221 protein-coding genes, 2 tRNA genes, 3 rRNA genes, 1 pseudogene and 1 riboswitch (2 of these 228 running past the window's edge) are annotated in these 222,737 nt (G+C 67.2%); of the genes and pseudogenes, 161 read left to right on the top strand and 66 right to left on the bottom strand.

Annotated features, from left to right (window positions below):
- Both MRBLWH12_RS07915 and MRBLWH12_RS07910 read left to right on the top strand, forming a co-directional pair.
- On the top strand, window positions 1–863 hold the 3' portion of the coding sequence (locus MRBLWH12_RS07915; RefSeq protein ID WP_363547911.1) for a D-2-hydroxyacid dehydrogenase. The gene continues 196 nt to the left of window position 1, outside the view; only the last 863 of its 1,059 coding nucleotides appear in the window; the start codon falls outside the window, past its left edge; it ends in the stop codon at window positions 861–863.
- A 20-nt stretch (window positions 864–883) separates the two neighbouring features.
- Window positions 884–1,678: an IclR family transcriptional regulator gene (locus tag MRBLWH12_RS07910; protein WP_341974132.1), complete on the top strand. Its 795-nt coding sequence runs from the start codon at window positions 884–886 to the stop codon at window positions 1,676–1,678.
- Here MRBLWH12_RS07910 and MRBLWH12_RS07905 read toward each other — a convergent pair.
- Window positions 1,656–1,820 carry a hypothetical protein gene (locus MRBLWH12_RS07905; protein WP_363547908.1) on the bottom strand — a complete coding sequence of 55 codons (165 nt, stop codon included), beginning with the start codon at window positions 1,818–1,820 and terminating at the stop codon, window positions 1,656–1,658. The genes MRBLWH12_RS07910 and MRBLWH12_RS07905 overlap by 23 nt on opposite strands.
- A gap of 56 nt (window positions 1,821–1,876) precedes the next feature.
- Here MRBLWH12_RS07905 and MRBLWH12_RS07900 point away from each other — a divergent pair, with 56 nt between their 5' ends.
- The 4 genes from MRBLWH12_RS07900 to MRBLWH12_RS07885 are packed head-to-tail and all read left to right on the top strand — an operon-like array spanning window position 1,877 to window position 5,918.
- A complete protein-coding gene (locus MRBLWH12_RS07900) occupies window positions 1,877–3,295 on the top strand; it encodes an MFS transporter (protein WP_341974133.1) in 1,419 nt (472 codons plus the stop codon).
- Entirely contained in the window at window positions 3,292–4,077 is a 786-nt protein-coding gene (locus MRBLWH12_RS07895) for an SDR family NAD(P)-dependent oxidoreductase (protein WP_363547905.1), read from the top strand. The genes MRBLWH12_RS07900 and MRBLWH12_RS07895 overlap by 4 nt, the downstream gene beginning before the upstream one ends.
- On the top strand, window positions 4,077–4,808 hold the full coding sequence (locus tag MRBLWH12_RS07890) for a fumarylacetoacetate hydrolase family protein (RefSeq protein ID WP_363547902.1): 732 nt from the start codon (window positions 4,077–4,079) through the stop codon (window positions 4,806–4,808). The genes MRBLWH12_RS07895 and MRBLWH12_RS07890 overlap by 1 nt, the downstream gene beginning before the upstream one ends.
- Window positions 4,809–4,847: 39 nt before the next feature.
- A complete protein-coding gene (locus tag MRBLWH12_RS07885; protein ID WP_363547899.1) occupies window positions 4,848–5,918 on the top strand; it encodes a zinc-binding dehydrogenase in 1,071 nt (356 codons plus the stop codon).
- On the opposite strand, the gene MRBLWH12_RS07880 is transcribed toward MRBLWH12_RS07885, so the two are convergent.
- On the bottom strand, window positions 5,903–6,028 hold the full coding sequence (locus MRBLWH12_RS07880; protein ID WP_341974137.1) for a hypothetical protein: 126 nt from the start codon (window positions 6,026–6,028) through the stop codon (window positions 5,903–5,905). The two genes, MRBLWH12_RS07885 and MRBLWH12_RS07880, sit on opposite strands and share 16 nt — an antisense overlap.
- Window positions 6,029–6,255: 227 nt before the next feature.
- Here MRBLWH12_RS07880 and MRBLWH12_RS07875 point away from each other — a divergent pair, with 227 nt between their 5' ends.
- Together MRBLWH12_RS07875 and pth are read left to right on the top strand one after the other, a co-directional pair.
- The gene (locus MRBLWH12_RS07875; protein ID WP_363547896.1) at window positions 6,256–6,858 is read left to right on the top strand and encodes a 50S ribosomal protein L25/general stress protein Ctc; all 603 of its coding nucleotides are present in this window, start codon (window positions 6,256–6,258) and stop codon (window positions 6,856–6,858) included.
- 126 nt (window positions 6,859–6,984) lie between these two features.
- Entirely contained in the window at window positions 6,985–7,566 is a 582-nt protein-coding gene (pth, locus tag MRBLWH12_RS07870) for an aminoacyl-tRNA hydrolase (RefSeq protein WP_341974139.1), read from the top strand.
- A gap of 15 nt (window positions 7,567–7,581) precedes the next feature.
- On the opposite strand, the gene MRBLWH12_RS07865 is transcribed toward pth, so the two are convergent.
- Window positions 7,582–8,217 carry a hypothetical protein gene (locus tag MRBLWH12_RS07865; protein WP_363547893.1) on the bottom strand — a complete coding sequence of 212 codons (636 nt, stop codon included), beginning with the start codon at window positions 8,215–8,217 and terminating at the stop codon, window positions 7,582–7,584.
- Between the two features lie 22 nt (window positions 8,218–8,239).
- Window positions 8,240–9,244, bottom strand: a complete 1,005-nt coding sequence (trpS, locus tag MRBLWH12_RS07860; RefSeq protein ID WP_414684946.1) for a tryptophan--tRNA ligase — start codon at window positions 9,242–9,244, stop codon at window positions 8,240–8,242.
- Between the two features lie 58 nt (window positions 9,245–9,302).
- Here trpS and MRBLWH12_RS07855 point away from each other — a divergent pair, with 58 nt between their 5' ends.
- Genes MRBLWH12_RS07855 through MRBLWH12_RS07840 form a run of 4 tightly spaced genes read left to right on the top strand, consistent with a single transcriptional unit; the run spans window position 9,303 to window position 11,652 of the window.
- Entirely contained in the window at window positions 9,303–9,617 is a 315-nt protein-coding gene (locus MRBLWH12_RS07855; protein WP_363547891.1) for a hypothetical protein, read from the top strand.
- Window positions 9,618–9,662: 45 nt separating this feature from the next.
- Complete coding sequence (locus MRBLWH12_RS07850; protein WP_363547888.1) at window positions 9,663–10,325, top strand: SRPBCC family protein; 663 nt, start codon at window positions 9,663–9,665, stop codon at window positions 10,323–10,325.
- Complete coding sequence (locus tag MRBLWH12_RS07845) at window positions 10,322–11,008, top strand: DUF4166 domain-containing protein (protein WP_363547885.1); 687 nt, start codon at window positions 10,322–10,324, stop codon at window positions 11,006–11,008. The genes MRBLWH12_RS07850 and MRBLWH12_RS07845 overlap by 4 nt, the downstream gene beginning before the upstream one ends.
- Window positions 11,005–11,652 (top strand): DUF4166 domain-containing protein, encoded by a 648-nt coding sequence (locus tag MRBLWH12_RS07840; RefSeq protein WP_363547883.1) that lies wholly within the window; start codon window positions 11,005–11,007, stop codon window positions 11,650–11,652. Before MRBLWH12_RS07845 ends, MRBLWH12_RS07840 begins: the two co-directional genes overlap by 4 nt.
- On the opposite strand, the gene MRBLWH12_RS07835 is transcribed toward MRBLWH12_RS07840, so the two are convergent.
- From MRBLWH12_RS07835 to sdhC, 6 genes are read right to left on the bottom strand one after another with little or no spacing between them, the layout of a single operon-like run.
- Complete coding sequence (locus MRBLWH12_RS07835) at window positions 11,640–12,479, bottom strand: exodeoxyribonuclease III (protein ID WP_363547881.1); 840 nt, start codon at window positions 12,477–12,479, stop codon at window positions 11,640–11,642. The genes MRBLWH12_RS07840 and MRBLWH12_RS07835 overlap by 13 nt on opposite strands.
- Window positions 12,480–12,488: 9 nt before the next feature.
- Window positions 12,489–13,616: a YihY/virulence factor BrkB family protein gene (locus tag MRBLWH12_RS07830; RefSeq protein ID WP_341974146.1), complete on the bottom strand. Its 1,128-nt coding sequence runs from the start codon at window positions 13,614–13,616 to the stop codon at window positions 12,489–12,491.
- Between the two features lie 10 nt (window positions 13,617–13,626).
- Complete coding sequence (locus MRBLWH12_RS07825; protein WP_341974147.1) at window positions 13,627–14,385, bottom strand: succinate dehydrogenase iron-sulfur subunit; 759 nt, start codon at window positions 14,383–14,385, stop codon at window positions 13,627–13,629.
- Between the two features lie 2 nt (window positions 14,386–14,387).
- On the bottom strand, window positions 14,388–16,214 hold the full coding sequence (gene sdhA, locus MRBLWH12_RS07820; RefSeq protein ID WP_363547876.1) for a succinate dehydrogenase flavoprotein subunit: 1,827 nt from the start codon (window positions 16,212–16,214) through the stop codon (window positions 14,388–14,390).
- Window positions 16,215–16,233: 19 nt separating this feature from the next.
- The gene (locus MRBLWH12_RS07815) at window positions 16,234–16,677 is read right to left on the bottom strand and encodes a succinate dehydrogenase hydrophobic membrane anchor subunit (protein WP_341974149.1); all 444 of its coding nucleotides are present in this window, start codon (window positions 16,675–16,677) and stop codon (window positions 16,234–16,236) included.
- On the bottom strand, window positions 16,677–17,111 hold the full coding sequence (gene sdhC, locus MRBLWH12_RS07810; RefSeq protein ID WP_072591539.1) for a succinate dehydrogenase, cytochrome b556 subunit: 435 nt from the start codon (window positions 17,109–17,111) through the stop codon (window positions 16,677–16,679). Before sdhC ends, MRBLWH12_RS07815 begins: the two co-directional genes overlap by 1 nt.
- 181 nt (window positions 17,112–17,292) lie before the next feature.
- On the opposite strand from sdhC, the gene MRBLWH12_RS07805 reads away from it, so the two are divergent.
- The 10 genes and pseudogenes from MRBLWH12_RS07805 (at window position 17,293) to MRBLWH12_RS07760 (ending at window position 28,699) form a co-directional block, all read left to right on the top strand.
- Window positions 17,293–18,408 carry a mannose-1-phosphate guanylyltransferase gene (locus MRBLWH12_RS07805; RefSeq protein ID WP_341974151.1) on the top strand — a complete coding sequence of 372 codons (1,116 nt, stop codon included), beginning with the start codon at window positions 17,293–17,295 and terminating at the stop codon, window positions 18,406–18,408.
- Window positions 18,409–18,556: 148 nt separating this feature from the next.
- Window positions 18,557–19,663 (top strand): BMP family lipoprotein, encoded by a 1,107-nt coding sequence (locus MRBLWH12_RS07800; RefSeq protein ID WP_363547872.1) that lies wholly within the window; start codon window positions 18,557–18,559, stop codon window positions 19,661–19,663.
- Window positions 19,664–19,743: 80 nt separating this feature from the next.
- Window positions 19,744–21,273, top strand: a complete 1,530-nt coding sequence (locus MRBLWH12_RS07795; protein ID WP_341974153.1) for an ABC transporter ATP-binding protein — start codon at window positions 19,744–19,746, stop codon at window positions 21,271–21,273.
- Window positions 21,270–22,511 (top strand): ABC transporter permease, encoded by a 1,242-nt coding sequence (locus MRBLWH12_RS07790; RefSeq protein ID WP_341974154.1) that lies wholly within the window; start codon window positions 21,270–21,272, stop codon window positions 22,509–22,511. Before MRBLWH12_RS07795 ends, MRBLWH12_RS07790 begins: the two co-directional genes overlap by 4 nt.
- A complete protein-coding gene (locus MRBLWH12_RS07785; protein ID WP_341974155.1) occupies window positions 22,508–23,794 on the top strand; it encodes an ABC transporter permease in 1,287 nt (428 codons plus the stop codon). The genes MRBLWH12_RS07790 and MRBLWH12_RS07785 overlap by 4 nt, the downstream gene beginning before the upstream one ends.
- Before the next feature lie 2 nt (window positions 23,795–23,796).
- A complete protein-coding gene (locus MRBLWH12_RS07780; RefSeq protein WP_341974156.1) occupies window positions 23,797–24,195 on the top strand; it encodes a cytidine deaminase in 399 nt (132 codons plus the stop codon).
- Window positions 24,192–25,490 carry a thymidine phosphorylase gene (locus tag MRBLWH12_RS07775; RefSeq protein ID WP_363547867.1) on the top strand — a complete coding sequence of 433 codons (1,299 nt, stop codon included), beginning with the start codon at window positions 24,192–24,194 and terminating at the stop codon, window positions 25,488–25,490. The genes MRBLWH12_RS07780 and MRBLWH12_RS07775 overlap by 4 nt, the downstream gene beginning before the upstream one ends.
- 76 nt (window positions 25,491–25,566) lie before the next feature.
- Window positions 25,567–26,682 carry an adenosine deaminase gene (locus MRBLWH12_RS07770; protein WP_363547864.1) on the top strand — a complete coding sequence of 372 codons (1,116 nt, stop codon included), beginning with the start codon at window positions 25,567–25,569 and terminating at the stop codon, window positions 26,680–26,682.
- Window positions 26,682–27,677, top strand: a pseudogene (locus tag MRBLWH12_RS07765) (polysaccharide deacetylase family protein); the annotation flags it as partial. The gene MRBLWH12_RS07770 and the pseudogene MRBLWH12_RS07765, both read left to right, overlap by 1 nt.
- Window positions 27,678–27,838: 161 nt before the next feature.
- Entirely contained in the window at window positions 27,839–28,699 is an 861-nt protein-coding gene (locus tag MRBLWH12_RS07760) for a carbohydrate kinase family protein (RefSeq protein WP_341974160.1), read from the top strand.
- 2 nt (window positions 28,700–28,701) lie between these two features.
- On the opposite strand, the gene MRBLWH12_RS07755 is transcribed toward MRBLWH12_RS07760, so the two are convergent.
- The 3 genes from MRBLWH12_RS07755 to MRBLWH12_RS07745 are packed head-to-tail and all read right to left on the bottom strand — an operon-like array spanning window position 28,702 to window position 32,549.
- Complete coding sequence (locus MRBLWH12_RS07755) at window positions 28,702–29,991, bottom strand: flavin-containing monooxygenase (RefSeq protein WP_363547857.1); 1,290 nt, start codon at window positions 29,989–29,991, stop codon at window positions 28,702–28,704.
- Window positions 29,992–30,048: 57 nt separating this feature from the next.
- The gene (locus tag MRBLWH12_RS07750) at window positions 30,049–31,719 is read right to left on the bottom strand and encodes a phospho-sugar mutase (RefSeq protein WP_363547854.1); all 1,671 of its coding nucleotides are present in this window, start codon (window positions 31,717–31,719) and stop codon (window positions 30,049–30,051) included.
- Window positions 31,716–32,549 carry a purine-nucleoside phosphorylase gene (locus MRBLWH12_RS07745; RefSeq protein ID WP_363547852.1) on the bottom strand — a complete coding sequence of 278 codons (834 nt, stop codon included), beginning with the start codon at window positions 32,547–32,549 and terminating at the stop codon, window positions 31,716–31,718. The genes MRBLWH12_RS07750 and MRBLWH12_RS07745 overlap by 4 nt, the downstream gene beginning before the upstream one ends.
- A 57-nt stretch (window positions 32,550–32,606) precedes the next feature.
- Between MRBLWH12_RS07745 and MRBLWH12_RS07740 the strand changes: the two genes are divergently transcribed.
- Window positions 32,607–34,046, top strand: a complete 1,440-nt coding sequence (locus MRBLWH12_RS07740) for an NAD(P)H-quinone dehydrogenase (protein WP_341974169.1) — start codon at window positions 32,607–32,609, stop codon at window positions 34,044–34,046.
- A gap of 46 nt (window positions 34,047–34,092) precedes the next feature.
- Here MRBLWH12_RS07740 and MRBLWH12_RS07735 read toward each other — a convergent pair whose 3' ends face one another.
- Complete coding sequence (locus MRBLWH12_RS07735) at window positions 34,093–35,859, bottom strand: acetyl/propionyl/methylcrotonyl-CoA carboxylase subunit alpha (RefSeq protein WP_341974170.1); 1,767 nt, start codon at window positions 35,857–35,859, stop codon at window positions 34,093–34,095.
- 78 nt (window positions 35,860–35,937) lie between these two features.
- On the bottom strand, window positions 35,938–36,612 hold the full coding sequence (locus MRBLWH12_RS07730) for a Maf family protein (RefSeq protein WP_363547847.1): 675 nt from the start codon (window positions 36,610–36,612) through the stop codon (window positions 35,938–35,940).
- A 23-nt stretch (window positions 36,613–36,635) separates the two neighbouring features.
- Here MRBLWH12_RS07730 and MRBLWH12_RS07725 point away from each other — a divergent pair, with 23 nt between their 5' ends.
- The 5 genes from MRBLWH12_RS07725 (at window position 36,636) to MRBLWH12_RS07705 (ending at window position 42,271) form a co-directional block, all read left to right on the top strand.
- Window positions 36,636–37,874 (top strand): class I SAM-dependent RNA methyltransferase, encoded by a 1,239-nt coding sequence (locus tag MRBLWH12_RS07725; protein ID WP_363547844.1) that lies wholly within the window; start codon window positions 36,636–36,638, stop codon window positions 37,872–37,874.
- Between the two features lie 31 nt (window positions 37,875–37,905).
- Window positions 37,906–38,568: a response regulator transcription factor gene (locus MRBLWH12_RS07720; RefSeq protein ID WP_341974172.1), complete on the top strand. Its 663-nt coding sequence runs from the start codon at window positions 37,906–37,908 to the stop codon at window positions 38,566–38,568.
- Entirely contained in the window at window positions 38,558–39,793 is a 1,236-nt protein-coding gene (locus MRBLWH12_RS07715; RefSeq protein WP_363547840.1) for an ATP-binding protein, read from the top strand. Before MRBLWH12_RS07720 ends, MRBLWH12_RS07715 begins: the two co-directional genes overlap by 11 nt.
- Window positions 39,790–40,800 carry a hypothetical protein gene (locus MRBLWH12_RS07710; protein ID WP_363547837.1) on the top strand — a complete coding sequence of 337 codons (1,011 nt, stop codon included), beginning with the start codon at window positions 39,790–39,792 and terminating at the stop codon, window positions 40,798–40,800. The genes MRBLWH12_RS07715 and MRBLWH12_RS07710 overlap by 4 nt, the downstream gene beginning before the upstream one ends.
- Window positions 40,801–41,071: 271 nt before the next feature.
- Window positions 41,072–42,271, top strand: coding sequence for an ROK family transcriptional regulator (locus MRBLWH12_RS07705; protein ID WP_363551324.1), 1,200 nt, complete (start codon window positions 41,072–41,074; stop codon window positions 42,269–42,271).
- Between the two features lie 232 nt (window positions 42,272–42,503).
- Here the strand turns inward: MRBLWH12_RS07705 and MRBLWH12_RS07700 are convergent, their stop codons facing one another.
- From MRBLWH12_RS07700 to MRBLWH12_RS07685, 4 genes are all read right to left on the bottom strand, one after another.
- Window positions 42,504–42,746, bottom strand: coding sequence for an acyl-CoA carboxylase subunit epsilon (locus tag MRBLWH12_RS07700; RefSeq protein WP_363547834.1), 243 nt, complete (start codon window positions 42,744–42,746; stop codon window positions 42,504–42,506).
- Window positions 42,743–44,332, bottom strand: a complete 1,590-nt coding sequence (locus MRBLWH12_RS07695) for an acyl-CoA carboxylase subunit beta (RefSeq protein ID WP_407358015.1) — start codon at window positions 44,330–44,332, stop codon at window positions 42,743–42,745. Before MRBLWH12_RS07695 ends, MRBLWH12_RS07700 begins: the two co-directional genes overlap by 4 nt.
- A 75-nt stretch (window positions 44,333–44,407) precedes the next feature.
- Window positions 44,408–45,379 (bottom strand): hypothetical protein, encoded by a 972-nt coding sequence (locus MRBLWH12_RS07690; RefSeq protein ID WP_363547831.1) that lies wholly within the window; start codon window positions 45,377–45,379, stop codon window positions 44,408–44,410.
- Window positions 45,380–45,485: 106 nt separating this feature from the next.
- On the bottom strand, window positions 45,486–46,178 hold the full coding sequence (locus tag MRBLWH12_RS07685; protein ID WP_341974179.1) for a phosphocholine cytidylyltransferase family protein: 693 nt from the start codon (window positions 46,176–46,178) through the stop codon (window positions 45,486–45,488).
- Between the two features lie 242 nt (window positions 46,179–46,420).
- On the opposite strand from MRBLWH12_RS07685, the gene MRBLWH12_RS07680 reads away from it, so the two are divergent.
- The 3 genes from MRBLWH12_RS07680 to MRBLWH12_RS07670 are packed head-to-tail and all read left to right on the top strand — an operon-like array spanning window position 46,421 to window position 50,036.
- Window positions 46,421–48,187, top strand: coding sequence for an ABC transporter ATP-binding protein (locus tag MRBLWH12_RS07680; RefSeq protein WP_363547828.1), 1,767 nt, complete (start codon window positions 46,421–46,423; stop codon window positions 48,185–48,187).
- On the top strand, window positions 48,163–49,728 hold the full coding sequence (locus tag MRBLWH12_RS07675) for a hypothetical protein (protein WP_363547825.1): 1,566 nt from the start codon (window positions 48,163–48,165) through the stop codon (window positions 49,726–49,728). Before MRBLWH12_RS07680 ends, MRBLWH12_RS07675 begins: the two co-directional genes overlap by 25 nt.
- Before the next feature lie 41 nt (window positions 49,729–49,769).
- Window positions 49,770–50,036, top strand: coding sequence for a DUF3039 domain-containing protein (locus MRBLWH12_RS07670; RefSeq protein ID WP_341974182.1), 267 nt, complete (start codon window positions 49,770–49,772; stop codon window positions 50,034–50,036).
- A gap of 7 nt (window positions 50,037–50,043) precedes the next feature.
- Here MRBLWH12_RS07670 and MRBLWH12_RS07665 read toward each other — a convergent pair whose 3' ends face one another.
- On the bottom strand, window positions 50,044–51,369 hold the full coding sequence (locus MRBLWH12_RS07665; protein ID WP_363547821.1) for a nicotinate phosphoribosyltransferase: 1,326 nt from the start codon (window positions 51,367–51,369) through the stop codon (window positions 50,044–50,046).
- Window positions 51,370–51,429: 60 nt separating this feature from the next.
- Between MRBLWH12_RS07665 and murI the strand changes: the two genes are divergently transcribed.
- The 5 genes from murI (at window position 51,430) to MRBLWH12_RS07640 (ending at window position 55,254) form a co-directional block, all read left to right on the top strand.
- The gene (gene murI / locus MRBLWH12_RS07660) at window positions 51,430–52,281 is read left to right on the top strand and encodes a glutamate racemase (protein ID WP_363547818.1); all 852 of its coding nucleotides are present in this window, start codon (window positions 51,430–51,432) and stop codon (window positions 52,279–52,281) included.
- A 9-nt stretch (window positions 52,282–52,290) separates the two neighbouring features.
- The gene (gene rph / locus MRBLWH12_RS07655; RefSeq protein WP_341974185.1) at window positions 52,291–53,025 is read left to right on the top strand and encodes a ribonuclease PH; all 735 of its coding nucleotides are present in this window, start codon (window positions 52,291–52,293) and stop codon (window positions 53,023–53,025) included.
- Complete coding sequence (gene rdgB / locus MRBLWH12_RS07650; RefSeq protein WP_363547815.1) at window positions 53,025–53,618, top strand: RdgB/HAM1 family non-canonical purine NTP pyrophosphatase; 594 nt, start codon at window positions 53,025–53,027, stop codon at window positions 53,616–53,618. The genes rph and rdgB overlap by 1 nt, the downstream gene beginning before the upstream one ends.
- 45 nt (window positions 53,619–53,663) lie before the next feature.
- Window positions 53,664–54,242: a dihydrofolate reductase family protein gene (locus MRBLWH12_RS07645; protein WP_363547812.1), complete on the top strand. Its 579-nt coding sequence runs from the start codon at window positions 53,664–53,666 to the stop codon at window positions 54,240–54,242.
- A 91-nt stretch (window positions 54,243–54,333) separates the two neighbouring features.
- Entirely contained in the window at window positions 54,334–55,254 is a 921-nt protein-coding gene (locus MRBLWH12_RS07640; protein ID WP_363547809.1) for a cation diffusion facilitator family transporter, read from the top strand.
- On the opposite strand, the gene MRBLWH12_RS07635 is transcribed toward MRBLWH12_RS07640, so the two are convergent.
- From MRBLWH12_RS07635 to MRBLWH12_RS07615, 5 genes are all read right to left on the bottom strand, one after another.
- Window positions 55,245–57,392, bottom strand: coding sequence for a peptidase domain-containing ABC transporter (locus MRBLWH12_RS07635; RefSeq protein WP_363551322.1), 2,148 nt, complete (start codon window positions 57,390–57,392; stop codon window positions 55,245–55,247). The genes MRBLWH12_RS07640 and MRBLWH12_RS07635 overlap by 10 nt on opposite strands.
- A 29-nt stretch (window positions 57,393–57,421) precedes the next feature.
- Window positions 57,422–58,201, bottom strand: a complete 780-nt coding sequence (locus tag MRBLWH12_RS07630) for a hypothetical protein (protein ID WP_363547806.1) — start codon at window positions 58,199–58,201, stop codon at window positions 57,422–57,424.
- Window positions 58,198–59,157 carry a hypothetical protein gene (locus MRBLWH12_RS07625; RefSeq protein WP_363547803.1) on the bottom strand — a complete coding sequence of 320 codons (960 nt, stop codon included), beginning with the start codon at window positions 59,155–59,157 and terminating at the stop codon, window positions 58,198–58,200. Before MRBLWH12_RS07625 ends, MRBLWH12_RS07630 begins: the two co-directional genes overlap by 4 nt.
- A gap of 28 nt (window positions 59,158–59,185) precedes the next feature.
- Complete coding sequence (locus tag MRBLWH12_RS07620) at window positions 59,186–59,332, bottom strand: hypothetical protein (RefSeq protein ID WP_363547800.1); 147 nt, start codon at window positions 59,330–59,332, stop codon at window positions 59,186–59,188.
- A gap of 134 nt (window positions 59,333–59,466) precedes the next feature.
- Window positions 59,467–61,878, bottom strand: a complete 2,412-nt coding sequence (locus tag MRBLWH12_RS07615; RefSeq protein ID WP_363547797.1) for an ATP-dependent DNA ligase — start codon at window positions 61,876–61,878, stop codon at window positions 59,467–59,469.
- A 72-nt stretch (window positions 61,879–61,950) separates the two neighbouring features.
- On the opposite strand from MRBLWH12_RS07615, the gene MRBLWH12_RS07610 reads away from it, so the two are divergent.
- A complete protein-coding gene (locus tag MRBLWH12_RS07610; protein WP_341974190.1) occupies window positions 61,951–62,802 on the top strand; it encodes a Ku protein in 852 nt (283 codons plus the stop codon).
- A gap of 15 nt (window positions 62,803–62,817) precedes the next feature.
- On the opposite strand, the gene MRBLWH12_RS07605 is transcribed toward MRBLWH12_RS07610, so the two are convergent.
- Entirely contained in the window at window positions 62,818–63,576 is a 759-nt protein-coding gene (locus MRBLWH12_RS07605) for a DedA family protein (protein WP_341974191.1), read from the bottom strand.
- A gap of 123 nt (window positions 63,577–63,699) precedes the next feature.
- Here MRBLWH12_RS07605 and MRBLWH12_RS07600 point away from each other — a divergent pair, with 123 nt between their 5' ends.
- The 3 genes from MRBLWH12_RS07600 to MRBLWH12_RS07590 all read left to right on the top strand — a co-directional run bounded on the left by MRBLWH12_RS07600 (window position 63,700) and on the right by MRBLWH12_RS07590 (window position 66,575).
- The gene (locus MRBLWH12_RS07600; RefSeq protein WP_363547793.1) at window positions 63,700–64,377 is read left to right on the top strand and encodes a response regulator transcription factor; all 678 of its coding nucleotides are present in this window, start codon (window positions 63,700–63,702) and stop codon (window positions 64,375–64,377) included.
- Window positions 64,367–65,698 carry a sensor histidine kinase gene (locus tag MRBLWH12_RS07595; RefSeq protein WP_363547790.1) on the top strand — a complete coding sequence of 444 codons (1,332 nt, stop codon included), beginning with the start codon at window positions 64,367–64,369 and terminating at the stop codon, window positions 65,696–65,698. The genes MRBLWH12_RS07600 and MRBLWH12_RS07595 overlap by 11 nt, the downstream gene beginning before the upstream one ends.
- A gap of 76 nt (window positions 65,699–65,774) precedes the next feature.
- Window positions 65,775–66,575, top strand: a complete 801-nt coding sequence (locus MRBLWH12_RS07590; protein ID WP_363547787.1) for a hypothetical protein — start codon at window positions 65,775–65,777, stop codon at window positions 66,573–66,575.
- Window positions 66,576–66,609: 34 nt separating this feature from the next.
- On the opposite strand, the gene MRBLWH12_RS07585 is transcribed toward MRBLWH12_RS07590, so the two are convergent.
- Window positions 66,610–66,691 (bottom strand) — tRNA-Leu (locus MRBLWH12_RS07585).
- Between the two features lie 159 nt (window positions 66,692–66,850).
- Here MRBLWH12_RS07585 and MRBLWH12_RS07580 point away from each other — a divergent pair.
- From MRBLWH12_RS07580 to MRBLWH12_RS07550, 7 genes are read left to right on the top strand one after another with little or no spacing between them, the layout of a single operon-like run.
- Complete coding sequence (locus MRBLWH12_RS07580; protein WP_363547784.1) at window positions 66,851–68,074, top strand: CpaF family protein; 1,224 nt, start codon at window positions 66,851–66,853, stop codon at window positions 68,072–68,074.
- Window positions 68,071–68,928: a type II secretion system F family protein gene (locus MRBLWH12_RS07575; protein WP_363547781.1), complete on the top strand. Its 858-nt coding sequence runs from the start codon at window positions 68,071–68,073 to the stop codon at window positions 68,926–68,928. Before MRBLWH12_RS07580 ends, MRBLWH12_RS07575 begins: the two co-directional genes overlap by 4 nt.
- The gene (locus tag MRBLWH12_RS07570) at window positions 68,925–69,863 is read left to right on the top strand and encodes a type II secretion system F family protein (RefSeq protein WP_363547779.1); all 939 of its coding nucleotides are present in this window, start codon (window positions 68,925–68,927) and stop codon (window positions 69,861–69,863) included. The genes MRBLWH12_RS07575 and MRBLWH12_RS07570 overlap by 4 nt, the downstream gene beginning before the upstream one ends.
- 21 nt (window positions 69,864–69,884) lie before the next feature.
- Complete coding sequence (locus tag MRBLWH12_RS07565; protein WP_363547776.1) at window positions 69,885–70,082, top strand: hypothetical protein; 198 nt, start codon at window positions 69,885–69,887, stop codon at window positions 70,080–70,082.
- Window positions 70,083–70,104: 22 nt separating this feature from the next.
- On the top strand, window positions 70,105–70,488 hold the full coding sequence (locus MRBLWH12_RS07560) for a TadE/TadG family type IV pilus assembly protein (RefSeq protein ID WP_363547773.1): 384 nt from the start codon (window positions 70,105–70,107) through the stop codon (window positions 70,486–70,488).
- Window positions 70,457–70,912 carry a TadE/TadG family type IV pilus assembly protein gene (locus MRBLWH12_RS07555; protein ID WP_363547771.1) on the top strand — a complete coding sequence of 152 codons (456 nt, stop codon included), beginning with the start codon at window positions 70,457–70,459 and terminating at the stop codon, window positions 70,910–70,912. The genes MRBLWH12_RS07560 and MRBLWH12_RS07555 overlap by 32 nt, the downstream gene beginning before the upstream one ends.
- Entirely contained in the window at window positions 70,909–71,334 is a 426-nt protein-coding gene (locus MRBLWH12_RS07550) for a pilus assembly protein TadG-related protein (protein ID WP_363547768.1), read from the top strand. The genes MRBLWH12_RS07555 and MRBLWH12_RS07550 overlap by 4 nt, the downstream gene beginning before the upstream one ends.
- An 18-nt stretch (window positions 71,335–71,352) precedes the next feature.
- Here MRBLWH12_RS07550 and sigJ read toward each other — a convergent pair whose 3' ends face one another.
- Window positions 71,353–72,273: an RNA polymerase sigma factor SigJ gene (gene sigJ, locus MRBLWH12_RS07545; RefSeq protein ID WP_363547765.1), complete on the bottom strand. Its 921-nt coding sequence runs from the start codon at window positions 72,271–72,273 to the stop codon at window positions 71,353–71,355.
- A 63-nt stretch (window positions 72,274–72,336) separates the two neighbouring features.
- Here sigJ and MRBLWH12_RS07540 point away from each other — a divergent pair, with 63 nt between their 5' ends.
- The gene (locus MRBLWH12_RS07540; RefSeq protein WP_363547763.1) at window positions 72,337–73,272 is read left to right on the top strand and encodes an NAD-dependent epimerase/dehydratase family protein; all 936 of its coding nucleotides are present in this window, start codon (window positions 72,337–72,339) and stop codon (window positions 73,270–73,272) included.
- A gap of 28 nt (window positions 73,273–73,300) precedes the next feature.
- Here MRBLWH12_RS07540 and MRBLWH12_RS07535 read toward each other — a convergent pair whose 3' ends face one another.
- Window positions 73,301–73,864, bottom strand: coding sequence for an NUDIX hydrolase (locus MRBLWH12_RS07535; protein ID WP_363547760.1), 564 nt, complete (start codon window positions 73,862–73,864; stop codon window positions 73,301–73,303).
- Entirely contained in the window at window positions 73,861–75,108 is a 1,248-nt protein-coding gene (locus tag MRBLWH12_RS07530; RefSeq protein ID WP_363551320.1) for an MFS transporter, read from the bottom strand. The genes MRBLWH12_RS07535 and MRBLWH12_RS07530 overlap by 4 nt, the downstream gene beginning before the upstream one ends.
- A gap of 124 nt (window positions 75,109–75,232) precedes the next feature.
- Here MRBLWH12_RS07530 and prfB point away from each other — a divergent pair, with 124 nt between their 5' ends.
- Window positions 75,233–76,342, top strand: coding sequence for a peptide chain release factor 2 (gene prfB / locus MRBLWH12_RS07525; RefSeq protein WP_341974219.1), 1,110 nt, complete (start codon window positions 75,233–75,235; stop codon window positions 76,340–76,342).
- 64 nt (window positions 76,343–76,406) lie between these two features.
- Here the strand turns inward: prfB and MRBLWH12_RS07520 are convergent, their stop codons facing one another.
- Window positions 76,407–77,477 (bottom strand): DUF2510 domain-containing protein, encoded by a 1,071-nt coding sequence (locus MRBLWH12_RS07520; RefSeq protein ID WP_363547757.1) that lies wholly within the window; start codon window positions 77,475–77,477, stop codon window positions 76,407–76,409.
- 130 nt (window positions 77,478–77,607) lie between these two features.
- Here MRBLWH12_RS07520 and ftsE point away from each other — a divergent pair, with 130 nt between their 5' ends.
- The 3 genes from ftsE (at window position 77,608) to smpB (ending at window position 80,130) form a co-directional block, all read left to right on the top strand.
- Window positions 77,608–78,678, top strand: a complete 1,071-nt coding sequence (ftsE, locus tag MRBLWH12_RS07515) for a cell division ATP-binding protein FtsE (RefSeq protein ID WP_363547754.1) — start codon at window positions 77,608–77,610, stop codon at window positions 78,676–78,678.
- Entirely contained in the window at window positions 78,675–79,589 is a 915-nt protein-coding gene (gene ftsX / locus MRBLWH12_RS07510) for a permease-like cell division protein FtsX (RefSeq protein ID WP_341974222.1), read from the top strand. Before ftsE ends, ftsX begins: the two co-directional genes overlap by 4 nt.
- Before the next feature lie 64 nt (window positions 79,590–79,653).
- Window positions 79,654–80,130: an SsrA-binding protein SmpB gene (gene smpB, locus MRBLWH12_RS07505; protein WP_363547750.1), complete on the top strand. Its 477-nt coding sequence runs from the start codon at window positions 79,654–79,656 to the stop codon at window positions 80,128–80,130.
- A 49-nt stretch (window positions 80,131–80,179) separates the two neighbouring features.
- Here the strand turns inward: smpB and MRBLWH12_RS07500 are convergent, their stop codons facing one another.
- Window positions 80,180–82,051: a S9 family peptidase gene (locus MRBLWH12_RS07500; RefSeq protein WP_363547747.1), complete on the bottom strand. Its 1,872-nt coding sequence runs from the start codon at window positions 82,049–82,051 to the stop codon at window positions 80,180–80,182.
- Window positions 82,052–82,247: 196 nt separating this feature from the next.
- On the opposite strand from MRBLWH12_RS07500, the gene MRBLWH12_RS07495 reads away from it, so the two are divergent.
- Window positions 82,248–83,192 (top strand): methylenetetrahydrofolate reductase, encoded by a 945-nt coding sequence (locus MRBLWH12_RS07495; protein WP_341974225.1) that lies wholly within the window; start codon window positions 82,248–82,250, stop codon window positions 83,190–83,192.
- Between the two features lie 21 nt (window positions 83,193–83,213).
- Entirely contained in the window at window positions 83,214–85,526 is a 2,313-nt protein-coding gene (metE, locus tag MRBLWH12_RS07490; protein WP_363547744.1) for a 5-methyltetrahydropteroyltriglutamate--homocysteine S-methyltransferase, read from the top strand.
- An 81-nt stretch (window positions 85,527–85,607) separates the two neighbouring features.
- Here metE and lexA read toward each other — a convergent pair whose 3' ends face one another.
- A complete protein-coding gene (gene lexA / locus MRBLWH12_RS07485; RefSeq protein WP_341974227.1) occupies window positions 85,608–86,294 on the bottom strand; it encodes a transcriptional repressor LexA in 687 nt (228 codons plus the stop codon).
- Window positions 86,295–86,578: 284 nt separating this feature from the next.
- Here lexA and MRBLWH12_RS07480 point away from each other — a divergent pair, with 284 nt between their 5' ends.
- From MRBLWH12_RS07480 to hisH, 4 genes are all read left to right on the top strand, one after another.
- On the top strand, window positions 86,579–86,941 hold the full coding sequence (locus MRBLWH12_RS07480; RefSeq protein WP_341974228.1) for a LysM peptidoglycan-binding domain-containing protein: 363 nt from the start codon (window positions 86,579–86,581) through the stop codon (window positions 86,939–86,941).
- A gap of 83 nt (window positions 86,942–87,024) precedes the next feature.
- Complete coding sequence (locus MRBLWH12_RS07475; protein WP_363547739.1) at window positions 87,025–88,110, top strand: histidinol-phosphate transaminase; 1,086 nt, start codon at window positions 87,025–87,027, stop codon at window positions 88,108–88,110.
- Window positions 88,107–88,712 (top strand): imidazoleglycerol-phosphate dehydratase HisB, encoded by a 606-nt coding sequence (gene hisB / locus MRBLWH12_RS07470; RefSeq protein ID WP_341974230.1) that lies wholly within the window; start codon window positions 88,107–88,109, stop codon window positions 88,710–88,712. The genes MRBLWH12_RS07475 and hisB overlap by 4 nt, the downstream gene beginning before the upstream one ends.
- Window positions 88,709–89,347, top strand: a complete 639-nt coding sequence (gene hisH, locus MRBLWH12_RS07465) for an imidazole glycerol phosphate synthase subunit HisH (RefSeq protein WP_341974232.1) — start codon at window positions 88,709–88,711, stop codon at window positions 89,345–89,347. Before hisB ends, hisH begins: the two co-directional genes overlap by 4 nt.
- A gap of 37 nt (window positions 89,348–89,384) precedes the next feature.
- Here the strand turns inward: hisH and MRBLWH12_RS07460 are convergent, their stop codons facing one another.
- On the bottom strand, window positions 89,385–90,581 hold the full coding sequence (locus MRBLWH12_RS07460; protein WP_363547736.1) for a MinD/ParA family ATP-binding protein: 1,197 nt from the start codon (window positions 90,579–90,581) through the stop codon (window positions 89,385–89,387).
- 156 nt (window positions 90,582–90,737) lie between these two features.
- Here MRBLWH12_RS07460 and priA point away from each other — a divergent pair, with 156 nt between their 5' ends.
- From priA to MRBLWH12_RS07445, 3 genes are read left to right on the top strand one after another with little or no spacing between them, the layout of a single operon-like run.
- Window positions 90,738–91,484, top strand: coding sequence for a bifunctional 1-(5-phosphoribosyl)-5-((5-phosphoribosylamino)methylideneamino)imidazole-4-carboxamide isomerase/phosphoribosylanthranilate isomerase PriA (priA, locus tag MRBLWH12_RS07455; protein WP_341974234.1), 747 nt, complete (start codon window positions 90,738–90,740; stop codon window positions 91,482–91,484).
- Window positions 91,468–92,289: an SseB family protein gene (locus MRBLWH12_RS07450; RefSeq protein WP_363547732.1), complete on the top strand. Its 822-nt coding sequence runs from the start codon at window positions 91,468–91,470 to the stop codon at window positions 92,287–92,289. The genes priA and MRBLWH12_RS07450 overlap by 17 nt, the downstream gene beginning before the upstream one ends.
- 20 nt (window positions 92,290–92,309) lie before the next feature.
- Window positions 92,310–92,714 carry a hypothetical protein gene (locus MRBLWH12_RS07445; protein WP_363547729.1) on the top strand — a complete coding sequence of 135 codons (405 nt, stop codon included), beginning with the start codon at window positions 92,310–92,312 and terminating at the stop codon, window positions 92,712–92,714.
- A gap of 161 nt (window positions 92,715–92,875) precedes the next feature.
- On the opposite strand, the gene MRBLWH12_RS07440 is transcribed toward MRBLWH12_RS07445, so the two are convergent.
- Complete coding sequence (locus tag MRBLWH12_RS07440; protein ID WP_341974236.1) at window positions 92,876–93,268, bottom strand: DUF1844 domain-containing protein; 393 nt, start codon at window positions 93,266–93,268, stop codon at window positions 92,876–92,878.
- A 276-nt stretch (window positions 93,269–93,544) separates the two neighbouring features.
- On the opposite strand from MRBLWH12_RS07440, the gene infC reads away from it, so the two are divergent.
- The 3 genes from infC to rplT all read left to right on the top strand — a co-directional run bounded on the left by infC (window position 93,545) and on the right by rplT (window position 94,862).
- Window positions 93,545–94,177, top strand: a complete 633-nt coding sequence (gene infC / locus MRBLWH12_RS07435; protein WP_341978372.1) for a translation initiation factor IF-3 — start codon at window positions 93,545–93,547, stop codon at window positions 94,175–94,177.
- Between the two features lie 73 nt (window positions 94,178–94,250).
- Window positions 94,251–94,445 carry a 50S ribosomal protein L35 gene (rpmI, locus tag MRBLWH12_RS07430; RefSeq protein ID WP_017828564.1) on the top strand — a complete coding sequence of 65 codons (195 nt, stop codon included), beginning with the start codon at window positions 94,251–94,253 and terminating at the stop codon, window positions 94,443–94,445.
- A gap of 30 nt (window positions 94,446–94,475) precedes the next feature.
- Entirely contained in the window at window positions 94,476–94,862 is a 387-nt protein-coding gene (gene rplT / locus MRBLWH12_RS07425) for a 50S ribosomal protein L20 (protein ID WP_102193108.1), read from the top strand.
- A gap of 25 nt (window positions 94,863–94,887) precedes the next feature.
- Here rplT and MRBLWH12_RS07420 read toward each other — a convergent pair whose 3' ends face one another.
- Window positions 94,888–95,349: a DUF2809 domain-containing protein gene (locus tag MRBLWH12_RS07420; protein ID WP_363547725.1), complete on the bottom strand. Its 462-nt coding sequence runs from the start codon at window positions 95,347–95,349 to the stop codon at window positions 94,888–94,890.
- Window positions 95,350–95,444: 95 nt separating this feature from the next.
- Here MRBLWH12_RS07420 and MRBLWH12_RS07415 point away from each other — a divergent pair, with 95 nt between their 5' ends.
- The 16 genes from MRBLWH12_RS07415 (at window position 95,445) to argH (ending at window position 113,252) form a co-directional block, all read left to right on the top strand.
- The gene (locus MRBLWH12_RS07415; RefSeq protein ID WP_341974239.1) at window positions 95,445–96,257 is read left to right on the top strand and encodes a TrmH family RNA methyltransferase; all 813 of its coding nucleotides are present in this window, start codon (window positions 95,445–95,447) and stop codon (window positions 96,255–96,257) included.
- Between the two features lie 100 nt (window positions 96,258–96,357).
- A complete protein-coding gene (locus tag MRBLWH12_RS07410) occupies window positions 96,358–97,128 on the top strand; it encodes an amino acid ABC transporter ATP-binding protein (RefSeq protein WP_363547722.1) in 771 nt (256 codons plus the stop codon).
- A gap of 42 nt (window positions 97,129–97,170) precedes the next feature.
- Window positions 97,171–98,076 carry a glutamate ABC transporter substrate-binding protein gene (locus MRBLWH12_RS07405; protein ID WP_341974241.1) on the top strand — a complete coding sequence of 302 codons (906 nt, stop codon included), beginning with the start codon at window positions 97,171–97,173 and terminating at the stop codon, window positions 98,074–98,076.
- 65 nt (window positions 98,077–98,141) lie between these two features.
- The gene (locus tag MRBLWH12_RS07400) at window positions 98,142–98,798 is read left to right on the top strand and encodes an amino acid ABC transporter permease (protein ID WP_341974242.1); all 657 of its coding nucleotides are present in this window, start codon (window positions 98,142–98,144) and stop codon (window positions 98,796–98,798) included.
- Entirely contained in the window at window positions 98,795–99,718 is a 924-nt protein-coding gene (locus tag MRBLWH12_RS07395) for an amino acid ABC transporter permease (protein ID WP_341974243.1), read from the top strand. Before MRBLWH12_RS07400 ends, MRBLWH12_RS07395 begins: the two co-directional genes overlap by 4 nt.
- 11 nt (window positions 99,719–99,729) lie before the next feature.
- A complete protein-coding gene (locus MRBLWH12_RS07390; RefSeq protein ID WP_363547717.1) occupies window positions 99,730–100,365 on the top strand; it encodes a hypothetical protein in 636 nt (211 codons plus the stop codon).
- 60 nt (window positions 100,366–100,425) lie between these two features.
- Window positions 100,426–101,466 (top strand): phenylalanine--tRNA ligase subunit alpha, encoded by a 1,041-nt coding sequence (pheS, locus tag MRBLWH12_RS07385; protein WP_363547714.1) that lies wholly within the window; start codon window positions 100,426–100,428, stop codon window positions 101,464–101,466.
- Window positions 101,466–103,964: a phenylalanine--tRNA ligase subunit beta gene (gene pheT, locus MRBLWH12_RS07380; protein ID WP_363547711.1), complete on the top strand. Its 2,499-nt coding sequence runs from the start codon at window positions 101,466–101,468 to the stop codon at window positions 103,962–103,964. The genes pheS and pheT overlap by 1 nt, the downstream gene beginning before the upstream one ends.
- 37 nt (window positions 103,965–104,001) lie before the next feature.
- Window positions 104,002–104,715 (top strand): DUF402 domain-containing protein, encoded by a 714-nt coding sequence (locus MRBLWH12_RS07375; protein ID WP_363547708.1) that lies wholly within the window; start codon window positions 104,002–104,004, stop codon window positions 104,713–104,715.
- Between the two features lie 6 nt (window positions 104,716–104,721).
- Window positions 104,722–104,815: riboswitch (TPP riboswitch) on the top strand.
- The gene (locus MRBLWH12_RS07370) at window positions 104,806–106,332 is read left to right on the top strand and encodes a bifunctional hydroxymethylpyrimidine kinase/phosphomethylpyrimidine kinase (RefSeq protein ID WP_363547705.1); all 1,527 of its coding nucleotides are present in this window, start codon (window positions 104,806–104,808) and stop codon (window positions 106,330–106,332) included. (Overlaps the previous riboswitch by 10 nt.)
- A 214-nt stretch (window positions 106,333–106,546) precedes the next feature.
- A complete protein-coding gene (gene argC, locus MRBLWH12_RS07365) occupies window positions 106,547–107,599 on the top strand; it encodes an N-acetyl-gamma-glutamyl-phosphate reductase (RefSeq protein ID WP_363547702.1) in 1,053 nt (350 codons plus the stop codon).
- Window positions 107,596–108,753 carry a bifunctional glutamate N-acetyltransferase/amino-acid acetyltransferase ArgJ gene (gene argJ / locus MRBLWH12_RS07360; RefSeq protein ID WP_363547699.1) on the top strand — a complete coding sequence of 386 codons (1,158 nt, stop codon included), beginning with the start codon at window positions 107,596–107,598 and terminating at the stop codon, window positions 108,751–108,753. Before argC ends, argJ begins: the two co-directional genes overlap by 4 nt.
- On the top strand, window positions 108,750–109,667 hold the full coding sequence (gene argB, locus MRBLWH12_RS07355) for an acetylglutamate kinase (RefSeq protein WP_363547696.1): 918 nt from the start codon (window positions 108,750–108,752) through the stop codon (window positions 109,665–109,667). Before argJ ends, argB begins: the two co-directional genes overlap by 4 nt.
- The gene (locus MRBLWH12_RS07350; protein WP_363547693.1) at window positions 109,664–110,890 is read left to right on the top strand and encodes an acetylornithine transaminase; all 1,227 of its coding nucleotides are present in this window, start codon (window positions 109,664–109,666) and stop codon (window positions 110,888–110,890) included. The genes argB and MRBLWH12_RS07350 overlap by 4 nt, the downstream gene beginning before the upstream one ends.
- Window positions 110,887–111,825: an ornithine carbamoyltransferase gene (argF, locus tag MRBLWH12_RS07345; protein ID WP_363547690.1), complete on the top strand. Its 939-nt coding sequence runs from the start codon at window positions 110,887–110,889 to the stop codon at window positions 111,823–111,825. The genes MRBLWH12_RS07350 and argF overlap by 4 nt, the downstream gene beginning before the upstream one ends.
- Window positions 111,822–113,252, top strand: coding sequence for an argininosuccinate lyase (gene argH / locus MRBLWH12_RS07340; protein ID WP_363547687.1), 1,431 nt, complete (start codon window positions 111,822–111,824; stop codon window positions 113,250–113,252). Before argF ends, argH begins: the two co-directional genes overlap by 4 nt.
- A gap of 36 nt (window positions 113,253–113,288) precedes the next feature.
- Here argH and MRBLWH12_RS07335 read toward each other — a convergent pair whose 3' ends face one another.
- Window positions 113,289–113,879 (bottom strand): DUF1349 domain-containing protein, encoded by a 591-nt coding sequence (locus tag MRBLWH12_RS07335; RefSeq protein ID WP_363547685.1) that lies wholly within the window; start codon window positions 113,877–113,879, stop codon window positions 113,289–113,291.
- A gap of 60 nt (window positions 113,880–113,939) precedes the next feature.
- Between MRBLWH12_RS07335 and MRBLWH12_RS07330 the strand changes: the two genes are divergently transcribed.
- From MRBLWH12_RS07330 to MRBLWH12_RS07305, 6 genes are read left to right on the top strand one after another with little or no spacing between them, the layout of a single operon-like run.
- The gene (locus MRBLWH12_RS07330; RefSeq protein ID WP_363547682.1) at window positions 113,940–114,584 is read left to right on the top strand and encodes a SatD family protein; all 645 of its coding nucleotides are present in this window, start codon (window positions 113,940–113,942) and stop codon (window positions 114,582–114,584) included.
- The gene (locus tag MRBLWH12_RS07325; RefSeq protein WP_363547679.1) at window positions 114,581–115,426 is read left to right on the top strand and encodes a hypothetical protein; all 846 of its coding nucleotides are present in this window, start codon (window positions 114,581–114,583) and stop codon (window positions 115,424–115,426) included. Before MRBLWH12_RS07330 ends, MRBLWH12_RS07325 begins: the two co-directional genes overlap by 4 nt.
- A gap of 28 nt (window positions 115,427–115,454) precedes the next feature.
- The gene (tyrS, locus tag MRBLWH12_RS07320) at window positions 115,455–116,756 is read left to right on the top strand and encodes a tyrosine--tRNA ligase (RefSeq protein ID WP_341974258.1); all 1,302 of its coding nucleotides are present in this window, start codon (window positions 115,455–115,457) and stop codon (window positions 116,754–116,756) included.
- A 19-nt stretch (window positions 116,757–116,775) separates the two neighbouring features.
- A complete protein-coding gene (locus tag MRBLWH12_RS07315; protein WP_363547676.1) occupies window positions 116,776–116,901 on the top strand; it encodes a DUF4184 family protein in 126 nt (41 codons plus the stop codon).
- Window positions 116,898–117,578 (top strand): DUF4184 family protein, encoded by a 681-nt coding sequence (locus tag MRBLWH12_RS07310; RefSeq protein ID WP_363547673.1) that lies wholly within the window; start codon window positions 116,898–116,900, stop codon window positions 117,576–117,578. The genes MRBLWH12_RS07315 and MRBLWH12_RS07310 overlap by 4 nt, the downstream gene beginning before the upstream one ends.
- A gap of 21 nt (window positions 117,579–117,599) precedes the next feature.
- Window positions 117,600–119,465 carry a glycerophosphodiester phosphodiesterase gene (locus tag MRBLWH12_RS07305; protein ID WP_363547670.1) on the top strand — a complete coding sequence of 622 codons (1,866 nt, stop codon included), beginning with the start codon at window positions 117,600–117,602 and terminating at the stop codon, window positions 119,463–119,465.
- Window positions 119,466–119,502: 37 nt separating this feature from the next.
- Here the strand turns inward: MRBLWH12_RS07305 and MRBLWH12_RS07300 are convergent, their stop codons facing one another.
- Window positions 119,503–120,801, bottom strand: a complete 1,299-nt coding sequence (locus MRBLWH12_RS07300; protein ID WP_363547667.1) for a CoA transferase — start codon at window positions 120,799–120,801, stop codon at window positions 119,503–119,505.
- Window positions 120,802–121,446: 645 nt separating this feature from the next.
- Between MRBLWH12_RS07300 and MRBLWH12_RS07295 the strand changes: the two genes are divergently transcribed.
- The 25 genes from MRBLWH12_RS07295 (at window position 121,447) to MRBLWH12_RS07175 (ending at window position 148,872) form a co-directional block, all read left to right on the top strand.
- Window positions 121,447–122,969: ribosomal RNA gene (locus MRBLWH12_RS07295) — 16S ribosomal RNA — on the top strand.
- A gap of 430 nt (window positions 122,970–123,399) precedes the next feature.
- A 23S ribosomal RNA gene (locus MRBLWH12_RS07290) occupies window positions 123,400–126,503 on the top strand.
- Window positions 126,504–126,610: 107 nt separating this feature from the next.
- Window positions 126,611–126,727, top strand: a 5S ribosomal RNA gene (rrf, locus tag MRBLWH12_RS07285).
- Together the 16S, 23S and 5S rRNA genes form the textbook arrangement of a ribosomal RNA operon.
- Window positions 126,728–126,894: 167 nt before the next feature.
- Window positions 126,895–127,767, top strand: coding sequence for a hypothetical protein (locus MRBLWH12_RS07280; protein ID WP_363547664.1), 873 nt, complete (start codon window positions 126,895–126,897; stop codon window positions 127,765–127,767).
- Between the two features lie 47 nt (window positions 127,768–127,814).
- Window positions 127,815–128,660, top strand: a complete 846-nt coding sequence (locus MRBLWH12_RS07275; protein WP_363547661.1) for a hypothetical protein — start codon at window positions 127,815–127,817, stop codon at window positions 128,658–128,660.
- Window positions 128,660–129,697 (top strand): HAD-IIA family hydrolase, encoded by a 1,038-nt coding sequence (locus MRBLWH12_RS07270; RefSeq protein WP_363547658.1) that lies wholly within the window; start codon window positions 128,660–128,662, stop codon window positions 129,695–129,697. Before MRBLWH12_RS07275 ends, MRBLWH12_RS07270 begins: the two co-directional genes overlap by 1 nt.
- Window positions 129,698–129,763: 66 nt before the next feature.
- Window positions 129,764–129,940 carry a hypothetical protein gene (locus tag MRBLWH12_RS07265; RefSeq protein ID WP_363547655.1) on the top strand — a complete coding sequence of 59 codons (177 nt, stop codon included), beginning with the start codon at window positions 129,764–129,766 and terminating at the stop codon, window positions 129,938–129,940.
- Window positions 129,937–130,734 carry a TlyA family RNA methyltransferase gene (locus MRBLWH12_RS07260; protein WP_363547652.1) on the top strand — a complete coding sequence of 266 codons (798 nt, stop codon included), beginning with the start codon at window positions 129,937–129,939 and terminating at the stop codon, window positions 130,732–130,734. Before MRBLWH12_RS07265 ends, MRBLWH12_RS07260 begins: the two co-directional genes overlap by 4 nt.
- The gene (locus MRBLWH12_RS07255; protein WP_341974268.1) at window positions 130,731–131,648 is read left to right on the top strand and encodes an NAD kinase; all 918 of its coding nucleotides are present in this window, start codon (window positions 130,731–130,733) and stop codon (window positions 131,646–131,648) included. Before MRBLWH12_RS07260 ends, MRBLWH12_RS07255 begins: the two co-directional genes overlap by 4 nt.
- Window positions 131,648–133,339 (top strand): DNA repair protein RecN, encoded by a 1,692-nt coding sequence (gene recN, locus MRBLWH12_RS07250; protein ID WP_363547649.1) that lies wholly within the window; start codon window positions 131,648–131,650, stop codon window positions 133,337–133,339. Before MRBLWH12_RS07255 ends, recN begins: the two co-directional genes overlap by 1 nt.
- Before the next feature lie 17 nt (window positions 133,340–133,356).
- Window positions 133,357–135,054, top strand: a complete 1,698-nt coding sequence (locus MRBLWH12_RS07245) for a CTP synthase (RefSeq protein ID WP_363547647.1) — start codon at window positions 133,357–133,359, stop codon at window positions 135,052–135,054.
- The gene (locus MRBLWH12_RS07240) at window positions 135,047–135,616 is read left to right on the top strand and encodes an NUDIX hydrolase (RefSeq protein WP_363547644.1); all 570 of its coding nucleotides are present in this window, start codon (window positions 135,047–135,049) and stop codon (window positions 135,614–135,616) included. Before MRBLWH12_RS07245 ends, MRBLWH12_RS07240 begins: the two co-directional genes overlap by 8 nt.
- 2 nt (window positions 135,617–135,618) lie before the next feature.
- On the top strand, window positions 135,619–136,521 hold the full coding sequence (gene xerD / locus MRBLWH12_RS07235; RefSeq protein ID WP_363547641.1) for a site-specific tyrosine recombinase XerD: 903 nt from the start codon (window positions 135,619–135,621) through the stop codon (window positions 136,519–136,521).
- A gap of 139 nt (window positions 136,522–136,660) precedes the next feature.
- Window positions 136,661–137,671 carry a hypothetical protein gene (locus MRBLWH12_RS07230; RefSeq protein WP_363547639.1) on the top strand — a complete coding sequence of 337 codons (1,011 nt, stop codon included), beginning with the start codon at window positions 136,661–136,663 and terminating at the stop codon, window positions 137,669–137,671.
- Window positions 137,671–139,266, top strand: a complete 1,596-nt coding sequence (locus MRBLWH12_RS07225) for a hypothetical protein (protein WP_363547636.1) — start codon at window positions 137,671–137,673, stop codon at window positions 139,264–139,266. The genes MRBLWH12_RS07230 and MRBLWH12_RS07225 overlap by 1 nt, the downstream gene beginning before the upstream one ends.
- The gene (locus MRBLWH12_RS07220; RefSeq protein ID WP_363547633.1) at window positions 139,263–139,985 is read left to right on the top strand and encodes an ABC transporter ATP-binding protein; all 723 of its coding nucleotides are present in this window, start codon (window positions 139,263–139,265) and stop codon (window positions 139,983–139,985) included. The genes MRBLWH12_RS07225 and MRBLWH12_RS07220 overlap by 4 nt, the downstream gene beginning before the upstream one ends.
- A 44-nt stretch (window positions 139,986–140,029) precedes the next feature.
- Window positions 140,030–141,310, top strand: coding sequence for an ABC transporter permease (locus tag MRBLWH12_RS07215; protein ID WP_363551319.1), 1,281 nt, complete (start codon window positions 140,030–140,032; stop codon window positions 141,308–141,310).
- Window positions 141,311–141,467: 157 nt separating this feature from the next.
- Window positions 141,468–142,301 carry a ParA family protein gene (locus MRBLWH12_RS07210; RefSeq protein WP_341978378.1) on the top strand — a complete coding sequence of 278 codons (834 nt, stop codon included), beginning with the start codon at window positions 141,468–141,470 and terminating at the stop codon, window positions 142,299–142,301.
- Window positions 142,285–143,115, top strand: a complete 831-nt coding sequence (locus MRBLWH12_RS07205) for a segregation and condensation protein A (protein ID WP_363547630.1) — start codon at window positions 142,285–142,287, stop codon at window positions 143,113–143,115. Before MRBLWH12_RS07210 ends, MRBLWH12_RS07205 begins: the two co-directional genes overlap by 17 nt.
- Window positions 143,105–143,710 (top strand): SMC-Scp complex subunit ScpB, encoded by a 606-nt coding sequence (gene scpB / locus MRBLWH12_RS07200; protein ID WP_407358069.1) that lies wholly within the window; start codon window positions 143,105–143,107, stop codon window positions 143,708–143,710. The genes MRBLWH12_RS07205 and scpB overlap by 11 nt, the downstream gene beginning before the upstream one ends.
- Window positions 143,707–144,534 (top strand): pseudouridine synthase, encoded by an 828-nt coding sequence (locus MRBLWH12_RS07195; protein ID WP_363547627.1) that lies wholly within the window; start codon window positions 143,707–143,709, stop codon window positions 144,532–144,534. The genes scpB and MRBLWH12_RS07195 overlap by 4 nt, the downstream gene beginning before the upstream one ends.
- Window positions 144,535–144,548: 14 nt before the next feature.
- Window positions 144,549–145,688: a prephenate dehydrogenase gene (locus MRBLWH12_RS07190; protein WP_414685040.1), complete on the top strand. Its 1,140-nt coding sequence runs from the start codon at window positions 144,549–144,551 to the stop codon at window positions 145,686–145,688.
- Complete coding sequence (gene cmk, locus MRBLWH12_RS07185) at window positions 145,681–146,355, top strand: (d)CMP kinase (RefSeq protein ID WP_363547625.1); 675 nt, start codon at window positions 145,681–145,683, stop codon at window positions 146,353–146,355. The genes MRBLWH12_RS07190 and cmk overlap by 8 nt, the downstream gene beginning before the upstream one ends.
- Window positions 146,348–147,868 (top strand): ribosome biogenesis GTPase Der, encoded by a 1,521-nt coding sequence (gene der / locus MRBLWH12_RS07180; protein ID WP_363547622.1) that lies wholly within the window; start codon window positions 146,348–146,350, stop codon window positions 147,866–147,868. Before cmk ends, der begins: the two co-directional genes overlap by 8 nt.
- 65 nt (window positions 147,869–147,933) lie before the next feature.
- Complete coding sequence (locus MRBLWH12_RS07175; RefSeq protein WP_363547619.1) at window positions 147,934–148,872, top strand: NUDIX hydrolase; 939 nt, start codon at window positions 147,934–147,936, stop codon at window positions 148,870–148,872.
- Between the two features lie 126 nt (window positions 148,873–148,998).
- Here the strand turns inward: MRBLWH12_RS07175 and MRBLWH12_RS07170 are convergent, their stop codons facing one another.
- From MRBLWH12_RS07170 to MRBLWH12_RS07150, 5 genes are read right to left on the bottom strand one after another with little or no spacing between them, the layout of a single operon-like run.
- The gene (locus MRBLWH12_RS07170; protein ID WP_363547616.1) at window positions 148,999–150,570 is read right to left on the bottom strand and encodes an HNH endonuclease signature motif containing protein; all 1,572 of its coding nucleotides are present in this window, start codon (window positions 150,568–150,570) and stop codon (window positions 148,999–149,001) included.
- 52 nt (window positions 150,571–150,622) lie between these two features.
- The gene (locus tag MRBLWH12_RS07165) at window positions 150,623–150,991 is read right to left on the bottom strand and encodes an RNA-binding S4 domain-containing protein (RefSeq protein ID WP_363547613.1); all 369 of its coding nucleotides are present in this window, start codon (window positions 150,989–150,991) and stop codon (window positions 150,623–150,625) included.
- Window positions 150,988–151,662 (bottom strand): lysoplasmalogenase family protein, encoded by a 675-nt coding sequence (locus MRBLWH12_RS07160; protein WP_363547610.1) that lies wholly within the window; start codon window positions 151,660–151,662, stop codon window positions 150,988–150,990. Before MRBLWH12_RS07160 ends, MRBLWH12_RS07165 begins: the two co-directional genes overlap by 4 nt.
- Before the next feature lie 47 nt (window positions 151,663–151,709).
- Window positions 151,710–151,904 (bottom strand): hypothetical protein, encoded by a 195-nt coding sequence (locus MRBLWH12_RS07155; RefSeq protein ID WP_363547607.1) that lies wholly within the window; start codon window positions 151,902–151,904, stop codon window positions 151,710–151,712.
- On the bottom strand, window positions 151,904–152,482 hold the full coding sequence (locus tag MRBLWH12_RS07150) for a GNAT family N-acetyltransferase (protein WP_363547604.1): 579 nt from the start codon (window positions 152,480–152,482) through the stop codon (window positions 151,904–151,906). The genes MRBLWH12_RS07155 and MRBLWH12_RS07150 overlap by 1 nt, the downstream gene beginning before the upstream one ends.
- 111 nt (window positions 152,483–152,593) lie before the next feature.
- Between MRBLWH12_RS07150 and MRBLWH12_RS07145 the strand changes: the two genes are divergently transcribed.
- Both MRBLWH12_RS07145 and MRBLWH12_RS07140 read left to right on the top strand, forming a co-directional pair.
- Window positions 152,594–152,670, top strand: a tRNA-Pro gene (locus tag MRBLWH12_RS07145).
- Between the two features lie 108 nt (window positions 152,671–152,778).
- Window positions 152,779–153,492 carry a hypothetical protein gene (locus MRBLWH12_RS07140; protein ID WP_363547601.1) on the top strand — a complete coding sequence of 238 codons (714 nt, stop codon included), beginning with the start codon at window positions 152,779–152,781 and terminating at the stop codon, window positions 153,490–153,492.
- On the opposite strand, the gene MRBLWH12_RS07135 is transcribed toward MRBLWH12_RS07140, so the two are convergent.
- Window positions 153,478–153,819, bottom strand: a complete 342-nt coding sequence (locus MRBLWH12_RS07135; protein WP_363547598.1) for a tyrosine-type recombinase/integrase — start codon at window positions 153,817–153,819, stop codon at window positions 153,478–153,480. The genes MRBLWH12_RS07140 and MRBLWH12_RS07135 overlap by 15 nt on opposite strands.
- A gap of 146 nt (window positions 153,820–153,965) precedes the next feature.
- Here MRBLWH12_RS07135 and MRBLWH12_RS07130 point away from each other — a divergent pair, with 146 nt between their 5' ends.
- The 4 genes from MRBLWH12_RS07130 to MRBLWH12_RS07115 all read left to right on the top strand — a co-directional run bounded on the left by MRBLWH12_RS07130 (window position 153,966) and on the right by MRBLWH12_RS07115 (window position 157,946).
- Window positions 153,966–154,184, top strand: a complete 219-nt coding sequence (locus MRBLWH12_RS07130; protein ID WP_363547595.1) for a hypothetical protein — start codon at window positions 153,966–153,968, stop codon at window positions 154,182–154,184.
- Between the two features lie 55 nt (window positions 154,185–154,239).
- Window positions 154,240–155,250, top strand: a complete 1,011-nt coding sequence (locus tag MRBLWH12_RS07125) for a hypothetical protein (protein ID WP_363547592.1) — start codon at window positions 154,240–154,242, stop codon at window positions 155,248–155,250.
- Window positions 155,251–155,268: 18 nt separating this feature from the next.
- A complete protein-coding gene (locus MRBLWH12_RS07120; protein ID WP_363547590.1) occupies window positions 155,269–156,300 on the top strand; it encodes a hypothetical protein in 1,032 nt (343 codons plus the stop codon).
- Window positions 156,301–156,644: 344 nt separating this feature from the next.
- Window positions 156,645–157,946, top strand: coding sequence for a serine/threonine-protein kinase (locus tag MRBLWH12_RS07115; RefSeq protein WP_363547588.1), 1,302 nt, complete (start codon window positions 156,645–156,647; stop codon window positions 157,944–157,946).
- Window positions 157,947–158,481: 535 nt separating this feature from the next.
- On the opposite strand, the gene MRBLWH12_RS07110 is transcribed toward MRBLWH12_RS07115, so the two are convergent.
- The 3 genes from MRBLWH12_RS07110 to MRBLWH12_RS07100 all read right to left on the bottom strand — a co-directional run bounded on the left by MRBLWH12_RS07110 (window position 158,482) and on the right by MRBLWH12_RS07100 (window position 160,339).
- Window positions 158,482–158,985, bottom strand: coding sequence for an HIT family protein (locus MRBLWH12_RS07110; RefSeq protein ID WP_363547586.1), 504 nt, complete (start codon window positions 158,983–158,985; stop codon window positions 158,482–158,484).
- Entirely contained in the window at window positions 158,982–159,647 is a 666-nt protein-coding gene (locus tag MRBLWH12_RS07105; protein WP_363547583.1) for a macro domain-containing protein, read from the bottom strand. The genes MRBLWH12_RS07110 and MRBLWH12_RS07105 overlap by 4 nt, the downstream gene beginning before the upstream one ends.
- A gap of 170 nt (window positions 159,648–159,817) precedes the next feature.
- The gene (locus MRBLWH12_RS07100; RefSeq protein ID WP_363547580.1) at window positions 159,818–160,339 is read right to left on the bottom strand and encodes a TIR domain-containing protein; all 522 of its coding nucleotides are present in this window, start codon (window positions 160,337–160,339) and stop codon (window positions 159,818–159,820) included.
- A 376-nt stretch (window positions 160,340–160,715) separates the two neighbouring features.
- On the opposite strand from MRBLWH12_RS07100, the gene MRBLWH12_RS07095 reads away from it, so the two are divergent.
- Entirely contained in the window at window positions 160,716–161,294 is a 579-nt protein-coding gene (locus MRBLWH12_RS07095) for a hypothetical protein (RefSeq protein WP_363547577.1), read from the top strand.
- A 34-nt stretch (window positions 161,295–161,328) separates the two neighbouring features.
- On the opposite strand, the gene MRBLWH12_RS07090 is transcribed toward MRBLWH12_RS07095, so the two are convergent.
- The 3 genes from MRBLWH12_RS07090 to MRBLWH12_RS07080 form a co-directional block, all read right to left on the bottom strand.
- Window positions 161,329–161,844, bottom strand: coding sequence for a hypothetical protein (locus MRBLWH12_RS07090; protein ID WP_363547574.1), 516 nt, complete (start codon window positions 161,842–161,844; stop codon window positions 161,329–161,331).
- Window positions 161,845–161,882: 38 nt separating this feature from the next.
- Window positions 161,883–162,704 carry a hypothetical protein gene (locus tag MRBLWH12_RS07085; protein WP_363547571.1) on the bottom strand — a complete coding sequence of 274 codons (822 nt, stop codon included), beginning with the start codon at window positions 162,702–162,704 and terminating at the stop codon, window positions 161,883–161,885.
- 172 nt (window positions 162,705–162,876) lie between these two features.
- Complete coding sequence (locus MRBLWH12_RS07080; protein ID WP_363547568.1) at window positions 162,877–163,533, bottom strand: TetR/AcrR family transcriptional regulator; 657 nt, start codon at window positions 163,531–163,533, stop codon at window positions 162,877–162,879.
- Window positions 163,534–163,619: 86 nt separating this feature from the next.
- Here MRBLWH12_RS07080 and MRBLWH12_RS07075 point away from each other — a divergent pair, with 86 nt between their 5' ends.
- The 3 genes from MRBLWH12_RS07075 (at window position 163,620) to MRBLWH12_RS07065 (ending at window position 167,236) form a co-directional block, all read left to right on the top strand.
- Window positions 163,620–165,050 carry a purine-cytosine permease family protein gene (locus MRBLWH12_RS07075; RefSeq protein ID WP_363547565.1) on the top strand — a complete coding sequence of 477 codons (1,431 nt, stop codon included), beginning with the start codon at window positions 163,620–163,622 and terminating at the stop codon, window positions 165,048–165,050.
- Window positions 165,047–166,669: an amidohydrolase gene (locus MRBLWH12_RS07070; RefSeq protein WP_363547562.1), complete on the top strand. Its 1,623-nt coding sequence runs from the start codon at window positions 165,047–165,049 to the stop codon at window positions 166,667–166,669. The genes MRBLWH12_RS07075 and MRBLWH12_RS07070 overlap by 4 nt, the downstream gene beginning before the upstream one ends.
- Before the next feature lie 75 nt (window positions 166,670–166,744).
- The gene (locus tag MRBLWH12_RS07065) at window positions 166,745–167,236 is read left to right on the top strand and encodes a hypothetical protein (protein WP_363547559.1); all 492 of its coding nucleotides are present in this window, start codon (window positions 166,745–166,747) and stop codon (window positions 167,234–167,236) included.
- Between the two features lie 22 nt (window positions 167,237–167,258).
- Here MRBLWH12_RS07065 and MRBLWH12_RS07060 read toward each other — a convergent pair whose 3' ends face one another.
- Genes MRBLWH12_RS07060 through MRBLWH12_RS07050 form a run of 3 tightly spaced genes read right to left on the bottom strand, consistent with a single transcriptional unit; the run spans window position 167,259 to window position 168,315 of the window.
- A complete protein-coding gene (locus MRBLWH12_RS07060; protein ID WP_363547556.1) occupies window positions 167,259–167,453 on the bottom strand; it encodes a hypothetical protein in 195 nt (64 codons plus the stop codon).
- Window positions 167,426–168,040: an alpha/beta fold hydrolase gene (locus MRBLWH12_RS07055; RefSeq protein WP_363547554.1), complete on the bottom strand. Its 615-nt coding sequence runs from the start codon at window positions 168,038–168,040 to the stop codon at window positions 167,426–167,428. The genes MRBLWH12_RS07060 and MRBLWH12_RS07055 overlap by 28 nt, the downstream gene beginning before the upstream one ends.
- Window positions 168,037–168,315: a DUF1905 domain-containing protein gene (locus tag MRBLWH12_RS07050; protein WP_363547551.1), complete on the bottom strand. Its 279-nt coding sequence runs from the start codon at window positions 168,313–168,315 to the stop codon at window positions 168,037–168,039. Before MRBLWH12_RS07050 ends, MRBLWH12_RS07055 begins: the two co-directional genes overlap by 4 nt.
- 55 nt (window positions 168,316–168,370) lie before the next feature.
- Between MRBLWH12_RS07050 and MRBLWH12_RS07045 the strand changes: the two genes are divergently transcribed.
- Window positions 168,371–169,027, top strand: a complete 657-nt coding sequence (locus tag MRBLWH12_RS07045; RefSeq protein WP_341974315.1) for a TetR/AcrR family transcriptional regulator — start codon at window positions 168,371–168,373, stop codon at window positions 169,025–169,027.
- Between the two features lie 91 nt (window positions 169,028–169,118).
- Window positions 169,119–169,850, top strand: a complete 732-nt coding sequence (locus tag MRBLWH12_RS07040) for a DUF2306 domain-containing protein (protein ID WP_363547548.1) — start codon at window positions 169,119–169,121, stop codon at window positions 169,848–169,850.
- Between the two features lie 9 nt (window positions 169,851–169,859).
- Here MRBLWH12_RS07040 and MRBLWH12_RS07035 read toward each other — a convergent pair whose 3' ends face one another.
- A complete protein-coding gene (locus MRBLWH12_RS07035) occupies window positions 169,860–171,284 on the bottom strand; it encodes an MFS transporter (protein WP_363547546.1) in 1,425 nt (474 codons plus the stop codon).
- Between the two features lie 116 nt (window positions 171,285–171,400).
- Here MRBLWH12_RS07035 and MRBLWH12_RS07030 point away from each other — a divergent pair, with 116 nt between their 5' ends.
- From MRBLWH12_RS07030 to MRBLWH12_RS07015, 4 genes are all read left to right on the top strand, one after another.
- Entirely contained in the window at window positions 171,401–172,264 is an 864-nt protein-coding gene (locus MRBLWH12_RS07030) for a helix-turn-helix transcriptional regulator (protein WP_363547543.1), read from the top strand.
- A 149-nt stretch (window positions 172,265–172,413) separates the two neighbouring features.
- Window positions 172,414–173,274 (top strand): Rieske (2Fe-2S) protein, encoded by an 861-nt coding sequence (locus MRBLWH12_RS07025; RefSeq protein WP_363547541.1) that lies wholly within the window; start codon window positions 172,414–172,416, stop codon window positions 173,272–173,274.
- 109 nt (window positions 173,275–173,383) lie between these two features.
- On the top strand, window positions 173,384–173,875 hold the full coding sequence (locus MRBLWH12_RS07020; RefSeq protein ID WP_363547538.1) for a DUF2975 domain-containing protein: 492 nt from the start codon (window positions 173,384–173,386) through the stop codon (window positions 173,873–173,875).
- Window positions 173,875–174,111 carry a helix-turn-helix domain-containing protein gene (locus MRBLWH12_RS07015; protein WP_341974321.1) on the top strand — a complete coding sequence of 79 codons (237 nt, stop codon included), beginning with the start codon at window positions 173,875–173,877 and terminating at the stop codon, window positions 174,109–174,111. Before MRBLWH12_RS07020 ends, MRBLWH12_RS07015 begins: the two co-directional genes overlap by 1 nt.
- A gap of 15 nt (window positions 174,112–174,126) precedes the next feature.
- On the opposite strand, the gene MRBLWH12_RS07010 is transcribed toward MRBLWH12_RS07015, so the two are convergent.
- Window positions 174,127–174,933: an SDR family oxidoreductase gene (locus MRBLWH12_RS07010; protein ID WP_363547535.1), complete on the bottom strand. Its 807-nt coding sequence runs from the start codon at window positions 174,931–174,933 to the stop codon at window positions 174,127–174,129.
- Window positions 174,934–175,065: 132 nt separating this feature from the next.
- Between MRBLWH12_RS07010 and MRBLWH12_RS07005 the strand changes: the two genes are divergently transcribed.
- The 3 genes from MRBLWH12_RS07005 to MRBLWH12_RS06995 all read left to right on the top strand — a co-directional run bounded on the left by MRBLWH12_RS07005 (window position 175,066) and on the right by MRBLWH12_RS06995 (window position 175,851).
- Window positions 175,066–175,206 (top strand): hypothetical protein, encoded by a 141-nt coding sequence (locus tag MRBLWH12_RS07005; protein WP_363547532.1) that lies wholly within the window; start codon window positions 175,066–175,068, stop codon window positions 175,204–175,206.
- Window positions 175,199–175,402: a hypothetical protein gene (locus tag MRBLWH12_RS07000; protein WP_363547529.1), complete on the top strand. Its 204-nt coding sequence runs from the start codon at window positions 175,199–175,201 to the stop codon at window positions 175,400–175,402. The genes MRBLWH12_RS07005 and MRBLWH12_RS07000 overlap by 8 nt, the downstream gene beginning before the upstream one ends.
- Before the next feature lie 65 nt (window positions 175,403–175,467).
- Entirely contained in the window at window positions 175,468–175,851 is a 384-nt protein-coding gene (locus MRBLWH12_RS06995) for a hypothetical protein (protein ID WP_341974323.1), read from the top strand.
- Between the two features lie 24 nt (window positions 175,852–175,875).
- Here MRBLWH12_RS06995 and MRBLWH12_RS06990 read toward each other — a convergent pair whose 3' ends face one another.
- Genes MRBLWH12_RS06990 through MRBLWH12_RS06980 form a run of 3 tightly spaced genes read right to left on the bottom strand, consistent with a single transcriptional unit; the run spans window position 175,876 to window position 181,648 of the window.
- Complete coding sequence (locus MRBLWH12_RS06990) at window positions 175,876–179,376, bottom strand: error-prone DNA polymerase (protein WP_363547526.1); 3,501 nt, start codon at window positions 179,374–179,376, stop codon at window positions 175,876–175,878.
- Entirely contained in the window at window positions 179,376–180,914 is a 1,539-nt protein-coding gene (locus tag MRBLWH12_RS06985) for a DNA polymerase Y family protein (protein ID WP_363547523.1), read from the bottom strand. The genes MRBLWH12_RS06990 and MRBLWH12_RS06985 overlap by 1 nt, the downstream gene beginning before the upstream one ends.
- A complete protein-coding gene (locus tag MRBLWH12_RS06980) occupies window positions 180,911–181,648 on the bottom strand; it encodes a hypothetical protein (RefSeq protein WP_341974326.1) in 738 nt (245 codons plus the stop codon). The genes MRBLWH12_RS06985 and MRBLWH12_RS06980 overlap by 4 nt, the downstream gene beginning before the upstream one ends.
- Before the next feature lie 115 nt (window positions 181,649–181,763).
- Between MRBLWH12_RS06980 and MRBLWH12_RS06975 the strand changes: the two genes are divergently transcribed.
- The 7 genes from MRBLWH12_RS06975 to MRBLWH12_RS06945 all read left to right on the top strand — a co-directional run bounded on the left by MRBLWH12_RS06975 (window position 181,764) and on the right by MRBLWH12_RS06945 (window position 186,539).
- Window positions 181,764–182,054, top strand: a complete 291-nt coding sequence (locus MRBLWH12_RS06975) for a DUF1905 domain-containing protein (RefSeq protein ID WP_341974327.1) — start codon at window positions 181,764–181,766, stop codon at window positions 182,052–182,054.
- Window positions 182,055–182,118: 64 nt separating this feature from the next.
- On the top strand, window positions 182,119–182,589 hold the full coding sequence (locus MRBLWH12_RS06970) for a prepilin peptidase (RefSeq protein ID WP_363547519.1): 471 nt from the start codon (window positions 182,119–182,121) through the stop codon (window positions 182,587–182,589).
- Window positions 182,590–182,644: 55 nt separating this feature from the next.
- Window positions 182,645–182,857 (top strand): response regulator, encoded by a 213-nt coding sequence (locus MRBLWH12_RS06965; protein WP_341974330.1) that lies wholly within the window; start codon window positions 182,645–182,647, stop codon window positions 182,855–182,857.
- Window positions 182,850–183,464 carry a CYTH domain-containing protein gene (locus MRBLWH12_RS06960; protein WP_363547516.1) on the top strand — a complete coding sequence of 205 codons (615 nt, stop codon included), beginning with the start codon at window positions 182,850–182,852 and terminating at the stop codon, window positions 183,462–183,464. The genes MRBLWH12_RS06965 and MRBLWH12_RS06960 overlap by 8 nt, the downstream gene beginning before the upstream one ends.
- Before the next feature lie 76 nt (window positions 183,465–183,540).
- Entirely contained in the window at window positions 183,541–184,701 is a 1,161-nt protein-coding gene (locus MRBLWH12_RS06955; RefSeq protein ID WP_363551315.1) for a type III polyketide synthase, read from the top strand.
- Window positions 184,691–185,407: a methyltransferase domain-containing protein gene (locus tag MRBLWH12_RS06950; RefSeq protein ID WP_363547513.1), complete on the top strand. Its 717-nt coding sequence runs from the start codon at window positions 184,691–184,693 to the stop codon at window positions 185,405–185,407. The genes MRBLWH12_RS06955 and MRBLWH12_RS06950 overlap by 11 nt, the downstream gene beginning before the upstream one ends.
- Window positions 185,400–186,539, top strand: coding sequence for an FAD-dependent oxidoreductase (locus MRBLWH12_RS06945; RefSeq protein WP_363547510.1), 1,140 nt, complete (start codon window positions 185,400–185,402; stop codon window positions 186,537–186,539). The genes MRBLWH12_RS06950 and MRBLWH12_RS06945 overlap by 8 nt, the downstream gene beginning before the upstream one ends.
- 12 nt (window positions 186,540–186,551) lie before the next feature.
- On the opposite strand, the gene MRBLWH12_RS06940 is transcribed toward MRBLWH12_RS06945, so the two are convergent.
- The 3 genes from MRBLWH12_RS06940 to MRBLWH12_RS06930 all read right to left on the bottom strand — a co-directional run bounded on the left by MRBLWH12_RS06940 (window position 186,552) and on the right by MRBLWH12_RS06930 (window position 189,575).
- On the bottom strand, window positions 186,552–187,400 hold the full coding sequence (locus tag MRBLWH12_RS06940) for a siderophore-interacting protein (RefSeq protein ID WP_363547507.1): 849 nt from the start codon (window positions 187,398–187,400) through the stop codon (window positions 186,552–186,554).
- A gap of 102 nt (window positions 187,401–187,502) precedes the next feature.
- Window positions 187,503–188,900 carry a dihydrolipoyl dehydrogenase gene (lpdA, locus tag MRBLWH12_RS06935; protein ID WP_341974336.1) on the bottom strand — a complete coding sequence of 466 codons (1,398 nt, stop codon included), beginning with the start codon at window positions 188,898–188,900 and terminating at the stop codon, window positions 187,503–187,505.
- Window positions 188,901–188,909: 9 nt separating this feature from the next.
- A complete protein-coding gene (locus MRBLWH12_RS06930; RefSeq protein ID WP_341974337.1) occupies window positions 188,910–189,575 on the bottom strand; it encodes a copper resistance CopC family protein in 666 nt (221 codons plus the stop codon).
- A gap of 101 nt (window positions 189,576–189,676) precedes the next feature.
- On the opposite strand from MRBLWH12_RS06930, the gene MRBLWH12_RS06925 reads away from it, so the two are divergent.
- The 3 genes from MRBLWH12_RS06925 (at window position 189,677) to MRBLWH12_RS06915 (ending at window position 191,493) form a co-directional block, all read left to right on the top strand.
- Window positions 189,677–190,159 carry an FHA domain-containing protein gene (locus tag MRBLWH12_RS06925; protein ID WP_341974338.1) on the top strand — a complete coding sequence of 161 codons (483 nt, stop codon included), beginning with the start codon at window positions 189,677–189,679 and terminating at the stop codon, window positions 190,157–190,159.
- Window positions 190,159–190,848 (top strand): MerR family transcriptional regulator, encoded by a 690-nt coding sequence (locus MRBLWH12_RS06920; protein ID WP_341974339.1) that lies wholly within the window; start codon window positions 190,159–190,161, stop codon window positions 190,846–190,848. Before MRBLWH12_RS06925 ends, MRBLWH12_RS06920 begins: the two co-directional genes overlap by 1 nt.
- 99 nt (window positions 190,849–190,947) lie before the next feature.
- On the top strand, window positions 190,948–191,493 hold the full coding sequence (locus tag MRBLWH12_RS06915; RefSeq protein ID WP_363547502.1) for a MerR family transcriptional regulator: 546 nt from the start codon (window positions 190,948–190,950) through the stop codon (window positions 191,491–191,493).
- Window positions 191,494–191,558: 65 nt separating this feature from the next.
- Here MRBLWH12_RS06915 and MRBLWH12_RS06910 read toward each other — a convergent pair whose 3' ends face one another.
- On the bottom strand, window positions 191,559–192,371 hold the full coding sequence (locus MRBLWH12_RS06910; RefSeq protein WP_341978387.1) for a ParA family protein: 813 nt from the start codon (window positions 192,369–192,371) through the stop codon (window positions 191,559–191,561).
- Window positions 192,372–192,464: 93 nt separating this feature from the next.
- Between MRBLWH12_RS06910 and MRBLWH12_RS06905 the strand changes: the two genes are divergently transcribed.
- Genes MRBLWH12_RS06905 through def form a run of 3 tightly spaced genes read left to right on the top strand, consistent with a single transcriptional unit; the run spans window position 192,465 to window position 198,168 of the window.
- Window positions 192,465–195,872: a pyruvate carboxylase gene (locus MRBLWH12_RS06905; protein ID WP_363547499.1), complete on the top strand. Its 3,408-nt coding sequence runs from the start codon at window positions 192,465–192,467 to the stop codon at window positions 195,870–195,872.
- Between the two features lie 53 nt (window positions 195,873–195,925).
- Complete coding sequence (locus MRBLWH12_RS06900; RefSeq protein ID WP_363547496.1) at window positions 195,926–197,677, top strand: MinD/ParA family ATP-binding protein; 1,752 nt, start codon at window positions 195,926–195,928, stop codon at window positions 197,675–197,677.
- On the top strand, window positions 197,677–198,168 hold the full coding sequence (gene def / locus MRBLWH12_RS06895) for a peptide deformylase (protein ID WP_341974342.1): 492 nt from the start codon (window positions 197,677–197,679) through the stop codon (window positions 198,166–198,168). The genes MRBLWH12_RS06900 and def overlap by 1 nt, the downstream gene beginning before the upstream one ends.
- Before the next feature lie 52 nt (window positions 198,169–198,220).
- On the opposite strand, the gene MRBLWH12_RS06890 is transcribed toward def, so the two are convergent.
- On the bottom strand, window positions 198,221–200,053 hold the full coding sequence (locus MRBLWH12_RS06890; RefSeq protein ID WP_363547493.1) for an AMP-dependent synthetase/ligase: 1,833 nt from the start codon (window positions 200,051–200,053) through the stop codon (window positions 198,221–198,223).
- 151 nt (window positions 200,054–200,204) lie between these two features.
- Between MRBLWH12_RS06890 and MRBLWH12_RS06885 the strand changes: the two genes are divergently transcribed.
- From MRBLWH12_RS06885 to MRBLWH12_RS06870, 4 genes are all read left to right on the top strand, one after another.
- A complete protein-coding gene (locus MRBLWH12_RS06885; RefSeq protein WP_341974344.1) occupies window positions 200,205–200,903 on the top strand; it encodes a lysophospholipid acyltransferase family protein in 699 nt (232 codons plus the stop codon).
- Between the two features lie 27 nt (window positions 200,904–200,930).
- Entirely contained in the window at window positions 200,931–202,271 is a 1,341-nt protein-coding gene (locus tag MRBLWH12_RS06880; RefSeq protein ID WP_341974345.1) for a class II 3-deoxy-7-phosphoheptulonate synthase, read from the top strand.
- A gap of 120 nt (window positions 202,272–202,391) precedes the next feature.
- Window positions 202,392–202,772: a hypothetical protein gene (locus MRBLWH12_RS06875; protein WP_363547490.1), complete on the top strand. Its 381-nt coding sequence runs from the start codon at window positions 202,392–202,394 to the stop codon at window positions 202,770–202,772.
- A 284-nt stretch (window positions 202,773–203,056) separates the two neighbouring features.
- Window positions 203,057–203,302 carry a DUF559 domain-containing protein gene (locus MRBLWH12_RS06870; protein WP_363547487.1) on the top strand — a complete coding sequence of 82 codons (246 nt, stop codon included), beginning with the start codon at window positions 203,057–203,059 and terminating at the stop codon, window positions 203,300–203,302.
- Between the two features lie 74 nt (window positions 203,303–203,376).
- On the opposite strand, the gene pknB is transcribed toward MRBLWH12_RS06870, so the two are convergent.
- Both pknB and MRBLWH12_RS06860 read right to left on the bottom strand, forming a co-directional pair.
- The gene (gene pknB / locus MRBLWH12_RS06865) at window positions 203,377–205,311 is read right to left on the bottom strand and encodes a Stk1 family PASTA domain-containing Ser/Thr kinase (protein WP_363547484.1); all 1,935 of its coding nucleotides are present in this window, start codon (window positions 205,309–205,311) and stop codon (window positions 203,377–203,379) included.
- A gap of 76 nt (window positions 205,312–205,387) precedes the next feature.
- The gene (locus tag MRBLWH12_RS06860; RefSeq protein ID WP_363547481.1) at window positions 205,388–206,596 is read right to left on the bottom strand and encodes a LysM peptidoglycan-binding domain-containing protein; all 1,209 of its coding nucleotides are present in this window, start codon (window positions 206,594–206,596) and stop codon (window positions 205,388–205,390) included.
- A 130-nt stretch (window positions 206,597–206,726) separates the two neighbouring features.
- Between MRBLWH12_RS06860 and MRBLWH12_RS06855 the strand changes: the two genes are divergently transcribed.
- Window positions 206,727–207,077, top strand: a complete 351-nt coding sequence (locus tag MRBLWH12_RS06855; RefSeq protein ID WP_363547478.1) for an Rv2175c family DNA-binding protein — start codon at window positions 206,727–206,729, stop codon at window positions 207,075–207,077.
- Window positions 207,078–207,122: 45 nt separating this feature from the next.
- Here MRBLWH12_RS06855 and MRBLWH12_RS06850 read toward each other — a convergent pair whose 3' ends face one another.
- On the bottom strand, window positions 207,123–208,211 hold the full coding sequence (locus MRBLWH12_RS06850; protein ID WP_363547475.1) for a polyprenyl synthetase family protein: 1,089 nt from the start codon (window positions 208,209–208,211) through the stop codon (window positions 207,123–207,125).
- 98 nt (window positions 208,212–208,309) lie between these two features.
- On the opposite strand from MRBLWH12_RS06850, the gene MRBLWH12_RS06845 reads away from it, so the two are divergent.
- The 13 genes from MRBLWH12_RS06845 to ftsZ all read left to right on the top strand — a co-directional run.
- Entirely contained in the window at window positions 208,310–208,684 is a 375-nt protein-coding gene (locus MRBLWH12_RS06845; protein ID WP_363547473.1) for a DUF3040 domain-containing protein, read from the top strand.
- Window positions 208,685–208,949: 265 nt separating this feature from the next.
- The gene (gene mraZ, locus MRBLWH12_RS06840; protein ID WP_102192802.1) at window positions 208,950–209,381 is read left to right on the top strand and encodes a division/cell wall cluster transcriptional repressor MraZ; all 432 of its coding nucleotides are present in this window, start codon (window positions 208,950–208,952) and stop codon (window positions 209,379–209,381) included.
- 115 nt (window positions 209,382–209,496) lie between these two features.
- Window positions 209,497–210,435, top strand: a complete 939-nt coding sequence (gene rsmH, locus MRBLWH12_RS06835) for a 16S rRNA (cytosine(1402)-N(4))-methyltransferase RsmH (protein WP_341974351.1) — start codon at window positions 209,497–209,499, stop codon at window positions 210,433–210,435.
- Window positions 210,432–210,995 carry a hypothetical protein gene (locus MRBLWH12_RS06830; RefSeq protein WP_363547470.1) on the top strand — a complete coding sequence of 188 codons (564 nt, stop codon included), beginning with the start codon at window positions 210,432–210,434 and terminating at the stop codon, window positions 210,993–210,995. Before rsmH ends, MRBLWH12_RS06830 begins: the two co-directional genes overlap by 4 nt.
- A gap of 26 nt (window positions 210,996–211,021) precedes the next feature.
- Window positions 211,022–212,806, top strand: a complete 1,785-nt coding sequence (locus MRBLWH12_RS06825) for a peptidoglycan D,D-transpeptidase FtsI family protein (protein ID WP_363547467.1) — start codon at window positions 211,022–211,024, stop codon at window positions 212,804–212,806.
- A 27-nt stretch (window positions 212,807–212,833) separates the two neighbouring features.
- Window positions 212,834–214,246: a UDP-N-acetylmuramoyl-tripeptide--D-alanyl-D-alanine ligase gene (locus tag MRBLWH12_RS06820; RefSeq protein ID WP_341974354.1), complete on the top strand. Its 1,413-nt coding sequence runs from the start codon at window positions 212,834–212,836 to the stop codon at window positions 214,244–214,246.
- Complete coding sequence (mraY, locus tag MRBLWH12_RS06815; RefSeq protein WP_363547464.1) at window positions 214,243–215,349, top strand: phospho-N-acetylmuramoyl-pentapeptide-transferase; 1,107 nt, start codon at window positions 214,243–214,245, stop codon at window positions 215,347–215,349. Before MRBLWH12_RS06820 ends, mraY begins: the two co-directional genes overlap by 4 nt.
- On the top strand, window positions 215,339–216,877 hold the full coding sequence (gene murD, locus MRBLWH12_RS06810; protein ID WP_363547462.1) for a UDP-N-acetylmuramoyl-L-alanine--D-glutamate ligase: 1,539 nt from the start codon (window positions 215,339–215,341) through the stop codon (window positions 216,875–216,877). Before mraY ends, murD begins: the two co-directional genes overlap by 11 nt.
- Window positions 216,846–218,084 carry a putative lipid II flippase FtsW gene (gene ftsW / locus MRBLWH12_RS06805; protein ID WP_363547459.1) on the top strand — a complete coding sequence of 413 codons (1,239 nt, stop codon included), beginning with the start codon at window positions 216,846–216,848 and terminating at the stop codon, window positions 218,082–218,084. Before murD ends, ftsW begins: the two co-directional genes overlap by 32 nt.
- A complete protein-coding gene (locus MRBLWH12_RS06800) occupies window positions 218,081–219,169 on the top strand; it encodes a UDP-N-acetylglucosamine--N-acetylmuramyl-(pentapeptide) pyrophosphoryl-undecaprenol N-acetylglucosamine transferase (protein ID WP_363547456.1) in 1,089 nt (362 codons plus the stop codon). Before ftsW ends, MRBLWH12_RS06800 begins: the two co-directional genes overlap by 4 nt.
- Window positions 219,170–219,220: 51 nt before the next feature.
- A complete protein-coding gene (gene murC, locus MRBLWH12_RS06795) occupies window positions 219,221–220,621 on the top strand; it encodes a UDP-N-acetylmuramate--L-alanine ligase (RefSeq protein WP_363547454.1) in 1,401 nt (466 codons plus the stop codon).
- 108 nt (window positions 220,622–220,729) lie between these two features.
- Window positions 220,730–221,542 carry an FtsQ-type POTRA domain-containing protein gene (locus tag MRBLWH12_RS06790; protein WP_363547451.1) on the top strand — a complete coding sequence of 271 codons (813 nt, stop codon included), beginning with the start codon at window positions 220,730–220,732 and terminating at the stop codon, window positions 221,540–221,542.
- Window positions 221,543–221,723: 181 nt separating this feature from the next.
- Window positions 221,724–222,737, top strand: the 5' portion of a protein-coding gene (gene ftsZ, locus MRBLWH12_RS06785; RefSeq protein WP_363547449.1) for a cell division protein FtsZ. The gene runs 135 nt beyond the window's last position; the window shows 1,014 of its 1,149 coding nt (coding positions 1–1,014); its start codon is at window positions 221,724–221,726; the stop codon falls past the right edge of the window.

The raw sequence follows: 222,737 nt of genomic DNA, 5'->3' as shown, positions 1-222,737 counted from the left end.
ACGACATGGTCGATTCCGCCGACGCGCTGTTCGGCATTCCCGATGTCGATCCTGCGGCACTCGCGAGAACGGTCGCCGCCAACCCGCAGTTGCGCTGGGTGATGACTACCGCTGCCGGCGGGGGCAGCCAGGTCAAGGCGGCCGGACTCGCCCGCGAAGCGCTCGATCGCATCGCGTTCACGACCAGTGCCGGTGTGCACGGCGGTCCGCTCGCCGAGTTCGCGGTGTTCGGCGTCATCGCCGGAGCGAAGGGTCTTCCCCGGCTGCTGGCCGATCAGCGGGAGCGCACCTGGCCGGAGCGCTGGGAGATGCGTCAGGTCGATGAGATGACCGTTCTCATCGTGGGCCTGGGTGGCATCGGCGCCGAATGCGCCCAGCGTTTCCACGCGCTCGGCGCCCGAGTCTGGGGCACGACGCGCTCCGGCGAGCCCATCGACGGCGTGGACCGGTTGATCCCGCTCGACGAACTCGTCGACGCGGCAGCAGAAGTCGACGCCATCGTCGTGACGCTCCCCGGCACCGAGCAGACCCATCACCTCGTCGGCGCGGACGTGCTCGGCGCGGTCCGGCCCGGCACGATCCTCGCGAGCGTCGGACGTGGCACGGTGATCGATGAGGACGCACTCCTCTCGGCCCTCGACGACGGGCGCATCGGTTTCGCCGCCCTGGACGTGTTCGAGAAGGAGCCGCTCGATCCCGCATCGCCGCTGTGGTCGCACCCGCAGGTTCTGGTCAGCCCGCATACGGCTGCGCTGAACTCCAAGGAGGAGGAGCGGATCGCGCGGAGGTTCGCCGAGAACGCGGCGCGCCTGCTCGATGGCGCGCCGTTGCGCGCCGTCGTCGATACCGTCGAGTTCTACTGATTTCCAGCAGGGGGCGAAGAGTGGCGAGCGAAGACGATCCGCGGGAGGCCCGTGACCCGGCGCCGGCCGTCAGCAGGAGCATCCGCCTGCTCGGAATCCTCGCGGAGGCCGACCGGCCCCGTACGCTGACGGAGCTCGCGGCCGATCTCGGACTCGCGAAGTCGTCGACAGCGAATCTGTGCCTCGCCCTCGAGGCGGGCGGGATGGTCGAGCGCACGGCGCTGGGCTACCGACTCGGGCTGCGCACCGCGGAGCTGGGTGGTGCGTACGCCGCGCAGTTCAATCAGATCCGTGAGTTCTACAGCGTGTGCGAGAAGTCGCCGACGCTCTCGGCCGAACTCGTCCAGGTGGCCGTTCTCGACGGAGCGGATGCGCTGTACCTCGCGCGTTACGAAGGTTCGAGATCGCTCCGACTGGGCACCCCGCTCGGCTCGAGGCTGCCCGCGGCGCTTTCTGCGACGGGGCGGGCGCTGCTCGCGGCGATGTCGGATGCGGAAGTCGTCGCGTTGATCGGTGCGGATGCCGAGTTCCCGGCGCTCACCGAGCGCAGCACGACGACCATCGAGGGTCTTCTCGAGGTACTGGGGACCGCGCGTCGTCGCGGCTGGGCGCTGGATGCCGAGGAGTCGTTCCGCGGCATCGTCGGCGTCGCGGTGCCGCTCGACGGCTGGGCGCCGTCCGATCCGCCGCTGGCCCTCGGCGTCGCGATCCGCGCCATGGATGCCGACTACGAGCGGATCGAGCGCGTCGGTCAGGCGCTGCGCGACGCCGCCGCAGCCCTCACGAACCCGTTCAGCGCCGCCGCTCGCCGCTGATCCCGAGGCGCCGCGCGATCGCGATCCGCGGGTGCTGATCTTCGTCGTGCCCGCGATCGGCGGCGCCGATGTTCGTCGAGCCTTCCGGCAGGCCGGGGGACGAGTGGGCCGGGCCACTGTGGCTGTACAAAGTGTTGAACATGGGCCAACCCGCTGGTACAGTCATCTTAACGCCGCTGGCGAAGCCGATCGAAGGAGATGGCAATGACCGACTTGCGCACCACCGCGAAAGCCCCGTCTGATGACCCCGAGTACGCCGCGAATCTTCGCCGAGCCACACTTGCGTCCAGCATCGGCAGCGCGCTGGAGTATTTCGACTTCGCCCTGTACGGGCTGTCGACGGCGTTGATCTTCAACGTCCTGTTCTTCCCGCAGGGTGATCCCGCGATGGCGACGGTGCTGGCGTTCGCGACGTTCGGAGTCGGCTTCCTCGCCCGCCCGTTCGGTGGCCTCTTCTTCGGGGTGCTCGGCGACAGGCTCGGACGCAAGTGGGTGCTCGTCGCAACGATCCTGTTGATGGGTGGTGCTTCCACCGCGATCGGGCTGCTGCCGACCTATGAGGCGATCGGGATCTGGGCGCCTGCCCTCCTGGTCCTGCTGAGGCTGCTGCAGGGATTCGGAGCCGGTGCCGAACAGGCCGGCGCCACCGTGCTGATGGCCGAGTATGCGCCGGTCAAGCGCCGCGGCTTCTTCTCGGCGCTGCCGTTCGTCGGCATCCAGGCCGGAACCCTGCTCGCCGCCGTCGTCTTCAGCCTGATCACGCTGCTCCCCGAGGACCAGCTGCTCAGCTGGGGGTGGCGCGTGCCGTTCCTCGCGTCCTTCCTGCTGATCCTGATCGCACTGTTCATCCGGATGCGGTTGCGCGAGACCCCGACGTTCATCGAACTCGAGAAGCACGAGCAGATCGCCGATCGACCGATTAAGGAGATCTTCACGCACGGTCTTCCCGGCGTCATCGTCGGCGTCGGGCTGCGGATGGCCGAGAACGGCGGTTCGTACATGTTCCAGAACCTGAGCCTCGCGTTCTTCGTGGCCGTCGTCGGCCCCACCGCAGACAAGAGTCTCCTCACCTGGGGTGTCACGCTCGGTTCGCTCATCGGCATCTTCTCGGTGCCGTTCGCCGGTCACCTGTCCGATCGCTTCGGGCGGCGAACGGTCTACCGCTTCGGCGCCGTCTTCATGCTGATCTACACCTTCCCCGCATGGTGGATGCTCTCGCTCGGCAACCACGCGCTGGCGATCGGCGTCATCGCTGTCGGCATCGGCGTCGCGGTCAACACCATGCTCGGACCGCAGTGCGCGATGCTCCCCGAGATGTTCGGCAACCGCCATCGCTACCTCGGCGTCGCGATGGCGCGCGAGATCTCCGCGGTGCTCGCCGGTGGAACGGCCGGTGTCCTCGGCGCCTACCTGATCGCGGTCAGCGGCGGCAACTGGGTGCTGCTCGCGATCTACATGCTCGTCCTCGCCGTCATCACCACCGCATCCACGTTCCTGGTGCCGGAGACCCTGCGCCGTGACCTCACCCGCATCGACGACGCGATCAAGGTCTCGCGCAACGAGGGTGGCGACGATGTGTTCGCCACCACGGTCACCATCAAGGCTGTCGCACCGTGACCGGCCTGCCGGCCGGCCTCGGCGCCTTCGATCTCACCGGGCGCACCGCACTGATCACCGGATCCAGTCGAGGAATCGGCCGGACGCTGGCCGAGGGCCTCGCCGCGGCCGGCGCGCGCGCGATCGTGCACGGGCGTGACGCCGCGAAGGCGGCAGCGACCGCTGCCGAGATCTCGGCTGCAACCGGTATCGACGCTCGCAGCGTCGTCTTCGATGTGACGGATGCTGCCGCGGTGGACGCCGGGATGCTCGAGGTCGAACAGTTGATCGGCACCCCCGACATCCTCGTCAACAACGCCGGCGTGCAGCGGCGTGCTCCGATCGCGGAGTTCACGGATGAGGACTGGGATGCGCTCGTGCAGACCAACCTGTCCGGCGTCTTCCACCTGTCGCGGCGCGTCGCACGCGGAATGATCGCGCGCGGCTCCGGCAAGATCGTGCAGATCGGGAGCGTGCAGTCGCAGCTCGCCCGCCCCTCGATCGCGGCCTACTCCGCGACCAAGGGCGCGATCGTGATGTTCACGAAGGGGCTGTGCGCTGACCTCGCACCTCACGGCATCCAGGCGAATGCGATCGCACCCGGCTACTTCGCCACCGAGCTCACCAGCGCGCTGGTCGCCGACGAGCAGTTCTCGGCCTGGGTGCGCGGGCGCACGCCCGCAGGCCGCTGGGGCGACACCCGCGATCTCGTCGGCGCGCTGGTGTTCCTGTCCAGCTCGGCCGGCGACTTCGTCAACGGCCAGACGCTCTACGTCGACGGCGGCATGACGGCGGTGATCTGATGCGCATCGGCCGAGTGCTGACCGCGGACGGCCCCCGTCATGTCAGAGCAGAGGGTGACCGCCTGGTGCCCATCGAGGATCCGTACGCCGCGTACGCCGCGGGGCGCAGCCCGGCCGATGACGGGGAGGCGGTCGCGGGGGAGTTGCTCGCACCTGCCGTTCCCGTGGTCGTGATCGGCGTCGCGCAGAACGGGCCGGAGCACCACTCGCCCGTTCAGGCGTGGCTGAAGAGTCCGCGCACGGTGACACCGAGCGGAACGGCAGTGTCGTTGCGCCGGGACGCGGGTACGGCGGTCGCCGAGGGTGAGATCGCCGTCGTGATCGGCAAGGCGACTCCCGGGTTGACGGCGCAGAACGCGCATGAGTACGTCCTCGGTGTCACGGCCGTCAACGACCTGTCGAGCCCGGACCGCGCCGAATGGGATCCGCGCAACTTCGAGTCGAAGTCCGGCGACGGCTACACGCCGCTCGGCCCCTGGATCGATACGGACGCCGACATCGACGATGTCACCCTCACCCTGGAGATCGACGGCTCGATCGTCGCCGAGACCGACAGCCGCGAGCTGCCGATGGCGATCCGCGACTGCCTCGCGTACATCGCCGCCTGGTCGCCGCTCGGACCGGGAGACATCGTGATGACGGGGGCGCCGCACTCGCAGGCGCGGGTGCTGCCAGGGCAGACGGTCACGGTGACGGTCTCGGGAGTCACCCTGGTCACACCCCTGGTGTGACCGGAGAGACCTGTGAAGATGAACGGGAACGGAGCACACGTGGAGAATCTCGCCGTCGTCGCGCATGCGGCGAATGACCTGCGCATCGAGGACGTCGGAGCACCGGCACCAGCCGCCGACGAAGCGATCGTCGACATCGCCTTCGGCGGCATCTGCGGATCGGACCTGCACTACTGGATGCACGGAGCGGCCGGCGCCTCGGTGCTCCGCGCACCGATGACTCTCGGCCATGAGGTCTCCGGCGTCGTCTCGGTGCCGGCTGCCGATGGGAGCGGCCCTGCCGAGGGAACACCGGTCGCCGTGCATCCGCTCACGCCGCAGGGCGATGGTCGCACGCCGTGGCCTGCCGACCGGCCGAACCTCGCCCCGGCATCCACGTACCTCGGCTCGGCGATGCACGTGCCGCATACCCAGGGGGCGTTCGCGCGTCGCGTCGCCGTTCCCACCCGGATGCTGCACGCCGTCCCCGATGGCCTCGATCTGCGCATCGCTGCCCTCGCCGAGCCGGCCGCCGTCGCCTGGCACGCGGTGGCGCGCGCAGGAGACGTGCGCGGTCGCAGCGTCGCCGTGATCGGAGCAGGACCCATCGGGCAGCTCGTCGCCGCGGTGGCGCAGCGCGCCGGGGCCTCCTCCATCACGGTCACCGACCTGCACCCGCAACCCCGCGCGATCGCGGAGGCCCGTGGGGCGGTCGGGATCGACGCCAGGGACGCCGAAGCCATCGCCGCGCTGCACGCCGACGTCGTCGTCGAGTCCAGCGGCACCGTGCCCGGCCTGGCCGCCGCCATCTCCGCTGCTGTGCGCGGCGGAACGGTCGTGCTGCTCGGGCTGCAGCGGGCAGGAGAGGTCGCCGTGCCGATGGCCACGGCGATCACGCGAGAGCTCTCGCTGATCGGATCGTTCCGGTTCGGCACGGAGTTCGGCGAGGTGATCGCGGCGCTGGCCGACGGCACGCTCGACGTCTCGGGAATCATCAGCCACGTGGAGCCGGCGCATGATGCGCTCGATGCCTTCGCGTTGGCCGCTGATCCTTCGCGGTCATGCAAGGTGCTCCTCGACTTCGGTGTCGAAGCCGACGGGGCGGATGCCCGAGATCAGTCCTTGCGGTAGCCCGACCGGCCGAGCGAGAAGAGAGCCGCGAACGTCAAGCCCGCGGCGCACACCGACATCGCTCCGATGAGCCAGAGGAGTGCGTGCGAGAGAAAGGCGCCGTCGAGCATGAGGGGTCTCCGTGTTCTGCGCAGAAAAAGCTGGTGTCCTCAGCCTACCGCGTCATCCGGTACAATTGAGCAGTACCTCGGCGAGGGACGCTTCCGCGCGTGCGCGAACGTCCGTTATCGACGCGGCGGAGCGAGCCCGGTGGCTTACCTCACGCGTTTGCGTTCGAGCCCACAATTCCAAGACCACCGCGCGGCCCCTTCGCTGCGTGCCCCGAAGGAGAATCCCCATGTCTGAAGACACCAAGGTCCACGCCGAGCTTCGCGAGAACTTCGGCAAGGGCTACGCCCGCCGCCTCCGCGCTGCCGGCAAGATCCCCGCCGTCATCTACGGCCACGGCACCGAGCCGGTGCACGTCGCGCTGCCGGGCCACCAGGTCTCGCTCATCATCCGCCGCGCCAACGCCGTGCTCGAGCTCGAGATCGATGGCAAGGGCGACCAGCTCACCCTCGTCAAGGATGTCCAGAAGGACCCCGTGCACCAGATCATCGAGCACATCGACCTGCTCGTCGTGAAGAAGGGCGAGAAGGTCGCGATCGACATCCCGATCATCGTCGTCGGCGAGTCCGCTTCCGGCACGATCGTGAACCAGGACGCGAACACCCTGTCGATCGAGGCCGAGGCCACGCACATCCCGCAGAACATCGAGGTCTCCGTCGAGGGTCTCGAGGAGGGCGCGCACATCACGGCCGCCGACGTCGTGCTGCCCAAGGGTTCGACGCTGCTCTCCGACCCCGAGGTGCTCGTCGTCGCGATCTCCGTCCCGTCCGCCGCTGAGGCGACCGAGGACGAGGCTGCTGCGGAAGAGGCCACCGAGGCCGCTGCCGAGTAATCTCCGACCGGTTCGGAACAGAGGGGACGCGATCCGATCGCGTCCCCTCTGTCGTATCCGGCCGTCATACTGGTCGCGACCCCCGCTGCTGCAGGGCACGGGAGGTCGCGCGCGGAAGGACCACTGATGGCATCCACCTGGCTCGTGGTGGGACTCGGGAACCCGGGACCCCGGTACGAGGCGACCCGGCACAACATCGGCCAGCTCGTCGTCGACGAACTGGCGGCACGCCGCAGCGAGAGCTTCCGCGAGCACAAGGGCGGAGCTCGCGTCGTCGAGACCTGGCTGCGGCCGGGTGCCGACAAGCTGGTGCTGGCGAAGCCGAACACGTTCATGAACGTCTCCGGTACCCCGGTCGCTGCTCTCGCCCGCTTCTACTCGGTACCCGCAGAGCAGGTCATCGTCGTGCACGATGAACTGGACATCCCGTTCGACACGGTGAAACTGAAGATCGGCGGCGGCCACGGCGGCCACAACGGAGTTCGGGACGTCGCGAGCGCGATCGGCACCGCCGACTTCCCGCGTGTGCGCGTGGGCATCGGACGTCCGCCCGGACGTCAGGATGCGGCGGACTGGGTGCTCGCGCCTTTCGGCAAAGAGGAGCGGGCGAACGTGCCGATCCTCGTCTCCGATGCGGCGGACGCCGTCGAACTGCTCGTCGCGGAAGGACTGCTCGCGGCGCAGCAGAAGCACCACGCGCCGCGCTGAGCGCTGTCCTTTGCGTCAGCTGGAGTAGTCGTAGTCGATGAAGCCGGCGGCCGTCCCGGTGCTCAGGGCGATCACCAGCACGACGAAGAAGATGAGCGGCGCGATGATCGCGACGACAAGAGCGGCGATGCCTTGTCCGCGGCCCTGTCGGCGTCGGATCGCGATGATCCCCACGACGATCGCTGCGATGCCGAGCAACGTTCCGGCCCAGAATGCGAGCTCCGTCCACAGCACCTGGTCGCGGGCGGGGGAGAGGAAGGCGAGCGAGTCGACGTCGCTCATGTAGTCGGCTGCGCCGGGGATGCGCCGGCCGATCTCGTATGCGGCGAAGCCGACGATGATCGGGGTCGCGACGGCGGCGACGAGGGAGAAGATCAGCGCCAGGGTGCCGAGGAACGGCGATCGCCGCTCGGGGGCGGCCAGCACCGGATAAGCGCCGGCCGGGGCCGCGTAGCCGCCCACCGGCACGTGGTAGGCACCCGGAGGCGCCTGGTAGACCGGTGCCTGCGGGTACGCCGGAGCGACGGGCTGCGGATATCCGGGTGCGACCGGCGGCTGCGGGAAGGCGGGGGCCGTGGGCGGCGGTACCGTTCCGTGCGGTGCCGCCGGAACGGGAGGCACGCCGGGCGGGGGCAGCTGCGGATCAGTCACGACCCCATCCTAACGGCGAGTGTCAGACGCGTCGCAGCAGGCCGACGCGATCGTAGACGGTACGGAGAGTGACGTCGGCGACGGCATCCGCCCGCCCGGCGTTCGCGGCGAGGATGCGATCGAGCTCGGCCGGGTCGTCGAGGAGCTCGAGGGCTCGCGCTCTGACCGGCTCGAACTCGTTGACGACGACCTCGGCGAGGCTCTTCTTGAAGTCGCCGTAACCGCGACCTGCGTACTCGTCTTCGATCGACGGCACCTGACGGCCGGTGAGGGCCGCATAGATCGTCAGCAGATTGGAGACGCCCGGCTTGTTCTCCCGGTCGAACCGCACCGATCCCTCGTTGTCGGTGACAGCGCGCATGATCTTCTTCGCCGACTTCGCCGGGTCGTCCAGCATCCAGATGACGCCCGCGTCGCTCTCTGCGGACTTCGACATCTTGGAGGTCGGGTTCTGCAGGTCGTAGATGCGCGCGGTGTCCTTCTGGATCACCGGGTTCGGCACCGTGAAAGTCTCGCCGAAGCGGGAGTTGAAGCGCTCTGCGAGGTCGCGCGTGAGTTCGACATGCTGCTTCTGGTCGTCGCCGACCGGCACCACATCGGTCTGATACAGCAGGATGTCCGCCGCCATCAGGACCGGGTACGTGAACAGGCCGACGCTCGCTGCGTCCTGCCCGTAGCGTGCCGACTTGTCCTTGAACTGGGTCATCCTGCCGGCTTCGCCGAACCCGGTGATGGTGCCCAGAATCCAGGCGAGTTCAGTGTGGGCGCGGACGTGCGACTGCACGTACAGCGTCGACTGCGAGGGTTCGATGCCTGCCGCGATGTACTGCGCGGCCGTGCGACGGGTTTTCTCCCGCAGTTCGGCCGGGTCCTGAGCGACGGTGAGCGCGTGCAGGTCGACCACCGAGAAGTAGGCGTCGTATGCGCTCTGCAGATCACGCCACTGCAGGAGCGCGCCGATGTAGTTGCCGATCTGAAGAGAATCGGCGGATGGCTGCATTCCTGAGTAGAGGCGAGGTTTCGTCACGATATCAATCCTATGGTGATGCTGGTGGCGCAGAATCCGGTGCTGGCAGACTTGGCCGATGGTGCAGGTGCAGACGGCGTCGGGTGACCGCGTCATCCGGATCGTCGGAGGTGTGCTCGCCGCGGGGTTCGGAGTGCCCTTCCTGCTGCTCGGCGGGATGGCCCTCAGCAGCCGCTTCGGGTGGGGCGCCGGCGATCCGCACGGATACGCGATGATCTTCGGCACGGTCCTCGCGCTCGGGCTGGGCCTGCTCACAGCCGTCGTGGTGCCGCTGATCTTCCGCTCCAGCCTCCGGGGCGCCGCCTACATGTGGAGCATGCTCGTCTACGTGCTCGTCGCCGTCGGACTCATCGCGGCGCTGCTCACGGCGTGATGGGTCACGCAGGGCGCGTCGAGAACGAACATCTAGGCTGGGCGCATGAAGACCCCGCACGGCCGGAGGAGGCGCGCTCACGCGACGCAGGATCGCGCGCTCTACGTCGAGATTCTCATTCGGGCACCCCTGGAGACGGTGTGGGAACGCACTCAGGACCCCACCTCGCACGTGCGCTGGGATGCCCGTTTCACGTCGATCAGGCCCACGCGAGTCCGCGAGAACGGGGCGCAGGAGTTCGATTACGAGCTCGACCTCGGACTGCACAAGATCCGTGGCACCGGTTCTTCTCTCGGCACCCGTCACGGTCGGCACGGCGAGCGCACCTCCGCCCTCGTCTTCGATTCTGCCGACCGGCTCTCGCCGCTCGGCAGCGGTCGCGGCTATTGGCGTTACATCCCGACGGATGATGGAGTGCGTTTCCTCACCGGATACGACTATCAGCCGGGATGGGGTCCGATCGGCCGAATCCTCGACCCGCTGATCACACGGCGGTTCGTCTGGTGGCTCACCGCGTGGAGTTTCGATCGGCTCCGGATCTGGGCAGAGGAGGGTGTCGTTCCCGAGAAGACGACCTGGTGGCGCTCGTTGCTCCCTGGAGAACGACCGCGGGCTCGCGCCGGACGCTGCATGTCGCGTCCCGCGCGCGATGACGGCCGCTCCGTGATGCAGGCCGCCCCCGATTCGCTCGCGGAGATCACCTCATGATGCCGACCGACGGCGTGTTCCGCCGTGCACTCGGTGCCGATTTCGAGCGCCTGCATCCGCAGCTGCAGCGGCGGTTCGGTGTGGGTGTCGCTGCCGGCTATGGCTGCATCGGGCGCGGTGTGATGTCGGAGGTGCGGCGTGGACCCTGGTGGACGCTGCCGTTCCTGGCGTTCGGGACCCTGCGCAACATCATGTTCCCCGAGAAGGGGCAGAACATCCCGTTCCAGATCGACAACCACGCCTACGTCGACAGCCTCGGCCGAGAGACCGTCACCTTCGTGCGGACGATGGATATCCGACCGGGGCGCCGCCGCCGCTTCGATGCGACGATGATCTACAGCGAGAGTCGCGGCAGGATCGTGGACTACTTGGGAACGCATCAGCATCTCGCGGTGGATCTCGACCTGTCCGTCACCGACGACGGTGGTCTGCGCCTGGCCTCGGGCGCGCAGCGGTTCTATGAGGGCCCGGTGTCGTTCCGGTTCCCGATGCTGTTCAGCGGCCGAGCCCACCTCACCGAGCACTACGACGAGAAGCGGCAGTGCTTCGTCATCGATCTCGAGGTGCGAAATGCGCTGCTCGGTTTCCTCTTCGGGTACCGCGGGGAGTTCGCGTGCGAGTTTCCGGAGGGCACGGACGCGCCGCAGACAGCGAAGCCCTACCGCGAAGAGCGTCGCGAGTGATCCCACAGGGCGGTGTCTTCCTCCGTGCACTGGGTGTCCGATCGCAACAGCTCCATCCGGCGATCCTGGCGCAGCTGAGCCAGCCCCACGCCCCGGAGGACTCCGTGCACGGAGTCTTCGAGACGGCGGGCAGCCGGTTCGGACGGCTGGCGTTCCTCGCCCGTCCCGTCCTCGGGCCGTCGCTGCTCCTCACCCGCTTCGGCACAGACGTGCCTTTCGTGCTGACCGCGCGTGCATCGAGCACCGCCGCAGGTCGCGCGGTGCTGGAGACGACGCGCCGATTCGAGTTTCCCGGGGCGACGGAGGTGATCAGCGATCGTCTCGTCGAGGATCCTGAGGCCGGTGGTCTGCGCAATCTCCTCGGCGATCGCCGGCGGATCGAGCTCATCCTGGACTGCGCGGTGACAGACCAGGGATCGCTCCGGATGCAGTCCCGCCACGTCGCCCTGGTTCTTGGAGGGCTACGGATCCCGCTCCGAGGGCCCTTCGGGATCGTCGTCTCCGTCGAAGACGGGTGGGACGCCGAGCATCAGCGGAGGACCATCGCGATGGAAGCTCGACACCCGCTGCTGGGTACCGTCCTGGAGTATCGCGGCTGGTACCGGCCGAACGATCTCGGCGACGCCGACTCTCAGTACGAGTAGTCGACGACCACCGGCGCGTGATCGCTCCAGCGCTGGTCGTAGGACGCCGCTCGAGCCACGTGATAGGCGCCGACGCGCTCCGCGAGGGCGGGGGAGGCGAGGTGGTAATCGATGCGCCAGCCGGTGTCGTTGTCGAACGCCTGACCGCGTGCCGACCACCACGTGTACGGCCCCTCGACCTCGCCGTGGAAGCGTCGGCCCACGTCGACCCAGCCGAGACCCGGACCCACTGATCCGTCGACACCGGTGATCTCGGCTCCGGCCGCACCGAGGAAGCGATCGAAATAGGCGCGCTCACGCGGCAGGAAGCCGGACTTCTTGCGGTTGCCCCGCCAGTTCTTGATGTCGATTTCGCGGTGCCCGACGTTGAGGTCGCCGGTGACGACCGCGAGGGCATCGTCGGCTGCGAGCTCGCTCAGGCGCGGTCCGAAGGCCTCGAGGAAGCGCCACTTCTCTTCTTGGCGCGGCGTCTCGGCTTCGCCGGAGTGCACGTAGGCACTGACGATGGTGATCGGCCGGTCGCCGAGGACGAAGTCCCCTTCGAGCCAGCGCCCCTTCGAATCGAAGTCGTCGTCACCGAATGCGGTGCGGGTCGCGAGGGCGGGGGTGCGGCTCACGATCGCGACGCCGGCGCGTCCCTTCGCGGTGGCCTCGTCGTGCACGATCGACCAGCCGGGGAAGGCGGCCTCGAGATGCTCGTCCTGCCCGCGGACCTCCTGCAGAGTGAGCACATCGACGTCGGCAGAATCCAGCCAGGCGTGCATTCCGTTGCGGACCGAGGCCCGAATTCCGTTGACATTGACTGTGGCGACACGCAGATGAGGCATGCCTCAAGCCTAACGAGCGTCTCCGACATCGTCGTTCCGTCTCGGGGGCTCCACCACCGCGACCCCCGCTTCCTCGGCCTCCTCGAGGGCTCTGCGCCATTCGGTGCGTGCACGACGCAGGCGATGGGAGACGAGGGGGGCTCGCCACCACGCGGCGTCGTCGAGAGCTTCCTGAGTCCGCTGAACGCGCACCCGTGCGGCGATCACGAGCGCCTGCACTTCGTCCTCGTGCGTGATGCTCTCCGCCTTCGCCATCAGCGGCTGGTCATGATCTGCGGCGCCGACCGCGATCCAGGACGCTGCGACGAGGACGACGATCGAGACTGCCCGGCACCAGAGCAGGATCGCGACGGCGACGGCGAAGGTCGCCAGGAGCGGGTTCGTGGGGGTGTGCGACAACAGCAGACCCGCTCCGAGCTGCAGCACGACGACAGCTCCGCCGCCGATCAGTGCGCCGGGCAGGACGCGCCGCCAGCGCAGCGATGTTCCGGTGAGGTAGCGCACCAGCAGCGCAAGAGCGGCGGCATCCATCGCGAACGCGATGAGGATCGACGATATCCGCACGCCGACCTCGTACATCGGCCGGGACGCGTCTCCGCCGAAGGCCTCGACGGCCTGCGCGAGCGCCCAGACCCCGAACACGCTGAGCGCCGATCCGAGAAGCAGCGACAGCCCGAACGCGGCTGCGGCGATGAGATCCCAGAGCTTCAGCAGTAGGAAGTTGCGCGCATCGAAGGGGAGTCCGAAGATGTCGCGGATCGCGCGACGGGTGAAAGTCACGGCGGTGGTGGCGGACCAGATCACGACGATGGCCGCGATGGCACCGGTCACGCTGAGCACGCCCGTCGTCGACTGGGCGATCGCTTCGACCTCGGCAGGGGATGCGACGCCGTTCTTGCTGATCAGCCCGGGAATATAGGCGTTCGCGCCATCGATGAGGGCGCGGATCGCGCGCGGGCTTCCGCCGAGCCAGAGGCCGGCGCCCGCGAACGCGATGTAGAGCAACGCGAACAGGGCGAACAAACCCTGATAGCTCATCCCCGCCGAGAGGAGGAAGCCGTTCTGCCGCAGGAAGTGCCGCCAGACCCGCACCGGAAAGGACGCGATCACGCGCTCCTTCAGGTGTCTGGCGCGCACGGCCGTACGCTCAGCGACCGCCGCGCAGCACAGCCTGCTTGACCTCGGCGATGGCCTTGGTGACCTCGATGCCGCGCGGGCATGCCTCGGAGCAGTTGAAGGTCGTGCGGCAGCGCCAGACGCCCTCTTTGTCGTTGAGGATGTCGAGACGCACCGCGGCGTTGTCGTCGCGCGAGTCGAAGATGAAGCGGTGCGCGTTGACGATCGCGGCCGGGCCGAAGTACTGGCCGTCGGTCCAGAACACCGGGCACGACGACGTGCACGCCGCGCACAGAATGCACTTCGTGGTGTCGTCGAAGATCTCGCGGTCGGCGATCGACTGGACGCGCTCCTTGCCCTTCTCGGGGACGGAGCCGGCGACGAGGAACGGCTGAACTTCGCGGTAGGACGCGAAGAACGGCTCCATGTCGACGACGAGGTCCTTCTCCAGCGGGAGGCCCTTGATGGCCTCGACGTAGATCGGCTTGGAGATGTCCAAGTCCTTGATCAGCGTCTTGCAGGCGAGACGGTTGCGACCGTTGATGCGCATCGCGTCCGAGCCGCAGATGCCGTGCGCACAGGAGCGACGGAAGGTCAGCGAGCCGTCGACTTCCCACTTGATCTTGTGCAGGGCGTCGAGTACACGGTCGGTGGAGTAGAGCTCCACGTCGTAGTCGACCCAGTGCGGTTCCGCGTCGACCTCGGGGTCGAATCGGCGGATGTTGAAGGTGACGATGAACGATTGGATGGGGGCATCCGCAGCGGGCGCGTCGGCTATGGCTTTCGACATGCTCAGTACTTCCTCTCCATGGGCGGGTAGTTCAACTCGCCCTTCTCGTTCTTGGTGAACACGACGGGCTTCCAGTCCAGCTTGATGTGGTCGCTCGGCGTGGACGAGTGCGCGTCGCCGGTCAGGTACGCCATCGTGTGCTGCATGTACTTCTCGTCGTTGCGGTTCGGGAAGTCGTCGCGCATGTGGCCGCCACGGCTCTCCTGGCGGTTCTGTGCGGCGTAGACGACGACCTCGGCGATGTCGAGGAGGAACCCCAGCTCGACGGCCTCGAGCAGGTCGGTGTTGAACCGCTGACCCTTGTCGTCGACGTGCACGTTCCGGTAGCGGTCGCGCAGCTCCTTGATCACGCCGAGGACGTGCTCGAGCGAGTCGTGGGTGCGGAACACCTGCGCGCCCTTGTCCATCTCGTCCTGCAGCGCCTTGCGGAGCACTGCGATGCGCTCGGTGCCCTGGTTGTTGCGCAGGCCTTCGAGCATGCCCTTGACGAAACCGGCCGGGTCCTCCGGCAGCGGCACGAACTCGGCGGTCTTGACGTATTCGACGGCCTGACGGCCGGCGCGCTTGCCGAAGACGTTGATGTCCAGGAGCGAGTTGGTGCCGAGACGGTTCGCGCCGTGCACGGAGACGCACGCGCACTCGCCGGCCGCGTACAGACCCGGCACGACGGTGGTGTTGTCGGCCAGCACCTCGGCGTTGTTGTTCGTGGGGATGCCGCCCATGGCGTAGTGCGCTGTCGGCATCACCGGGACCGGCTCGACCACCGGGTCGACGCCCAGGTAGGTGCGGGCGAACTCGGTGATATCGGGGAGCTTGGTCTCGAGGACCTCGGCTCCCAGGTGCGTGCAGTCCAGCAGCACGTAGTCCTTGTGCGGTCCGGCGCCGCGGCCCTCTGCGACCTCCTGGACCATGCAACGGGCGACGATGTCACGCGGGGCGAGGTCCTTGATGGTGGGGGCGTAGCGCTCCATGAAGCGCTCACCGGAGGCGTTGCGCAGGATCGCTCCCTCACCGCGGGCTCCCTCGGTGAGGAGGATGCCGAGGCCGGCGAGGCCGGTCGGGTGGAACTGGAAGAACTCGAGGTCCTCGAGGGGGAGGCCCTTGCGCCAGACGATTCCGACGCCGTCACCGGTGAGGGTGTGGGCGTTGGAGGTGGTCTTGAAGATCTTGCCGAAGCCGCCCGTCGCGAAGATCACGGCCTTCGCCTGGAACACGTGCAGCTCGCCGGTGGAGAGGTCGTAGGCCACGACGCCCGAGATCTCGGTCTTGCCGTCGGCATCCTTCACCGTCAGCAGATCGAGCACGTAGAACTCGTTGAAGAAGTTGATACCGAGCTTCACGCAGTTCTGGAACAGCGTCTGCAGGATCATGTGACCGGTGCGGTCGGCGGCGTAGCACGCGCGGCGCACCGGCGTCTTGCCGTGCTCTGCGGTGTGCCCGCCGAAGCGACGCTGATCGATCTTGCCCTCGGGGGTGCGGTTGAAGGGGAGACCCATGTTCTCGAGGTCGATGACCGCGTCGATGGCTTCCTTCGCGAGGATCTCCGCAGCATCCTGATCGACCAGGTAGTCGCCGCCCTTGACGGTGTCGAAGGTGTGCCACTCCCAGGAGTCCTCTTCGACGTTCGCGAGGGCGGCAGCCATGCCGCCCTGCGCGGCACCCGTGTGCGAGCGCGTCGGATAGAGCTTCGAGATCACGGCGGTCTTCGCGCCGGAGCCGGCCTCGATCGCCGCGCGCATCCCGGCGCCGCCGGCGCCGACGATGACGATGTCGAACTGGTGGTAGTGCACGCCGTCGCGGACGACGGAATCCTGGGTCTCAGTAGTCACTTCTCGTATGCCTTCTCTTCTACTTGCCCAGTGCCTGGCAGGTGTCCCACAGCGAGCTCGCCTCGGTCACACCCAGGCACGGGTCGAACGTGAACACGACGAGGGTGCCGAGGATGATCAGGAGTCCGGCGGCGAGGACGATCGCGCCGACCAGGACCTTGCGCACCTTCTCGGTCGTCACGTAGTCGTTGACGATCGTGCGCATGCCGTTCGCGCCGTGCAGCAGCGCGAGCCACAGCATCAGCACGTCCCACCACTGCCAGAACGGCGTGGCGAACTTGCCGGCGATGAAGGCGAAGTCCAGCGCGTGGATGCCTTCGCCGACCATCAGGTTGACGAACAGGTGCCCGAAGATGAGCACGACCAGGATGACGCCGGAGCCGCGCATGAAGAGCCAGCCCCACTTCTCCAGGTTGACGCCGCGCTGACGGCGCGCCGGGGCTGCGACGGTCTGCGTGGCCATCAGTGTCCTCCTCCGAAGCCGGCGAAAGCGAGCATCAGGTGGCGCGGCACGAAGCCGGCCATGATGATGCCCCACACGAGAAGCACGCCCCAGAACAGCTGTCGCTGGTACTTCGCGCCCTTCGACCAGAAGTCGACCGCGATGATGCGCAGGCCGTTCATCGCGTGGAACACGATGCCGGCGACGAGGACGACCTCGCCGAGCGCCATGATCGGGTTCTTGTACGTGCCGATGACGGCGTTGTACGCCTCCGGCGACACCCTGATCAGCGCCGTGTCGAGCACGTGCACCAATAGGAAGAAGAAGATGGCGACTCCGGTGATGCGATGAAGCACCCACGACCACATGCCTTCGCGGCCCCGGTAGAGGGTGCCGCGCGGGGTCTTGGAAGTGGTTTCCGAAATCGACGGTGTCAAGCGAGCGCTTGTGGACACGGTCGTCCTCCCTGGATCGATGTGACTCGGTCGCGTGCTGCGCTTGTCCAAGTGTGAGCCCGTCATGTCGCAGGCACGCCCGATCGGGATCCATCCTATTCCCGCCGGAAGCCCTGGAGCGACGAAGGGGAACCTAAGTGTCTCGACGTCGAGACGTATCGAGGGAGGATACGCTGGCCCGATGACCGAGCCCATCGAAGACTTCTACGCGGTGATTCCGGCCGGAGGCATCGGCAGCCGGCTGTGGCCGCTCTCCCGCGCGGATGCGCCGAAGTTCCTGCACGATCTCACCGGATCGGGTCACTCGCTCCTGCGCGACACGTGGGATCGACTCGAACCGCTGGCCGGCCCCGACCGGATCGCCGTCGTCACCGGTCGCGCCCACCGCGCCGCCGTCGAGGGCGAGCTTCCCGGGATCGCAGATCTCAATGTCTTCCTCGAGTCCGAGCCCAGGGAATCCGCGGCGGCGATCGGGCTCGCCGCCGCCATCCTGCATCGTCGTGAACCCGACGTGATCATCGGCTCGTTCAGTGCCGATCATGTGATCCGCGGAACCCAGGTCTTCGAGTGGGCTGTGCAGCAGGCGGTCCAGGTCGCCAGGGAGGGCTACATCTGCACCATCGGGATTCCGCCGACGGAACCGTCCGTCGGTTTCGGATACATCAAGAAGGCCGGGGAACTGGTCGTATCCGGAGCTCCGGAGGCGGCTCTCGTGGAGCGGTTCGTCGAGAAACCCGACCTGGAGACGGCCAAGGAGTACATCGCCGACCGCAACTACCTCTGGAACGCCGGCATGTTCATCGCGAAGGCGAGCGTGCTGCTCGAGGAGCTCGCCCGCAACGAGCCGGAGTTGCACGCCGGACTGCAGGAGCTCGCCGACGCCTGGGACGACCGCGAACTCCGCGGGCCGGCGGTCGACCGGATCTGGCCGGGGCTGAAGAAGATCGCGATCGACTACGCCGTGGCGGAACCCGCCGCCGAGCTCGGACGGCTCGCCGTGATCCCCGGTCACTTCGACTGGGACGACGTCGGCGACTTCGCCTCGCTCACCAAGCTCATCACGCACGGCCGCAAGAACGACCTGGCCGTTCTGGGCCCCAACGCGCGTGTGCTGTCGGACGCCGCGAGCGGCATCCTGGTCAGTCAGACGTCCCGGGTGATCAGCCTCATCGGGGTGCAGGACATCGTCGTGGTCGACACCCCTGACGCCCTGCTGGTGACGACGGTGGAGCACGCGCAGCGCGTCAAGGGCGTCGTCGAGTCGCTCAAGCTGACCGGTCGGGGCGACGTGCTCTGATGAGCATGTCCACATGCTCATCGGCTGTCTTGGTTTCAGCTTTGTAACCATTCGATAGCGGCTCTGCCTCGGGCGTGCACAAATCCTGAAACAGTGGGTAACTTTGAGCGATCCGCGATGGCCGCGGATTCGCTCAGGGAGGCACGAGTTGACCATCTCCACCACCAAGAAGCTGCTTGGCGCGACGGCAGTCGCCGGCGTCATCTTCGCACTCGCAGGCTGCGGCCAGGCGCCCACTGAAACCCCCGATGGTGGCGACGCCGGTCCCGCCGTCGACAACTTCAAGCCGTGCATGGTCTCCGATGAGGGCGGCTTCGACGACAAGTCCTTCAACCAGCTCGGATTCGAAGGTCTGACCAAGGCCGCCGACGAGCTCGGTGTCGAGGTCAGCAAGACCGAGTCGAAGTCGGCGAGCGACTACGTGTCCAACCTCGACGCGCTCGCGTCCGAGGGCTGCACGTTCATCGTCTCGGTCGGCTTCAAGCTCAGCGCCCCGACCATCGAGGCGGCGACCGCGAACCCCGACATCCAGTACGCGATCATCGACGACTGGGCCGACGCCGACTTCGACGGCGAGACGGATGCTCCGAACATCAAGCCCCTGGTCTTCGACACCGCCCAGGCTGCGTTCCTCGGCGGTTACGCCGCGGCGTCGTACTCCGAGTCCGGCACGGTCGGCACCTTCGGTGGCGCCAAGATCCCACCGGTGACGATCTTCATGGACGGCTTCCAGCTCGGCGTCGAGCACTTCAACAAGGAGAAGAGCGAAGACGTCAAGGTCGTCGGCTGGGACATCACCTCGCAGGAGGGCCAGTTCACCGACGAGTTCGCCGCGAACGACAAGGCGAAGCAGGTTGCTCAGGGCATCATCGACCAGGGCGCCGATGTGCTGCTGCCGGTCGGCGGTCCGATCTACCAGTCCGCTGCACAGGCGATCCGTGACTCCGGCGGCAACATCGCCCTGATGGGCGTCGACGCCGATGTGTTCACCACCGACCCCAGCGTCGGCGACCTGCTCCTCGTGTCGATCATGAAGGGTATGGACGTCGCGGTCTACGACGCGGTGATGGAGGCTGCCGAGGGCAACTTCGACGCCACCCCGTTCGTCGGGACGCTGGAGAACGGCGGCGTCTCGCTGTCCGAGTTCCATGACTTCGAGAGCAAGGTCGACCCGGCACTCGCCGACGAGCTCAAGGCGATCCAGGAAGGCATCATCGACGGTTCGATCAAGGTCGAGTCGCCGGCATCGCCGTAACCGAAATCTGCAGTACAGGACGCGGCCGGACAGATGCTCAGCATCTGTCCGGCCGCTCCTCTGATCGATAGATTGAGATTATGAAGCTTGAGCTCCGTGGGATTACCAAGCGCTTCGGTTCCCTCGTCGCGAACGACCACATCAGCCTCACCGTCGAGCCGGGTCAGATCCACTGCCTGCTCGGCGAGAACGGCGCGGGGAAGTCGACGCTGATGAACGTCCTCTACGGGCTGTACACGGCCGACGAGGGGGAGATCCTTCTCGACGACGTGGTGCAGCACTTCGCCGGTCCTGGAGATGCGATGGCAGCGGGCATCGGCATGGTGCACCAGCACTTCATGCTCATCCCCGTCTTCACCGTCGCCGAGAACGTGATGCTCGGCCACGAGAAGACCGGTTTCGCCGGTCGACTCGATCTGGCCGCCGCTCGCGCGCACGTGCGCGCCGTCAGCCAGCGCTTCGGATTCGAGATCGACCCGGACGCCATCGTCGGCGACCTCCCGGTCGGCGTCCAGCAGCGCGTCGAGATCATCAAGGCGCTCTCCCGTGATGCCAAGGTGCTGGTCTTCGACGAGCCGACCGCTGTGCTCACCCCTCAGGAGACCGACGAGCTGATGGGCATCATGCGCCAGCTCCGCGATGAGGGCACGGCGATCGTCTTCATCACCCACAAACTGCGTGAGGTCCGCGAAGTGGCGGACAAGATCACGGTCATCCGCCTCGGCAAGGTCGTCGGCGAGGCCGACCCCACCGCATCCAACACCGAGATGGCAGCGCTCATGGTCGGTCGCGCGGTCGAGCTCACCGTGAGCAAGGGAGAGCCCAACCTCCGCAGCGGCGGACTCGTGGTCGATCGCCTTCGGGTGATCGACGAGGCGGGGCAGATCGTCGTCAACGACGTGAGCTTCGAAGTGCGACCTGGCGAGATCCTCGCGATCGCCGGGGTGCAGGGCAACGGCCAGACCGAGCTCACCGAGGCGATCATCGGACTGCAGCACAAGGCCACCGGCAGCATCACCCTCGACGGCGAAGAACTGCTCGGCCGCAGTGTCCAGGGCGTCATCGATGCGGGCGTCGGCTTCGTCCCCGAGGACCGCAAGGAAGACGGCCTGGTCGGCGAGTTCAGCGTCGCCGAGAACCTCATCCTCAACCGCTCCTCCGACGGCGCCCCCTTCTTCCGGGTCGCCACGCTCCAGCGCAAAGCTCTCGACGCCTTCGCGAGAGAGCAGATCGACGAGTTCGACATCCGCACCCAGGGGCCGGATGCCGCCGCCGGGCGTCTATCCGGCGGCAACCAGCAGAAGGTCGTCCTCGCGCGTGAACTGAGTCGCGAGCTGAAGCTCTTCGTGGCATCGCAGCCGACCAGGGGCATCGACGTCGGTTCCATCGAATTCGTGCACGAGCGCATCGTCGAGACCAGGGACTCCGGCGTTCCGGTCATCGTGGTCTCCACGGAACTCGACGAGGTATCGGCACTCGCCGACCGGATCGCGGTCATGTACCGCGGTGGCATCGTCGGCATCGTGCCGGGTAATGCTCCGCGCGAGGTGCTCGGACTCATGATGGCCGGCGAGTTGCCCGGCGCCGCGGAGAAGGAGGTCGCCTCGTGAGTGGAGTCGCCGAGAAGAAGACAGAGGTCGAGGCCGCGCCTCGGCAGAACACCGTCATCCGCGACATCGCCGGAGGAAGCGCCGTTCGCGCCGTGCTGGCGATCGTCCTCGCGATGCTCATCGGCGGCGTCCTCATCGCTGCGACCAATCCGGACGTGCAGAGGGCGACGGGGTATTTCTTCCAGAAGCCGGGCGACACGTTCGCCGCGATCTGGGAGGCGGTCTCCGGCGCCTACGCCGCACTGTTCCGCGGGGCGATCTACAACTACAACGCGCCGAACTTCCTGCGCGCGATCAAGCCGATCACCGACACCCTGAACTTCGCCACGCCGCTCATCGCGGCCGGCCTCGGTGTCGCGCTGGCGTTCCGCGTCGGACTGTTCAACATCGGTGGCCGGGGCCAGATGCTCATGGGCGTCGCGGCGGCATCCGTCGTCGCTTTCACCGTGCAGGCCCCGATCTTCATCCACCTCCCGCTGACCATCATCGCCGGACTTCTCGGCGGCATGGTCTGGGGTGGACTCGTCGGGTTCCTCAAGGCGAAGACGGGCGCGCACGAGGTGATCCTGACGATCATGCTCAACTTCATCGCGTACTACTTCATCTCGTGGCTGCTGGCCACGCCCGGTCTGCTGCAGCGCCCAGGGGGATCGCAGCCGATCTCACCGCCCACGCCGGAGACGGCGCAGTTCCCGCTGCTGTTCACGGCACCGCTCTCGGTGAACGCGGGCTTCCTGGTCTCGATCCTCGCCGTGGTCTTCGTGTGGTGGCTCATCGAGCGATCCAGCCTCGGGTTCCGGATGCGCGCGGTGGGGGAGAACCCGAACGCCGCCCGTGCCGCCGGCGTCAACGTCGGCCGCACCATCGTCTACGCGATGGGCATCGCCGGCGCTCTGGCCGGACTCGCCGGCGTCAATCAGATGTCGGGCACGATCACGAGCGGTTTCGAGGCCGGAATCGATGCCGGCATCGGCTTCGACGCGATCACCGTCGCGCTCCTCGGCCGCAGCCGGGCGTGGGGCGTGCTCTGGGCCGGCATCCTGTTCGGGGCGCTCAAGGCGGGCAGTTTCACGATGCAGACCTCGCAGGACATCCCGGTCGACATCGTCCTCGTCGTGCAGGCGCTGATCGTGCTCTTCATCGCGGCACCCCCGCTGATCCGCGCGATCTTCTTCCTCCCGAAGGAGGGCGCATCGCCCCGTCCCGTGCGTCGCGCGAAGAAGGAGGTGGCCGCATGAGCGCCATCGCAGCCACCACCGCAGCCGACGGCACGATCCTTCGCGAGACGGTGCGCCAGCGCAGCTTCAAGCTGCCGATCTCGCTCGGCATCGTCGCAGTGCTTCTCCTTCTGCTCGCCCTCCCGGCGGGCCGAAGCGGCACGAGCGTCTTCCGCCTCGCGGACCGCACGTCTTCGCTGGCATTGCCGGACATCGGAGTCCCGACGTGGCCGACGGTGTTCGTCAGCTCCCTCATCCTCGTCGCCCTCGCCGTCTACGCGACCGTTCGTGTGATGGGCTACCGGCGCGTCGGCCTCTGGCTGCCGATCGTGTTCGCGTTCGTCGCCGTCTTCGCGTTCCTCACCTGGTCGGCCGCAGACGGTCTCGTCCCCGTCACCGGACTGCTCTTCGGCGCCGTCTCGCTGTCGGTGCCGCTGATCTTCGGAGCCCTCGGCGGCGTCATCGGTGAGCGCGCCGGTGTCGTGAACGTCGCGATCGAGGCGCAGTTCCTGCTGGCGGCTTTCAGTTCCGCACTCGTCGCGTCGATGACCGGGAGCTACGTCATCGGAATCATCGCGGCCATGGTGGGTGGCGCCCTCGTGGCTGCCGTGCTCGCCCTCTTCGCGATCCGTTACATCGTCGATCAGGTCATCGTCGGCGTGGTGCTCAACGTGCTCATCACCGGACTGACGAGCTTCCTGCACGGTGCGCTGATGCGGCAGAACGAGGCCCTGTTCAACACGCCGCCGCGACTGCCGCGGATCCCGATCCCGCTGCTCCACGAGATTCCGGTGCTCGGCCCGGTGCTGTTCAACCAGACGCTGATCGTGTACCTCATGTACATCGCGGTGCCGCTGGTCGCCTGGGCGCTCTACCGTTCGCGCTGGGGTCTCCGCCTCCGCGCGGTCGGCGAGCACCCGCAGGCGGCAGACACCGTTGGTATCAAGGTGAACCCGACGCGCTTCTGGAACCTCCTGCTCGCCGGCTCCATCGCCGGTATCGGCGGGGCGTACTTCACGCTCGGATCGGTCGGAGCCTTCGACAAGGAGATGACGGACGGTCTCGGCTTCATCGCCCTCGCCGCAGTGATCTTCGGCGGCTGGGATCCGATCAGGGCGACGCTCGCGGCGATCCTCTTCGGGTTCTCGATGAACCTGGAGACGCTGCTGAGCAATCTCGGATCCCCGATCCCCGGTGAGTTCATGAAGATGCTGCCGTACGTGGTGACCGTGCTCGCCGTTGTCGGATTCGCAGGCAAGGTCCGCGCACCCGCCGCCGACGGCAAGCCGTACATCAAGGGATAGTGATGACAGACATCGATTGGGACGAGCTGCGTCAGGTCGCCACCGACGCGATGGAGAAGGCGTACGCGCCGTACTCGCGCTACAAGGTGGGTGCCGCCGCGCTCGTGGGCGACGGACGGATCGTCGCCGGCTGCAACGTGGAGAACGCCTCATACGGCGTCACCCTGTGCGCGGAATGCGCCTTGGTCGGCGACCTGCACATGTCCGGCGGCGGCCAGCTGGTCGCGTTCGTGTGCGTCAACAATGACGGGCAGACGATCATGCCGTGCGGCCGCTGCCGTCAGCTGCTGTTCGAGCACGCGATGCCCGGGATGCTGCTGGAGACCGTCTCCGGCATCCGCACGATCGACGAGGTGCTGCCGGACGCGTTCGGCCCCCGAGACCTGGAGGACGCACGATGAGCGTTGAGCCCTACGACGCGGTGGACGTCATCCGTGCCAAGCGCGACGGCGGCGTCGTCGCCGAGCCGGCGCTGCGATGGATGGTCGACGCCTACACCCGCGGATACGTGTCCGACGCGCAGATGGCATCGTTCGCGATGGCCGTCTTCCAGCGCGGCATGGAGCGCGATGAGATCCGGGTGCTCACCGACGCGATGATCGCTTCGGGGGAGCGGATGAGCTTCGCATCCCTCGGCAAGAAGACCGTCGACAAGCACTCCACCGGTGGCGTCGGCGACAAGATCACCCTGCCGCTCGCGCCGCTCGTCGCCGTGTTCGGCGTCGCGGTGCCGCAGCTGAGCGGTCGTGGCCTCGGTCACACCGGTGGCACGCTCGACAAGCTGGAGTCCATCCCCGGCTGGCGCGCGGCGCTTTCCAACGAGGAGATGTTCGCGCAGATGCAGGGCGACGTCGGCGCCGTGATCTGCGCGGCCGGCTCCGGCCTCGCGCCGGCCGACAAGAAGCTCTACGCGCTGCGCGACGTGACCGGCACGGTCGAGGCGATCCCGCTGATCGCGTCGAGCATCATGTCGAAGAAGATCGCCGAGGGCACGGATGCTCTCGTGCTCGACGTGAAGTTCGGATCCGGCGCGTTCATGCAGGACATCGACCGCGCCCGCGAATTGGCCCGCACCATGGTCGCGCTCGGCACGGACTCCGGTGTCGCCACCACGGCGCTCCTCACAGACATGAACGTGCCGCTCGGGCTCGCGATCGGCAACGCGAACGAGGTCCGCGAGTCGGTGGAGATCCTCGCCGGTGGCGGACCGGCCGACGTCCGCGAGCTGACGCTCGCGCTGGCCAGGGAGATGCTCGCCCTGGCAGGTCAGCCGGATGCCGACGTCGAGGCCGCTCTCGACGACGGCCGCGCGATGGACAGCTGGAAGGCGATGATCCGCGCGCAGGACGGCGATCCGGATGCTCCGCTGCCGACCGCGCGCGAGACCCATGTCGTCACAGCCCCGGCCGATGGCGTGATGACGCGTCTGGACGCACTGCCCTTCGGGATCGCGGCATGGCGTCTCGGCGCCGGCCGTGCGCGCGCAGAGGACCCGGTGATCTTCGAGGCGGGTATCGACCTGCATGCGAAACCAGGGGAGCGCGTCGTGGCAGGTCAGCCGCTGTTCACTCTCTCCGCCGCAGACGAGGCGCGCTTCCCGCGCGCTCTCGAGGCGATCGAGGGTGCCTGGGAGATCGGTGACGAGGCCTCGGTGACGGCATCCGGGCCGCTCGTTCGGGAGCGGATCACCGCGTAGTCTGAATCTCAGGTCCGACGGTGCATTCCGTCTGCCTGCGGTGCGCTCAAAGACCGGAAACGAAGGGGTACATTCCATGTCGATCGACCCGAACGGCGACGTCACCATTCAGGGGACCTCGCTGCGAAGCCTTCCCAAGGTGTCGCTGCACGACCACCTCGACGGCGCCCTGCGTCCGGCGACGATCATCGAGCTGGCGGATGCCGCAGGAATCGACGTCCCCGAGACGAAGCCGGCGGCGCTGGGGAAGTGGTTCACGAAGCAGAGCGATTCCGGCTCGCTCGTCGAGTACCTGAAGACCTTCGACCTGACGACCGCCGTCATGCAGACGCAGGAGGGGCTGACCCGGGTCGCCCGCGAGTTCGTCCAGGACCTCGCCACGGATGGCGTGATCTACGGGGAGGTCCGCTGGGCCCCCGAGCAGCACCTGGCCGGTGGGCTCTCGCTCGAGCAGACAGTCGAGGCGGTGCAGCAGGGCATCGAGGAGGGCGAGGATGCCGCAGACCGCGCAGGCAGCAGCATTCGCGTCGGTCAGCTGATCACCGCGATGCGACACACCGATCGCGCACGGGAGATCGCCGAGCTCGCGGTCGCCTTCCGCGGACGCGGCGCCGTCGGCTTCGACATCGCCGGCCCTGAAGACGGCTTCCCTGCGTCGAACCACCGAGCCGCCTTCGACTATCTCGCGGAGAACTTCTTCCCGGTGACGGTGCACGCGGGTGAGGCTGCCGGTCTCGCCTCGATCCGTTCCGCGCTGATCGACGGACGGGCCTTGCGCCTCGGTCACGGCGTCCGCATCGCCGAAGACCTGCAGGTGATCACGCAGGAGGGCGACGAGGTGCAGGTGCAGTTCGGCGACCTGGCACGCTGGGTCCGCGATCGGGAGATCCCACTGGAGCTCTCGCCGTCTTCGAACCTGCAGACCGGCGCGATCGCGGCATGGGGTACCGAGCTCGCCGATCACCCCTTCGATCTGCTGTACCAGCTCGGCTTCGCCGTCACGGTCAACGTCGATAACCGCACCATGAGCGGCACGTCGCTGACTCGAGAGCTCGCTCTGCTCGTCGAGGCGTTCGAGTACGACCTCGACGACCTCGAGACGTTCCAGTTCAACGCCGCAGCGGCGACGTTCCTCCCCGTCGAGGAGCGCGAAGAGCTCGTCGAGATGATCGCGGAAGGGTTCGAGGTCTGATGAGATCGCGTCTTCAGCGTCGACGCCGAGCCATCACGCTCATCGTCGCGGCCGTCGTTCTGATCGGTGGGGGAGCGACCGCTGCCGCGCTCTGGTTCAACCGTGCGGCGGACCAGCCGCCGGCCGCGACCGACGAAGGTGCAAAGCCCCCGCCCACGCCGACCCAGACGCCGCTGTCACCGGCCGAGCAGTTGCTCGCCGACGCCGACGATCCGATGGCGTGCGCGGTGAGCTTCGCCGGAGACGGTATCGCGCTCGAACCCGCGCTGCAGTCGCAGAACGGCCTGTACCAGGCACTGCCGATCCCCGATGCGGATGGTCGGGTCTTCGCCGGCTGGTACGCGACCCCGGAGGATGCCGCGGCGTTCACGGTCGCCGCTCGCATCAACGGTGCCGACCCCGTCGCCTGCGTCGAACAGCAGATCGAACTGCACGCGGCGTGGAAGACCCCCGACGAGAACGTCGCTGAGAACGCGCAGATCCCGATCCTGATGTATCACCAGTTCACGACCAATCCGGAAGGGGAGGAAGGCTGGCTCCGGGGCAACTACGCGTACATCGGCGACTTCGACGCGCAGATGAACCACATCGCGACCACCGGGTTCTACCTGCCGACGTGGGATGAGCTCAGCGCGTTCATCGACGGACGACTGTTCCTGCCCGCCCGTTCGGTGATCATCACGGACGACGACGCGGATCAGACCTGGTTCGACCTCGCGGTGCCCGTGGTGGACAAGTACAAATTGCTGACCACCTCGTTCATGATCACCGCGTACCGTCAGGATCCGCCGCCGTCCACGTATGTGCTGCGCCGCTCGCACACGCACGACATGCATCAGGCCGGAGACAACGGCAAGGGGCGGATGGTGAACTGGTCGGCCGACGAGATCGCCGCGGATCTGAACGCGTCCGGCGACATCCTCGGAGTCCGTGAGGTCATCGCCTACCCGTTCGGCCATTACAACGACACCTCCAAGCAGGGGGTCGCGCAGGCCGGTTACGAGATGGCGCGCACGATCGAACCGGGAACCGTAGGGATCGGCACGGACAAGTTCGCGTTGCCCGTGGTCCGCATCGACTACGGGATGGGCCTGGACTCGTTGATCAACCGCATCGGCTGATCTCGACGCGCGCGGGACTGCGCGAAGATGAGGGGGTGACCTCGCCCTCCGTCTTCATCGCCGGCCCCGCTTCGTGGAACTCGATCGTCGTACTCGATCGTCTGCCGGAACCCGTTCCGCACATGCAGTTCGCCGAGGAGACGTGGGAGACGGTCGGCGGCACGAGTGCCGGGAAGGCATTGAGCCTGACCGCTCTTGGTCGGTCGAGCCTGCTGTACGCCTTCGCGGGCGTCGACGCTGCCGGTACGCACGTGCGCGAAGCGCTGCAGGCGGCAGGGGTGCCGGTGGAGTGGGGACACAGCGACATCACCGAACGCCACCTCAACCTGATGACGAGGACGGGCGGACGCGTCTCGCTGTACCTGTCCACTCCATCCGCTCAGACCGGGTCGAACGACGCGGCGCTGACGCCGATGATGTTGGATTCCGACGCCATCGTGCTCGATCTCGCAGCCGAACCGTTGCGTCTGCTGCCCGCTGCGCGCCAGACCGGGCGACCGATCTGGGTCGACGTGCACGACTACGACGGCGAGGCCGAGTACCACCGGCCGTTTCTCGATGCGGCGGATGCCGTGTTCTGCAATGCCGATCGACTGGCCGATCCCGTCGGATTCCTGCGCGCCTGCATCGACGGCGGTGCGACGCTCGCGGTGTGCACGCTCGGCGCTGAGGGCGCGGTCGGGGTGGATGTCGAGGGCACTGTGCATCGCGTCAGCGCCGTCCCGGTGCCGGTCATCGACACGAACGGCGCCGGTGACGCATTCTTCGCCGGTGTCCTGGACGCGCGGCTTTCCGGGTGTTCGGTGCCGGAGTCGCTCGAGGCGGGGGCGCGATCGGCGTCGGTCGTGCTGGGGAGCCGGCACCTGCACCCGCTCTTGGACCCGATCCTGGGCTGACCTCAGCGCGAGTCCAACCCCCGATTCTCCTGTCGGACCGCGGCACGGTAGGCGTCCTTGTTCACGTAGTGAGCCATCCGATCGAGCCGGAGGTAGCGGTAGCCTCCGGTGAGGTCGGGCCAGGGCTCTCCGGTGACCCGTTCCCGGAATCGACGGGCTCGGTCCGGCGCCCTCTCCACCGCCGCGAGATAACCGGCCAGGAGATCGGCCTGTTCGGCGCGGCCCTGCCAACCGATCCCGGACGCCTCGATCATGCCCACGACGTAGAGACCGTTGAATGGCGCGGGGAACATGTTCAGGAACAGCCGAGGCGCAGCCCCCTGCCAATGCAGATGCTCCCGGTCGACGAAGGGGTAATCGAGCCGGTAACCGGTGGCCAGAAGCACCAGATCGTACTCGCCTGTGCTCCCGTCGCGGAAGTGCACGGTCTTCTCCTCGAGACGGTCGATATCCGGGCGGATGCGCAGATCGCCCTGACCGAGATGATGCAGGACCAGCGTGTTCACGATCGGGTGCGACTCGTAGATCCGGTAGTCCGGCTTCGGGAATCCGAACCGCACCGGATCGCCGGTGAATGCCCGGAGTACTCGCGAATCGACTGCCTGCTTGAGCCGTGCGGGAAGCGGACGGCCCCGATTGAGTGTGTCGCTCGGGCGGCCGAACAGGTAGCGCGGCACGAAGTAGTAGCCGCGGCGCACGCTCATGTCGACGGACGTCGCGTGGTGCACGGCATCCACGGCGATGTCGCACCCCGAGTTCCCCGCTCCCACCACGAGTACGCGTTTGCCGGTCAGCTGGAGCGCGGACGTGTAGTTGCTCGTGTGCATCAGCGCGCCGGAGAAGCGGCCGGGGAACGCGGGAACGCTCGGCTCGGCCAGGGTGCCGTTCGCGAGGATCACGCCGGCGTACCACCGGGTCTTCGCGCCGTCCGGACCTTCGGCGGTCAGATCCCACCCGTCGTCCCGCGGTTCCAGGCGCGTCACTCGGGTGTCGAATCGGAAGAGCGGCGTGAGTCCGAAGTGGGAGGCGTAGTCCTGGAAGTAGGTGAGCAGCTCCCGATGGCTCGGATAGTCCGCCGTGCTCGTCATCGGGTACTCGGCGAACTCGGTCGTCGTGCGGGAGGAGATCAGATGCGCGGATTCGTACATCGTGCTGCGCGGATTCGTGATGTCCCAGAGGCCGCCGACATCATGCGAGGCCTCGTAGCCGTCGATCTCGATGCCCTGCTTCTGCAGCGCCCTGGCCGCGGCGAGTCCCGACGGCCCGGCACCGATGACGGCGTATCTGTTCATACCGCTCCCCGCACGACGCTGTGCTCGCCGTTGATCACGTGCCGGCCCAGCATGATGCTAGGAGCGCTCCTCCAGCAGGATGCGAACGCCGGCCTCGAGGTCGGCGACAGCACTCGACGCCTGCGCGGCGGATTCCCCGCGGGTGTCGAGGTACACCTTGAGCTTCGGTTCGGTGCCACTCGGACGCACGATGACCCGCGACCCGTCGGACATCCGGTAGCGCAGTACGTCACCGGACGCCTCGCCGGGGCCCGCTTGCAGCAGATCCTCGGCCGACGCGATCGCGTGCGCGCCGATGTGCGTCGGCGGCAGCGTCCGCAGCGACAGCATGACGTTCGAGATGACCGAGAGGTCGTCGACCCGCACCGAGACCTGACCGCTCGCGAAATGGCCGTAGGTGTCTCCGAGTTCGGCGACCAGGGTCGCCAGCGTCGCGCCGCGCTCGCGGGCTTCGGCCGCGAGTCCGAGGATCGCGATCGCGGCGGAGATGCCGTCCTTATCGCGCACCGTCTCCGGGTTCACGAGGTAGCCGAGGGCTTCCTCGAAGCCGAAGACCAGGCCCGGTGCGCGGGAGATCCACTTGAAGCCGGTGAGCGTCTCGTGGAAGTCGAGGCCATGGTGGGCGGCGACGGCCGCGAGACCAGGGGAGGAGACCAGAGAGCACGCCAACGCGGCGCCGGGCATCCCGGCGGCGGCCCGCGCGGCGCGGGCGCCGAGCAGCAGGCCGACCTCATTGCCGGTGAGGCGGCGCCAGCCGCCGTCTGCGGACTCGTCCGGAATCGCGACGGCCAGACGATCCGCATCCGGGTCGTTCGCGAGAATGAAGTCCGCGTTCACCCGACGCGCCGTGGCGAACGCCAGATCCATAGCCCCGGGTTCTTCCGGGTTCGGGAAGGAGACCGTGCGGAAGGTCGCGTCCGGCGACAGCTGTTCGTCCACGATGGCGGGCTGCGGGTATCCGGCCTGTGCGAGGATCCGCGAGAAGGTCTCCCAGCCCACGCCGTGCAGCGCTGTGTACACCCACGACATCCCGGCCGCCCCGGCGGGTGCCGGGGCCACGGCGGAGGTCGCGGCGATGTACGCGTCGACGATGTCCTCGGAGGCCGTCTCGTACCCGGTCGAACGGGGGAGTGCGCCCACATCACCGGCATCCGCGACTCGCTGGATGGCCGCAGCGATATCGGCATCGGCGGGGGCGACGATCTGCGAGCCGTTGTCCGCGCCGCCGAGATAGACCTTGTACCCGTTGTCGTTCGGCGGGTTGTGGCTCGCTGTGACCATCACGCCGGCATCCGCACCGAGGTGGCGCACGGCGAACGCGAGCACGGGGGTGGGCAGCAGCCGCGGCAGCAGGATCGCACGGAGCCCGGCACCGGCGAACAGTTCGGCGGAGTCCGCGGCGAAGATCCGCGAGTTGCGCCGGCCGTCGTATCCGATCACGACGGTCGGCGTGCCGCCGTGCGCGCGGTCGCGGAGATACGCGGCGAATCCGGCGGCGGCCTGTGCGACGAGCACGCGGTTCATCCGGTTGCTGCCGGCGCCCAGCTCACCGCGGAGCCCAGCCGTGCCGAAGGCGAGGCGGGTGCTGAAGCGGTCATCGAGGTCGGCGGCGGCGATGTCGTCGCCGCCGGCCGCCCGCGTGATGAGCGCGGCGAGTTCGTCACGGGTCTCGTGGTCGGGATCCTGGCGCAGCCAGGCGCGCGCCTCGTCGATGCGCTGCTCGTTCACAGGGCCTCCACGACGCGGGCCAGGAGGGCCGAGATCACCGGTTCGGCCTCGCGCCCTGCCTCGATCACCTCGGCATGGCTGAGCGGCGACTGCTGGATGCCGGCCGCGAGGTTCGTGATGAGCGAGAACCCGAGGATCTCCATCCCGGCCTCACGGGCCGCGATCGCCTCGAGCGCCGTCGACATGCCGACGATGTCGCCGCCGATCGCCTTCGCCATCTGCACTTCGGCCGGCGTCTCGTAGTGCGGCCCGCGGAACTGGCAGTACACGCCCTCATCGAGCGACGGATCAACGGTGTGGGCGATATCGCGCAGGCGCTTCGAATACAGGTCGGTGAGGTCGATGAAGGTCGCACCCTCGAGCGGCGAATCGGCCGTGAGATTGATGTGGTCGCTGATCAGGACGGGCTGGCCGGGCTTCCAGGTCTCGCGGATGCCGCCGGCGCCGTTGGTCAGCACCATGATCCGAGCACCCGTCGCGGCGGCCGTGCGCACACTGTGCACGACCCGGCGCACGCCGTGGCTCTCGTAGTAGTGCGTGCGCGCGCCGATCACGAGGACGTTCTTGCCGTCGGGGGTGCGGATGCTGCGCAGGGTGCCGACATGACCTTCCAGGGCCGGCTTCGAGAACCCGGTGACCTCGGTCGCCGGGATCGTCGCGATGGTCTCGCCGATGATGTCGGCTGCTTTGCCCCAGCCACTGCCGAGCGTGAGGGCGATGTCGTGCTTCTCGACGCCGCTCAGCCGCGCGATGTCGGCTGCGGCGAGGGCCGCGACCTCGAAGGGGTTCGCGTTCGGGTCGTCGAGAGGGTTGCTGTGTGTTTCGGGCATGGATCCACTCTAGGAACCTGCGGGCTTGCGGGCCAGGATTGCGGAAGAATAGAGATCATGTCTTCCACCACATTCGAGCGCACTCAGCGCGTCGCCGTCCTCGGCGGCGGTCCCGGCGGTTACGAGGCGGCTCTTGCAGCCGCGCAGCTCGGAGCCGAGGTGACCCTGGTGGAGCGTGTCGGCGTCGGCGGATCCGCAGTGCTGACCGACGTCGTGCCGTCCAAGAGCCTGATCGCCACGGCCGATGCGGCCGTCGCGATCTCCGAGGCGACCGACCTGGGCGTGCAGTTCTTCGCGAAGGGCGAGAACGGGAAGCCCCTCAAGCCCGAGATCGCCATCAACCTGGCGGCGGTGAACAAGCGTCTCCTGGCTCTGGCCGGACAGCAGTCGGAGGATATGCGCAACACGCTGCTCGAGGCGGGTGTCCGTATCCTCTCCGGCCACGGACGACTGGAGGGTCCGAACGCGCTCGTCGTCTCGACCGGCCCCGGCGGCACGGACTTCGATCGCGTCGAGGCCGACACCCTCGTGATCTCCGTCGGCGCATCGCCGCGCGAGCTCGACTCGGCCAAGCCCGACGGCAAGCGCATCCTCACCTGGACGCAGCTCTACGACATGAAGGCGCTTCCCGAGCACCTCATCGTGGTCGGCTCCGGTGTCACCGGCGCCGAGTTCGCGTCCGCGTACATGAACCTCGGCGCGAAGGTCACCCTGATCTCCAGTCGCGACCAGGTTCTCCCCGGTGAGGACCAGGATGCTGCGCGCGTGCTCGAGAAGGTCTTCAAGCGCGGCGGGATGCAGGTTCTCTCGAAATCTCGTGCGGACAGCGTCGAGACCACCGCGACGGGCGTGCTCGTGACGCTGTCCGATGGGCGCACCGTCGAGGGCAGCCACTGCCTGATGGCGGTCGGATCGATTCCGAACACGGCGGGGATCGGCCTCGAGGAGGCGGGCGTCGAATTGGACGAGTCCGGCCACGTGCGGGTCAACCGTGTCGCGCGGACCTCGGTGCCGAACGTCTACTCGGTCGGTGACTGCACGAACTTCTTCCCGCTGGCCTCGGTGGCCGCGATGCAGGGGCGCACAGCAGTGTTCCACGCGCTCGGCGACATCGTCATTCCGCTCGAGCTGCGCAAGATCACGTCGAACATCTTCACCGCCCCTGAGATCGCGACGGTCGGATTCTCGGAGAAGGACGTCGAGGACGGCGCAGCGGACGGCATCGTCTACAAGCTGCCGTTGGCGGCGAACCCGCGGGCCAAGATGATGGGTATCAAGGACGGCTTCGTCAAGATCATCGCGCGGAAGGGATCGGGCACCGTGATCGGCGGCGTGATCGTGGCGCCGAAGGCCTCAGAGCTGATCTACCCGATCGCGTTGGCCGTCGAAAGGCGTCTCAACGTCGATCAGGTCTCGCGCGTGTTCGCGGCGTACCCTTCGCTGTCCGGGAGCATCACGGACGCCACCAGGGCGATGCACCTGGTCAACATCAGTTGAAGCATGCGAAAGGCGCCCCACCGAAGTGGGGCGCCTTTCGCGTATGTCAGCTGATGGTCAGAAGCTGGTGCCCCGCGGCGACCGTCGTGCCGGCCTCGGCGTTGATGGTGCCGATGGTGCCGTCCTTGTGCGCCTGCAGCGGCTGCTCCATCTTCATCGCCTCGAGCACGACCACCAGGTCGCCCTTGACGACCTGCTGGCCCTCTTCGACGGCGATCTTGACGACGGTGGCCTGCATCGGCGACTTGACCGCATCGCCGGCGGCACCGGCGTTCACGGTCGTCGCGTGGCTGCGGCGCGACGGCGGTACGGCAGCCGGACGCCCGGCGGTGCCCGCGGCCGCGGCGACCCGATCGGGCAGACTCACCTCGAGGCGCTTGCCGGCGACCTCGACGACGACGGTGTGACGACCGGGGCCGGTGGACGGTGCCTCCAGTTCGCCGTCCCACGCGGGGATGTCGTTCACGAACTCGGTCTCGATCCAGCGGGTGAAGATGCCGAAGCGGCCGTCTTCCGCGGTGAAGGCGGGATCGCGGACGACCTTGCGGTGGAACGGGAGCACCGTGGGAAGGCCCGCGACCTCGAACTCGTCGAGGGCGCGGCGGGCACGCTCCAGCGCTTCCTCCCGGTCCTTTCCGGTGACGATGATCTTGGCGAGCAGCGAATCGAACGCACCCGACACGGAGTCTCCGGCGGTGACGCCGGAGTCGAGGCGGATGCCGGGGCCGCCGAACGTCTTGAAGACGTGGATCGGTCCGGGCTGGGGGAGGAAGCCTCGACCGGGGTCCTCGCCGTTGATACGGAACTCGATCGAGTGCCCGACCGGCGTCGGGTCGTCGTAATCGATGGTGCCGCCGCTCGCGATGCGGAACTGCTCGCGCACCAGATCGATGCCGGTGACCTCTTCGGAGACCGGGTGCTCGACCTGGAGTCGGGTGTTCACCTCGAGGAACGAGACGGTGCCGTCCGCACCGATCAGGAACTCACAGGTGCCGGCGCCGACGTAGCCGACCTCCTTGAGGATGGCCTTGGACGCCGCGTACAGCTGGCTGTTCTGCTCCTCGGTGAGGAACGGCGCCGGCGCCTCCTCGACGAGCTTCTGGTGGCGGCGCTGCAGCGAGCAGTCGCGCGTCGAGATGACGACGACGTTGCCTTCGGCATCCGCCAGGCACTGGGTCTCGACGTGGCGCGGTTTGTCGAGATACTTCTCCACGAAGCACTCGCCGCGCCCGAATGCGGTGATCGCCTCACGCGTCGCCGAGTCGAACATCTCAGCCACCTCGTCGAGTTCGCGGGCGACCTTCAGGCCGCGGCCGCCGCCGCCGTAGGCAGCTTTGATCGCGATCGGCAGGCCGAACTCCTTCGCGAACGCGATGACCTCGTCGGCCGATTCGACGGGGCCGGGGGTGCCCGGTGCGAGGGGGGCTCCGACCTTCTCGGCGACATGCCGTGCGGTGACCTTGTCGCCGAGCGACTCGATCGCGTCGGGAGAGGGGCCGATCCAGATCATGCCGGCGGCGATGACCGCCCGCGCGAATTCGGCGTTCTCGGCGAGGAAGCCGTAGCCGGGGTGCACGGCATCGGCGCCGGCGCGACGCGCGATCGAGAGGATCTTGTCGATCTGCAGGTAGGTCTCGGCACTCGTCGCGCCGCCCAGGGCATATGCCTCGTCGGCCAGTCGGGTGTGCAGTGCATCCCGGTCCTGGTCGGCGTAGACGGCGACGGAGGCGATCCCGGAATCACGGGCTGCGCGGATGATGCGTACGGCGATCTCGCCGCGGTTGGCGACGAGCACCTTGGCGATAGCAGGCATGGTTGCCAGCCTAGCGAGAACGGACGCGATCGTTTTGACGACTCTCCACAAGAAAGGGGCGAGAACGTGGAGGAGAGTCTACGAGTCCGATTCCGGTCCTTGAGCCGGTCGTGCAGACCACAGGTCGGTCCACACGACGCCCAGTTCGGCGGCGAGGAGGCGCACCGTCGACAGCGACATGCCGACCACGGTCGAGGGGTCCCCGTCCACCCGCGTGATGAACGCTCCGCCGAGGCTGTCCACCGTGAACGCGCCGGCCACGTGCAGCGGCTCGCCGGAGGCGACGTAGGCGGCGATCTCCTCGTCGCCGATGTCGTCGGCGAAGGTGACCGCGGCATCGGCGACCGCCGTCGCTTCACGGTGTCCGGCTCCCGGCGAGATGCGGAACACGGAGTGTCCGGAGTGCAGGACGCCGGTCGCGCCGCGCATCTCCTGCCAGCGCCGAGTCGCGTCCTCCGGCGTGTACGGCTTGCCGTAGACGCGGCCGCCGAGCTCGAACATCGAGTCGCCGCCGATCACGATGCCGTCGAACGCCGGATCCAGCGTTGTGATGCGGTTCGCGACATCGGCCGCCTTCGCCCGCGCGAGCAGGAGAACCAGCTCCCCGGGGGGAAGCTCGGCGCCGCGCTCAGCGGCCGCGACGGCGGCAACGGCATCCTCGTCGACCTCCGGGGCGAGTGTCAGCGGCTCGATCCCGGCCTGACGCAGCAGCATGAGTCGGGCAGGGGAGGTGGATGCCAGGCAGACGCGCATGTTCTCCACCGTATCCTCGAATAATGACTTCTCCCTCAGCCGGCCTGCTCGACCTCGATATCACCGGCATCGCACACGGCGGCACGTTCATCGCCCGCCACGAAGGCCGCGTGGTGTTCGTCTCCGACGCGATCCCGGGCGAGCGGGTGCGCGCGCGCCTGCTCGACCCCAAGGAGGGGGGCGAGGACAAGCGGAGCTTCTGGCGTGCGGAGACGGTCGAGGTGCTTGAGGCATCCCCGCACCGACGCCCGCACGTCTGGGCAGAGGCAGATGTCTCTCGGGACCCCGCCGATCGTCCTGGTGGCGCGGACCTGGGGCACATTGAACTGGCGCACCAGCGCACCCTGAAGCGTCAGGTGCTCAGCGAGGCGCTCGAGAAGTTCGCAGGTTCCGGTCTGGAAGCGCCAGAGGTGGAAGCCGTCGACGCTGGTGACGGGACCGGATGGCGCACCAGGATGACGTTGCACGTCGACGATGCGGGACGCGTCGGGCCGTACGCCGCGCGCAGTCACCGGGTCATCCCGGTGACCTCGTATCCGCTCGCGCGACCCGTCGTGGCCGCCGCAGCCCTTGACCTGCGCGATGCGAAGTTCGGTCGGATCGACCTCGTGGAGCCGGCGGACGGCCAGGTCCGCGTGATCCGCAAGGTCGACACCGGCCGGCGCCCACCCCGGGGCAGCGACAAGCGGGCGGCTCCGGAGATCGTGCGCGAGCGCGTCGGCGGACGGAGCTTCCAGGTCGACGCCGGCGGGTTCTGGCAGGTGCACTCGCAGGCGGCCCCCGTGCTCGACGGCGCAGTGCGTGAGCTCCTCGCCGGACGGGTCGACCCCTCCGCCACGCACTTCGACCTGTACGGCGGCGTCGGACTCTTCGCTGCGACGCTCGCAGACCTCGGCGCCACGGACATCGTGACCGTGGAATCCAGCCGCCGTGCGACCATGCAGGCTCGGGAGAACCTCGAGCCCCTGGACGTCACAGCTGTGACCGCACGAGTCGAGCGGTACCTCGACACCCTGCCCGAGGGGACTTCCGCCGGTGCCGTCGTGCTCGATCCGCCGCGGGCCGGCGCTGGCCGAGCTGTTGTTGACGCCGTGAACGCCCTCGCCCCGACGGCCATCGCCTACGTCGCCTGCGACCCGGTCGCGCTCGCACGCGATCTCGGGACGTTCCGCGGGCACGGATGGCAGGTGAGCGAGATGCGCGCGTACGATCTCTTCCCTCATTCGCACCATTTCGAGGTCGTTGCACTCCTCACGCGCTGACGAGGCGTCAGCGCTGGAATAGGCTGAACGCATGAGCAGGGTCGCACTGATCGATGATCACGAGTCCGTTCGTCTCGGACTCGAGGCGGCGTGCTCACGTGATGGAGGCCAGACCGTGGTCTTCTCCGGCAGTTCCGTGCGCGCGTACCTGGACTGGCGAGGAGCCACCGGCTCCGCGCCGGCGGACGTGGTCGCCCTCGATCTCACGCTCGGCGATGGCACGACCGTCACCGAGAACGTGACAGCTCTGGTCGCCGACGGAGCGAGCGTCGTCATCCACAGTGTGGCCGACCGCCCGGACGCGGTGCGCGAGGCGCTGGCGGCGGGCGCGGTCGGCATTGTCAGCAAGTCCTCCCCGCTGGATGATGTGCTCGATGCGATCCGCACCGTCGCCAACGGCGAGGCGCTGAACAACGTCGAGTGGGCGAGCGCAGTCGACGGCGACCGCGACTTCGCCGACGCGCAACTCTCCCGTCGGGAGCGCGACGTGCTGCGCCTCTACGCGACCGGGCTGCCGCTGAAAGCCGTGGCCGAGCGGCTGGGCGTCGCCTATTCGACGGCGAAGGAGAACCTCTCCCGGATTCGAGTGAAGTACGTCGTGGTGGGACGCCCGGCGCCGACCAAGCTCGACCTGGTGCGGCGCGCCGTCGAGGACGGGATCCTGCCGGCCGACAGGTCGCCGCATGTCAGCTGACACGCTGAGCATCCGCGAGGCGTGGAACCAGATTCCGTCTCCTGGCGCTGCGGAGGCGGAGTTCGAGCGTTTCACCGGCAAGCGCATGGAGCGCATCCTCGCGATCGTGGTGGCGATCGGCTCCGCCGTGCTCGGGGCGCAGGCGCTGATCTCAGCGATCAGCACGATCTCGCGTGTCGACGCCCCGCGCGTCATCATGCTCCTGGTGGTCTTCGTCCCGCTGATGCTGATGCTCCTCGCCTGCGTGTTCGGGCGGGGTGTGCGCATCGCGTCCGGTTCGTTCGCGATCGCCTACGTCGCGGCACTCGCGGCCTGGCCGTTGGTCGTCGATCCCGCTGCGAAGGGCGCGGGCGAACAACCGTGGATCTTCTTCCTGGTGAATGTCGGAGTGGTCGCAGCGATGCTGGCGTTCCCGCTCTGGTTGCAGCTCACGTGGGCGATCGGCGTGCCCGTCGTCTACGGCTACGTCCGTCTTGTGCAGGGCGGGTTCTCCAGCGAGTTCTGGGTGAAGACCGCCTTCGATTTCTCCTTCACGCTGATCCTCGGCATCGTGATCATCTCGCTCGGATGGATGTTCCGCTCGGTCGCCGCCGGAGTCGATGACGCGCGCGGCCGTGCGGTGTCGTCCTATGCCGCAGCGGCGGCTGCGGCCGCTGCTGAAGAGGAGCGCGTCGCGATGGCGGCGCTCATGCACGACAGCGTGCTGGCCGCGCTGATCGCCGCGGAGCGCTCCGAAGGGGAGCGAGCCCGCGATCTTGCCGTCGGCATGGCTCGCGAGGCGCTCACCAGACTCGCCAACACCGAGGCCGCCGTGGCACAAGAGGGCAGTGACGAGCCGGTGGCGACCGCGCAGATCGTCATCGAGTTGCGCAGGGCGCTCTCCGAACAGGGAGCGGATGCCGTCGTCGAGGAGCGCGGCGGGATCGGGCTGATCCCGGGGCGGGTCGCACGTGCGCTCGTGCTCGCCGCGCGTCAATCGATCGGCAACGCTGTTGCGCATGCCAAGGGTCGGGGGCTGCACATCGTGGCCGAGGGCCGCGGCAACGAGGGCATCACCGTCACGATCAGCGACGCGGGTCCCGGATTCGACGTCGATGCGATCGCCGAGGATCGGCTCGGCATCCGGGCCTCCATCTTCGCCAGGATGGCGGGCGTCGCAGGCACGGCCACGATCGACTCGACTCCGCAGGGGACGACCGTGGTGCTCGGCTGGGAGCGGACGTGAACTGGACCGTGCGCAGCGTCGCGACGTCTCTCGCCGTCGGCTTCGCCATGTACTTCGCAGCCAGAGGGGTGTGGTGGATCGAACAGCCGACCGCCCCGCTCCTGATGGTCGCGGCGATCGCGCTGTATCTCCTCGTCGTGAACATCGCGATTCTGGGGGAGTCTGCGGCGAGCGTGAGAATGCCGTTGTGGTCGGCGATCTTCGCTCTGGGCGCCAGTCTGCTCATCCCGACTCTGGTCACGCTGTCGCTTGACCCGACGTCGTACACGGCGCCGTTCGCGACGTGGTACATCGGCGGACTGGGGGTCCTGGGGGTCGTCTGCATCGTGCGTCGACGCTTCCTGTTCGGATGGTTGATCCTGCTGGCCCTCATCGTGTCGTCGGCGACCCATCTCGGCCTCATCGTCGCGCTCAATCTCGGGCTGGTCGGCTCGATCATGTGGACAGTGATCGCTCGATTGCTGGTGATGTTCTGGGATCGTGCCGTGCGCGACACGGAGCGACTTGCTGACATCCAGCAGGCCGTGTCGGCGTGGCATGCGACGCAGGAGGTGCGCCAGCGCGAGCGGCGGGTGCGAACGCAGTTCGCCTTGGCGGTCGCTGGTCCCGTACTCAGCCGAGCCGTCGCTTCTCGTGGTGTGCTCACGGAGGGCGAGCGCATGGAGGCGCGGCTGGCCGAGGGCCGCCTGCGCGACGAACTGCGCGGAGCCGATCTCCTCAACGACGCGGTCAGGGATGCGATCTCCGAGGTGCGGCGTCGTGGTGTCGTGGTGACCGTGTTCGACGAGGGCGGGCTCGACGACATCGGCGAGAATCGTCGCGCTCAGATCAGAGACGAGCTCGCCGGCGTCCTGGCCAGTGCGAGCGCCGGTCGTCTGATCATCAGGGCCGCTCGTGATCCGCGCACCGCGGTCACGATCGTCGGACGGGCAGGATCTGCCGGTTCGAACGATGACGACCTCGTCGACCTGTGGCACGAGATCCCGCGCGAGAACGCACCGGAATAAGAAGTGGCGAGGGGTGGCGGATTCCGCCTACCCCTCGCCGTGCGGTCAGTTACCCGAAAACTGTCCGCTGGTGGCCGATCAGCGTCTGTCTACCCTGGGACAAAGAGACCAGCCGAACGCGAAGCGTCTCGTCAAGTCTGCGCGATTGTCGAGTACTTGTCTGTAGGTATTTCGGGGGACAAATCGCCGACGCCGATTCGGAGATACGGATCCGTACCCGATGGGGGAAGATTGGACGATGGGCACGCGACGCGGCACGAATCTCCCGAGGATGGGCGACTTCAATCAATCGGTCATCCTCGAAGCGATACGTCGTTCCGGCGAGGGGCTCAGCCGGATCGAACTCGCGGACGCGACGGGGCTGTCGGCGCAGACGGTCACCAACATCACTCGGCGGCTGATCGAAGACGGTCTCATCGCCGAGGCTGGTCGGATCATCAACGGCCCTGGCAAGCCGAGGATCACGCTGCGCCTGAACGCGGAGAGCCACTTCTCGGTCGGGGTGCACCTCGATCCGGCCGTGATGACCTTCGTGCTCTTGGATCTCACCGGTCGGGTGGTCGGCAGGATGACGAAGCGCACGCCGGACAAGGACCCGCGCAGCATCGTCGACGCGATGGCGCGGATCATCGACGAACTGATCCAGGAAGCGGGGATCGACAGAGCGCTGGTCGCCGGCGTCGGGATCGCCGCTCCCGGACCGCTGGATGCGGAGATGGGGACGGTGATCGATCCGCCGAAGCTGCTGGGCTGGCACCGTGTTCCGCTGCGGAGCGTCCTCGAAGAGGCAACCGGCCTCCCTGTCATGCTGGAGAAGGACACGACCGCGGCTGCAGTCGGAGAGCTGTGGACCGGGCACGGGCCCGCGGACGACTCGTTCGTGTTCGTCTATCTCGGCACCGGTATCGGAGCCGCACTGGTGCGAAGCGGCGAGGTCGTGGGCGGGAGCTCCCGGAACTTCGGCGAGATCGGGCACATCATCGTCGACACCGAGGGTCCGTCGTGTTCCTGTGGTGCGCGGGGCTGCGTCGAGGTGGTCTGCACCCCGCAGGCGATCGTGGAGCAGGCCGAACGCGCCGGTGTCTTCCGGGACGACCGGGAAGGGACCGACGTGGAGACGCTGGACGAGCGGTTCACGCAGCTGTGCGAGCGAGCCGCCGCTGGTGACGTCACCGCTGTCCACGTGCTGCGCGAAGCGGCGCGGCGGCTGTCGGTCCTCATCGCCGCCCTGACCAACGTGCTCGACGTCGACCGGGTCGTTCTGGGCGGTCCGTTCTGGGCGCGGCTCTCAGAGGTGTATCTGCGTGAGCTTCCGGTGCAGCTCGAGCGACGCAGCGCGACGCGCGCCATTCGATCCCTCCCGGTCGCCGGCACCATCGTCGGCGACGACGTCGGGGCTGTGGGAGCTGCATGCGTCGTGCTCGATTCGGTCCTGACGCCCCGCGCCTCGGACCTCCTGCTGGAGGAGTGAGCGGCGACGTCTCGCGAGCACGCCCGGCGTCTTCGAGAAAACCCTTGACAGGGTTATGTCTAATCGATGTAGTATTTTTGTAGCTTCTCTGGAGGGAGAGCCGGGCACCGATGGGGGTCGAGTCCGGCGGGAGCCTGGGGCTCCCGAAGCTGTCGCCCGACTTGCGGGCGACAGTGGTCCGTGTGATCCGTGAGCTGGGGGCTCACGGATCACCGATCACCCCGTGCAGCGATCAGCCCGAGTAGCGGCCCCACGGAATATCGCGTCGAAGCGGCGTGCGCAGTGAGCGCTGAGTGCGCGTCCACGCGGAGACATGCGGTTCTTCGGCGACAGCAGTCTCAGCCTCACCCGCGTAGGCGTCGCTGATCACCGCGACGAGAGCGGCGAGTTCTTCCTCGGAGGCGGTGCCGCGGATGATCTCGACCGACGGCGTCTGCTCGCCCGACGAATCGGCCGGTGGCGTCTGCGCGGTCACAGCGGAATGTTCCCGTGCTTTTTCGGAGGCAGCTCGGCCCGCTTGCCGCGGAGGGCGCGGAGCGCCTTGGCGATCGAGACACGGGTGTTGGCCGGCTCGATGATGCCGTCGAGCTCGCCGCGTTCGGCGGCGAGGAACGGCGATGCGACGTCGTATGTGTATTCGTTGGCGAGGCGCGTGCGCACGGCGGCGACATCCTCACCGGCCTCCTCGGCCTTCTTGATCTCACCGCGGTAAAGGATGTTGACGGCGCCCTGGCCGCCCATCACCGCGATCTCGGCGGTCGGCCACGCCAGGTTCACATCGGCGCCGAGCTGCTTGGAGCCCATCACGATGTAGGCGCCGCCATAGGCCTTGCGGAGAATGACGGTGACCAGCGGCACGGTGGCCTCGGCATAGGCGTAGAGCAGTTTCGCGCCTCGGCGGATGACGCCTTCCCACTCCTGGTCGGTGCCGGGAAGGTAGCCGGGCACATCGACCAGGGTGACGATCGGGATCGAGAACGCGTCGCAGAAGCGGACGAAGCGGCTGGCCTTCTCGCCGGCCTGGATGTTCAGGGTTCCGGCCATCTGCGAGGGCTGGTTGGCGATGATTCCGACCGAGCGGCCCTCGACCCGGCCGAAGCCGATCACGATGTTCGGGGCGAAGAGCGGCTGCACCTCGATGAAGTCGCCGTCGTCGACCACGTGCGAGATGACGACCTTGATGTCGTAGGGCTGATTCGCGGAGTCCGGAATGAGAGTGTTCAGCGAACGATCGGCATCCGTCGTCTCGAACTCGAAGGCGCTCTCGTAGGTGGGCAGCTCCGCCATGTTGTTGTCGGGCAGGAAGCTGAGCAGCGTGCGCGCGTAGTCGATCGCGTCGTCCTCGTCTTCCGCGAGGTAGTGCGCGACGCCGGAGCGGGTGTTGTGCGTGTACGCACCGCCCAGCTCCTCCATCCCGACGTCCTCGCCGGTGACGGTCTTGATGACGTCCGGGCCGGTGACGAACATCTGACTCGTCTTGTCGACCATGATGACGAAGTCGGTGAGGGCGGGGGAGTACACCGCGCCGCCGGCCGCCGGCCCCATGATGATGGAGATCTGCGGGATGACGCCGGATGCGCGAGTGTTCAAGCGGAAGATCTCGCCGTACTTGCCGAGGGCGACGACGCCCTCCTGAATGCGCGCGCCACCGGAGTCGAGGATGCCGATGCACGGCATCCCCCCGGCAAGGGCGAACTCCATGATCTTGATGATCTTCTCGCCGGCGACCTCGCCCAGGGACCCGCCGAAGGTCGAGAAGTCCTGCGAGTACACGGCCACGGTGCGACCGTGGATGGTGCCGACGCCGGTGACGACGGAATCGCCGTACGGGCGGGAGCGGTCCATGCCGAACGCCGTGGTGCGGTGGCGCACGTACTCGTCGAACTCCACGAAGCTGCCGGGGTCGACGAGCAGCTCGATGCGCTCGCGAGCGGTCATCTTGCCTTTGGCGTGCTGCTTCTCCTTCGCCTTCTCCTCGGCGTCGACGACGGCCTCGGTATAGCGAGCGCGGAGGTCCGCGATCTTGCCGGCGGTGGTAAAGAGGTCGGGCTTGTCCGTCACGGATTCCACACTAGCGTCGGGGCGGGCGGTGACGTTGGATGCTCGCCACAACGGGTGGGGGGATCCTTTGGTGATCTACTGCTTCTCCGGGCTTCCGGGCTCGAGGACTACGGTGTCCGGATCGTCATCCCCGGCGTCCGCACCGCGACCGCGGTGGACGGTCAGCTCGCCGACCTTCCGGCCTGCCCACCCGACGCCGCGTATCGCCGTTCCTGCGGCCCCCGCGACGGCGTTCCCGGCGAAGCGCGCACCGTGCAGCATCCGCAGCTCCAGCTTCTCGGCACCGGCGACCGGTTCGAGCTCACGAGGGAGAATTGCGGGCGCGATGCCGAACGCGCGCCGAGAAGTCGTGAGGACTCGGCGGCCGAGGATGTTGTTCCCCGCCCCGCCGATCACGGCTCCGACCCCGAACGGCAATGCCTTGCCGATGAACGATGCACCCCCGCGCGCCGCGAACTGATGGATGAACATGGTCTTCAGCCGATCCACCAGCGGACCGACGGCCGCGCGGGGGAGCGACTTGGTCACCAGTTCGCCCCAATAGGCGGAACGCCCGACGCCCTTTCCTGCCACCTGCCGGGTGAGCTGACCGACCAGGTCCACGCCCTCCTTGCCCAGCATGAGCGTCATCACCAGGGCGCGAGCGCGGTCGGGGTTCTCGAGCGCGATGCCGTGCACCTCGGCGACCGACTGGGCGAACAGCGCTGTCGACTCGACGAACCCGACGGTCTCGACACCCGACAGCGCGAGGGTGATGCCGGTGCCGATTCCCGGAACGACGGCCGTCGCGCCGACCGCAGCGCCGCCGGTCGTCACGGCGGCGAGGTAGCGGCGCTCGAGGATCCGCACGATCTCGGTGGGGGTCGCCTGGGGGTGCCGCAGACGGATGCTTCGGATGTGCGCCAGCACCAGAGGGCGCTGAATCGACAGCACTCTGTCGAGCCCGCGCACCATGAACGGATGCTCGGGCGAACCCGCCGGAGGGATGCCCTTGTCCCACGCGGCATCGTCAGGGAGGGAATGGATCTTGTGCACCTTGCGCGCCATGACTCGATCCTAGGAAGAGATGCCGCGAAAACGCCGGGAGCCGCATCCGTGAATGGATGCGGCTCCCGGCGTGACGAGCCCTACGACGCGCGAAGGACGGAGAGAGTCAGACGAAGAGGTTCGCCCGCTCGAGGTCTTCGGCGAAGTCGACCTCGACGGCGTAAAGGTCGGACACGTCCATCGGCTCGAGGAGCAGGCCGTCCTCGGCGATCGCGAGTTCGAGGCCCCGTTCGAAGTAGTCCTGATCCTCGACGCGCTGCAGCTGGCGCATGAACGCCTTCTTGTTCGCTGCCGAGATGTAGTTGATGCCGACAGCCTCACCGAGGCCGCCCTTGACGGTCTTCGACAGCTCCTTGATGAAGCCCTCGGCCGTGACCGTGTACTTCACCTCTTCATCGCTGACCTTCGCGGTGTTGACCGTGACGAACGACTGCTCGCGCTCGATGAACTCGACCGCGCGGCCGAGGATCATCGGGTCGAAGACCACGTCGCCGTTCATCCAGAGCACGCCGCTCTTGCCGGTCGCCGCAAGGGCGCGCAGCAGGCTCTTCGACGTGTTGGTCTCGTCGTAGCGCTCGTTGTGGACGTAGTTGACGCTCGGGAACGCCTCGATGATGGTCTCTGCGCGGTAGCCGACGACTGCGGTGATGCGTGCGTCGGTGCCGAAGGCGGCGCGGATGTTGTCGTGCTGCTGGCGCATGATCGTGCGGCCGTCGCTCAGTTCGGTGAGCGGCTTCGGCAGGGCGCGACCGAGGCGTGAGCCCATGCCTGCGGCGAGAATGACGGTCTGAAGAGTCACGAGTGCTCCTAAAATGAAGGTGTGTTCACGGCCGGTTCATCGGCCAGACACTTCTTCGTGCCGAGAGTCATGCTAGCGAGCGAGCCTGGGAAGCCAGGGGCCGGAAGGCCCCTGTTGCCATTTCGTGATCGAGTACACACCGAACACTCAGGCTCGACGAGCGCGCGGTCTTCCGCCTATCCATCGGCTGAATTGTTGCGCAGTGTCCGTGACAAGTCTGCACCCGTTGATACCTTAGAACAGTGACTGCTACCGGGGATGACCGCATCGAGAAAGTGGACGACGCCGCGCCCGCAGCCAAGAAGACGCCGGTGACGCGCACGAGTACGGCAAAGGGGTCTGCCCAGCGCACGCCCGCCCGGCGCACACCGGCCAAGGCCGCGGCCGAGAAGGCTGCGCCCACCGCAGAGGTCGTCGCCGAGCCGATCGCGAAGATCCCGGCGACGAGCAGCGCGGATGCCGCGACGAACATCGCGGCGCAGACGGCAGCGGCCCGAGCCGCGGCGTCGAAGTCGGCGAAGGCCACGGCCGCAAAGACCAACGCCGCGAAGACGGCGGCGGCGCGGAGAGCAGCAGAACGCTCGGCCGCCGCAAAGACGACGGCGAAGACCACAGCAGCGCGTTCTGCTTCCGCGAAGACCACGGCGGCGAAGGCGGCCGCGGCCAAGGCGGCGGCGACGAAGGCTGCAGCGGCCGAGAAGGCAGCCGCGGATAAGGCAGCCGCCGAGAAAGCGGCTGCGGAGACGGCGGCTGCTGAAAAGGCGGCCGCTGAAAAGGCGGCCGCGGAGAAGGCAGCCCACGAGGAATCGGCCGCGGAGGACCTGCGCGACGGGGAACTCGCGGCGGCGACGCCGATTGCAGAGGCGCCGATCGAAGAGCTGTTCCGGGAAGAACTGGCCGTGGAAGAGGTCGCCGTGGCGGAGCCGAATGCGGACGAAGTGGCCATCGAGCACCCGGCAGTCGATGAGACTCTCATCGATGAGCCCGGTGATGAGACTCTCATTGACGAGCCCGTCGCGGAGGCTCTCATCGATGAGCCCGACGCGGAGGCTCTCGTCGACGAGCCCGGCGCGGAGGCTCTCGTCGACGAGCCCGACGCGGCGACGATCGTCGGCGAACCGGTCGCCGAGACGACTCTCGCGGTCGACGAGCCCGTCGCCCCCGCCGACGTGCGGGTCGCCGATGCACCCGCCGCCCGCGAAGACCCGGCGCCCGCACCCGGGAAGAACAGCAATCCCGCGGCATCCTCGACCGAGGCCATCCGCATCCGCGGTCTGGTGAAGAGCTTCGGCGACAGCCGTGCGGTCAACGGCATCGACCTCACCATCCCCGCCGGTTCGTTCTACGGCATCGTCGGCCCGAACGGCGCGGGGAAGACGACGACGCTGTCGATCGTCGCCGGACTCCTGCGCGCCGATGAAGGCAGCGTCGTCATCTGCGGCATCGACCAAGCGGCCAAGCCGCTCGCAGCCAAGAAGATGCTGGGCGTGCTGCCCGATCGCCTGCGCACTTTCGACCGCCTCACCGGTCGGCAGCTCCTCTACTACTACGGACTGCTGCGCGGGCTCTCATCCGATGTCATCGAGAAGCGGGCCGGCGACCTGGCACGTGCGTTCGATCTCACCGAGGCCCTCAGTCGTGTGGTCTCGGACTACTCGGCCGGTATGACGAAGAAGATCATGCTCGCCGGTGCGCTCATCCATTCGCCGCGCGTGCTGGTGCTCGACGAGCCTTTCGAGGCCGTCGATCCGGTCTCGTCCGCGGTGATCCTCGACATCCTCCGCGCCTACGTCGCGCATGGTGGCACTGTGGTCCTCTCCAGTCACGGCATGGATCTCGTCGAACGCGTCTGCTCGCGTGTGGCGATCATCGTCGGCGGTGAGGTGCTCGCGGAAGGCACCGTCGAAGAGGTGCGCGCCGGTCAGACACTCGAAGCCCGTTTCGTCGAACTGTCCGGCGGAATCGGCGAGGTGGAGGGGCTCGAGTGGTTGCACACGTTCTCCGACTGAGAGTCGCTCTGCTCATCGGATCGCTCCGCGGTGAGCGTCGGGCGCGCACGCTCACGGCGTTGGTGGCTGTCGTCGCCGCGACGGCCGTGGTGTGCTTCGCCGTCCTCAGCCTCGCCACCGCGCCGGTCGCCGTGGCCCGCACCGTGATCATGCTCGGCGGCGCTGCGCTGCTTCTCGGCTTCCTGATCGGCCCGATCCTCACGGGCGCCGTCGATCAACTCGATCCTCGACGGTTCGCCGTCTTCGGCGTGGATGAGCGCCGGATGCCGTGGATCCTCGTCCTCGCAGCGGTCATCAGCATCCCGAGCCTCGCGCTGCTCGCCGTCGACATGAGCGTGTGCGTCGTCGCCATCCGGCTGGGGGCTCCCTGGCCGCTCGCGGTGCTCATGAGCATCCTCGGGCTGATCTGCACACTGCTCGTCGCGCGCATCGGCATGGCGGTGAACGCGCTGCTGCTTCCGGAGCGTCGCTCCCGCGAGCTGACAGCCCTGTTCGTCCTGGTCATCGTGGTGGTCGCTTTCCCGGTCGCCGTGTTCCTCGCGTCGCTCAAGTGGGACGGGCACGTGCCCGGTCCGGTCGCGGCCGTCACCGCCACCCTCGGGGTCACACCTCTCGCGGCCCCGTTCGGCTTCCTGTTCGACATCGCAACGGACGACACGGCGGGTGCCTGGATCAGCGGGATCATCGCCGTCGTCACCGCGGTGCTGCTGCTGGCGGTATGGTCCTGGCTCGTCCGACGGCTGCTCACGACCACCGAACGCCCAGTTGCGGCGCGAGAGCGCACCGGTCTCGGCTGGTTCGGCCTGCTGCCGTCGAACGCCTTCGGTGCCATCGCCGCTCGGAGCCTGGTGTACTGGCTCCGAGACCGCCGCTACATCATGAACATCATCGTCGTCCCGGTCGCCGGCGCCCTCACGGTGCTGCCGCTGCTGGTCGCCGGAGTGCCTCTCGAGATCGCCGCCCTCGTGCCGGTCCCGGTCATGGCACTCTTCTTCGGGTGGCTGCCGCACAATGATGTCGCCTACGACTCCACCGCCCTCTGGACTCATGTCGCGAGCGGCGTGCGCGGCGTCCCCGATCGCCTGGGTCGCCTGGTGCCGATCGTGCTCGTGGCCATCCCGGTGCTCGCCGTCGCCGTGCCGCTCACGCTCCTCCTGACCGAGGACTGGCGCCTGCTGCTGCCCCTGACGGGAGTGGCCGCGAGCCTGCTGCTGTCGGCGCTGGGAGTGTCCAGCGTCGTCTCGGTGGTCGCTCCGTACGCAGTCTCACGACCCGGCGACAGTCCCTTCCAGCAGCCTCAGCGGCCCGGATCCCGCGGGACCTACGGACCGGCCGCGGCGTTCCTCGGTGCGCTCATCGTCAGCATCCCGACGATCTGGCTTTTCGCGCGGACGATCGTCGAAGGTGACGAGTACGGACCTGCAGCCCTGTGGGCCGGAATCGCGACCGGCGTCGGCACGCTGATCATCGGTGTGGCCATCGGCGGTCGGATCTTCGAACGCAGCGGCACGCGCCTCATGGAGTTCGTCGAGACGGCGTGAGACACCGCCCGTGGCGGCGGCAACGCGGCTAGACTCACGGGATGAGTACTCCGCTGGACAGCCCCGATCAGGGCGGCGTGGCAACGCTTGATCGCGAACTGGAAGAGCTCCTCCGCGAGGAGAATCTCGAACCGGGCGACCATGAGCGTTTCTCGCATTACGTGAAGAAGGACAAGATCCTCGAGTCCGCGCTCTCGGGCAAGCCGGTACGCGCACTCTGCGGTAAGAAGTGGACGCCGGGTCGTGATCCGGAGAAGTTCCCGATCTGCCCCACCTGCAAGGAGATCTACGAGTCGATGATGGGCTGAGCTGGGTTCAGCTCGCGTCGACGAAGACTGTGGGGATCGCCGGGTCCGACTTGCTGAGCGCGAGCGCACGCACCGGAAGCTCCTCGCGTACGCGCAGGTGATGGGCACGGGCGGACGCCGTGCCGGCAGCGCCCTCGAACGCCGCGTCGATCTCGCCGGCGACGACGAGCGGAACCTGAAGAGCGCGGCCGTCCGGATGCTCGGACGCGGCGTCCAGCTCTTCGAACCCGTCGGATACGGCCACCGTCTCGGCGACGGCCACACCATCCGCGAGCGTGCGGAATGCGGCTTTGCGTCCGCCGCGGGATCCCTTGTCGGTTGAAGCCTTAGCGACGCCGATCCAGGCGCCAGCGGCATCCTGCCTCGCGACGAGCTTGTAGACCATCCCCGCCGTCGGGTAGCCGGATCCGGTGACCACCGAGGTGCCGACCCCGTAAGCGTCCACAGGCGATGCCGCGAGGGCCGCGATCGCATACTCGTCGAGGTCGCTCGTGACCGTGATCCGGGTGTTCACCGCACCCAGCTCGTCGAGGTGGGCTCGCACTTCGCCGGCGACGATCGGGAGGTCGCCGGAGTCGATGCGGACGCCGCCGAGACCGGTGCCGGCGACACGGATCGCCGTCTCCACCCCGGCGCGGATGTCGTAGGTGTCCACGAGCAGGGTGGTGTCCGTGCCGAGGCTCGCGATCTGGGAGCGGAAGGCGTCTTCCTCGGTGTCGTGCAGCAGCGTCCACGAGTGCGCCGCCGTGCCCATGGTCGGGATGCCCCACCGGCGACCCGCCTCGAGGTTGCTCGTCGCACCGAAGCCGGCGATGTGGGCGGCGCGCGCGGCAGCGACCGCGGACTCCTCGGCGGCACGGCGCGATCCCATCTCCGCCAGGGGTCGTTCGCCGGCGGCGATGCTCATCCGGGATGCGGCGGTCGCGACGGCGGAGTCGTGGTTCAGCACGCTGAGAGCGAGCGTCTCCAGCACGACGGCGTCGGCGAAGGTGCCCTCGACGGTGAGCACAGGGGAGCCGGGGAAATAGAGCTCGCCTTCGCGGTAGCCGCTGATCGACCCGCTGAATCGGTAATCCTCGAGGTGGCGCAGAGTGTCGGCATCCACCACCTGGCCGTCGCGAAGATAGCGGAGCTCGTCGTCGCCGAACCGGAAGTCGCGCAGCAGGGAGAGCAGGCGTCCGGTGCCGGCCAGCACGCCGAAACGGCGACCGCCGGACAGTCGGCGCGAGAACAACTCGAACACGCACGGGCGTGATGCCGTGCCGTCGCGCAGAGCGGCGGCGAGCATGGTGAGTTCGTAGCGGTCGGTGAGCAGCGCCGTCGACGAGGTCATCCGCTCAGCTTAGTGAGCGATGACGCGCTCGCGCCGCGTGCGCGGGTAGGCTGGTGAGTCATGAACGACGCGCCGATCGGAATCTTCGACTCCGGTGTCGGCGGGCTCACGGTGGCTCGCGCGATCCACGCCCAGTTGCCCCGTGAATCGTTCGTGTACATCGGTGACACCGCTCATTCGCCCTATGGCCCGAAGCCGATCGCCGACGTGCGGCGGTATTCGCTGGAGGTGCTCGACACGCTCGTCGACCAGGGCGTGAAGATGCTCGTGATCGCCTGCAACACCGCATCCGCCGCGATGCTGCGCGATGCGCGCGAGCGGTATGACGTGCCGGTGGTGGAAGTGATCGGTCCGGCGGTGCGCCGCGCGGTCTCCACGACCCGCAACGGACGGGTCGGCGTGATCGGCACGGTCGGCACGATCGGCTCCCGCGCGTACCAGGACATGCTCGAGGTGAACGAGACCCTCGAAGTGTTCACCGCGGCGTGCCCGCGTTTCGTCGAGTTCGTCGAAGCGGGCATCACCGGCACCCCGGAGGTGCTTGCGACGGCCGAGGAGTACCTCGCGCCGCTGCGCGAGGCGGGCGTCGACACCCTCGTCCTCGGATGCACCCACTACCCGTTCCTGCGCGGTGCGATCGGCTACGTCATGGGGGAGGGCGTGACCCTCGTCTCCAGTGACGACGAGACCGCCGGCGACGTCTACCGTCAACTCGTGCGCGGAGACCTGTTGGCGTCGCCCGATGCGACGGCACGCTACGTCTACGAGGCGACCGGTGACTCCGCATCCGAGTTCACCGCCCTCGCCAATCGCCTGATGGGCCACGAGGTGCGCGATGTGCAGCTGGTGCAGACCGGCGTCATCACACTTCCCGCATCCGCCGCCGAGCAGGCCCGCTCACCACAACACTGAAGGAAACCCATGACTGACATCGTCCGCGCCGACGGCCGCTCCATCGACCAGCTCCGCGAGATCACGATCGAACGGGGCTGGAGCGCCCACGCCGAGGGTTCGGCGCTGATCAGCTTCGGGGGCACCAAGGTGCTCTGCACGGCGTCCTTCACCAACGGTGTTCCGCGCTGGCTGAACGGTAAGGGCAAGGGCTGGGTCACGGCGGAGTACTCGATGCTGCCGCGCGCGACGAACAGTCGCAACGACCGGGAGAGCGTCAAGGGCCGCATCGGCGGGCGCACGCACGAGATCTCTCGCCTGATCGGACGCGCGTTGCGCGCGGTCGTCGACACGAAGGCGCTCGGCGAGAACACGATCGTCATCGACTGCGACGTGCTGCAGGCTGACGGCGGCACGCGCACGGCCGCGATCACGGGAGCGTACGTCGCGCTCGCCGACGCCATCGAGTGGGGTCGGGAGAAGAAGTTCATCGGCAAGAACTCGACGCCTCTCATCGACTCCGTCGCCGCCGTGTCGGTCGGGATCATCGACGGTGCACCCATGCTCGATCTGGCATATGTCGAGGACGTCCGCGCAGAGACCGACATGAACGTGGTCGTCACCGGTCGCGGGCTCTTCGTCGAGGTGCAGGGAACCGCCGAGGGCGCGCCCTTCGACAAGCGCGAGCTCGATGCGCTTCTCGAACTCGGCGTCGCCGGCTGCGCCGACCTGCGCGAGCGTCAGATCACCGCGCTGAGCGCCTGATGAAGGTCGTCCTCGCGACGCACAATCCGCACAAGGTCGCCGAGTTCCAGCAGATCGTGGCGCAGACCCGGCCCGATCTGGAGATCGTCGGGTACGACGGCCCCGAGCCGGTCGAGGACGGCGTGACGTTCGAGGAGAACGCCCTGCTCAAGGCCCGTGCTGCGTCGGCGCACACCGGATTACCGGCGCTCGCAGACGACTCAGGGATCTGCGTCGACGTGCTCGGTGGGTCTCCCGGCGTGTTCTCCGCGTACTGGGCCGGGCAGCAGAAGGATGCTGCCGCAAATCTCGCGCTGCTCCTGGACCAGCTTCGGGACATCGCCGACGAGCATCGTGCTGCGCAGTTCATCTCCACGATCGCTCTCGTCACCCCTGGCGGCACCGAGCACGTCGTGGTCGGCAGCTGGCCCGGCCGCCTCGCGCACTCGCCGGCCGGCGTCGGTGGCTTCGGGTACGACCCGATCTTCATCCCCGATGCGCAGCCGGACGGCGCCGTGCGCACGGTGGCCGAGTTCACAGCGGATGAGAAGCAGGCGCAATCCCATCGGGCCCGCGCGTTCGCAGATCTGATCCCCCTCCTCGCCTCACTTTAACCACTACGGTTGACGTGGTGCATTTGTAGTGGTTAAAGTGGCCGGATGCGAGAACTGACCTACTACATCGGCGTCACCCTCGACGGCTTCATCGCCGGCCCAGACGACGAAGTCGACTTCTATCCGCTGACACCGGGATTCGAAGCCTTCCTCGGAGCAAACCTGCCGGACGTCCAGCCCAGCCACGTGCGCGCGTCCATGGGCGTCGGCGACGCCCCGCTCACCGAGTTCGACACGGTGCTGATGGGTCGCAGGACGTATGAGCCGGCACTGCAGTTCGGGGTCACCGACCCGTATGCGCACCTGCGCACGCTCGTGTTCAGCAGCACGATCGTCGATCCGGAGGACCCGAACGTCGAGGTCGTCCGCACGGATCCGGTGTCCCGCGTGCGTGCGCTCAAGGCGGAGGAGGGCCTGGGCATTTACCTCGCCGGCGGTGCAGGACTCGCGGGAGTGCTCCTCGACGAGATCGACCGCCTCATCGTGAAGAAGTATCCGGTGATCGCCGGTTCCGGCATCCCGATGGTCAGCCACGCATTCGCGCCGAAGCAGTTCGCGTTCGACGACGCCCAGGCGCTCGACAACGGCTGCGTCGTGCTCCGGTATTCGCGCATCCGTGCGTGAAAAGGCGCCCGCGCTGAAGGTGAGAATCGTTACCCTTCCCGACTAGGCGAAACCGCCCTTGCGGGGCATTCCGCCGGTCTAGCCTGGGGTCATGCACGATCACGCTCCGGCATCCACCGGCATCCGCTCGGCCAGCAGTCGACGCCTGCTGGCCATCTCTCTGAGCCTGACGGCGACGGTGATGGTGGTGCAGATCGTCGGCGCGGTCCTCACGGGTTCTCTTGCTCTTCTCGCGGATGCCGCGCACATGTTCACCGACACCTCCGCTCTGGTGATCGCGCTCATCGCGAGCGCGGTGGCGGCACGACCGGCCGATGACCGACGCACCTTCGGGTACCAGCGGGCCGAAGTGTTCGGGGCGCTGATCAACGCGGTGATCCTGATCCTGCTCGCGGGCTGGGTCGCGGTCGAGGGCATCGGGCGCCTGCTGAATCCGAGCGATGTCGAGGTCGCGGGCACGTTAATGCTCGTCGTCGCCGTTGTCGGCTTGATCGCGAACGCGATCTCGATGTGGCTGCTCAGCCGCGCGCAGAAGTCCAGCATCAACGTCCGGGGTGCGTATCTCGAGGTGATGGGCGATCTGATCGGCTCGGCGGCGGTGATCGTCGCGGCGATCGTGATCATGGTCTCCGGTTGGATGCCGGCGGATGCGATCGCTTCGCTGTTCATCGCGGCGATGATCATCCCGCGGGCGATCTCCCTGCTTCGGGAGGTGTTCTCGGTGCTCTCCGAGTCGGCGCCGAAGGGGACCGCGGTGAGTGAGATCCGTCAGCACCTCCTCGACTACGAAGGCGTCGTCGGCGTGCACGACGTGCACGTGTGGCAGCTCACCCGTGGGGCGCCGGTGTTCAGCGCCCACGTCAGCGTCGAGCCGGAGCTCCTTGCCGAAGGCGGCTCTGGCCGGTTGCTCACCGATCTGCAGACCTGTCTGGCCGACCACTTCGACGTCGAGCACTCGACCTTCCAGATCGAGCCGGCCGAGCAGCCCGACTGCGAGCCCCATCACGCGTGAGGAATCTCCACTGCTGTCGCGGACGCATCTGAGGGTGATGCTCCGACAAGCGCCGCATACGCGCCGCGCTGCCTGAGCAGCTCCTCCGGAGTGCCGGATTCGCAGACCCGGCCACCGTCCAGGACGAAGACAAGGTCGGCGTCGGTCGTCGTGCTGAGCCGGTGCGCGATGACGATGCGGGTGATGCCGCGCGCACGAAGGTTCCGTTCGACAGCTGCCTCGGTCAGCGCGTCGAGAGCACTCGTGGCTTCGTCCAGAATCAGAAGTCGCGGTTGGGCGACCAGCGCTCTGGCGAGGCTGAGCCGCTGCCGTTCTCCTCCGGAAAGACCGGCACCTCCCTGGGCGAGAACGGTCGAATAGCCGAGAGGCATCGCCATGATGCTGTCATGGATGCAGGCGGTTCGAGCAGCGGCTTCGATCTCGTCCGCTCCGACATCGTCGCGTCCGAGGGTGATCGCCTCCCGAACCGTTCCGACAGGGATGTACGGGTCCTGCAGCACGATCCCGAGCTGCTGTCGGAGAGAGGACAGCGTCAGTTCGTTCTGATCCACGCCATCGAAGAGGACCCGCCCCTCGGTCGGCCGGTGCAATCCCGTGATGACTGCAACGAGGGTGCTCTTGCCGCTGCCGGTCGGACCTACGACGGCGACCTTCTGTCCTGCCTCGACACTCAGCGTGACATCGGACAGTGCCGGCAGAGCGTGGCGCGAATAACGGAAGCCGACCCCCTCCAACTGGATCTTCCCGCTCAGCGCATGCGCTGAGCGGCTGCCTTCCAACTCCTCCGGGGCGGCATCCATGATGTCGAGCAGGCGTTCCATGATCGGACCGAGCTCGTTCAGCGTGAACAGGCGCCCCGCCGTCGAGGCGGCGGGGGCCAGCGCGGCTCCTGCGAGAGCGGCGAGGCCGACCGCCGCGCCCGGGCTCGGGGCGCCGGTCGCCGCGACGATGAGGAAGAGAACTGGAGCGGCGATGCCGATCGCACCGATGACCGCCTCAGAGACCGTCATCAGCAGCTGCCGGCGGAAGCTGGCGTCGAGTTCCGTGGCGAACGCTCGTCGGTAACCTTCGGTGGCCATCTCGGCCGCCGCACTCACCTTGACCGATGCGATTCCCTGAACCGCATCGACGAGACGCGCCACAGACAGTGACTGCGCCTGGAGCTCTTCCCGCATGACCTGTCGGCTGCGCACCGAGAGAAGCCACGTCGCGGCAACCAGCGCGACCGTGACGAGGGTCGCCGCCAGGCCGAGGACGGGGTCGATGATGAGTGCGATCACGAGGTAGGAAAGGGCGAGGACCGTGTCCAGGATGCCTGCCACCAGCGTGCTCGAGGCGATCTCGCGCACCTGTGCGAGCGAACTGATCCGGTTGACCAGGTCGCCGGGCGCACGGGTCGTGAAGAAACGGTATTCCGCACGCAGGAGGGTGCGTACGCTGTCGAGTCCGAGTCGCTCGCCCATCGCACGCTGGACGGTTGCGAGAGCGAGGCCTCGGCCCAAGGAGAGCACGAGCACCACGACGGCGAGCAGGCCCACCCCGAAAAGCCAGGGCATGTCGACGCCGGTGCCCGCTACCAGTCGATCGGTGATGATCGCCGTTGCGGCCGGTGCAGCGAGTCCGAGTACAGCCAGAGCCGCAGACAGCACCAGGGCGACGGCGAGCTTGCCTCTGTTCCCTCGGATGATCGGTCTGAGAAGGCGATCGCCCCACTCGCCGCGCGAGCGCCGACGTTGAGGTGCCGTAGGGTCGGCGACCGCGAACAGCAGGAGGACGCCATCGAACCGGGCGCGCATCTCCTCTTCGGTGATGGTCATCCGCCCGACCGCCGGGTCGACGATCACGAGGCTTCGCTGGTGGGTGCGTTCGACCACGACGAAATGATCGCCGTCCGTGTGTGCGATGGCCGGAAGGGGGAGCGCGGCCACGGCGTCGAGAGTCAGCTGGTCAGAGGTGAACCGGAGCGCGCGATGCTCGAGACCGAAGCTCGCGGCAGCGTCGACCAGCGCTCGCGCCGACACGCCATCGCGGCCGCTGTCGAGCGCGGCACGGACAGTGGCGAAGCGTTCTGGTCGGTGCAGGGCGTCGAGCACCATTGTGAGGCAGGCCGGACCACAGTCGGTTCTCGCCGTCTGCACCACGGGGCGAGCGCGTCTGACTCGACTGGTCACGACTTTCGTCCCGAGCCGCCGCTCACGGGGTTCGTCTGCTCGGATCGGCCCCAGTACCACTCGACATCGGCGCTGCCCCTCAGCCGGGACAGGTGCTCGGACAGCGCGGCTTCGGGCGACATCGCCGCTGCGGATTCGTCCGACAGTCGTTCGTGGACGGTGTCGGCGAGTTTTCGGCGGGCGACCAATCGCTCCAAGCGGGAGAGGAGATCGGGGAGGGAGGAACCATGTGCGCCGAGCCAGACCTCCGTCTCTGCCGCAGAGAGCAGCCGGCGGCCGCGTCGCCAGGCGTCGAACGCGTCCTGGAGTTCGTCATCGCCGACGCCGACGACCTCTTCTCGCAGTGCCTCACGGAGCAGCGCCTCGTCGAGGACACGGTCGAGCATCGCTGTGTCTTCGAACACATCCGAGAGCACGGCCACGACGTCGGCGACCATGAGCATCGTTCCGTTGACGCGCACGACCGCATGCTCGTCCGCAGCCACCACCCCTCGACGTGGCCACGGCAGACCGCTGCGACTGCTCAGGCCGACGGAGATGGTGCGCTCGAGCCCACGAACCAGGATGTCGTAGGAGACCGATCCGTCGAACCGTTCCTGGTGGGGGATAAGGTGCACCCGGACGTCGTGTCCGTCGGCTTTGAGTGTCTTCTCCCAGGCAGCCAGAGCCGTCCTGAGGCCCGCGGCGGCGTCGACATCGGGGTCGAAGCGGTGAAAGAGTTCGACCGCGTGTGCCGTGATCGCTGAGGCCAGGGCAGCGGAGGAATCGGAGATCACGATCCGCCCTCGGCCGTGAGAAGGTCGACGAGGGCCTCGGTCATGCGCATCCCGGTCATCGACTCGATCCAACCATATTGACCGTTGGGGTTGAGATCGAGGAAGTAGGTGTCGCCAGACGGAGTGACGACCAGGTCGATCGTCGCGTACATCAGGCCGAAGATCCGGACGAGCTCGACGCACCGATCCGCAATGGCGGCGTCCAAATCCCAGGGGATCACCGTCGTGTTCGACAGGTCGTAGCGGCGGAAGTCGAGGGCCGAGTGATTCACCGAAGAGGTCTCCATCGCGGCGGCGAAGACCCGCTCGCCGATCACCGTGAGTCGCAACTCGACGACCTTGTCCAGGCGCTCCTGGACGATCATCGGCGCACGGGCGAGATCGTCGATGTGGATGAGATCATTCGAGTCGATCTCTCGGGTGTAGCGGGTGAACTGCGAGCGACCGCTCGCGAGTGCTGGGTCTGGGGTGAGTTCCTTGCTCACCAGCGGGATGCCGGTCTCAGCGAGGCCGAGAACAGCCTCGGGATCGTCGCTGATGACTGTTCGCGGGACGCTCAGACCGCGCGCGAGGGCGGCGTCGAGCTGAAGAACCTTGTCGCCCGCGCGTGTGATCGAATCCACGTCACCGGGCACCAATCGCACGCCGCGGCGGGCGAGGATGCCGAGCGCGCGACTGATCTGCGTCGCCGCGGATTCCGCCACCCGACGATCCCGGTGGCGTGACCGGAGCCAGACTGCCGAGACCGCCGACAAATCGACGGTCTGGTCGCCCGTGGACAAAAACGCCGTGACCGACTCACCCTCGAACCCGAACGTACGGTGACCACGGTCTTCGACCGCCGTAGGGTCGATCACCGAATAGTGCTCGCCCCTACGGTCGAGTTCTGCGCACACCGGAGGGAGATGATCGTCACCATGGCCGGTGACGATCAGCAGCACTGCTGCCGCCGCCACAGGTGGTCATCGACCCCCTTGACTGCGCTCAATCGTCGACGAACTCGGCGTACCAGCTTCGCGCGCGGATGATGAAGATCACGTGGCGGCTGCCGCCGGCCGCGCCGCCGTGCACGTTGTCCAGTTCGGCATCTGTGATGACCGCTCCAGCGGTATCAAGATCCTTCAGAGCCATCTGACGCATCGTCGTCCCTGCTTTCTGTCGAATGAAGTGTCGTGAACGGTGAAAAGCTAACACGCAGGGCGCGGCAGACGAGACGGTTCCAGCGAATTTAGGTATTACTACGGAGTCGCCCGCGTTGAGGTCGTTTAGCCCTCGAACACGACGTCTGAGACGCTCTTGTCCGGCCGCAGACCGCGCCAGCGGGCGTGGCGGAGAATACCGTCGGGCGTCCAGTTCGCGAACTCGACCTCGGCGACGAGTTCCGGCCGCACCCAGAGGGCGTCAGACGCGTCCGGAGCAGGGACGCCGGTCAGATGTGTGCGGTCAGTGCGCAGCGGTTCGAGTCGGGTGGTGAGGTCGCGCAGCATCCGATCGGTGAAGCCGGTGCCGACGCGTCCGATGTAGCGGATGCCGCCCCCGTCGGGGATGCCGAGCAGCAGTGAGCCGATCCGTCCGCCGCGATCACCCTTGCCCGGCCGGATGCCGCCGATGACGACCTCCTGCGTGTGCGTGTGCTTGAGCTTGAGCCATGAGGGCGAACGCAAGCCCGGTCGATAGGTCGAGGCGGGGTCCTTGACGACGATCCCCTCCAGCCCGAGTGCGGCACTCGTCTCCAGTGCGGCATCCACGTCCTCGAAGACGGGAGGCACGACGACGGGAGCGTCGAGATCCTGGGCGATGCTCTCCAGCAGTTCCCGGCGGTCGCGGAGCGGAAGGGCGGTGAGGTCGTGCCCGTCCAGGCTCAGCAGGTCGAAGAGCTGGTAGACCACGGGGGTCCGTACGACCTCGCGCTCGATCTCGCGCGCCGAGGTCAGATGCATCCGGTTCTGCATCCGGCTGAAGCTCGGCAGGCCTGAGGCGTCGAACGCGACGATCTCGCCGTCGACGACGGCCTCGTCGATCGCGAAGCCAGGAGCGCCGTCTGCGGTGAGCTCCGGGTAGCGTGCGGTGATGTCGGTGCCGGAACGCGCCTGCAGAGTCATCCGTCCGTCGCGCCAGACGCCGATCGCACGGATGCCGTCCCACTTGATCTCCGCCCAGCCGGGGGAGCTGAGCCGTCGCGCGATCGGCGGAGTGCCGTGCTCGGCGAGCATCGGCTGGATCGGTGCGGGACGGCTCTCGCCCTCGGTGCGTGCGGTGTCGGCGGATCGCTGTCGCGGAGCGGGGCGTGGCCGGCCTCGGCGGTGTTCGTCCTTCATACGGTGCAGCAACCAGGAGGACTTCTCGCCTTCACCTCCAGTGCGGATCAGGGCGAGCCTGGCAGCGCCGAGTGGACCATCCGGCCGTCCGGTGAACGTGCCGATGACCTCGTCGTCGCGCCATTTCTCCAGTGCGACCGTTCCGGTGTCCCACACCGTCATCGCTCCCGCGCCGTACTCGCCGGCCGGGATCGTGCCGGCGAAGGTCAGGTACTCCATCGGATGCGGCTCGGTCATCACCGCGAGATGGTTGCGATCGGCGGTCTCCGGGACGCCCTTCGGCACCGCCCAGCTGACGAGCACGCCGCTGTCCTCGATGCGCAGGTCGTAGTGGAGTCGACGGGCGTGGTGCTCCTGGATCACGAAGCGCCTCGTCATTCCACCGTCGGAGGCGGCGATCCGCTCCGGCATCGGCTCCGGAGTCCTGGCGGCGTCGCGCTTCGCGAGGTACGGCGCGAGCGCATCTTCGCCGTCCGGTCGGAGCCCGGCCAGCGGATCGATGCCCGCTTCCATCCGCTCGAGCACTTCGTCGAGGTCGAGCTGTGCCACGTCGGAGGATTCCAGTTCTGCCCACGTGCGGGGAGCGGCGACCCACGGCCGTGCGCGCCCGCGCAACGAGTACGGCGAGATCGTGGTCTTCTTGCCGTTGTTCTGGCTCCAGTCGAGGAACACCTTGCCGCCGCGGGCGGCCTTCGCCATCGTGCTCGTGGCGAGATCGGGATGCTCGCTCTCGATAAGGCGCGCCAGCTCCTTCACGACGGCGGAGATCTCGGTGCTCGTCTGAGTGCCTGGCAGTGGGGCGTAGAGGTGGATGCCCTTGCTGCCGCTGGTGACGGGCACGGGTTCCAGGCCCATGCCGGAGAGGATGCCGCGGGCGATCACCGCGACCTCGGCGCACTGGGCGAGATCGGCGCCGGGACCGGGGTCGAGATCGAGCACCAGCCGGTCGGGGTTTCCCGGCAGGCCGTCGGCGCCGAATCGCCACTGCGGCACATGCAGCTCGATCGCCGCGACCTGCGCGAGCCACACCAGTGTCGGGACGTCTTCGACGAGCGGATACTCCTTGGGGCCGTCCGAGTGCTGGATCGGCATGCGGGGGATCCACTCCGGTGCACCGGGTTCGAGCTGCTTGGTGAAGAACGCATCGGCGGGAGCATCCGCTGTGCCGACGCCCTCGACCCACCGTTTTCGCGTCACCGGCCGGCCCGCGAGCTGGGGGAGCAGGAGCGGGGCGATCGCGGAGTAGTAGGCGATGACCTCGCCCTTGGTCGTACCGGTCTCCGGGTAGACCACCTTGTCGAGGTTGGTGATGCGCAGACGGCGACCGTCCACCTGCACGATCTGTCCGTCCGTCGCCATGACGTCAGGTTAGGGCACGGCACGTGATCACGGGGCTGGCCGTGGCCGGTGCGACTGGTGTCTACTGGTGTCATGAGGACCATCTGGAAGGGCGCACTGACGTTCGGGCTCGTGAACGTTCCGGTGAAGGTGTATTCCGCGACCGAGGATCACGACGTTCCGCTGCACCAGGTGCATGAGAAGGACGGCGGACGCATCCGCTACCAGCGCACCTGCGAGGTCTGCGGCGAGACGGTGGCCTACGCCGACATCGATCGCGCCTACGTCGACGACGCGCAGACGATCGTGCTGACGAAGGAGGACCTGGCGTCGCTGCCGGCCGAGAAGAGCCGCGAGATCGACGTGGTGGAGTTCGTGCCGACCGACCAGGTCGACCTGCTCACCCTCGACAAGGCCTACTACCTCGAACCGGATTCGAAGTCGCCGAAGGCCTACGTGCTGCTGCGGCGGACCCTGGAGGAGACCGACCGCACCGCGATCGTGCGGTTCACCCTGCGGCAGAAGACCCGGCTGGCGGCTCTCCGGGTGCGCGGCGATGTCCTCGTTCTGCAGACCCTGCTCTGGGCCGACGAGGTGCGAGAAGCGGCCTTCCCGTCGCTCGACGAGAAGGTCACGATCTCGAAGAAGGAACTCGAGCTGTCGGCATCCCTCGTCGAGAGCTACTCGGGCGACTTCGATCCGGGTGCGTTCGTGGACGAGTATCAGACCGAGCTGCGCACCCTCATCGACGCGAAGATCGAGGCCGGCGAGGGCTTCGATGTGTCGACGACGTTCGCGGAGGACGAAGAGCCGAAGGGCGGCGAGGTCATCGATCTGATGGAGGCGCTGCGTGCGAGTGTCGCGCGCTCCAAGGAGCAGAAGGACGCCTCGAAGTCCGAGAAAGCGCCGAAGTCCGCTCCTGCGAAGAAGAAGACCGCCAGCTGATCGGCGACCCGGAGGTCAGTGCTTGCCGTCGCCGTCCAGGTCGGGTGCGCGATCGAAGACCTCGGGGTCGAGGGCGAGTGCTTCGGCCTCGACGGCATCCGTCACCACGTCTTCGCCGGCGGCAGCAGCCTTCTTCGCCTTGTAGCGCTCGGCGAAGTAGTGCCACAGGGTGACGACGGCGGTTCCGCCGACCGCGATCAGCAGGATGACGTCGATGTACTCGACGACGAGGTCGCTCACCCACGGGATGTAGCCGATCAGGAAACCGACCATCGTGAGACCGAAGCCCCAGAGCATCGCGCCGATGAAGTTGTAGAGGGTGTACTTGCGCCAGGGCATGTGGCCCACGCCTGCGGCCACGGGGGCGAAGGTGCGCACGATCGGCACGAAACGGGCGAGGATGATCGTCAGACCGCCGAAGCGCTCGAAGAACGCGTTCGTCCGCTCGACGTTCTTCTTGCTGAAGAGGCCGGATTCCTTGCGCTCGAAGACAGCGGGGCCACCCTTGTGCCCGATGAGATAGCCGACTTCACCGCCGACGAAGGCCGCGAGGGCGATCAGCAGGGATACCGCCCAGATGTTCAGGCCGAAGATGTTGCTCGTGTGCGTGAGCAGACCGGCGATGACCAGCAGCGTGTCGCCCGGGAGCAGGAACCCGACCAGAAGGCCGGTCTCCGCGAAGACGATGAAGCACACCACGAGCAGGGCCCAGGGGCCGGCTCCCTCGATGATCGTCGCAGGGTCGAGCCAGGGGATGAGGGCGGCGTGATGCATGGGATCCCGTCGTAGGAGGCGGTCGGCGGTGCTGGGCCAGTATAGCTGTGGCTTCGGAGGGGATCCTGGGATGCGGCGGCCGCGCTTCAGCGGCGCTTCAGGTCTGCGGTCCAGACTGGGAGGATGCGGATTCTCCTGGTGGACGACGAGGTGCGCCTTGCCGACGGCGTCCGCCGGGGCCTCGAGGCTGAGGGCATGACGGTCGATGTGGTGCACACCGGCACCGAGGGCCTGCGGATGGCTGGCGAGCGCGACTACGACGCGATCATCCTCGACGTGATGATGCCGGGCATGAGCGGCTACCGCGTGTGTCGCGCGCTGCGTGAAGAGGGCGACTGGACACCGGTGCTCTTCCTCACCGCGAAGGACGGCGAATGGGACGAGGTCGAGGGTCTCGACACCGGCGGCGACGATTGGCTGACCAAGCCCTTCTCGTACCCGGTGCTCGTCGCTCGGATCCGCGCTCTCGTGCGGCGCGGGGTCCGCGAGCGGCCGGCCGTGCTCGAGGCCGGCGATCTCCGGCTCGATCCCGCGGCCCGCAAGGTCTTCCGGGGCGAACACGAGGTGTCGTTGACCGCCCGAGAGCTCGCCGTGCTCGACTACCTGATGCGCAGGCGCGGTGAGGTCGTCACGAAGCGCGAGGTGATCGCGAACGTATGGGGCGAGGACTTCGACGCCGACCCGAACATCGTCGAGGTCTACGTGGGGCATCTGCGCGCGAAGCTGGATCGCCCGTTCGGACGCCGAGCGATCGAGACGGTCCGCGGCGCCGGCTACCGATTGTCGGCCGATGGTGGCTGAGACGGGCGCGGTGCTGCCGCACCGGCGCCGCGGACATTCTATTCGCACACGCGTCACGGTGGTCGCCGTGCTGGTCGTCGCGCTCGCTCTCGGCGCCGGCTCCATCGCCGGCGTCCTGCTGCTCAGACGTTCGCTGACCGACGGCGTCGTAGTGTCGCTGGAGAGCGACCTCGACACGATCGGCGATCGCGTCGAGGAGCGCCGGTTCGATATCCGGAGCGTCGGCGATGAGGTGTTGGTTCGCCTGCGCGGTCATGACGGAATCAGTACGAACGATGAGGATGCTCAACTTCTGCCGGAGCTCGCCGAAGACCGTATCGAGCGGGTGACGATCGATGGCGACTCCTATCTCGCCGCCTCCGAAGACACCGATGCCGGCCTTCTCACGGTCGCTCGCCCGGTGGAGCACGTCGACGAAGCGGTCTCGGCAGCGACGGGTCTTCTTGCTTTCGCTGTGCCGCTCGCGATCGCCCTGATCGGGCTGGTCGTGTGGGTCGTCTCCGGGCGGGCGCTCGCTCCCGTCGAGCGCTTGCGCCGTCAGGTCGATCAGATCGACCCGGCTGACCTGGATCGTCGCCTGGACGGCGGGGGTGCGGACGATGAGGTGGGTCGACTCGCCGGCACCATGAATCGGATGCTGGATCGCATCGAAGCCGCCCAGCGAACGCAACGGCAGTTCGTCAGCGACGCGTCGCACGAGCTGCGCTCGCCGCTGGCGACGATCCGGCAGCACGCGGAGGTCGCCACCGTGCACGCCGGGTCCATCTCGACCGACGCGCTCGCAGACGTCGTGCTCCACGAAGGCGCGCGGATGCAGGAACTCGTCGAGGGGCTGCTTCTGCTCGCCCGACTCGACGAGCATCGGGGCCTCGGCACGGCTGTGCCCGTCGACGTGGACGATCTCGCTCTCGCCGAGTTGCACCGGCTTCGAGGCCTCGGAGTGCGCGTCGATGCCGGCGGTGTCTCGCCCGGCCGTGCGCGAGGCAATGAGGTGCTCCTAGCCAGGGCTCTGCGCAACCTCGCCGACAACGCGGCGCGGCACGCGCGCACCGCCGTGACCCTGCGAGTGCAGGCGGAGGGCCCCTGGGTGGTGGTCGAGGTCGAAGACGACGGAGGCGGGATCGCGCACGATCAGCGCGAGCGCGTGTTCGAGCGCTTCGCCCGGCTCGATGAAGGACGCGCCCGTGACGAGGGCGGAAGCGGCCTCGGCCTGGCGATCGTTCGAGAGATCGCACTCGCGTACGGCGGATCCGTGTCGGTGACGGACGCGGCCTCCGGGGGAGCACGATTCGTGTTGATGCTGCCGTCCACCGCGGAATGACTCCTTCTGAAGAGTCCTGAAGAGAGCTTCAGGAGTCTTCAGTGGCGCTTCAGTACCCGCCAGACAGGCTGGGTATATGAACGACAACGAGCGCACCAACGAAAACGGATCCATCGACCCGACGGCAGCACCGACACTTCCGGTGGAGGCGGCCAACGCGGCGCCAGCCTCCGGAACCACACCGGCAGGACCCGCCGCTGACGCGGCGCCGAAACGGGGTCTTCGCAAGCCCGTGCTTATCGGTGTCGGGGCCGGCTTGGCGCTGTTGCTGGTGGGCGGGGTCAGTCTGGCCGTCGGCATGGAGCTCGGCGATGACGACCGCGACGATGCTTCGTCGGCGCAGCACAGCCCGAACGGTGCTCCGCACAGTGACGATGGCGACGATCGCCGCGGTGACCGCCCCGATGGCGATGATCGTGACGATGCGCAGGGGTCCCAGGGAGGGGCTTTCGCTCCCGCCGACTCGGCGTCGCTGATCACCGCAGCCACGGCGGCACTCGACGCGACCGGTGGTACCGGCGTCAGCTCGATCGATGTCGAACTCGGCGGCTACGAGATCGAGGTGCAGCTGGACGGCGGCGCCGATGCAGACGTCTTCGTGTCGACGGACGGAGAGGTCTCTGACCCGTACGACCGTGATGCCGACCCGACCGCCGATGCGGTGCTCGATCTCGGTCGCCTCGATGACATCACGGCTGCCGCATCTGCCGCTGCCGCGTCCGCCGCAGGCGGGAGTGATGGAACGATCGACTCGATCACTGCGTCTGATGACCCCGGTGTCGCCTTCGAGGTGACGGTGCGCTACGACGGTGGGCGGGAGTTCGAAGCAGCGCTCGCCGCCGACCTCAGCGTCGTCGCGACCGACCTCGACGACTGACGGATGCCGCCGGCCGGAGGTGGGTGAGAATCGGTGCGGAAGGTGGGACTTGAACCCACACGCCCGAAGGCACAGGAACCTAAATCCTGCGTGTCTACCGATTTCACCACTCCCGCGCGGTGGATCCAGTCTACTGATGCCGGCTGATCGGGACTCCCGCTCAGCCGGCATCTGTGTGGCTGGCCGGCCGGTCTTACGCCGAGGCGGTGGAACCCGGGAATCCGACCTGTGGATAACTTTTGAGGCGCTCTGCGGATTCTTGCGAGGATGCTCGGGTGAGTCATCCGTCCCTCTTGGTCGCCGAGCGTGTGCGGCAGCGCTTGCGCGCCGAAGGACTCGATCCTTCGATCGAACCGGATGCCGCACGACGCGTGGTGCAATCCGAGGTACGTCGGCACAACGACCTCGCCCTGTCGCGCGGCGGCGCGATGATCGACGACGAAACCGAGTGCGTGCGCGACGTGATCGCCGCCGTGAGCGGATTCGGGGCGCTGCAGCCGCTGCTCGACGACCCTGAGATCGAGGAGATCTGGCTGAACGGCCCCGACCGGATCTACGTCGCGCGCGGTGGCGTATCCGAGCGCATCGGGCTGCGGTTGTCGGATGCGGTCGTGCGCGATCTGGTCGAACGGATGCTGCAGTCCACCGGGCGGCGGGTCGACATCAGCCAGCCGTTCGTCGACGCGTCCCTGCCGGATGGTTCCCGGTTGCACGTCGCCATCGCCGATGTCGTGCGGGGCTCCTGGGCCGTGAACATCCGAAAGTTCCTGCCACGCTACCGCTCGCTCGAGGCATTGACGGCGCAGGGCGCCTTGCCTCCGCACATCGCCGAGCAGTTGCGACATGCGATGCGTGCGGGGCAGAGCGTGATCGTGTCCGGCGCCACCCACGCGGGCAAGACCACTCTGCTGGGCGCGCTGCTCGCCTCGTGCTCCGACGTGCAGCGCATCATCACGGTGGAGGAGACCTTCGAACTCGCCGTCGACGGTCCTGATCTGGTTGCGCTGCAGGGGCGTCAGGCGAGTCTGGAGGGCAGCGGCGAGATCACGCTCCGGCGGCTGGTCAAGGAGGCGCTGCGAATGCGGCCCGATCGGCTGGTCGTCGGCGAGGTGCGCGATGCCGAGGCGCTCGACCTCGTGCTCGCCCTCAACACCGGTGTACCCGGTGCCGCCACGGTGCACGCGAATTCGGCCGCCGAGGCGATGGACAAGCTCACCATCCTCCCGCTTCTCGCCGGACGCAACATCGACCGTGCGTTCATCGCACCGGCCCTCGCGGCCGCCGTCGACCTCGTGGTGCACTGCGCGCGGGACGCGGCCGGCGTGCGCCGCGTCGAGGAGGTCATCGCCCCGACGGGGGAGATCGTGGAGGGACGGATCATCACCAGGACCGTCTACCGGGCAGAGGGCGGTGGCTCCTCACTCGCGCCGGGCCCGCGGAGCATCGAACATCCGCGCAGGGCAGAGGGAGAATGGAACCCCGAGGAGGCTCGGACATGACCATCCTGCTCGGCGCCATGCTCGCCGCCGGTCTGCTGCTGTGCCTCTCGCCATGGCTCTGGCCACCGCGACCTCGGGAAGAGCGGGTTCTCAGGCGCAGCCCGCTCACCCGTCTCCTGGAGGAGGCGGGCTACGGAGCCGTCGAGCCGCGCGTCGTGGTCGCCGTGATCATCGCGATCGGGCTCGCTGCGGCATCCGTCGTCTGGCTCCTCACCGGACTGCTCGTGCTGGCTGTGCTGGCAGCGCTCGCGGGAGCAGCGGCGTCGATCATGTTCCTGCGTGCGCGCCGCCTCCGATTGCGCAAGGCCCGCCGCCAGCTCTGGCCCGACATCTGCGATCTGCTCATCGCATCGATCCGGGTCGGACTGTCTCTGCCCGATGCCGTCGCGAGCCTCGCGGAATCGGCGCCAGGTATGCTGCGCCCCGCTTTCGTGGTGTTCGCCCGTGATCTGCGCGCCACCGGCCGATTCGAGAGCAGCCTCGATCGGTTGAAGGCCTCGCTGGCCGATCCCATCGCGGACCGGATCATCGAAACGCTGCGAATGGCGCGCCAGGTCGGCGGAACGGAACTCACCGGAGTTCTTCGAGCCCTCTCGTCTTCGGTCCGAGCCGATGCGGCACTTCGTGGCGAGGTCGAGGCGCGGCAGTCGTGGATCCGCGGCGCTGCCGTGCTCGGGGCGGTGGCGCCGTGGGTCATTCTGGCGCTGCTGGTGATGCGTCCGGAGGGTGCGGCCGCGTACGGCAGCCCGGAGGGAGTCATGGTCATCTGCGCCGGAGCCGCCGTCTCGGTGATCGCCTTCCGGATCATGCTCCGCATCGGCCGTTTGCCGGAACCCCGGCGGTGGTTCGGGTGAGCGCCCTGTCGGACATCGCTCTCTCCGTCCTCCTCGGCGGCACGCTCGCGGCGGGACTCCTCACCGTTCTCGCCGCTTTGCCCCGATGGCGCGCGGCCTCGTTGAGCGCCCGCATCGCACCGTACGTGCGCGACGTCGTCGCAGACGATGCACTGCCATCAGGGGTGCTGCCTCGCGCCGGAGTTCTCCCCACGGGCACGGGCACGATCTGGCGCCGTCTGCAGAGCACGTTCGAGCGGATGCTGGGTGGGGGAGACGTACTTCGCCAGCGATTGGCGCAGGCCGGACTCCGCACCGATCCGACGACGTTCCGCGGACGGCAGCTGGCCTGGGGACTGGTGGGGATCGGCGCCGGCGCGGTGCTCGTGATCGCCCTCGCACTCGCCGGGCGGATGACGGCGCCTGTCGTCCTGCTCCCACTGATCACCGGCGCTGCGGCTGCTGTCGTCTACGACACGCAGCTTGCGAGTCGTGCCAAGGCGCGACGGGCGAGACTCACCGACGAACTGCCCACCACGTTGGAGTTCCTCGCGCTGTGTCTCTCGGCCGGAGAGGGTTTCCTCGATGCGCTTCGCCGGGTCTCTGCTGTCGGCTCCGGTGAATTGACGGGGGAGCTGCGTCGTGTCGTCCTGGCGGTGAACACCGGTTCCCCTCTCGCGGATGCGCTCTCCGAGATGGCGTCGCGTCTGCAGCTGCCCGGTCTCTCCCGCGCCGTCGATCAGATCGTCGCAGCCCTCGAACACGGAGCACCGCTGTCCGGCGTGCTCCATGCGCAGGCCGGCGATGCCAGGGAAGACGCGAAGCGCGTGCTGATCGAGCAGGCGGGACGCAAGGAGATTCTGATGCTCCTGCCGCTGGTCTTCCTGATCCTCCCGCTCTCGGTTCTCTTTGCGGTGTACCCCGGCTTGTTCATCCTGCGACTCGGCATCGGCTGAGTCGCTGACGAAAGGATCCTCATGACAACACTCCGACGCTGGTGGGCGGATGCCGCCGATCGCGCACGTGACCTCGGCGGCGACGAGTCCGGCGACGTGCCCGGATGGGTGCTGGTGACCCTCATGACCGCCGGTTTGGTGGTTCTGATCTGGGCCGTCGCCGGTCCTGCGCTGACCGCTCTGTTCGAACAGGCGATCCAGCGGGTGTCCGGGCTCTGACATGCGGGCGGCTCGAGGCGGGATGGCGGATGACCGCGGATCGAGTCCAGTGGAGTTCGTGCTGGTCGGCACGCTCCTCACCGTGCTCACGCTCGCGGTGCTGCAGCTCGCACTCGCCGTCTATGTGAGAAACGTCGTCCACGACGCTGCCGTCGAAGGTGCGTATCACGCCGCCCTTGCCGACACCGGCACGGAGGAAGGTGCCGATCGCACGCGTCTCGCGATCATCCGGGCCATCGGAGCCGACTATGCGGGAGATGTGACCGCGAGCACGACCGAGGAGCTCGGCCATGCCGCCATCGAGGTACGTGTGCGTACCACGCTCCCGGTCATCGGGCTTCTAGGCATCCCCTACGGGTTGGAGGTGGAAGCGCATGCGCCGATGGAATCGCTGGGCCCGGAATGACGACGGCTCCGCCGCGCTGGAGTTCATCACCGTCGGGGTGATCCTGCTCGTACCTCTCATCTACCTCGTCATCGCGCTCGGGGTGATCCAGGAGCAGACGCTCGGCGCCGAGGCCGCGGCGCGACACATGGCCCGCGTGATCTCCCAGGCGTCGGATGCGGACACGGCTGCGGCTCGCAGCGAGGCGGTGCTCGCCGGTGTCATCGACGAGTACGGCCTCGACGCTGACGCCGTGCAGGTGTCGCTGTCGTGCACCCCCGCCGGGGCGGGTTGCCCGACGGCCGGGGCCACCGTGATCGTGACCGTCGCCACGCGTGCGAGCCTGCCGTTCGTGCCGCCGTTGCTCGGCCTCGATCAGATCGCTTCGATCCCCCTGGAGGCGTCGGCGGTGCAGAAGGTCTCCCGACTGTGGGGTGACGGATGACTCGGCGAACCGGTCCGCGCGATGACGAGGAGGGCAGCATCCTTCTGCTCACTCTCGGGTACGTGCTCCTCGCCCTTGCGGTCCTGTTCGTCTGTGTATGCGCCACCGACCTCTACATCGCGCAGAAGCGCCTGGATGCGCTCGCCGATTCCGCAGCGCTCGCCGGAGCAGACGGTTTCACCCTCGTCGTATCGGGCGAGAACGTCGCGGCCGAGCTGACCGACGAGCGCGTGCACGATCAGGCTTCGGCCCTCCTCGCCGCGCTGCCGAGCAATGCCTCCCTGGTGGAGGCGAACTCACCGGACGGCGTCTCCGCGCACGTCATCGTCACATCGGCCTGGCACCCGCCGCTGTTCTCGCCGTTCGTTCCCGACGGCATCCGGTTGGAAGCCAATGCGACCACCCGTACGGCGCTCCGGTGAAGCTCTGAGGGCGGGCAACTAGGCCCGTGCGCCGCCCGACTCCAGGAGGGCGGTGAGGTCGCCGACGGTGCCGAGATGACCGAGCTTGTCGGGATTCAATTGGTTCGCGACCGTGTGCACAGCACCGCCTTCGACGTGCACCATCAGCATGCTGAGAATCGCACCGTCGGGCCCGGTGATGCGCAGCGCGGCACCGCCGTTGACGTTCGTCCGATCGAGCCGAACACCCAGACTCTCCCCACGGCGCACCAGACCCGCCAGGAACCGGGCGACGGCGACGGCACCGTGCAGCGGCTGGCGGATCGCCGGCGCTCGACCGCCACCATCTCCGTAGAACACGACGTCCTCAGCGAGAACGCCGATCAGCCCTTCGACGTCACCGGCCTCGAGCGCAGCGAAGAACGCTTCGGTGAGGGCAGCGTCGCGATCGCTGGCGCCGTCGAATCGGGGCCGGCCATCGGCGATGCGCGCCTTCGCTCTGTGGAAGATCTGGCGACAGGCGGCCTCATCCCGCTCGACGATGGCGGCGATCGTCGGATAGTCGTAGGCGAACACCTCGCGCAGCAGGAACACGGCGCGCTCGACCGGACCGAGCCGCTCGAGAACTGCGAGGAACGCGAACGAGAGCGTCTCATCACGTTCGATCCGGTGCGCCGGGTCGGTGTCGGCGTCGGGCAGCGGCTCCGGCATCCACGGACCGACGTAGACCTCGCGAGTATGCCGGGCTGAGCGCAGCGTATCGATCGCGAGCCGGGTGGCGACCGTCGCGGCGAAGGCGTCGGGATTGTCGATCGCCGTGCCAGCCGCCTGCCGTTCTTGCAGCCGCACATACGCGTCCTGCACCACGTCTTCGGCTTCCACCACACTGCCGAGCATCCGGTAGGCGATCGAGAACATGAGCGGGCGCAGCGCATTCTGCGCCTCACCGGTGACCGACATGGTTCGAGGATGTCACAAATGCGGATGCTCGTTCGTCGAAGGGGGTGAGAGAAGGAGAACAACATGCGAGTACTCATCGCCGGCGCCGCGGGCGCCATCGGATCGAGACTGGTGCCCCTGCTCCTGGCGGCGGGGCACGAGGTCGTCGGCACGTCGAGGAAGCCCGATCGGCTTGCCTCGATCGAGGCCGCAGGAGGACGCGCCGTCGTGATGGACGGCCTCGACGCGGCATCCGTGCGGGTGGCGGTGCTCGATGCTCGGCCCGATGTCATCGTGCACCAGCTCACCGCGCTCGGCGACGGGCCGATCGACCTCAAGCACTTCGATCGCTCATTCGCCGTGACGAACGCGCTCCGCACCCGCGGAACCGACAATCTGCTCGCCGCTGCAGCAGAGGCGGGAGTCAGCCGTTTCATCGCGCAGAGTTACACAGGTTGGCCGAACGAACGTACCGGCGGGCCGGTGAAGACCGAGGAAGACGCCTTCGACCCGCACCCGACGCCGGCCTCGCGGCAGGCGATCGCGGCGATCCAGTACGTCGAGCGGGCTGTCACCGCGGTCGGTGGCCTCGCGCTCCGGTACGGACAGCTGTACGGACCCGGGCAGGCGATCGGTCATGGCGGTCAGATGGTGGAGATGCTCGAAGCCCGCAAACTACCGCTCGTGAGCGGAGGCGCCGGCATCACGTCTTTCTGCCACATCGACGACGCGGCATCCGCCACGGCCGTCGCGGTGGAACGCGGAGCGCCCGGCGCATACAACATCGTCGACGATGACCCCGCTCCCGTGAGCGAGTGGTTGCCGGCGCTCGCCGAGGCGGTCGGGGCGAAGCCGCCGATGCGCGTCCCCGCGTGGGTCGCGAAGGCGCTCATCGGCGAACACGGCGTCTCGATGATGACGACGGTGCGCGGCTCGTCGAATGCCAAGGCGAAGCGGGAGCTCGGGTGGGCTCCGTCCTGGTCGAGTTGGAAGGAGGGGTTTCGCGGCGGACTCGGCTGAGTGCGGGCTGTCACGAGCCGCAGCGAGTTCAGGCGCGGTCGCGCACCCGGGTGAGCAGCGCGTCGATGCGCCGCTGCACGCCGTTCGCGAGCTCGGCCGGCAGCGCGTCCACCGGCCACCAGCGCACATCCTCTGATTCATCGCTCACGGTGATCTCGGCATCCCGGTCGACGATCACGGCGATCCCGACATCGAGGTGTGAGGCACAGCGTCCGAAACTCGCGGACAGGGCGTGGTGATCGAGGTCATAGGCGAGCGGTCCGTCGTCTCGCGCGTCGAGCCGGAGGCCGGTCTCCTCGCGGAGTTCACGCAGGGCCGCCGCCTCGATCGATTCGTCTCCCTCCTCGAGATGACCGCCCGGCTGCACCCAGAACTGTCCCTTCGCATGGAAGACGAGCAGCGTGTCACGGAGAGTCGGATCGAGAACGACGCAGGATGCCGTGGCGTGATCCGGCCCGGACTCCCGCCACATCGGTGATTCTCCGTGCACGAAGAACGAAGCGAAGTCTTCCTGGGCGGCGTGCTCGCCGTCGTCACGCGGGGAGAAGTCGCGCACCAGGTTCGACATGCTCCGGGTCACCGCGTCGCTCATTCAGAACTCCCCTCGGAATCGGTGCGCTTCGCCCGCGGCACGAACCGCGGGATCCAGCGCAGGAATCCTGCCGCGCCGAGGAGGCCGATCGCGCCCATGACACCAGCGGCGACCGAGAGCGATGCGACGGCGATGATCCCGGAGACCAGCAGCGGGGCGATCGCGCCACCGGCATCCGTCAGCGTCCGCCACGAGCCGAGGAACGCCGCCGGCTCCCGCTTCGGAGCGACATCGGCGCCGAGCGTGAGTAGGATGCCGCTGGAGAGGCCGTTGCCCACGCCGAGCACTGCGGCGAGCATGCCGAACCACAGCACCGCCGAATCCCCGTCGTGCGTGAACGACAGGGCGAGGAATCCGGCCCCCATCACGAGCATCGCCGGCATCGCGGCCCACAGTCTGCCGAACCGGTCCATCACCTGCCCGCTCGCATAGAACAGGGCGAAGTCGATGGCGCCGGAGACACCGACCACCAGGGCGATCGTCGATGCGTCGAGTCCTAACGACAGACCCCACAGCGGCAGCACCACCTGCCGTGCCGAGCGCACCGCCGACAGGGATGCGGCGGCGAGGCCCAGCCGGCTGAGCACTGCGCGCTGCTGCCACATCGTGCGGAAGATGCCCGCACGCTCGATGGTCGGAATCGAGCCGCTCACCGCCTCTCCGGAGTCCTCGGTCAGGTGCGAGGGGCCAGCCTGCCGCGTCGGCGGATTCGTCTTCTCCGGGTCGGGGCCGAGGAGCACCAGCAGCACCATGGCGACCAGGCAGACCATGAAGAACCAGATCGCCGCGCTTTCGCTCCCGAAGAGCTGCAGAAGTCCCGCGGCCACGAACGGGCCGATGAAGATGCCGAGCCGGAAGCTTCCACCGAGCAGCGACAGGGCACGCGCGCGGACCTCGAGCGGCACCCGGGTGGTCATGAACGCGTGTCGAGCGAGGCCGAACGCGGCCGCGCACAGCCCGAGCAGGAAGACGGATGCCGCCAGCACGCCGAGGGAAGGGGCGAACGCCATCCCCACGCCGGCGATGATGGCGATCACTCCTGCGATCACCATCGTCATGCGCTCGCCGATCCGCGCCACCGCCCAGCCCGCGGGCAGATTGCCGCAGAGCTGGCCGATGACGAGTGCCGAAGCGACGAGGGCGGCGAACGCCACATCGGCTCCCATGCCAACGGCGATCACCGGGATGAGTGGGATCACCGCGCCCTCGCCCAGGGCGAAAAGGATGGTGGGCAGGTACACCATCGGCCCGAAATCTCTCAGGACCGTCGATGCGCTGCTCACGCCTTCACGTTACCCCGCGGGCAGGTTCCGCCCGTCGAGGTACTCCGTCCCCGCGCGAACACCCGGCACGTTAGGCTGAAGTGCCATGCTCGAACTCGATCTCTCCGCCGACATCCAGGCCCTGCGACTCACCTTCGGTGACATTCGCGAGGTCGTCGATGTCGAAGCGCTCCGTACTGAAATCGCCCGTCTCAACGAGGAAGCCGGTGCTCCCGACCTCTGGGACGACACCGAGCGTGCCCAGAAGGTGACCAGCGCACTCAGCCACCGCCAGTCGGAGCTCGCCCGGATCGAGGGGATCGCCGGCCGTCTCGACGACCTCGAAGTCCTCGTCGGCCTCGCGAACGAGATGGGCGACGAGGAATCGGCGCAGGAGGCGCGCATCGAGCTCGCAGCCCTCACCGAACTGATCAACCAGCTCGAGGTGCAGACGCTTCTCGGCGGCGAGTACGACGATCGTGCCGCCATCATCACGATCCGCTCCGGCGCGGGCGGCGACGACGCCACCGACTTCGCCGAGATGCTCATGCGCATGTACCTGCGCTGGGCGGAGCAGCACAAGTACCCGGTGAAGGTCATGGACACCTCCTACGCCGAGGGTGCGGGAATCAAATCCGCGACGTTCGAGATCGACGCCCCCTACGCGTTCGGAACGCTGTCCGTCGAAGCCGGCACGCACCGTCTCGCGCGCATCAGCCCGTTCGGCTCCGCCGACAAGCGTCAGACCAGCTTCGCGGCTGTCGAGGTCATCCCGCTCATGGAGGAGGCCACTGCGGTGGAGATCCCCGAGGGCGACATCCGCGTCGACGTCTTCCGCTCGTCCGGCCCCGGCGGTCAGTCGGTCAACACCACCGACTCCGCCGTGCGCCTCACCCACCTGCCGACCGGCATCGTCGTGTCGATGCAGAACGAGAAGTCGCAGATCCAGAACCGCGCCGCGGCGATGCGCGTGCTGCAGACCCGCCTGCTGCTGCTGCAGAAGGCCGACGAAGCCGCGAAGAAGAAGGAACTCGCCGGAAACATCACCGCGAGCTGGGGCGACCAGATGCGCTCGTACTTCCTCTACGGACAACAGCTCGTCAAGGACCTCCGCACCGGCCACGAGTCCGGCAACCCGGCCGCTGTGTTCGACGGCGACCTCGACGGCTTCATCTCGGCGGGCATCCGCTGGCGCAAACGCAAGGTCGAGGACTGATCTCAGATTCACGCAGAAGGCCCGGGAGCGAATCGCTCCCGGGCCTTCTGCATTCAGAGTGGGATCACTGCATCAAGCAGGTCACGCCGGAACTGGTGAACTCATCCGTGAACGCCGTCAGTGCGTCGGCATCCTGGAACATCTCATCACCGTTCGCGATGACACGCAGCGTGTCGTCGTCGATGTCGGATGCGACGAACGCCTCGCTGATGCAGGTGACCTGCTCAGGGGTGTACGTCTCTCCCTGGCCGGACAGCGTGAGGATCTCCGTGAGGCCCTCAGACACCTCTTCAACGGTCGGCCGACCGGCCGAGGTCTCGTCGGTGGTGCTGTCGGTCTCATCGGGGTCCGGCGCGGCCTCCGTCGGGATCGACGTCGGGAAATCGTCCATCTCGCTCTGGACGCCCTCGGCGAAGGCGAACAGGTAGACGAACGACATCACGATGCCGATGATCGTGCCGACCACGGCGAGCGAGAGGCCCGCGATTCCGGGCCACTTCTTGCCCTTGAGGAACAACGACACGAGCGACAGGATGAAGCCGATTCCCAGGAGCACGAAACCGAACACTCCGACGAGCGGGATGAACACGAGGATCGTGCCGAGTACGGCCAACCCGAGGCCGACGAGTCCGAGGACCGACGGCTTCTTCGGACCGGCATCCGCAACGGCGTACGCACCGGGGGCGCCTGCCGGAGCCGCGCCGGGGTATGCCGGAGCTGCAGCGGGGTACGCAGGTGCTGCGTAGCCGGGGGCGCCGGTCTGGTACCCGGGGTCCGCGGGCGCGGAAGCCGGGTAGGCGCCGCCCGCAGCGTAGGGGGGAACGCCGCCGTCGCTGATCGGCGTCGTCGCAGCGGTCTCGTTCGGTGCGACGAACGGCGCCTCGACCTGTGCATCGGGCTCTGCCGCCGCAGCAGGCGGAGCGTAGGTGTCACTCGTCGTGCGGATCACGGTGTCATCGAGAGAATCGGCAGCGGTCTCTTCGACCGCTGGAGTGTGTGCGACTGCCGGAGCGTCTGCAACCACCGGCGCTTCGGGTGCGGCCGCCTCGGGAGCGAAGTGCTCCGTCCACTGCTGCCCGTCCCACCAGCGCTGTCGGCCAGAGCCGTCGTCGTACCAGCCTGCAGGTGTCGTCATGGGGTCCCCCTCGAAATCGTTCGCCCGCGCGGAACGCGCGAATCGGCTACCTCATATATAGCAGTGACCGGTGACGTCACGGGGTGTCGCTCGCGATCACCGGAAGAGGCGCGTTTAGGCTCGTATCGCCATGATTCGGTTCGAGAATGTCACGAAACGCTATCGCGGGACCGCCAGGCCCGCGCTCTCCGGTGTCGACTTCGAAGTCCAGCGGGGAGAGTTCCTCTTCCTCGTCGGTGCCTCGGGATCCGGCAAGTCGACCTGCCTCAGGTTGATTCTCCGCGAAGAGATTCCGTCAACCGGCCGCGTCGCGGTGCTCGGGCGCGATCTGCGCTCGCTCGCCAACCGCAAGGTGCCGTACTTCCGGCGGCACATCGGAGCGGTGTTCCAGGACTTCCGTCTGCTGCCGTCGAAGACCGTGTACCAGAACGTCGCGTTCACGCTTCAGGTCACCGGCTCCTCTCGCGGCTTCATCCAGCAGGCGGTGCCGGAGGCGCTCGCACTCGTCGGCCTCGACGGCAAGCAGAAGCGGATGCCGCATGAGCTCTCCGGCGGTGAGCAGCAGCGCGTCGCGATCGCCCGCGCTCTCGTGAACCGCCCGCAGGTGCTGCTCGCCGACGAGCCCACCGGAAACCTCGACCCCGCCACATCCGTGGACATCATGCAGCTGCTCGCGCGCATCAACGCCGGTGGTACGACTGTTTTGATGGCCACGCACGAGGCCGGATTCGTCGACCAGATGCAGCGCCGCGTGATCGAGCTGCGTGACGGCGAGATGGTGCGCGACGAGGTGCACGGCGGTTATGGAGACACGTCGAACATCCCGCGCCTGGTGCCGGAGGAGGTGCGCGGCGCCGCAGCGGTCGCCGCGCTCACCGCTGTGCAGGAGGTGCAGCGCCAGACGGCCGACCTCTCGATGGTGCGCGCCGCCCTCGCCCAGGACCTGAGCGCCCAGCGCCGCGCAGCCGCATCGGCGCCCGCGCCGGAACCCGCGGTCCTGAAGCCGTCCGAGACGCCCCAGCCGGAGACCTCCGTCGAGGAGCCCGCTCCCGTGCCCGACGACGTCTCGGAGCCGGCCGTGGCTGTCGCGCCCCGTACGCATCCGATCGTGCTGCCGCAGGTCGACATCGCCGACCTCGGCGTCGCCGATCGACTCGGTCTGTCCGACGCGGACGACGAGGAAGTGGGACCGACCTCATGAGATACGGTCTGATCCTCACAGAGGCCCTCGGCGGTCTCCGCAGAAACATCTCGATGGTGATCTCCGTCGTGCTCGTGACGTTCGTCTCACTGACGTTCGTCGGAGCCGCGATCCTCATGCAGGCGCAGATCGGCACCATGCGCGGCTACTGGACCGAGCGCGCCCAGGTGGCCGTGTACATGTGCTCCGGCGTGTCCGAATCGCCGACCTGCCTCAACGGCTCCGCAACCGAGGAACAGGTGCAGATCGTCCGTGCCCAGATCGAGGGTGACGCACTCGCGCCGCTCATCGCCGATGTGCGCTTCGAGACCAAGGACGAGGCGTACGCCAACATCGTCGAGCAGATCGGCGAGGAGAAGGCCAGCGTCTTCACCGCAGACCAGATGTCCGAGAGCTTCTTCGTGACGCTGAAGGATCCGAGTCAGTCCCAGGTGCTCGTCGAGGCGTTCAACGGGGTCGCGGGGGTGGAGCAGGTGGCCGACCAGCTGCAATACCTCGAACCGCTTTTCTCGGCTCTCACCGTCGCAACGTACATCGCCATCGGAATCGCCGTCCTCATGCTCATCGCGGCGATCCTGCTGATCGCCACCACGATCCGTCTCTCGGCGTACGCGCGACGCAAGGAGATCGGGATCATGCGCCTGGTCGGAGCATCCAACCGTTTCATCCAGACGCCGTTCGTCCTTGAGGGCGTCTTCGCGGCCTTCCTCGGTTCGGCTCTGGCCAGCGTCGCGGTGGTCGCGGGCGTTCATTTCGGCGTCGACGGATACCTGCGCGGCCGCGTGCCGTTCATCACCACCTGGGTGACGATGCAGGACGCAGTGCTCGTCGTCCCCGTGCTCATCGGCATCGGTATCGTGCTCGCCGCGCTGTCCGCAGGGTTCGCGATCCGTCGCTGGCTGCGCACCTGAGGTCGCTGTCGTTGTAGACTGAAAGGCTGTCGTGCGCCCGCACGGCACAGATCAGGAGAGCATCATGCCCAGGGAACGCGGGGAGAAGGTCGTCGCGACCAATCGTCGCGCACGTCACGACTACAACATCGAGAAGTCGTACGAGGCGGGGATGGTGCTCACGGGCACCGAAGTGAAGTCGCTGCGCCAGGGGCGCGCCAATCTGAGCGACGGATACGCGTTCATCAAGGGCAACGAGGTGTTCCTCGACTCCGTGCACATCCCGGAGTACTCGCAGGGGCACTGGACGAACCACTCGGCGAAGCGCATCCGCAAGCTGCTCCTGCACCGCGAGGAGATCGCGAAGCTCTCGCACGCCGTGTCCGCGGGCGGGTACACGCTGGTTCCGCTGAAGCTGTACTTCGCCGACGGGCGCGCGAAGGTCGAGATCGCACTGGCCAAGGGCAAGCGCGAGTACGACAAGCGCCAGACCCTGCGCGAACGCCAGGACACCCGCGAGGCCGAGCGCGCCATGCGCACCCGCAATCGCGTCGGGGACTAGCGGCGTCGACGCGGGATCGACGCGTTTCGTCTCGTCACGGGCTCCTCGCTCAACGACCGGTCGTGGGCTCGAACCCGAACACGCGTCCGAGGAATGTCAGCTCCCGCTCCAGGGAGTCGACGATCGTCTCCGCCCTGCGGAAGCCATGCCCCTCGCCCTGATAGAGCACGTACTCGTGCGCGATCCCACGCGCGGCCAGCGCGTCGCGGATCGCCTCGGACTGCGACGGCGGCACGACGAGGTCGTCCGCGCCCTGCAGCAGGAGCACCGGGACATCGATCCGGTCGGCGTGCGTGAGCGGTGAGCGGTCGATGTAGACCTGCTCGAGTTCCGGCAGCGGCCCGACGAGCCCGTTGAGGTAGTGCTTCTCGAAGTCGTGCGTGTCTTCGGCGATCATGCGCAGGTCGCCGACGCCGTAGCGGCTGATACCCGCGGCGAAGACCCCGCCCCGCACCAGTGCGCACAGCACGGTCCAGCCCCCGGCAGAACCGCCGCGGATGGCGATGCGCTGCGGATCGGCAGCGCCGGATGCCGCGAGCCCGCGCGCCGCGGCGAGCACGTCGTCGACATCGGCGATGCCCCAGGCGCCGTCCAGCCGCTCGCGGTAGGCGCGACCATAGCCGGTGGAGCCGCCGTAATTCACGTCGAGCACACCGATCCCTCGGCTCGTGTAGAACGCGATGGCGGCGGATGCCGCGCCCGACGCGTGCGCGGTCGGACCACCGTGCACCAGCACGACGTACGGCGGGAGCTCGCCGGCGTCGGCGGATGCATCCGGGTGCGCCGGCGCGTAGTCGAAGGCGTGCACCGGGCCGCTCGGCCCGTCGAACGAGACCGCGCGAGCCGGCGGCATCCATCGGTCATCAAGGGCGCGTCCGCCGCGGACGGCGACGACCTCGCCGGAGTCGATGTCGACGGACCACAGACCGGCCTCGGTCCCCGAACCCCCGCCGGAGAGGAGCACGCGTGAGCCGGAGACGTCGTCGACGCTGACGTGCGCATCGGCGGGCACGTCGAGTCGGCGTGCATCGCCGTCGAGGTCGATCAGGACGACTTCATCACGCCCGTTCGTCCGCACCGCGACGATCCGGCCGTCGGGCAGGGGCTTGTACCAGCGATTGCCGAGCACCCAGAGGCCGTAGCCGGTGTCGGCGTCCGCCGGCGCGATCGGCTCGGGAGCCGCGGAGAGAGCGGCGCCGTCGAGCGTCAGTCGCTGCAACCCCCACCGTCCGGTCGGATCGTCCGCGAAGAGCAGTTGCGAATCGCTGACCCACTCCGGTTGCAGTGCGGCGTTGGTCGGCACGTCGACGCGCGTGCCGGCGTCGAGCGCGGCGATCACGAGTGACGCGTGCTCCCACGGCATCCGATCGGTGCTCCACTCGACCCAGGCGAGCCGTGAACCATCGGGAGAGAGCGCGGGGTGCGCGAAGAAGCCGGGACCGCTCGCGACCACTCGCACCGTGTCGTCGTCTGCGGCCGCCGAGCCATCGAGCGGGATCTCGACGATCGCGCGGGTGTGGGGCTCTGACCGCAGGTCCTCCTGCACGGCCAGCAGTCGCCCGCGCTGCAGGCTCAGTCCGCCGTACCGTGCACCGGCCGCGGTCAAGGGCTCGGGCTCGGCGCCCGGTGCGAGCCGGCGTATCCGCTGATCGCCCGCATCGACGAAGTACAGGGTGCCATCGGCATCCGCCGTCCAGGCGCCGCCGCCGTACTCGTGCACGCGGGAACGCGCGTTCCACGGGGCGGGCAGCACCTCTCGGCCGGTCGAGCTGCGGACGGTGACGCGGCCGCCCTCGGCGGGCACCGACTCTCCCCACCAGATCTCGTCGCCCACGAAGAGGGCGCCGTCGATGCGCGGGGCGGATGCCGCGACATCCGCTGCCGAGAAGGGGGAGGGCCAGGAGCCGTACGGAGTCGCCATGCATCGAGCTTAGGTCGGCAGTGTGACGTCGTGTGTCGTGGTCGCGTGCGCGGAACGGGTCGGCTGTTCTACCTTGCTGGAAACGCCCGATTCACCTCGAGCGTGGTGCGACAGCCGAGCCCGGCACCCGCCCGTGAACGACAGGCCTGCCCTGTCGCGCGCGGCTGCTATGTCCGTCTGCCACTCAGGAGAGAAGATGCCCGAGGAATTCACCCCCGGCGCCACTCGTGTGCCGTTCTCCTTCGAGCTCTACCCGCCGCGCTCGGAGTCGAGCGAAGAGGCCCTGCACGAGACGGTGCGGCAGCTCGCCGCCGCCGGACCTGAGTTCCTCTCGGTCACGTACGGCGCCGGCGGATCGACCGGCGGACGATCCCTTGATGTCCTCCGCTACATCCGCGCCCACACCGACGTCGAACCGCTCGCGCACCTCACCTGCGTCGGGAACACCTACGCGGGGGCAGCGCGCCTGATCCGGGAGTTCCTGGATGCCGGCATCCTCAGCTTCCTCGCGCTGCGCGGCGACCCGCCGCAGGGGCAGACGGAGGCGTTCCTCGGGGACCTGGAGAGCGCGGCGCAGCTGGTGCAGCTCATCGACCGGGTGCAGGCGGAACGAGCGCCCTACGAGGAAGCGCCGGTTCCCGGCTTCCCTGGCGCGGCCAGGGTCGACCCGCGGCGAAAGGTCAACATCGCCGTCGCCGCATTCCCGAAGGGGCATCCGCGTGCGACGCATCGCACGCAGGACGTCGAGGCGCTACTGGCCAAGCAGGCGGCTGGGGCGACCTTCGCGATCACGCAGCTCTTCTTCCATGCCGACGACTACCTGGCCTTCGTCGAACGCGCTCGTGCCGCCGGGGTCACGATCCCGATCCTCCCCGGCATCATGCCGATCACTTCGCACGTCCGTCTCGCCCGTGTGCTGGAACTCACCGGGGAAGACCTGCCCAGCGAGCTCGCCATCGCGCTCGAGGTCGAGCCGACCCCCGAGGGCCGCCGCGAGATCGGGATCGAGTGGGCCGCTCGTCTCGCCCGCGAGGTCGTCGCCGGCGGCGCGCCCGGTGTGCACCTCTATGCCTTCAACCAGCACGACACCGTCCTCACCGTCCTCGCAGAAGCCGGCATCCTCCCGGCCCTGCGCCACTAGACCCCGCCGAAAGGAAAGACCATGACTGCATTCCCCGAGGGAACCATCCTCGGCTACCCCCGTATCGGTCGCCGCCGCGAACTCAAGAAGGCCATCGAGTCGTTCTGGGCCGGCCGCATCGACGAGCAGGAGCTCGCGCGCACCTCCGCAGAGCTGCGGGCGACGACCCGCGAGCGGCTCGCTGCACTGGGCCTCGGCCGCACCGACTCCGCCATCCCCGAGTCGTTCTCGTACTACGACCAGGTGCTCGACGCCGCCGTCACGGTCGGCGCGATCCCGTCCCGTTTCGAGGGCCTGCGCGCTGCAGACGGCACGATCGGCCTGCCCGCGTACTTCACCATCGCCCGCGGCGAGGGGGAGCGCGCGCCGCTCGAGATGACGAAGTGGTTCGACTCGAACTACCACTACCTGGTGCCGGAGATCGGGCCGGAGACGGCCTTCTCGCTCTCCAGTGACCGCCTCGTGCGTGAGGTGGCCGAGGGCGTCGCCGCCGGCTTCGTGACCCGTCCCGTTGTCGTGGGCCCGGTGACGCTGCTTGCTCTCGCCAAGGCGTCGGATGACGCCCCCGAGGGCTTCGACCCGCTGTCCCGTCTCGACGACCTGCTCCCGGTCTATGTCGAGCTCCTGGCGCGGCTGAAGGATGCCGGCGCCGAATGGGTGCAGCTCGACGAGCCCGCGCTGGTCAGCGAGTCGCTTCCCGCGTCCGTCTCGCAGCTCTCGGACGCCGCAGCCCGTGCGCTCGCGGTGCTCGGCGGCGCGACCGAGCGTCCGTCTATCCTCGTCGCCGCACCCTATGCCGAGCTCGGCGAGGTGTTCCCCGTGCTCGCCGCTGCGCCCATCGAGGCGATCGCCGTCGACCTCGTCCGCGGCGGTGTGCCGACGGCAGCTGCCGGACTCGAGAGCAAGACCCTCGTCGGCGGCGTCATCGACGGCCACAACATCTGGCGCGGCGACCTCGCGGCGGCCTACGACAAGCTGGAGGCCCTCCGCGCGCTCGGCGCTGCTGCGGTCGCCGCATCCACCTCGACCTCGCTGCTGCACGTGCCGCACGATGTCGCGGACGAGACCAAGCTCGACGCTCGCCTGGTCTCCTGGCTCGCGTTCGCGGATCAGAAGGTCGAGCAGGTCGTCGTTCTCGCCCGTGGCCTCGGACAGGGTCGCGCTGCGATCGAGGATGAGCTCGCTGCGGCATCCGCTGCACTCGAAGACCGTCTGAGCGCACCCGGCGTCCGCGACGGCCTGGTCCGGCAGCGCGAGCTCAGCGACGCCGACTTCTCGCGGGTCTCGTACGAGGAGCGCGAGACGGCGCAGGAGGCGCTGGGGCTGCCTGCTCTGCCGCTCACCACGATCGGATCGTTCCCGCAGACCGGCGACATCCGCCGGGCACGGGCGCAGTACGGGCGCGGAGAGCTCCCGCAGGAGGACTACGAGGACTTCCTCCGGCGCGAGATCGACAGCGTCGTGTCGCTGCAGGAGGAGCTCGGTCTCGACGTGCTGGTGCACGGCGAGCCGGAGCGCAACGACATGGTGCAGTACTTCGCCGAGAACCTCGACGGCTTCGCGGTCACCGAGAACGGCTGGGTGCAGTCCTACGGGTCGCGTGCGACCCGCCCGTCGATCCTGTGGGGCGACGTGTCGCGTCCTGCCCCGATCACGGTCGACTGGTCCTCGTACGCGCAGTCTCTGACCGTGAAGCACATGAAGGGCATGCTCACCGGACCGGTCACGATCCTGGCGTGGTCGTTCGTGCGCGACGACCAGCCGCTGGGCGAGACCGCCAACCAGGTCGCGCTGGCGCTCCGCGAGGAGATCGCCGACCTCGAGACCGCCGGCATCGAGATCATCCAGGTCGACGAGCCGGCGCTGCGCGAGCTGCTGCCGCTGAAGCAGGCCGACCAGGCTGCATACCTGGACTGGTCCGTGGCATCCTTCCGCCTGTCCACGGGTGGTGCCGCCGCGGGAACGCAGATCCACACGCACCTCTGTTACTCGGAGTTCGGCGTTGTGATCGATGCGATCCGTGCCCTCGACGCCGATGTCACCTCGATCGAGGCGGCACGCAGCCGCATGGAGGTCGTCACCGACATCGCCGAGGTCGGCTTCGACCACGGCATCGGCCCTGGCGTCTACGACATCCACTCGCCGCGCGTTCCGAGCACATCGGAGATCGAAGCGCTGCTGCGCCGTGCCGTCGAGGAGATCCCGACGCGTCAGCTCTGGGTCAACCCGGACTGCGGCCTGAAGACCCGCGGCTACGCCGAGACGACCGAGTCGCTGCGCAACATCGTCGAGGCCACTCGTCGCGTGCGCGAGGACGTGAACGTCACGGCCTGACATCGCTGAAACGCAAGAACCGCTCTCCCCGAAGCCTGGGGAGAGCGGTTCTTGCGTTTCCAGCGAGTGGATGCCGGATGCTCAGACCGCGCGCAGCACCGCGACGACCTTGCCGAGCACGGTGGCCTCATCGCCGAGGATCGGCTCGAAGGAGGAGTTGCGGGGGAGCAGCCAGGTATGACCGTCGCGCTGGCGGAACGTCTTCACGGTCGCCTCACCGTCGAGCATCGCCGCGACGATCTCGCCGTTCTCCGCGCTGTTCTGCGAGCGGATGACGACCCAGTCGCCATCGCAGATCGCGGCGTCGATCATCGATTCGCCGGACACCTTGAGCATGAACAGATCGCCCTTGCCGACGAGTTGGCGGGGGAGCGGGAAGATCTCCTCGACCTGCTGATCGGCGGTGATCGGCACACCGGCCGCGATACGACCGACCAGAGGCACCATCGCCGCATCGCCCACCGGTGTCATCGCGTCAGCAGGATTCTCGCCGCTCTGACCGGGGAGGTCGATGAGCACCTCCATCGCGCGGGTCTTGCCCGGGTCGCGGCGCAGGTAACCGCTGAGCTCCAGTTGTCCGAGCTGATGAGTGACGCTGGAGAGCGACTTGAGGCCTACGGCATCGCCGATCTCGCGCATGCTCGGCGGGTAGCCATGGCTGGCGATCGACGTCTGGATGACCTCGAGGATCGCCATCTGCTTCGGGCTGAGGCTCTTCCGACGGCGCGTTCGCGGTGCCTCTGACTCGGGGGCTGAGTTCTCGCTCATGGTGCTCCTTCAGTAGGCGAACCCGACGCTGCTCTTCGAATGTCGGTGGCCCGTGGTGGGGTGTTCCTATCGAAACCGTATCCGAGAATCGGGCCGATGTGGAAGATCTGTTCGAGCGTGTCGCCCGATTCTCGAACTCTATTTCGAAGAACGCTTGACAGATGTTCGAACTCGAAGATATCTTCGGTACGTAGCTTCGCATTCACGGCTCCCGGCCGAGGCGAGAATGCGAACGCTACGCCAACTTCCCCCGTTCCGCGGGGCGAGAGCACAGGGAGTAAGAGATGAGCACCATCACCTTCAGCAATGCGGCAGTCATCCCGGCACGCCCGGCGACGCGGCTTCGGCTGACGGTTCGCGGTCGTCGTCTGCTCCTCGCAGTCGCTGCTCTCCCGCTCGCCGTCGGCATCGCCTTCGCAGCGATCAGCGGTGGGGGTGCGATCGCCTCGGGTGAGAGCGTCGCAACCGCCACCTTCGAGACGGTGACGGTGATGCCGGGCGACACCCTGTGGTCGATCGCCGGAGACGTCGCCCCCGACGCCGATCCCCGCGATGTCATCGGAGAGATCTCCCGACTCAATCTGCTGCAGGACGGCATGCTCCAGATCGGGCAAGAACTCGCGATTCCCGCCCAGTTCTCCCACTGACGTTCGGTGGGACCGGTGAGCCGACGGGAAACCTGGCGTCACCGGATGAGCACAGAGGCTCGCAGCGTTCTAGCATGGGAGGGGTGACCGCCTCTCTCGACGACCTGCCGCTGCGTGACGATCTTCGCGGGCTCACCCCGTACGGCGCACCGCAGGCACCGCTTCCGATCGCCCTCAACGTCAACGAGAACACGCACCCGGTGCCCGATGAGGTGGCCAGCGACATTCTCGACGACATCGCCGTCGCGCTGCGGGACGTGAACCGATACCCCGACCGCGAGTTCACCACCCTGCGCGAGGGATTCGCCGAGTATCTCGGCCACGGTCTGGACGCGGATCAGATCTGGGCCGGCAACGGCTCCAATGAGGTGCTGCAGCACATCCTCCAGGCCTTTGCGGGGCCGGGGCGCACGGCGTTCGGGTTCGCGCCCACCTACTCCATGTATCCGCTGATCGCTCAGGGGACGGGTGCGCGGTGGATCGCCGGGGTGCGGGAGCCGGACTACACGATCACGCCGGAGGAGGCGGTCGCGCAGGTCGAACAGGTCGACCCCGACGTCATCCTCCTCTGTTCGCCGAACAATCCCACCGGAACACCGCTCGGCCTCGACGTCATCGAAGCCGTGTACGAGGTCGCACGTGGCGTCGTCATCGTCGATGAGGCCTATCAGGAGTTCGCACCGAAGGAGGCGGCATCCGCGTTGTCCCTCCTCGAAGGACGCCCTCGTCTTGCCGTGTCCCGAACGATGAGCAAGGCGTTCGCCTTCGCCGGTGCGCGCGTCGGCTATCTCGCTGCTGACCCCGCCTTCATCGACGCGTTGCGACTGGTGCGGCTGCCCTATCACCTGAGTGCGCTCACGCAGGCGGCGGCCGTCGCCGCGCTGCGCAACTCCGCGATCATGCTGAGCATGGTCGACGAGATCGTCGAGCAGCGTGATCGCATCGCGGCGACGCTGGAGGCGCTGGGATACACGCCGCACGAGTCCTGGTCGAACTTCGTGTTGTTCGGCGGGGTCAGCGACCCCAAGCGCACCTGGCAGCAGCTCTACGACCGCGGTGTCCTCATTCGCGACGTCGGCATCCCCGGGCACCTGAGAGTCACCGCCGGAACCGAGGCCGAGAGCACCGCATTTCTGGATGCTCTCGCGTCGATAGAATCAGCATCATGAGCGCCCCCCGCACCGCCAGTCGCGTCCGCAGCACGTCGGAGTCCACCGTCGAACTGGAACTGAACCTCGACGGCACCGGTGCGAGCCGCATCGACACGTCCGTGCCGTTCTTCGACCACATGCTCACCGCGTTCGCGAAGCACTCGCTCACCGACCTCACCGTGCGCGCCTCCGGCGACACCCACATCGACGCGCACCACACCGTCGAGGACGTGTCCATCGTCCTCGGGCAGGCGATCGCCGAGGCGCTGGGCGACAAGTCCGGCATCTCACGGTACGGCGATGCGCTCGTTCCCCTCGACGAGGCGCTCGCGCAGGCCGTGGTCGACATCAGCGGCCGTCCGTATCTCGTGCACGACGGCGAGCCGGCCGGATTCGAGCACCACCTCATCGGCGGTCACTTCACCGGTTCGCTCGTGCGCCACTCCTTCGAAGCGATCACCTTCGGCGCCGGACTCACCGTGCACATCCGGGTGCTCGGCGGGCGCGACCCGCACCACATCGCCGAGGCGGAGTACAAGGCGTTCGCTCGCGCGTTCCGCCAGGCGAAGGCGCTCGACCCGCTCGTCGATGGCATCCCGTCCACCAAGGGTGCACTGTGACGCGCACGCCTCGCATCGCCGTCTTCGACTACGAGTCCGGCAACGTGCACTCTGCCGTGAAGGCGCTCATCGCCGCCGGCGCGGATGCTGTGCTCACCGGTGACCGCAAAGAGGCGCTCGAGGCCGATGGCCTCGTCGTTCCCGGCGTCGGTGCCTTCGCGGCCGTCCGAGACGCGCTCAAGGCGCGCGGCGGTGACGAGATCATCGATCGACGTCTCGCCGGGGGGCGTCCGGTGCTGGGCATCTGCGTCGGGATGCAGGTGCTGTTCGAGCACGGCGTCGAGCGCGGGCAGGATTCCGAGGGCCTCGGCGAGTGGCCTGGTGCGGTGACCGAGCTCAACGCGCCGGTACTGCCGCACATGGGCTGGAACACCGTCGAACCCGGTTCGGGAAGCGTGCTCTTCGAGGGCATCGAACAGGAGCGGTTCTATTTCGTGCACTCCTACGCCGCGCAGGCCTGGGAACTCGACGTCATCCCACCGTTCCCGCAGCCGGTCCTGACGTGGACCACCTACGGCGATCCGTTCCTCGCAGCCGTGGAGAACGGACCGCTGTCGGCGACCCAGTTCCACCCCGAGAAGTCCGGCGAGGCCGGAATCCGGCTGCTGCGCAACTGGGTGCAGTCGCTGACCTGATCGCAGTCCGGCCGGGCGACGAACGGTTCCGTTGCTGTCAGAGTCCGCGGGCGACGGCTGCCGCGGCCGACAGCCAGGCCCGCTTCGTCACCGGATCCAGCGAACCCAGCTTGAGCGCGCCGTCGACGATCCCGCGGTCGAACGGGATGGTCACGACTTCGCGCGCAAGAGACCCGTACCCGTCGACGATCTGATCGACGTCTGCCTGCGATGCCTTGGGATCGGCCTGCGTCACTACGACCACCGACTGTCGGGCCAGCTGCGCTGACCGCGCATCGCGCTCCTCGAGCGCCTCCAGCAGGAGTGCTCCGGCCTCGGCGTGGTCGTCTCGGGTGGTCGTCGCCACGACGATCTGGTCGGAGCGATCGATCATCCGCAGCCACATCGGATCGGACTCGTCGTTGCCCGAGTCGATGATGATCAGGCGATAGAACTTGGCGGCGACGGCGTGGATCGCGTCGACGTCGTCGGGGTTGAGTCGGTTCTCGTGGGCGAGCCTGATCGGCTTGGAGCGCAGGACGTCGTACTTCTCCCGCGGCTGGTGGTGGACGAAATGTGCGAGATCGGCAGACTGACCGCGCGCACCGAGCAGCCGCTCCGTCTCGGGCAGGAGTTCGAGGAGCGTGCGATCGTGCGGGCCGCTTTCCGTGCGCCAGCCGAGGGTGCCCCTGGTCTGATTGTTGTCCCATGCCAGGACGCCGGCGCCTCCGTACTGGGCGAAGACCGCGGAGAGGAGCACTGTTGTCGGCGTCTTCCCGGCGCCGCCCTTGCCGTTCACGACCGCGACGGTCCGCGGGCCGGGCCAGTGCTGGCTGACAGCGTGCTCGTCGTCACGGACCGCCTGCTCGGCGGCGCTCGGACGCAGCGAGAACCCGAGACGATTCAGCGCGCCCCGTGCGCCGCGGCGGGCCGGCTCCTCGCGCCGCTCCTGATGCAGGAACGACGGCCGCTCCGCGCGGTCCCGCTGCGTGCGGCGTGAGGGCGCGGGTTCCGAGGCGACCTCGAGCTCGCGCTCGGGTGCCGCGACCAACGGTGCCGCGCTCGACGTCGCTGCCACCCGCGGAACCTCGCCGGCGGTGATCGGCACGTCGAAGAGGAGGCCCGCGGGAAGCGGCTCCTCATGGACGCGCTCTTCGAACACGGGTTCGGCGGAGACCGCTTCAGGCACGTTCACGGGTTCGGGGTTGCCACGTCGCAGCGGACCGACTCCGCGCAGATCAGAATCGTTGGCCATCGTTCATCGCCCTCCCCGAATCGAACACGGTTGCACACGAGGCTACCCTCTTGCCTTGTGTCGATCGGTATCGCCCCATTTGAACCGGTCCCGGCGTCGGACTAGTGTCGATTCTCGTGCCGATGAATCGGCCGCTCCATTTCACCTGAGGACGACATGAACGACTTCGCGTCAACTCCCACTCTCACCCTGCTCCCCGCAGTCGACGTCGCCGGCGGTAAGGCCGTGCGTCTGACGCAGGGCGAAGCCGGCACCGAGACCAACTACGGCGACCCGCTGGACGCCGCAGGGGAGTGGGTCGCGCAGGGCGCGAAGTGGATCCACCTGGTCGACCTGGATGCCGCCTTCGGTCGCGGCAGCAACACTCCGATCCTGCGCAAGGTGATCAAGCAGTTCCGCAACGTGAACGTCGAGCTCTCCGGCGGCATCCGTGACGACGCCACGCTGGAAGCGGCCCTGGAGAGCGGCGCGACGCGCATCAACCTGGGCACCGCAGCACTGGAGAACCCCGAGTGGGCCGCCGACGTCATCGGACGCTACGGCGAGGCGATCGCCGTCGGCCTTGACGTGCGCGGTACGACGCTCGCGGCGCGCGGCTGGACCAAGGAGGGCGGCGACCTCTGGGAGGTGCTCGACCGTCTCGAGGAGGCCGGCTGCAGCCGCTACGTCGTGACCGACGTCACCAAGGACGGCACACTGCGCGGCCCGAACCTCGAACTTCTCCGCGAGGTCGTGGCGCGCACTCCGAAGCCCGTCGTCGCCTCGGGTGGGATCTCCAGCCTCGATGACATCGCGGCCCTCCGCGAACTGGTGCCGTTGGGTGTCGAAGGCGCCATCGTCGGCAAGGCCCTCTACGCCGGCGCCTTCACGCTGGCTGAGGCGCTGGATGTCGCAGGAGACTGACGGCGCCTGCGATCACGGCTCGGGCGCGGCCGGCGATTCGGCGGCACCGGGCGCGGCCCGCGATTCGGCCGGCGTCCCCTGGGAGGGGCGCAGCTTCGAGGCGAACCCGCACGCCGCCGACGACGGTTCCGCCGATCCCGTGCTGCTCGATGCCCTGCTGCGTTTCCGCGCGGGGCAGGGGAGTCAGGCTGAGGTCGTCGACGCCTTTCGCAGCGCGCGGGTGCTCATCCCGCTCGTCGCGGAGAAGGGCGAGGAGGGCACAGCCCCGAACGGGCTGACGGTCGACAAGACGCAGGAACTGTCGATCGTGACGGTGGCTGCTCCCGACGGCCGTCGTGTGCAGCCGGTGTTCTCCTCGGTCGAGGCGATGTCGAAGTGGGATGCCACGGCGCGGCCGATCCCGGTCGAAGCCGTGCGTGCGGCCCTGGCAGCGTCCGCAGAAGACACCGACCTGATCGTGCTGGACCCGACATCCGACACCGAGTTCGTCATCCGTCGCCCGGCCGTCTGGGCGATCGCGCAGGGACACGCCTGGGAGCCGAGCTTCCTGTCGCCGGAGGTCTTCGCCGCCCTCCAGGAGAGCATCTGGCACGAACTCGCGGTTATCGATGTCGCTGTCGCTGCCGGCGACCCCGACGCGCGCCTGCGGGGACCCGAGCTCATCGTGATCCTCGAGCTCGTCGACGGCCTGGAGCGCGAGGTGCTCGACGCCGTCCTCGCCCGACTGGCTCAGCGCTGGGCGTCCGACGATCGCATCGCGGTCCTCGCCGACTCCCTCACCGTCAAGCTCCGCCGCAGCGCCTGACCGGGATCTAGGGTGGCGGCATGCGTAGAACAGCGGTCGCGATCCTCACGGTGCTGCTGTTGGTCGGTGTGACCGCGTGCGCGCAGCTCTTCCCGCGCAACTGCCCCGCGATCGGGTGGATCAACACCGTCGAGATCGACGCATCCGTGTACGGCGACGACGCGTTTATACAGCTCTGCACGGATGCGGGCTGCTCTCCGGCTCCGGGAGAGACGGAAACGCCCCCTCTCGACCTGAGCACCCCTGTCCGTGGAGATGTCGACACCTTCCAGTTCGGCATGACCGCACCAGACGAGGTCCTGCTCCGCGTCTACGGGGCCGACGGCGCTCTCATCGTGGAAGAGCAGCACGAGATCGGTTGGACGCATTCGACCGATCCCTGCGGGGGCCCTTCGACAGCCAACCCGGTAGTCGTGGAACGGTGAAGCCGTCACCTCAGTTCAAGTCTCTGCTGATTCCCAAGGTCACACGCGCGAGACGTGAGGGGGAGGGATCATGCCCGGGGCGAGCATCGGGAGGGGCCCGCGAAGCGGGAGGGTCCCCGCTCTGCGAGCGAAGGGCATGATCCCGAGCCCGGAAGCAGAAGCTAGTTGACCGGGCCCGTCCACTTCTCGCCAGGTCCCTTGCCGATCGGGTCGGGGATGACGGATGCTTCGCGGAATGCGAGCTGCAGCGACCGGAGGCCGTCGCGGAGCGACCGCGCGTGCATATCGCTGATCTCCGGGGCGCCGGCGGTGATGAGTCCGGCGAGGGCGTTGATGAGCTTGCGCGCCTCATCGAGATCGAGCTCGGCATCCGGGTCGTGCGCCAGGCCGACCTTGACGGCGGCGGCACTCATCAAGTGCACGGCGGCTGTCGTGATCACTTCGACGGCTGGGACATCGGCAATGTCCCTCGTGGCCGAAGACGCTGCCTCCTCCTGCCGTGCCCAGCGCTCTTCGCGCTCGCGATCTGCCTGGTCCTGACCCTGAGTCGTCACTTCGCCTTGCCTTCTGTTAGACTTTGTCGGGCTCCGGAGCGTAAATGCTCCGGTACGAAAGAGGATTCACTTCCCACCCGCGCTTGCCGTTCCAGGCTACCGGGTCCAGCACTCCGCCGGCTCCGTCCGGTAGTTCGGTCAGATCCGCGAGGAAACCTGTCCGATGTCAGGGTGCGAAGCCGGTATCTGAATGCCGGTGGGTGGGGGACGATTCCGAATTCGCCCGTGATGCAGAAAGCATCGCGGAGGCCGAATCGCATCGTCTAAGGAGCACCTATCAGCGATCCCCGCACTAATGAGCGCATCCGCGTCCCCGAGGTTCGCCTCGTCGGCCCCGCGGGTGAGCAGATCGGCGTCGTCCGCATCGAGGCGGCGTTGCGCCTTGCGCAGGAAGCTGACCTCGATCTCGTCGAGGTCGCCCCGAACTCGAAGCCGCCTGTGGTCAAGATCATGGACTACGGCAAGTTCAAGTACGAGGCCGCCCAGAAGGAAAAGGAAGCTCGCCGCAACCAGGCGAACACGATCCTCAAGGAAGTCCGCTTCCGTCTGAAGATCGAGGCGCACGATTACACGACCAAGCTCAAGCGCGCCGAGGGCTTCCTCAAGGCCGGCGACAAGGTCAAGGCAATGATCCTGTTCCGCGGTCGCGAGCAGTCGCGTCCCGAGCAGGGTGTGCGCTTGCTGCGCAAGTTCGCCGAGGACGTCGCCGAGCTCGGCACGGTCGAGTCGAACCCGACCATCGACGGTCGCAACATGGTCATGGTCGTGGCTCCGCTGAAGAGCAAGTCCGAGGCGAAGCAGGAGCAGAACGCTGTTCGCGACGCGCAGCGCGCTGCGAACAAGCAGGCCACGCGTGAAGCGAAGAGCGAAGCAGATGCTCCCGCCGTCGTCGAGGATGCCGCGGGCTGAGGCCCGCCCACAAGACTCCCGCATTGCGGGTTGACAACGTCGCCTGAGAAGGCGCCATACGAAGGAAGAGAAGATGCCGAAGCAGAAGACCCACTCGGGTGCTAAGAAGCGCTTCAAGATCACCGGCAGCGGCAAGCTGAAGAAGCAGCAGGCCGGGATGCGTCACAACCTCGAGCACAAGTCGAGCCGTCGCACCCGTCGTCTGAACCAGGACCAGGTGCTCTCGAAGGCCGACACCAAGGTCGCGAAGAAGCTTCTCGGTCGCTGACGCGCCCGAACGCAGGAATAGGAAGAAGTCATGGCAAGAGTAAAGCGGGCGGTAAACGCCCACAAGAAGCGTCGCGTCATCCTCGAGCGCGCCTCCGGCTACCGTGGTCAGCGTTCGCGCCTGTACCGCAAGGCCAAGGAACAGGTCATCCACTCCCTGGTCTACTCGTACCGGGATCGCCGCAAGCGCAAGGGCGACTTCCGCCGCCTGTGGATCCAGCGCATCAACGCCGCTGCACGCCAGAACGGCATGACCTACAACCGTTTCATCCAGGGCCTCGGCCTCGCGGGCGTCACGGTCGACCGTCGTATGCTCGCCGACCTCGCGGTCAACGACGCAGCGACGTTCACGTCTCTCATCGAGACGGCCAAGAAGGCTCTGCCTTCCGACGTCAACGCACCGAAGTCGGCCGCGTAAGCAGCTCTTCCGTCGCGCAAGCGACTCAGATCAGAGGGCGCTCTCCTTCGGGAGGGCGCCCTCTGGCGTCTTCCCGCATCGGCCGCTTCGCGCGGAGCATCCGCCCGACCACGCCCTCGGTGATGAGAGCGAGCAGCACCGCGGATGCGTAGACGAGCAGGTCACGCGGGTCGAACCCCGAGCCGAAGACCAACTGCACGGGTGGGAACACGGCGCTCCACGCCCGGGGGAGACCCGTGAGCTGCAGCAGTTCGATCGCGAAGCACACGGCGACGGCGCCCGTCGCCCGCCACGCAGCGGGGCGACGCGGGAAGACGACAGCCACGAACAGATAGATCATCACCGCATAGAGGGCATCGCCCACGATGTCGCCGACCATGCCTTCGCCGAAGCGGTGCACGAGAAGCCCCGCGCCGATCGTGATGGCGGTGAGGGCGACGAGCGTGACCCGGCGTGCTCTCGTCGCGGCAGGGGCATCCGTCGTCATCGACGCACCCTATCGAGCCCATCTGGATCTGACCCGAGTAGCGTGGTGACCCGGAGTGTCTCCGCGGGAGCCGACGTACTCTCTAGACTGAGAACGTGCTGGAGAACCCCCGCTCCCCCCGAGTCCGTGCCGTCGCGAAACTGACCAAGCGCAGCGCGCGCACCGAGACCGGCCTGTTCCTTCTTGAAGGTCCGCAGGCCGTCCGTGAGGCGCTGACCTATCGACCCGAATCGATCGTCGACCTGTTCGCCACCCCGACGGGGTGGGAGAAGCATCCCGACATCCGTGCCGCGGCGGCAGAGAACGCCGTCGTGGTCGAGTACGTCACCGAGTACGTCCTCAACGCGATGGCAGACACCGTCACCCCTCAGGGGCTCGTCGCGGTGGTGCGCCAGACTCCGACGTCGGTGCGCGAGATCTTCGCTGCCTCTCCTCGTCTGGTCGCGATCTGCGAGGAGGTGCGCGATCCTGGAAACCTCGGGACGATCATCAGGGCAGCGGATGCCGCAGGTGCCGACGCCGTGGTGCTGACCGGCCGCACCGTCGATCCGTACAACCCGAAGGTGGTGCGCGCCACCACCGGGTCCCTGTTCCACCTGCCCGTATCTGTGGGCGGTGATCTGTCCGATGTCATCAAGCGTGCACATGCGGCCGGGCTCAACATCCTCGCCGCAGACGTCAAGGGCGATGACCTGCTGCAGGCCCGTTCCGAGGGCGTGCTGGCCGAGCCGACAGCCTGGCTGTTCGGAAACGAGGCGCATGGACTGGAGGACAGCGCGTTGTCGCTCGCCGATCGGGTGCTCAGGCTGCCGATCTTCGGCCGCGCCGAATCGCTGAACCTGGCGACCGCGGCCAGTGTCTGCCTCTATGAGAGCGCCTTCTCGCAGCGCGCCGACGCCACCCGCTGAGCACCGGCCGCGCAGCGAAGCCGCGGATCGCGCGGTTACAAGTGTGTAACCACATCGAGTTGCTCTCGTCTGCGTGAGCGTCAACTCCTAGGGTGGGGGCATGGCACAAAGCAATGGCGCGCCGCGCGAAGGCGGTACCCCCCTGGTGGTGGTGGACAACGTCCAGAAGCACTACGGCGATTTCCAGGCTCTGACCGACATCGACCTGACCGTCAACTCCGGTGAGGTCGTCGTCGTCATCGGTCCGTCCGGCTCGGGAAAGTCGACGCTGTGCCGCACGATCAACCGCCTGGAGACGATCACCAGCGGCACGATCAGCATCGACGGCAAGGCGCTGCCCGCCGAAGGCAAGGGCCTCGCCAACCTCAGGGCTGACGTCGGCATGGTCTTCCAGTCCTTCAATCTCTTCGCGCACCTCACGATCCTCGAGAACGTGACGCTCGGACCGATCAAGGTCCGCGGCCTCAAGAAGGCGGATGCCGACAAAGAGGCGATGGCGCTTCTCGAACGCGTGGGCGTCGCCAAGCAGGCGTCGAAGCTTCCCGCACAGCTCTCCGGTGGTCAGCAGCAGCGTGTCGCGATCGCCAGGGCCCTGGCGATGCGCCCCAAGGTGATGCTCTTCGACGAGCCGACCAGCGCGCTCGACCCTGAGATGATCAACGAGGTCCTCGACGTGATGGTCGGACTGGCGCATGAGGGGATGACGATGATCGTCGTCACCCACGAGATGGGCTTCGCGCGCAAGGCCGCCGATCGGGTCGTCTTCATGGCCGACGGGCGCATCGTCGAAGAGGCGACGCCCGAGGAGTTCTTCACGAACCCGAAGAGCGACCGTGCCAAGGACTTCCTCTCGAAGCTCCTCACCCACTGAACTTTTCTGACCCTGCATTCACAGCACACGAAGGAGACGCACATGCGACGCACACGGACACTGGCGGGCATCGGAATCGCGGCAGCAGCACTGCTGGCGCTGACCGCCTGCAACAGCGGCACCCCGACGAACCCCGGCGGCGGCGCCGAGGAGCCCACCGAGGATTCGACCTGGTTCGAGGTTGCGAAGGACGTGGCTCTCGAGGGCAGCCCCACGTTCGACGCGATCGCCGCGCGCGACAAGGTCATCGTCGGCGTCAAGGAGGACCAGCCCGGTCTCGGCTACCTCGACGTCACGTCGGGCGAGCGCACCGGCTTCGATATCGACATCGCACGCTGGATCGCGGCTTCGCTCGGCTACGACGAGGACAAGATCGAGTTCAAGCCGATCGCCTCCGCCAACCGCGAGCAGGCCATCACGAACGGTGACATCGACTACTACGTCGGCACCTACTCGATCAACGACAAGCGCAAGGAACTGATCGACTTCGCCGGCCCCTACTTCATCACCGGTCAGGGCCTGCTCGTCGCGGCAGACGCCGAAGAAGCCGACAAGCTCGAGGACTTCAACGGCAAGACCGTCTGCTCCGCGACCGGCTCCACGCCGATCCAGAACATCAAGGCGAACTTCCCTGACATCAAGACGCAGGAGTACGACCTGTACTCCGCCTGCGTTCAGGACCTCATCGACGGCAAGGTCGACGCGGTCACCACCGACCAGGCGATCCTGATCGGCTACGCCGCCCAGTACCCGGACGACGTCAAGGTCACCGGCCCGCTGTTCACCGAGGAGCGCTACGGCGTCGGCCTCACCAAGGGCGACGACGTGATGCGCGCACACATCAACGAGCTGTTCACGGACGGCGGCGAGATCTGGCAGGCGATCTTCGATGCGAACCTCGGCGAGTCCGGCATCGAGGTCGAGCAGCCCAAGGTCGACGCGTACTGATCTGACCGGGGGCGGCCTCCTCTCCCGGAGGCCGCCCCGTACAGCTTGAAGAAGGGCAGGGTGGCGTGGACGTCATCTTCGGCAACCTCGACCTGTGGGGAGAGGCGATCGGCAACACGCTGCTCGTCTTCTTCATCGGCGGGATCATCGCGCTCGTGCTGGGAATCATCGTCGGCGCGATGCGCGTCTCGCCGGTGCCGATCGCGCGCAGCGTCGGCACGGTGTACGTCAACCTCGTACGCAACACCCCGCTCACCCTGGTCTTCTTCTTCTTCGTGTTCGGCTACCCGCAACTCGGGCTGCCGAACCTGTCGAACACGGTGCTCGGCATCCTGGCGATCGGCGTCTACACGGCGACCTACGTCGCCGAGGTGCTGCGCGCCGGCATCAACACGGTGCCGGTCGGGCAGGCCGAGGCCGCTCGAGCCATCGGCCTTCCGTTCGGCCAGGTGATGACCTCCGTCATCCTTCCGCAGGCCTTCCGCTCGGTCGTCCCGCCGATGATGAGCGTGTTCATCGCGTTGCTGAAGAACACCACGGTCGCCGCCGGCTTCTCGATCGCCGAGCTCGCCGCACTCCGATCGACGATCAACGATGCCGCGGACAGGCCGGGCAACCCGATGGAGGTCCTGCTCTGGGTGGCCGTCGTCTTCGTGGCGCTGGTCATGGTGATGAGCGGCCTGCAGCGCTATCTCGAGAACCGATGGAGGATCGCACGATGACTTCCGTGCTCTACGACGTCCCCGGCCCCCGGGCGATCGCTCGCAACCGCATCCTCGCCGTCGTCACCATCCTCGTGGTGCTCGCGGCCCTTGGTTTCGTGATCTACCGGATGCTCGTCACCGGTCAGTTCTCCGAGCAGAAGTGGTTCGTCTTCACGTTCTCGAACGTCTGGATGGGCATCGGGAAGGCGCTCGGGAACACTCTCGCCGCCTTCGCCCTCGCCGCAGTGCTCAGCATCGTGCTCGGCTTCGTCCTCGCGATCGGCCGGCTCTCCGATCACGCGTGGGTGCGCATTCCCGTCACCGTGATCACCGAGCTGTTCCGCGCCGTGCCGGTGCTCGTCTTCATGATGCTGCTGTACTACGGGCTGCCGGTCGTCGGCGTGAAGATGGACCCGTACTGGGCCGTCGTGCTCGCGCTCATGGTCTACAACGGTTCCGTGCTCGCCGAGGTCCTCCGTGCGGGCGTCGAATCGCTCCCTCGGGGCCAGAAGGAAGCCGGCTACGCCGTCGGCCTGCGCAAGAGCGGCGTCATGCGGCTGATCCTGTTCCCGCAGGCGATCCGCGCCATGCTCCCGGTGATCGTGGCGCAGCTCGTCGTGACGATGAAGGACACTGCACTCGGCTTCATCATCACCTACCCCGAACTGCTGTACTACGCCAAGCAGCTCACCTCGCAGCAGGGGCGTCCGATCCTGCAGTCTGCGTTCGTCATCGGCGGCATCTACATCATCATGTGCCTCATCCTCTCGGGGATCGCCAAGTGGGTGGAGATCCGCACGCGGCGTTCCCCCAAGGTGCGCGGAATCGTGGAGGCAGCCGGTGCCGACCCGCGTCTGCATGAGGACGGAACGAACACGGAACTGATCACCCTGCAGAAGGGCGGGAGCGGTCTGGACGGCGGCGCCGGGCTCCGCTGAGCCCGAACACCATGACCACCGTCGAGCCGGTTTCTCCGTACCCTCCCGCGACGAGTCGCGACCTGGATGGGTGGCTCTCGGAAGATCTTGCGGCCCTTCATCCGCCGGAGGCTCCGACGCGACTGCGGGCCCTCGCCGACACTCAAGCGGCAAGGGCCGGAGCCTGGGCGGGTGGTATCAGCGTCGGCGTTTCCGCGGCGATGGTCGGGCTCATACTCCTCCTCGTCACCGGTCGGATCTCGAGCGCCCCGCTCATCGGCGGGGGAGTCCTGCTCGCCGGCCTGTGCACGCTCTTCCTTGTCCGCGCGCAGCGTCGGATCCCTGACACGGGACGCCTGCGCAGCGTGCGTGGACCGGCCCGGCTCCGCGCCGGCATCAGCGCCGCCCTGGTGATCTACCTTCCGGTCACCGCCCTGATGGTCGTGGCCATGATCAGTACGGGCCGATTCTTCGGCCTGATCGTCGTGAATGTCGCGATCCTCCTGTTCCTCGTCTCCGCCTTCGTCGTGCCGGCCGGTGTGCTCGGCCGCGGCCGCGAATCGTTCCGTCGTCGAGCGATGACGGACGCCGCACTGCGTGCCCGGCTCGAGGAGGATCGGCTTTCCTGGAAGCCCGACCATGCCACGCCCATGTACGGTCCGCTCTGAGGCCAGGTCCGACAGGGGAGCGCACAGGGCGCGATGCAGTCCCCGGTAGACTCGACTCTCGTGTCTGAGTCTCCCGAGATCACCCCAGAAGCGGTCGAAGCCGCCGTCGCCGCGGCGCTCGATGCGATCCGCGCCACGGCCAGTACGACCGAGTTGAAGGCGGCCCGTGCCGCGCACGTGGCGGAAGGCTCGCCGCTGGCGGTCCTGAACGCGTCGATGCGCCAGGTCGCCCCCGAGAACAAGGCCGCATTCGGCAAGCTCGTCGGTCAGGGCCGAGGTCAGGTGACCCAGGCTCTCGCTGCCAAGGAAGCCGAACTCGCCGCGGCCGAGGTCGCCGCTCGACTGGAGGCGGAGCGCGTCGACATCACCGCGGTCGCCTCCCGTACGCGCGTCGGTGCTCGGCATCCGCTCACCCTGCTGCAGGACCAGGTCTCCGACATCTTCGTCGGCATGGGATGGGAGATCGCGGAGGGACCGGAGCTCGAGCATGAGTGGTTCAACTTCGACGCCCTGAACTTCGACGTCGATCACCCCGCACGCCAGATGCAGGACACCTTCTTCGTCGACCCGGCCGATCGCCATCTCGTCATGCGTACGCATACGAGTCCCGTGCAGGTGCGGTCGATGCTCGACCGCGAGGTTCCAATCTATGTGCTGTGCCCCGGCCGCGTGTACCGCACGGACGAGTTCGATGCGACGCACCTCCCGGTGTTCACCCAGTTCGAGGGTCTCGTCGTCGACAAGGGCATCACGATGGCTCACCTCAAGGGCACCCTCGATCACTTCGCGAAGCTGCTGTTCGGCCCGGAGGCGAAGACGCGCTTCCGCACGAACTACTTCCCCTTCACCGAGCCGTCCGCCGAGCTCGACCTCTGGCACCCGACCTTCAAGGGGGGCGCACGGTGGATCGAGTGGGGTGGCTGCGGCATGATCAACCCGAACGTGCTGCGCGCGGCGGGGATCGATCCGGAGGAGTACAGCGGTTTCGCCTTCGGCATGGGCATCGAGCGCGGCCTGATGTTCCGCAGCGATGTGCAGGACATGCGTGACATGGCCGAGGGCGATGTGCGCTTCAGCGAGCAGTTCGGGATGGTGGTGTGATGCGCGTCCCGCTTTCGTGGTTGCGTGAGTACGTGGATGTGGCAGCGGATGCCACTCCTGAAGATGTCCTCGCGGCATTGGTGACCGTCGGCTTCGAAGAGGAGGACATCCACCGCTTCGATATCACCGGTCCTGTCGTCGTCGGACAGGTGGTGTCCTTCGAAGACGAGCCGCAGTCCAACGGCAAGACGATCCGCTGGTGCCAGGTCGATGTCGGCGAGGCAGAGCCGCGTGGCGTCGTCTGCGGTGCCCATAACTTCGCCGTCGGTGACAAGGTCGTCGTGACCTTGCCCGGCGCCGTGCTGCCCGGCCCGTTCCCGATCGCTGCCCGCAAGACCTACGGCCACGTCTCCGACGGCATGATCGCCTCGGCGCGTGAGCTCGGTCTCGGCGACGAGCACAACGGGATCCTGATCCTTTCCGAGCTGGGCGTCGACGCGCCTGTCGGCACCGACGCGATCTCGTTGCTCGGTCTCGACGACGTCGCCGTCGAGATCAACGTCACCCCGGACCGCGGTTACGCCTTCTCGCTGCGCGGCGTCGCCCGGGAGTACTCGCACGCGACGGGTGCGGTCTTCCGCGACCCTGCCGACCGCGACTTCGCCGAACTCGCACCGGGAGAGGGCTTCTCGATCGTCGTCGACGACCAGGCGCCGATCCGCGGACGCGCCGGGGCGAGTGAGTTCGTGGCGCGCGTCGTGCGCGACGTCGACCCGTCCCGTCCGACGCCGCCGTGGATGATCGCCCGACTGTCGCTCGCCGGGATGCGATCGCTCGGCATCCTCATCGACATCACCAACTACGTCATGCTCGAGCTCGGCAACCCCGTGCACGGTTACGACCTCGACAAGCTCACCGGTGGCATCACCGTGCGTCGGGCGACGGCGGGCGAGAAGATCGAGACCCTTGACGGTCAGGTGCGCACCCTTCACGTCGAAGACCTGCTCATCACGGACGAGTCCGGCCCGATCGGCCTCGCCGGCGTCATGGGCGGCGCGACCACCGAGATGAGCGAGACGACTCGCAACGTCCTCATCGAAGCGGCGACCTTCGACCCGATCACGATCGCGCGCGCAGCCCGACGGCACAAGCTGCCCAGCGAGGCATCCCGCCGCTTCGAGCGCGGAACCGACCCGCTGCTTCCCTTCGTCGCCGCTCGTCGCGTCGCCGACCTCATGGTCGACCTGGCCGGTGGCGCATACGACGACCTCGGCGGTGCGCTGTTCGCCGAGGTGTTCGTCGAGGGCATCGAGCTCCCCGAGGGCTTCGTGCAAGGTCTCATCGGCGTCGACTACACGGATGCCGAGATCACGGGTGCCCTGACCATGATCGGCGCCGAGATCACCGCGGTCGGCCAGGGCTGGCAGGTCATCCCGCCCACCTGGCGTCCGGATCTCACCGACAAGTGGACGCTCGCCGAGGAAGTCGCCCGTATCCACGGGCTCGACCGCATCCCGTCGGTCCTTCCGACGCCGCCATCCGGGCGCGGACTCACGCCGCTGCAGCAGGGCCGACGCCGTGTCGCCGATGCGCTGGCAGCGGCAGGGTTCGTCGAGACGCCGGCCTTCCCCTTCACGACCGAGATGCAGAACGATCTGCACGGTTCGGCGTCGGGGGAGCACCTGCCGAGCATCCGGCTGGCAAACCCGCTCGACGGGCACGCGCCGTACCTGCGCCGCTCGCTGATCCCTGGTCTGCTGCAGATCGCGCACCGCAACATCTCGCGCGGCCTCACTGACCTCGCGTTGTTCGAGACCGGCATCGTGTTCCTCCCGGAACCGGGAGTGACGTATGGCACCGACACCGTGCCGCCGCTGGGCGAGCGTCCCTCCGAGGAGAAGCTCGCAGAGCTGAACGCCTCGATTCCTCCGCAGCACCGTCACGTCGCCGTCCTGCTCGCAGGCAACGTCGTCGCCCGTCAGCCTGGCCGTGCTGCAGAGGCCGCCGGCCTCGCTGAAGCGCTGGATGCTGTGCGTGTGATCGCTGCGGCTGCCGGCGTCGAGATCGATGTCGTGCAGGCCGAGCGCGCTGCTCTGCACCCGGGGCGCACCGGCTCGCTGGTCCTGGGGGGCGAGGAGGTCGGCTACGTCGGCGAACTGCACCCTGTCGTCGCCGAAGGCGCCGATCTGCCGGGGCGCGCGACCGTGCTCGAGGTGGACCTCGACCGCATCCTCGAGCTCGCTGGAAACCGTGTGGTCGCCGCATCGCTGTCGACGTTCCCGGCAGCGACGCAGGATGTCTCGCTCGTGGTCCCGGTCGCCGTCAGCGCTGCCGAACTGCGTGGCGCGCTCGTGGAGGGCGCCGGCGCGCTGCTCGAGACGGTGCGCCTCGTCGACGACTACCGCGGTGACGGAGTGCCCGACGGCTTCAAGAGCCTGACGTTCGCTCTGCGCTTCCGCGCGGACGATCGCACGCTCACGGCCGCAGAGGCGACGGAAGCCAAACTCGCCGGCGTCGCGCTGGCTGAGGAGCGCTTCGCGGCGACACTGCGCGACTGAGTACTGCGCAGCGGCGAGCCGGGGGTATCGTGCCGGGATGAGCATCCTTCCGCACAGCACCCCGGCCGCCGTGCCGGAAGGCGCCCGGCCGATGGGCGAAGGGCCGTTCCTGAGTGCAGGCGAGGTCGTCAACTGGCACTACCGCCGGCCGGGGTGGCAGCCCGGCGATCCGTCGTACATCGCGCCGATGCGGGTGGTCCGCGATGACGATCGGGGTCTCGTCGCCTGGCTCGCCGCGGGCACGCGTGTAGAGGGTCAGGGCGGGCCGGACGGTCGTCGTATCCGAACCGTGCCGCTCGACCAGCGCTGGCTCGTCACCCGGACCCGCATCGTCGAGGAGTGGTGGGGCAACGGAGTCGTGCGGATCGCTCCGGCCGGCCTGCCCTGGTCGATCTGGCTGTTCTGGAGCGACACGACGGGCGACGACTGGGAGTTCGCGGGCTGGTACGTGAACCTCGAGAACGCGCATCTGCGCACCGACCGCGATACGTACTCCTCCGACCACATCCTCGACGTCGAGATCGAGGCCGATGGCACGATCCATCTCAAGGACGAGGACGAGTTGGCCGCCTGTGTCGAGCAGGGGCGCCTCACCAGAGAACAGGCCGCGCAGATCGAGCGCCACGCGGATGCGGCGATCACCTCGTTCCACGAAGGGGACTGGCCGTTCGATCGCGAGTGGGTGCGCTGGCGTCCGGAATCGACGTGGACGATCCCGGTTCTGCCCGGCCTCGAAGAGCTGGTCACATAGACTGCGAGCAGTGACACGGGGTGCCGCATCCGCGGCTGAGAACACACCCGTCGAACCTGATCTAGTTCGTACTAGCGAAGGGATGTCGCAATGAGCGATCTTCTGCGTCCACCGTCCGTACCTCGGGTGCTCAGCATCGCGGGCAGCGACCCCTCCGGCGGGGCCGGAATCCAGGCCGACCTCAAGTCCATCGCCGCGAACGGCGGTTACGGTATGGCGGTGGTCACCGCGCTCACGGCGCAGAACACCCGGGGCGTCCGCGCAGTGCACGTGCCGCCGACTGTGTTCCTCCGGGAGCAGCTCGATGCCGTCTCCGACGACATCGAGATCGATGCCGTCAAGATCGGGATGCTCGCGAACGCCGAAGTCATCCGCACGGTGCTGGCCTGGCTCACGGTCACCCGTCCGCCGGTGGTCGTCGTCGATCCGGTGATGGTCGCCACAAGCGGCGACCGACTGCTCGATCCCGATGCGGAGGTCGCATTGCGTGCCCTGTTCGCTCAGGCGCACCTGATCACGCCGAACCTCATCGAGCTCGGGGTGCTCACTGATCGGGACATCGTCGACTGGAGTGACGCGATCGCCGCGGCCGTGGCGCTGTCCGATGAGACCGGTGCGGCGGTGCTGGTCAAGGGCGGGCACCTTCCCGGCGACGAGTCCCCGGATGCCCTCGTCGAGCCGGGCGGCGTCGTACACGAGTTCGGCGGTGCACGGATCGCGACGGTGAACACCCACGGCACCGGATGCTCGCTGTCGTCCGCTCTCGCCACACGACGTGCGCACGGCGACGACTGGTCCCAGGCGGTCGCGGTGTCCCGTGCGTGGGTGCGCGAATCCCTCCGTGGGAGCGAAACCCTCAATGTCGGAGGCGGGCAGGGGCCGATCAGCCACTTCGCCGGGCTCTGGCGACGAGGAGGCATCGTGTCGTCCCCGATACCCGAGGAGGTCGTCGCTGACTGGTGGGCGCGGATCGCGGAGATCAGATCGGACATCGACGCGCTGCCCTTCATCGGCGGTCTCGCCGACGGCACACTGTCCCGCGAACCCTTCCTGTTCTATCTCGGCCAGGACGCGCTCTACCTCCGGGAATACGCTCGGGTGCTCGCCCAGGCCGGACGGCTCGCGCCGACCTCCGAAGAGCAGGCGTTCTGGGCGCAGTCCGCGCACGGAGCCATCGTGGGTGAACTGGAGCTGCACGCTTCGTGGCTGTCCCCGCAGACAGGCGTCGGTACGTGGACGTTCGCGGCGGAGCCGGCACCGGCCACCACCGCGTATCTCGACCACCTGCGATCCACCGCGTTCGGCGGTGATTACACCGAACTCATCGCCGCGATCCTGCCCTGCTTCTGGCTGTACACCGATCTCGGGAAGCGCCTGCACGCGGGGGAGTTCGGTGCTTATGCGCGCAACCCGCAGCATCCCTACGCGTCGTGGCTCGCCACGTACGCGGACCCTGCGTTCGAGGAAGCGAATCGGCGGGCGATCGGGTACGTCGCGAACGCCGCCGCGGGGGTGGGCCCGGACGCCCGCGCCCGGATGTTCCGCGCGTTCGAGCTTTCCTCCCGTCATGAGCGGGCGTTCTTCGACGCGCCGATGGAGCGCTGCGCGTCTCGATGACGCTGCTGATTTGCGGATGCTGCCGAGCGCGCGCTATCGTCCAGGCATGCCTTCGGCCGCATCCGCTTCACTGACGCTCGTTCCGAGCGTCGTTTCGGTGCGCCGACGCCGGTCCGACCGCCGACTCTAGGCGACCCCGCGCTCCTGCCCGATGGCAGTCGAGTGCCGGTGTCGCCGCTCCGGCTCATCCGACCCCGACCGTTAAGGTAGAAGCATGACGTACACCGTCGCCGTCTCCGGCGCATCCGGCTATGCGGGCGGCGAGATTCTGCGCCTTCTCGCCGGTCATCCCGACATCGACATCCGTACCGTGACCGCGCATTCGAATGCCGGTCAGCCGCTGATCGATCATCAGCCGCACCTGCGCTCGCTCGCTCACCTCGCTCTGCAGGACACGACGCCGGAGATCCTCTCCGGTCACGACATCGTGTTCCTCGCTCTCCCGCACGGCCAGTCCGGGCAGTACACCGATGCGCTGGGCGACACCCCGCTCGTCATCGACGCCGGTGCCGATCACCGCCTGACCTCCGAGGCGGCCTGGGATGCCTTCTACGGGGGCGCATTCCACGAGCCGTGGAGCTACGGCGTCCCCGAGCTCCTCGTGGACGGCGTCAAGCAGCGCGAGCTTCTGCGCCACGCGACCCGGATCGCGGCGCCCGGCTGCAACGCCTCCACGGTGAGCCTGAGTCTCGCACCAGGTGTCGCCGCGGGCGTCATCGATCCCGGTGACATCGTCTCCGTCCTCGCGGTCGGCCCATCCGGAGCGGGCAAGAGCCTCAAGCAGAACCTGCTCGCCAGTGAGGTCCTCGGCACCGCGAACCCCTACGCGGTCGGTGGAACGCACCGGCACATCCCGGAGATCCGCCAGGCTCTCGCTGCGTCCAGTGGGGCGGAACCCGAGAGCATCCGCATCTCCTTCACGCCGGTCCTGGTGCCGATGTCGCGCGGCATCCTCGCGACGTCGACCGCGCCGATCGTGCCCGGAGTCACTGATGCCGAGATCCGCGCCGCGTGGGAGAGCGCCTACGGCGATGAGACCTTCGTGCAGCTGTTGCCGGAGGGCCGTTTCCCGCGCACCGCCGACGTGCTCGGCGCGAACACCGCCCTGATCGGTCTCGCCATCGACCGGGCAGCCAATCGCGTGACCGTCGTCACCGCCGTCGACAATCTCGTCAAGGGCACCGCGGGAGCAGCCATCCAGTCCATGAACCTCGCGCTCGGTCTGCCCGAGGACCGCGCCCTCTCAATCAACGGAGTCGCACCATGAGCGTGACCGCACCCCAAGGATTCGAAGCCGCTGGCGTCGCCGCCGGTCTCAAGTCCACCGGCAAGCCCGATGTCGCCGTGGTCGTGAACCGCGGTCCGCGCAAGGTCGGCGCTGCTGTCTTCACGAGCAACCGCGCGAAGGCGAACCCGATCATCTGGTCGCAGCAGGCCGTCGCGGACCGCGTCGTCGAGGCGGTCGTCCTCAACTCCGGAGGAGCGAACTGCTTCACCGGAACGTTCGGGTTCCAGACGACGCATCAGACCGCGGAGAAGGCGGCCGAGCTGCTCGGCGTCAGCGCCGGTGACGTGCTGATCTGCTCCACGGGACTGATCGGGGTCGGCGACGAGGTGTTCCGTGCGAAGGTGCTCACCGGCACCGCCCACGCGATCGCCGAACTCAGCGCGGATGGCGGTCAATCCGCCGCCGAGGCGATCATGACAACCGACTCGGTGTCGAAGACGGCGACGATCACGCGCGACGGCTGGACCATCGGCGGCATGGCGAAGGGTGCCGGCATGCTGGCACCGGGCCTCGCCACGATGCTCGTCGTTCTCACCACCGATGCCGTCCTCGAGCCGCTCGAGGCCGACGCGGCTCTCCGCCGCGCCACCGGGCAGACGTTCGACCGCCTCGACTCCGATGGCTGCATGTCGACGAACGACCAGGTCACTCTGCTCGCCAACGGCGCGAGCGGCGTCGTCCCGGACCTCGAGGACTTCACCCAGGCGCTCACCGACCTCTGCCTCGAACTCTCCGTGAAACTGCAGGGCGATGCGGAGGGCGCGAGTCACGACATCACGATCGAGGTCCGGAATGCGGCATCCGAGCAGGATGCCGTCGAAGTCGGACGCTCCGTCGCCCGCAACAACCTGTTCAAGGCGGCGATCTTCGGCAACGACCCGAACTGGGGGCGCGTGCTCGCGGCGATCGGCACCACCAACGCGCAGTTCGATCCGTACGACGTCGACGTCTCGATGAACGGCGTCCGGGTGTGCTCGCAGGGCGGTCCCGATCGCCCCCGCGAAGAGGTCGACCTCACGCCGCGCGCGACGCACCTCGTGATCGACCTGAAGGTCGGCGATGCGTCGGCAACGATCCTCACCAACGACCTCACCCACGATTACGTGCACGAGAACAGCGCGTACGCCTCATGACCGACATCCAGGACACCACGCCGGACGTCGCCGCCGTCAAGGCCTCGACGCTCATCGAGTCGCTCCCGTGGCTGAAGAAGTTCCGCGACCAGATCGTCGTCATCAAATACGGCGGCAACGCCATGATCTCCGATGAGCTGCAGGAAGCATTCGCACAGGACATCGCCTATCTGCGTTACGTCGGCGTGCAGCCGGTCGTCGTGCACGGTGGCGGGCCGCAGATCTCCGACATGCTCGAGCGCTTGGACATCCCCAGCGAGTTCAAGGGCGGCTACCGGGTCACCAACACCGAGGCGATCAGCGTCGTACGGATGGTGCTCACCGGCCAGGTGAACCCGCAGCTCGTCGCGAAGATCAATTCGCACGGTCCGATCGCCACCGGTCTCAGCGGTGAGGACGCGGGCCTGTTCGGCGGCCGCCGCCGCGGCGTCATCATCGACGGCGAAGAGATCGATCTCGGACGCGTCGGCGACGTCGTGGAGGTGGATCCGACGCCGGTGCTCGATCACCTCGCCGCCGGTCGCATCCCGGTCGTCTCCAGCATCGCCCCCGATCTCGATCACCCGGGACAATCGCTGAACGTGAATGCGGATGCCGCGGCGGCCGCATTGGCGATCGCCCTGGATGCCGCCAAGCTCGTCATCCTCACCGACGTGCCCGGCCTCTACGCGGACTGGCCCAACCGGGATTCGCTGGTCTCTCATCTCACCTCGACCGAGCTCATCAGCATGCTGCCCAAGCTGGAGTCGGGGATGATCCCGAAGATGCGGGCCTGCCTCGACGCTGTCGAGGGGGGAGTGGACGCGGCGGCCATCATCGATGGGCGAGTGCCCCACTCGGTACTCGTCGAACTCTTCACGAGCAAAGGAATCGGAACAGAAGTGGTCATGGCAGCGAACGGGGTATCGGCATGAGTAATTGGCAGGATGACGCGGCGAGCGATCTGGTCCTCAACGCGGGACCGCGTCTTGCGCTGCTCACGCGTGGCGAAGGCTCCTACCTGTGGGACGCCGACGGCCGACGCCACCTCGACTTCCTCGCCGGCATCGCCGTGACGTCGCTCGGACATGCGCACCCGGTGTTCGTCGAGGCCATCTCGAAGCAGGCGGCCACTCTCGCCCACGTCTCGAACTACTTCGCGACTCCGCCGCAGCTCGCGCTCGCCGCTCGTCTGAAGCGCCTCGCCGGCGCGGGGATCGATGGACGCGTGTTCTTCTCGAACTCCGGTGCCGAGGCGAACGAGGCGGCATTCAAGCTCGCCCGCCTGCACGGGGGAACGGAACGCCCGCGCATCATCGCCCTGGAGAACGGCTTCCATGGTCGCACCATGGGATCGCTCGCTCTCACCGCGAAAGCCACCATGCGCGCGCCGTTCGAGCCGATGCCCGGCGGCGTCGAGCACATTCCCGCCACCATCGAAGCGCTCGAAGCGGCGATCGATGATCGCGTCGCTGCGGTCATCGTCGAACCCATCCAGGGCGAGGCCGGGGTCGTCGAACTGCCAGCGGGGTACCTCGCTGCGGCACGCTCGCTCACGCTGAAGCACGGCGCCCTCCTCATCGTCGACGAGATCCAGACGGGCGCCGGTCGTACCGGGGCCTGGTTCGGGTTCAGTCATGACGGCATCACGCCGGACGCGATCACCCTGGCGAAGGGGATCGGCGGTGGGTTCCCGATCGGTGCGCTGGTCACGTTCGGTGCGGCCAGCGCGCTGTTCACCCCCGGTTCGCACGGCTCGACTTTCGGCGGGAACCCGCTGGCGACGGCCGTCGCCGACGCCGTGCTCGCCGAGATCGAGCACGCGGGCCTCGTCGACAACGCCGCACGACGCGGCGAGGAGCTGCGAGCCGTCATCGAAGGGATCGGCTCGCCGCTGATCGACGGCGTCCGCGGTCGCGGACTCCTCATCGGCGTCGGCCTCACGCAGCCGGTGGCCGGCGACGTCGTCGCCGCCGCCCAGGAGCGCGGCCTGATCATCAACGCGGCCAATCCCGAAACCGTGCGGATCGCACCGGCGCTGAACATCGGCGATGCCGAGATCGCCGAGTTCCGTGAGCTGTTCGCCGCCGCACTCGCCGATGTCCAGGCATCCGCCGCCGCGGCATCCGCACCCGAGACCGGAAAGGTTCACGCATGACCACCCGCCACCTGCTGCGCGATGACGACCTGACTCCTGCCGAGCAGGCCGAGATCCTCGATCTCGCGCTCGAACTGAAGAAGGACCGCTGGGCCGACAAGAGCCTCGCCGGCCCCCAGACCGTCGCGGTGATCTTCGACAAGTCCTCGACCCGTACCCGGGTCTCGTTCGCGGTCGGCATCGCCGACCTCGGCGGCTCTCCGCTGATCATCTCGACGGCGAACAGCCAGCTCGGCGGGAAGGAGACGCCCTCCGATACCGCGCGCGTGCTCGAGCGCCAGGTCGCGGCCATCGTCTGGCGCACCTATGCGCAGGCAGGGCTCGAGGAGATGGCCAGGGGCACCAGGGTGCCGGTCATCAATGCGCTCTCCGACGACTTCCACCCGTGCCAGCTCCTTGCGGATCTTCTGACGATCCGCGAGCACAAGGGCGAGCTCAAGGGACTCACACTGAGCTTCTTCGGCGACGGCCAGAGCAACATGTCGCACTCGTACATCCTCGCGGGCGTCACAGCGGGGATGCACGTGCGGGTCGTCGCTCCGGCCGGCTACGCTCCGCGTGCCGATGTCGTCGAGGCCGCAGAGCGCCGCGCGGCCGAGACGGGTGGCTCGATCACTCTCCTCACCGACCCGGTCGCTGCTGCGATCGGAGCCGATGTCGTCGTCACCGACACCTGGGTGTCGATGGGCAAGGAGGAGGAGAAGCTCGCACGGATCCGCGATCTCGGTGCCTACAAGGTCACCCCGGACACCATGGCCCTCGCCGACTCTGAGGCGATCTTCATCCACTGTCTTCCCGCCGATCGCGGTTACGAGGTGGACTCCGAGGTCATCGACGGCCCGCAGAGCGTGGTCTGGGATGAGGCGGAGAACCGGCTGCACGCGCAGAAGGCGCTGCTGGTCTGGCTGCTCGGCAAGACGAAGGACGCAAGATGACCGGTGCGAAGCACGAGGGCACGAACGAAGGTGCGCTCTGGGGCGCCCGGTTCGCGACGGGGCCGTCGCCGGAGCTGGTGGAGCTCAGCCGCTCGACGCACTTCGACTGGATCCTGGCGCCGTACGACATCGCCGGCTCCCACGCGCATGCGACCGCGCTCGCTGCCGCCGGTTATCTGGAGCCGGACGAGGCGCAGCGGATGCACGAGGGGCTGGATGCTGTGCTCCGCTCGGTGCAGGACGGAAGTCTGCAACCGGCTCCGAGCGATGAGGACGTGCACGGCGCCCTGGAGCAGGCTCTGATCGCCGAACTCGGTCCGGAACTCGGCGGGCGGCTGCGCGCCGGCCGAAGCCGCAACGACCAGATCGCGACGCTGGTGCGGATGTACCTCATCGACCACGCACGCGTGATCGCCCGCGATATTCTGCGCGTCGTCGATGCCCTCGTCGCGCAGGCCGAGGCGCACCCCGATGCGATCCTTCCCGGCCGCACCCACCTCCAGCACGCCCAGCCGGTGCTGCTGGCGCACCACCTGCAGGCGCACGGCTGGCCGCTGGTGCGCGAACTCGAGCGCCTGGTCGACTGGCGTCGTCGTGCCGGAGTCTCGCCCTACGGCGGGGGAGCGCTGGCGGGATCCACCCTGGGGCTCGATCCTGCGCTGGTGGCAACCGAGCTGGGTCTCGACCGTCCGGCGGAGAACTCGCTCGACGGCACGTCGGCACGCGACGTGGTGGCCGAATTCGCCTTCATCACGGCGATGACGGGTGTCGACATCTCGCGGCTCAGCGAGGAGATCATCCTCTGGAACACCCGCGAGTTCGGGTTCGTCACGCTCGACGACGGCTACTCGACCGGCTCGAGCATCATGCCCCAGAAGAAGAATCCGGACATCGCCGAGCTCGCTCGCGGCAAGTCGGGGCGCCTCATCGGCAATCTCTCCGGTCTGCTGGCGACGCTCAAGGGACTCCCTCTCGCGTACAACCGCGATCTGCAGGAGGACAAGGAGCCGGTGTTCGACTCGGTGCAGACCCTCGAGGTCGTTCTCCCGGCATTCGCAGGGATGATCGCGACGCTGCGATTCGACACGGAGCGGATGGCGGCGCTCGCACCGCAGGGCTTCTCGTTGGCGACAGATGTCGCCGAGTGGCTGGTGAAGCGCCGGGTCCCGTTCCGCGACGCCCACGAGATCTCGGGCGCGCTCGTGCGTGCGTGCGAGGAACAGGGCATCGGGCTCGAGGATGCCTCCGACGAACTGCTGCTCTCTGTCTCGGCGCACCTCGTACCGGAGGTGCGCGAGGTGCTCACGATCGAAGGGTCAGTGGCATCGCGCACCGGCGCCGGCGGTACGGCACCGGTGCGCGTCGCGGAGCAGCGCGCCGAGCTGGTCGCGCGGGCTCAGGCGGCCGCGCACGCGCTCGGTCTCTAGGGCGATCGGCATGTCGCGACTGCGGTCTGCAGCGACTCAGTGCAGATCCGTGTCGGCGGCCGAACGCTCCCAGCGCGTGAAGCGGACGGTGAAGTCGGAGCGGGTGGGAGCAGCGAGGAATGGCCCGGCGGATGCGGGAGCATCCCCGTCGAACGGTGCGACCCGCACCAGCCGCCACTCGCCGTCGCCTGCGCGGGCGCGCACGATCAGGGCGTCCGGCCATCGGCTGACGCGCACGGTGATCTCGCTCTCGTGCCAGTCGTCGACGTGGCCGACCGACCAATCCGATCGGATGTCTGTGACGACGGCACCGAGACCGAGGTGGTCGTCGGCGTATTCGATGCCCGCCTTCATCCAGTGCTCGTCGTCAATCCTCACGAAGACGCCGGCCTGATCGAACTGTCCGTCCCAGGGCGCACGGAACGAGACGTCCATGGCCTCGCCGACCGCGAGCGGGGCGAGCAGCGCATGCTCGGTGTCGTGCACGAATCCGTAGGCGGTGTGCCGCCACGCATCGCTGCTCTCGACGGCTGTGACGTCGAGGTGGTCTGCGGCGTCCGCGGATTGCGTGGCGGGGGCATGGGTCCAGGTCCCGACGGACCAGGGGATGATCTGTGATTCAGGCATGTTCCCAGAGTATAGCCAAATAAGGCATAAGTAGTGAATTATTCGTGATACGGTTATCACATGGTCATCGCCGTACTCGCTGACATCGTGGGCTCTCGCAAGCTCGATGACCGCACGGCCGCGCAACGGGTTCTCGATGACACCATCGCGCAGGTCGAGGCGGATCTCCCCCTCGCGGCGCATCCGTTGACGCCCACAGTAGGGGACGAGCAACAGGGCGTCTATCACGATCTCGAAGATGCCATGACTTCGCTGCTGATGATCCAGCTGCGCCTGCCCGACGGCATCGGCTTCCGATTCGGCATCGGGGTGGGGGAGGTGCGTCCCGTCGCCTCGGTGCACGGCGAACTCGCCGACGGCCCGGGTTGGTACGCGGCGCGGACGGCGATCGAGACCGTGCACGCGCGGGAAGGACGCGCCGTGCCGCGCACGCGGACGTGGATTGTCGGAGCCCCGGGGCAGGATGAGGTCATGGAGAGCACGATCGCGGCATCCAACGCCTACCTCCTCGTCCGCGACGAACTGGTCGGGGCGATGAACGAGCGCGAACGGCGCCTGAGCTACGGCCGTCTGGTCGGCCGGTCGCAGCACGAGCTCGCGATCGAAGAAGGCATCTCGCAGCCGAGCGTCTCGAAGGCGCTGAGGAACGCGGGGACTGCCGCGATCCTCGAGGGACTGAACGCACTCAGAGGAGAGTCCGCATGATCGTCGCCGGATTCATCCTTCTGGCCGTCGGTGCAGCCGACCTGGTTCGCCAGTTCGCCCCACGGCGCTGGATCGGCTATCTGGTCGTCGTCGTGGCGCTGCTTCTGCTGGGCAGCGTCAGCGATGCGCTGCTGCCCATGGCTGCCTCACTCGTCGTCGGCGCCCTCTGGGTGTGGTCCATGCCGGACGATCGGCGAGCCCCCCTGGGATTCTGGCCAGCCGTGCTACTCGGTGTCCTAGCCGTCGGCGCGGTCGTCTGGTTCGGGGCTCGCCAGGATGCCGGGCTGATCGGCGAGGTCTGGACTCTGCGTTCGCCGTTCGGCGAGGTCTCGTTCGACCTGGCCATGCTCGTGCTGGGTGTGGGAGTCTTCCTCCTCGAGTCCGCGAACCTCGTGGTGCGCGCCGCGCTCGATGGTGAGCACACGTGGCGCCCGGCCGACCCCGTGACCGAGACGGTCGTCGTGACCACCGCCGAAGTCGAGACTTCTGCGGAGCCGGTGACCACCGCCGAGGCCGTGATCACCGCCGACGGGACGGAGGTCGCATCCTCGGATGCCGGCGCAGAAGAGGCGACCTCATCTCTGAGCGATCCGCGTGCCGGATTCAAGGGAGGCCGTCTGATCGGCCCCTTGGAGCGGATGCTCGTGCTGATCCTGACTCTTGCCGCGGCGTATCCGATCCTCGCCGCGATGCTGGCCGCCAAGGGCATCGTGCGTTTCCCGGAGATCTCCCGCGACGGCGAGACCGGCGCTCGCGCCGAGTATTTCCTCGTCGGAAGCCTGGTGAGCTGGGTCATGGCACTCGGCTCGGCGTTCCTGGTCTGGTGGGCGGCGCACAGCTGAGGTTCGGCGCGCTGATAGCCTGGTGCGCGTGTCACATCCCGCTCTGACGACCGCTGAACCCGCGATCGACCCCACGTTCGACAACGTGTGGGATGAACTCGTGTGGCGCGGACTCGTACACGTGTCCACCGACCAGGAGGCGTTGCGCGCCCTGCTCGCGGGAGACCCGATCACGTACTACTGCGGTTTCGATCCGACCGCGCCGAGCCTGCACCTGGGCAACCTCGTGCAGCTGCTGACGCTGCGCCGGATTCAGCTGGCCGGCCACAAGCCGCTCGGGCTCGTCGGCGGCTCGACCGGCCTGATCGGCGACCCGCGGCCGACGGCCGAGCGCACGCTGAACACGCGCGAGACGGTCGAGGAGTGGGTGGGGCGCCTCCGCACACAGGTCGAGCGCTACCTCAGCTTCGACGGTGACAACGCCGCCCGGATCGTGAACAACCTCGACTGGACCGCGCCGATGTCGGCGATCGACTTCCTGCGCGAGATCGGCAAGCACTACCGCGTCGGCACCATGCTGAAGAAGGATGCGGTCGCCGCGCGCCTGAACTCCGACGAAGGCATCAGCTACACCGAGTTCAGCTACCAGATCCTGCAGGGGATGGACTTCCTCGAGTTGTACCGGCAGTACGACTGCGTGCTGCAGACCGGTGGCTCCGACCAGTGGGGGAACCTGACCAGCGGCACCGATCTGATCCGTCGCTCCGAAGGCGTCTCCGCGCACGCGATCGGCACCCCGCTGATCACGAACAGCGACGGCACCAAGTTCGGCAAGAGCGAGGGCAACGCGATCTGGCTGGATGCCGAGATGTGCAGCCCGTACCGGATGTACCAGTTCTGGCTGAGCACGGCGGATACCGACGTGATCGACCGTCTGAAGGTCTTCACCTTCCTGAGTCGGGCCGAGATCGAGGAGTACGCGGTGCTCGTCGCATCCGAGCCGTTCCGCCGGGCGGCGCAGAAGCGACTCGCGCTCGAGGTCGTCGCCACCGTGCACGGCGTCGACGCGGCCGCCGCCGTCATCGCGGCATCCGAGGCGCTGTTCGGGCAGGGCGATCTGTCGGCGCTGGATGCAGCAACGCTGCGGACAGCGCTCGAGGAGCTCCCGAACGCCACCGTCGCGGCGGAGACCCCCGTGGTCGAAGCGCTCGTCGCGACCGAACTCGTGTCGAGCATCTCCGAAGCACGCCGGGCGATCGCGCAGGGTGGTGTCTCGCTCGACGGCGAACGCGTCGAAGACGAGACGGCGACGGTGCAGGGGTCTCTTCCCGGTGGTGTATCCGTGCTTCGACGAGGCAAGAAGACCCTCGCCGGCGTCTTCGTCGGCTGAGGCCGCGTCGACGGGGATCATGCCGTTCACGCCGAGCCACGCGGTCATCGCGCTGCCGTTCATCCGCACGCCGCTGGTGCCGTCGGCGATCGCGATCGGTGCGATGACCCCGGATCTGCCGCTGTTCCTGCGGGCTTCGGCGTGAGTTACTCCTTCACCCACACCGTCGGCAACGTCATCTGGACGGCGCTTCTCGCCTTCGGACTGTTCCTCCTGTGGCGGGTGGTTCTGCGGCCCGCAGTCCCGGAGCTGACACCGACCGGGCTGGCGCGACGTCTGCCATCGGACTGGACCGACACCGGCTTGACTGCGCTGCGGCGTGCGGTCGGGATCGAGCAGCGCCGGGGGTACCCCGTGCTGCTCGCGCTGTCGTTCGTGCTGGGCGTGCTCTCGCACATCGCATGGGACCTGTTCACCCACGAGGGGCGCGGGGGAGTGGAGCTGATCCCGGCGCTCGACGCGATGTGGGGTCCGCTGCGCGGATACAAGTGGCTGCAGCACGGATCCAGTGTCATCGGCCTCGTGATCATCGCGGTCTGGGCGTTGCTCCGACTGCGGCGCGCGACAGCGGGAGCCGCACCTGCACGGGTGCTGCCGTCCTGGGTCCGAATCGGCTGGTGGGTAGCGCTGCCCGTTGTCCTCATCGCGGCGTGGGGGTTCGGTCTCGCCATGCTGGGGCCGCTGAATGCAGAGTTCACCGCGCAGCACCTGGCGTATCGGGTGCTGCCTTCGGCGTGCGCCGTGTGGGGTGGTCTGACTCTGATGCTCTGCCTCGTGCTGCCGGTGTTCCGTCGAACGTCGTCACGCGCATCGAAGGCCTGACGACCGTGGTTGAATTCTGAGATGGCGCGTCTCGCACTTCCGGTCGGCCGCAGCCTCGCGTCCGGTTATCGTCTGACGCGACGAAGCTTCGGCCGCACTCTCGTGCTGGTGGCGCTGGTGCAAGGGGCAGTGGCGATCGTTGCGGCGCCGCTTCTGGCTGGAATGTTCTCGATCGCCGCGAGAGCGTCGGGTCTGACCGCCGTCACGACGACCTCGGCGGCGCAGTTCCTGCGGAGCCCTCTCGGAGTCGGGATCGCCGTGGCGTCTCTCGTGCTGGTCGTGCTGACTCTGCTCACGCAGGCCGCCGTGTTCGCGGTGGTCGCCGACGAGCGACGACACGGACGGCTGGCCGTTGTCGGTGCGATCGCGCATCGGATCGGCGCTCGAACCCTTTTGCTCCTTCGGCGGCCTTCGACCTTGTTGCTCGTCCCGTACCTGGTGCTCATCATTCCGCTGGGGCATGCCGGGATCGGCTCGGTCCTCACCCAATGGGTCGCGATTCCCGCTTTCGTGACCGACGAGGTGATGAAGACTCCGCTGCACGCCGTGCTCTACACACTCGTGCTGGCCGTGGTGTGGTGGGTCAACCTGCGACTCATCTTCACGATCCCCCTCCTCGTGCTCGAGCCGATCAGCGTTCCGGCGGCGATTGCGCGCAGCTGGCAGATCACTCGCTGGCGGAGCATCCGTGTGGTGGTGCTGCTCGCAGGCGTCCTCGTGCCGATGACCGCCGCGCTGGGAGTGCTCGCGCTGGTCACGCCACTGGCGACGTATGCGTCCGACGCCTGGGCTCCGTCGGCATCGGTCGCGGTCGGGGCGATCAGCCTCGGAGTCGGCCAAGTCGTCGCCTTCTTCATCGTCGGCCTGTTCCTGATGGTGCAGACGCAGGTGCTCGTCACGGCAGCGGCCTCCGCAGGTGCGCTCGCGTCGGTGGTCCCGCACGAAGAGCCGCTGAGCATTTCGTCCCGGGACGACCCTGTCGCCGAGGCGGCGCCGACAGACGCAACGCCTTCGCGGGCCGCCCGCGCGCGGGCGATCATCGCCGGCGCCGGCGCGGTGGTCGCCAGTGCGGTGCTCGCAGCCGGGGCGGTCCCGCCCCTCGCGGAGATCGCAGATGGTGCGACGACGGTGCTGGCTCATCGGGGATTCACCGAGCGGGGTGTCGAGAACACACTGGGATCGCTCGACGCCGCGCACGCCGCTGGCGCCGAACTGGTCGAGATGGACATCCAGCAGACCAGCGACGGCGGCTGGGTTCTCATGCATGATCCCGACCTGAATCGTCTCGCCGGCCTGGACACGTCCATCGCTCAACTGACGGTTGCGGAGGCGACTGGCGTCACGGTACGCGACGACATCGGGCATGCCGAACCGATTCCGACCCTTGAGCAGTACCTTCAGCGTGCCGATGATCTCGGTCAGCAGCTGCTGATCGAGATCAAGGTGCACGGCGGTGAATCGGAGGGTTTCGTGGCTGAACTCATCGAGATCATCGACCGCGTCGACGGCGCCGACGAGCATATCTATCACACGCTCAGTGCCGACGTGGTCGAGGAGTTCACCGCGCTGCGCCCCGACCTGACGATCGGGTTCATCGTTCCGCTGGCTTATGGAGGCGTGCCGCAGACGCCCGCATCATTCCTGGTCGTCGAGCAGAGCGTCTACACCAGGGCGCTTCGAGATGCGGTCTGGGCAGAGGGCAAGTCGCTCTACGTCTGGACGGTGCAGGATGCCGCGCAGATGCGTGCGCTGTATCGAGACAACGTCGATGGAATCATCACGGACCATCCCGACATCGCGCTGCGTCAACTAGACGAAGTCGCCTCGGAGTCCGCGCTGTCTGCCCGGCTGGTCGACGCCGTCGACAGGTTGTTCATCAGCCCGTAGGCTGCGCCGCTTTGCAGGGTTCGGCGGTTCGCGATGCTCACCAGCGGGGCTGGTCACCCGACCAGGGGCGTGGAGCCTCGAACTCGAACCAGGGGAGCACCGGCCGGGTCGTGAGGATCTGTCGACCGGCGACGGTGAACCTCGCCGCGTGGGCGGTCGTGTCGATGTCGGCATCCGATCCGGGCTCCTGGCGGCGCGGCATCCCGAGCAGCTCAGCGGCGATACGGCGGAGCGACGTGCTCGCCCGCCAGTTGCCCCCGTGCAGGCGGCGGCGCTCGAGCAGGATCATCGCGGACGCGGCGAGCAGATAGCCGGCACTGTGATCCAGGGCCTGGGCGGGGAGTGCGCCTGGCCGCCCGGCATCGGCGGACTCGATGACCGCGATTCCGGACTCGGCCTGCACGAGGCTGTCGAAGCCGCGCCGCGCCGGCTGCTCCGCTCCCCATGCGCTCAGATCCAGGACGATGGTCCCCGGATGCTCCGCCGCCAGGGCATCCGGAGCGAGACCGAGGCGGGCGAGCGCGCTCGGGTGATAGCCGAGGACGACGACATCGGCTCCGGAAAGCAGTTCGCGGAATCTGTCGGAGCGTGCATCCAGCAGGGCTGAGCGCTTGCCGTGACCGGTGTCGAGGTGCTGCCATTCCGGTTCGGGGAGGTGCGGCGGGTCGATCCGCAGCACGTCGGCACCGAGCAATGCGAGAGTGCGGGTGCACACCGGCCCGGCGATCACACGGGTGAGGTCGAGCACGCGTACGCCCTCCAGCGGTCGGTCGCCGGGGGAGTGCCGGAGAACGCGTGCCGGTGCGCCCTCGGTGTGCTGAATCTCGACGATCGGACGCTCGCGCAGTGCGGCATCGAACTCCGGACGCTCATCGGCCACTTCGACGGCGAGTCCACCCGCGCCGGAGATGCGGGCGCACGCCTCCCGCGATCCGATGCTCGCAAGGGCGGCGGAGATATCCCGAGACACGGCGGTATCGGTCAGCTGAAGCGCGGCGCGCATGGCGGCGGCGTGGTGCGGGTAGTTGCCGTGCGTACGGATCCAGCCATCGGATGTCACCCAGAAGCCCGAGTACGGCGACCACACCGATGGAGCGGCGCCGTCGATGCGCAGCATTCGGTCGCTGCGGTACGACAGTGCGATCCGCACCGGGTCCATTGCCGTGAGGTCGGCGGCCGCGCGTCCGGAGGCCAGAGCCGCCGCGGCGACGCTGGCCCACGCGAGGTCTCCGGTCGAGAGCCGGGAGGGGAGCGGAACGACGGGTGGCGCCGGGAGGTCGATGAGACGCCCGGGATCCCCGCCGAGCTCACGCCAGAAACGGGTGAGAACGCGCACGCCCGCATTCATGAAGCGGCACGGGCGTGGCGATGCTGAGACATGGTGCGATGCTACTCCGAGCCCCGCGCTGGGCCGAAATACCGGCTGACCCGGGAGAATCCGCCACGGGCCGTCCACGACACGCCCGGGAGGGGTGCCCCGATTTGCCAGATCCCCGGGATCCGCGTAACTTATTACTTGTTCGCCCCACAGGGAAGCGGAGAGGCCGAGAGCTTCACCCCCCTCAAGCGGAGAACCACCTCCCGATCCACTCTCTTGAGAGTTCAGGCGCTTGCGTCTAGGATGGGAGATTCCACCTCTTCTGCAGCTTGTTTCGGCTGCGCAGCGGATCTCAGATCTGCTCAGCGCGTCGATTTGACAAGCGGGAGGAAGTGGGTAAGATAGAGAAGTTGCCCTTCGGGCCTGGTCGTGGTGGCTGGGTCGTGGGAGCATCCGATCCTTGAGAACTCAACAGCGTGCACTTGTCAAATGCCAAATTATCCTCGTCCAAGCCTTTTTGGTTTGGTTGAGAATTCCTTTGGATCAAAGACCAATCCCCTTTGTGGGGGTTGGCATTCGGATGAAGTCAGCAATGAATTTGTCTCTTTGGTCGGTATCAAACTCGCTGCGTCACCGTTTTCCCGGTGGGGTATGCAATTTCTTTTTATGGAGAGTTTGATCCTGGCTCAGGATGAACGCTGGCGGCGTGCTTAACACATGCAAGTCGAACGGTGAAGCCCAGCTTGCTGGGTGGATCAGTGGCGAACGGGTGAGTAACACGTGAGCAACCTGCCCCTGACTCTGGGATAAGCGCTGGAAACGGCGTCTAATACTGGATACGAGACGTGACCGCATGGTCAACGTTTGGAAAGATTTTTCGGTTGGGGATGGGCTCGCGGCCTATCAGCTTGTTGGTGAGGTAATGGCTCACCAAGGCGTCGACGGGTAGCCGGCCTGAGAGGGTGACCGGCCACACTGGGACTGAGACACGGCCCAGACTCCTACGGGAGGCAGCAGTGGGGAATATTGCACAATGGGCGGAAGCCTGATGCAGCAACGCCGCGTGAGGGATGACGGCCTTCGGGTTGTAAACCTCTTTTAGCAGGGAAGAAGCGAAAGTGACGGTACCTGCAGAAAAAGCGCCGGCTAACTACGTGCCAGCAGCCGCGGTAATACGTAGGGCGCAAGCGTTATCCGGAATTATTGGGCGTAAAGAGCTCGTAGGCGGTTTGTCGCGTCTGCTGTGAAATCTGGGGGCTCAACCCCCAGCCTGCAGTGGGTACGGGCAGACTAGAGTGCGGTAGGGGAGATTGGAATTCCTGGTGTAGCGGTGGAATGCGCAGATATCAGGAGGAACACCGATGGCGAAGGCAGATCTCTGGGCCGTAACTGACGCTGAGGAGCGAAAGGGTGGGGAGCAAACAGGCTTAGATACCCTGGTAGTCCACCCCGTAAACGTTGGGAACTAGTTGTGGGGTCCATTCCACGGATTCCGTGACGCAGCTAACGCATTAAGTTCCCCGCCTGGGGAGTACGGCCGCAAGGCTAAAACTCAAAGGAATTGACGGGGACCCGCACAAGCGGCGGAGCATGCGGATTAATTCGATGCAACGCGAAGAACCTTACCAAGGCTTGACATATACGAGAACGGGCCAGAAATGGTCAACTCTTTGGACACTCGTAAACAGGTGGTGCATGGTTGTCGTCAGCTCGTGTCGTGAGATGTTGGGTTAAGTCCCGCAACGAGCGCAACCCTCGTTCTATGTTGCCAGCACGTAATGGTGGGAACTCATGGGATACTGCCGGGGTCAACTCGGAGGAAGGTGGGGATGACGTCAAATCATCATGCCCCTTATGTCTTGGGCTTCACGCATGCTACAATGGCCGGTACAAAGGGCTGCAATACCGCGAGGTGGAGCGAATCCCAAAAAGCCGGTCCCAGTTCGGATTGAGGTCTGCAACTCGACCTCATGAAGTCGGAGTCGCTAGTAATCGCAGATCAGCAACGCTGCGGTGAATACGTTCCCGGGTCTTGTACACACCGCCCGTCAAGTCATGAAAGTCGGTAACACCTGAAGCCGGTGGCCTAACCCTTGTGGAGGGAGCCGTCGAAGGTGGGATCGGTAATTAGGACTAAGTCGTAACAAGGTAGCCGTACCGGAAGGTGCGGCTGGATCACCTCCTTTCTAAGGAGCAACTGGCAGCTTTGCTGTCCAGACCCCAGATCGGGCCCGTTCGTGGTTCGCTGGGAGCTCATGGGTGGAACATTTGACATGGTGCGATTGATGAGAGTTTCTTCTAGTACACCGCTTGCGGTTGGAACGGGGAGGGTTTCGGATGTCGTGCCTGCACGCTGTTGGGTCCTGAGGGACCGGATGAGCTTTGACCTTTCGGGGTTGTGAGCGCAGTCGGTTACTCTGGGCCTCTTTCTGTTTCCCCCGGTTTTGTGGGGTTGTGGATTGGGGCACCGCCCGTACTTTGAGAACTACACAGTGGACGCGAGCATCTTGCAATGCACTCTTTGAGTGTGTTGCACAAGATGATCTTAAAGATCATTAGTCAATTTCAGATCCAGTTTTAGTGACTGGGTCGAGTTTTTGATTCAAACTCATGTGATTTCAAGTCTTTAAGAGCAAACGGTGGATGCCTTGGCATCTGGAGCCGAAGAAGGACGTAGCAATCTGCGATAAGCCTCGGGGAACTGATAAGCAAGTTTTGATCCGAGGGTGTCCGAATGGGGAAACCCCGCTGGGCGGCGTGCCGACCTAGTGACTCCCGCCTGAATATATAGGGCGGGTAGAGGGAACGTGGGGAAGTGAAACATCTCAGTACCCACAGGAAGAGAAAGCAACCGCGATTCCGTTAGTAGTGGCGAGCGAAACCGGAACAGGCTAAACCTAGCGTGTGTGATAGCCGGCAGGTGTTGCACGTTGGGGGTTGTGGGACTTTTCAGTCATTTCTGCCGAGATGGCGGCGTTACAAGAAGGTATAGACGAACGGTCTTGAAAGGCCGGTCATAGAGGGTGCCAACCCCGTAGTCGAAATGCCTCTCTTGGCGCGAAGAGTATCCCAAGTAGCACGGGGCCCGAGAAATCCCGTGTGAATCTGTCAGGACCACCTGATAAGCCTAAATACTCCCAGATGACCGATAGCGGACAAGTACCGTGAGGGAAAGGTGAAAAGTACCCCGGGAGGGGAGTGAAATAGTACCTGAAACCGTTTGCTTACAAACCGTTGGAGCCTCCTTAGTAGGGGTGACAGCGTGCCTTTTGAAGAATGAGCCTGCGAGTTAGCGATATGTGGCGAGGTTAACCCGTGTGGGGTAGCCGTAGCGAAAGCGAGTCTGAATAGGGCGATTCAGTCGCATGTCCTAGACCCGAAGCGAAGTGATCTATCCATGGCCAGGTTGAAGCGACGGTAAGACGTCGTGGAGGACCGAACCCACTTAGGTTGAAAACTGAGGGGATGAGCTGTGGATAGGGGTGAAAGGCCAATCAAACTTCGTGATAGCTGGTTCTCTCCGAAATGCATTTAGGTGCAGCGTTGCGTGTTTCTTGCCGGAGGTAGAGCTACTGGATGGCCGATGGGCCCTACAAGGTTACTGACGTCAGCCAAACTCCGAATGCCGGTAAGTGAGAGCGCAGCAGTGAGACTGTGGGGGATAAGCTTCATAGTCGAGAGGGAAACAACCCAGACCACCAACTAAGGTCCCAAAGCGCGTGCTAAGTGGGAAAGGATGTGGAGTTGCTGTGACAACCAGGAGGTTGGCTTAGAAGCAGCCACCCTTGAAAGAGTGCGTAATAGCTCACTGGTCAAGTGATTCCGCGCCGACAATGTAACGGGGCTCAAGCACGCCACCGAAGTTGTGGCATTGACATTATTGGTAGGCCTTCGTGGTCCAGCCGTGTTGATGGGTAGGAGAGCGTCGTGTGGCCAGCGAAGCGGCGGTGTGAACCAGCCGTGGAGGCTACACGAGTGAGAATGCAGGCATGAGTAGCGAATGACGTGTGAGAAACACGTCCTCCGAAAGACCAAGGGTTCCAGGGTCAAGCTAATCTTCCCTGGGTAAGTCGGGACCTAAGGCGAGGCCGACAGGCGTAGTCGATGGACAACGGGTTGATATTCCCGTACCGGCGAAGAACCGCCCAAGCTAATCCAGTAGTGCTAAGTGTCTGAATCCCAGTGACTGATCCCTTCGGGGTGACGCTCTGGGCCTAGCGCACGACCCCATTCTGGTGCGGTTAGCGTATTAACAGGTGTGACGCAGGAAGGTAGTCCAGCCGGGCGATGGTAGTCCTGGTGCAAGTGCGTAGGCCGAGTCGTAGGCAAATCCGCGACTCACATAGGCTGAGACACGATGCGGATAAAAAGTGGATGATCCTATGCTGCCAAGAAAAGCATCGACGCGAGGTTCAAGCCGCCCGTACCCCAAACCGACTCAGGTGGTCAGGTAGAGAATACCAAGGAGATCGAGAGAATCGTGGTTAAGGAACTCGGCAAAATGCCCCCGTAACTTCGGGAGAAGGGGGGCCTTCGGCGTATAGGGATTTACTCCCAAAAGCGTTTGGAGGCCGCAGAGACTAGTGGGTAGCGACTGTTTACTAAAAACACAGGTCCGTGCTAAGTCGCAAGACGATGTATACGGACTGACGCCTGCCCGGTGCTGGAAGGTTAAGAGGACCGGTTAGCCGCAAGGCGAAGCTGAGAATTTAAGCCCCAGTAAACGGCGGTGGTAACTATAACCATCCTAAGGTAGCGAAATTCCTTGTCGGGTAAGTTCCGACCTGCACGAATGGCGTAACGACTTCCCAACTGTCTCAACCGCGAACTCGGCGAAATTGCATTACGAGTAAAGATGCTCGTTACGCGCAGCAGGACGGAAAGACCCCGTGACCTTTACTACAGCTTGGTATTGGTGTTCGGTGTGGCTTGTGTAGGATAGGTGGGAGACTTTGAAGCGTGGACGCTAGTTCATGTGGAGTCATTGTTGAAATACCACTCTGGTCACTCTGGATATCTAACTTCGAACCGTAATCCGGTTCAGGGACAGTGCCTGGTGGGTAGTTTAACTGGGGCGGTTGCCTCCCAAAAAGTAACGGAGGCGCCCAAAGGTTCCCTCAACCTGGTTGGTAATCAGGTGTCGAGTGTAAGTGCACAAGGGAGCTTGACTGTGAGACTGACAGGTCGAGCAGGGACGAAAGTCGGGACTAGTGATCCGGCAGTGGCTTGTGGAAGCGCTGTCGCTCAACGGATAAAAGGTACCTCGGGGATAACAGGCTGATCTTGCCCAAGAGTCCATATCGACGGCATGGTTTGGCACCTCGATGTCGGCTCGTCGCATCCTGGGGCTGGAGTAGGTCCCAAGGGTTGGGCTGTTCGCCCATTAAAGCGGTACGCGAGCTGGGTTTAGAACGTCGTGAGACAGTTCGGTCCCTATCCGCTGCGCGCGTAGGAAATTTGAGAGGATCTGACCCTAGTACGAGAGGACCGGGTTGGACGAACCTCTGGTGTGTCAGTTGTTCCGCCAGGAGCACCGCTGATTAGCTACGTTCGGGATGGATAACCGCTGAAAGCATCTAAGCGGGAAGCCGGCCTCAAGATGAGATTTCCATACCTTCGGGTGAGAGGCTCCCAGCCAGACTACTGGGTTGATAGGCCAGATGTGGAAGCACGGTAACGTGTGCAGCTGACTGGTACTAATAAGCCGATGACTTGATAACACACCCGTTTGTTGGTGCTACGCGTCCACTGAGTGGTTCTCGATGTACGGTCGAGAACCACATAACAATGACTTTGTTATGTGTTTTGATTGAAACATCAATAGTGTTTCGGCGGCCATAGCGTGAGGGAAACGCCCGGTTACATTCCGAACCCGGAAGCTAAGCCTCACAGCGCCGATGGTACTGCAGGGGGGACCCTGTGGGAGAGTAGGACACCGCCGGACTTCTTTTAAGCAAATGGCCACCCATCGTTGGGTGGCCATTTCGCGTTAACAACACAAAAACGACACAGGGAGAATCATGCCGGAAGAAGGAGAGCGCCGTCCGCGTCGCAACGACGACAACGGATCGCGCGGAGACCGCACTTCTGGTGGTCGTTCCGGCAGCGCTCGTGACTGGGGCGCTCCACGGCGCGACGGTGATCAGCGTCGTTCGGACGCTCCGCGTCGTGACAGTGCTCCGCGTCGTGACGGTGATAAACGTCCTTCTGGCGCTGGTGGCCGCGATGGTGCTCCGCGTCGCGAGGGCGGATACAGTCAGGGCGCTCCGCGTCGTGACAGTGGGTCCCGCTCCGATGGTGCTCCGCGTCGTGAAGGTGGGTTCCGTCGAGACGGTGACAACCGCGGCGATCGTGCGCCCCGCCGTGATGACGGACCGCGCCGTGATGGTGGCCCTCGTTCTGATGGCGCTCCGCGCCGTGAGGGCGGCTACCGCTCAGACGGGCCGCGCCGTGAGGGCGGTTACCGTTCTGACGCTCCGCGTCGTGATGGTGGTCCTCGTTCGGACGGTGCTCCGCGCCGTGAAGGTGGTTACCGTTCCGACGGGCCGCGTCGTGATGGTGGTCCTCGTTCTGACGGTGCTCCGCGCCGTGATGGTGGTCCTCGTTCCGATGGTGCTCCGCGTCGCGAGGGTGGCTACCGTTCCGATGCTCCGCGCCGTGAAGGCGGTCCTCGTTCCGATGGCGCCCCGCGTCGCGAGGGCGGTTACCGTTCCGACGGGCCACGCCGTGATGGCGGTCCTCGTTCCGATGGTGCTCCGCGTCGTGAAGGTGGTTACCGCTCCGATGCCCCGCGTCGCGATGGCGACAACCGTGGCGATCGTGGACCGCGCCGCGATGATGAGCGTCGTTCCTTCCCGCAGCGTGGGGGAGGCGGCCGCACGCGTCCACTGCAGGCAGCTGACGAGCGTCCGCGTTCGAACGACCCGGAGATCCCTGAAGAGGTCACCGCTCGTGACCTGCACCCTTCTGCTCGGAACGAACTGAAGACGCTCAGCAAGGAGAACGCCGATCAGGTCGCGCGCCATCTGGTGATGGCTTCGCAGCTCATCGACGAAGATCCGGCGCTCGCGCACGCCCATGCTCTGGCGGCATCCCGTCGCGCGGGTCGCATCGCGATCGTCCGCGAGACGCTCGGGATCACTGCGTACGCGACAGAGGACTTCGCTCTCGCGCTTCGGGAACTGCGTACCTACCGTCGGATCTCCGGCAAGGATGACCAGATCGCGCTGATGGTCGACAGCGAGCGTGGTATCGGCCGCCCGGACCGTGCTCTCGAGACCGGTCGCGCAGTTGATCGCTCCGCGCTCGAGACTCCGGTTCGTGTCGCGTTGGCCATCGCGATGTCAGGCGCTCGCCTCGATCAGGGTGAGCTCGAGCTGGCGCTCGGTGAACTCGAGATTCCGGAGTTGGACCCCGATCGTGCGTTCGAGTGGAGTCCCGCGCTGTTCGCCGCACGCGCTGCCGTGCTCGAGGATCTCGGACGTGCCGACGAGGCTGTGTTCTGGGCGACCCGTGCCGATGTGGCCGCGGCCGCGCTCGGCATCGACGAGGAAGGCGACGAGGAGATCCTCGTGGAGGACGGCCTCATCGAAGGCGATTTCATCGATGACGAGCTCTCCGCGGATGCCGCAGTCGAAGAGGGATCTCCTGAAGAGACAACTCCTGAAGACGCGGCCGCCGATGAAGCGTCAGGCGAGGAATCCTCGATCGCAGAGGCTTCGGTGCCGGATGCCGACGAGGACGACGCTTCCGTTGTAGACGCGGAGCCCACGGTCGAGGACGAGGTTCGTGAGCTCCTCGGCGAATCCGACGAGGAAGACTCCGAAGACGAGGGCGACGGCCAGCAGGGATCCGAGGCGCCGGAGCAGGACGCGTAGTGGCGCTGTTCTCCAAGAAGCGCCCCACGCGCACGCCTCTGGACGGCGTCGACACGGTCCTGGCGGATCTCGACGGAGTCGTCTACGCGGGCGCAGGCGCGCTTCCGCACGCCGTCTCGAGCCTCAACAAGGCTGCGGAGACCGCGCGCATCGGTTACATCACCAATAACGCCTCGCGGACCGACGCGTCCGTCGCCGCGCATCTGACGAGCCTGGGGCTCGCTGTTGCGCCGTCGGATGTCGTGACCAGCCCGCAAGCGGCGATGCGCCTGCTGACGAAGCTCGTACCGCCACCGGCCACCATCCTGGTGGTCGGAGGCGACGGGCTCGTCGATGAGGCGCAGAAGGCCGGCTATCGAGTCACTCGCAGCGCCGAGGACGGCCCTGCGGCCGTCGTGCAGGGCTTCGCCCCGCAGGTGGCATGGACAGATCTGGCCGAGGCCGCGTTCGCACTGAAGCTCCCGGAGGAAGAAGGCGGCATCCCCTGGATCGCCACCAACACCGACTGGACGATTCCCCAGGAGCGCGGTGTCGCCCCGGGCAACGGCACCCTGGTGTCTGCGGTGCACACCGCGATCGGACGACTCGCGACCGTTGCGGGCAAGCCCGAGGTGCCGATCTTCGAGGAGGCGACCGCTCGTTTCGGTGCGCAGAAGTCGATGTTCATCGGCGACCGCCTCGACACCGATATCCTCGGCGCTTCGCGGGCGGGAATCGACTCCGCGCTGGTGCTCACCGGCATCGATCGGCCCAAGCACGTGCTTGCCGCTCCGGCGGAATCGCGGCCGACCTTCATCCTCAGCGACCTGCGGGAGTTGCACCAGCCCTACCCGCAGACGGTGGAGAAGGATGGGGTCTTCCACGTGAACGACGCCGCGGTGCGCGTGTCCGGTGCCGACGTCGAGATCGTCGCCGAGGGGAAGTCGCAGATTGACCTGCTCCGTGCCGGCGCCGCAGCGATCTGGGCATCAGGTACCGCGGTGTTCGTGCTGCGCGTACCGGAGCGGCTCTACGCCGACCCGTTCCACCGCCCCTGAATCGGCATCCGCCCTGGTACGCCGTGGCATCGCCCGCTGTCCGCCCCTCCGCGTACAGTAGAAGCTGTGAGCGAAGATTCGACGAGCACGCCGACCGACGGTCTGTGGAGTCGCCTGCGCCTGATCGAAGGGCAGCCGCTCCCGGCTCGGGCTGAGGCTTACTCCGCGCTGCATGACGAGCTCTCCCGCCGGCTCGAGGGTGGCGCGAAGCTCGAGCAGCGGGAGACCACAGGATCCCGATGACGCGTCTCGACGTCGCCCTCGCAGCCCGAGGCCTCGCCCGTTCACGCAATCATGCGGCCGCGCTCATCACGGACGGCCTGGTCAGCGTCGACGGCCGACCGGTCATCAAGGCGTCCACACCCGTGCACGACGGTGCCGAGCTCGCAGTCGCCGGCACTGATCACTACGTCGGACGCGCTGCGCACAAGCTCATCGCGGCGATCGATGGTTTCGGCATCGCGGTCGACGGCCGCCTGGCCCTCGATATGGGCGCATCGACCGGTGGGTTCACTCAGGTGCTGCGCGAGCGCGGCGCCCGGCGCGTGCTCGCTGTCGACGTCGGCCACGGTCAGCTCGCTCCCTCGATCGCTGCGGACCCCGGGGTCACACCGGTCGAGGGGTACAACGTCCGCTACATGACGCCGGAGAATCTCGCCGAGGTGACCGGGGAGGACACCCCGCCCGACCTCATCGTCGGCGACCTCTCCTTCATCTCCCTCGAGCTCGTGCTGCCCGCGGTCGCGAAGGTTGCCGCGCCCACCGCAGACGTGATGCTCCTGATCAAGCCTCAGTTCGAAGTCGGACGCACGGCTGTCCGCGGCGGACTCGTCACAGACCCTGCGACCCGAGCGGATGCCGTGGCGCGCACCGTCTGGAGCGCCTGGGATGTCGGACTCAGGATGCTCGGCATTCTGCCGTCGCCTATCGTCGGGACGCACGGCAACGCGGAGTATCTCGTGCACCTTGCACCGGAGCGCGGATCCGATCCGTCAGAATGGACCGAGACGATCAACGCACTGGCGGGGGCACGATGAACGAGCGCTACATCCTGGTCGTCGCCCATGCCGGTCGTGAGGACACCGTCCTGGCGGCCCGACGCGTGGTCGAGGCGCTGCGCGATGCCGGAGCGCGACCCGTTCTGTCGGCCGATGACCGCGCCGAACTCGCTGCGGTCGATGCGGGCTTCGCCGACGTGGACGTGCTCGGCGGCACCGTGGCGCAGTCCGCTCTCGAACTCGCCGTCGTCCTCGGCGGCGACGGCACGATCCTGCGGGCCGCGGAGCTGGTTCGAGGCTGCGGAGCGCCCGTGCTCGGGATCAACATGGGGCACGTCGGATTCCTCGCCGAGATCGAACGCGACGACATGGACGACGCCATGCGGCGCGTCATCGCCCGTGACTACGACGTCGAGGAGCGGATGGCTTTGTCCGTGCGGGTGAAAGACGCCGCCGGAGCCGTGATCTACGAGACCTGGGCGCTCAACGAGGCGACGGTCGAGAAGGCCAGCCGGGAGCGCATGATCGAAGTGGTGCTCGAGATCGACGGCCGCCCGCTGTCCACCTTCGGCTGCGACGGGATGGTCGTGTCCACGCCGACCGGTTCGACCGCGTACAACTTCTCCGGCGGCGGACCGGTGATCTGGCCAAGCGTCGAGGCGATCGCCGTGGTGCCGCTGTCCGCGCACGCGCTCTTCGCGCGGCCGCTCGTCGTCAGCCCGGATGCCGCCGTCGCCATCGAGATGCTGGAGCGCACTGACGGCTCCGGCATCCTCTGGTGCGACGGCCGGCGCTCGCACGACCTGCCGCCGGGTGCACGGGTCGTGGTGCGACGCTCTTCACGCCCGGTGCGACTCGCACGCCTGCATCCCTCTGCCTTCACCGATCGACTGGTGCGCAAGTTCCAGTTGCCGGTCGACGGCTGGCGCGGCCAGAGCGCGGGAACCGCCTGATGATCGAGGAGATGCGGATGCAGGGGCTCGGCGTCATCGCCGATGCGGTGCTGCCTCTCGGGCCGGGGTTCACCGCGATCACCGGCGAGACCGGTGCGGGCAAGACGATGGTCGTGACGGGACTCGGGCTGCTGCTCGGCCAGCGCGCCGACTCCGGCGCCGTGCGCGCCGGCACAGGGCAGGCATCGGTCGCCGGCGTCTGGATCGTGCCATCCGCAGGCGACATCGCCGACATCGTCGCTGATGCCGGCGGCGACCTCGAACCGGCAGGAGACGGGCTCGCCGAGCTCTACGTCTCCCGTACCCTCAGCGCCGAAGGGCGCAGCAGGGCGAGCGTCGGGGGCCGTGCCGCGCCGGCTGGAGTGCTCTCCGCACTCGCCGAGGAACTCGTCGTCGTGCACGGTCAGTCCGATCAGTTGCGGCTGCGCTCCTCCGTGGAGCAGCGCGATGCGCTCGACCGTTTCGGGGGAGCGCTGATCAGCACCTGCCTCGATGCGTACACGGCATCCTTCACGCGGTGGCGCGAACTCGATGCGGAGATCACCGAGATCACGGAGAACCGCGATCGACGCGCCGAGGAGGCCGGCAGGCTCAGGGAGGCTCTCGCGCTGATCGAGGCCACCGCTCCTGAAACGGGGGAGGACACCGCACTCGCGGAACGGGCAGAGAGACTGGCGAACGCGGAGGAGCTGCGGCTCGCCGCGGCGCTCGCCCGGGGCTCGCTGTCGAGCGACGAAGGCGATGCCGATGCCTCAGCGCTCGTCGCCGAGGCGCGGCGCGCACTGGAGCGTGCGACTGACTCGAAGCTCGCGGAGATCGCCGAAAGCCTCGCCGACGTCGGATACCGGATCGCCGATCTGGCAGGCCAGCTGTCGGCCTACCTCGCCGATCTCGACGAGTCCGGTCCGCACGAGCTGGCCGCCGTCGAGGAGCGCCGCGCTGCGCTCACGACGCTGACCCGTGCGCACGGCTCGCTCGACGAGGCTCTCGCACTCTGGGAGACCGGATCCGCGCGACTGGCCGAACTCGACGACGACGGCGAACGAATCGAACGGTTGGAGGCGGAGCGCGACGCGGCGCGAACCGTGCTCGACGAGGCAGCAGCACAGCTGACGGCGGCACGAACCGATGCCGCCACGCGACTGGGCGCAGCCGTCACCGACGAGTTGCACGCGCTGGCGATGCCGGACGCACGCCTCGAGGTTTCCGTCGCCGTCGGTGCGGAGAGCGCGCACGGTCGTGACGACGTGTCGATCCTGCTGGCTCCGCACCCCGGTGCCGAGCCGCGCGCCGTCTCCAAGGGCGCTTCCGGCGGCGAACTGTCCCGCGTGATGCTCGCGATCGAAGTCGTCATCGCCGGCACCGATCCGGTGCCGACGTTCGTCTTCGACGAGGTCGATGCGGGCATCGGCGGCGCCGCGGCGATCGAGGTCGGCCGGCGACTCGCCCGGCTCGCAGAATCTTCCCAGGTCATCGTCGTCACGCATCTCGCGCAGGTCGCGGCCTTCGCCTCGAACCACCTCTCGGTCGTCAAGGCCAGCGACGGCGCGGTCACGGCCTCCAGCGTGCGACGGCTGGAGGGTGCGGAGCGGGAAGCCGAGATGGCGCGACTGCTGTCCGGACTGACGGATTCGGACGCCGCGCTCACACACGCCAGAGAACTTCTCAGCCTCCGCGGCCTTGTTGCCTGATAGGATCGAAGCCCGTGATGAACTCTTCTGCCGCGGGCCCCAAGAACGACACGACCAAGCACATTTTTGTGACAGGTGGTGTCGTTTCGTCTTTGGGTAAGGGGCTCACCGCAGCAAGCCTGGGCAACCTCCTGACCGCACGCGGACTCCGCGTGGTCATGCAGAAGCTCGACCCGTATCTGAACGTGGACCCTGGCACCATGAACCCGTTCCAGCACGGTGAGGTCTTCGTCACCGACGACGGTGCCGAGACCGATCTCGACATCGGGCACTACGAGCGCTTCCTCGACATCAACCTCTCGCAGGCGGCGAACGTCACCACGGGGCAGATCTACTCGCAGGTCATCGCCAGGGAGCGCCGCGGCGAGTACCTCGGTGACACTGTGCAGGTCATCCCGCACATCACCGATGAGATCAAGCGCCGGATGCGCCTGCAGGCTTCTGAAGAGCCACGCCCGGACGTCATCATCACCGAGGTCGGCGGCACGGTCGGCGACATCGAATCGCAGCCGTTCCTGGAGTCCGCCCGTCAGTTGCGCCACGAGCTCGGCCGCGACAGCGTGTTCTTCGTGCACGTCTCGCTGGTGCCGTTCATGGGGGCATCGGGGGAGCAGAAGACCAAGCCGACTCAGCACTCCGTGGCTGCCCTCCGTCAGGTCGGCATCCAGCCGGACGCGCTGGTGCTGCGCAGCGATCGGCCGGTGAGCGAGAGCAACCGCAACAAGATCGCCCTGATGTGCGACGTCGACGTCGAAGGCGTCATCAACACGGTCGATCTGCCGAGCATCTATGACATCCCGTCGACGCTCAACGATCAGGGGCTCGACTCCTACATCGTGCGCCGCCTGGGTCTCGACCAGAAGGCGGCGGACGAGGTCGACTGGACCCGCTGGAGCAAGGTGCTGCACGCCGTGCACAACCCGAAGCACGAGGTCACGATCGGTCTCGTCGGCAAGTACATCGATCTGCCTGACGCCTACCTGTCTGTGACCGAGGCGCTCAAGGCCGGCGGTTTCGCGCAGGAGACCAAGGTCAACATCCGCTGGATCCCGTCCGATCTGTGCGAGACGCCAGAGGGGGCGCAGGCGCAACTGTCCGAGCTCGACGGCATCTGCGTGCCGGGCGGCTTCGGTATCCGTGGCATCGAGGGCAAGCTCGGCGCACTGAAGTTCGCGCGCGAGCAGGGCATCCCCACACTCGGCCTCTGCCTCGGCCTGCAGTGCATGGTCATCGAGTACGCCCGTGACGTCGCCGGCATCGCCGGTGCCTCGTCCACCGAGTTCGATCCGGAGACCTCGGAGCCGGTCATCGCGACCATGGCCGAACAGGTCGAGATCCTCGACGGCGGAGACCTCGGCGGCACCATGCGCCTCGGCCTCTATCAGGCGGATCTCGCCGAGGGCTCGCTGGCGCGGGAACTCTACGACGCACCGCAGGCCTCCGAGCGTCACCGTCACCGCTATGAAGTGAACAACGCCTACCGGGACCGCCTCTCCACGGCGGGTCTGGTGTTCTCCGGACTCAACCCCGAACTCGACCTGGTCGAGTATGTGGAACTGCCGCGCGACGTGCACCCGTACTACATCGCCACCCAGGCGCACCCGGAACTGCGGTCACGTCCGACCGCTCCGCACCCGCTGTTCCGCGGGCTGGTCGGCGCGGCGATCGAACGGCACCGCTCCAGCGAACTGTTCGATGTCAGCGAAGATGACTGACCTGCGCGACGAGCCCTTCTCGCCGGAGATCGTCGCCAGCGAGAAGGTCTACCAGGGCGCGGTGTGGGATGTCCGCTCCGATCGGTTCCGCTACGGCGACGGCGAGCTCGTGCGCCAGTACGTGGACCACACCGGTGCCGTCGCGGTCGTGGCGGTGGATGACGAAGGGCGGGTGCTGCTGATCCAGCAGTACCGGCATCCGATCCGCCACCGCGATTGGGAGCTGCCGGCCGGCCTCCTCGATATCGAGGGGGAGGAGCCTCTTCTCGCCGCTCAGCGCGAGCTCGCGGAGGAGGCCGATGTGACGGCAGCGCACTGGGAGGCGTTGGTGTCGACATACACGACGCCGGGCGGGAACAACGAGATCATCCATCTGTTCCTCGCCACCGGAATCTCCCGGGCGGCCACCGCTCATGATCGCACCGACGAGGAGGCCGACATCCGCGTCGAGTGGGTGCCGCTGAGCGAGGCCGTGGATGCTGTGCTCGAGGGACGGATGCGCAACGCGATCCTGTCGATCGGGGTGCTCGCGGCAGAGCGGCGCGGGGTCGGCGGGGCGTAGCTGTGCTGCTCGATCGGGCGCTGGATGCCTACCTGCGGCACATCACGATCGAACGCGGGCTGAGCGCCCATACGGTCGCCGCGTATCGGCGTGATCTGGACGGGTACCGGAACTGGCTCGTCGAGAACGGCATCGAGGAGACGGTCGACGTGTCCCCGGCGGTCGTCGGTCGATTCATCGCCGACCGTTCTGCAGCGGACCCGCCGCCCGCTGCCACCAGCCTCGCCCGTCTGCAGTCGTCGGTCCGTGGATGGCACCGTTTCCTCGCACGAGAGGGTATTGAGGCGGACGACCCGAGTGGCCGCCTGCGGCCCCCGAAGGCGCCGCAGCGGCTGCCGAAGGCGCTGACCATCGACCAGGTGGAGCGCCTGCTCGCCGCGCCTTCAGCGGAGGAGCCCCTCGGCATCCGCGATCGTGCGCTCCTGGAACTGCTGTACGCCACCGGGGCACGCGTGTCCGAAGCGGTGGGGCTCGATGTCGACGATCTGGCCCACGGCGACGTTCTGCGTCTGCGCGGAAAGGGATCGAAGGAGCGCATCGTCCCGCTGGGCTCATACGCGCGCATCGCCGTCGACGCCTACCTCACCCGTGTGCGCCCTGGGCTCGCGGCGAAGGGGCGCGCATCGGCACGGCTCTTCCTCGGCGCGCGGGGGGCACCCCTGTCCCGGCAGAGCGCGTGGCTCGTCATCCGCGCGGCCGCCGAGGGTGCTCAGATCACCGCGGAGGTCTCGCCGCACACCCTCCGCCATTCGTTCGCGACCCACCTGCTCCAGGGCGGTGCCGACGTGCGCGTCGTCCAGGAACTGCTCGGTCACGCCTCTGTCGCGACCACGCAGATCTACACGCATGTGTCGGTCGACACCCTGCGCGACATCTACGCCACGTCTCATCCGCGAGCCCGCTGATCGTCCTTTAGCATCCTCCGTTCCGAAAAGATGTGAATGTCCTGAAGTCCCCCGAAAGGGGGACGCGGAGTGCGGGAGACTCTGTCTATCCTGAGCGGAGTCGTCCGACGTCTGCCGGACCCACGAAGGAGTTTCCCCCATGAGATCCCCCGGTTCCCTCGCGCTCGTCGCGACCACCGCTCTCGTCTTCGCTCTCGCCGGCTGCGCGGGCGGGCCCGGCGCTGACAAGCTCGACTACGAGGATTCGCCGCTGAACAAGTACCTCTCCGCGGCATGGGGTGGCGATCTGTCTCCCGAGGAGCAGCAGAAGCAGTTCGAGGAGCAGAACCGCAAGCAGGAAGAAGCCATGGCGGAGTGCATGGCTGAGGAAGGCTTCGAGTACAAGCCGAACACCCAGAACAACGGCACGGTGTTCTCCGATGACGGAGGCGAGTGGGACCCTGAGTCGCGCGAATGGGTCGAGAAGTACGGCTACGGCATGGTGAACAGCCCGTGGAACGAGCAGATGGAGGAGAACCCGCCCGAGGAGACGGCCGACCCGAATGCGGACTACGTCGCATCCCTCAGCGAGTCGGAGCAGACCGCCTACTATGAAACGCTCTACGGCGCTCCCCCCGAGGAGGAGATCGCCGAGGGCACCACCTACGAGTACAAGTGGGAGGACGCCGGCTGCCAGGGCCGGGCGCAGCACGAGGTGCAGGGCGAGGACCCGTGGCAGTCGGACGAGTTCACCGAGCTTCGCGAGAAGATGGACAAGCTGTGGTCGGGCACGCAGGAATCGCCCGAGTTCAAGGAACTCAACGCGGCATGGGCAGCGTGCATGGCCGACGCCGGTGAACCCGGGTTCAAGGCGCAGTCCGATGCGTCGATGTCGATCTCCGACGAACAGCAGAAGATCTACGAGGCCGCGTACGGCGACGGCAGCACCCCTGTGGACCCCGAGACCGTCGAGGACCCCAGCAAGAGCCCCGAGATGAAGAAGCTCGGCGAGCGTGAGGTCGAGCTGGCGCTGAAGGACTTGGAGTGCCGCAAGGAGACGTCGTACCTGGAGAAGTCGCTGAAGATCCAGTTCGCCCAGGAGGAGAAGTTCATCGCCGACAACAAGGCAGACCTCGAGGCGTTCAAGGCGGCGGCCGAGCAGAGCAACTGATGCGAGAAGACGAGACCCCCACGACGGCGTTCCCGCTCGATATCGAAGCCGACCTCGAAGCCGAGATCAACGGCGAGACCGACGGCGATGCGGATGACGCGTCCGCCGACGCCGACACCTCGAAGGTCAGCGGCTGGGGCCGTGTGCTGCGCGGAAACCGCACGCTGTGGATCGTGGCGGCGTGCGCTGTCGTCAGCCTTGTCGCCGGCCTCCTGATCGGGCACTTCCTGATCTCTCCGGCTGAGGCGAACGGGGATACCCCTGAGCCCGGGCTGGTGACGGTTCCGGTCGAGTTCGGATCGCTGAGCAACGACGTGACGCTGCGCGCGGACGTCGGCTACGCGGATGCCGTCGAGGTCACGATCGACACGACCGGCACAGGAGAGCGGGCCGTCGTGACCGGGCAGGTTCCTGCCGTCGGCGCGACCTTCACCCCGCTCTCCATCGCGCTGGAGGTGGCGGGTCGCCCTGTCATCGTGCTGCCAGGAGAGCTTCCGGCGTACCGAACTCTGCGCGTCGGAGTGTCCGGCCCGGACGTGCTGCAGCTCAAGCAGGCACTCGTCGCAGTCGGGATCAACCCGGGCGATGTAGGCTCCGACGTGTTCGACGGGGCGACGGCCGATGCCGTGGGCCAGCTCTACGCTCAGGCCGGCTATCCGACGCCGTCGTCCGGCGAGGATGCGACCGCGGGAGTGCGATCCGCAGAGGAGAACGTGCGCAGTGCGAACGACAGCGTCAGCCAGGCCCAGGCCGCGCTGGACGCTGCGGGTTCCGGCCCCAGCAAGGTGGAGGCGTGGCAGGCCGATGTGAAGGTTGCTCAGGCCGAGCAGGCCCTCGCCGATGCCAAGGCCAAGGGCGAGGGAGTCCAGCAGGCCGAGTGGGACCTGCAGACCGCCAAACTCGAGCGCGATCAGCTCTGGGCGGCGAAGAACACCGGCGCGGAGCGCGCGATGCTGGACTCGGCATACGCGCAGGTCGAGGCGGCCAACCAGGCGTTGGAGACGGCGCGCCAGAGCGTGCTTCCCTTCCTGCCGTCGAGCGAGGTGCTCTATCTCACGGAGCTCCCGCGACGAGTGGACGCGGTCAACGTCAAGCGCGGCGACACGGTGAGCGGGTCGTCGATGACGGTGTCTGGTGCCACGGTACGGCTGACCGGCGCAGCGGCCGAGGCCGACGCTCGTCTGCTCAAGGTGGGAGCGGAAGGCACTTTCGAGTTGCCGGACGGCACAGAGCATCGCGCGGTGATCTCGGCGCTGAACGCCGGCAAGGACAGCAAGGCGCGCTGGGAGGTGCTCCTGGATCCGGATCCGTTGACACCGGAGCAGATCCAGCAGCTCCAGGGGAACAATGTGCGGGTCAAGATCGCCGTCGGGGCCACCGAAGGCGATGTTCTCTCCGTCCCGCTCGCCGCGCTCACGGCTGGACCCGGCGGCGAGTCACGGGTTGAGGTCGTCGAATCGGATCCGCGCAAGGGGGAGGACGCGGAGACCCGGATCGTCGTCGTCAAGACGGGACTCGCCGCCCGCGGCGCGGTGGAGATCACACCCACGGAGGGTGAGCTCGAAGAGGGCGAGCTCGTGGTGGTCGGGCGGTGAGCCAGCCTCTCGCCGACGTCATCCTCGATTCGCCGGACGAAGCGGTGGCGCCACCGCTGGTCGAACTCCGTGATGTGACGCGGTCCTTTCCTGGTCCACCCGAGGTGCAGGCGCTCAAGGGCGCGACGTTGTCGGCAGCCGCGGGCGACTACATCTCGATCGTCGGCCCCAGCGGCTCCGGCAAGTCGACGATGCTCAACATCCTCGGTCTTCTGGACCGCCCGAGCGTCGGCGAGTACCGGCTGGCGGGGTCGCTCACCGGCGATCTCTCGGACGACGAGCGGGCGGCCGCCCGGGCGCGCTTCATCGGTTTCGTCTTCCAGTCGTTCCATCTGCTTCCGCGGCGCACGGTCCTCGACAACGTGCTGATGCCGATGCTGTACAGCGGTGTTCCTCGTCGAGAGCGCGAGTCGCGGGCGCGGGAGGCCCTCACCCGAGTGGGGCTCGAGCATCGCGTCGACTTCTATCCCGGGTCGCTCTCCGGAGGTGAGCGTCAGCGTGTCGCCGTCGCGAGGGCCGTGGTCAGCGGACCCCGACTGCTGCTCGCCGATGAGCCGACCGGGAACCTGGATCAGCGCACCTCCGGAGAGGTCATGTCGCTGTTCGAGGAGCTCAACGCGGACGGGCTCACTCTGATCGTCATCACGCACGACGATGCGGTGGCTCGACGTGCGCGCCGCTGTATCCGGATCGCCGACGGCAGATTGACCGAGCTGTGATCCGCTGGCCGTGGCGGCGTAAGAAGGCGGATGCCGAAGGCCCGATGGCGGAGCAGCCCGACGAGTCGGTGGGCGCCGCGCCGCTCGTTCCCGAGGTGAAGCATGCCGATCGCTTCACGTTCCAGGATCTCGTCACCGAGGCGACCGCAGATATCGGCTCACGCCCCGCACGGCTGGTGATGACGATCCTCGGAACCGTCCTCGGAATCGGATCCCTTGTGGCGACGATCGGCTTCGCGCAGACCGCGGCAGGGCAGATCGCTAGTCAATTCGACGGGGTGGCCGCCACCCAGGTGCTGGTCACGCCGACCGAAGCGACCTCCGGCTCGAAGAACACGACCGTCGCCGCCGGTCGCCTCCCGTGGGACTCCGCGGATCGGGTGCAGCTGCTGGCGGGCGTGGAGTCCGCTGTTCTGCTCGGCGAAGTCACTCTGGCCGAGGATGAGACCATCACCGCTGTTCCGGTCAATGACCCGTCGGCTCCCGCACCCGCGTCGCCCCGTCTCTTCGCATCGACAGGCGATCTGATCGGGACGGTCGACGGCAGGATCACAACAGGGCGCGCCTTCGATGAGGGGCACGATGAGCGGGCGGATCGCGTCGCTCTGCTCGGGGTGCGGGCGGCGGAACGGATGGGTATCAACCGGGTCGATTCGCAGCCTTCGGTGTTCATCGGGGGCGTCGCGTACGCCGTGATCGGCATCGTCGACGGCATGGAACGGCGCACCGACCTGCAGGATGCGGTGATCATCCCGATGGGTTCGGCGCGCGCGGACTTCGGGCTCGAGGCTCCGGCAGAGCTGAGCATCCATATCGCAGTGGGAGCCGGCCCGCAGGTCGCCGAGCAGTCCGTGATCGCGCTCCAGCCGGATGAGCCGGACACGCTCGAGGCGCGGGCTCCGTCCGGGGCGTCCGATCTCAGCCAGAGCGTCCAGGCCGACGTCAATGTCGTCTTCCTCATCCTCGGTGTGATCGCACTCCTCGCCGGGGGGTTGGGTATCGCCAACGTGACCCTCCTCTCCGTCATGGAGCGGATCGGCGAGATCGGACTGCGCCGCGCACTGGGTGCCACGAGGCGGCAGATCGGCTCGCAGTTCATGGTGGAGTCGATCGTCATCGGCTTCATCGGCGGCCTCATCGGAGCCGCGCTCGGCGTGATCGCCGTGATCGTCGTCGCCGTCGTACAGGGGTGGTCTCCGGTCACGGATCCTCTGGTCGCGATCGCCGGCGCTGTGCTCGGCGCAGTCGTCGGCTGGGCATCGGGCTGGTATCCGGCGCGAAGGGCTGCGCGAATCGAACCGGTCGCCGCTCTCCGCGGCGGATGACGTGTCGATGACGTCTCCCCGGCGTGCGCCGCGCGCCGGGGAGACGTCTCCAGTGCCCTGCCGTTAGAATCGAGCGAGCACGAGGGAAGCGGGAGAATCGGTGGCTGAGAAAGCGGCGAAGTCCAGGGCGAAGGCGAAACAGGCCGACGACACCCCCATGGGACCCACCGGACGCCCATATCACGGCTTCCCGACCCCCGAGCCGCTGGCCTCGCATGGCCCTGCACGCATCATCGCATTGTGCAATCAGAAGGGCGGCGTCGGCAAGACGACGACCTCGATCAACCTCGCAGCTGCCCTCGCCGAGTACGGACGCAAGGTTCTCGCCGTCGACTTCGACCCGCAGGGCGCGCTCTCGGCCGGTCTCGGCATCCAGACCCACGACGTGCCCACGATCTACGACCTGCTGCTCGACACGAAGCGTGACGCGCACGACGCCATCGTGCCGTCCGGCGTCGAAGGTCTTGATGTGATGCCGGCGAACATCGACCTCTCCGCCGCCGAGGTGCACCTCGTCAACGAGGTGGCGCGTGAGACGATCCTCGCCCGAGTCCTCCGCCAGGTGGCGGGGGAGTACGACGTCATCCTGATCGACTGCCAGCCCTCCCTCGGTCTGCTCACCGTGAACGCGCTCACCGCCGCGCACGGCGTGATCATTCCGTTGGAGTGCGAGTTCTTCGCGCTGCGCGGTGTCGCCCTGCTCATCGAGACGATCGACAAGGTGCGCGACCGGCTGAACCCGTCGATCACGATGGACGGCCTGCTCGCCACGATGTACGACCCGCGCACGCTGCACTCGCGCGAGGTGCTGGAGCGTGTCGTCGAGGCGTTCCAGGACGACGTTCTCGAGACCGTCATCGGCCGTACCGTGAAGTTCCCCGACGCGTCCGTCGTGGGTGTGCCGATCACCGAGTTCGCGCCGGAGCACGCCGCCGCACAGGCGTACCTGCGGCTGGCGCGGGAGCTGGTCGCCCGTGGCGCTGTCGCCTGAGACGGCTCCAGAGCCCACCGACGCCGTCCCCGATTCCGGGTTCCGCGTTTCCCTGTCGAACTTCGACGGACCTTTCGACCTCTTGCTGAACCTCATCTCCAAGCACGAGATGGACATCACCGAGGTATCGCTGAGCGCGGTCACCAATGAGTTCATCGCCTACCTGCGCGAGCTGGGTCCGGACGAAGAACTCGATCAGGCATCGGAATTCCTCGTGGTCGCGGCGACTCTGCTCGATATGAAGGTCGTCGGCCTCCTCCCGCAGGGGGAGCTGGTCGACGCCGAGGCGGTCGCGTTGCTCGAGGCGCGCGACCTGCTGTTCGCCCGGTTGCTGCAGTATCGGGCGTTCAAAGAGGTCTCGGCGTGGTTCGCGCGGTGTCTGCGGCGGGAGGACCGTCGGCATGTGCGCGCGGTGCGCCTCGACGAGAAGCATCGCAAGAAGACCCCCGAACTGGTGTGGTCGCTCACTCCCGATGACTTCGCCGCCCTCGCGCTCCTCGCCTTCGCGCCGAAGGAGATTCCGCACGTCGGCCTCGATCATCTGCATGCGCCGCTGGTCAGCATCCGTGAACAGGCGGCGATCGTCGTGACTCTGCTGCGCGGTGCCGAGACCCTGTCGTTCCGCGAGCTCGTGGCGGGAGTGTGGGAGCCGGGCATCGTCGTCGCGCGCTTCATCTCGGTGCTCGAGCTCTATCGGCACGCGGCGCTGTCCTTCGAACAACTGGAACCGCTCGGCGAGCTGACGCTCCGCTGGGCAGCCGACTCCTGGTCGGACGAGACGCTGGCGACCCTGGGAGCCGATTATGACCGATGACGTGATGCAGAACGCGGAAACGGACGTCGCCGCTGTCGACACCCCGCTGACGGAGCGGATCGAAGCGATCCTGCTCATCATCGACGAGCCGATCGGCCTCGTCGCTCTGGCCGCCGCCGTCGGTTCGCCGGTGGCCGCCGTGCGACAGGCGATCGAGACCCTCGTCGACGACTACGACGGCAAGGGACACGGACCGCGACGCGGTTTCGAACTGCGCGAGGTGGGCGGCGGTTGGCGGCTCTATGTGCGCGAAGACCATGACGACCTGGTCGCCGAGTTCATCGGCGGACAGGCGCCCGCTCGGCTCTCGCAGGCGGCACTGGAGACCCTCGCGGTGATCGCCTACAAGCAGCCGGTGACCCGGGGTCAGGTCGCGTCGATCCGAGCGGTCAATGTGGACTCCGTCGTGCGCACGCTCCTCGCCCGCGGCCTCATCACCGAACTCTTCGCCGATTCCGAGACCGGCGCGATCAACTACGGCACGACGGATGCTCTTCTGCAGCACCTCGGCATCAACTCACTTGACGACCTGCCGCCGATCTCCCCGTTGCTCGACGACGGCGCAGACGGCTTCGATGAAGGGACCATCCGATGAACGAGGCTTCGACCGACTCGACGACCCAGCAGCCCGACGGCATCCGCCTGCAGAAGGTGCTCGCCGCCGCCGGCGTCGCCTCGCGACGCGTGGTGGAGGACTACATCGTCGAGGGTCGCATCCGTGTCAACGGCGAGGTCGTCACCGAGCTCGGCCGGAGGATCGACCCGGAGCACGACCTCGTCGACGTCGACGGCACGGCGGTTCAGCTCGATGTCTCCAAGCGCTACGTGATGCTCAACAAGCCCACAGGGGTCGTGAGCACGATGCGGGACGAGAACGGACGCCCGGATCTCCGCCGCTTCACCGAGGACTACGAGGAGCGCCTCTACAACGTGGGGCGACTGGATGCCGAGACGAGCGGCCTGCTCATCCTCACCAACGACGGCGAACTCGCGCACGTGCTGGCGCACCCGTCGTTCGGCGTGAACAAGGTGTACATCGCGAAGGTCGAAGGTACTGTCACCGCGCAGATCATCGCGAAGCTGACGAAGGGCATCGAGCTGGAGGATGGCCCGATCGCGGCCGACAAGGCGCGACTCCTGGACGTATCGACCAACTCGGTGAGCGGAAAGCAGTCGAGTCTGGTGGAGCTCACGCTGCATTCCGGTCGCAACCGGATCGTCCGCCGGATGATGGCTGCGGTCGGCCATCCGGTGACCGAGCTGGTGCGGCGGCAGTTCGGCCCGCTGCACCTGGGAACGCTCCCTGCTGGGAAGACGCGCGAACTGACTAAAATCGAACTCGGTGCGCTGTTGACTCTCGCGCGCCAGAATTCCGGTGCCGCCGTGGCGCCAGGCGAGCAGCAGCAGGAGAACGAGTGACCGACACCACGGGTGTGCCTTCAGGGGAGCGATCGACGTCTGTCGCCGCGCCCCGATCGGTCGTCGCTCCCCGAGTGTCCGGCACGGTCAGGGTCGTCGGAGCCGGCCTGCTCGGCGCGAGCATCGGTCATGCTCTGCGTGCCAAGGGTGTGGACGTCGTCCTCGCCGATACGTCGCCTTCGCAGCTTCGTCTCGCCATCGACTACGGCGCTGGCCGCGCGGAGACAGCGGATGACCAGCCGACGCTGATCGTCGTCGCGGTGCCGCCGGACGTGACCGCCTCCGTCATCGAGGCCGAACTCGTGCGCTACCCCGACGCCGTCGTCACCGACGTCGCCAGCGTGAAACTCGAGCCGTTCCGCACACTGCAAGAGCGCGGCGTCGACCTCACGCGGTACATCGGATCCCATCCGCTCGCCGGGCGTGAGCGCGGTGGCGCGATCTCGGCACGTGCCGATCTGTTCATCGGGCGCCCCTGGGTCGTCTGCCGTGATGAGGAGACCCGCCCCGCTGATCTCGCCCTCGTCGAGGCCCTCGCTCTCGACGTCGGCGCGATGCCGGTGGAGATGACTCCCGAAGAGCACGACCGCTCGGTGGCGCTCACCTCGCACGTGCCGCAGGTCGTTGCGAGCCTGCTCGCCGGCCGTTTCGCGACTGCGGAGGATGGCGCGCTGCGCCTCGCGGGGCAGGGCGTGCGAGACACCACGAGGATCGCGGCATCCGCTCCTGAACTGTGGGTGCAGATCCTCGGTGCGAATGCGGGACCGGTCGTCGAGATCCTCGATGACCTTGCCGCCGACCTTCAGGAGATCTCCGCTGCGCTGCGTGCGCCGGAGGAGCCGGGCGCACGCCGGATCGTCGCCGAGACGATCCGTCAGGGCAACGACGGTGTCGAGCGCCTCCCAGGCAAGCACGGGCAGAACCGTCGCTTCGAGCAGCTCGTGGTGATGGTGGATGACACGGCCGGCCAGCTCGGACGCCTGTTCGGTGAGCTCGGTGAGCTCGGAGTGAATGTCGAAGACCTCCGCCTGGAGCACTCGCCGGGGGCGCAGTTCGGTCTCGCTGAGATCAGCGTCGACCCGGCGGCTCTGCACGGAGCGATCGTGGGGCTTCAGGAACGCGGATGGCGGATCGCGGGGACAACCAATGACTGATTTCATCGCGATCGACGGCCCGGCCGGTTCCGGCAAGTCCAGCGTCTCCAAGGCGGTCGCCCGGAAGCTCGGCTTCGGCTACCTCGACACCGGCTCCGCGTATCGTGCGCTCGCGTGGCACGTTCTCGACCAGGGCGCGGACACGGCGGATGCCGAGGCCGTCCGGTCGGCGGCATCCGACTTTCCTCTCGCTCTCGGTCTCGACCCCGACATCCGTACCGTGCGTGTCGGCGCCGCCGACATCACCGACGCGATCCGCGAACCGCGGGTTTCCGGCGCGGTGAGCGGTGTCGCCAGGGTGCCGGAGGTGCGCGAGCAGGTGAATCGGCTCTTCCGTACTCTCGTCGCAGAAGCCCCGTATCCCGCCGTCGTCGTCGAGGGCCGCGATATCACCACGGTCGTCGCCCCCGACGCTCCGGTGCGGATCCTGCTGACCGCCGCGCCCGAGGTGCGTGCGGCGCGTCGTGCCGGTGAACTCGCCGGAGAGAACGCCGCGGCCGTCGCCGAGGCGCTGCATCGCCGCGACGCCTCTGACAGTGCCGTCGTCGATTTCCTCAACGCCGCAGAAGGCGTCGAGGTCGTCGACTCGACGGACCTAGATTTCCCCCAGACCATCGATGCCGTGCTGACGGTGATCCAACGACGCCGAGGAGTTCACAATGGCTGACGAAGAATACGAAGGCGGCCCCGACCAGCTCGCCGAGAAGATGGACGCGCTCGACGAGGAGCTCGCCGAGTCGCGCGCCGAGACGCTGCGCGCGAGTCTTTCCGACTACGAGCTCGACGATGAGGATGCCGCGCTTCTCGCCGGCGTGACGCTGGGCGAAGACGGAATCCAGTTCCTGCCGGCCCTGCCGGTGGTCGCGATCGTCGGGCGGCCGAACGTCGGCAAGTCCGCGCTCGTGAACCGCATCCTCGGACGCCGCGAGGCCGTCGTCGAGGACACTCCTGGTGTCACTCGTGACCGTGTGACCTACAAGGCGGAGTGGGCCGACCGGCGCTTCTCCCTCGTCGACACCGGTGGCTGGGAGCCCGATGCCCGCGGCATCGATCGCTCGGTTGCGGCGCAGGCAGAGGTCGCGATCGACCTCTGCGACGTCGTGCTGTTCGTCGTCGACGCGATGGTGGGGGCGACTTCCACCGATGAGCATGTCGTCAAGCTGCTGCGCAAGAGCGGCAAGCCGGTGTTCCTCATCGCCAACAAGGTCGACGACGCGCGTCAGGAGCCGGAAGCGGCTTCGCTGTGGAGCCTGGGTCTGGGCGAGCCGTATCCGGTCTCCGCGATCCACGGTCGCGGCGTCGCCGATCTGCTCGACGCTGTGCTGAAGACGTTGCCCGAGGTGTCTGCGGTCGCCAAGCACGAGATCGGCGGACCCCGCCGTGTCGCGATCCTCGGACGGCCGAACGTGGGCAAGTCCTCGCTGCTGAACAAGGCTGCGGGGGAGGAGCGGGTCGTCGTGAACGAGCTCGCCGGCACCACGCGCGACCCCGTCGACGAGGTCGTCGAGCTCGGCGGCAAGCTGTGGCGTCTCGTGGACACCGCCGGTATTCGCCGTCGCGTGCACATGGCGCAGGGTGCGGACTTCTACGCGTCGCTGCGAACGTCTGCCGCGCTCGAGAAGGCGGAGGTCGCAGTTGTCGTCCTCGACGTCTCGGAGACGATCAGCGAGCAGGATGTGCGCATCATCGATCTCGTGCTGGAGTCGGGGCGTGCACTCGTTCTCGCCTTCAACAAGTGGGATCGCCTGAACGACGACGATCTGGAGAACCAGGATCGCCGCCGGTACCTCGAGCGCGAGATCGAGCAGGACCTGGCGCACGTGGCCTGGGCGCCGCGCGTGAACATCTCGGCCAAGACCGGCCGCCACCTCGACAAGCTCGTTCCGGCGCTGGAGACCGCGCTGGACAGCTGGGACCGTCGTATCCCCACCGGCAAGTTCAACGCCTTCCTCGCGGAGCTCGTCGCCGAGCACCCGCACCCGCTGCGTGGCGGAAAGCAGCCGCGCATCCTGTTCGGTACGCAGGCGTCGACGCGTCCGCCGACGTTCGTGCTGTTCACGACCGGATTCCTCGACCCCGGCTATCGCCGGTTCATCCAGCGCCGCCTCCGCGAGCTGTATGTCTTCGAGGGCACTCCGATCGTCATCAACATGCGCGTGCGGGAGAAGCGCCAGCGCTGATCGCGGTCGCCGTCTTCTGTGAGATCTTGGGCGCTGCGGCGCGGATGCTGTGAAAGGGTGAAGGGGTGACGATCGTTCCCCCTTCCCCTGGTGAGCCCCGACGACCTTCGGGGCCGCGTGATCCGGGCGATGCCTGGGTCGTGTCGGACGCGGGGGAGAAGTACTGGGGGCGCTTCGGCGCCGCCGGACTGCTCGCCGTGGATTCCGAGCGCGGCATCCTGCTGCAGCATCGCGTGTCGTGGAGCCACTTCGGTGGTACCTGGGGGTTGCCTGGCGGTGCGCTCCACGAGAGCGAGAGTGCCATCGTCGGCGCGTTGCGTGAGGCTCAGGAAGAGGCGGGGATCCCGGATGGGGCCGTGCGTCCTCGCTTCACGAGTGTGCTGGACCTGGGGATCTGGTCGTACACGACGGTCGTCGGCGATGTGCAGGTCGCGTTCGAGCCGGTGATCAGCGACCCGGAGAGCGTTGCGCTGGAGTGGGTTCCGATCGACGAGGTTGCGGAGCGTCCACTGCATCCTGGTTTCAGTGACGCGTGGCCGGTGCTGCGCTCGTTGCTGTCGGTGCGGTCGTCGCTCGTGGTGGATGGGGCGAATGTCGTCGGCTCGGTACCGGACGGCTGGTGGAAGGATCGAGCGGGCGCCGCTGCGCGGCTGCGTTCGCGTCTGGAGGGACTCGGTGTTCCTGCAGAGGAGTTCGACGTGGCCGGATCGGTGTGGTTCCCCGAGGTCGTGCTCGTCGTCGAGGGGCAGGCGCGGGACATGCCTGATGTCGAGGGTGGTGCTGACGGTTCGCGTGTTGCTGCCTTTTCTGACGTTGCTGTGGTGCGCGCGGAGGCGTCGGGCGATGACGCGATCGTCGCAGAGGCTGAAGGTCGACTGGCCGCTGGGGAGTCCGTCACCGTCGTGACGAGTGACCGGGGGCTGCAGACTCGCGCTGCGGCTGCGGGCGCCCGAGTCCAGTCCGCCGGCTGGCTTCTGGGACTTCTGAATCGCCGGGAGTCTTGACCGTCGCGTGAGGGGCTTCTGTCCAGCGGCGTCTCGGGTTCCGTCGTGCCGGGGTGGGATTTCTCCCGCTGAGTTCTCATGGCGCTGCGATTCTTTCCGCAGTGCTGTGGGAAGAGCCGCGTCGTGTCAGACGAACATGACGCGCCGGGGTGCAGAGTCGACGTAGGTGTTGCCCAGCGGGCTGGTCCATCGGATGCTGCCGTCAGGATGAAGGCGGGCGTTCCAGCGGTGTCGCTCATCGACGTCGGGGTGTTTGAGGACATGGTGCCCGGTGCAGAAGTGTGCGAGGTTGCAGAGCGCGGTCTTGCCGCCTTTGGCATGGTCGTGATTGTGATCGATCTCGCACCGGTGGACAGGCATGCGGCATCCGGGGAATCGGCAATGCTGATCTCGGGCTCGGAGATGTCGTCGCATGCTCGCGGTCGGAGTGTAGGTATCGGTTTCGGTGATCATGCCGGTGGGGTCGGTGAACAGCCGTGTCCAGATGCTCGAACCCCCGGCGAGGGCCCGCGCGGCATCCGGATGGAGCGGCCCGTGCCCGTCGAGTTCTGCGGGGCGGTCGTCGGCATCGGCGATGGTGGTCGCGGCCACGGTGACCTGGATCCGGGCGGTGATGTTGTCGAGTCCGGTGCCATGAGCGGCGGTCGGGTCGGAGGCAAGGAGCAGATCGGTGAGCAGGTCGGCGCGGATCTCGTCGATCCCGCGAGTATCGGCAGGGTAGTGCTCGATGTCGGGGCTGTGCGCGGGATCCGTGAGCGGGTCGATCAAGGGGGCAGCGGTGAGGTCGGGATGCGGGTCAGTGGTGAAGGTGTCGGATTCACCGAAGATCGCGCCGGCGACTGCGTCTGCACCAGAGTCGAAGGGGCGGGAGTCTTCACTGGCACGGGAGTCTGCGCCGGCGCCGGAGTCTGCACGGGCGCTGGAGTTGAAGTCGACGTCGGGGCGAGGGGCGAAGTCGGCGCTGGGGTCGATGTCGCTTTCGTAGATCGGGTCGGGTCCGTCGTCGAGCAGATCGGGATCGAGAGCGGGCTCCTGGTCGTCGCGGGCAGCGATGATCTCATGCGCGAGCCTGGTGAGACGGTCGACGATCGCGGTGGCCAGGTATTCCGGGAGCACGACCATCAGCAGTGCGAGGCCGTCACCGGCCGGACGCATCGTCACGGTGCGTTCGCTCTTCGCTCGGGTGTGCCGGTCGACGAGAGTCTCTCCGGCGAGGGCGGCTGCGATCTGGCGAACCAGTGCCCGGGTGCGGGCGGGGGTGTCTCCGGTGGCGGCGACGGTCGCAGCGGTGTCGAAGAGGCAGAGGGTCTCAGCATCCACTCGCCCCTCGATGACAGCCTCGCGGACGATGCCGCCGGCGCGGACGATCTCTCGCACGTGCGCCGCCGTGATCTCCCCAGCCTCGAACGCGGCACGCGTCACAGGCAACCAGCCGTGTAGATCACGGGTGTCGGTGAAGGCGTACTCGACGCTGCCTGTGGACACGCGTCCGGCGGCGGAGTACTCCGCGATCATCGACCGGTGGATCGCATCGCGGTGGAACGGAGACTCACGCACATCCGCATCCAGCACCGACAGCCGCTCGTGCAGCAGCCCCGCCGCTCGCGCCTCGAGCGCGGCGATCTCACGCCTTGTCTGCACCCAGGAGTCGAGCAGCACCTGACGCTGCTCGACGTCATCCGGAGTGAAACTGGCCATACTCCAGTATCGTACATATGTTCGAATGTTGGAAGGGTGATGTCAGGACTTTTCAGTCCGTGAAGTCTTCGCGCCCTCGCAGGCGATCGATGTCTCGTCGTTCGCGCTTCGTGGGTCGACCGGCTCCACGATCGCGGAGACCGAGGGCGGCCTGCGGCTCGCGTTCCGGTGTCCGGTCTTCATATGCCGCGACGGCGACGGGTGCGCCGACACGCTTCACGAGCAGCTGACGAACCACCAGGATCCGGTCGAATCCGGCGATCCTGATGCGCAGCTCGTCTCCGATGCGCACCTGCTGCGCGGCCTTCACCTTCTCGCCGTTCACGCGTACATGCCCGGCGCGGCATGCAGTCGTCGCTGCGGAGCGGGTCTTGTAGATGCGAATGGCCCAGAGCCAGCTGTCGACACGTGCGGCGTTCATGATGAGGTGCTCCGTCTGTGCAGGGCGAGGAGGGCACCGCCGACTATCAGTCCTTGTCCGAGCGTATAGGTCAGCATGATGGCAGGGCTGCTCCACGCAGGCAGGGAGTCGGGCAGAAAGAGCTGAAATGCGAGGAGTGTGTCGCTGGCGAGGAAGAACGCTCCGCCTGTCGCGACCAGCGGGTGGCACCGCGCGGCGAACGCGGCGGTGCCGGCGAGTACGAGACCGTAAGCCGCAACGGCGATGAGGAGCCCGCCGGTGTGCGAGCCGAGTGTCGCGATCATGGCGATCCACCACGCGACATAGATGACGGTCCACCACGGGAGTCTGCGGCGCTTCAGCAGGCCGAGAAACAGGGCGATGTACGCGAGGTGGGCGATGCCGAAGAATCCCAGCATGAGGGGAAGCTCGGGCGCTGCGGGGAAGAACGAGACGGCGCCGTCTCCGAGCCACGACGCGCTAATGGCGGTGAGGAGGAAAGCGATCGTCGCCTTCGGGCGCAGTTGTGGAGCTGCGATCAGAACAGGAAGTGCCAACAGCGGCATGAGGCTGAGCTTGGTCGGCGTCGCGAGTGGATTGTCGAAGGCGAGCAGTGCGACGTGGAGCAACGACATCACCGCGTAGGGAACGAACGCCCACAGGATCGGTGAAAGGAGGGCGCCGCGCTGCATCCTCTCATCGTAGGGTGATCGCGGGGCCGGCGGACGTGTGGCCTGGCTCACGGCGCGAGGCGCCGTCCTTCGGGTTCCAGATGCGCGCTCAGGATGCGGATCGCCTTCGGCCCGACGCCGTGAATCGCGAGCAGTTCCTTTGCAGAGACGCCATCGAACTGATCGAGCCTCGTCAACCCGTGCCGCGCGAGTTCGCGTCGTGCGACGTTGCCCATGGATGCGGGCAGCTCGGACTCGCTCATCAGAATTCGAGCGTGACCAGAGCTCGGCCCGGCTTGAGTTCGGTCTTCTTCGTGAATCCGGCTTCGACGAACGTTGTCAGCGTGCCGTGGAAAAGGTCGTTGGAGGGTTGTTTCTGACCGCCGGTGACGACGGGGTATCCCTCAATCAAACGAGCGCCGGATTCGCGCGCGAACTCGACGGCAGCCCGGAGCAACTCGAGATTGAGGCCGCTGCCACGGTGTTCGCGCCGAACGACGAAGCAGGTGACCGCCCATACGGTGTCGTCGTCGAAGGGCTCAGTGCTCACCGCGGCGATGATGCGCGTGCGAGGGATGCGCGCTTGCCGCGTGCGCGGACCGATGCGGATCCATCCGGCGGCTTCTCCGTCGACATACGCGATGATTCCGGGCGGGGGACCGCTGATGATCTCCTCCCGGAGCATCTCCGTTCTCTGCGGTGTCGTCGTCTCGTTCCAGTCCTTATTGGTGAGGACCGGCCAGATGCATTGGCAGCTGGCGCCGTCGCCGCCGCCGGTGAGGGCATGCTGAACGTCGTCCCAGCGCGCGGTCGTCGCCACCTCTGTCGTGATCGTCACCATGCTGGTGACGCTACGCCGAGCATCCGACACTCGCAACGCACCAGCCTGTTCGCGGAGGGCCCCGAGGTGAGGCTAAGATAGTGGAGTTGCCTGCGCGTGAGTGCGGGAGAACGGGCTGTGGCGCAGCTTGGTAGCGCACTTGACTGGGGGTCAAGGGGTCGCAGGTTCAAATCCTGTCAGCCCGACCAGATAAGGCCCGGAAACTCGCAAGAGTCTCCGGGCCTTCTGCATGTCCGGGAATCGTCAAGGGGTCCAAAAGGGCTCCGGTTATCCACAGCCTCTGCCAGGATGAGGGCGTGCCGACCTCAGTCATTCTTAAGCTGACGCCTCTGCCGTCGAGACTTCCGTCGCGCACTGGGTTTCCCCAGACGGTGCGGCGGCTCCGTGCGTCCCATGCGAGCGTTCAGGGTCTGTTGGACAACCTGACTGATCTCCGCGCGGCGAAGCAACTCCAGGGCATGAAGCTGGCGAGGCTTGGGCATGCTCAGAGCGACCTTCTGCGAGCAGCCATCGTGTTCTCAGGCGCCGGCGTCGACGCTGTCCTGAAACAGCTCGTGCGTGACACGCTTCCTCGATTGCTTCGAGGGCATGCGCCGACCCAGGAAAGATGGACCAAGTTCCTCTCCGAACTCAGTAAGCAGGAACGCACAGTGTTCGCGGTTCTCAAGAATCGCTCTGTCGACGACGCTCTACTCACCGCCTACATCGACTCCCTGACCACTCGCAGCCTCCAAGGGCACGATGAACTGAAGAACGTCCGTGATGCGCTCGGGCTGGACGAGATTCAGTTCAGCAATGACCGACTCCAGGGCTTTCGAGAGTTCTTCGACGCGCGCAATACGATCGCTCATGAGCTGGACTTGAAGCCTTCACGCGGCCAGGGTGACGCGGAGCGGCGGGATCGCAATATGAAGCCGTCACTGGAAATGTGCGACCGAGTGTTCCTGCTGCTCGTGGACTATGTCCTCGCCACAGAGGAGCTGATGAGTCCGAGGCTACCTGCCGCCTAGCGCCCCACCGATATGAGGGGGAGCGGGCGGGGCGCTAGACGCTGCGATGTGAGCGGAGAACGCGGCGCGGTGTGCGCTGAAGTCGCGAGGGCGAACGTGGGCGTAGATCTTGTCGGTGATGGCGTAGCTCGCGTGGCCCATCGCCCGCGATAGCTCGTGCATGTCGAGCGCGCGGGACTCCAGCGCCAGCGTCGCGAACGTTTGGCGCAGCTCGTGGAAGTGCAGGCCGTCGAGACCGGCACGCGTGGCGGCAGGCTTGAACGTGTATCGGTAAAAGCCCTTGGGATCGAAGGCGCGCCCGTAGCTCAGCTTGTTGTGTCCTGGCACCTTGCCCGGCCACAGCCCCGCCTCCAAGTTGTCGCGGTGCGGGTGCTGGTGCAGGTAGACGCCGAGGTCGCATCGCCATTGAAAAGCTCTGCGATGCTTTCGAGCGGCTAAAGACTCTGGACGACCCGTCCGAAAAGAAGCGCAGCGTGAAGAAGTTGCTCGGTCACATCCCTGACGTGCCCTTCCGTGACATCGTTGAGGCGGAGATGACCGCGCTCACAGCCATCGGTAATACTTTCCAGATTCGACATCACGAAGTTGGGAAACATCCGGTCCCGGCGCACGGTCAGGACTACATCGCAGCACGGATGGTCAACCTAATCGTGCTGCTGCTTCACCGGAGCGGCAGACTCGCGACTGTATGAGTGACCCAATGGCCTCTTCGACAGCCGAGCGTGGAGGTATCGGTACGCTGACGACGTGAGAGATACCCGTCTAGACCCACTGCCGTCCGAAATGCGCCGTCGCCGCGAGCAAGCGGCCTCGGAGTTAGAGACCGGCATTGACTGGCTCGACGGCTGCCCGCCCGCCGTTGGCGCAGAGGTCATGGTTGCACTAGAGCAACTCACGAACATGCCCAGGCGGGTGCTTGATATGGCAGACAAACGGCTTGGGGAACTCAACAGTAGCGTTTGGGTATGCGCAGAGCGGCTCCGGGGCGATGGGGCCGACGATGAAAGGTTGGATGCTCTCGCGGCGGTTGTGAACGCCTTCGTATGGTTGGCTGAGCACGACGAAGAATGGGAAGACTCCGGGTACGGCAACCGCCCTGACCTGGCCCCGGAATACGGGGTCAATACGTTCATCGAGGTGGTCAACGACCGCCTACTACATGCGCGCGTGGACTGGCTCTTCGAGGACGGCCGTTTCCAGGAACGCGGGAACTTCGTTCTGCATTCTGAGGTACTTAGACCTGCGACCATCCTGCTCGCTGACGACCCAGCGTTCGCAAGAGCCTCGTCGGCGTTTCAGAGCGCGCTAACGAAGCTCTCGAAAGGCGAGACGGAGGTAGCTCTCACCGAGGGCGCTACTGCGTTGCAGGAGTTCTTCCGGGCGCTCGGGGTCGAGGGGAACTCGTTGTCCAACCAGCTCGACAGCGCCGCCAGCCAGAAGGTCATCAGCGGCGCTGACCGAAGTCTCATGAAGCCGCTCATCGACTGGGTGAACGCGGACCGTTCGAACCGGGGCAACGCCCACTACCATCGTGCGGGCGAGGTCTCAAAGGCCGACGCCTGGTTGATGATGCATGTCGTCGGAGCCGTGATGGTTCGCCTATCGAACAGGGAGCCACGGGATATCGTGGCGGCGCGAGAGAAGCGCGAGGCAGAGAACGCTGCGGGCCGCGACTCTGAGGCTGCCAACGCCGCCGCGTCTCAGCCGGAACCATGGGTTCCAACTGGCCTTGCGCTGGGCGAGGACACTCCGTTCTGACGATGGTTCAATGGCTGCATGGGTTCAAAGAAGGCATTCAAGAAACACCTGGTCAGAGCCTCCTCCGAGATGGCAAGGCTGGCGCTGGACTCCATCAACGCGTCGGAGCGCGGCGAAGTCGCTTCAGCATCTGTGCGGACCGGGATGGCGATGGAGTTTCTTCTACGGGCCGTCGTCGCCAGCGTTTCACCGGCGCTTCTCTTCGCTCCAAGAAATGCCCGCGCTACGACGCCCGCTGCGATGGTGCAAGCGCTGCGGGCTGAGCGCATAGATGTCGAATGGCTGTCGGTACAGGTGAGTTCAGAGATGAGCTTCGTGAGGGGACTTGCCGCCGAAATCGTACCCGCATTGGCTGAGTTCAGCGGCGATATCGAATCTGTCGTCAAGCGTCGAGATGCCGTTGTGCATATGTATGCGGTGAACGCATCTGGCCTCCGGTCGGCGGTCACCTCTCTGGCCCGTGTGGCAGCCGTTGTGCTGCCTCATCTGAAGGCGACCGCTGAGCAGTTCTGGGAGGAGGAACGGGTAGCCCTTGTAGATGCGCTCATCAACGAGCGAGCTGAAGCCGTGCGGGCCGATGTGGCATTGAAGATACGCGACGCTGAGCTGTTCGTAGCTCAGCTCCGTGCGAACCTCTCAGGTGAAGATGCGGCAGCAATCATGGCACTGCTCGAATCGGAGGGGAGCGACTTCTACCCGCCCGGCCCCTCGCAGGTCTTCCGTGCTACCTGCCCGGCATGCGAGTACGAGGCTGAGCTGATTGTTCGGGTTCAAGATGAGATAGAACGAATCGGCGACTTGGAGCTAGGGGGTCGGGATGAGAACGCCGCACCCACAGCCGTGCTCATCCCACAGGTGCCGACATCGGTCTCGCTTCAGTGCCCAGTTTGTCGATTGCGATTGTCGCAGGTGGAACTCAGCGACTCGCAGCCGCATCTGGCAGACCCCCTCGACTACGAGGTTGGACCACGCCGCGCCCATATCCGCGAGTACGAGGAAATGCTGGCGGACTTTGAACCAGACTGGGAGACGCATCTAGGCGTGAGGTGAAGCCTCAGCAGCATCTGGCCTCGGAGGGTGCCGCACTATTCGAAACGGGTGCGCCGCAGAGGTGGAAAGCGGCCGTCAGATGTAAACACTTTGGGAAACACTTTCATCTTCGACCACAGCGTTCGAACGGCGGATACGCCTTGGCATGACGCCGAACCGCACATTTGCATACGCCAAGCGGTCGCAGGTTCAAATCCTGTCAGCCCGACCAGAAGGCCCGGAAACTCGCAAGAGTCTCCGGGCCTTCTGCATGCTCGCGAAAGGCCAACCCCTCCGAAACCCCTCCGATGAGCAGAACGATGTGAGTCAGCGATAGCCTGATGGCGTTGGCGACGGAGGATGAAATGACGACGTACACACGCATAAGACCACTGCAGACGGGTGGGCAGGGGTCAGTCTGGCTGTGCCAAAGCGAAACCGGAGAATTGGCGGCGGTCAAATACCTGCTCCTCACCAATGAGAAGGCGGTCAATGATGAACGCCGACGTCGGTTCGCCCGTGAAGTGAAGTCGCAAATGTCGCTTCAGCACCCAGGAGTCATGCCTGTGCTCGGGGCAACTCTCGACGCCGATCCGCCCTTCTTCATCATGGCGTTCTCCGAGGAAGGCTCCTTGCGGGGCCGACTTCCACTCGACGCGGATCCTCCTGTTCCGCTCGCAGAGGAGGAGGCTTGGCACATCTTCGACCAACTACTCGATGTCGTCGCGTTTGCCCACGAGAATGGTGTGGTCCACAGAGATCTCAAGCCGGAGAATGTGCTTTTCTACGATGGTCGGGCAGTCATCTCTGACTTCGGCATGATCAAAGACATGCGTAGCGAAAGCACGTTGCTTACGGTGAGTGGCATGGTGCTCGGCACCTGGGGCTACATCGCCCCTGAACAGATCAAGAGGTCGAAGGACGCCGACGCGCGATGCGATGTTTATGCGCTCGGACGCATGCTGCACGAACTGCTAACTGGGTCATACTCGCCTACGGTCATCGATGTGATGGATGTGCCGCCCGCCTACCGTCACATCATTAGCAAGGCAACCCGACTGAACCCCGACGACCGCTTCCAGGACGCGTCGGAGATGCGCCGGGAGTTCGCGCTCCTGAGAAGCGATTCCGAGGACACTCAGCAGCCATCGGAGCGGGCCGCAACCCTTGTCGCGGCTATTGCAGCGGGAGACGACTCTCTGGTTGAACAATTCGTGAGACTGGTCATCGAGAACGATGACGATGTCGTTCTGCTACGCAAGGTCGTGCCGCTGCTACCGGAGTCCGTACTGTCTCAGATCGCCATCCGAGACCCAGAGCAATACCTCGCCTTGGTGCAGATCTTCGATCGGTATGCCGACGGCAACTTTGCCTTCGAATTCACCGACACGATCGCCAGATTCCTGGTCGCCGCTTATCGAGCAACGCAGGACATTCGTGTGCACGAGGTAATCCTGAATCGAATTCTGGTACTCGGGTCTACGCATAACCGCTTCTTCGTGCGAAATACCTTCATCGACCTCGTCGACAATGCGATCAAGCAACCCCACTATGCACCGATCGTCGCGAACCTGCTGCGGGCTAATGAGGACGCCCTCGACTTTGTCCGTGAGCCGCTGCGCGAACTGTCACTCCCGAGAGTCATCGCAGAAGTTGTGGCTGCCTAGCCACGTATCGCCCGTAGCGTGAGGGTAGCGCTTGCGGGCTGAGATGTGCTCCGAGAACGCGGCGCGGTGTGCGCTGAAGTCGCGCGGGCGGACATGCGCATAAGCCTTGTAGGTGATGGCGTAGCTCGCGTGGCCATCGCCCGCGATAGCTCATGCATGTCGAGCGCGCGGGACTCTAACGCCAGCGTCGCGAAGGTGTGGCGCAGCTCGTGGAAGTGCAGGCCGTCGAGACCGGCACGCTCGGCGGCGGGCTTGAACGTGTACGGTCGAAGGCGCGCTCGTAGCTGAGCTTGTTGTGGCCTGGCACCCCAGTTCGACCGCGGCTTGGATCTTGTCCGGACGTGCGATCCGTATGTGCAGTCCGTTGAAGTCGCGCGACTTCAGGTAGCGCTGCTTCACTGCCTTCAGTAGATCGCGGGGCCGGGCTGAGATCGAGTTTTTTTGGTCATGCTCCGCCCATCAAACAACAGCCCCGGACCTGAGACCCGCTCGAGCTGCCGCGGACCTGCGCTCCGGCGACTCGCCTCTCGGTCATCTAAGTGGTTGTGGGCGTCTCGTGTGGAACGTCGCGAGTCAGAGGACAGGGGTTGTCCTCGGGCACTGCGGCCAGGATCTGCTCGGCGATCCGGTTGGTTTGCTCGACGGAAAGCTCCGGGACGTCGTCGAAGTCGGTGCCCCCTCCAGGGATGGTGCCTGCGATGTGGAAGTGGAGGTGCGGGATGGCTTGGTGTGCGGCCTTCCCGTTGTTCTGCCAGACCGCTATTCCTGGGCGTTCGAAAGTGGCGTCGATGACTGACGCCGCCCATGCGAGAGTATCCATCATCACGTGACGCTCGGGAGCGTCCGATTCGAGCAGGGTTGGGTAGTGCCGCACAGGGAGTACGAGTAGATGCCCGATCCCCCGTTGTTCTCTCGTTACAAGCACCGCAACTAGATCATTGCGACAAAGGATGGTGAAGGGGCGTGTTCCGCTGAGATAGTCGCAGAACGCGCAGGGCTCCTGCTCAGGGATGTCGAGGCTGCTAGTCGTGTCGTTCATTTGGCGACCAGCGACCGAAGGAACGCTTGGAACTCGGGGAGGTCGATCTTCCCGAGTTCGTTGGGATGCACGACGATGCGCAACTCCCTTGAGAACCGCCCGCGCCGCGCCCGGAGCAGGAACGAGAACGCGATCAGTCGAACGGCGACCTCAGCTGTGAGCTCGGGGATGCGGGACTGGCCCTGACCGAGCAGCGGAACGCAGATGGGGCCCCCGTTGCCGCTGCGGTCGGCGGCATCCCAGACGCTGTCGAGGCTCTCCAGAATCCCTCTGATCGTGCCCTTCGCGCGGTTGTGTTCGTCCATGCTTGTGTACGCGACGCAGTAGTAGCGATTGGTGCCTTGTCCCGGAAGCGTGGCGACCGTACCAATCGGGTAAATATCCTGCTTTCCGGGCTTCAAGATGTTGTCGACGGCGCTGGTTTCCATGAGTGCTGTTGCGAGTGCGTCATCGAGGCGCGGCTGCGATCCGCCGTAGATCACCTGGAGGAAGTTGCCCTGGACGCTGCGACCTTCGATAATTCCCGGTTCGGTGTCGAACGTCGTCGTCATCCCGATCACGGCCGACGCGTTCTGCGCGAATAGATCGCCTCCGACCAGCCGAATCGTGACGTTCTCAGACGGAAACTGTTGCTCTGGACTCTTCTGTCGTAGTGAGAACACCGCCCATCCTGCCGCGAGGAGGGCGGCAACGATCAGAATCCACCAACGGTCCTTAAGGAGATCCGGAGCGAAGACCGCGACGACGCCAACGACTACCGCTATCGCGCCAAGCGCCTCGAAAAAGCGGCGGACGAATCCGCCGACGTATCGCCGTGGTGATCGCTTGTGCCTCACTTTTTATTCAGCCCCAGACTCTCGTAAACAGACTCTTTGTAGCTGTAGGGGCCCGTCTCGTCCGCGGTCTTGAACTCGGGAACATACTGATCCAGCGCGTACTTGATGATGGAGGGCCCGAACGACACCGACATCGTGTAGTAGTCCTCATCTGCGAAGGGGGTTGGGATGTTGATGCCGGCCCTACCTCGCCGGGCTCCGTCGAGGTTGGCGACGACGACGGGAAGGTCGAGGGAGATGATCGCTCCGACCTCATATGCGAGGAAGGAGGAGCCATCGCTTCCTTTGCTGCGAGCATCGGGGCTACCGAGCAGCACGACCTGCTTGGTGTTATTCAGGCGTTCGCGCAACCGACGCTTGATCGTCTCGGGCGTGCTTGTGTCGCGCGCCTCGTAGATGTCGTGTGCGTTGGTAAAGTCGAAATCGATGTTCTTGTTTGCCCGCCAAGCCGTCATGAGGCGGTAGTTGTGGATGTCCTCGCTGGCGAAGGCGACATAGGTCTTGTTGCGGTAGCTCATCTTCGGGCTCCTAGGTGGTAGGCGACGCTAAGAGTAACGGGAACCCGCACTCCGCCCACATCCTATTGTCGGACTCGGGCATGTTCGTGCTGCGGGTCGCGGCTAACCGGCCGAATGGTTCAACGCCCCGCTGTGCTGGCAGAAAACTCATGCCTCCCACAGGAAAGGGTCCACCGGGCGACGGCCAAGCCGGGCGTCGCACCGCCAAGTGTCAACAGCCCACCGAGAAGGCCCGGAAACTCGCTAGAGTCTCCGGGCCTTCTGCATGTCCGGGAATCGTCAGCGCCGCACACCAATTCGCCTGTCGAGGGATGCCACTCCGCAGGCAGTGCCCTCCCACCTGTGGCCGGTTTCGAGGTGCCCATAGGCTGGCATCATGCCCGTGTTCTTGTATCCCGCTTTGCCGGATCGCGCGGACGGGGCGCGGTTGGGTGGTTCTCCGCCGTCAGTGATCGAGTCGCATCCGCTTCTGGAGACGCACCGGTATCTGCTGACTCTTGACGCGGTCTGCGCGTCGTGGACGGGCCGCCGTGAGGTGTCGGTGGTGTTGCGTGCCGGCTTCAGCGTCGAGGACGAGGATGTCGTCTATCCGGACATGGCCATGCGGGCGATCATTCATGAACCCTCGCCGCGTGGAGTGCGGGACGACCTCGGGTGGCCCGGACTGCGTGCGACAGCGCTGGTGGAACGACCCGCCGCCGCGTCGAGGCCGGCTCTGGTGCGGATCGATGACGAACCCGTCTTGATTCAGGGGGAACCTGCGTTCGCGGACGCCGTGCGCGCCGATGGGCACCGATTCCTCTTCCAGATCGATGAAGAGGGTTGGCCGGTGGAGGGCGAACTCGAAGACGTTATCGCAGAATATCTATGGGGATACGGCTCGGTGTACTTCTACGGCACGCCGGGTGCGGACGGGATCGTGCGCGACGTCGTCGCCGGCTTCATCGACTTCTGACGGAACGCCAATCACTCACATTCGTATTGGAGTTTCAGGGATTGCTGGTGGCACCGAACAGTAATCCATCGACGAAGTGGTCCCGTCGGGCTGGCCGCGAGCTGATGTACGTCAGCAGATCCTCGAAGTGCGGGAACGCGACAACGGCCTCTTCGAACTCTGGTTCAGTTCCGTGGACGACTGCTCCATCGTCCCGCACCGCCAGGTACTCGTATCCGTTGCGAACGGAAAGCAGGATGGGCAGGTGGCGCTTCCAAAAACGGGAAACCTCGACGGCCTCGTCATCCGTCGTAGCGGCCTGGATGCTCAGCTCTTCCAGCTCGTTCCACGCGAACGCACCTTCCGCTCCGGGGGAGTAGTCGTCGCGAGACAAGAACCAGACCGTATCGTCTGAACTCGAAAGCACTGAGAACGAGGACACCCAGCGGATCACCGTTTCGGGCGCCGCCCGCAACGCAGAGGGAAGTCCGCCATTCGCAGGCAGAGGCGGCTCATACGTCCAACCGGCTTCCCGCAAGCATCCGGCCGCACGTTGAAAGAGGTCCGTCATGCTCTACAGGCTACCGAGCGGTCTCTCGGGGCCGACGGTCACGTGGTCGCGCCCGTGTTGGCCCATTCCAGTGTCGACATCTTCTGCTCGATCGTGTTCAGCCCGATAGCCCCGCACCCCACGAGGGTGAGCCGGCGCAGGGCGGGGAGTTCGTTGATGGCCGCGATGCCGGTGATCTTCTTGCAGTACTGGATGTTCAGGACTTCCAATCGTTGCAGGGTCGCCAATTCCGAGATGTCGCCCAGGGCTGTGAGATTCTTCAGCCGCAGTGACTCCATTTGGGAGAGCGCACTGATTCCGGTGAGGCTCTTCAGCGTGCGTCCACCGATCAGCCCGAGCCGGCGCAGCCCGACGGGTTCGACGAGGCGGAAGATCTCCTCGTCAGTGGGCACGTTCAGCAGGTTCAGCTCTTCGAGCGACAGTTCGAGCGCCTGCCTCACATTGTTCAGAGACCTCTGCGGGTAGAGGGAGAGCGCCCGGAGTTCGGGGAAGTGCTCTTTCTGGAATCGGAAGGGTTCGCCGACGTAGAGGGTATGCAGGTTCGGCACCACCACATCTGGCCATACCAGGGTCCGTTCGCCGACGTGCACGAAGAGCTCTTCCAGACTCTCGGGGAGATCGCCTTGCCGCAGTTGGGTGACGACAGTGGGGAGGACCCGCCCCGGCCCGATGCTGAGGGCTTTCAAGTTCGTCATCGCAGTGATGATCTCGGGGAGACGGTCGATTGGCCCGTCAAGCGGCGACCACAGGTGTACATCGGTGATGCGCGACAGCTGCTCGGTGTCGTAGGGCTGGTCGTAGAACACGAGGTCCCTGTCGGGCACGTCGAACTGGTGCTGGTGAGCACTGTGCAACACCATGGTCCGCTTACTCGTTGACGCCCTCATCCACGCACCCCTGACTCCGCCGGCTGTCGCCCACGCCACCGCCAGATTACCGGTGCGGGCTGGCGTCGCTCCGGTCGCGCCGCGCCTGTCCCGATCTCACGTGCACGCCTCACGTGATAACCAGCAGCCTGATCCTCGACAGCCCTCAAGCACCCGCGTCAATAGCCGCCCGCAACGTTCCCTTCTCCAACCCCAGTGCCCATTCCGCAACATCCGCCACGACTCGCGTATGCGCTGGATGCTCGATCTGCCGGGAGGCGTTCACATAGGACCCACCGCCATCCACCGCAATCAGGATCCGGATGCATGCTGCTTCAGCATCCACCTCTCCGAAGTCGCCGGAGGCGATGCCGTCCACGATCATGGCCGTCAGACGCTCCCGGTCGAGGGCGTCCTGCACCTCCAACTCGACATCGAGCGTCGGACTGAACCGCGCCAGATGCCGTGCGTTCAGCCAGAGCTTCGCCAACGGAAGCGAGCGTCGCTGCTCGATGTGGTCCACGAAGTGGGCGAGCCTCTGCAGGGGAGTGCCGCCTGACGTGAAGAACTGCTCGCGCTCGAGCACCGCGGCGCGGGCGAAGGCCGCGACCACCAGATCTTCAGCGACGGGGAAATAGTGCGTGATCAGCCCCGGCCGCACGCCCAGTCGCGCTGCGACCGCCCGGAGCGTGATGCGCTCGAGTCCCTCTTCGATCGCGATCGACGCGGCGCACGCGAGGATGTCCTCCCGCCTCTCTTCCGGAGGCTTGCGAGTTCGCGGGGGAGCAGTGCTCGAAGAAGTGCTTGACGTCACCCCACCCATGCTATTGAATGAGTGACCAATAGTCCATTGGGCATGTGACCAATAACAAAGGTGACAGCAATGACGCTCCTCCCGAAAGGAACTCCATGACCCAGATCCACCCCGTCGGTGCCGACGCCGTCGACACCGCAACCCATCCGGAGACGCGCGGCATCGAGCTGATCGATGACGCCGAACGCCACGGCAGAGCGCGCGACCTGTTCCTCATCTGGGCGGCTCCGAGCGTCAGCATCCTGAACCTCACGATCGGTGCGTCGCTGATCCTGCTCGGCCTCGAGACCTGGCAGGCCGTCGCCGTGATCGTCGCGGCGTCGCTGCTCTGGGTGCTGCCGGGGATCATCGCCGGGAGCGGACCGGCAGCCGGCACCTCCGGCTCGGTCGTGACACGCGCGATGTACGGAGTCCTCGGCAACCGGCTCTTCGTCGCCGTGGTCGGATGGTTCATCGGCGCGGTCTTCCTCTCGCTGACCTGGCTCGCATCCTCGTTCATGGGAGCCGACCTGCTGCGGCGCGCCGGCATGGACGACCCGACCTGGGTTCCGATCGGCGTCACGGTCGTCGTCGCCGCGATCACGATCCTCGTCGCGATCTTCGGTCACGGGCTGATCCTGCGGGCCTACCCCTACATGGCCGCCGCCCTGTTCGTGATCTTCCTCGCCGTCGCCGGCTTCATCCTCCCGACCGTCGACTGGGCATACACCGCCCCCGAGCCCTTGAGCGGACCCGCCCTCTGGTCGGCGATCTCGATCGGTTTCACGATCCTCGCCTCGACCCCCTTGTCGTTCATGAACAGCCCCGACATCGCCCGGTACCTCCCGCGCGACACGAAGCCCTCGCACATCACCGCCGCGACCGCACTCGGCGGCGCCATCCCCTTCATCGTCTTCACCACCGTCGGGGTGCTGCTGGCGACAGGGCTGAGCGTCGCTGCGTTCGAGACCGGCATCGACGTCGCCCTCCTGGGTCTGCTGCCCGCGTGGCTCGGTCCGGTGCTCGTCATCGGCGTCATCATCAACACGATCGCCCTCAACGCCATGACGGCGTACACGTCGAGCATGGCCCTCCAGGCGATCGGCTTCCGCCTGCGCCGCATCCCGGCAGCGATCATCGTCGGCGTCGTCGGCACCGCACTGACGATCTACCTCGTGCTGTCGTCGAACCTCGTGGAAGCCGCGAACCTCATGTTGCAGTTCCTCGTCGTCGTATCGGGGCCGGCAATGGCGATCTTCGTCGTCGACGTCATTCTGCGCCGCTACGACTACGACGGCGTCGACCTCTTCCACGACAGGCCCGGCGGCCGGTTCTGGTACTCGGCGGGATGGAGCATCCCCGGCATCACCGCGCTCATCGTCGGCGGAATCGCGACCGCGCTGTGCCTGTCGACGAGCGTCTGGAGCGGTCCGGTCGCCGAGGTCACCGGGTACATCGATCTCTCCGTGCCCGTCGGCATGTTCGTCGCCGCAGTCCTCTACGCCGGCCTGCTGCGCACACCTCTCGGAAAGGACGGTCGACCGTGACCACCCGCTACCTCAACGGACGCATCTTCACCGCAGATCCGGACCCTGCACTCGCCTGGGGCGAGGCTCTCGTGATCGATGGCGAGACGATCACCTACGTCGGTACAGCCGAGGGCGCCCCCTCGGCCGACGAGACGGTCGATCTTGAGGGCCGACTCGTTCTTCCCGGGTTCACCGATGCCCACACCCACCTCCTCATGGCAGGTGCCGCGCTCGGACAGGTGCCGCTCACCGCCGCGCGCTCGCTCGACGAGATCCAGACGCTGTTGCGCGACGCGAGGGCCGCGAATCCGGATGCTGCGGTCCTGCGCGGCCGAGGATGGCTGTTCGACTCGGTGCCGGATGGCGCTCCGACAGCGGCGATGATCGACGCGGTCGTCGATGACATCCCCGTCTACCTCGACGCGAACGATTACCACTCGTGCTGGGTCAACAGTGCGGCGCTGGCGGAACTCGGCATCACCCGCGAGACACCGGACCCGATCGGCGGGCATTTCGCCCGGGATGCCGAGGGGGAGCCGACCGGGCTGCTCTACGAGACCGCCGCGACCCAGTACGCCTGGGCTCATCGGGACGAGACCACCACCGACGCCGACCGCGATGCAGACGTGGAACGTGTGATCGACGCCTACCTGGCCGCCGGGGTCACCGGCGCGATCGACATGGCCTTCGACGAGTTCGGGCTCGCGGCGCTCCAGCGGGCTGAGGTGCGACACGGGGGAGAGCTGCCGATCCGCGTCGCCGCGCACTGGATCATCACGAACACCGGCGACGACGATGAGAACCTCGCGCAGGTCGCACGTGCGGCCGAGCTCGCGGGCGACGCCTCGTCTCCCTGGCTCCGTGTGGTCGGCATCAAACTCATCCTCGACGGGGTCATCGACGCGTGCACCGCCGCGATGCGGCATCCGTATGCCGATGGATCGAACGCCGAGCCCATCTGGCCCGTCGCGCAACTGAATCCCGTCGTCGTGGCAGCGGATGCCGCGGGCCTCCAGATCGCACAGCATGCGATCGGCGACTACGCGAGCGAGATCGCGCTCGACGCCATCGAGCACGCCATCGCGGTCAACGGGGACCGCCCGCGACGCCACCGCATCGAGCACCTCGAGTACGCGACCCCCGGGACGGCCGAGAGGATGGCGCGCCTCGGTGTGACCGCATCGATGCAACCGGTGCACAGCGACCCCGCGATCTTCGCGAACTGGGCGGAGATGCTCGGCGACGACCGTGTCGACCGTGCGTTCCCATGGCCGGAATACGAGGATGCCGGGGCGGTGCTGGCTTTCTCGACGGATGCGCCGACCGCCCCGCACGAGGCATTGGCGAACATGTACGTGGCATCGACCCGCGCCTCGGCGCTCGATCGGAGCGTGGGCGCGATCCATCCGCAGTTCGCGCTCCCGCTGGCGGCCGCGATCGGTCACGCGACGCGCGATGCCGCGGCGTCGGTCGGCGACGGCGATTGGCGAGGTCGTATTGCGCCGGGGTTCGCTGCGGACGTGATTGTGCTCGACACCGATCCGTTCACCGAGGGACCGGCGTCCCTGCTCGACGCCCGTGTGATCCAGACGATCGTCGCCGGGAGGACACGCTACCGGGCGGAAGGCCAGCCCTGATCGCAGAGCAGGCGTGGCGGGCAGACGACGCCGCGACCTCGCGGCGTCGTCCGAGTCGGGCTTTAGAGTGTTGCCATGCCAGACGCGCAGGACGTACGTCCCGAATGGACCCAGGTCGACCCGATCGGTCATCGTGCCGCGGCGGGAATGCGCGTCGCGGCCGTGCCCCTCACCCTCCTCGGCATCATCGGCGGAGTACTGAGCCTGCGCCTGGCGCCGGAATGGTGGATGGTCGCGCTGGCACTTCTGGGGTGCGCGTTCGTCGCCCTCGTCGGCGTCAGCCTGTGGGTCAATGCCGTCGCGCGCGAGAAGGCGACGGCCGAACTGAGACCGGCCGGTCGTCGTGTCTCCCTTCCGGTGGTCCTCGCGGAAGACATCACGGACGAGATAGAGACGTTCCGCCTGCATCTGAAGCTGCCGATCGAGGGCGGACCAATGGTGCAGCACGCCTGCAGCGACAACCGCTGCGTCGAGGCGGCGCACGCGTTACCCGGTTCTGAGGTGCCCGCCATGATCGACGAAGCGCGAAGGATCTGGGGCGTGATCCACGGGCCCATCGACCGCTGAGCCGCTCGATGGCGGTCGCCCGCTACTTCGTGACTTCTGCAAGACGAGCCAGCCGCTCGGCCATCGCATCCGGCTCCCACGAGTGCCAGGCCCCGGCCAACTGCTCAGAGACGCCGTCGGGAGCGGCGGCCGCGAGCTCGTCGGCGGTCGCGATCATGCCGGGGAAGGTCTCGGTGCCGACGATCGCGATCAGAGGGGCACGGACGGCGGACAGCACGTCGCGATAGCCACGTTCCTCGACTCCATCAACGCCTCGCCATCCGGTACCCACCCGAGCACGACCTGCGGGTACGCGGGCGACTTCTTGAGTTCCTCGAGCCACTCCGGCGGCATCCCGACCATGTAGTGGGCGACCGCCTCCTCGAGATCGTCGGCCTCGATCGCACGGCGGACGTTCGTCCACCAGGATGCTGCGCCGCCCTCGAACAGGCCGAGCGGGGCCTCCCAAAGAACTAGTCCGGCGAGATTCGGCGTGCGGGCGGCGGCGAGCAGCGCGATCGCGCAGCCGGAGGAGTGGCCGATCAGAATGACGGGGGCGTCGGCTTCCGCGGCGAGCGCACCGATCGCATCCAGCTGCGCCGGAAGGTCGATCGGAGCCTCCGACGTCGATTCGCCCCGTCCGATGCGATCGGGGATGAATGCCCGGCCGCCGCGCACCGCGAATGCCTCTCCGGTCGCGAGGGTGACGGGATCCTCAGCACGAGTGGGGCCGGCACCCGCGATGAAGATCGCCGTGACCGCGCCGGGAGCGCCGAGGTCGTCGTAGACGATGCGATCGCCACGTGACGTCGTGATCGCGCTCATGCCACGGCCTCGATCCGCACGCGCACGCGGTCGCCGACCGCCTTGCCGAGGAGCTTTCTCGTCGCGGCCTTCACTGGTCCGAAATGGAGACCGCGCCCGGTCGGCATGAGTGTGATCTGCACCGGAGTGTCATCGATGAGTCCGGTCACGCGCACGGGATTGCCCGTACCGAAATGCGCGATCGAACCCGGCACGTCGAACACGGTCCACGATCCGGCTTCGTCGGGATGGATGAGTTCCGCTTCGAACTCAAGAGGAGCCTTACTGTTCATCATGTTCTCCCACTTTCAAGACTTGTCGGTCTGATTTCTCTAAACTAGACTCATCGGTATGAAGTCGTCAAGAGGTGCGGCAGAACTCCGTCCGAGCTCGGTGCGCAAGCGCGAGTCCATGCTCGCTGCCGCGCAGGAGCAGTTCCTCGCCAACGGGTACGACGCGGTCACGATGGACTCGATCGCGCAGGCATCCGGCGTCGCCAAGCAGACGCTCTACAGCCACTTCGGCGGCAAGGAGGGGCTGTTTCTCGAGCTCGTCGGCTCGCAGACCCGCGCGGCGAGCGAGCGTGTGCTCGGTGAACCTCCGCTCTTGGCGCCCGGCGTGGATGCCCGTTCCGTGCTCGCACCTATCCTCGAGCAGCAGCTTTCCATCGTGCTGACACCGGGGCTGCTCGCCCTGCGACGCCTGGTGATCGGGCTCCTGCCTCAGTTTCCGGATCTCGCGCGCTCTCTGCATCTGCACGGCCCGCAGCGCGCGATCGACTCGCTCGCCGAGGTCCTCGTGCGCCTGGATGCCGCGGGCTCGTTGCGGGTGCCCGAGCCGGTGCTCGCCGCCACCCAGCTCAACTGGCTGGTCATGGGAGAGCCCATCAACCGGGCGATGCTGCTCGGCGACGACGAAGCACTGCCCGACGTCGACGTCGCCACGCAGGTCGGATGCGGCCTCGACGTGTTCCTCGCTGCGTACAGCGTGGACGCAGCGCGCGCCTAGGGATTTCTCCCGAAGCGAAGGGGGATAACCCGATCGAAGCCGAAGGCCAGCCGGGTGTCCGCACCGCCATGCCGCTCCTTACACTCGCGGCATGACAACGAAAACGACTCAGGATGCCGCCGTGCAGCCAGGCCCCGTGTCTGCCCCCGGCGCCGCCAGACGCCGGATCAGCTGGGCGTTTGTCGCCCTCGCGTCGATCGCGGTTGCTGCCTTCCTCGTCAGTCAGTATGCGAGCGGAGATCTCACGTCGCAGGCGGAGGACGGAGTCGGCCTTGCCCCCCACTACCTCACGCTGCCCCCGGTGCTGCAGGCCGCGTTCTATCTCCACATCGGACTCGGCGGCGTCGCCTTGGCCCTCGGGCCGCTGCAGTTCCCTCAACGCTTTCGCAACCGGTTCCGTCGCGCCCACCGAATGATCGGACGCATCTACCTCGTCTCGGTCGCCCTGGGCGGCACGGCGGCTCTCGTTCTCTCGCCGACCAACCAGGCCGGGTTGGTCGGCTTCTTCGGGTTCGGTTCCCTGGCAGTCCTTTGGCTGTTCACCGCCTGGCGTGCCTATCGGGCGATTCGCACGGGTGATGTCCGCAGTCACCAGGCCTGGATGATCCGCAACTTCGCTCTCACTTTCGCCGCCGTCACACTCCGGCTCTGGATGGGTGTGTTCATCACCGGTCAGCTCTCCTTCGGAGATGACATCGACTTCGGCGTGGCTTTCGACAACGCATACGTCACGGTGCCGTTCCTGTGCTGGCTGCCCAACATCATCGTCGCGGAGTTGCTGGTGCGGCGCCGCGGGTTGCCTGCATTCCGGATCACCGGATAGAGGGCCTTGCTAGATCGCATCCACAGATCGTCGCGGCGTCCGGAGGAATGCGGCAACCAGCAGTGCCGCGACAAGCGCGATCCCGGCATTGACTCCGATCGCCATCTGCAGGCCAGGAAGCAGAGTAGACGCGACGACACTCGTTGCGATCGCAGACATGACCGGAGTGCCCAGCGTGATCCCGACCTGCTGGCTCATCGTGACGAGTCCGGTCGCGAGTCCCTGCTGCTCAGACGGAATCTCCGATGTGGCGATGACGGTGTAGCCGACGATCGCGACGAGGTTCGCCACGCCCCCGATGAAGGTGACGATCAGGAGCGGGATCACCCAGGCGTGGTCCTCGGAGAGGAAGGCCAGCGGCAGTGTCGCAGCCGCCTGCACGACGAATCCGATGACGATCGCAGCCTTGGCGCCGGTCTTTCCGATGATTCGCGGGGCGATGACGCCGCCGATGACTGTACCGACCCCGAGCACAGCAAGCATCAGACCGGCGACGACAGCGCTGAAACCCAGCGTCTCCTGAAGGTAGAGCGTGAGAAGGAAGACGAGAGAGGTCTCGGTCGCGAAGGCCAGCAGTCCGGCGATGTTGCCCCACGCGACGTTGGTGCGCCGGAGGAGAGCGGGAGTGATGAGGGGATCGGCGAGGCGGGACTCGATGGTCAGGAACGCGGCGAACAGCACGACGGCCGCCGCGATCGGACCCCACGCAGCAGGACTCGCCCAGCCCACATGGCCGGCCATGTCGATGCCGAGCACCAGGGCGATGAGGGCGAGGGTGACGGTGACCGCTCCTGGTACGTCGAGGCGCGGGCGGGGCCCTGCCGCAGGCTCGCGGAGCACGAATGGCGCGATGGCAACGACGATCACCGCGACGACCACGTTGATGAGAAATGCCCAGCGCCAGCTGACGGTCCCGGTCAGGATGCCGCCGAGCACTGCTCCGGCCGTGAAGCCGGCCGCCATGAGTGCGCCGTTGAGCCCCAGAACGCGGGCGCGGGCTGCTCCTTCGGAGAACATCGTGGTCAGCAGCGACAATGCGGCCGGAGTGACCATCGCGGTGGCGATGCCCTGACCGAGGCGGGCGGAGAGCAGTAGCACTGGCTCCTGGGCGAGTCCGCCGGCGAGGGAGGAGACGCCGAGCAGAATGATGCCGATCAGGAACAGACGCCGGCGTCCGAACAGGTCGGCGGCCCGGCCGAAGAACAGCGTGAAGCCGGCGGCGCACAGTGCGAATGCCGTCACGATCCACTGCAGTGCAGACGTCGCGAACCCGAGCTCGCGGCCGATGTGCGGCAATGCGACGTTGAGGATGGAGAAGTCGACAGCGAGGGTGAAATTCGCCGTCAACAGCACCATGACCGCGAGGCGATCACCGACGGTGAGCCGTGGGGACTTCGGGAGAGCAGGTCGGGTGAGCGAGAGTGCGTCGGTCATGCATCCAGCCTCCGCCGTTGCGCAGAGCCCAGCCAGAACCCTGGATTGGCTGCCCTCCCGGTGCCTAGTACTGGCAGGGGCAGGCAACGGCAGGGAAAGCCCGAGAGAATGAGGGCATGGACGAACGAGCGCTGGAGGCTGATCGGCCCGTCACCGAGCTGGGGGAATTCCTGCGCTCTCGCCGGGACCGTCTGGCCCCCGAGGATGCCGGGGTCCGCTCGTATGGTCGGCGCCGGGTGCCGGGCCTGCGCCGCGAAGAGCTGGCGCAGCTGGCGGGAGTCTCGGCGACATACCTCACGCGGCTCGAGCAGGGGCAGTCGCAGAACGCCTCGGACGCGGTGATCGAGGCCCTTGCGCGCGCGTTGCAGCTGGATGCCGATGAGCGGGCGCATCTGTTCGTGCTGGCGCATCCGACCCCGCTCGAGCGGCCGCGGACCTCCGCGCCGGAGATCGCGAAACCGGGTGCGGAACAGCTCCTGCATGCGATGGGTGATGTGCCGGCTGTGCTGCTCGGACGCTTCAACGACATCCTCGCCTGGAACCGCGCCGGCCATCTGCTGTTGGCAGGTCATCTCGACGTGACAGCGCCATCCCGGCCCGCTGAGCGGCCCAATCACATCAGGATGCTGTTCTGCGATCCGCACACCCGTGATCTCTATGCGGATTGGGAGACGGAGGCCGAGGTGGCCGTCGCATCGATGCGGTACGCGGCGGCGACGTTCGCTGACGACCGGTACCTCGCCGAGCTCGTCGGCCAGCTCAGCATGAACAGTCCGGAATTCGCATCTCTGTGGGCAGGGCACTCGGTGCGGTTGTGCACGAGCGGCACCAAGCGTTTCCGGCACCCGGCCGTCGGTGATATCGAACTGGACTACGAGGTGCTGCACCTCCCCGAGGGCAACGGGCAGCGAATCCTCACGCACACCGCGCGCCCCGGTAGCGCTTCGCAGGCTGCGCTCCGCCTTCTCACCTGCGTGTAGGCGTTCGTCGGGCGCCCGGCTCGGGTCTTACGCCGAAGGTGTCGCTGCGCGCACGGATCATCCGGATGAGGTCGACGCCACCCGGTTGACGTCGTCGAGACTGCAGGGTAGAAGGGCATCTTGACGCCACCAGCGAAGGAGTGATCGAGATGTCGGAGAGAACAGGGATCAACGCGCTGATACATAAGATCGGCGGGGACAAGAGGCTCGACCGCGTTGCGGCGACGGTCAGCGATGCGGTCGGCGCGGTCGCGAAACCCACAGTCGTCAAGAATGCGTTGTCCGGCTCGTGGCTCGGGCATCAGTTGCACCCGGTGCTGACCGATCTGCCTATCGGCGCCTGGGGCGCGGCGACCGTACTGGACCTCACCGCAGGGGAGGAAGGGGCCAAGGCGGCGCGCCGACTCGTCGGATTCGGCATCCTTTCGGCAGTGCCGACCGCGATGTCGGGCGCGTCCGACTGGGCGGACACCGTCGGACGGAACAAGCGCGTCGGTCTCGTGCACGGCCTCGCGAACGCCGCGGGAACCGGGCTGCAGGCGGCGTCCTGGTTCGCGCGACGGCGCGGGCATCGCGGCGTCGGTGTCGTGCTCAGCCTCCTCGCGCTCAGCACGACACTCGCCTCCGCGTATCTCGGTGGCCACCTGTCGTTCGTGCGCGGTGTCGGAGTGAACCGCACCGCGTTCCAGCACCCGACGCGAACGTGGACGGATGTCGCCGCCGATGCCGACATCACGGAAGGGGCGCTCGCGCGCGTCACGGCCGACGGCGTGCCCGTTCTCCTCGCTCGGCGCGGTGAAGAACTGCGGGCGATCTCGGCCGTGTGCTCGCATGCGGGTGGCCCGCTCGATGAGGGAACCCTTGACCAGGATGGCTGCGTCACCTGCCCATGGCACGGCAGCCGGTTCCGCACCCAGGATGGATCGGTCGTGCGTGGCCCAGCCAGCGTGCCTCAGCCGCAGTGGGAGGTCCGTGTGGACGGCGGACGCATCTTCGTCCGGTCAGCCTGAGTTCGGATCCCTTGCCGCGGGGCGATCACTGAGGACTCGATAGATCGATTATCGTGCGAAATCTATCGAAAGTCGATAGGATGGGTGTCTCGAACAAGGGGAGAACACCATGGGGAATCTGACGATCTACATCCTGCGGGCCGTCATCGCGATCTCGCTCATCGGTTCGCTCGTCGTGCAGACGGTCGTGCTGCCGCTGATCTGGGCGGACCTGGAGAGCGAGGGTGCGGCTATGACCGGGCGCGTCGCGTTCGTCGTGATCCTCGGGCTCGGGGTCCTCACGATGCAGATCTTCGCGGTCTGCGTCTGGCGTCTGCTGACGCTCGTTCGCAAGGACGCCGTATTCTCACGGCGCGCGTTCCGCTACGTGGATGTGATCATCGGCTCCATCGCGGCCGCGGCTGCGCTCACGTTCGCCTTGGCCGTCCTGCTCGCACCCGGTGGTGTCGCCCCGGGGATCGTCGGCCTGATCTGCGGGGCGTCGTGCGTGCTGATGGGGATGGCGCTGCTCGTCGTGGTGATGAGGCGCCTTCTGGTGCAGGCGATCGATCGTGACGCCGAGGCGCGTGCGCTGCGATCCGAACTCGATGAGGTGGTCTGATGCCGATCGTCGTCGACATCGACATCGTTCTGGCGCAGCGGAAGTTGGCGGTCGGAGCCCTCGCTGAGCAGATCGGAATCAGTCCGGCGAATCTTGCCGTGCTCAAGAACGGTCGAGCGAAAGCTGTTCGCTTCACGACGCTCGATGCGCTGTGCGAAGCATTGGACTGCCAACCGGGCGACCTGCTGCGCTGGGTGCCGGCGGATGCGGCACGCCCGGTGGATGCCGCAGGCTGAGGCGGTACCGACGATTCATCCCCGGCGCCACGCGTCGTCAGTGAGATGCGACCCGGCTTGCGGGCCCATCTGTAGCATCCCGCCGTCGACCGACCAGCTCGCGCCGGTGACGTAGCTGGCGGAGGTGGAGGCGAGGAAGGCGATCACCGCGGCGACCTCCTCCGGTTTCCCCGGCCGGCCCAGCGGCACGCCGGGGCGGTGCGTGGAATCGGCATCTGACGACTCCATGTGATTGATCGGCGTGGCGATCTCGCCAGGCGCGACCGCGTTCGCGGTGATCCCATGCTGACCGAGCTCCTGCGACATGGTCTTGATGAGTCCGGCGAGGCCGTGCTTCGCAGCCACGTACGCTGCCGCGCCGACTCGTGGCTGATGCGCGTGCACACTCGTCACCGCGATCAGCCGGCCACCCGTGCCTGCCGTGACCATCCGCCGCGCTGCCGCCTGGAGCCCGGCGAACGCACCGTCGAGGTTCAGCGCGATGACCTCGCTCCACTGATCGGCCGACACCTCCAGGAACGGGCCTCCGGTTCCGCCGCCGGCGTTGTTGACGAAGACGTCGAGACCGCCGAGCTCGTCGGCCAGCTGGTCCACGACCTCGCCGACCTCGTCGATCGCTGTCGCATCGAACCTGGCGACGACGGCACGGCGGCCGCGCTCACGCACAGCCGCAGCTGTGCGTTCGGCGCCTTCCTGGTCTGAATGCCATGTGACGCCGACATCCATACCGGCGTCGGCGAGTGCGAGGGCTGTGGCGGCACCGATCCCCGAGTCGGACGCGGTGACGATGGCGGTTACGGGGGAGAAGCCTCTCTGTGACATGCGAGGCAAGGTAGCCGCGTTCGGCCATAGGCCGGGAGGGGGTTTACAGCCCGCGACGCGTGAGATACGCCCCGCAACCGATCTGGCGGTGTCAATCGGTCTCCGGTTCATAGCCCATCGAGGAGATCACCGATGATGCGACCTCGTGACGCTTCATCGCGTCATCGCCTGGTCGCGCCGACCATGCCGCACCGCGTCAACCCCCTTGCGGGCACCGGTGCCGAATCGCAGGCTGGAGTCATCCACCGCGAGGAGGGAGCATCTCATGCCTGACGGAATCGACCCCATCGAAGATCAGAAGCCGACAGCCGATCTCCAGGAGCAGGAGCGCCCGGAAATCGAGGAGCCGAACGAACCCGAAGCGCCACCCGTCGCAGTACCGGACTTCGGCGGGTCCGAGGCGAACCCGGCAGATGTCGTGGAGCAGCGCCAAGAGGTGCCGCTCGACGAGGATCATTCGAGGGAGTAGACGCGGCCGACGCGTATCATCGACGACTTCTTCCCCTTCGGCCCGCGCCTTCGTAGGCTGAGGCCATGGACAGAACTCTCGTGCTGGCTGCTCAGGTCGCGATTCCGCAAGGGCATCGGCTCGAGGTGACGGAGCGTCACGACGACCTGACCGGAGAGCCGATCGTGCTCGCCCTCGTCGACCTCGACACCGGCATCCGCTTCCAGCGCGCAGAGGGGCATCACGGCGAGATCTCCCGCTGGCTGGGGCGGGTGCTCGATTGCACGGTCACCATGCACGGAGCGGGCGCCGGGACGGTGCTCACCGTCGATCCGATCGGTCCGGGGCCGACCGGTGCGAAGGTGGCACTGCGCGGTGCGGATGCGGCCGCGGATGCGGCGAAGGCAGAAGCCGATCGTTGGGGCGGCAGCGATCGCCCTCCTCAGCCGGAGGCCGAGCGCTTCTGGTGACACACCTGCCCGGCGGTGGGTCTCTCATCGGAAATCCCGTGACCGGTGCGAGATGCCGGTGCGCAGGTCTTCGAACGCGTCGGCGAGCACGTTGACGACGCCTTCGGCGGAGCGCTCGAGAATGCCGCGGATGATGAGCGCCGGCGACTCCCGCGCGACACGGCGGTAGCGGTTCCAGACCCCGGTCGAGCAGACGACGTTGACGAGTCCGTGCTCATCCTCGAGGTTCATGAAGGTGACCCCTGCCGCGGTCGCCGGCCGCTGCCGATGCGTGACGAGCCCGGCGACCTCGATGCGCCGGCCCGTCTCATGGGTCTGCAGGTCGGCGGCGGTGAGCACCCCGCGTTCGCGCAGCGCCGCGCGGAAGTGCGCGATCGGATGATCGTCGGTGGAGACCCCCGTCGCCCAGAGGTCGGCGGCGAGCTGTTCATAACTGGACTGATCGGCGAACAACGGCGGCTGCACCGACACCGTCGTCCCGGGGAGGAATCTGGCGCGGTCATCGGCGGCGGCACCGGCGAGCCAGATCGCTTCCCGGCGTTTCAGGCCGAGGCAGGAGAAAGCGCCAGCGGTACCGAGCGCTTCCAGTTGGGCGGCGGTCGCATCCGTGCGCCGCACCAGGTCGTTCAAATCCCGGTAGAGGCCGTTCGCTTCCCGCTCCGCGACGATGCGCTCCGCCATCGGCACGCCGATCCCGCGGACGCCGCTGAGCCCCAGCCGCACCGCGTACCTGCCGTCCCGGCGGTGGGCGGCGGAATCGTCCGGTGCGCTCCGGTCGAAACGGGCAGGCGTCGGCTGCGGATCATCGAGGCAGGAGTCCAGCCCGGTCGGCGTCCGCTGGGCAGAAGCGTCCTCGGACTCCTCGGGCTGGTCGGGTCGATCGGGCCGGAGCGGCTCCAGGGTCTCGGTCGCGCCCGAGGCATGCAGGTCGGGGCGACGCACCTCCACGCCGTGCCGGCGGGTGTCGGCGGTCAAGGTTGCCGCGGAGTAGAAACCCATCGGCTGCGAACGGAGGAGCCCGGCGAGGAAGGCCGCCGGGTAGTGCAGCTTCAGCCAGGAGCTGGCATAGACCAGCAGAGCGAAAGACAGCGAATGCGACTCGGCGAAGCCGAAGTTCGAGAAAGCCTGGATCTGCGCGTAGATGCGGTCGGCGGTGTCCTTGTCGAGTCCGCGCCTGTTCATGCCCGCGTAGAGCTTCTCGCGGACCTGCTCGATCTTCTCCAGGCCGCGCTTGGAACCCATCGCGCGGCGCAGGAGATCCGCCTCATCGGCAGTGCAGTCGCCGATGGCGGTGGCCATCTGGATGAGCTGCTCCTGGAAGATCGGAACACCGAGGGTGCGCTTCAGGATGGGTTCCAGATCGGAATGCGGGTACGGGATATCCAGGCGCAGGGGGTCTTCGCCGCGCTCCGACCGTTCCCTGTTCTCCTCGTCGAGTCTGTCCTTCGCCATCTTGCGGCGGACGAACGGATGCACCGCCCCACCCTGGATCGGGCCGGGCCGGATCAGGGCGATCTGGATTGCGAGATCGTAGAAGCTCCGCGGCTGCAGCCGGGGGAGCAGACCGATCTGCGCCCGGGATTCCACCTGGAACACCCCGATGGAATCAGCGCGGCAGAGCATGTCATAGACCGCTGGTTCCTCCTTGGGGAGAGTCTCCAGCTTCCAGGTCTCGCCGGTCGCCTCCTCGATGAGGTCGAAGCAGTGCTGAAGGGCGGCGAGCATCCCCAGGCCGAGCAGATCGAACTTCACCAGCCCCATCCAGGCGGCGTCGTCCTTCTCCCACTGGATGACGGTGCGGTTCTCCATGCGCGCGTGCTCCACAGGCACGACCTCGCCGACCGGTCGGGCGGTGAGCACCATTCCGCCGGAGTGGATACCGAGATGCCGGGGCGCCTTCAGCAGTTCGCCGGCGTACTCGAGAACGTTCGAAGGGATGTCGTGCCCTTCCACGGGCTCCACCCCGGCGCCCCACCCGTCGACCTGGCGCGACCAGGCATCCTGCTGGCCGGGGGAGAAGCCGAGAGCCCTCGCCATGTCGCGTACGGCGTTCTTCGGGCGGTACTGGATGACGTTCGCCACCTGCGCTGCCCGCTCCCGGCCGTACTTCGCGTACACCCACTGGATGATCTCCTCCCGTCGGCGGGAGTCGAAATCCACGTCGATGTCGGGCTCCTCCTGGCGTGTGGTGGCGAGGAAGCGCTCGAAGGGGAGCTGGTAGAGGATCGGATCGACGGCGGTGATCCCCAGCAGATAGCAGACCGCGCTCGCCGCAGCGGATCCTCGTCCCTGGCAGAGGATGCCGAGGCGCTTCGCCTCGGCGACGATGCCGTGCACGATGAGGAAGTAGCCAGGAAAATCCTTCTCCTCGATGACGTTCAGCTCTCGCTCGATCCGGCTTCGCCCGTCGGCATCGAGGCGCGGATACTTCTCGGGAACGGCCTCCCAGACCAGAGCACGCAGCCAGCTCATCGGAGTGTGCCCCTCCGGAACCTCCTGCTGGGGTAGCGCCGGTCGCGCGCGCCGCAGGGGGAAGGCGGATGCCGCTGCCAGCTCGAGCCCGTGCGAGATCGCGCCGGGGTAGCGCCGGAACCGTGCGGTCATCTCGGCTCCGCTGCGCAGGTGCGCGCCGCCGTGCACGGGCAGCCATCCGTCCAGATCGTCCATGCTGCGTACCGCCCGCACGGCGGCCACCGCCTCGGCGAGCCCGGCGCGCCCGGGAGCGGCGTAATGCACGTTGTTCGTGGCCACGACCGGCAGCCGCATCCGACCGGCGAGCTCGGCGAGGGCGTCATTGCGGCGGGAGTCCAGCGGATCGCCGTGATCGAACAGTTCGACGGCGACATGATCGCGTCCGAACAGGTCGACGAGGCGCCGCAGTGGCGTCTCGGCATCCCCCTGCTCCCACCCTCGTCGCACGCCGCCCTTGCGGCATCCCGTGAGAATCGTCCAGTGACCGCCGGCCTTCTCGACGAGTTCGTCGAGATCGTAGACGGGGCGGCCCTTCTCGCCGCCTCGCAGCTGGGCGGCGGAGATCGCTCCGGAGAGGCGGTGGTAGCCCTCCAGCCCACCCGCGAGAACGAGCAGATGCTCGCCGGCGGGGTCGGCGGCACCCCGCTGCGGTGCAGACAGATCGAGGGACAGCTCGGCGCCGAACACCGTCTGCACCTGGAGTTTCATGGTCTCGGCCAGTTCGCCGAAGCGCGCAGCGCCGTAGAAGCCGTCGTGATCGGTGAGGGCGAGGGCGGTGAGGCCGAGTCGCTCGGCCTCGGCGAGGAGATCCTCCGGCGATGAGGCGCCGTCGAGGAACGAGTACGAGGAATGGGCGTGCAGCTCGGCGTAGGGCACGGCATCCGCAGGGCGGGTGATCTCCGCGGGCGGGATGTGCTTTCGTTTCCGGCTCACCGGCCCCGGATCGGTGCGGTGGGCCGGAGGTTCGGCGGTCGGGCTCTTCTCGACGGGTTCTTCGCCGCTGAGGGTGCGCTCCAGCTCTGCCCAGGTCAGCGGGGGATTGTGCCACCCCATCAGCGGTACCTGCCCTCTGCCCACCAGCGATCACGGGCGCGGAAGACCAACCACGCCCGGTTCCGGTCGTCGACGATCTGCAATCGGTGCCCGCGGCGGCCCTGCGCCGCGGTCCACCGGCGCTCGTCGATCGGCCACGGCCCCGCCCATGCCTGCACGGCGGCGCCGTCGATGCGTGCGGGGTCGGCGGAGAGCATCCCTCTCTCGTCGATGCCGACCTCGGTGCCGACGATGCTTTCCAGGACGACGGGTCGTGGTGGCAGGAAGACCTCGGCCGGCACCGGATCGGGAAGGCTGCCGGGCCAGGGGCGATCCGGATCCCGGGGTGTGACCGTGCGCTCGCCCCACGGCGTGAGTACCTGCCGGTCGGCGAGCCAGCGACCACCGGCGACCGCAGCGGTGACCACGCCCTGATGACCGACCATCGTCTGCACGCGGGAGACGGCGTGATGCAGGCGTTCGTCGGATCCCGAACCGAAGAGTCCCGGCTGATGGTGAGCGGCATCGTCGACTGCGACAGGGGTGATGCGCACAGCGGCGATGCCGCCGAAGGCTCTGGCCTCGTCGACGGGCTCCTTCGCATGCTCCGCCGCCAGTGCCTCCAGCTGCCAGCGCACCCGGTCGACGAGGTCGGCGGCGTCGAAACAGGTCGGATGCAGCCAGGAGCGGGAGAAGACCAGGCCGTTGTCGTCGGTCAGGTCGATGCGCACCTCGGTGCAGACGACGTCGGCATCGCCGAGGGCGAGCATCACCGCATCCGCTGTCTGCCGTACGGCGAAGGCCACCTGATCCGCACCACCCAACGGGGGCTCGAACTCCACAGCCCGCACGAGCTCCGGATCAGGAGGACGAGGGACGAGCGGACGGGAATCGGCGCCGGCGGCGAGCGCATGCAGACGTGCCCCGCGCTCTCCGAAGCGATCCCGTACCTCGAGGGCGTCGAGAGCGGCGAACTCTCCGAGGGTGCGCACCCCGAGCCGGATCAGGAGACCGGCCAGTTGCTCGTCACGCAGCGCCTGCACATCGAACGCGCTCAGGTACTCCTTCGCTCCGCCAGGGGGCACGATGGTCCAGGGGCGGATACTGCGGGCGGCCGCCTCTGCCGTGAACGGGCCGTCTGCGATGCCGATCCGCGCTTCGGGGAAGCCGGCATGGGTGAGGACGCGGAGGAGGGCATCTGCCGCCTCGCTCTCCCCGCCGTGGAATCGGGCGATGCCCCGTGCGCGGAGAGCAGCGAGTCCTGGGCGCAGCAGAGAGGCGCCGGGGGCATGCTTCTCGATGAGATGCAGCACGGGGAGGAAGGCGCGTTCGTCTCTGGCCGGATCGTGGGGGAGCACCCGCAGTGCCGGAAGGTGCCCCTGTGCGACCCGGCGGCGTTGCCCGGCGCGGACGCCGTGCTCGCGTGCCGACGCCGTGCAGGCCACCACGGCGTTCGCGTGCACCAGGGCCGTGGGCGGATGCGGAGGCGGACTCCCGAGAGCGGCCCGTAGCGGCCAGTCGGGGAACCACAGCACGAGGACGCGGAGCGGGGCGTTCATCCGGCGACCGCCCAGCGGGAGATCTCGACGGGAGGTGCCATCGTGTCGACGGTCTCGACGGCTCCGTGCGAGCCCGGCAGCCGGACCTGAACGCTCGACGGCATCGGCGTGCGCCTGGTCTGCGCGGTCACCGTCACGGTGCAGTCCGAGAGCAGACCCCAACCGGTGCCGAGACCGTGCCAGTGCGGATCGCGGAGCCGGATGGTCCCCTCGCTCTGCGGCCAGGTGCCGGTGGCGAGCGACTCGGTCACGAGCAGCGTGCAGCCGCGGTCGCGCAGGCGCGCATTCAGCCGGGAGGCGTCCGCATCGCGCATTCGCGTACCGGGGTGCACGGCGATGAGCGGGACCACCTCGGAGAGAGCGGAGGTCACGGCCAGCCAGCGCTCGCCGGGTTCAGGGACGAGAATCAACCGCGACAGGTCGATGCCGAACCCCGCCGCGGCCTCGACGCCCAGAGTCGGCATGCCGATCACGGCGCACCAGAGCCCCTTCTGCGATGCCGCGCTCAGCAGCGCCAGCACGAGACTCGGTGAGGAGGAGACCGTGTACGCGGCGCCCATCTGCAATCCCTCTTCCGGCAGCAGGGAGGCGAAGGCGGGATCGAGGGGGAGTAACGGAAGCTCGCTGCGACGGCGCTGCATCCTGCTGATCTCGCGGCGCAACCGCAGCACCTCTCCGGCGCGGGAGTCGCCAGCCGGAGAGAGCGCGGTCACCGCATCGAGCCCGATCCCCATGTAACCATCCTCGAAGATATATTCGAATAAAGCAAGTGATGATGAAGACGATAATTCGAACGTCGGACATCAGTGCGAGCGCAGCGATGTCGGATGCGCTGACTACGCTGTGGCCATGCGGATCGAATTCGAGAGCGCCGTGACCCGGTGGGACGCGCGCACGGCATCGTGGTTCTTCGCGACCATGCCGGAAGAGCTCTCCGACGACCTGCGCGAGCTGCCCGCACCGTCACGCGGATTCGGTTCCCTCCGGGTGCACGCCGCAATCGGCTCCTCCCACTGGACGACCTCGATCTTTCCCGGTGACGCGGGCTACGTGCTGCCGCTGAAGAAGGCGATTCGCGAGGCCCAGGGGATCGGCGAGGGCGATATCGTCTTGGTCCACCTCGACATCGTCGGCCTCTGACGCGACGCGACGAGTTATCCACAGCCCCCGCACGCGGCACCCGCCGATCTTCTAGCCTTCCCTGATGGACCTCCATGAAGTGCTCGCCGTCGTCGTGCACCTCGCGCTGCTCGGAATCGGCGGCTGGCTCCTTGTCATCGACGTGCGGACGCACCGGCTGCCGAACAGGATCGTCCTGCCCACGCTCGTCGCGCTGCTGGTGCTCGTGGTGGCCGAAGCACTGTTGACCGGACAGTCCCGGCCGCTGATCGGGGCAGTGCTGGGGATGCTGATCCTGGGCGGTTTCTATGCGGCGCTGCGCATGGTGAGCAGGGAAGGCATGGGCGGCGGGGATGTGAAACTCGCCGCCGTGATCGGGGTGGTGCTGGGGTGGCACGGCTGGCAGGCGCTCGCCGTCGGAGCGGCATCCGCCTTCGTGCTCGGTGCGCTGTACGCGCTGGTGCTGATGGCCCTGCGTCGCGCGGATCGCTCGACTCGGATCGCCTTCGGCCCATGGATGATCGTCGGGGCCATCCTCGGCGTCGCGGCGGGCTGAATGCCCCGCCGCAGCCTTCTCCCTCGCTGCAGCGGAGCGACGCTAGGGTGAGCACATGGCACTTGCACGGCTTCACGGCGGCCCGCTGGACGGGCAGATCATTCCCCTCGGCGACGCGGACGACAAGCTGATCGTCCCCTACAGCGAGACTCAGGTGGTGTACAACCGACGCGGCGAACCGGAGAACACCGGCCCGCACGACGGGCCCACCGAGATCGATTACTGGTACGACGAGTCCCTCGAGGACATCAATCCGGCAGATGACTGAACCCTCCCGAACGGTCGAGATCGAGCGCAAGTTCGACGTCGACCCCGAGACGCCCCTGCCGAGCTGGGACGCGATCCCCGGCGTGGACGCGGTCACCGAGGGAGAGGCCAGGGCCCTCGACGCACGCTACCTCGATACTGTCGACGGCACTCTCTCGCGTTCCGGTGTCGCATTGCGCCGGCGCACGGGCGGACCCGACGCGGGGTGGCATCTGAAGGGACCCCGGGAGGGGGACGGACGCCTCGAGCTCGGCTGGCCGCTCGGAGAGGGCGACGCCCTCCCTGATGCCATCGCCGACATGATCGCCCGTTGGACGACAGAGCCGCTCACCCCGTTGGCGCGCATCGAGAACGACCGCGTCGCCTATCTGCTCACCGGTCCAGACGGTGTCGTCGCCGAGTTCGTCGACGACCATGTCCGCGCCACGGACCTCCGCACCGGCACGCAGCGCGAATGGCGGGAGTGGGAGATGGAGCTGGGACCGGCGGCACCCACCGATGCCGCAGGTCGAACGACGTTCTTCCTCGCCGTGCAGACAGCGGTCTTCGCCGCCGGCGGGCGGCACTCGGCATCCGGCTCGAAACTCGCCCGCGCGCTCGGCTTCTGAACAGGCGAGCATCGCAGAGAAGCGGTCTCGATGCCACCCCCTTCCGTGGAAGCACGCAGCATGCTTGAGTGACAGCATGCGCCTCGCTCCCGTGCTCCGGTCCCTGCAGACGATGGTCCCCGACACTGTTCTGATCCAGGAGGAGGTGCGAGACGTCTTCGCCGCCCAGCCCGATATCGGGCGGTTGGCGAAGCGGATCGTGGCGACGTCGTTCAATGTGTCCGGCATCGAGACCCGGCACACGGTGCTCACCGAACTGTCGTTGAAAGCCGAAGTCGACGAACCGACATTCTTCGACAGATCATCCGGTGAACTGCTCGCTCCTGGCACCAAAGTGCGCAACGAGTTGTACACACGCGAGGCCGGCCGGCTGTTCGTCGAGGTGGCGCGCAGGGCGGTGGATGCCGACCCGGACATCACCGCCGCCGATGTCACCCACGTCATCACGGTGTCCTGCACCGGATTCCATGCGCCGGGTCCCGACTACGAGATCGTGCGCGCCCTCGGTCTGCCCGACGGAGTACAGCGCTACCACCTGGGGTTCATGGGCTGCTACGCATCGATGCCGGCGCTGCGGGCGGCGAGCCAGTTCTGCGCGGCCGATCCGGATGCGGTGGTGCTCGTCGTCAGCGTCGAGCTGTGCACGCTGCATCTGCGCTCCTCCGACGACCCCGACCTGATCGTCGCCTCCTCCCTCTTCGCGGACGGAGCGGCAGCGGGCATCGTCACCGCGCGCACATTCGACTCGGACGTGCCAGCCCTGCGCCTGGACCGGTTCCACACCGCGATCACGGAGAGGGGAGAGCAGGACATGGCCTGGACGATCGGCGATCAGGGATTCGAGATGGTCCTCTCGACCGCGGTGCCGCAGATCATCGGCGAGAGCATCCACGACGCGATCCGGCCGCTGTACGCGGAGCCCGCGCTCGCCGCGGCGTTCGAAGACGACGCGATCGGCGAGGCGGTCCAGCACTGGGCGATCCACCCCGGCGGGCGCAGCATCCTCGACCGGGTGCAGGAGAAGTTGGGACTCACCGACGAGCAGCTCCATCCCGCGCGCGAGACCCTGCGCACGAACGGCAACATGTCCAGCGCCACCGTCCTCTTCGTCATGAAGCGGATCCTCGACGAAGGGGCGCAGGACGGCGATCGGGTGTCGGCGATGGCCTTCGGTCCAGGACTCACCGCGGAGAGCGCTCTGATGACCGTCGTCGCCCCGAGGAGCCATGCCGCCTGAACTGTCGGCTCGCGCGGTGGGGCTGCGCGAGCTGATGGACGACCCTGGTGCGGATCGCCGGATGCTGGATCGCACGTATCAGCGATTCCGGCTGGTGAACGCGATCGTCTCCCGCCCAGGACTCATCTATCGGCGTGATGTGCGCCCGCGTGCCCGGCGATGCTCGATCAGCATCCTCGATGTCGGTGCCGGCGGCGGCGACCTGTGCCGTGAACTCGCCAGGCGGCTGCACCGGGACGGCCTCGATGCCGAGATCACCGCGCTGGATGCCGACCGTCGCGCGGTGAGCTGGGCCGAGTCCCATGACGATGGCGCGGGGGTGCGATACCGCTGCGCGCACACCTCCGATCTGGTTCGAGAGGGCGCCGTCTTCGATGTGGTGATGTCCAACCATCTGCTCCATCACCTCGCCGCCGATGAGCTGCAGGAGCTTCTGGCGGATACCCGTCGACTCGTCGGCGATGGTGGCCTCGTCGTGCATCACGACATCGCGCGGAGCAGAGCCGCTTATGCGCTCTTCGCCGCCGCCACGTGGCCGTTCGCCGGAAATCTTCTCGCCGGATCGTTCATTCGAGATGATGGGCTGACCAGCATCCGCCGCTCATACACCGCGCGGGAGTTGACGGCCGTGGTGCCGGCCGGATGGGCGGTGCGGCCAGGGGTTCCGGCCCGGCTGGAACTGCGGTGGGAGCGGGCCGATGCCTGACCACGACGTCGTGATCGTCGGAGCGGGCCCGGTGGGGCTGCTGCTCGGTTGCTTGCTCGCCCAGCGGGGGATGGACGTCGCCGTCTGCGAGAAGCGCACCGGAGCGGACGAGCGCAGCAGGGCGATCGGAATCCACCCGCCCGGTCTGGACGCCCTCGATGCGGCCGGGATCGGCGATCGTGTGCGCGCGGAAGCGTTGGCGCTGGAAGGCGGTGATGTGCTCAGCCGGGGACGCACGCTGGCCTCTGTCGACTTCACGCGTGATCGACCGGTCCTGGTCCTGCCGCAGCATCGGACCGGCGCACTGCTGCGCGAACGACTCGAACAGGTCGACGCGGCGGCGCTCCGGTCGGGATGCGACGCGCTCGCCGTCAGAGACGGGGACGAGTTCGTCAGGCTGACCGTCGACATCGGCGGGCACCGTCGCGAGCTCACATCATCCTTTCTCGTCGCAGCGGACGGTGTGCGCAGCGGCATCCGCGAGATGCTCGGAATCGGATGGCAGCGGCGACGCGGCACCGCCGATTACCTGATGATGGATGTCCCCGCCCCTGCCGCGGACTCTCGTGCACGTCTGTACTGCGAACCCGGAGGGCTGGTGGAGTCCTTCCCGCTCCCGGGCGGCATCCGGCGATGGGTGGTGCGGAATGCGTCGGGCGGCTCAGCAGCCGCGGCGAGTGCGCGCTGGAACGCCGCCGATCTCCGCGCGGCGATCGAGGAACGCACGGGTGTCGGGCTGACCGTCCCCGACGGCGTCCGGCCGACGGCGTTCCGGGCGGCTCAGCATCTCGCTGCCCGTACGGTCGTGGGCCGCGTTTTCCTGCTCGGGGATGCCGCGCACGAGATCAGCCCGATCGGGGGACAGGGGATGAACCTCGGCTGGCTGGATGCCCTGCGCCTCGCCGACCGGATCGAGCAATCGCTGGGGCGCGGGACGACGGGCCTCCGCGGGTTCGAACGGCGCAGCAGACGAGCTGCTCGCCGCACCCAGAGCCGTGCCCGTTTCTACATGGCGATGGGTGCTCCGGCGCAGCCTCTCGTCGTGCACACCCGAGAACTCCTGATCCGCGTGCTCGGGTCGGGCGCCGGGAACGGACGGATGGCGGACACGATCACGATGAAGGGGCTTTAGGAGCGGTAACCGTCAGGCGGATGATGGTTCGCTACGCACCGGGGTGGGAAGCGTCTCGGCGGCGACTTCGCGGACCCAGGCCGCCTTGACGGATCGCCATGCCTCGTCATCGTATCCGAGGCGCCAGTAGGGGGAGCAGGACAGACGATCCTCGGCGACGATGCCCGCGCTCAGCAGCACGCGGCGCACCGCGCGTGTTGATTCGGCCTCGCCGTGCACGAAGGCGCTCACGACTCCCTCCAGCGGGGGAAGTGCGGCCACGGCATCGGCCAGGAGGGCGTCGGGGTCTCCGCCGTCGACCGTGTGCACCCAGCGCACGGTGAGTTCGCCCGGCGAGGCGAGTGGGATCTCGTCCTCGGCCGAGCCGACTTCGGCGATGATCACCACCGGTCGTCCCTCGGGAACGGCGTCAGCGGATGCGGCGATCGCGGGAAGCGCACTGGCGTCGCCGACGAACAGATAGCTGTCGGCGTCATCCTCCGGGCGGTAGCCACCGGCCGGACCACGCAGCTGCAGCCGGTCGCCAGGCTGTGCGTGCAGCGCCCATCTCCCGGCGTACCCGACATCCCCATGGGCGACGAAATCGAGGGCCAGCCGCCGCGTCCGGGGGTCCCACGCGCGCACGGTGATCCTGCGGGCGAACGGGCGCTGGTCGCGCGGGAGCTCCCGGACCGCGTCGTCGGTGAACGGGACCTCATAGGGAGCTCCGTCGGGAAGGAAGAAGCAGTTCACGTACTGGTCGGTGTCCTCGATCGGCTCGAAGGCGTCCAGCCCGGATCCGCTGAGGACGACGCGCAGCAGATGGGGAGAGAGGAGCTCGGTTTCGACGACTTCTCCATACATGCGGTTCGGCTCGGTCATGGGATCTCCTCCGTGGGGGAACTGGGGCGGCGATGGGCAGCGGGCCGGATTGAAAACGGCCTGACTACGGATACGTAGTCAGGCCGTTTCAGCTCAGGCTGATCAGAAGTTGATCATGTGCCCGGCGAGGCCGTGGAAGCCCTCCTGCAGGGCTTCGGACAGCGTCGGGTGGGTGTGCACGTTGCGAGCGAGCTCGAGAGCCGTCAGATCCCACTTCTGCGCGAGCGTGAGCTCGGGGAGGAGCTCCGAGACGTCCGGGCCGATCATGTGTGCGCCGATGAGTTCGAGGTGCTCGGCATCCGCGATGAGCTTCACGAAGCCGACCGGCTCGCCGAGGCCATGCGCCTTGCCGTTGGCCATGAACGGGAACGACACGACCTTGATGTCGCGCCCCTCGTCCCTGGCCTGCTGCTCGGTGAGACCGAAGGACGCCACCTGGGGCGAGCAGAACGTCGCCCGCGGCATCATCCGGTAGTCGCCCAGAGTCATCGTCTCGGCCTTGCCGATGGTTTCGGCGGCGACCACGCCCTGCGCCTCGGCGACGTGGGCGAGCTGCAGCTTCGCGGTGACATCACCGATCGCGTAGATGCCCTCGACGTTGGTGCGCATGTGGTCATCGATGTCGATCGCGCCACGGTCGGTGAGCTTCACGCCGGTGTTCTCCAGGCCGAAGCCGGTGACACTCGGAGCGAAGCCGATCGACATCAGGACCTTGTCGGCCTCGATCGAGCTCTGCTGGCCGTCCTTGGCCGTGTAGGTGACGGTGACGGACGAGCCGTTGTCGACGACCGTCTCGACCTTGGTCGAGGTGAGGATCTCAACGCCGAGCTTCTTGTACTGCTTGGCGATCTCCTTGGAGACGTCCGCATCCTCGTTGGGGAGCGCACGGTCGAGGAACTCGATGATCGTGACCTTGACGCCGTAGTTCGTCATGACATACGCGAACTCCATGCCGATGGCGCCGGCGCCGACGACGACGATCGATTCCGGCAGCTCACGCGAGAGGATCTGCGCCTCGTAGGTGACGACGTTGTCGCTCAGCGTCACGCCGGGAAGCAGGCGCACCGTCGAGCCGGTGGCGATGATGGCGTTGTCGAAGGTGACCTCTTCGGTCGTGCCATCGGTCTTCGCGACCGAGATCGCCTTGGGGCCGGTGAAGGTCCCGCGACCGTCGTACTCGGTGATCTTGTTCTTCTTCATCAGGAAGTGGATGCCCTTGACGCGACCGTCGGCCACCTCGCGGCTGCGATCCCACGCCTTGCCGAAGTCGAGCGTGAACTCACCCGAGATGCCGAAGAACTCGGCCTTGTGCTTCAGGGTGTGCGCGAGCTCTGCGTTCTTCAGAAGAGCCTTGGAGGGGATGCAGCCCACATTGAGGCAGACACCGCCCCAGTACTTCTCCTCGATGATGGCAGTGGACAGGCCGAGCTGTGCGCTGCGAACGGCGGCGACGTATCCGCCAGGACCCGCGCCGAGAACGACGACATCGTAGTGTGGCATGCCTCAAGCCTAGCGCGCTGAGGCGTCGTCGGAATCGGATGCAGCGCCCCTGCGACGGGCCCTCGAGACCATGACGGCGACGACCGCGCCGCCGAGCCCCGCGACGACCACGGCACCGATGATCCAGGGCAGAGCGTCCAGGAACGCATCGCCGTCCGCGGGAGTGCCCTCGGTCGTCGCGGTGGCCGGCGGGCTCTGCTCGGCCGACGGCGTCTCCGAGGGGGCGGGGGCGGTGGTCGGCGCTGCGGTCGGTTCCGTGAGGGTGCTCGTGGCCACGGTGAAGGAGAACTCCCCGTCTGTCGGATGGCCGTCGCTGGAGACGACCTTCCAGATCACGTGGTAGACGCCGGCGTCCGCCTCGGCCACCAGCGGCAGGGTGACGATCGCGCCGTCGACGGTCGCTGCTCCGTCGGTCACAGATCGGCCGGCGGCATCCGTGACCACGACTTCCGTCGCCCCTTCGCCGTCGATCAGCTTCGCGCTGAAGGTGAGCGTCAGCTCGGCTGGCAGCGTCTCCACCGTCGTATCGGCGGCCGGACTCGATGCCTGCAGGCTGTCGTGCGCGGATGCCGGTACCGGAGTGCCCAGCACCAGAAAAGCCGCTAACAGCGTCGCGGCGAGAGCGAACGGGGCGGTGAGCGGGACAGCGGGGCGGTGGCGAACGGTCGTGTGCACCTGGTCAGCCTATGAATCTCCGGTATGTGCGGGCTGAGTGCGAACCCGACCTCCCGCGGCGCCCCCGGCATCGGATAGTCTGGACAACGAGGAGGGCCACTGTGACAGACAGCGAGAGCCGATCGGGCGGGGAAGCGATTCACCGTTCCGGCGAGCAGAAGCACGATGTAACGCAGACGTTCGGGCATGATTCCGATCTGTCGTTCGTTCCCTTCGGGGCGGAGCTGACCGAGGTCGAGCAGTCCGCGATCGCGGCGTTGCCCGCCGGATCAGCGCTACTGCTGGTGCGCTCCGGCGCACTCGCCGGCGCCCGCTACCTCCTCGACACCGACGTCACGACGGTCGGTCGTCACCCGGAGGCGGACATCTTCTTCGATGATGTGACCGTGTCGCGTCGTCATGCTGAGATCACTCGCAACGGCTCGTCCTTCGAGATCATCGACCAGCGCTCGCTCAACGGCACCTACGTGAACGGGGAGCGAGTGGACCGCAGTGCACTCGTCGACGGTTCCGAGTTGCGGGTCGGCAAGTTCCGGCTGAACTTCTTCCTCTCATCCGTCGACCGCTCGGCGGCGAACGGCTGATGGCGGCACCTCACGCCCGCGAACGCTCAGCGTCCGCGGGTCTTCTGAGCATCGGTCAGGTGCTCGCGCGGCTCACCCCGGAGTTTCCGGAACTCACCTCCAGCAAGCTGCGCTTCCTCGAGGTGCAGGGCATCGTGACGCCCTCGAGAACCGAGTCGGGCTACCGCAAGTTCTCGCAGGCGGACATCGAACGGCTGCGCCTCGGCCTCGTGCTGCAGCGCGACCACTATCTGCCGCTCAGCGTCATCCGGGAGCAGCTCGACGACGCCGAGACGAATGGCGGAGCCGGAGCGGCTCTTGCACCGCCGCCCTCGATCACGCCTCCGCCGCGACGCTACCGTCGCGGCGAGTTGCTCTCCGCGGCCGGTGCAGGCCCGCAGCTTCTCAACGACGCGATCAGCACCGGCGTCATCACAGCGTCCGAGACATATCCCGAAGCGACGGTCGCACTGCTCCGCGGTCTCGTCGCATTGGATCGGCACGGCATCGAGCCTCGGCACCTGCGTTCCATCCGGCAGGGGGCAGAACGCGAAGTGGCGCTCATCGAATCGGCGATGTCCGCGCTGCTGCGCCGGACGGATGCCATCTCGCGCGCCAAGGCGAGCGAGATGGCCCCGGAGCTGGCCACCAAGATCGACGAAGTGCGCTCGCTGTTCGTCAAGGATGCCCTCTCGCGAGTGCTTTCGTAACGAACTGATTGCGACACACCTGCACCGAAGTGCAGATGTCATTGCTGCTGCTGGGGCACTGCTCTAGCGTGGAGGTAACGGCTCCAGGGAGGATTTCAGATGAATGCGGATGAGCTTTCAGGCGACCCGCAGTTCGTGTCCGAACTCCTCTTCACGGACGGTCTGCCCGCCATGGATGATGAGGTCGGCTATCGCGGTGCGGTCGCCGCACGCGCAGCCGGGATCACGTACCGCCAGCTGGACTATTGGGCGCGCACCGAGCTGGTAGTTCCCACCGTCCGCGGCGCCAGCGGGTCCGGTTCGCAGCGGCTCTACGGCTTCCGCGACATCCTGGTCCTCAAGCTCGTCAAGCGACTGCTCGACACGGGCATCTCGCTTCAGCAGATCCGTACGGCCGTCGACCAGCTTCGCGCTGCCGGCATCCGCGATCTCGCCGGGACCACGCTCATGAGCGATGGTGCGTCGGTTTACCTCTGCACCTCGAACGACGAGGTCATCGACCTGGTCAGCCGCGGTCAGGGCGTCTTCGGCATCGCCGTCGGGAAGGTGCTCCGCGAAGTGGAGTCGACGCTCGTCGAGTTCGATCCGACGGCACCGGACCCGGTCGACGAACTCTCGGCTCGCCGAACCAAGCGTTCGGCGTAGTCTCCGACTCGAAAGAGAACGGCCACCCTCGCGAGAGGATGGCCGTTTTTATTCTGCGTTGGTTGTCAGGACTGGGTGCCCGTCTCGGAAACCGTGATACGACCGGTGCGGATGATTCGATCGAGCAGCGAGTCGAAGTCCGCGGCGAGTTCCTGAGCGGAGTCGCCCGGCCAGATGTGCAAGGGTTTCGCGGCGCCCTGCGCCTGCTGCAGCGAGGTACGCTCCGGAAGCTGCGGGGCGAGCACGAGAGGCCCGAACATATCGCGCAGTTCCTTGATGCGGAACTGGTGCTCGATCGACTGCGGGCGCACCCGGTTCACCACGATGCCGAGCGGCTGCAGACGAGGGGAGAGTCCGCGACGGATCTCTTCGATCGCGCGAAGGGCTCGATCGGCCGCCGCGACCGAGAACAGACCCGGCTCGGTGACGACCATGACGCGGTCGCTCGCAGCCCAGGCCGTGCGGGTGAGGGCATTCAGCGACGGGGCGCAGTCGATGAGCACGAGATCGTAATCGGCTTCGACCGCGGCGAGGGCTTCTTCGAGCTTCCAGACGTCGCGGACGCTCGGATGCGGTCCGTCGAAGTTGATCGCCGAAGGGCTGCCGATGAGCACGTCGATCGTTCCGGGGTGGACCTTCGCCCAGCCGCTGGAGGTGATCGCCTGGCGGACGATCTTCTCCTTCGGGTTCGCCAGGACATCAGCGATGTTGAGCCGGCCGGCAACCTGGATATCCATGCCGGTTGACACATCGGACTGCGGGTCGAGGTCGACGACGAGGGTCCGGACGCCTCGGGCGAAAGCCGCTGAGGCCAGGCCGAGAGTCACGGTCGTCTTGCCGACACCGCCCTTGAGAGAGCTGACGCTGAGTACGTGCACGGACTCCACGTTACCTTCCCCTAGGCTGAGGAAACACTCAGCCCCGCCCCATGTGCGACGAAAACGCCGCACGTCGAGCTCTCAGAGGTGTGCATGTTCCAGAAGATCCTTGTGGCCAATCGCGGCGAGATCGCGATCCGGGCCTTCCGCGCCGCGTTCGAGGTGGGAGCCAGGACGGTCGCTGTCTTCCCCTATGAGGACCGTGGATCCCTGCATCGCCTGAAGGCGGATGAGGCCTACCAGATCGGGGAGCGCGGCCACCCGGTGCGCGCCTACCTCGACGTGGACGAGATCATCCGCGTCGCCAGGGAGTCCGGCGCCGACGCGATCTATCCCGGATACGGCTTCCTGTCGGAGAACCCGGAACTTGCGGAGAAGGCTGCGGCGAACGGCATCGTCTTCATCGGGCCGCCCGCCCACGTCCTCGAGATGGCGGGCAACAAGGTCGAAGCGAAGCGGCACGCCATCGAGGCCGGAGTTCCGGTGCTGCGCTCGACCGAAGCATCCGACGACATCGATGCCCTCGTCGCGCAGGCCGACGACATCGGCTTCCCGCTTTTCGCCAAAGCCGTCGCCGGTGGCGGCGGGCGTGGGATGCGCAGGGTCGCGTCGAAGGGCGAGCTCGCTCCGGCGCTGGCCGAAGCGATGCGCGAGGCCGAGAGCGCCTTCGGCGACGCGCGGATGTTCCTGGAGCAGGCGGTCGTGCGCCCGCGCCACATCGAGGTGCAGATCCTCGCCGACAAGACCGGTGAGACCGTTCACCTGTTCGAGCGCGACTGCTCGGTGCAGCGCCGCCACCAGAAGGTCGTCGAGATCGCTCCGGCGCCGAACCTCGACGACAGCATCCGCACGGCCCTGCACGGTTATGGTGTGGCGTTCGCGCGATCGATCGGCTACGAGAACGCGGGCACGGTGGAATTCCTGCTGGAGACGGCGGGGGAGCGAGCGGGCGAAGTCGTCTTCATCGAGATGAACCCGCGTATCCAGGTCGAGCACACGGTCACCGAGGAGATCACGGACGTCGACCTCGTCCAGACCCAGATGCGGATCGCCGCGGGCCAGACGCTCGCAGAGCTCGGTCTGCAGCAGGAGCTTCTGCACGTGCGCGGAGCCGCACTGCAGTGCCGGATCACGACCGAGGATCCGACGCAGGGATTCCGTCCGGACACGGGCAAGATCACCACTTACCGTTCGCCCGGCGGCGCGGGTATCCGCCTGGACGGCGGCACGACCGCCGCCGGTTCGCAGATCAGCCCGCATTTCGACTCGATGCTGTCCAAGCTCACCTGCCGCGGGCGCGATTTCCCCGCAGCGGTCGCCCGTGCCCGCCGAGCGCTGGCGGAGTTCCGCATCCGTGGTGTCTCCACGAACATCGCGTTCCTGCAGGCGCTGCTCGAGGACGAGTCGTTCATCGCCGGCGATGTGAGCACCTCGTTCATCGACGAGCGGCCCGATCTGCTGCGCGGCCGAGTGTCCAAGGACCGGGGCACGAAGATCCTGAACTGGCTGGTCGATGTCACGGTCAACAAGCCGAACGGGGCTCATCCGGGTGCGATCGACCCGGTGACCAAGCTTCCGGCGATCGACCTGGATGCTGTTCCGGCACCGGGTTCGCGGCAGCGACTGCTCGAACTCGGCCCCGAGGAATTCGCCAGGAGCCTTCGAGCGCAGACGGCACTGGCCGTCACCGACACGACGTTCCGCGACGCGCACCAGTCCCTGCTGGCGACGCGAGTACGCACACGCGACCTGGTCGCGGTCGCCCCGCACATCGCCCGCCTCACCCCGCAGCTGCTCTCGGTGGAGGCCTGGGGCGGTGCGACCTACGACGTCGCACTGCGCTTCCTCGGCGAAGACCCGTGGGAGCGACTGGACAAGCTGCGGGCGGCGTTGCCGAACGTCGCTATCCAGATGCTTCTCCGCGGCCGCAACACCGTGGGCTATACCCCTTACCCGACGGCCGTGACCGAGGCGTTCGTCGCCGAGGCAGCGGCCAGCGGCGTGGACATCTTCCGCATCTTCGACGCGCTCAACGACGTCGATCAGATGCGCCCGGCGATCGAAGCCGTCCGCGCCACCGGCACCGCCATCGCCGAGGTCGCGCTCTGCTACACGGGCGATCTGCTGAATCCGGCGGAGGACCTCTACACACTCGACTACTACCTGCGCCTCGCCGAGCAGATCGTCGACGCGGGCGCCCACATCCTCGCGATCAAGGACATGGCGGGACTCCTCCGGCCCATGGCTGCGGCGAAGCTCGTCAGTGCGCTCCGCGAGCGCTTCGACCTTCCGGTGCACCTGCACACCCACGACACGCCGGGTGGACAGCTCGCCACTCTCCTCGCTGCCAGCGCGGCCGGCGTGGACGCCGTGGATGCGGCATCCGCACCCCTCTCCGGTACCACGAGCCAGCCTTCGCTCTCGGCCCTGATCGCGTCTCTGGCGCACACCGATCGCGACAGCGGCATCTCGCTCGACGCGGTATCGGACCTCGAGCCGTACTGGGAGGCGGTCAGACATCAGTATGCGCCGTTCGAGTCCGGTCTTCCCGGCCCCACCGGTCGGGTCTACCACCACGAGATCCCGGGCGGTCAATTGTCGAACCTGCGCCAGCAGGCCAAGGCGCTCGGGCTCGCCGACGATTTCGAGCTGATCGAGGACATGTACGCCGCGGCGGATCGGATCCTCGGTCGCGTTCCGAAGGTCACGCCGTCGTCCAAGGTCGTCGGCGACCTGGCCCTGCACCTCGCCGCCGTCAAGGCCGACCCCGCCGACTTCGAGGAGAACCCGGGGAAGTACGACGTTCCGGATTCCGTCGTCGGCTTCATGGCGGGCGAGTTGGGCGAACTGCCAGGGGGATGGCCGGAGCCGTTCCGCACCAAGGTGCTCGCCGGCCGCGAGATCCGCATCGGGGTCAGCGAGATCTCTGCGGATGACGAGACGGCGCTGGCGGGCGACAGCGCCAGCAGACGTGCTCGTCTGAACACCCTGCTGTTCCCGGCTCCGATGCGGGAGTTCTCCCAGATGCGGGAACTGTTCGGAGACCTGTCGGTGCTCGATACCAGCGACTACCTGTACGGGCTGGTCCCCGGGCAGGAGCACGTCATCGAGATCGACCGCGGCGTGCAGCTGTTCGTCGGGCTCGAAGCCATCGGCGAAGCGGACGACAAGGGCATGCGCACCGTGATGACGACGCTGAACGGTCAGCTGCGTCCGGTCTTCGTCCGCGATCGCTCCATCGTCGTCGACGTGCACCAGGTGGAGAAGGCCGACACGTCGATCGCGGGCCACATCGCCGCGCCGTTCTCCGGCGTGGTGACGCTGAAGGCGGAGGTCGGAGCATCCGTTCGAGCGGGTGAGCCGGTCGCATCGATCGAGGCGATGAAGATGGAAGCAGCGATCACCGCACCCACCGACGGCGTCGTGGAACGTCTCGCGATCTCCTCCCCGCAGCAGGTGGATGCGGGAGATCTTTTGGTCGTCATCCGCCCAGCGCACTAATCTTGTCCGGGCGGGCCGCGCACCCGAGGCCCGCACAAGCTTGGAGCGACATCGTGACCCCGAAGAACTTCGACGACCCGCTTGCGGACGATTCGCGGGGGGTGCTGGATGACGCCGCGTCTTTGGACACGACGGGGATCGGCATCCTCGGCGGCACGGCTCAGGTGAGCGTCGCGCTGCCCAAGGACGATGAGGACGACCTCGCCGACGACGGTGTCGTCGAGGGCGAGATCGTCACCAACCTCATCGTCGACGACGTCATCGTCGACGAGACGCCGTTCGAGGATGCGCGTGCCATCGGCCGCATCCACGCCGCCGACATCATCATCGAGATCCCTGCCGAGCCGGAGGCTGCGAGCATCTCGGATGCCGAGGAACAGCGAATCGAGACGGAGCTCGTCGAGGAGTCTGTCGAGACGGAAGCGGTGGAGGAGCCGGCCGTCGAGGAAGCCCTCGATGAGGATGACATCGTCGAGGACTCGGCCGTCGAGGACTCGGCCGTCATCGAAGACGTCCTCATCGAGGATGCTGTCTTCGAGGAGCCGCTCCTCGAAGAGCCGGTCGTCGAGGATGCTGTCGTCGAAGAACCCGTCGTCGAGGACGACGCCGACGCCGGGGCCGCCGATACCGACGCCGATACCGAGGCCGCTGCCGCTGCACAGTTCCTTGCCCAGGCGCGCGCCGACCTGGCGGCATCCGCAGTGTCGGCGGCATCCGTCCGACCGCTGACCGCCAAGAAGGAGACCCCTCTCGTGGACACCTCGAACGACAAGGCGATCGCCGCGCAGCCGTCGCGCGCCGCGGTACGCAACGACGTCACCCTGACCTCGAAGCGTCTGGACGATCTCGGTGAGGCCGCGCGGGAGAGCGCCGATCTGCTCACCGCCGATCGTCTCCTCGATCCGCACCAGGTTGCCAAGCCCGAGCCGGAGGGGGCATGGAGCCACCTCCTCTACACGTTGTCCGGCCGTCGCATCAACATCGGCGATGGACGTCGCGCGCGTGAGCGCAAGGCTCTTACGACGAGGATCTCGGCTCCCCTCGCCGGCGGTGCTCGGTTCGTGCCGGTGCTCTCGCGCAAGGGCGGCGTCGGCAAGACCACCATCACGGCGCTGCTCGGCATGGCACTGGCCGATGCCCGCGAGGATCGCGTCATCGCGGTGGACGCCAACCCCGATCGTGGCACGCTGGCGGATCGCATCGTCCGCCCGAACCACAGCAAGTCGGTCCGTGACCTCGTCCGCATCCACGACGAGGTCAGGGGCTACCACGACATCTCCGCGATCGTCTCCCGTGACGCCACGCGACTGGACGTTCTGGCGTCGGATGCCGACCCGCGCATCGCCGAGGCCTTCAACGACAGCGACTATCGCGATGTCGCCGATGTCGCCGCGCACTACTACTCGCTCGTGCTCACCGACACCGGCACCGGCATCGTGCACTCCGTGATGTCGGCGACCCTCGATCTCTCCGACCAGATCGTCGTCGTCTCCGGGCTCAGCGTCGATGAGGCGCGGCTCGCCTCCGAGACGCTGACCTGGCTGGAGACGAACGGCTACGCCGAGCAGGCGCGCGAAGCGATCATCGTGCTCAATCAGTCCACCCCCGGCGCTCCGCTGGTGCGCCTGAACGAACTCGAAGCGCATTTCGCCACCCGGGCGAAGCGTGTGGTGCGAGTGCCCTACGACGCTCAGATCGCCGGTGGTGGCACCATCGTCTTCGCGAACCTGAGGCCGGAGACTCGTCAGGCGGCTCGCGAACTCGCGGCGCTCCTGGTCGAGGGCCTGCGCGCCAAGGCCGCCTGATGGCCGTCCGTGAGATCCGCGTGTTCGGCGACCCCGTCCTGCGCACCGTCTGCTCCCCGATCGAGCAGATCGATGACGGCATTCGCGCGCTCGTCGCCGATCTGGTGGAGACTGTCGAGCTGCCGGGACGTGCCGGCGTCGCAGCCCCCCAGATCGGATTCGCCGTCCGCGCCTTCAGCTACAACATCGACGGCGATATCGGGTACGTGCTGAACCCCGTCCTCACCGAGGTGCGCGGTGACGCCGTGCCGACAGGGGAGGGATGCCTGTCCGTTCCCGGACTCTGGCACGACACGCCTCGGCATCCATGGGCCCGCGTCGAGGGGATCGACCTCGACGGCAACCCGGTCGTCCTGGAGGGCGAGGGTCTGCTCGCCCAGGCGCTGCAGCACGAGACCGATCACCTCGACGGCAAGCTCTACCTCACGCGTCTCGATCCGGAGACACGCAAGGTGGCGATGCGCGAGGTGCGCGAGAGCGCCTGGTTCTGAGCAATGATGAAGGCCCCCGCAGAATCTGCGGGGGCCTTCATCATGTCTGCGGTCAGCCGCCGAGCGGAACGTTCGTCGTGGTGACGGGCTCGTCGTAGATCGCGGCGATCTCGTCGGCGAAATCGCTGAGGATGACGTTCCGCTTGATCGACATCTTCGGCGTGAGATGGCCGGAGGCCTCGGTCCACTCCGAGTCGAGGATCGTGAACTTGCGGATGGACTCGGCGCGCGACACTCGCGTGTTCGCGGCGTCGACCGCGCGCTGGACCTCCGCACGGACGGCTTCGCTCGTCGACGCCTCGGCGAGCGACGTGTCGGCGGGAAGGCCGTTGTTCGCAAGCCAGGTCGGCAGCATCTCGGGGTCGAGGGTGACCAGTGCCGAGATGAAGGGGCGCTGATCGCCGACGACGACCACCTGGCCGATGATCGGGTTCGACCGGATCGGGTCCTCGAGCGCTGCCGGGGCGACGTTCTTGCCGCCGGCAGTGACGATGATCTCCTTCTTGCGGCCGGTGACGGTCAGGAACCCTTCGGCATCGAAGCTGCCGATGTCACCGGTGCGGAACCAGCCGCCTTCGCTGAACGCTTCGGCTGTCGCCTGCGGGTTGTTCCAGTACTCCTTGAACACGTTGATGCCACGGACTTCGATCTCGCCGTCCTCGGCCAGGCGTACCCCGACTCCGGGGAGCGCGGGGCCGACCGTGCCGATCTTCGACTTGTCAGCGAGGTTCACCGTCGCCGGTGCCGTGGTCTCGGTGAGGCCGTAGCCCTCGAGGATGACGACACCGAGGCTGTGGAAGAAGTGCCCGAGGCGCGCGCCGAGAGGAGCGGACCCGGACACCGCATACGCCACGTTCCCGCCCATCGCCGCCCGCAGCTTGCTGTAGACGAGCTTGTCGAAGAGCGCGAACTTGATCTTCATGCCCAGCGGGATCTTCTTGCCCTCTTCGAGCAGCTTGGAGTGCTCGATGGCCACGTCGGCGGCGGCGCGGAAGATCTTTCCCTTGCCGCCGGCCTCGGCCTTCTGCTCGGCGGAGTTGTAGACCTTCTCGAAGACTCGGGGAACGGCGAGCAGGAAGGTCGGCTTGAACGAGCCCAGAGCGGGCAGCAGCTGCTTGGTGTCGGGCTGGTGCCCGGTGCGAACGCCCGCATGGATGTCGAGGATCGAGATGAAGCGGGCGAAGACATGCGCCGTCGTGATGAAGAGCAGAGTGGAGGCGCCAGGAGTCGTCAGCACCTTGTCGAGCGCCTTGCCCGAGTTGCGGCACAGCTCGACGAAGTTGCTGTGCGTGAGCACGCAGCCCTTCGGGCGTCCGGTCGAGCCGGAGGTGTAGATGAGGGTGGCGATGTCCGAGCCGACGGCGAGGTTGCGACGGCGCTCGATCTCGGCATCCGTCACCGAAGCCCCCTGAGCCGTGAGCGTGTCGATCGCGCCGAGGTGCAGCTGCCAGACATCACGCACCAGGGGGATGTCGCTGCGGATCTCATCGACGCGGGCATAGTGCTCCGGCGATTCGACGAGCAGGGCGATGGCTCCGGAATCCTCCATGATCCACTGGATCTGGGAGGGGGAGCTGCTCTCGTAGATGGGAACCATCACTGCGCCGGCGTAGAAGAGGGCGAAGTCGATGAGCGTCCACTCATAGGTGGTGCGCGCCAGGAAGCCGACCTTCTCGCCGGGCTGGATGCCGGCCGCGGCGAAACCCTTCGCGAGTGCGACGACCGCGGTCTGGAAATCTGCGGCGGTGATATCGCGCCAGCCCTGGCCGTCCGGCACGGAGAACAGTGCCAGGTCGGGGGTGGCTTCGACACGCTTCACCAGCAGGTCGGCGATGTTCGCGTCAGGGTCGGCGGGGACGATCGCAGGGACTTCAAACTGGACCACGGCAGCTCCTTCGGTACCGGTCGGACACGGGTTGTCCCCGAGTCTAAGGCATGGAATCCAGTCGCACACTTAGTGAGACCCGGTCGCGTCCTTGGCGGGGAATATCCGAAGTCTCCGCGGATGCCGCGGCGGTGCCCTAGACTTCACCTCGATGTTCTACTGGCTGATGAAGTACGTCGCGATCGGGCCCTTGGTCAAGGCGATCTTCCGTCCCTGGATCGTGGGCCGCCGCAACGTGCCCGCGAGCGGCGGAGCGATTCTCGCCAGCAACCATCTCTCCTTCGCCGACTCGGTCTTCCTTCCGCTGATGATCGATCGGCCGATGTCGTTCCTCGCCAAGAGCGACTATTTCACAGGCCGCGGGATCAAGGGCTGGGCGACGAAGTTCTTCATGAAGGCCACGGGGCAGATCCCGATCGACCGCTCCGGGGGCAAGGCGTCCGAGGCCTCGCTGAACACCGGACTCCAGGTGCTCGGGAAGGGCGACCTCCTCGGCATCTATCCCGAAGGCACGCGCAGCCCGGACGGCAAGCTGTACCGCGGACGGACCGGAATCGCGCGGATGGCGCTCGAGGCGAAGGTGCCGGTGATCCCGGTCATCATGGTCGACACCGACACGGCGATGCCGATCGGGCAGCGTGTCCCACGCGTGATGCGGATCGGGATCGTGATCGGCGAGCCGCTCGATTTCTCTCGCTACGCGGGCATGGAGAACGACCGCTACATCCTCCGTTCGGTCACCGACGAGATCATGGTCGCTCTGCAGAGGCTGGGCGCCCAGGAGTACGAGGACGTCTACGCGTCGACGGTGAAGGACCGGCTTCCGGTACGCGTCACACGCGGCTCCTGAGGCGTCAGCGCCTACTAGGCTGGGGGGATGCTTCAGCACCACATCGACGCCCTTGACGCATGGCGCTCGCTCCCCATCAAGCAGCAGCCGCAGTGGCCCGATGCTGATCGAGTCGCAGCCGTATCCCAGCAGATCGCGGGGCTCCCTCCGCTGGTCTTCGCGGGTGAGGTCGACAACCTCCGCGACCGCCTCGCGCGCGCGGCATCCGGTCAGGCTTTCCTCCTGCAGGGGGGCGACTGCGCTGAGACCTTCGCCGGAGCGACCGCCGAGCAGATCCGCAACCGCATCAAGACGGTGCTGCAGATGGCCGTCGTGCTCACGTACGGCGCCTCGATGCCGATCGTGAAGATGGGTCGGATGGCCGGTCAGTTCGCGAAGCCGCGCTCCAGCGACAACGAGACCCGAGGCGATGTCACTCTTCCCGCCTACCGCGGCGACATCGTCAACGGCTACGACTTCACCGAGGGTTCGCGTCAGGCGGATCCGGGGCGCCTGCTGCAGGGGTACCACACCGCGGTCTCCACGCTGAACCTGATCCGCGCCTTCACCCAGGGTGGCTTCGCGGATCTCCGCGAGGTGCACTCGTGGAACAAGGGCTTCGCGCAGAACCCGGCCAACCAGCGCTACGAGCGGATGGCGGCCGAGATCGACCGCGCCATCAAGTTCATGGAGGCCGCCGGAGCCGACTTCGACGAGCTCAAGCGCGTCGAGTTCTTCACCGGCCATGAGGGTCTGCTGATGGACTACGAGCGGCCGATGACGCGCATCGACTCGCGCACGGACACGCCGTACAACACCTCGGCGCACTTCCTCTGGATCGGCGAGCGGACGCGGGACCTGGACGGCGCGCACGTCGACTACTTCTCGAAGATCCGCAACCCCATCGGGGTCAAGCTCGGACCGACCACCTCGCCGGACACAGCGCTCGCGCTGATCGACAAGCTCGACCCGAACCGCGAGCCCGGGCGTCTGACGTTCATCACCCGGATGGGAGCCGGCAAGATCCGCGATGCATTGCCGCCGCTGCTCGAGGCCGTTCGCGACTCTGGTGCGACACCGCTCTGGGTGACCGATCCGATGCACGGCAACGGGATCACCACGCCCACCGGCTACAAGACGCGTCGCTTCGACGACGTCGTCGACGAGGTGCGCGGCTTCTTCGAGGCGCATCGTGCCGTCGGAACGTTCCCCGGTGGCATCCACGTCGAACTCACCGGTGACGACGTCACCGAGTGCCTGGGCGGCTCGGAGCACATCGACGAGGCCGCGCTCGCGACCCGTTACGAGAGCCTCTGCGACCCGCGCCTGAACCACATGCAGTCCCTCGAACTCGCCTTCCTGGTGGCCGAGGAGCTCGCGAAGCGCTGACCCCGTTCGAGAACGCACGAACTGCTCTTAAACCCGCCGGTTGAGAGCAGTTCTTGCGTTTTCGGCTGCGGATGTGGATAACCCCGGTGGCGGATGCCGGTGAAACGGCAGAATCGGCGGATGCAGCCGCACGGGAAACTGCCAGAGCCGCTTTGCGGCAAGATCTTCAGCGTGCGCACCGGGAGACATCACGGCTTGAGTGATTCGCGGACGCGGAGCAAGGATCTCGTTGTGCCGTTTCGCGGCGTCCGCGCGCACGGGATGCCGAAGAGTCTGCTGGAACGCGGTCGGAGTCTGCTCGCTGTCATGGAGCCGCATCAGGTGTTCAGCCACGAGACAGCAGCGGAGCTGTGGGGCATGCCCCTTCCGAAAGCGGGCGAGGTGATGCATGTCATGGCGATCGGGGTTCGCGGACGGATGCGTCGGCCCGGCGTCAAAGGCTGGGAACGAGCGCGGACGGAGACCTCGTCGTCCGGCGCGTGCGCGACCTGCCTGTCGTGAGTCCTGCCGATACGTGGTGTCAGTTGGCGCATTCGCTTCCGAGGGAGTGGCTTGTCGCCGTTGGCGACTTCCTGCTCAGCGGAGCGCGCACGGACAAGGGACGCGAGTCGCCGCTGTGCAAAACCGGTGAGTTGGAGGATGCTGTGCGCCGTCACGGGTCGCGGCGCGGCGCAGTGGCGCTGGCCTGGGCGCTGCCGCGCCTGCGGAAGCCAGTGGACTCACCGCAGGAGTCGAGGTTGCGACTGGCGCTAGTCGCCGGTGATCTTCCAGAACCCGAAGTGCAGATGGCCGTCAAGACGGCGCACGGTCTCCGTCACGGTGACCTCGGTTATCGAGCCGCACGACTGATCATCGAATACCAGGGGGACGAGCACCGGGCATCGAGGAAACGCTGGTTGCAGGATCTGACGCGCATCCAACTGCTGGAAGACGCCGGTTACCGGGTGATTCTGGTCGGCGCCGACGACCTCCGTGACGGCGCTCGCGCGCTGATCGAACGCATCCGTCGCATCTTGGCATCCGCACCATGATCGAGAACGCATGAACTGCTCCCAAACCTGCCGGTTGAGAGCAGCTGGTGCGTTCTCGGCCGTGGTGGATATGCTCAGCCGGCAGCGCGAATCTGGATCTTCGTGCCACGAGGGTGCTCGCTGCCCGCCTCGGGGTTGGTGCTGGTCGCGGTGAACAGATCCCAGACGATCTCCGGGACGTTCGACACCGCCTGGAATCCCGCTTCCTCGAGGATTCGGACGGCCTCGCGGATGCTCTCGCCGTTGACGTCCGGCACCTCGATCGGCTCAGGGCCCTTCGACACGATGAGCTGGATGGCATCGCCCGGCCGCCAGTTCCCCTCTTCGGCTCGGTCGGCGTACCCGATCACCCGGTCCTTGTCGATGTCGTCGCTGAACTGCGTCTGACTCTCCTCGGCGACGACCAGGCCCTTGTCGGTGAGCGCTTTCGTCGCCTGGTTCACGTTCATGCCGGCGACGTCGGGAACCGGTCCGAGCGAGACGAAGAGCTCGATGGCGTCGCTCTCGAACACTTCGCAGCCCTCGCCGCATTCGTACGTCTCGCCGCCGGCGCGGGGAGTGACGTATGCGTTGATGACGATGCCCGGATCCGCGTCCGAGAAGAGAGCCACGTCGTCCGCGAGTTTCAGGTGGAACTCATCCGTGAGACGGGTGCGGAGTTCCTCGGCGACCTGACCGTTCAACGGATCAAGGGCGTGCTTCTTCGGGCCGATCGAGACGACGACGGTGACGGTCGCGCCGGCCTCCAGTCGCTCTCCTTCGCCCGGTTCTGTGCGCATCGCCTGCTCGGCTGGCACGTCGATGGAGTTCTCGTCCGCTCGCGCCGGCACGAAGCCCTCCGCCGTGAGCGCCGCGGCGGCCTCGTCATAGCTGGACCCGGCGACACCCGGCACCGCGATCAGGGATCCCGGTCCGGAGCCGAACCACCAGCCGACGCCACCGGCGAGCACCGCCAGCAGGAGAACGAAAGCGAGCAGGAACGCACCGCGGGCGCGGCGCTTGGAAGCGCGACGGCGGAGGACGGTCGCATTGTCGAGCTGCTGGGGGACAGGGGCCGTCGGATCGGCGATGACCATGGTGCTCGGCATCGCTTTGGTGAGATCGCCGGAATCGGCCTGCGAACGCTTGGTAGGCATGGTCGCGGCGGCAACCGCGGGGGCGATGCCGAGATCGCGCTCGATCTCGCGCAAGCGGTCGAGCATCTCCCGGGCGTCGTTCGGACGCTCATCCGGCGACTTCTCGGTGGCCCAGAGCACCAACTCGTCGAGGGGCTCCGGCACGCCGGGGTTGCGCACGCTCGGACGCGGTACGGACTCGGTGGCGTGCTGGAACGCGATCTGCATCGGCTGCTCACCCTTGTAGGGCTGCTCGCCGGTGAGCATCTCGTAGAGCATGATGCCGAGCGCGTAGATGTCGCTTCGGGCGTCCGCCGTGCCGCGCGTGACGAGCTCAGGGGCGAGGTACGCGATCGTGCCGAGCAGCTGCGCTCCGGTCGCGGTGTTCGCCGTCGTCGCCCTGGCGAGGCCGAAGTCGCCGATCTTGATGCGGCCGTCTTCGGCGAGCAGAACGTTCTCGGGCTTCACGTCGCGATGGACGATCCCCGCGCGATGCGCTGCAGAGAGACCGGCGAGGATCGCATCCATGATCGTGATCGTCTGCGGGATCGTCAGACGGCGCTGCTCGCGCATCAGCTCGCGCAGCGTGATCCCCGGCAGGTATTCCATGACCAGGTAGGCGAGCTCGCCGTCCTGCCCCTGATCGAAGACGTTGACGACGTGCGGATCGGCGAGCCGTGCCGCTGCCCGTGCCTCCTGGATGAACCTGCTCTGGAACGCGGAATCGTCGCTGAGATGCGCGTGCATCACCTTGAGAGCGATCCGGCGTTCGAGTCGCAGGTCGGTGGCGACGTAGACGGTCGCCATGCCGCCGCGCGCGATCCGAGCGCGGACACGGTAGCGACCGTCGACAAGCCGCCCGATGAGAGGGTCAGCCTGCTGATTGGTCGTCACGAGGAAATTCTATGGAGAACTGCCTGAAAGCCTGGGGAGCGGCTCACCCCTGGACCCTGCGGGTTTGCCCCGAGCGTCATCCGTGGAGCGCGAGCCACTCGTAGGCCTGGGCCTCCCACTGGCCGTAGCGGTCAGGGAATGCCGAGATCTGCACGGCCTGAGCCGCGGCGCCGAAGCCCAAGGATTCCCAGCCGGAGATGTCGAGCAGGCCCCGCGTCGCGCTGCCGTTGGGGTCGTTCGGGCCGCCGTAGAAGACGCGGATGCTGCGGTCGGCATCCCGGATCTGCTCGGCGGATCCCCAGCCGGTGCTCGGCCGCTGCTGGAAAAGCCCGAGCGAGTCGCGGTCGCCCCAGTCCAGGTTTCGCATCCAGGACTCGACCATGCTCGTCGCGAGAGCCGTGGCGATTCCACGGTCGGAGATGCCCAGTTGTCGTCCGATGCTGATGATGAGCGCGGCGTTGGCCGCCTGCTCCGCATCCAGGGTCGCCGTCAATGGCGGGTGCGCAACAGCGGTCGGCGCTGGTGCCGCCGCCGGCGCAGGGGCCGAAGCGGCGACCACGATCGTCTGGCCCGGGTAGATGATCGACGCGGCGCTCAGGCCGTTGGCGGCGAACAGCGTCTGCGTGGTGGTGCCGTACTTCTGGGCGATCCCGAAGAGGGTGTCTCCGGCGGCGACCGTGTGGGTCTGTCCGGCCTCGGGTGCCGCAGGTGCCGTGACAGGTGCCGCGGGGGAGGCGGCTGCTGCGGCCGTACCGGAGACGGCGAGCGTCTGGCCGGGGTAGATGATCGACTCACGGGTGAGGGCATTCGCGGCCAGCACCGCGTCGACCGTGGTGCCGTACTTCTGGGCGATTGCGTAGATGGTGTCACCGGAGACGACGGCGTGCGTCGTCGTGGCTGCCGGGGTCGCCGGTTCGACGGCGGCTGGGGCGGCCGGAACTGCGGTATCGGCGAGCGTGAGGCTCTGCCCCGGGTAGATCACGGACCGCCAGGTGAGTCCGTTCCAGGTCAGGACGTCGGCCGTACTCAGTCCGAAGCGCTCGGCGATCCCGAAGACGGTGTCTCCGGGTTGGACGACGTACGTGCCGGGACTGGTCTGCGCCGGTACGGAGTGCATCGGCACGCCGGCCGTCGATGCCACGTCCTTGAGCTGGACGAGATGCAGGGCGGGGGCGGCATCCGCCGATGCGGGCGCAGCGACCAGCGTGCCGGCGAGCGTTCCCAGAACGGCAGCAGGTGCGGCCACGGTCAGATATCGCGTGCGACGCGAAGCGTTCAGTCTCAAAGCTTCCCCCTTTTTCGACTTCTGCCACGCTGGCACGGAAGTAAACCAAAGTCAACAGGAGTGACAGGTGTGACTGGCGTGACGGGAGTGGCAAGATGCATCCTCCGACCGGAGGTGAGATAGTGGCAACGTGTCTGAGAACGCCCCTGAAACGTATGCCACCGAGTGGCTGACCATGCCCGATCTCGTCGAGGTGCTCGATGAGCCGCTCGGGCGGGTGCGACGACTCATCGACGAGCACTATCTCATCGGTTCCCGCCGCAACGGAGTGTTCACTGTTCCGGCTGTGTTCATCGTCGACGGGGAGCCGCTGGCCTCGCTGCGCGGCACCGTGATCGTCCTGAAGGATGCCGGCTTCACCGACGATGAGGTCATCAACTGGCTGCTCAGCGATGAGGAGACGATGGGGCGCTCGCCGATCGCGGCGCTGCTCGCCGGCCACAAGAGCGAGGTCCGTCGGATCGCCCGCACTCTCGCCTGACCGTTGTCGCGGCCCGGCTCAGGCCGGGCGTGCCGGTTGCAGTGCTCAGGCCGCCCGCACGGTGGCTGCGCGCGCGAGATCGCGGAGTTCGCTGACGGCGGCGTTGTCCAGGCGCGCCCCGGACAGCGCCCGGTCGGCCTCCTTGGCGTAGTCAGAGATCATCGTCTCCACGCGATCGAGGGCGCCTGAGCCTGCGATCGTCGCCTGCAGCGACGACACCTGCTCGTCCGTGAGCGACGGGTCGCCCAGTAACTCGTCGAGAAGGTTGCGCGTTGAGGTGTCGACGGCGTCCCTGGTGAGGGCGATGAGGACGGTGCGCTTGCCCTCACGGAGGTCGTCGCCCGCGGGCTTGCCGGTGACGGCTGCGTCGCCGAACACCCCGAGCACATCGTCGCGAAGCTGGAAAGCCATGCCCAGCGGATGACCGAATCGGCGCAGTGCGGCGAGCTGGTCATCCGCGGCGCCGGCGAGGGATGCCCCCAGCAGCAGGGGCTGCTCGATGCTGTATCTGGCCGACTTCAGCGAGACGACGCGGAGCGCGCGCTCCGCATGCGTGTCGCGCGGATTCACACTCCATGCCGATTCCTCGGCGATGTCGAGGAATTGCCCTGTCGTGACGTCGCGGCGCATCCGGGCGTATTCGGCGCGCACCGTCGCGGCGTGCGGGTGGTCTGCGATCCCGGTCTCCATGAGGTCGTCGCTCCAGGCGACCAGGAGATCTCCCAGCAGGATCGCGGAGGCGCGTCCGAACGACTCGGCATCGCCCGTCCATCCCGCCGCGCGGTGGGCGCTCTCGAGGGCGCGATGTGCCGCAGGACGGCCTCGGCGGGTATCCGAGTTGTCGATGAGATCGTCGTGCACGAGCGCGGCGGACTGGAAGATCTCCAGCGCGGCGCACAGATCCCAGAGCGCATCGCTCTCCACGGCGTTCCGGTCGAGGAAGCGGGCGACCGAGCGCCAGCCGGAGTGGCAGAAACGTGCCCGCAGCCGCTTACCGCCGACGAGGGTGTCCGCAGCCGCGTCGAGGAACGAAACCGCGTCAGGGCCGTAGTCGGCGGACTCGGCGCGTGCCCTGTCGAGGAAGCACTTCAGGCGCTCAGCGACGGCATCGGGGACAGGAGTGGGGGACGACACGACTCTCAGCATACGTACACCGAACGAGGTGCCGGACGGCTACCCCAGATCGCCGGGCTGGGCGTAGAATGTAAGGCACCATACCCGAGGGGGACGAGATGCCACTGTCCGAACAGGAGCAGCGTCTGCTTGATGAGATGGAACGCCATCTCCTGCACAACGACGCCGACGTCGTGAGCGCGCCCTCCGGTGATCGTGCCTTGAGCTACCGCAATCTCGTGTACGGGGCACTCCTCCTGCTGGCCGGCGTCGGCGCGCTGATCGCGGGTGTCGCCCTCGGCGACGTGCTCGGCATCGTTGTCGGTGTGATCGGTTTCGCGACGATGCTCACCGGAGTGATGCTGGCTGTCACCCCGGTGCGCCGCACCACCCCGGTGCCGGCTCGCGAGGGCAAGTCGGCCAAGCCGCAGAACTCGGCGTCCTTCATGGATCGTATGAACGATCGATGGGATCGCCGCCAAGACGGTCGCTGACCGCCAACAAGTCGTCTTCCCGAAGGCCCGGATGCTCTGAGCATCCGGGCCTTCGTCGTTTCTCGGCGCGGTGCGCCGTCTCGGCGGATGTGCGCTGGTCCTCCACTCTTCCTCCACTGCGCTCCACCGCGAGAAATCAAGGATCTCAAAGCGCTCACGCTCGGATCGACGAAGGATCACGGCGATTGGTCGTAGGTTTGTGGAGGAAAGTGGAGTAAAGTGGGGCGCACCTCGAGTTGGCCGGACGAAGAGGGGGGTGATGGCCATGTTGCTGGGGACGCACTCACCGAAGCTCGACGACAAGGGACGGGTCATCCTTCCCGCGAAGTTCCGCGAAGATCTGGGCGGCGGCATCGTCGTCACCCGCGGTCAGGAACGTTGCCTCTACGTCTTCAGCACTGCCGAGTTCGAGACCATGCACGAGCGGATCCGACAGGCCCCGCTCGCCAACAAGCAGGCGCGTGACTTCATGCGTCTGTTCCTCTCCGGAGCGAGTGCGGAGATGCCGGACAGCCAGAACCGCATCACCATCCCGGCGCACCTTCGTCAGTACGCCGGACTCCAGAAGGAGCTCGTCGTCACCGGAGTCGGCGCCCACGCCGAGATCTGGGATGCCGAGAGCTGGAACACCTACCTCGCGGCCGGCGAGGAGACCTACGCAGACCTGGAGCAGGAGGTGATTCCGGGACTCTTCTGACCACGGCTGTGATGCCCCGCCGCTCCCGCCCCGACACACTTCCCCGGTGCCGGGTCGAGCGGAGGGGGATCAGGGCCCTGGTCACCGGAAAGAGAAACTCCACCCGAGAAAGATCATGAACCTCCGAGACATTCACACCCCCGTCCTGCTCGACCGCTGCGTCGAGCTGCTCGCTCCCGCCCTCCAGGCCGACGGAGCGGTGCTCGTGGATGCCACGCTCGGCATGGGCGGCCACGCCGAGGCTTTCCTCCAGCGCTTCGACAACATCCGGCTCATCGGGCTGGATCGCGACACGGATGCCCTGCGAATCGCGGGGGAGCGGCTCGCACGCTTCGCGGACCGGATCACCCTCGTGCACACCGTTTACGACGAAATCGGCCTGCACGCACAGGGCGCCGCCGGCATCCTCTTCGACCTCGGTGTCTCCTCGTTGCAGCTCGATGAAGCAGAGCGCGGTTTCGCGTACTCCAAGGACGCCCCGCTGGACATGCGCATGGACCAGACCAAGGGGGTCACCGCCGCCGAGGTCATCGCCACGTACAACGAGGGCAACCTCCGCCGCATCTTCGAGCGCTACGGCGAGGAGAAGCTCGCCGGCCGCTACGCGCGTTTCATCATCGAGGCGCGACAGAAGCAGCCGATCACCCGCTCCGGCGAACTCGTGGAGCTGCTGATCGCGGCGACCCCCGCCGCAGCACAGCGCGCGGGCCACCCGGCCAAGCGCGTGTTCCAGGCGTTGCGCATCGAGGTCAATGCCGAGCTGAACGTGCTCGCGGACGCGATCCCTGCGGCGATGGACGCCCTCAGCGTCGGTGGACGGATCGTCGTGATGTCGTATCAGTCGCTGGAGGACCGCCTGGTCAAGCAGGCGTTCGCGGCCGGGGCTGCTTCGACGACGCCCCCGGGACTCCCGGTCGAACTCCCCGAGCACGCTCCGCGGTTCCGCATCGTGACCAAGGGCGCCGAACTGGCGGACGACGCCGAGCGTGCGCGCAACCCCCGGGCGATCCCGGTGCGGCTGCGCGCGGCCGAGAAGATCAGGGAGTCGGCATGAGCCTCAACGCCACCGCGCGCGTCCTGCCACGGCCCTCTGCGCCGACGAAGGCGCCGGAACGTCGCCTTCGTCCCCTGGAGCGTCCTGCTGAACGACGCAAGCCCAAGCTCGCCTACGCGCTGATCGCCCTCGGCGGTGCGTTGGCGATCGGTGCTCTCCAGATCGCGCTCTCGCTGGCGATCACGCAGGATTCGTTCACGCTTGCCGCGCTCAACTCGCAGCAACGCGAGCTGAACCTGCGCACTCACGCGCTGCAGGAGGAACTCACCGGGCTCAGCTCGCCGCAGCTGCTGGCCAGCAGCGCAGCCGGCCTCGGAATGGTCGTCGCGGGGTCGCCCTCGTATCTGCGCCTCAGCGACGGTGCGGTGTTCGGAGCTGGCTCCGGTGCCGATTGGTACTCGACGGTCGACCCGAACGGTTCGGGCGCGGTGGGCAATGCGCTCCTGCAGGCCGCGCATACCGAGACGACCCCGCCGGCCGGTGATGAAGCCGCGGAGAGTACGACATCCGATCTGCCGCCGTCGATCACCGATGGCCTCCCCAGCCCCACGACCCACTGAGCCGAAACCCAGACGGAGACATCCTCATGACGACACGAGCCACCCGCAGTCCGCGGCGACGCACCGTCGTCGCCCTCGCCGTCGTGCTCGCCGTGCTGGCGGCGTTCGTCGTCCGGCTCGTCGACATCCAGGTAGTCAGGGCGGATGCCCATGTCGAGGACTCGCTCCGCACCGGCAAACTCGGCACGTCGACGTCGATCCCCGGTCAGCGCGGATCGATCGTGGACTCCGAAGGCACAGTCCTCGCCTCCAGCGTCCTGGTCTACGACGCCCAGCTGAGCCCGCAGGTCATCATGCTCCTGGAGAACGACGAGAAGAACAAGCCGAAGCTGCCGTGGGCCGAGGCGTCCGAGAAGATCGCCGCGGTCACCGGTCAGACCGGCGATGAGGTGCGCGCGATCGTCGCAGCGGCTCTCGCCGAGAACGCCGAGAGCCAGTACGCGCTGCTGAAGCGGGGCCTGACCACCGAGCAGTACCTCGCGCTGCGCGACCTGGGCCTGCCCTATCTGGCTGTGAATCCCCGGGAGACACGGGTCTACCCGAACGGCGCAGTCGCCGGCAATATCGTCGGCTTCCTCGACGGAGAGGGCAAGGCGCAGGTCGGCGTCGAGAAGATGGAGGGCCAGTGCCTGGCCTCCACCGCCGGCGAGAGGTCGTACCGCACCGGCAAGGACGGCGTGGTGATCCCCGGCAGCGAACGCACTGTCGACGCAGTGGACGGTGGAACCGTGCAGCTCACGCTCAACAGCGATCTGCAGTGGTACATGCAGCAGATGATCGGCGAAGAGGCGCAGAAGCAGGGCGCCAAGGGAGGCACCGTCACGGTCGTCGAGACCAAGACCGGCAAAATCCGGGCGGCGGCCGAGTGGCCGGCGATGGACCCCAACGACCTGGATGCGTCGGCACGCGAGACCTGGGGCAACCAGATCTTCACCTACGACTTCGAGCCGGGCTCGACTTTCAAGGCGATCACTGCCGCTGCGGTGATCGAGGGCGCGGGGGCGACCCCCTTGTCGACCGTCACGGCTTCGTCTCGCGAGACGTTCCCGAACGGGGCCGTCATCAATGACGCCTTCTCGCACCCGGACTACAACTACACGCTCGCCGGTGCACTGATCGACTCGTCGAACGTGGCGCTGTCGAAGTTCGGCGAGATGGTCAGTCCGGATGTGCGCCACGACTACCTGCAGCGATTCGGCGTCGGCACCGAGACGATCGGGTTCCCGAACGAGACCGACGGCACGCTGCACCCGACCAGCGAGTGGGACAACCAGTCGATCTACACCACCTCCTTCGGTCAGCACTTCACCGTCACCGCACCGCAGCTCGCCGGGGCGTACCAGGCGATCGCCAACGGCGGGGAGAAGATCGGGCTCTCACTTGTCGAGTCCTGCACGCGGACGGACGGCACCGTCGTCACGCCGGATGCGCCAGAACGCGAGCAGATCGTCACGCCGGAGACCGCATCACAGCTGACGCGCATGCTGGAGAACGTCGCGGTGCAGGGCGGACTCGCCGAAGACATCGCGGTGCCCGGATACCGTGTCACGAGCAAGACCGGAACCGCGCAGGTCGCGGATCTGGTCAACGGCGGCTACAAGTCCGGCGTCTACTACACGAGCATGGTCGGCTTCGCTCCCGTCGACGATCCTGAGTACGTCATCGTGGTGACCCTCGACGAGCCGACTAGAATTACATCGTCTGCCGCAACCGCTTCCGCCTTCCAGAAGGCCGTGACGCAGGTCATGAAGACCTATCGCGTCATGCCGTCGTCCACGCCGATGGACGAGTTGCTGCCCAAGTTCGAATAGCCGGCGAGAGCCGCGCATGGAGATGTCATGATCGCCCTGTCGCTTGCTGAGATCGCCGCCATCACCGGTGGTGACCTGCGTCTCGTCGGAGACGACACCGCCACCACGGTGGTGAGGGGAGTGGTCGACACGGACTCCCGAGAGATGGAGCCGGGGTCGATCTTCGTCGCGAAGCCCGGGGCCGAGACCGATGGGCACCGCTTCGTCGGCGCCGCCGCTCAGGCGGGAGCCGTCCTGGCGATCGTCGAGCGGCCGGTCGATGAGGCCGTGACCCAGATCGTGGTGACGGATGTGATCGCGGCCCTGGCTGATCTGGCCAAGGAGGTCGTGGGGCGCGTGCGCGCCATCGGGAACCTGAGGATCGTCGGCATCACCGGTTCGAACGGCAAGACCACGACGAAGAACTTCCTCGCTCGCATCCTGTCGGACGAGGGCGAGGTCGTCGCGCCCGTCAGGTCGTTCAACAATGAGGTCGGCGCTCCCGTCACCATGCTCCGCGTCACCGAGAACACGCGGTATCTGGTGAGCGAGTTCGGCGCAGCGGCACCGGGGAGCATCGCTCACCTCGCCGGTCTGGTCGAGCCGGACGTCGCGGTCGTCTTGATGGTGGGCCTTGCCCATGCCGGCGGGTTCGGCGGCATCGAGGAGACGGCGAAGGCCAAGGCGGAGCTGGTGGCCGCGGCGCGAGCCGATGGCACGGCGGTTCTGGGTATCGACGATTCTCGAGTGGCCGCGATGCGGGAACTCGCCACCGAGCGCGGTATGCGCGTCGTCGGTTTCGGGCAGAGCGCCGCCGCAGACATCCGGGCGGACGACGTCGCAGTGACGGCATCCGGCACGCGCTGCACCGTCGAAGTCGACGGCATCCGATTCCCGCTCCACATGCAGGTGCTCGGCGCGCATCATGTCGGCAACGCGCTGGCGGCGATCGCCGCGGCCGGCGTGCTGGGCGTGTCGGTCGCGGATGCGATCGCCCGTCTGGAGACCGTGGAGATCGCGGAGCGCTGGAGGATGCAGCCACTCGGCAGCGACCGGGTGCGCATCATCAACGATGCGTACAACGCCAGCCCCGACTCGATGGCGGCAGCCCTTCGCACTCTTGCTCAGATCACCGGTCCCGGTGAGCGAACCGTCGCCGTGCTCGGCGCGATGACAGAGCTCGGTGAGAGCACGGGGGAGGAGCACGACCGTATCGGCCTGCTCGCCGTGCGACTGAACATCCAGCGGATCGTCGTCGTCGGCCCTGAGGCCCGCCGTCTCTACCTCTCCGCCGTCGGTGAAGGCTCCTGGGACAGCGAGGCCGTGCATCTGCCCGATCAGGATGCCGCTTTCGAATACCTGCGCACAGAACTTCGCGACGGCGACCGTGTGCTCGTGAAATCATCCAATTCCGTGGGCCTTCGGCATCTCGGCGATCGTCTGGGAGAATTGTTCTCGTGAGGTCCCTGCTAATGGCGGCGGCGATATCGCTCGCCTTCACACTCTTCCTGACTCCTGTCTTCCTCCGGCTGTTCCGCAAATGGGGATGGGGGCAGGTCATCCGCACCCCCGAGGACATCGCCAACCCCAGCCACGAGGCGAAGCGCGGAACGCCGACGATGGGCGGGGTGATCTTCATCCTCGGCACCATCGTGGGTTACTTCACCGGTGTGTACGTCAGCGGCGAAGTGCCTGCGCTGTCGTCGATCCTGGTGATCTGGCTGATGGTCGGGTTCGGTGCCGTCGGCTTCATCGACGACTACATGAAGGTGCGCAGTCAGCGCAGCCTCGGCCTCTCCGGCTGGAGGAAGGTGATCGGGCAGCTGCTCGTGATCATCCCGTTCGGCGTCGTCGCCCTGAACTTCCCGAACACGTTCGATCAGACACCGGCGAGTGGCTCGATCTCGTTGTTCCGCGATATCACGTGGCTGAACCTCTTCGTGTTCGGCGCGATCCTCGGATGGATCCTGTACCTGGTGTGGATCGCGATCATCGGCGTGGCGACCTCGAACAGCGTGAACCTGACTGACGGGCTGGACGGCCTCGCGGCCGGAGCCGGAGTGTTCGTCGTCGGTGCATACAGTCTGATCGCGTTCTGGCAGTTCAAGCAGTCGTGCACGGTCGTGGATACCGAGGCCCTCAGCGGATGCTACGAGGTGCGCGATCCGTTCAACCTCGCCATCATCTCCGCGTCGTTCGCCGCCGGGCTCATCGGCTTCCTCTGGTGGAATGCCCCGAAGGCCAAGGTCTTCATGGGCGATGTCGGCTCGATGGCGATCGGTGGCGTGATCACGGCGATGGCGATCCTCACCCGCACCGAACTGCTGCTCTTCGTGATCGCCGGGGTCTTCGTGATCTCCTCCGGGTCGGTGATCCTGCAGCGCACCTACTTCAAGGCGACTCGCGGCAAGCGGCTGTTCCTGATGAGCCCGTTCCACCATCACCTCGAGATGCGCGGCTGGCCAGAGGTCACCATCGTCGTGCGCCTCTGGGTCATCGCGGGCCTGCTGGCGGTGTCGGCCGTCGGACTCTTCTACGTCGAGTGGTTGACGCGTGTCGACTGAAGCGCGCCTGGATGCTCTGACCAGCTGGCACGCCGACTGGAGGGGACTGCGGGTCACGGTTCTCGGCCTTTCGATGACCGGCTTCTCGGTCGCCGACACTCTCACCGAGCTCGGCGCCGACGTCCTGGTGCTCAGCGAGACCGCTGCGGACGAATACGAGCGACTGCTGCCCGTGATCGGCGCCCGGTTCGAACTCGGCTCGCTGGCGGCCGTCCCTGATGCCCTGACCGATTTCGCCCCCGAGGTGATCGTCGCCTCTCCAGGGTTCTCGCCCTCGCATCCGCTGATCCGCTGGGCTCAGGATTCTGGCATCGCCCTCTGGGGCGATATCGAACTGGCTTGGCGCCTTCGTGACAAGGTCGTCCGCGCGGACGGCACGCCGGCGGACTGGGTTCTCATCACCGGCACGAACGGCAAGACGACGACCACGCAGCTGACGGCGTCGCTGCTCGTCGAGGGCGGGCTGCGTGCGGCTCCGTGCGGGAACATCGGCGTGCCGGTGCTCGATGCCGTGCGCGACCCCTCAGGGTTCGATGTCCTGGTCGTGGAGCTCTCCAGTCATCAGCTCTGGTACCTCGGGCAGTCGGCGGCCGCGGGGGAGCTGTTCCCCTACGCGGCCGTCTGCCTCAACCTCGCCGACGATCACCTGGTATGGCACGGCAGCGCCGACGCCTACCGCGACGCGAAGGCGTTCGTGTACCGCAACACCCGGATCGCCTGCGTCTACAACAAGGCCGATGAGGCCACCAGACGCATGGTCGAGGACGCCGACGTCATCGAAGGCGCCAGGGCGATCGGCTTCGACCTCGGCATCCCCGGACCCAGCGACCTCGGCGTCGTGGAGGGACTCCTCGTCGATCGCGCGTTCCATGAAGACCGTGCTCGCAGCGCCCTGGAGCTGACCACGGTCGCGGATCTCGAGAATGCGGGATTGTCGGCACCGCACATCGTGCAGAACATCCTCGCCGCCAGTGCGCTCGCCCGCTCTCTCGGCGTCGCACCGGCGGCGATCCACGCGGCACTTCTGAAGTTCCGACTGGATGCCCACCGTATTCAGGTGATCGCCCGGCACGCCGGCATCACCTGGGTGGACGATTCGAAGGCGACGAACCCGCATGCCGCGGCTTCGTCGTTGCGTGCCTTTCCCGGTGCCGTCTGGGTCGTCGGAGGCGATCTCAAGGGCGTGGACATCGCCGACCTCGTCGCCGAAGTCGGCACGACGGCCAGTGCAGCCGTCGTCATCGGGGTCGAACGGTCGGCCGTTGTCGCGGCATTCCAGCGACACGCGCCCGCAGTGCCCGTATTCGAGGTGGAAGCTGGCGAGACTGGACACGTCATGAACCGTGTCGTGGAGATCGCGGCGGGGATCGTCGACGACGAGGGTACGGTTCTGCTGGCCCCGGCGGCGGCATCCTTCGACCAGTTCTCCAGTTACGCGGATCGCGGCCATCGCTTCGCCGAAGCGGTGCGGGACTGGATCGACCGGGGGAACGCCGATGACACAGGTCGCCCGAACCCCACGCGGTGAGGCCGGGCGCTCCGAGTCCGGCGGACTCGCCGCCCGCGTCACGCTCGGGCGCCGCTTCACCCCGGTGTCGACGGAGTTCCTCCTCATCACTTCGACCGCCCTGCTGCTGACGATCTTCGGCCTCGTGATGGTGCTCTCCGCCACGAGCGCGACGGCAGTGGCCAACGGCGACAATCCGATGGACGGCGCCCTGCGACAGGGCGTGTTCGCGATACTGGGCGTTCCGCTGATGTTCCTGATCAGCCGGTTTCCGGTGCCGTTCCTGAAGAAGATCGCCTGGCCGGCGCTGTTCGGCGCCGTCGCGCTGCAACTTCTCGTCTTCACGCCGCTCGGCGACGAGGGCGGCGGAAACCGCAACTGGATCAAGATCGCGGGATTCACGCTCCAGCCCTCGGAGTTCCTCAAGCTGGCCCTCGCGCTCTGGATCGCCTACGTCCTGCTGCGCAAGCAGGCGATGCTGGGAACCTGGCACCAGGTCTTCATCCCCGTCATCCCGGTCGGTGTCCTCGCCATCGGCACGGTTCTCGCCGGTAAGGATCTGGGCACATCGATGGTGCTCGTGCTCATCCTGCTCGGCTGTCTGTTCTTCTCCGGGGTGAAGCTGAGACTCTTCATCCTGCCGGTGATCCTCGGCGTGGCCGCAGTGCTCGCGTACGCGCTGACGAGCCCGGACAGGTTGCGGCGCATCACGGCGACGTGCGACGACATGTCGCAGTACTACGGCGACTGCTATCAGTCGATCCACGGCATCTGGGGCATGGCGAGCGGCGGCATCTTCGGCCTGGGGCTCGGCAATTCGCAGGAGAAATACGGCTGGCTGCCCGCGCCGGGCAACGACTTCATCTTCGCGATCGTCGGCGAGGAGCTGGGACTGATCGGCTGTGTCGTCGTGCTCGCCCTCTTCACGTTCTTCGCCGTCGGCGCGTTCCACATCATCCGCAAGACGTCGGATCCCTTCATCCGCGTCGCTGCCGGCGGCATCACCGTCTGGATCGTCGGGCAGGCCGTGATCAACATCGGCGTCGTGATCGGAATCTTCCCGGTGATGGGCGTGCCGCTGCCGTTCATGTCTCAGGGCGGCACCGCCCTGCTCGCCGTGCTCATCGCCTGCGGTGTGCTCCTCGCGTTCGCACGCACGCTCCCGGCCACCGAGCGGGGCAAGGCCGTCCGCACTCCTTCGGCAGGGCGGGGTAGGGTCACCAGGTGACCACGTACCTGCTTGCCGGCGGAGGAACCGCCGGCCATGTCAACCCCCTGCTCGCCGTCGCCGATTCGCTGCGTGCGCGCGATGCTGAGGCTTCCGTCCTCGTGCTCGGCACCGCGGAGGGGCTGGAGTCCCGTCTCGTGCCCGAGCGCGGCTATGAGCTGCTCATCGTGGACAAGGTGCCGTTCCCGCGTCGTCCGAACAAGCAGGCGGCGGCGTTCCCCGGGCGTTTCCGCCGAGCCATCGCCCAGGTGCGCGCGCACATCCGCGCACACGGAATCGACGTGCTCGTCGGCTTCGGCGGCTACGCGTCGGCGCCGGCGTACGTCGCCGCGCGGCGCGAGGGCATCCCGTTCGTGGTGCACGAGGCGAACGCGAAGCCCGGACTCGCGAACGTCCTCGGCGCCCGGCGTGCGGCGGCCGTCGGCGTCGCGTTCGAGGGCACGCCGTTGCGGGGGAGCGAAGTGGTCGGCATGCCGCTGCGGAGCGAGATCATCGCCCTCGATCGGCGCGCGGCGCGTGCGGAGGCCGCGGAGGCGTTCGGCCTGGACCTCGACCGGCCTGTGCTGCTCGCGTTCGGCGGTTCGCTGGGCGCACAGCGACTCAATGAGGCGCTCGCGGATTCGTGGGCAGACGTCCTCGCGGCGGGCTGGCAGCTTGTGCACGTCACGGGGGAGCGCAGCGATCTCGTCGACCCCGAGGTGCCCGGGTACGTCGTCCGGCGGTATGTCGACCGGATGGACCTGGCGTTCTCCCTCGCCGACCTCATCGTCTCGCGCTCGGGGTCGGCGACGGTCAGCGAGATCAGCGCGCTCGGGATCCCGGCGCTGTACGTCCCGTACTCCGTCGGAAACGGCGAACAGCGCCTGAACGCGGCATCGTCGATCGCCGCGGGTGCGGCGGAGCTGCTCGACGATGCCACCTTCGACGGAGATGCCGTGCGACGGATCGTGGTCCCCCTTCTCGGAGACCGTGAACGCCTGGCCCGGATGGCCGCGGCTGCGGAGCGCACCGGTACCCGCAACGGCACCGAGAATGTCGTCGCGCTGATCGATCGCGCCCTGGGTGCCTCCGCATCCGCTCGTTGAGCGAGCGCGGCGAGACGAAACGCACCAACGGAAAAGTAGACTAGTCCCGACATGATCAGACCCGACCTCTCCCTCCCGATTCCCGAGACGATCACCGCCGCGCACTTCATCGGCATCGGTGGTTCCGGTATGAGCGGACTCGCCCGGATGTTCCTGGATGCCGGCATCCGCGTCTCCGGTTCCGACCGCGCCGACAGCGACAACCTCCGCGCGCTTGCCGCCGCCGGGGCGACCGTTCACGTCGGGCACGACGCCGCACACCTCGGCGATGCGGACACCGTCGTGCACACCGGAGCCATCTGGCCGGAGAACCCGGAGTTCCTGCTGGCGAAGGAACGCGGGCTGCACGTCATCCACCGCTCCCAGGCGCTGCACTGGCTGATCGGCTCGCGCCGGCTCGTCTCGGTCGCCGGTGCTCACGGCAAGACCACGTCGACCGGCATGATCGTGACGGCGCTGCGCGAGCTGGGCGCCGACCCGAACTTCGTCAACGGCGGGGTCATCGAGCAGCTCGGCCTGTCCAGTGCGAGCGGCTCCGGCGACCTGTTCGTGATCGAAGCCGACGAGTCCGACGGAACCTTCCTGCTCTACGACACGTCGATCGCGCTGATCACCAATGTCGACCCGGACCACCTCGATCACTACGGCTCCGACGAGGCGTTCCACGACGCCTTCATCCGGTTCGCGAATGCCGCGACGGAGGCGGTCGTGATCTCGAGCGACGACCCCGGTGCCCTCCGCGTGAGCGCCGGGCTGACGCATCCGAACGTGATCACGTTCGGTCAGGCCGTCGATGCCGACGTGCGCGTCACGGACATCCTCACCGACGGGCCGGTCTCGGCCACGATCTCGCACGGGGCCGAGAGCGCGCGCCTGCAGCTGGCCGTGCCGGGGGTGCACAACGCGATCAACGCGGCCGGCGGCATCGCGGTGCTGCGGGCGCTCGGCTTCTCGCTCAGTGACGCGACGCGGGCGATGGAGGGCTTCGCCGGTACGGTCCGCCGCCTCGAGCAGCACGGAGTCGAGCGCGGCGTCGCCGTCTACGACGACTACTCGCACCATCCCACCGAGGTCCGCGCAGCGCTCGAGGCGATGCGCACCCTGGCCGGCGAGGGGCGCATCATCGCGATCCAGCAGCCGCACACGTATTCGCGCACCCAGCACATGTATCAGGAGTTCGCCGACGTGCTCGAGGAGTTCGCGGACCACACCGTGATGCTCGATGTCTACGGTGCGCGGGAGGACCCGGTGCCCGGCGTGACCGGCGAGCTGGTCAGCGACGCGTTCCGCGACGCCTCGAACGTGCACTACGTCGCCGACTGGCAGGATGCCGCCGACTACACGGCCACCGTGGCTCGCCCTGGTGACTTCGTGATCACCCTCGGCTGCGGAAACGTGTACCAGATCATCCCGCAGGTGCTCGAGTCGCTGCGGCAGACCCCCGGGGCCTAGCGGATGCGCCGGCCCGCACCCCTGCCGACGCCGGCGGAGAAGGAGACACCTTCGCAACCGGTTTCGCGCTCTCGCCGTCAGGCCGAGAAGCCCGACAAAAGCGAGCGGGTGGCGGAGTCGAATCCGAGCGAGACGGCGCAGGACCTGCCGGAGGAGCTCGCAACGCCGACGACGAGTCGCGATGTCTGGCGCGCAGCACGTGCTCGCCGGAAGGCACTGCGCGCCGAGATCCGCCGCTTCACGCAGCGCTCCCGTCGTCGCCGCATCATCTGGTTCACGGGGATCGGGGCGGTGCTGGTGCTGATCGGCGGGAGCGTTGCCGCCGCCTACAGCCCGCTTTTCGCCGTGGAGAAGATCACCGTGGTGGGCGCGTCCACGCTCGACCCGGCGACCGTCGAAGCGGCGCTGAGTGCCCAGATCGGCACACCCCTGGCGCTGGTGGACACCAGTGAGGTGAAGGCGGCGCTGCTCGCCTTCCCCCTGATCGAGACGTACGCGCTCGAGGCGAAGCCGCCGCATGACCTCACGGTCAGCATCGTCGAGCGCACGCCGGTCGGCGTGATCGAATCGGATGCCGGGTACACACTCGTCGATGCCGCAGGCGTCGCGCTCGCGACGACGAGCGACCAGCCGGCAGGCCAGCCGCTGATCGAGGTCGAAGGCGGAGTCGACTCCACGGCCTTCGAGAGCATCGGGCTGGTCATGCGGTCGTTGCCGGCCGACGTGCGCGCCGTGGTCACGAGCGCCCGCGCGTCGACCGCGGATGACGTCACGCTGACCCTCGCCTCGGGACTGACCGTGGTGTGGGGGAGCGCCGAGGAGTCCCGCGACAAGGCGGTGGCTCTGAGCAGGACGATGGCTGCGAGACCCGACGCCAGCACGATCGATGTCTCCTCGCCCGAGCTCGCCGTCGTCGGCTGAGCCGGATCTGCACGGCAAACGCGCGACACGCCCGTGTCGCTGCGGGCCCGCGAGCACGCGGCGCTTACCTTCGAACAAGAGAAACCAATACCGGGAAATACTTTACACCTCTAGTTGAGGTTTAAGGTTCACACCCTGGTTTCTCGCCTAAACGACAGGCTCGACTATTCGGAGGCCGGCCATGAGCCAGAACCAGAACTACCTCGCCGTGATCAAGGTCGTCGGCGTGGGCGGTGGCGGCGTCAACGCCGTCAACCGCATGATCGATCTCGGCCTCCGCGGAGTCGAGTTCATCGCTGTCAACACCGACGCACAGGCACTGCTCATGAGCGACGCCGACGTCAAGCTCGACGTGGGCCGCGAGCTCACCCGTGGCCTCGGTGCCGGCGCCGACCCCGAGGTGGGTCGCCGCGCCGCAGAAGACCACGCCGAAGAGATCGAGCAGGCTCTCACCGGGGCCGACATGGTCTTCGTCACCGCGGGCGAGGGCGGCGGCACCGGCACCGGCGGCGCACCCGTCGTCGCGCGTATCGCGAAGTCCATCGGCGCGCTCACCATCGGTGTCGTCACCAAGCCGTTCTCCTTCGAGGGCCGCCGCCGCCAGAGCCAGGCCGAGGCGGGCGTCGCCAAGCTCAAGGAAGAGGTCGACACCCTCATCGTGGTGCCGAACGACCGTCTTCTCGAGATCAGCGACCGCGGCATCTCGATGATCGAGGCATTCGCCACCGCCGATCAGGTGCTGCTCGCCGGTGTGCAGGGAATCACCGACCTCATCACGACTCCTGGTCTCATCAACCTCGACTTCGCCGACGTCAAGTCGGTCATGCAGGGTGCGGGTTCCGCGCTCATGGGCATCGGCTCCGCGCGCGGCGCCGACCGTGCGATCAAGGCCGCCGAGCTCGCGGTCGAGTCGCCGCTGCTCGAGGCGAGCATCGAGGGCGCGCACGGCGTGCTGCTGTCGATCCAGGGTGGTTCGAACCTCGGCATCTTCGAGATCCACGATGCCGCGGACCTCGTCAAGGAGGCGGCGCACCCCGAGGCGAACATCATCTTCGGAACGGTCATCGACGACACTCTCGGCGACGAGGTGCGCGTCACGGTGATCGCCGCCGGCTTCGACAGCGGAGAACCCACGCTGCGCCTGGACCCGATGGTGGTCAGCCGTCCGGCGGCAGCGGCGACGCTGCCCGACGTG

The organism is Microbacterium sp. LWH12-1.2 (genome assembly GCF_040675825.1).
Lineage (GTDB): Bacteria > Actinomycetota > Actinomycetes > Actinomycetales > Microbacteriaceae > Microbacterium.
This window is presented reverse-complemented; position numbering and strand designations above follow the sequence as displayed.

Coding starts and splice junctions, on each gene's coding strand:
- MRBLWH12_RS07905 (WP_363547908.1), bottom strand. CDS start 1,820: ATGTTCAACACTTTGTACAGCCACAGTGGCCCGGCCCACTCGTCCCCC.
- MRBLWH12_RS07900 (WP_341974133.1), top strand. CDS start 1,877: ATGGCAATGACCGACTTGCGCACCACCGCGAAAGCCCCGTCTGATGAC.
- MRBLWH12_RS07890 (WP_363547902.1), top strand. CDS start 4,077: ATGCGCATCGGCCGAGTGCTGACCGCGGACGGCCCCCGTCATGTCAGA.
- MRBLWH12_RS07880 (WP_341974137.1), bottom strand. CDS start 6,028: ATGCTCGACGGCGCCTTTCTCTCGCACGCACTCCTCTGGCTCATCGGA.
- MRBLWH12_RS07875 (WP_363547896.1), top strand. CDS start 6,256: ATGTCTGAAGACACCAAGGTCCACGCCGAGCTTCGCGAGAACTTCGGC.
- pth (WP_341974139.1), top strand. CDS start 6,985: ATGGCATCCACCTGGCTCGTGGTGGGACTCGGGAACCCGGGACCCCGG.
- MRBLWH12_RS07855 (WP_363547891.1), top strand. CDS start 9,303: ATGGTGCAGGTGCAGACGGCGTCGGGTGACCGCGTCATCCGGATCGTC.
- MRBLWH12_RS07850 (WP_363547888.1), top strand. CDS start 9,663: ATGAAGACCCCGCACGGCCGGAGGAGGCGCGCTCACGCGACGCAGGAT.
- MRBLWH12_RS07845 (WP_363547885.1), top strand. CDS start 10,322: ATGATGCCGACCGACGGCGTGTTCCGCCGTGCACTCGGTGCCGATTTC.
- MRBLWH12_RS07835 (WP_363547881.1), bottom strand. CDS start 12,479: ATGCCTCATCTGCGTGTCGCCACAGTCAATGTCAACGGAATTCGGGCC.
- MRBLWH12_RS07825 (WP_341974147.1), bottom strand. CDS start 14,385: ATGTCGAAAGCCATAGCCGACGCGCCCGCTGCGGATGCCCCCATCCAA.
- MRBLWH12_RS07815 (WP_341974149.1), bottom strand. CDS start 16,677: ATGGCCACGCAGACCGTCGCAGCCCCGGCGCGCCGTCAGCGCGGCGTC.
- MRBLWH12_RS07805 (WP_341974151.1), top strand. CDS start 17,293: ATGACCGAGCCCATCGAAGACTTCTACGCGGTGATTCCGGCCGGAGGC.
- MRBLWH12_RS07795 (WP_341974153.1), top strand. CDS start 19,744: ATGAAGCTTGAGCTCCGTGGGATTACCAAGCGCTTCGGTTCCCTCGTC.
- MRBLWH12_RS07785 (WP_341974155.1), top strand. CDS start 22,508: ATGAGCGCCATCGCAGCCACCACCGCAGCCGACGGCACGATCCTTCGC.
- MRBLWH12_RS07780 (WP_341974156.1), top strand. CDS start 23,797: ATGACAGACATCGATTGGGACGAGCTGCGTCAGGTCGCCACCGACGCG.
- MRBLWH12_RS07775 (WP_363547867.1), top strand. CDS start 24,192: ATGAGCGTTGAGCCCTACGACGCGGTGGACGTCATCCGTGCCAAGCGC.
- MRBLWH12_RS07770 (WP_363547864.1), top strand. CDS start 25,567: ATGTCGATCGACCCGAACGGCGACGTCACCATTCAGGGGACCTCGCTG.
- MRBLWH12_RS07755 (WP_363547857.1), bottom strand. CDS start 29,991: ATGAACAGATACGCCGTCATCGGTGCCGGGCCGTCGGGACTCGCCGCG.
- MRBLWH12_RS07745 (WP_363547852.1), bottom strand. CDS start 32,549: ATGCCCGAAACACACAGCAACCCTCTCGACGACCCGAACGCGAACCCC.
- MRBLWH12_RS07740 (WP_341974169.1), top strand. CDS start 32,607: ATGTCTTCCACCACATTCGAGCGCACTCAGCGCGTCGCCGTCCTCGGC.
- MRBLWH12_RS07735 (WP_341974170.1), bottom strand. CDS start 35,859: ATGCCTGCTATCGCCAAGGTGCTCGTCGCCAACCGCGGCGAGATCGCC.
- MRBLWH12_RS07730 (WP_363547847.1), bottom strand. CDS start 36,612: ATGCGCGTCTGCCTGGCATCCACCTCCCCTGCCCGACTCATGCTGCTG.
- MRBLWH12_RS07725 (WP_363547844.1), top strand. CDS start 36,636: ATGACTTCTCCCTCAGCCGGCCTGCTCGACCTCGATATCACCGGCATC.
- MRBLWH12_RS07720 (WP_341974172.1), top strand. CDS start 37,906: ATGAGCAGGGTCGCACTGATCGATGATCACGAGTCCGTTCGTCTCGGA.
- MRBLWH12_RS07715 (WP_363547840.1), top strand. CDS start 38,558: ATGTCAGCTGACACGCTGAGCATCCGCGAGGCGTGGAACCAGATTCCG.
- MRBLWH12_RS07705 (WP_363551324.1), top strand. CDS start 41,072: ATGGGCGACTTCAATCAATCGGTCATCCTCGAAGCGATACGTCGTTCC.
- MRBLWH12_RS07690 (WP_363547831.1), bottom strand. CDS start 45,379: ATGGCGCGCAAGGTGCACAAGATCCATTCCCTCCCTGACGATGCCGCG.
- MRBLWH12_RS07670 (WP_341974182.1), top strand. CDS start 49,770: ATGAGTACTCCGCTGGACAGCCCCGATCAGGGCGGCGTGGCAACGCTT.
- MRBLWH12_RS07665 (WP_363547821.1), bottom strand. CDS start 51,369: ATGACCTCGTCGACGGCGCTGCTCACCGACCGCTACGAACTCACCATG.
- murI (WP_363547818.1), top strand. CDS start 51,430: ATGAACGACGCGCCGATCGGAATCTTCGACTCCGGTGTCGGCGGGCTC.
- rph (WP_341974185.1), top strand. CDS start 52,291: ATGACTGACATCGTCCGCGCCGACGGCCGCTCCATCGACCAGCTCCGC.
- rdgB (WP_363547815.1), top strand. CDS start 53,025: ATGAAGGTCGTCCTCGCGACGCACAATCCGCACAAGGTCGCCGAGTTC.
- MRBLWH12_RS07645 (WP_363547812.1), top strand. CDS start 53,664: ATGCGAGAACTGACCTACTACATCGGCGTCACCCTCGACGGCTTCATC.
- MRBLWH12_RS07640 (WP_363547809.1), top strand. CDS start 54,334: ATGCACGATCACGCTCCGGCATCCACCGGCATCCGCTCGGCCAGCAGT.
- MRBLWH12_RS07620 (WP_363547800.1), bottom strand. CDS start 59,332: ATGGCTCTGAAGGATCTTGATACCGCTGGAGCGGTCATCACAGATGCC.
- MRBLWH12_RS07615 (WP_363547797.1), bottom strand. CDS start 61,878: ATGGCGACGGACGGACAGATCGTGCAGGTGGACGGTCGCCGTCTGCGC.
- MRBLWH12_RS07610 (WP_341974190.1), top strand. CDS start 61,951: ATGAGGACCATCTGGAAGGGCGCACTGACGTTCGGGCTCGTGAACGTT.
- MRBLWH12_RS07605 (WP_341974191.1), bottom strand. CDS start 63,576: ATGCATCACGCCGCCCTCATCCCCTGGCTCGACCCTGCGACGATCATC.
- MRBLWH12_RS07600 (WP_363547793.1), top strand. CDS start 63,700: ATGCGGATTCTCCTGGTGGACGACGAGGTGCGCCTTGCCGACGGCGTC.
- MRBLWH12_RS07595 (WP_363547790.1), top strand. CDS start 64,367: ATGGTGGCTGAGACGGGCGCGGTGCTGCCGCACCGGCGCCGCGGACAT.
- MRBLWH12_RS07590 (WP_363547787.1), top strand. CDS start 65,775: ATGAACGACAACGAGCGCACCAACGAAAACGGATCCATCGACCCGACG.
- MRBLWH12_RS07575 (WP_363547781.1), top strand. CDS start 68,071: ATGACCATCCTGCTCGGCGCCATGCTCGCCGCCGGTCTGCTGCTGTGC.
- MRBLWH12_RS07565 (WP_363547776.1), top strand. CDS start 69,885: ATGACAACACTCCGACGCTGGTGGGCGGATGCCGCCGATCGCGCACGT.
- MRBLWH12_RS07560 (WP_363547773.1), top strand. CDS start 70,105: ATGGCGGATGACCGCGGATCGAGTCCAGTGGAGTTCGTGCTGGTCGGC.
- MRBLWH12_RS07555 (WP_363547771.1), top strand. CDS start 70,457: ATGCGCCGATGGAATCGCTGGGCCCGGAATGACGACGGCTCCGCCGCG.
- MRBLWH12_RS07550 (WP_363547768.1), top strand. CDS start 70,909: ATGACTCGGCGAACCGGTCCGCGCGATGACGAGGAGGGCAGCATCCTT.
- sigJ (WP_363547765.1), bottom strand. CDS start 72,273: ATGTCGGTCACCGGTGAGGCGCAGAATGCGCTGCGCCCGCTCATGTTC.
- MRBLWH12_RS07540 (WP_363547763.1), top strand. CDS start 72,337: ATGCGAGTACTCATCGCCGGCGCCGCGGGCGCCATCGGATCGAGACTG.
- MRBLWH12_RS07535 (WP_363547760.1), bottom strand. CDS start 73,864: ATGAGCGACGCGGTGACCCGGAGCATGTCGAACCTGGTGCGCGACTTC.
- MRBLWH12_RS07530 (WP_363551320.1), bottom strand. CDS start 75,108: ATGGTGTACCTGCCCACCATCCTTTTCGCCCTGGGCGAGGGCGCGGTG.
- prfB (WP_341974219.1), top strand. CDS start 75,233: ATGCTCGAACTCGATCTCTCCGCCGACATCCAGGCCCTGCGACTCACC.
- MRBLWH12_RS07520 (WP_363547757.1), bottom strand. CDS start 77,477: ATGACGACACCTGCAGGCTGGTACGACGACGGCTCTGGCCGACAGCGC.
- ftsE (WP_363547754.1), top strand. CDS start 77,608: ATGATTCGGTTCGAGAATGTCACGAAACGCTATCGCGGGACCGCCAGG.
- ftsX (WP_341974222.1), top strand. CDS start 78,675: ATGAGATACGGTCTGATCCTCACAGAGGCCCTCGGCGGTCTCCGCAGA.
- smpB (WP_363547750.1), top strand. CDS start 79,654: ATGCCCAGGGAACGCGGGGAGAAGGTCGTCGCGACCAATCGTCGCGCA.
- MRBLWH12_RS07500 (WP_363547747.1), bottom strand. CDS start 82,051: ATGGCGACTCCGTACGGCTCCTGGCCCTCCCCCTTCTCGGCAGCGGAT.
- MRBLWH12_RS07495 (WP_341974225.1), top strand. CDS start 82,248: ATGCCCGAGGAATTCACCCCCGGCGCCACTCGTGTGCCGTTCTCCTTC.
- metE (WP_363547744.1), top strand. CDS start 83,214: ATGACTGCATTCCCCGAGGGAACCATCCTCGGCTACCCCCGTATCGGT.
- lexA (WP_341974227.1), bottom strand. CDS start 86,294: ATGAGCGAGAACTCAGCCCCCGAGTCAGAGGCACCGCGAACGCGCCGT.
- MRBLWH12_RS07480 (WP_341974228.1), top strand. CDS start 86,579: ATGAGCACCATCACCTTCAGCAATGCGGCAGTCATCCCGGCACGCCCG.
- hisB (WP_341974230.1), top strand. CDS start 88,107: ATGAGCGCCCCCCGCACCGCCAGTCGCGTCCGCAGCACGTCGGAGTCC.
- MRBLWH12_RS07460 (WP_363547736.1), bottom strand. CDS start 90,581: ATGGCCAACGATTCTGATCTGCGCGGAGTCGGTCCGCTGCGACGTGGC.
- priA (WP_341974234.1), top strand. CDS start 90,738: ATGAACGACTTCGCGTCAACTCCCACTCTCACCCTGCTCCCCGCAGTC.
- MRBLWH12_RS07450 (WP_363547732.1), top strand. CDS start 91,468: ATGTCGCAGGAGACTGACGGCGCCTGCGATCACGGCTCGGGCGCGGCC.
- MRBLWH12_RS07445 (WP_363547729.1), top strand. CDS start 92,310: ATGCGTAGAACAGCGGTCGCGATCCTCACGGTGCTGCTGTTGGTCGGT.
- rpmI (WP_017828564.1), top strand. CDS start 94,251: ATGCCGAAGCAGAAGACCCACTCGGGTGCTAAGAAGCGCTTCAAGATC.
- rplT (WP_102193108.1), top strand. CDS start 94,476: ATGGCAAGAGTAAAGCGGGCGGTAAACGCCCACAAGAAGCGTCGCGTC.
- MRBLWH12_RS07420 (WP_363547725.1), bottom strand. CDS start 95,349: ATGACGACGGATGCCCCTGCCGCGACGAGAGCACGCCGGGTCACGCTC.
- MRBLWH12_RS07410 (WP_363547722.1), top strand. CDS start 96,358: ATGGCACAAAGCAATGGCGCGCCGCGCGAAGGCGGTACCCCCCTGGTG.
- MRBLWH12_RS07405 (WP_341974241.1), top strand. CDS start 97,171: ATGCGACGCACACGGACACTGGCGGGCATCGGAATCGCGGCAGCAGCA.
- MRBLWH12_RS07395 (WP_341974243.1), top strand. CDS start 98,795: ATGACTTCCGTGCTCTACGACGTCCCCGGCCCCCGGGCGATCGCTCGC.
- MRBLWH12_RS07390 (WP_363547717.1), top strand. CDS start 99,730: ATGACCACCGTCGAGCCGGTTTCTCCGTACCCTCCCGCGACGAGTCGC.
- pheT (WP_363547711.1), top strand. CDS start 101,466: ATGCGCGTCCCGCTTTCGTGGTTGCGTGAGTACGTGGATGTGGCAGCG.
- MRBLWH12_RS07375 (WP_363547708.1), top strand. CDS start 104,002: ATGAGCATCCTTCCGCACAGCACCCCGGCCGCCGTGCCGGAAGGCGCC.
- MRBLWH12_RS07370 (WP_363547705.1), top strand. CDS start 104,806: ATGAGCGATCTTCTGCGTCCACCGTCCGTACCTCGGGTGCTCAGCATC.
- argC (WP_363547702.1), top strand. CDS start 106,547: ATGACGTACACCGTCGCCGTCTCCGGCGCATCCGGCTATGCGGGCGGC.
- argJ (WP_363547699.1), top strand. CDS start 107,596: ATGAGCGTGACCGCACCCCAAGGATTCGAAGCCGCTGGCGTCGCCGCC.
- argB (WP_363547696.1), top strand. CDS start 108,750: ATGACCGACATCCAGGACACCACGCCGGACGTCGCCGCCGTCAAGGCC.
- MRBLWH12_RS07350 (WP_363547693.1), top strand. CDS start 109,664: ATGAGTAATTGGCAGGATGACGCGGCGAGCGATCTGGTCCTCAACGCG.
- argF (WP_363547690.1), top strand. CDS start 110,887: ATGACCACCCGCCACCTGCTGCGCGATGACGACCTGACTCCTGCCGAG.
- argH (WP_363547687.1), top strand. CDS start 111,822: ATGACCGGTGCGAAGCACGAGGGCACGAACGAAGGTGCGCTCTGGGGC.
- MRBLWH12_RS07335 (WP_363547685.1), bottom strand. CDS start 113,879: ATGCCTGAATCACAGATCATCCCCTGGTCCGTCGGGACCTGGACCCAT.
- MRBLWH12_RS07330 (WP_363547682.1), top strand. CDS start 113,940: ATGGTCATCGCCGTACTCGCTGACATCGTGGGCTCTCGCAAGCTCGAT.
- MRBLWH12_RS07325 (WP_363547679.1), top strand. CDS start 114,581: ATGATCGTCGCCGGATTCATCCTTCTGGCCGTCGGTGCAGCCGACCTG.
- MRBLWH12_RS07315 (WP_363547676.1), top strand. CDS start 116,776: ATGCCGTTCACGCCGAGCCACGCGGTCATCGCGCTGCCGTTCATCCGC.
- MRBLWH12_RS07305 (WP_363547670.1), top strand. CDS start 117,600: ATGGCGCGTCTCGCACTTCCGGTCGGCCGCAGCCTCGCGTCCGGTTAT.
- MRBLWH12_RS07275 (WP_363547661.1), top strand. CDS start 127,815: ATGGCTTCGCAGCTCATCGACGAAGATCCGGCGCTCGCGCACGCCCAT.
- MRBLWH12_RS07260 (WP_363547652.1), top strand. CDS start 129,937: ATGACGCGTCTCGACGTCGCCCTCGCAGCCCGAGGCCTCGCCCGTTCA.
- MRBLWH12_RS07255 (WP_341974268.1), top strand. CDS start 130,731: ATGAACGAGCGCTACATCCTGGTCGTCGCCCATGCCGGTCGTGAGGAC.
- recN (WP_363547649.1), top strand. CDS start 131,648: ATGATCGAGGAGATGCGGATGCAGGGGCTCGGCGTCATCGCCGATGCG.
- MRBLWH12_RS07245 (WP_363547647.1), top strand. CDS start 133,357: ATGAACTCTTCTGCCGCGGGCCCCAAGAACGACACGACCAAGCACATT.
- MRBLWH12_RS07240 (WP_363547644.1), top strand. CDS start 135,047: ATGACTGACCTGCGCGACGAGCCCTTCTCGCCGGAGATCGTCGCCAGC.
- MRBLWH12_RS07230 (WP_363547639.1), top strand. CDS start 136,661: ATGAGATCCCCCGGTTCCCTCGCGCTCGTCGCGACCACCGCTCTCGTC.
- MRBLWH12_RS07225 (WP_363547636.1), top strand. CDS start 137,671: ATGCGAGAAGACGAGACCCCCACGACGGCGTTCCCGCTCGATATCGAA.
- MRBLWH12_RS07215 (WP_363551319.1), top strand. CDS start 140,030: ATGGCGGAGCAGCCCGACGAGTCGGTGGGCGCCGCGCCGCTCGTTCCC.
- MRBLWH12_RS07210 (WP_341978378.1), top strand. CDS start 141,468: ATGGGACCCACCGGACGCCCATATCACGGCTTCCCGACCCCCGAGCCG.
- scpB (WP_407358069.1), top strand. CDS start 143,105: ATGACCGATGACGTGATGCAGAACGCGGAAACGGACGTCGCCGCTGTC.
- MRBLWH12_RS07195 (WP_363547627.1), top strand. CDS start 143,707: ATGAACGAGGCTTCGACCGACTCGACGACCCAGCAGCCCGACGGCATC.
- cmk (WP_363547625.1), top strand. CDS start 145,681: ATGACTGATTTCATCGCGATCGACGGCCCGGCCGGTTCCGGCAAGTCC.
- der (WP_363547622.1), top strand. CDS start 146,348: ATGGCTGACGAAGAATACGAAGGCGGCCCCGACCAGCTCGCCGAGAAG.
- MRBLWH12_RS07170 (WP_363547616.1), bottom strand. CDS start 150,570: ATGGCCAGTTTCACTCCGGATGACGTCGAGCAGCGTCAGGTGCTGCTC.
- MRBLWH12_RS07165 (WP_363547613.1), bottom strand. CDS start 150,991: ATGAACGCCGCACGTGTCGACAGCTGGCTCTGGGCCATTCGCATCTAC.
- MRBLWH12_RS07160 (WP_363547610.1), bottom strand. CDS start 151,662: ATGCAGCGCGGCGCCCTCCTTTCACCGATCCTGTGGGCGTTCGTTCCC.
- MRBLWH12_RS07155 (WP_363547607.1), bottom strand. CDS start 151,904: ATGAGCGAGTCCGAGCTGCCCGCATCCATGGGCAACGTCGCACGACGC.
- MRBLWH12_RS07150 (WP_363547604.1), bottom strand. CDS start 152,482: ATGGTGACGATCACGACAGAGGTGGCGACGACCGCGCGCTGGGACGAC.
- MRBLWH12_RS07120 (WP_363547590.1), top strand. CDS start 155,269: ATGGGTTCAAAGAAGGCATTCAAGAAACACCTGGTCAGAGCCTCCTCC.
- MRBLWH12_RS07115 (WP_363547588.1), top strand. CDS start 156,645: ATGACGACGTACACACGCATAAGACCACTGCAGACGGGTGGGCAGGGG.
- MRBLWH12_RS07110 (WP_363547586.1), bottom strand. CDS start 158,985: ATGAACGACACGACTAGCAGCCTCGACATCCCTGAGCAGGAGCCCTGC.
- MRBLWH12_RS07100 (WP_363547580.1), bottom strand. CDS start 160,339: ATGAGCTACCGCAACAAGACCTATGTCGCCTTCGCCAGCGAGGACATC.
- MRBLWH12_RS07095 (WP_363547577.1), top strand. CDS start 160,716: ATGCCCGTGTTCTTGTATCCCGCTTTGCCGGATCGCGCGGACGGGGCG.
- MRBLWH12_RS07090 (WP_363547574.1), bottom strand. CDS start 161,844: ATGACGGACCTCTTTCAACGTGCGGCCGGATGCTTGCGGGAAGCCGGT.
- MRBLWH12_RS07085 (WP_363547571.1), bottom strand. CDS start 162,704: ATGGTGTTGCACAGTGCTCACCAGCACCAGTTCGACGTGCCCGACAGG.
- MRBLWH12_RS07080 (WP_363547568.1), bottom strand. CDS start 163,533: ATGGGTGGGGTGACGTCAAGCACTTCTTCGAGCACTGCTCCCCCGCGA.
- MRBLWH12_RS07075 (WP_363547565.1), top strand. CDS start 163,620: ATGACCCAGATCCACCCCGTCGGTGCCGACGCCGTCGACACCGCAACC.
- MRBLWH12_RS07065 (WP_363547559.1), top strand. CDS start 166,745: ATGCCAGACGCGCAGGACGTACGTCCCGAATGGACCCAGGTCGACCCG.
- MRBLWH12_RS07055 (WP_363547554.1), bottom strand. CDS start 168,040: ATGAGCGCGATCACGACGTCACGTGGCGATCGCATCGTCTACGACGAC.
- MRBLWH12_RS07050 (WP_363547551.1), bottom strand. CDS start 168,315: ATGATGAACAGTAAGGCTCCTCTTGAGTTCGAAGCGGAACTCATCCAT.
- MRBLWH12_RS07045 (WP_341974315.1), top strand. CDS start 168,371: ATGAAGTCGTCAAGAGGTGCGGCAGAACTCCGTCCGAGCTCGGTGCGC.
- MRBLWH12_RS07040 (WP_363547548.1), top strand. CDS start 169,119: ATGACAACGAAAACGACTCAGGATGCCGCCGTGCAGCCAGGCCCCGTG.
- MRBLWH12_RS07035 (WP_363547546.1), bottom strand. CDS start 171,284: ATGACCGACGCACTCTCGCTCACCCGACCTGCTCTCCCGAAGTCCCCA.
- MRBLWH12_RS07030 (WP_363547543.1), top strand. CDS start 171,401: ATGGACGAACGAGCGCTGGAGGCTGATCGGCCCGTCACCGAGCTGGGG.
- MRBLWH12_RS07025 (WP_363547541.1), top strand. CDS start 172,414: ATGTCGGAGAGAACAGGGATCAACGCGCTGATACATAAGATCGGCGGG.
- MRBLWH12_RS07020 (WP_363547538.1), top strand. CDS start 173,384: ATGGGGAATCTGACGATCTACATCCTGCGGGCCGTCATCGCGATCTCG.
- MRBLWH12_RS07015 (WP_341974321.1), top strand. CDS start 173,875: ATGCCGATCGTCGTCGACATCGACATCGTTCTGGCGCAGCGGAAGTTG.
- MRBLWH12_RS07010 (WP_363547535.1), bottom strand. CDS start 174,933: ATGTCACAGAGAGGCTTCTCCCCCGTAACCGCCATCGTCACCGCGTCC.
- MRBLWH12_RS07005 (WP_363547532.1), top strand. CDS start 175,066: ATGATGCGACCTCGTGACGCTTCATCGCGTCATCGCCTGGTCGCGCCG.
- MRBLWH12_RS07000 (WP_363547529.1), top strand. CDS start 175,199: ATGCCTGACGGAATCGACCCCATCGAAGATCAGAAGCCGACAGCCGAT.
- MRBLWH12_RS06995 (WP_341974323.1), top strand. CDS start 175,468: ATGGACAGAACTCTCGTGCTGGCTGCTCAGGTCGCGATTCCGCAAGGG.
- MRBLWH12_RS06990 (WP_363547526.1), bottom strand. CDS start 179,376: ATGGGGTGGCACAATCCCCCGCTGACCTGGGCAGAGCTGGAGCGCACC.
- MRBLWH12_RS06985 (WP_363547523.1), bottom strand. CDS start 180,914: ATGAACGCCCCGCTCCGCGTCCTCGTGCTGTGGTTCCCCGACTGGCCG.
- MRBLWH12_RS06980 (WP_341974326.1), bottom strand. CDS start 181,648: ATGGGGATCGGGCTCGATGCGGTGACCGCGCTCTCTCCGGCTGGCGAC.
- MRBLWH12_RS06975 (WP_341974327.1), top strand. CDS start 181,764: ATGCGGATCGAATTCGAGAGCGCCGTGACCCGGTGGGACGCGCGCACG.
- MRBLWH12_RS06970 (WP_363547519.1), top strand. CDS start 182,119: ATGGACCTCCATGAAGTGCTCGCCGTCGTCGTGCACCTCGCGCTGCTC.
- MRBLWH12_RS06965 (WP_341974330.1), top strand. CDS start 182,645: ATGGCACTTGCACGGCTTCACGGCGGCCCGCTGGACGGGCAGATCATT.
- MRBLWH12_RS06960 (WP_363547516.1), top strand. CDS start 182,850: ATGACTGAACCCTCCCGAACGGTCGAGATCGAGCGCAAGTTCGACGTC.
- MRBLWH12_RS06955 (WP_363551315.1), top strand. CDS start 183,541: ATGCGCCTCGCTCCCGTGCTCCGGTCCCTGCAGACGATGGTCCCCGAC.
- MRBLWH12_RS06950 (WP_363547513.1), top strand. CDS start 184,691: ATGCCGCCTGAACTGTCGGCTCGCGCGGTGGGGCTGCGCGAGCTGATG.
- MRBLWH12_RS06945 (WP_363547510.1), top strand. CDS start 185,400: ATGCCTGACCACGACGTCGTGATCGTCGGAGCGGGCCCGGTGGGGCTG.
- MRBLWH12_RS06940 (WP_363547507.1), bottom strand. CDS start 187,400: ATGACCGAGCCGAACCGCATGTATGGAGAAGTCGTCGAAACCGAGCTC.
- lpdA (WP_341974336.1), bottom strand. CDS start 188,900: ATGCCACACTACGATGTCGTCGTTCTCGGCGCGGGTCCTGGCGGATAC.
- MRBLWH12_RS06920 (WP_341974339.1), top strand. CDS start 190,159: ATGGCGGCACCTCACGCCCGCGAACGCTCAGCGTCCGCGGGTCTTCTG.
- MRBLWH12_RS06915 (WP_363547502.1), top strand. CDS start 190,948: ATGAATGCGGATGAGCTTTCAGGCGACCCGCAGTTCGTGTCCGAACTC.
- MRBLWH12_RS06905 (WP_363547499.1), top strand. CDS start 192,465: ATGTTCCAGAAGATCCTTGTGGCCAATCGCGGCGAGATCGCGATCCGG.
- def (WP_341974342.1), top strand. CDS start 197,677: ATGGCCGTCCGTGAGATCCGCGTGTTCGGCGACCCCGTCCTGCGCACC.
- MRBLWH12_RS06885 (WP_341974344.1), top strand. CDS start 200,205: ATGTTCTACTGGCTGATGAAGTACGTCGCGATCGGGCCCTTGGTCAAG.
- MRBLWH12_RS06880 (WP_341974345.1), top strand. CDS start 200,931: ATGCTTCAGCACCACATCGACGCCCTTGACGCATGGCGCTCGCTCCCC.
- MRBLWH12_RS06875 (WP_363547490.1), top strand. CDS start 202,392: ATGCAGCCGCACGGGAAACTGCCAGAGCCGCTTTGCGGCAAGATCTTC.
- MRBLWH12_RS06870 (WP_363547487.1), top strand. CDS start 203,057: ATGGCCGTCAAGACGGCGCACGGTCTCCGTCACGGTGACCTCGGTTAT.
- MRBLWH12_RS06845 (WP_363547473.1), top strand. CDS start 208,310: ATGCCACTGTCCGAACAGGAGCAGCGTCTGCTTGATGAGATGGAACGC.
- mraZ (WP_102192802.1), top strand. CDS start 208,950: ATGTTGCTGGGGACGCACTCACCGAAGCTCGACGACAAGGGACGGGTC.
- rsmH (WP_341974351.1), top strand. CDS start 209,497: ATGAACCTCCGAGACATTCACACCCCCGTCCTGCTCGACCGCTGCGTC.
- MRBLWH12_RS06830 (WP_363547470.1), top strand. CDS start 210,432: ATGAGCCTCAACGCCACCGCGCGCGTCCTGCCACGGCCCTCTGCGCCG.
- MRBLWH12_RS06825 (WP_363547467.1), top strand. CDS start 211,022: ATGACGACACGAGCCACCCGCAGTCCGCGGCGACGCACCGTCGTCGCC.
- MRBLWH12_RS06820 (WP_341974354.1), top strand. CDS start 212,834: ATGATCGCCCTGTCGCTTGCTGAGATCGCCGCCATCACCGGTGGTGAC.
- ftsW (WP_363547459.1), top strand. CDS start 216,846: ATGACACAGGTCGCCCGAACCCCACGCGGTGAGGCCGGGCGCTCCGAG.
- murC (WP_363547454.1), top strand. CDS start 219,221: ATGATCAGACCCGACCTCTCCCTCCCGATTCCCGAGACGATCACCGCC.